The sequence below is a fragment of the Aliikangiella marina genome, assembly GCF_007004765.1.
GTDB lineage: Bacteria > Pseudomonadota > Gammaproteobacteria > Enterobacterales > Kangiellaceae > Aliikangiella > Aliikangiella marina.
On record NZ_VIKR01000002.1, the window covers coordinates 344,880 to 575,565 of the forward strand.

General features: G+C 42.1%; 196 protein-coding genes, 21 tRNA genes and 2 riboswitches (2 of these 219 only partly in view). Of the genes, 127 read left to right on the forward strand and 90 right to left on the reverse strand.

The features are described from left to right. The 6 genes from pdxA to FLL45_RS07825 form a co-directional block, all read left to right on the forward strand. On the forward strand, positions 1-848 hold the 3' portion of the coding sequence (gene pdxA, locus FLL45_RS07800) for a 4-hydroxythreonine-4-phosphate dehydrogenase PdxA (protein WP_142941473.1). It extends 160 nt beyond the left edge of the window; 848 of the gene's 1,008 nt are visible here — the last part of the coding sequence; its start codon lies beyond the left edge, outside the window; the stop codon is at positions 846-848. Beyond that, complete coding sequence (gene rsmA, locus FLL45_RS07805; protein ID WP_142941474.1) at positions 845-1,666, forward strand: 16S rRNA (adenine(1518)-N(6)/adenine(1519)-N(6))-dimethyltransferase RsmA; 822 nt, start codon at positions 845-847, stop codon at positions 1,664-1,666. Before pdxA ends, rsmA begins: the two co-directional genes overlap by 4 nt. Before the next feature lie 151 nt (positions 1,667-1,817). Next, positions 1,818-2,711: a glycosyltransferase family 2 protein gene (locus tag FLL45_RS07810; protein WP_142941475.1), complete on the forward strand. Its 894-nt coding sequence runs from the start codon at positions 1,818-1,820 to the stop codon at positions 2,709-2,711. 50 nt (positions 2,712-2,761) lie between these two features. Next, complete coding sequence (locus tag FLL45_RS07815; protein ID WP_142941476.1) at positions 2,762-3,874, forward strand: glycosyltransferase; 1,113 nt, start codon at positions 2,762-2,764, stop codon at positions 3,872-3,874. A 14-nt stretch (positions 3,875-3,888) separates the two neighbouring features. Next, positions 3,889-5,919, forward strand: a complete 2,031-nt coding sequence (locus FLL45_RS07820; RefSeq protein ID WP_142941477.1) for an acyltransferase family protein — start codon at positions 3,889-3,891, stop codon at positions 5,917-5,919. 197 nt (positions 5,920-6,116) lie between these two features. Then, a complete protein-coding gene (locus tag FLL45_RS07825) occupies positions 6,117-6,542 on the forward strand; it encodes a hypothetical protein (RefSeq protein ID WP_142941478.1) in 426 nt (141 codons plus the stop codon). A gap of 108 nt (positions 6,543-6,650) precedes the next feature. On the opposite strand, the gene FLL45_RS07830 is transcribed toward FLL45_RS07825, so the two are convergent. The 5 genes from FLL45_RS07830 to rpsU form a co-directional block, all read right to left on the reverse strand. Beyond that, the gene (locus FLL45_RS07830) at positions 6,651-9,122 is read right to left on the reverse strand and encodes an EAL domain-containing protein (protein ID WP_185964374.1); all 2,472 of its coding nucleotides are present in this window, start codon (positions 9,120-9,122) and stop codon (positions 6,651-6,653) included. Between the two features lie 184 nt (positions 9,123-9,306). Then, complete coding sequence (gene rpoD, locus FLL45_RS07835; RefSeq protein WP_142941480.1) at positions 9,307-11,163, reverse strand: RNA polymerase sigma factor RpoD; 1,857 nt, start codon at positions 11,161-11,163, stop codon at positions 9,307-9,309. Positions 11,164-11,372: 209 nt separating this feature from the next. After that, on the reverse strand, positions 11,373-13,220 hold the full coding sequence (gene dnaG, locus FLL45_RS07840; RefSeq protein WP_142941481.1) for a DNA primase: 1,848 nt from the start codon (positions 13,218-13,220) through the stop codon (positions 11,373-11,375). Positions 13,221-13,391: 171 nt separating this feature from the next. Next, a complete protein-coding gene (locus FLL45_RS07845) occupies positions 13,392-13,838 on the reverse strand; it encodes a GatB/YqeY domain-containing protein (RefSeq protein WP_142941482.1) in 447 nt (148 codons plus the stop codon). Between the two features lie 75 nt (positions 13,839-13,913). Then, the gene (rpsU, locus tag FLL45_RS07850; protein WP_142941483.1) at positions 13,914-14,129 is read right to left on the reverse strand and encodes a 30S ribosomal protein S21; all 216 of its coding nucleotides are present in this window, start codon (positions 14,127-14,129) and stop codon (positions 13,914-13,916) included. 299 nt (positions 14,130-14,428) lie between these two features. Between rpsU and tsaD the strand changes: the two genes are divergently transcribed. Continuing rightward, the gene (gene tsaD, locus FLL45_RS07855; protein WP_142942234.1) at positions 14,429-15,457 is read left to right on the forward strand and encodes a tRNA (adenosine(37)-N6)-threonylcarbamoyltransferase complex transferase subunit TsaD; all 1,029 of its coding nucleotides are present in this window, start codon (positions 14,429-14,431) and stop codon (positions 15,455-15,457) included. A 38-nt stretch (positions 15,458-15,495) separates the two neighbouring features. Here the strand turns inward: tsaD and plsY are convergent, their stop codons facing one another. Then, entirely contained in the window at positions 15,496-16,110 is a 615-nt protein-coding gene (gene plsY, locus FLL45_RS07860) for a glycerol-3-phosphate 1-O-acyltransferase PlsY (protein ID WP_185964375.1), read from the reverse strand. Positions 16,111-16,226: 116 nt separating this feature from the next. Here plsY and folB point away from each other — a divergent pair, with 116 nt between their 5' ends. Both folB and folK read left to right on the forward strand, forming a co-directional pair. Next, on the forward strand, positions 16,227-16,583 hold the full coding sequence (gene folB / locus FLL45_RS07865) for a dihydroneopterin aldolase (RefSeq protein WP_142941485.1): 357 nt from the start codon (positions 16,227-16,229) through the stop codon (positions 16,581-16,583). Beyond that, positions 16,580-17,062: a 2-amino-4-hydroxy-6-hydroxymethyldihydropteridine diphosphokinase gene (gene folK / locus FLL45_RS07870; RefSeq protein ID WP_142941486.1), complete on the forward strand. Its 483-nt coding sequence runs from the start codon at positions 16,580-16,582 to the stop codon at positions 17,060-17,062. The genes folB and folK overlap by 4 nt, the downstream gene beginning before the upstream one ends. Positions 17,063-17,071: 9 nt before the next feature. On the opposite strand, the gene FLL45_RS07875 is transcribed toward folK, so the two are convergent. Next, positions 17,072-17,812 (reverse strand): SDR family oxidoreductase, encoded by a 741-nt coding sequence (locus FLL45_RS07875; RefSeq protein WP_185964376.1) that lies wholly within the window; start codon positions 17,810-17,812, stop codon positions 17,072-17,074. A 61-nt stretch (positions 17,813-17,873) separates the two neighbouring features. On the opposite strand from FLL45_RS07875, the gene FLL45_RS07880 reads away from it, so the two are divergent. From FLL45_RS07880 to FLL45_RS07890, 3 genes are all read left to right on the forward strand, one after another. Next, complete coding sequence (locus FLL45_RS07880; RefSeq protein ID WP_142941488.1) at positions 17,874-19,031, forward strand: class I SAM-dependent methyltransferase; 1,158 nt, start codon at positions 17,874-17,876, stop codon at positions 19,029-19,031. A 150-nt stretch (positions 19,032-19,181) separates the two neighbouring features. Further along, positions 19,182-19,448 (forward strand): hypothetical protein, encoded by a 267-nt coding sequence (locus FLL45_RS07885; protein ID WP_142941489.1) that lies wholly within the window; start codon positions 19,182-19,184, stop codon positions 19,446-19,448. A 16-nt stretch (positions 19,449-19,464) separates the two neighbouring features. Continuing rightward, complete coding sequence (locus FLL45_RS07890) at positions 19,465-20,268, forward strand: undecaprenyl-diphosphate phosphatase (RefSeq protein ID WP_142941490.1); 804 nt, start codon at positions 19,465-19,467, stop codon at positions 20,266-20,268. Positions 20,269-20,363: 95 nt separating this feature from the next. On the opposite strand, the gene FLL45_RS07895 is transcribed toward FLL45_RS07890, so the two are convergent. Both FLL45_RS07895 and FLL45_RS07900 read right to left on the reverse strand, forming a co-directional pair. Beyond that, a complete protein-coding gene (locus FLL45_RS07895; protein ID WP_142941491.1) occupies positions 20,364-21,578 on the reverse strand; it encodes a multifunctional CCA addition/repair protein in 1,215 nt (404 codons plus the stop codon). Next, positions 21,579-21,935, reverse strand: coding sequence for a DUF4870 domain-containing protein (locus tag FLL45_RS07900; RefSeq protein ID WP_142941492.1), 357 nt, complete (start codon positions 21,933-21,935; stop codon positions 21,579-21,581). It lies immediately after the preceding gene. Between the two features lie 260 nt (positions 21,936-22,195). Here FLL45_RS07900 and FLL45_RS07905 point away from each other — a divergent pair, with 260 nt between their 5' ends. The 9 genes from FLL45_RS07905 (at position 22,196) to FLL45_RS07945 (ending at position 30,558) form a co-directional block, all read left to right on the forward strand. After that, positions 22,196-23,830, forward strand: a complete 1,635-nt coding sequence (locus tag FLL45_RS07905) for an ExeA family protein (protein WP_142941493.1) — start codon at positions 22,196-22,198, stop codon at positions 23,828-23,830. A gap of 17 nt (positions 23,831-23,847) precedes the next feature. Next, on the forward strand, positions 23,848-24,651 hold the full coding sequence (locus FLL45_RS07910) for a general secretion pathway protein GspB (protein WP_142941494.1): 804 nt from the start codon (positions 23,848-23,850) through the stop codon (positions 24,649-24,651). A gap of 5 nt (positions 24,652-24,656) precedes the next feature. After that, positions 24,657-26,897 (forward strand): penicillin-binding protein 1B, encoded by a 2,241-nt coding sequence (gene mrcB / locus FLL45_RS07915; protein ID WP_142941495.1) that lies wholly within the window; start codon positions 24,657-24,659, stop codon positions 26,895-26,897. A 1-nt stretch (position 26,898) separates the two neighbouring features. Then, positions 26,899-27,336 (forward strand): HIT domain-containing protein, encoded by a 438-nt coding sequence (locus tag FLL45_RS07920; RefSeq protein ID WP_142941496.1) that lies wholly within the window; start codon positions 26,899-26,901, stop codon positions 27,334-27,336. 158 nt (positions 27,337-27,494) lie between these two features. Then, complete coding sequence (gene dksA / locus FLL45_RS07925) at positions 27,495-27,950, forward strand: RNA polymerase-binding protein DksA (protein ID WP_142941497.1); 456 nt, start codon at positions 27,495-27,497, stop codon at positions 27,948-27,950. 71 nt (positions 27,951-28,021) lie between these two features. Continuing rightward, on the forward strand, positions 28,022-28,927 hold the full coding sequence (gene gluQRS / locus FLL45_RS07930) for a tRNA glutamyl-Q(34) synthetase GluQRS (RefSeq protein WP_142941498.1): 906 nt from the start codon (positions 28,022-28,024) through the stop codon (positions 28,925-28,927). Between the two features lie 50 nt (positions 28,928-28,977). Continuing rightward, positions 28,978-29,346, forward strand: a complete 369-nt coding sequence (locus FLL45_RS07935; protein ID WP_142941499.1) for a cupin domain-containing protein — start codon at positions 28,978-28,980, stop codon at positions 29,344-29,346. 193 nt (positions 29,347-29,539) lie between these two features. After that, entirely contained in the window at positions 29,540-29,968 is a 429-nt protein-coding gene (locus tag FLL45_RS07940; protein WP_142941500.1) for a hypothetical protein, read from the forward strand. A gap of 191 nt (positions 29,969-30,159) precedes the next feature. Then, on the forward strand, positions 30,160-30,558 hold the full coding sequence (locus FLL45_RS07945; RefSeq protein WP_185964377.1) for a c-type cytochrome: 399 nt from the start codon (positions 30,160-30,162) through the stop codon (positions 30,556-30,558). Between the two features lie 18 nt (positions 30,559-30,576). Here FLL45_RS07945 and FLL45_RS07950 read toward each other — a convergent pair whose 3' ends face one another. Further along, the gene (locus FLL45_RS07950; protein ID WP_142941502.1) at positions 30,577-31,278 is read right to left on the reverse strand and encodes a type III secretion system effector protein; all 702 of its coding nucleotides are present in this window, start codon (positions 31,276-31,278) and stop codon (positions 30,577-30,579) included. Positions 31,279-31,839: 561 nt separating this feature from the next. On the opposite strand from FLL45_RS07950, the gene FLL45_RS07955 reads away from it, so the two are divergent. The 4 genes from FLL45_RS07955 (at position 31,840) to FLL45_RS07970 (ending at position 36,783) form a co-directional block, all read left to right on the forward strand. Further along, positions 31,840-33,423: an alkaline phosphatase gene (locus FLL45_RS07955; protein ID WP_142941503.1), complete on the forward strand. Its 1,584-nt coding sequence runs from the start codon at positions 31,840-31,842 to the stop codon at positions 33,421-33,423. 14 nt (positions 33,424-33,437) lie between these two features. Continuing rightward, positions 33,438-35,261 carry an alkaline phosphatase family protein gene (locus FLL45_RS07960; protein ID WP_142941504.1) on the forward strand — a complete coding sequence of 608 codons (1,824 nt, stop codon included), beginning with the start codon at positions 33,438-33,440 and terminating at the stop codon, positions 35,259-35,261. Between the two features lie 85 nt (positions 35,262-35,346). Next, complete coding sequence (locus FLL45_RS07965; protein WP_142941505.1) at positions 35,347-36,078, forward strand: hypothetical protein; 732 nt, start codon at positions 35,347-35,349, stop codon at positions 36,076-36,078. Positions 36,079-36,219: 141 nt separating this feature from the next. Next, complete coding sequence (locus FLL45_RS07970) at positions 36,220-36,783, forward strand: dihydrofolate reductase family protein (RefSeq protein ID WP_142941506.1); 564 nt, start codon at positions 36,220-36,222, stop codon at positions 36,781-36,783. Positions 36,784-36,793: 10 nt separating this feature from the next. Here the strand turns inward: FLL45_RS07970 and FLL45_RS07975 are convergent, their stop codons facing one another. Genes FLL45_RS07975 through FLL45_RS07985 form a run of 3 tightly spaced genes read right to left on the reverse strand, consistent with a single transcriptional unit; the run spans position 36,794 to position 39,883 of the window. Then, positions 36,794-37,759: a M20/M25/M40 family metallo-hydrolase gene (locus FLL45_RS07975; protein WP_142941507.1), complete on the reverse strand. Its 966-nt coding sequence runs from the start codon at positions 37,757-37,759 to the stop codon at positions 36,794-36,796. 2 nt (positions 37,760-37,761) lie between these two features. Beyond that, positions 37,762-38,337, reverse strand: coding sequence for an RNA 2',3'-cyclic phosphodiesterase (gene thpR, locus FLL45_RS07980; protein ID WP_185964378.1), 576 nt, complete (start codon positions 38,335-38,337; stop codon positions 37,762-37,764). A 37-nt stretch (positions 38,338-38,374) separates the two neighbouring features. After that, positions 38,375-39,883, reverse strand: coding sequence for a CYTH and CHAD domain-containing protein (locus FLL45_RS07985; protein ID WP_142941509.1), 1,509 nt, complete (start codon positions 39,881-39,883; stop codon positions 38,375-38,377). A gap of 375 nt (positions 39,884-40,258) precedes the next feature. Between FLL45_RS07985 and FLL45_RS07990 the strand changes: the two genes are divergently transcribed. Next, entirely contained in the window at positions 40,259-40,918 is a 660-nt protein-coding gene (locus FLL45_RS07990) for a TIGR04211 family SH3 domain-containing protein (RefSeq protein WP_142941510.1), read from the forward strand. A gap of 22 nt (positions 40,919-40,940) precedes the next feature. Here the strand turns inward: FLL45_RS07990 and FLL45_RS07995 are convergent, their stop codons facing one another. Beyond that, positions 40,941-41,447: a winged helix-turn-helix transcriptional regulator gene (locus FLL45_RS07995; RefSeq protein ID WP_142941511.1), complete on the reverse strand. Its 507-nt coding sequence runs from the start codon at positions 41,445-41,447 to the stop codon at positions 40,941-40,943. Between the two features lie 177 nt (positions 41,448-41,624). Between FLL45_RS07995 and putA the strand changes: the two genes are divergently transcribed. Next, positions 41,625-45,428 carry a bifunctional proline dehydrogenase/L-glutamate gamma-semialdehyde dehydrogenase PutA gene (gene putA / locus FLL45_RS08000; RefSeq protein ID WP_142941512.1) on the forward strand — a complete coding sequence of 1,268 codons (3,804 nt, stop codon included), beginning with the start codon at positions 41,625-41,627 and terminating at the stop codon, positions 45,426-45,428. A 128-nt stretch (positions 45,429-45,556) separates the two neighbouring features. Then, the gene (locus tag FLL45_RS08005) at positions 45,557-47,005 is read left to right on the forward strand and encodes an NOL1/NOP2/sun family putative RNA methylase (protein WP_142941513.1); all 1,449 of its coding nucleotides are present in this window, start codon (positions 45,557-45,559) and stop codon (positions 47,003-47,005) included. Here FLL45_RS08005 and FLL45_RS08010 read toward each other — a convergent pair. The 5 genes from FLL45_RS08010 to FLL45_RS08030 all read right to left on the reverse strand — a co-directional run bounded on the left by FLL45_RS08010 (position 47,002) and on the right by FLL45_RS08030 (position 50,597). Continuing rightward, entirely contained in the window at positions 47,002-47,208 is a 207-nt protein-coding gene (locus FLL45_RS08010) for a hypothetical protein (RefSeq protein WP_142941514.1), read from the reverse strand. The genes FLL45_RS08005 and FLL45_RS08010 overlap by 4 nt on opposite strands. 178 nt (positions 47,209-47,386) lie before the next feature. After that, positions 47,387-47,719, reverse strand: coding sequence for a DUF7693 family protein (locus FLL45_RS08015; protein WP_142941515.1), 333 nt, complete (start codon positions 47,717-47,719; stop codon positions 47,387-47,389). Positions 47,720-47,788: 69 nt separating this feature from the next. Further along, complete coding sequence (locus tag FLL45_RS08020) at positions 47,789-49,675, reverse strand: M48 family metallopeptidase (protein ID WP_142941516.1); 1,887 nt, start codon at positions 49,673-49,675, stop codon at positions 47,789-47,791. 64 nt (positions 49,676-49,739) lie between these two features. Then, positions 49,740-50,327, reverse strand: a complete 588-nt coding sequence (locus FLL45_RS08025) for a LemA family protein (RefSeq protein WP_142941517.1) — start codon at positions 50,325-50,327, stop codon at positions 49,740-49,742. Positions 50,328-50,369: 42 nt separating this feature from the next. After that, positions 50,370-50,597 (reverse strand): hypothetical protein, encoded by a 228-nt coding sequence (locus FLL45_RS08030; protein WP_185964379.1) that lies wholly within the window; start codon positions 50,595-50,597, stop codon positions 50,370-50,372. A gap of 112 nt (positions 50,598-50,709) precedes the next feature. Between FLL45_RS08030 and glnE the strand changes: the two genes are divergently transcribed. Then, entirely contained in the window at positions 50,710-53,628 is a 2,919-nt protein-coding gene (gene glnE / locus FLL45_RS08035) for a bifunctional [glutamate--ammonia ligase]-adenylyl-L-tyrosine phosphorylase/[glutamate--ammonia-ligase] adenylyltransferase (RefSeq protein WP_142941519.1), read from the forward strand. Positions 53,629-53,707: 79 nt separating this feature from the next. Here glnE and FLL45_RS08040 read toward each other — a convergent pair whose 3' ends face one another. From FLL45_RS08040 to FLL45_RS08050, 3 genes are all read right to left on the reverse strand, one after another. Then, positions 53,708-54,358, reverse strand: a complete 651-nt coding sequence (locus FLL45_RS08040) for a TorF family putative porin (protein ID WP_142941520.1) — start codon at positions 54,356-54,358, stop codon at positions 53,708-53,710. Between the two features lie 244 nt (positions 54,359-54,602). Beyond that, a complete protein-coding gene (gene amt, locus FLL45_RS08045; RefSeq protein ID WP_142941521.1) occupies positions 54,603-55,841 on the reverse strand; it encodes an ammonium transporter in 1,239 nt (412 codons plus the stop codon). A 68-nt stretch (positions 55,842-55,909) separates the two neighbouring features. Beyond that, entirely contained in the window at positions 55,910-56,248 is a 339-nt protein-coding gene (locus tag FLL45_RS08050) for a P-II family nitrogen regulator (RefSeq protein WP_142941522.1), read from the reverse strand. A gap of 319 nt (positions 56,249-56,567) precedes the next feature. Here FLL45_RS08050 and FLL45_RS08055 point away from each other — a divergent pair, with 319 nt between their 5' ends. From FLL45_RS08055 to FLL45_RS08065, 3 genes are all read left to right on the forward strand, one after another. Then, positions 56,568-56,756: a zinc-finger domain-containing protein gene (locus tag FLL45_RS08055; RefSeq protein WP_142941523.1), complete on the forward strand. Its 189-nt coding sequence runs from the start codon at positions 56,568-56,570 to the stop codon at positions 56,754-56,756. A gap of 332 nt (positions 56,757-57,088) precedes the next feature. Further along, complete coding sequence (locus FLL45_RS08060; RefSeq protein WP_142941524.1) at positions 57,089-58,315, forward strand: efflux RND transporter periplasmic adaptor subunit; 1,227 nt, start codon at positions 57,089-57,091, stop codon at positions 58,313-58,315. 38 nt (positions 58,316-58,353) lie between these two features. After that, positions 58,354-61,539, forward strand: a complete 3,186-nt coding sequence (locus FLL45_RS08065; protein ID WP_142941525.1) for an efflux RND transporter permease subunit — start codon at positions 58,354-58,356, stop codon at positions 61,537-61,539. Between the two features lie 157 nt (positions 61,540-61,696). Here FLL45_RS08065 and FLL45_RS08070 read toward each other — a convergent pair whose 3' ends face one another. Continuing rightward, positions 61,697-63,343, reverse strand: a complete 1,647-nt coding sequence (locus FLL45_RS08070; RefSeq protein ID WP_142941526.1) for a hypothetical protein — start codon at positions 63,341-63,343, stop codon at positions 61,697-61,699. Between the two features lie 79 nt (positions 63,344-63,422). Between FLL45_RS08070 and FLL45_RS08075 the strand changes: the two genes are divergently transcribed. Then, positions 63,423-64,079 carry a class I SAM-dependent methyltransferase gene (locus tag FLL45_RS08075; RefSeq protein WP_142941527.1) on the forward strand — a complete coding sequence of 219 codons (657 nt, stop codon included), beginning with the start codon at positions 63,423-63,425 and terminating at the stop codon, positions 64,077-64,079. A gap of 127 nt (positions 64,080-64,206) precedes the next feature. Next, a tRNA-Ile gene (locus FLL45_RS08080) sits at positions 64,207-64,283 on the forward strand. Positions 64,284-64,399: 116 nt separating this feature from the next. On the opposite strand, the gene FLL45_RS08085 is transcribed toward FLL45_RS08080, so the two are convergent. Continuing rightward, positions 64,400-64,759: a hypothetical protein gene (locus tag FLL45_RS08085; protein WP_142941528.1), complete on the reverse strand. Its 360-nt coding sequence runs from the start codon at positions 64,757-64,759 to the stop codon at positions 64,400-64,402. A 371-nt stretch (positions 64,760-65,130) separates the two neighbouring features. Then, positions 65,131-66,105, reverse strand: coding sequence for a transposase (locus FLL45_RS08090; RefSeq protein ID WP_142941529.1), 975 nt, complete (start codon positions 66,103-66,105; stop codon positions 65,131-65,133). Positions 66,106-67,044: 939 nt separating this feature from the next. Between FLL45_RS08090 and FLL45_RS08095 the strand changes: the two genes are divergently transcribed. The 24 genes from FLL45_RS08095 to FLL45_RS08210 all read left to right on the forward strand — a co-directional run bounded on the left by FLL45_RS08095 (position 67,045) and on the right by FLL45_RS08210 (position 90,105). Then, the gene (locus tag FLL45_RS08095; protein WP_142941530.1) at positions 67,045-67,419 is read left to right on the forward strand and encodes a hypothetical protein; all 375 of its coding nucleotides are present in this window, start codon (positions 67,045-67,047) and stop codon (positions 67,417-67,419) included. Positions 67,420-67,505: 86 nt separating this feature from the next. Continuing rightward, positions 67,506-67,859: a hypothetical protein gene (locus FLL45_RS08100; protein WP_142941531.1), complete on the forward strand. Its 354-nt coding sequence runs from the start codon at positions 67,506-67,508 to the stop codon at positions 67,857-67,859. 93 nt (positions 67,860-67,952) lie between these two features. Further along, positions 67,953-68,300 carry a hypothetical protein gene (locus tag FLL45_RS08105; protein ID WP_142941532.1) on the forward strand — a complete coding sequence of 116 codons (348 nt, stop codon included), beginning with the start codon at positions 67,953-67,955 and terminating at the stop codon, positions 68,298-68,300. A gap of 65 nt (positions 68,301-68,365) precedes the next feature. Continuing rightward, complete coding sequence (locus tag FLL45_RS08110) at positions 68,366-68,692, forward strand: hypothetical protein (protein WP_210247141.1); 327 nt, start codon at positions 68,366-68,368, stop codon at positions 68,690-68,692. An 82-nt stretch (positions 68,693-68,774) separates the two neighbouring features. After that, positions 68,775-69,104: a hypothetical protein gene (locus FLL45_RS08115; RefSeq protein WP_142941533.1), complete on the forward strand. Its 330-nt coding sequence runs from the start codon at positions 68,775-68,777 to the stop codon at positions 69,102-69,104. Positions 69,105-69,182: 78 nt separating this feature from the next. After that, on the forward strand, positions 69,183-77,303 hold the full coding sequence (locus tag FLL45_RS08120; protein ID WP_142941534.1) for an RHS repeat-associated core domain-containing protein: 8,121 nt from the start codon (positions 69,183-69,185) through the stop codon (positions 77,301-77,303). Between the two features lies 1 nt (position 77,304). Beyond that, positions 77,305-77,724: a hypothetical protein gene (locus tag FLL45_RS08125; RefSeq protein ID WP_142941535.1), complete on the forward strand. Its 420-nt coding sequence runs from the start codon at positions 77,305-77,307 to the stop codon at positions 77,722-77,724. 132 nt (positions 77,725-77,856) lie between these two features. Beyond that, on the forward strand, positions 77,857-78,126 hold the full coding sequence (locus FLL45_RS08130; RefSeq protein ID WP_142941536.1) for a hypothetical protein: 270 nt from the start codon (positions 77,857-77,859) through the stop codon (positions 78,124-78,126). A gap of 368 nt (positions 78,127-78,494) precedes the next feature. Beyond that, positions 78,495-78,806 (forward strand): hypothetical protein, encoded by a 312-nt coding sequence (locus FLL45_RS08135; protein ID WP_142941537.1) that lies wholly within the window; start codon positions 78,495-78,497, stop codon positions 78,804-78,806. Positions 78,807-78,968: 162 nt separating this feature from the next. Then, the gene (locus FLL45_RS08140) at positions 78,969-79,325 is read left to right on the forward strand and encodes a hypothetical protein (protein ID WP_210247142.1); all 357 of its coding nucleotides are present in this window, start codon (positions 78,969-78,971) and stop codon (positions 79,323-79,325) included. 164 nt (positions 79,326-79,489) lie between these two features. Further along, positions 79,490-79,822 (forward strand): hypothetical protein, encoded by a 333-nt coding sequence (locus FLL45_RS08145; protein ID WP_142941538.1) that lies wholly within the window; start codon positions 79,490-79,492, stop codon positions 79,820-79,822. A 186-nt stretch (positions 79,823-80,008) separates the two neighbouring features. Next, a complete protein-coding gene (locus tag FLL45_RS08150) occupies positions 80,009-80,539 on the forward strand; it encodes an REP-associated tyrosine transposase (protein ID WP_142941539.1) in 531 nt (176 codons plus the stop codon). A gap of 71 nt (positions 80,540-80,610) precedes the next feature. Further along, positions 80,611-80,940 (forward strand): hypothetical protein, encoded by a 330-nt coding sequence (locus FLL45_RS08155; RefSeq protein ID WP_142941540.1) that lies wholly within the window; start codon positions 80,611-80,613, stop codon positions 80,938-80,940. Positions 80,941-81,166: 226 nt separating this feature from the next. Continuing rightward, positions 81,167-81,355, forward strand: coding sequence for a hypothetical protein (locus FLL45_RS08160; protein WP_142941541.1), 189 nt, complete (start codon positions 81,167-81,169; stop codon positions 81,353-81,355). 271 nt (positions 81,356-81,626) lie between these two features. Beyond that, positions 81,627-81,941 carry a hypothetical protein gene (locus FLL45_RS08165; RefSeq protein ID WP_142941542.1) on the forward strand — a complete coding sequence of 105 codons (315 nt, stop codon included), beginning with the start codon at positions 81,627-81,629 and terminating at the stop codon, positions 81,939-81,941. Between the two features lie 677 nt (positions 81,942-82,618). Then, complete coding sequence (locus FLL45_RS08170; RefSeq protein WP_142941543.1) at positions 82,619-83,122, forward strand: Na+/H+ antiporter subunit E; 504 nt, start codon at positions 82,619-82,621, stop codon at positions 83,120-83,122. Continuing rightward, a complete protein-coding gene (locus tag FLL45_RS08175; protein WP_246075802.1) occupies positions 83,119-83,409 on the forward strand; it encodes an MrpF/PhaF family protein in 291 nt (96 codons plus the stop codon). Before FLL45_RS08170 ends, FLL45_RS08175 begins: the two co-directional genes overlap by 4 nt. 1 nt (position 83,410) lies before the next feature. Continuing rightward, the gene (gene mnhG, locus FLL45_RS08180; protein WP_142941544.1) at positions 83,411-83,839 is read left to right on the forward strand and encodes a monovalent cation/H(+) antiporter subunit G; all 429 of its coding nucleotides are present in this window, start codon (positions 83,411-83,413) and stop codon (positions 83,837-83,839) included. Further along, entirely contained in the window at positions 83,836-84,819 is a 984-nt protein-coding gene (locus tag FLL45_RS08185; protein WP_142941545.1) for a DUF4040 domain-containing protein, read from the forward strand. The genes mnhG and FLL45_RS08185 overlap by 4 nt, the downstream gene beginning before the upstream one ends. After that, a complete protein-coding gene (locus FLL45_RS08190) occupies positions 84,819-85,178 on the forward strand; it encodes a cation:proton antiporter subunit C (RefSeq protein ID WP_142941546.1) in 360 nt (119 codons plus the stop codon). The genes FLL45_RS08185 and FLL45_RS08190 overlap by 1 nt, the downstream gene beginning before the upstream one ends. Beyond that, entirely contained in the window at positions 85,175-86,665 is a 1,491-nt protein-coding gene (locus FLL45_RS08195; RefSeq protein ID WP_142941547.1) for a monovalent cation/H+ antiporter subunit D family protein, read from the forward strand. Before FLL45_RS08190 ends, FLL45_RS08195 begins: the two co-directional genes overlap by 4 nt. Continuing rightward, positions 86,662-88,125, forward strand: coding sequence for a monovalent cation/H+ antiporter subunit D family protein (locus FLL45_RS08200; RefSeq protein ID WP_142941548.1), 1,464 nt, complete (start codon positions 86,662-86,664; stop codon positions 88,123-88,125). Before FLL45_RS08195 ends, FLL45_RS08200 begins: the two co-directional genes overlap by 4 nt. Then, positions 88,122-88,406 (forward strand): hypothetical protein, encoded by a 285-nt coding sequence (locus FLL45_RS08205; protein WP_142941549.1) that lies wholly within the window; start codon positions 88,122-88,124, stop codon positions 88,404-88,406. The genes FLL45_RS08200 and FLL45_RS08205 overlap by 4 nt, the downstream gene beginning before the upstream one ends. Continuing rightward, on the forward strand, positions 88,399-90,105 hold the full coding sequence (locus FLL45_RS08210; RefSeq protein WP_142941550.1) for a Na(+)/H(+) antiporter subunit D: 1,707 nt from the start codon (positions 88,399-88,401) through the stop codon (positions 90,103-90,105). Before FLL45_RS08205 ends, FLL45_RS08210 begins: the two co-directional genes overlap by 8 nt. Positions 90,106-90,195: 90 nt before the next feature. Here the strand turns inward: FLL45_RS08210 and FLL45_RS08215 are convergent, their stop codons facing one another. The 3 genes from FLL45_RS08215 to FLL45_RS08225 all read right to left on the reverse strand — a co-directional run bounded on the left by FLL45_RS08215 (position 90,196) and on the right by FLL45_RS08225 (position 93,464). Continuing rightward, a complete protein-coding gene (locus FLL45_RS08215) occupies positions 90,196-90,372 on the reverse strand; it encodes a DUF6435 family protein (protein ID WP_142941551.1) in 177 nt (58 codons plus the stop codon). Positions 90,373-90,473: 101 nt separating this feature from the next. Beyond that, on the reverse strand, positions 90,474-91,124 hold the full coding sequence (locus FLL45_RS08220; RefSeq protein WP_142941552.1) for a flavin reductase family protein: 651 nt from the start codon (positions 91,122-91,124) through the stop codon (positions 90,474-90,476). Positions 91,125-91,262: 138 nt separating this feature from the next. Beyond that, positions 91,263-93,464: a winged helix-turn-helix domain-containing protein gene (locus tag FLL45_RS08225; RefSeq protein WP_142941553.1), complete on the reverse strand. Its 2,202-nt coding sequence runs from the start codon at positions 93,462-93,464 to the stop codon at positions 91,263-91,265. 173 nt (positions 93,465-93,637) lie between these two features. On the opposite strand from FLL45_RS08225, the gene FLL45_RS08230 reads away from it, so the two are divergent. From FLL45_RS08230 to FLL45_RS08260, 7 genes are all read left to right on the forward strand, one after another. Then, positions 93,638-94,234: an outer membrane beta-barrel protein gene (locus FLL45_RS08230; protein WP_142941554.1), complete on the forward strand. Its 597-nt coding sequence runs from the start codon at positions 93,638-93,640 to the stop codon at positions 94,232-94,234. Positions 94,235-94,663: 429 nt separating this feature from the next. Next, positions 94,664-96,892 carry a M4 family metallopeptidase gene (locus FLL45_RS23100; protein WP_142941555.1) on the forward strand — a complete coding sequence of 743 codons (2,229 nt, stop codon included), beginning with the start codon at positions 94,664-94,666 and terminating at the stop codon, positions 96,890-96,892. A gap of 400 nt (positions 96,893-97,292) precedes the next feature. After that, positions 97,293-97,691 (forward strand): hypothetical protein, encoded by a 399-nt coding sequence (locus FLL45_RS08240; protein WP_142941556.1) that lies wholly within the window; start codon positions 97,293-97,295, stop codon positions 97,689-97,691. 20 nt (positions 97,692-97,711) lie between these two features. Next, positions 97,712-99,856, forward strand: coding sequence for a hypothetical protein (locus FLL45_RS08245; protein ID WP_142941557.1), 2,145 nt, complete (start codon positions 97,712-97,714; stop codon positions 99,854-99,856). A gap of 10 nt (positions 99,857-99,866) precedes the next feature. Beyond that, complete coding sequence (locus tag FLL45_RS08250; RefSeq protein ID WP_142941558.1) at positions 99,867-101,195, forward strand: hypothetical protein; 1,329 nt, start codon at positions 99,867-99,869, stop codon at positions 101,193-101,195. A gap of 4 nt (positions 101,196-101,199) precedes the next feature. Continuing rightward, positions 101,200-101,781 (forward strand): hypothetical protein, encoded by a 582-nt coding sequence (locus FLL45_RS08255; RefSeq protein WP_142941559.1) that lies wholly within the window; start codon positions 101,200-101,202, stop codon positions 101,779-101,781. Positions 101,782-101,827: 46 nt separating this feature from the next. Next, a complete protein-coding gene (locus tag FLL45_RS08260) occupies positions 101,828-103,099 on the forward strand; it encodes a hypothetical protein (protein ID WP_142941560.1) in 1,272 nt (423 codons plus the stop codon). 110 nt (positions 103,100-103,209) lie between these two features. Here the strand turns inward: FLL45_RS08260 and FLL45_RS08265 are convergent, their stop codons facing one another. Together FLL45_RS08265 and FLL45_RS08270 are read right to left on the reverse strand one after the other, a co-directional pair. Further along, a complete protein-coding gene (locus FLL45_RS08265; protein ID WP_142941561.1) occupies positions 103,210-103,644 on the reverse strand; it encodes a hypothetical protein in 435 nt (144 codons plus the stop codon). A 163-nt stretch (positions 103,645-103,807) separates the two neighbouring features. Further along, complete coding sequence (locus tag FLL45_RS08270) at positions 103,808-105,808, reverse strand: tetratricopeptide repeat protein (protein WP_185964380.1); 2,001 nt, start codon at positions 105,806-105,808, stop codon at positions 103,808-103,810. Between the two features lie 416 nt (positions 105,809-106,224). Here FLL45_RS08270 and FLL45_RS08275 point away from each other — a divergent pair, with 416 nt between their 5' ends. Continuing rightward, positions 106,225-106,614, forward strand: coding sequence for a hypothetical protein (locus FLL45_RS08275; RefSeq protein ID WP_142941563.1), 390 nt, complete (start codon positions 106,225-106,227; stop codon positions 106,612-106,614). On the opposite strand, the gene FLL45_RS08280 is transcribed toward FLL45_RS08275, so the two are convergent. Both FLL45_RS08280 and FLL45_RS08285 read right to left on the reverse strand, forming a co-directional pair. Then, on the reverse strand, positions 106,611-106,952 hold the full coding sequence (locus tag FLL45_RS08280) for a hypothetical protein (protein ID WP_185964381.1): 342 nt from the start codon (positions 106,950-106,952) through the stop codon (positions 106,611-106,613). The genes FLL45_RS08275 and FLL45_RS08280 overlap by 4 nt on opposite strands. Before the next feature lie 122 nt (positions 106,953-107,074). Continuing rightward, a complete protein-coding gene (locus tag FLL45_RS08285; protein ID WP_185964382.1) occupies positions 107,075-108,847 on the reverse strand; it encodes an ABC transporter ATP-binding protein in 1,773 nt (590 codons plus the stop codon). 153 nt (positions 108,848-109,000) lie between these two features. Here FLL45_RS08285 and FLL45_RS08290 point away from each other — a divergent pair, with 153 nt between their 5' ends. After that, positions 109,001-109,900, forward strand: a complete 900-nt coding sequence (locus FLL45_RS08290) for a TetR/AcrR family transcriptional regulator (protein ID WP_142941565.1) — start codon at positions 109,001-109,003, stop codon at positions 109,898-109,900. Between the two features lie 36 nt (positions 109,901-109,936). On the opposite strand, the gene FLL45_RS08295 is transcribed toward FLL45_RS08290, so the two are convergent. The 28 genes from FLL45_RS08295 to FLL45_RS08405 form a co-directional block, all read right to left on the reverse strand. Continuing rightward, positions 109,937-110,722, reverse strand: coding sequence for a nucleotidyltransferase domain-containing protein (locus tag FLL45_RS08295; protein WP_142941566.1), 786 nt, complete (start codon positions 110,720-110,722; stop codon positions 109,937-109,939). Beyond that, complete coding sequence (locus FLL45_RS08300; protein ID WP_142941567.1) at positions 110,715-111,689, reverse strand: ribonuclease Z; 975 nt, start codon at positions 111,687-111,689, stop codon at positions 110,715-110,717. The genes FLL45_RS08295 and FLL45_RS08300 overlap by 8 nt, the downstream gene beginning before the upstream one ends. Positions 111,690-111,748: 59 nt before the next feature. After that, entirely contained in the window at positions 111,749-112,315 is a 567-nt protein-coding gene (locus tag FLL45_RS08305; RefSeq protein ID WP_142941568.1) for an HNH endonuclease, read from the reverse strand. A gap of 182 nt (positions 112,316-112,497) precedes the next feature. Beyond that, positions 112,498-112,573: transfer RNA gene (locus FLL45_RS08310), tRNA-Cys, on the reverse strand. Positions 112,574-112,675: 102 nt separating this feature from the next. Beyond that, positions 112,676-112,750 (reverse strand) — tRNA-Gln (locus FLL45_RS08315). A gap of 843 nt (positions 112,751-113,593) precedes the next feature. Continuing rightward, a tRNA-Arg gene (locus FLL45_RS08320) sits at positions 113,594-113,669 on the reverse strand. Positions 113,670-113,959: 290 nt separating this feature from the next. Then, a tRNA-Lys gene (locus FLL45_RS08325) sits at positions 113,960-114,037 on the reverse strand. 6 nt (positions 114,038-114,043) lie between these two features. Next, positions 114,044-114,119, reverse strand: a tRNA-Val gene (locus tag FLL45_RS08330). Positions 114,120-114,125: 6 nt separating this feature from the next. After that, positions 114,126-114,252 (reverse strand) — tRNA-Ile (locus tag FLL45_RS22740). A gap of 73 nt (positions 114,253-114,325) precedes the next feature. Beyond that, positions 114,326-114,417 (reverse strand) — tRNA-Leu (locus FLL45_RS22745). Positions 114,418-114,429: 12 nt separating this feature from the next. Continuing rightward, a tRNA-Asn gene (locus tag FLL45_RS08335) sits at positions 114,430-114,504 on the reverse strand. A gap of 6 nt (positions 114,505-114,510) precedes the next feature. Next, positions 114,511-114,586: transfer RNA gene (locus FLL45_RS08340), tRNA-Glu, on the reverse strand. Positions 114,587-114,591: 5 nt separating this feature from the next. Beyond that, positions 114,592-114,666 (reverse strand) — tRNA-Ala (locus FLL45_RS08345). 14 nt (positions 114,667-114,680) lie between these two features. Further along, positions 114,681-114,754: transfer RNA gene (locus FLL45_RS08350), tRNA-Trp, on the reverse strand. A 14-nt stretch (positions 114,755-114,768) separates the two neighbouring features. After that, a tRNA-Arg gene (locus FLL45_RS08355) sits at positions 114,769-114,841 on the reverse strand. Positions 114,842-114,850: 9 nt separating this feature from the next. After that, positions 114,851-114,925 (reverse strand) — tRNA-Asp (locus FLL45_RS08360). Positions 114,926-114,931: 6 nt separating this feature from the next. Beyond that, positions 114,932-115,007 (reverse strand) — tRNA-Pro (locus FLL45_RS08365). A gap of 10 nt (positions 115,008-115,017) precedes the next feature. Next, positions 115,018-115,107: transfer RNA gene (locus FLL45_RS22750), tRNA-Pro, on the reverse strand. A gap of 7 nt (positions 115,108-115,114) precedes the next feature. After that, a tRNA-Ile gene (locus FLL45_RS08370) sits at positions 115,115-115,190 on the reverse strand. A gap of 81 nt (positions 115,191-115,271) precedes the next feature. Next, positions 115,272-115,355, reverse strand: a tRNA-Tyr gene (locus FLL45_RS22755). A 684-nt stretch (positions 115,356-116,039) separates the two neighbouring features. Beyond that, positions 116,040-116,116, reverse strand: a tRNA-Leu gene (locus tag FLL45_RS08375). A 17-nt stretch (positions 116,117-116,133) separates the two neighbouring features. Further along, a tRNA-His gene (locus FLL45_RS08380) sits at positions 116,134-116,209 on the reverse strand. 134 nt (positions 116,210-116,343) lie between these two features. Then, on the reverse strand, positions 116,344-116,520 hold the full coding sequence (locus tag FLL45_RS22760) for a hypothetical protein (protein ID WP_185964383.1): 177 nt from the start codon (positions 116,518-116,520) through the stop codon (positions 116,344-116,346). Between the two features lie 117 nt (positions 116,521-116,637). After that, positions 116,638-116,982, reverse strand: coding sequence for a hypothetical protein (locus FLL45_RS08385; RefSeq protein ID WP_142941569.1), 345 nt, complete (start codon positions 116,980-116,982; stop codon positions 116,638-116,640). A 66-nt stretch (positions 116,983-117,048) separates the two neighbouring features. Beyond that, positions 117,049-118,203: a slipin family protein gene (locus FLL45_RS08390; protein WP_142941570.1), complete on the reverse strand. Its 1,155-nt coding sequence runs from the start codon at positions 118,201-118,203 to the stop codon at positions 117,049-117,051. Between the two features lie 376 nt (positions 118,204-118,579). Then, a tRNA-Met gene (locus tag FLL45_RS08395) sits at positions 118,580-118,656 on the reverse strand. A gap of 257 nt (positions 118,657-118,913) precedes the next feature. Beyond that, positions 118,914-119,960, reverse strand: coding sequence for an RNA 3'-terminal phosphate cyclase (gene rtcA, locus FLL45_RS08400; RefSeq protein ID WP_142941571.1), 1,047 nt, complete (start codon positions 119,958-119,960; stop codon positions 118,914-118,916). Positions 119,961-120,029: 69 nt separating this feature from the next. Then, complete coding sequence (locus tag FLL45_RS08405) at positions 120,030-121,262, reverse strand: RtcB family protein (protein ID WP_142941572.1); 1,233 nt, start codon at positions 121,260-121,262, stop codon at positions 120,030-120,032. Between the two features lie 217 nt (positions 121,263-121,479). Between FLL45_RS08405 and rtcR the strand changes: the two genes are divergently transcribed. The 3 genes from rtcR to FLL45_RS08420 all read left to right on the forward strand — a co-directional run bounded on the left by rtcR (position 121,480) and on the right by FLL45_RS08420 (position 124,759). After that, positions 121,480-123,102, forward strand: coding sequence for an RNA repair transcriptional activator RtcR (gene rtcR / locus FLL45_RS08410; protein ID WP_142941573.1), 1,623 nt, complete (start codon positions 121,480-121,482; stop codon positions 123,100-123,102). A gap of 121 nt (positions 123,103-123,223) precedes the next feature. After that, a complete protein-coding gene (locus FLL45_RS08415; protein WP_142941574.1) occupies positions 123,224-124,219 on the forward strand; it encodes a response regulator in 996 nt (331 codons plus the stop codon). 306 nt (positions 124,220-124,525) lie between these two features. Beyond that, entirely contained in the window at positions 124,526-124,759 is a 234-nt protein-coding gene (locus FLL45_RS08420; protein WP_142941575.1) for a DUF6316 family protein, read from the forward strand. Positions 124,760-124,825: 66 nt separating this feature from the next. On the opposite strand, the gene FLL45_RS08425 is transcribed toward FLL45_RS08420, so the two are convergent. Beyond that, positions 124,826-125,050, reverse strand: coding sequence for a hypothetical protein (locus FLL45_RS08425; RefSeq protein WP_142941576.1), 225 nt, complete (start codon positions 125,048-125,050; stop codon positions 124,826-124,828). A gap of 238 nt (positions 125,051-125,288) precedes the next feature. Here FLL45_RS08425 and FLL45_RS08430 point away from each other — a divergent pair, with 238 nt between their 5' ends. Beyond that, positions 125,289-125,507 carry a hypothetical protein gene (locus FLL45_RS08430; RefSeq protein ID WP_142941577.1) on the forward strand — a complete coding sequence of 73 codons (219 nt, stop codon included), beginning with the start codon at positions 125,289-125,291 and terminating at the stop codon, positions 125,505-125,507. A 39-nt stretch (positions 125,508-125,546) separates the two neighbouring features. Here the strand turns inward: FLL45_RS08430 and FLL45_RS08435 are convergent, their stop codons facing one another. Further along, entirely contained in the window at positions 125,547-126,341 is a 795-nt protein-coding gene (locus tag FLL45_RS08435) for an NRDE family protein (protein WP_142941578.1), read from the reverse strand. A 222-nt stretch (positions 126,342-126,563) separates the two neighbouring features. On the opposite strand from FLL45_RS08435, the gene trmB reads away from it, so the two are divergent. Next, positions 126,564-127,250, forward strand: coding sequence for a tRNA (guanine(46)-N(7))-methyltransferase TrmB (gene trmB / locus FLL45_RS08440; RefSeq protein WP_142941579.1), 687 nt, complete (start codon positions 126,564-126,566; stop codon positions 127,248-127,250). Here the strand turns inward: trmB and alkB are convergent. After that, a complete protein-coding gene (gene alkB, locus FLL45_RS08445; protein WP_142941580.1) occupies positions 127,243-127,878 on the reverse strand; it encodes a DNA oxidative demethylase AlkB in 636 nt (211 codons plus the stop codon). The genes trmB and alkB overlap by 8 nt on opposite strands. A 236-nt stretch (positions 127,879-128,114) precedes the next feature. On the opposite strand from alkB, the gene FLL45_RS08450 reads away from it, so the two are divergent. Further along, positions 128,115-128,630 (forward strand): hypothetical protein, encoded by a 516-nt coding sequence (locus FLL45_RS08450; protein WP_142941581.1) that lies wholly within the window; start codon positions 128,115-128,117, stop codon positions 128,628-128,630. 22 nt (positions 128,631-128,652) lie between these two features. On the opposite strand, the gene FLL45_RS08455 is transcribed toward FLL45_RS08450, so the two are convergent. The 4 genes from FLL45_RS08455 to FLL45_RS08470 form a co-directional block, all read right to left on the reverse strand. Beyond that, positions 128,653-129,624, reverse strand: coding sequence for a glutathione S-transferase family protein (locus FLL45_RS08455; protein WP_142941582.1), 972 nt, complete (start codon positions 129,622-129,624; stop codon positions 128,653-128,655). A 91-nt stretch (positions 129,625-129,715) separates the two neighbouring features. Next, positions 129,716-130,558, reverse strand: coding sequence for a pirin family protein (locus FLL45_RS08460; protein WP_142941583.1), 843 nt, complete (start codon positions 130,556-130,558; stop codon positions 129,716-129,718). Positions 130,559-130,573: 15 nt separating this feature from the next. After that, positions 130,574-131,173 carry an FMN-dependent NADH-azoreductase gene (locus FLL45_RS08465; RefSeq protein ID WP_142941584.1) on the reverse strand — a complete coding sequence of 200 codons (600 nt, stop codon included), beginning with the start codon at positions 131,171-131,173 and terminating at the stop codon, positions 130,574-130,576. A 95-nt stretch (positions 131,174-131,268) separates the two neighbouring features. Continuing rightward, positions 131,269-131,673 (reverse strand): DoxX family protein, encoded by a 405-nt coding sequence (locus tag FLL45_RS08470; protein WP_142941585.1) that lies wholly within the window; start codon positions 131,671-131,673, stop codon positions 131,269-131,271. Positions 131,674-131,885: 212 nt separating this feature from the next. On the opposite strand from FLL45_RS08470, the gene FLL45_RS08475 reads away from it, so the two are divergent. The 4 genes from FLL45_RS08475 to FLL45_RS08490 all read left to right on the forward strand — a co-directional run bounded on the left by FLL45_RS08475 (position 131,886) and on the right by FLL45_RS08490 (position 135,682). Continuing rightward, complete coding sequence (locus tag FLL45_RS08475; protein ID WP_142941586.1) at positions 131,886-132,797, forward strand: LysR family transcriptional regulator; 912 nt, start codon at positions 131,886-131,888, stop codon at positions 132,795-132,797. A gap of 23 nt (positions 132,798-132,820) precedes the next feature. Continuing rightward, entirely contained in the window at positions 132,821-133,354 is a 534-nt protein-coding gene (locus FLL45_RS08480) for a DsrE family protein (protein ID WP_142941587.1), read from the forward strand. 132 nt (positions 133,355-133,486) lie between these two features. Next, entirely contained in the window at positions 133,487-134,986 is a 1,500-nt protein-coding gene (locus tag FLL45_RS08485; protein WP_142941588.1) for an ATP-binding protein, read from the forward strand. Positions 134,987-135,004: 18 nt separating this feature from the next. Next, positions 135,005-135,682 (forward strand): response regulator, encoded by a 678-nt coding sequence (locus tag FLL45_RS08490; protein ID WP_142941589.1) that lies wholly within the window; start codon positions 135,005-135,007, stop codon positions 135,680-135,682. Between the two features lie 60 nt (positions 135,683-135,742). Here the strand turns inward: FLL45_RS08490 and FLL45_RS08495 are convergent, their stop codons facing one another. Then, entirely contained in the window at positions 135,743-136,990 is a 1,248-nt protein-coding gene (locus tag FLL45_RS08495) for a cytochrome-c peroxidase (RefSeq protein ID WP_142941590.1), read from the reverse strand. Positions 136,991-137,260: 270 nt separating this feature from the next. Here FLL45_RS08495 and FLL45_RS08500 point away from each other — a divergent pair, with 270 nt between their 5' ends. After that, positions 137,261-142,330, forward strand: a complete 5,070-nt coding sequence (locus tag FLL45_RS08500; protein WP_142941591.1) for a Calx-beta domain-containing protein — start codon at positions 137,261-137,263, stop codon at positions 142,328-142,330. Between the two features lie 113 nt (positions 142,331-142,443). On the opposite strand, the gene FLL45_RS08505 is transcribed toward FLL45_RS08500, so the two are convergent. Next, entirely contained in the window at positions 142,444-143,316 is an 873-nt protein-coding gene (locus FLL45_RS08505; RefSeq protein ID WP_142941592.1) for a YitT family protein, read from the reverse strand. A 73-nt stretch (positions 143,317-143,389) separates the two neighbouring features. Next, positions 143,390-144,466: a mechanosensitive ion channel domain-containing protein gene (locus FLL45_RS08510; RefSeq protein ID WP_142941593.1), complete on the reverse strand. Its 1,077-nt coding sequence runs from the start codon at positions 144,464-144,466 to the stop codon at positions 143,390-143,392. A gap of 217 nt (positions 144,467-144,683) precedes the next feature. On the opposite strand from FLL45_RS08510, the gene FLL45_RS08515 reads away from it, so the two are divergent. Genes FLL45_RS08515 through FLL45_RS08535 form a run of 5 tightly spaced genes read left to right on the forward strand, consistent with a single transcriptional unit; the run spans position 144,684 to position 149,956 of the window. Further along, positions 144,684-145,562, forward strand: coding sequence for an outer membrane lipoprotein-sorting protein (locus FLL45_RS08515; RefSeq protein WP_142941594.1), 879 nt, complete (start codon positions 144,684-144,686; stop codon positions 145,560-145,562). Then, entirely contained in the window at positions 145,563-146,795 is a 1,233-nt protein-coding gene (locus tag FLL45_RS08520; protein WP_142941595.1) for an ABC transporter permease, read from the forward strand. Beyond that, positions 146,795-148,057, forward strand: coding sequence for an ABC transporter permease (locus FLL45_RS08525; protein WP_142941596.1), 1,263 nt, complete (start codon positions 146,795-146,797; stop codon positions 148,055-148,057). The genes FLL45_RS08520 and FLL45_RS08525 overlap by 1 nt, the downstream gene beginning before the upstream one ends. A gap of 20 nt (positions 148,058-148,077) precedes the next feature. Continuing rightward, positions 148,078-148,761 (forward strand): ABC transporter ATP-binding protein, encoded by a 684-nt coding sequence (locus tag FLL45_RS08530; RefSeq protein WP_210247143.1) that lies wholly within the window; start codon positions 148,078-148,080, stop codon positions 148,759-148,761. Beyond that, a complete protein-coding gene (locus FLL45_RS08535) occupies positions 148,736-149,956 on the forward strand; it encodes a hypothetical protein (RefSeq protein WP_142941597.1) in 1,221 nt (406 codons plus the stop codon). Before FLL45_RS08530 ends, FLL45_RS08535 begins: the two co-directional genes overlap by 26 nt. Before the next feature lie 73 nt (positions 149,957-150,029). On the opposite strand, the gene FLL45_RS08540 is transcribed toward FLL45_RS08535, so the two are convergent. The 3 genes from FLL45_RS08540 to nfuA form a co-directional block, all read right to left on the reverse strand. Beyond that, positions 150,030-150,962, reverse strand: coding sequence for a VanZ family protein (locus FLL45_RS08540; RefSeq protein WP_142941598.1), 933 nt, complete (start codon positions 150,960-150,962; stop codon positions 150,030-150,032). A gap of 43 nt (positions 150,963-151,005) precedes the next feature. Further along, positions 151,006-151,272 carry a hypothetical protein gene (locus FLL45_RS08545; RefSeq protein WP_142941599.1) on the reverse strand — a complete coding sequence of 89 codons (267 nt, stop codon included), beginning with the start codon at positions 151,270-151,272 and terminating at the stop codon, positions 151,006-151,008. A 132-nt stretch (positions 151,273-151,404) separates the two neighbouring features. Then, positions 151,405-151,980, reverse strand: coding sequence for a Fe-S biogenesis protein NfuA (gene nfuA, locus FLL45_RS08550; protein WP_142941600.1), 576 nt, complete (start codon positions 151,978-151,980; stop codon positions 151,405-151,407). Between the two features lie 335 nt (positions 151,981-152,315). Between nfuA and FLL45_RS08555 the strand changes: the two genes are divergently transcribed. The 3 genes from FLL45_RS08555 (at position 152,316) to FLL45_RS08565 (ending at position 157,991) form a co-directional block, all read left to right on the forward strand. Further along, a complete protein-coding gene (locus FLL45_RS08555; RefSeq protein WP_142941601.1) occupies positions 152,316-154,898 on the forward strand; it encodes a M14 family metallopeptidase in 2,583 nt (860 codons plus the stop codon). After that, a complete protein-coding gene (locus FLL45_RS08560) occupies positions 154,895-155,476 on the forward strand; it encodes a GNAT family N-acetyltransferase (RefSeq protein WP_142941602.1) in 582 nt (193 codons plus the stop codon). Before FLL45_RS08555 ends, FLL45_RS08560 begins: the two co-directional genes overlap by 4 nt. 106 nt (positions 155,477-155,582) lie before the next feature. Beyond that, complete coding sequence (locus tag FLL45_RS08565) at positions 155,583-157,991, forward strand: zinc-dependent metalloprotease (protein WP_142941603.1); 2,409 nt, start codon at positions 155,583-155,585, stop codon at positions 157,989-157,991. Between the two features lie 30 nt (positions 157,992-158,021). Here the strand turns inward: FLL45_RS08565 and FLL45_RS08570 are convergent, their stop codons facing one another. Further along, positions 158,022-158,765: a helical backbone metal receptor gene (locus FLL45_RS08570; RefSeq protein WP_142941604.1), complete on the reverse strand. Its 744-nt coding sequence runs from the start codon at positions 158,763-158,765 to the stop codon at positions 158,022-158,024. A 256-nt stretch (positions 158,766-159,021) separates the two neighbouring features. On the opposite strand from FLL45_RS08570, the gene FLL45_RS08575 reads away from it, so the two are divergent. The 16 genes from FLL45_RS08575 to pssA all read left to right on the forward strand — a co-directional run bounded on the left by FLL45_RS08575 (position 159,022) and on the right by pssA (position 174,050). Further along, positions 159,022-159,582, forward strand: coding sequence for a cob(I)yrinic acid a,c-diamide adenosyltransferase (locus FLL45_RS08575; RefSeq protein WP_142941605.1), 561 nt, complete (start codon positions 159,022-159,024; stop codon positions 159,580-159,582). Further along, positions 159,575-160,042, forward strand: a complete 468-nt coding sequence (locus FLL45_RS08580) for a hypothetical protein (protein WP_142941606.1) — start codon at positions 159,575-159,577, stop codon at positions 160,040-160,042. The genes FLL45_RS08575 and FLL45_RS08580 overlap by 8 nt, the downstream gene beginning before the upstream one ends. A 297-nt stretch (positions 160,043-160,339) precedes the next feature. Further along, positions 160,340-160,756 carry a hypothetical protein gene (locus FLL45_RS08585; protein ID WP_142941607.1) on the forward strand — a complete coding sequence of 139 codons (417 nt, stop codon included), beginning with the start codon at positions 160,340-160,342 and terminating at the stop codon, positions 160,754-160,756. A gap of 55 nt (positions 160,757-160,811) precedes the next feature. Further along, positions 160,812-160,964, forward strand: a riboswitch (cobalamin riboswitch). A gap of 149 nt (positions 160,965-161,113) precedes the next feature. Then, positions 161,114-161,917 (forward strand): ABC transporter ATP-binding protein, encoded by an 804-nt coding sequence (locus FLL45_RS08590; protein WP_210247144.1) that lies wholly within the window; start codon positions 161,114-161,116, stop codon positions 161,915-161,917. 4 nt (positions 161,918-161,921) lie between these two features. Beyond that, positions 161,922-162,968: a FecCD family ABC transporter permease gene (locus tag FLL45_RS08595; protein ID WP_210247145.1), complete on the forward strand. Its 1,047-nt coding sequence runs from the start codon at positions 161,922-161,924 to the stop codon at positions 162,966-162,968. A gap of 20 nt (positions 162,969-162,988) precedes the next feature. Further along, positions 162,989-164,017, forward strand: coding sequence for a nicotinate-nucleotide--dimethylbenzimidazole phosphoribosyltransferase (cobT, locus tag FLL45_RS08600; RefSeq protein ID WP_142941609.1), 1,029 nt, complete (start codon positions 162,989-162,991; stop codon positions 164,015-164,017). Continuing rightward, positions 164,014-164,775 (forward strand): adenosylcobinamide-GDP ribazoletransferase, encoded by a 762-nt coding sequence (locus tag FLL45_RS08605; RefSeq protein WP_142941610.1) that lies wholly within the window; start codon positions 164,014-164,016, stop codon positions 164,773-164,775. The genes cobT and FLL45_RS08605 overlap by 4 nt, the downstream gene beginning before the upstream one ends. Then, entirely contained in the window at positions 164,772-165,314 is a 543-nt protein-coding gene (cobU, locus tag FLL45_RS08610) for a bifunctional adenosylcobinamide kinase/adenosylcobinamide-phosphate guanylyltransferase (protein WP_142941611.1), read from the forward strand. The genes FLL45_RS08605 and cobU overlap by 4 nt, the downstream gene beginning before the upstream one ends. A gap of 12 nt (positions 165,315-165,326) precedes the next feature. After that, on the forward strand, positions 165,327-165,980 hold the full coding sequence (locus tag FLL45_RS08615) for a histidine phosphatase family protein (RefSeq protein WP_142941612.1): 654 nt from the start codon (positions 165,327-165,329) through the stop codon (positions 165,978-165,980). Position 165,981: 1 nt separating this feature from the next. Next, complete coding sequence (locus tag FLL45_RS08620; protein WP_142941613.1) at positions 165,982-167,448, forward strand: cobyric acid synthase; 1,467 nt, start codon at positions 165,982-165,984, stop codon at positions 167,446-167,448. Between the two features lie 40 nt (positions 167,449-167,488). Beyond that, complete coding sequence (gene cobO / locus FLL45_RS08625) at positions 167,489-168,082, forward strand: cob(I)yrinic acid a,c-diamide adenosyltransferase (protein ID WP_185964384.1); 594 nt, start codon at positions 167,489-167,491, stop codon at positions 168,080-168,082. Next, positions 168,082-168,945, forward strand: a complete 864-nt coding sequence (locus FLL45_RS08630) for a cobalamin-binding protein (protein WP_142941615.1) — start codon at positions 168,082-168,084, stop codon at positions 168,943-168,945. Before cobO ends, FLL45_RS08630 begins: the two co-directional genes overlap by 1 nt. 63 nt (positions 168,946-169,008) lie before the next feature. After that, positions 169,009-169,164: riboswitch (cobalamin riboswitch) on the forward strand. A 68-nt stretch (positions 169,165-169,232) separates the two neighbouring features. Further along, positions 169,233-171,005 carry a TonB-dependent receptor domain-containing protein gene (locus FLL45_RS08635; RefSeq protein ID WP_142941616.1) on the forward strand — a complete coding sequence of 591 codons (1,773 nt, stop codon included), beginning with the start codon at positions 169,233-169,235 and terminating at the stop codon, positions 171,003-171,005. 170 nt (positions 171,006-171,175) lie between these two features. Further along, positions 171,176-171,952 carry a BPSS1780 family membrane protein gene (locus FLL45_RS08640; RefSeq protein WP_142941617.1) on the forward strand — a complete coding sequence of 259 codons (777 nt, stop codon included), beginning with the start codon at positions 171,176-171,178 and terminating at the stop codon, positions 171,950-171,952. Between the two features lie 169 nt (positions 171,953-172,121). Beyond that, positions 172,122-172,691, forward strand: a complete 570-nt coding sequence (gene efpL / locus FLL45_RS08645; RefSeq protein WP_142941618.1) for an elongation factor P-like protein EfpL — start codon at positions 172,122-172,124, stop codon at positions 172,689-172,691. 3 nt (positions 172,692-172,694) lie between these two features. Then, complete coding sequence (gene pssA, locus FLL45_RS08650; RefSeq protein ID WP_142941619.1) at positions 172,695-174,050, forward strand: CDP-diacylglycerol--serine O-phosphatidyltransferase; 1,356 nt, start codon at positions 172,695-172,697, stop codon at positions 174,048-174,050. A 48-nt stretch (positions 174,051-174,098) separates the two neighbouring features. On the opposite strand, the gene FLL45_RS08655 is transcribed toward pssA, so the two are convergent. Continuing rightward, positions 174,099-174,524, reverse strand: coding sequence for an MAPEG family protein (locus tag FLL45_RS08655; RefSeq protein ID WP_142941620.1), 426 nt, complete (start codon positions 174,522-174,524; stop codon positions 174,099-174,101). A gap of 201 nt (positions 174,525-174,725) precedes the next feature. Here FLL45_RS08655 and FLL45_RS08660 point away from each other — a divergent pair, with 201 nt between their 5' ends. Then, a complete protein-coding gene (locus FLL45_RS08660) occupies positions 174,726-175,808 on the forward strand; it encodes an AI-2E family transporter (RefSeq protein WP_142941621.1) in 1,083 nt (360 codons plus the stop codon). 25 nt (positions 175,809-175,833) lie between these two features. On the opposite strand, the gene FLL45_RS08665 is transcribed toward FLL45_RS08660, so the two are convergent. Continuing rightward, complete coding sequence (locus tag FLL45_RS08665) at positions 175,834-176,781, reverse strand: HAAS signaling domain-containing protein (RefSeq protein WP_142941622.1); 948 nt, start codon at positions 176,779-176,781, stop codon at positions 175,834-175,836. A gap of 1 nt (position 176,782) precedes the next feature. After that, positions 176,783-177,124 (reverse strand): PadR family transcriptional regulator, encoded by a 342-nt coding sequence (locus FLL45_RS08670; RefSeq protein ID WP_142941623.1) that lies wholly within the window; start codon positions 177,122-177,124, stop codon positions 176,783-176,785. A gap of 374 nt (positions 177,125-177,498) precedes the next feature. Between FLL45_RS08670 and FLL45_RS08675 the strand changes: the two genes are divergently transcribed. Next, the gene (locus tag FLL45_RS08675; protein ID WP_210247147.1) at positions 177,499-177,813 is read left to right on the forward strand and encodes a PGPGW domain-containing protein; all 315 of its coding nucleotides are present in this window, start codon (positions 177,499-177,501) and stop codon (positions 177,811-177,813) included. A 152-nt stretch (positions 177,814-177,965) separates the two neighbouring features. Here the strand turns inward: FLL45_RS08675 and FLL45_RS08680 are convergent, their stop codons facing one another. Next, a complete protein-coding gene (locus tag FLL45_RS08680) occupies positions 177,966-179,330 on the reverse strand; it encodes a tryptophanase (RefSeq protein ID WP_142941624.1) in 1,365 nt (454 codons plus the stop codon). 357 nt (positions 179,331-179,687) lie between these two features. Here FLL45_RS08680 and FLL45_RS08685 point away from each other — a divergent pair, with 357 nt between their 5' ends. From FLL45_RS08685 to FLL45_RS08705, 5 genes are all read left to right on the forward strand, one after another. Then, positions 179,688-180,749, forward strand: coding sequence for a hypothetical protein (locus tag FLL45_RS08685; RefSeq protein ID WP_142941625.1), 1,062 nt, complete (start codon positions 179,688-179,690; stop codon positions 180,747-180,749). Between the two features lie 74 nt (positions 180,750-180,823). Beyond that, on the forward strand, positions 180,824-181,282 hold the full coding sequence (locus FLL45_RS08690; RefSeq protein WP_142941626.1) for a hypothetical protein: 459 nt from the start codon (positions 180,824-180,826) through the stop codon (positions 181,280-181,282). A gap of 270 nt (positions 181,283-181,552) precedes the next feature. Beyond that, positions 181,553-182,011: a DUF3291 domain-containing protein gene (locus FLL45_RS08695; RefSeq protein WP_142941627.1), complete on the forward strand. Its 459-nt coding sequence runs from the start codon at positions 181,553-181,555 to the stop codon at positions 182,009-182,011. A gap of 247 nt (positions 182,012-182,258) precedes the next feature. Continuing rightward, on the forward strand, positions 182,259-182,723 hold the full coding sequence (locus FLL45_RS08700; protein ID WP_142941628.1) for a (2Fe-2S)-binding protein: 465 nt from the start codon (positions 182,259-182,261) through the stop codon (positions 182,721-182,723). A gap of 3 nt (positions 182,724-182,726) precedes the next feature. Continuing rightward, positions 182,727-184,904, forward strand: a complete 2,178-nt coding sequence (locus FLL45_RS08705; protein ID WP_142941629.1) for a xanthine dehydrogenase family protein molybdopterin-binding subunit — start codon at positions 182,727-182,729, stop codon at positions 184,902-184,904. A gap of 92 nt (positions 184,905-184,996) precedes the next feature. Here FLL45_RS08705 and FLL45_RS08710 read toward each other — a convergent pair whose 3' ends face one another. Together FLL45_RS08710 and FLL45_RS08715 are read right to left on the reverse strand one after the other, a co-directional pair. Further along, complete coding sequence (locus FLL45_RS08710; protein WP_142941630.1) at positions 184,997-185,386, reverse strand: ACT domain-containing protein; 390 nt, start codon at positions 185,384-185,386, stop codon at positions 184,997-184,999. A 10-nt stretch (positions 185,387-185,396) separates the two neighbouring features. Beyond that, positions 185,397-186,515 carry a histidine decarboxylase gene (locus FLL45_RS08715; RefSeq protein WP_142941631.1) on the reverse strand — a complete coding sequence of 373 codons (1,119 nt, stop codon included), beginning with the start codon at positions 186,513-186,515 and terminating at the stop codon, positions 185,397-185,399. A 197-nt stretch (positions 186,516-186,712) separates the two neighbouring features. Between FLL45_RS08715 and FLL45_RS08720 the strand changes: the two genes are divergently transcribed. Both FLL45_RS08720 and FLL45_RS08725 read left to right on the forward strand, forming a co-directional pair. Beyond that, positions 186,713-187,420 (forward strand): methyltransferase family protein, encoded by a 708-nt coding sequence (locus FLL45_RS08720; RefSeq protein ID WP_142941632.1) that lies wholly within the window; start codon positions 186,713-186,715, stop codon positions 187,418-187,420. A gap of 73 nt (positions 187,421-187,493) precedes the next feature. After that, entirely contained in the window at positions 187,494-187,736 is a 243-nt protein-coding gene (locus FLL45_RS08725; RefSeq protein WP_142941633.1) for a hypothetical protein, read from the forward strand. A 115-nt stretch (positions 187,737-187,851) separates the two neighbouring features. Here FLL45_RS08725 and FLL45_RS08730 read toward each other — a convergent pair whose 3' ends face one another. Then, positions 187,852-188,466, reverse strand: a complete 615-nt coding sequence (locus FLL45_RS08730; protein ID WP_185964385.1) for a lysoplasmalogenase — start codon at positions 188,464-188,466, stop codon at positions 187,852-187,854. Positions 188,467-188,735: 269 nt separating this feature from the next. After that, positions 188,736-192,113, reverse strand: a complete 3,378-nt coding sequence (locus FLL45_RS08735; protein WP_142941635.1) for a methylmalonyl-CoA mutase family protein — start codon at positions 192,111-192,113, stop codon at positions 188,736-188,738. Positions 192,114-192,450: 337 nt separating this feature from the next. Between FLL45_RS08735 and FLL45_RS08740 the strand changes: the two genes are divergently transcribed. Continuing rightward, a complete protein-coding gene (locus tag FLL45_RS08740) occupies positions 192,451-194,310 on the forward strand; it encodes a metallophosphoesterase (protein WP_142941636.1) in 1,860 nt (619 codons plus the stop codon). Between the two features lie 100 nt (positions 194,311-194,410). On the opposite strand, the gene FLL45_RS08745 is transcribed toward FLL45_RS08740, so the two are convergent. Both FLL45_RS08745 and fabF read right to left on the reverse strand, forming a co-directional pair. Further along, positions 194,411-195,340, reverse strand: a complete 930-nt coding sequence (locus tag FLL45_RS08745; protein ID WP_142941637.1) for a histone deacetylase family protein — start codon at positions 195,338-195,340, stop codon at positions 194,411-194,413. A gap of 115 nt (positions 195,341-195,455) precedes the next feature. Next, on the reverse strand, positions 195,456-196,685 hold the full coding sequence (gene fabF / locus FLL45_RS08750) for a beta-ketoacyl-ACP synthase II (RefSeq protein WP_142941638.1): 1,230 nt from the start codon (positions 196,683-196,685) through the stop codon (positions 195,456-195,458). A 460-nt stretch (positions 196,686-197,145) separates the two neighbouring features. On the opposite strand from fabF, the gene FLL45_RS08755 reads away from it, so the two are divergent. Then, the gene (locus tag FLL45_RS08755) at positions 197,146-197,847 is read left to right on the forward strand and encodes a glycerophosphodiester phosphodiesterase (RefSeq protein WP_142941639.1); all 702 of its coding nucleotides are present in this window, start codon (positions 197,146-197,148) and stop codon (positions 197,845-197,847) included. 199 nt (positions 197,848-198,046) lie between these two features. Here FLL45_RS08755 and FLL45_RS08760 read toward each other — a convergent pair whose 3' ends face one another. Then, positions 198,047-198,547, reverse strand: a complete 501-nt coding sequence (locus FLL45_RS08760) for a hypothetical protein (RefSeq protein WP_142941640.1) — start codon at positions 198,545-198,547, stop codon at positions 198,047-198,049. A 107-nt stretch (positions 198,548-198,654) separates the two neighbouring features. Next, entirely contained in the window at positions 198,655-201,930 is a 3,276-nt protein-coding gene (locus FLL45_RS08765) for a VPS10 domain-containing protein (RefSeq protein WP_142941641.1), read from the reverse strand. A gap of 325 nt (positions 201,931-202,255) precedes the next feature. Between FLL45_RS08765 and FLL45_RS08770 the strand changes: the two genes are divergently transcribed. From FLL45_RS08770 to FLL45_RS08790, 5 genes are all read left to right on the forward strand, one after another. Then, positions 202,256-202,435, forward strand: a complete 180-nt coding sequence (locus FLL45_RS08770) for a hypothetical protein (protein ID WP_142941642.1) — start codon at positions 202,256-202,258, stop codon at positions 202,433-202,435. A gap of 264 nt (positions 202,436-202,699) precedes the next feature. Next, entirely contained in the window at positions 202,700-203,248 is a 549-nt protein-coding gene (locus FLL45_RS08775; RefSeq protein WP_142941643.1) for a hypothetical protein, read from the forward strand. Positions 203,249-203,389: 141 nt separating this feature from the next. Then, on the forward strand, positions 203,390-203,836 hold the full coding sequence (locus FLL45_RS08780) for a DUF2090 domain-containing protein (protein ID WP_142941644.1): 447 nt from the start codon (positions 203,390-203,392) through the stop codon (positions 203,834-203,836). 62 nt (positions 203,837-203,898) lie between these two features. After that, positions 203,899-204,360: a MotA/TolQ/ExbB proton channel family protein gene (locus tag FLL45_RS08785; protein WP_142941645.1), complete on the forward strand. Its 462-nt coding sequence runs from the start codon at positions 203,899-203,901 to the stop codon at positions 204,358-204,360. A 66-nt stretch (positions 204,361-204,426) separates the two neighbouring features. Beyond that, positions 204,427-204,765, forward strand: coding sequence for a hypothetical protein (locus FLL45_RS08790; protein WP_142941646.1), 339 nt, complete (start codon positions 204,427-204,429; stop codon positions 204,763-204,765). Positions 204,766-204,857: 92 nt separating this feature from the next. Here the strand turns inward: FLL45_RS08790 and aroG are convergent, their stop codons facing one another. Continuing rightward, positions 204,858-205,922 (reverse strand): 3-deoxy-7-phosphoheptulonate synthase AroG, encoded by a 1,065-nt coding sequence (gene aroG, locus FLL45_RS08795; RefSeq protein WP_342778738.1) that lies wholly within the window; start codon positions 205,920-205,922, stop codon positions 204,858-204,860. A gap of 240 nt (positions 205,923-206,162) precedes the next feature. Here aroG and FLL45_RS08800 point away from each other — a divergent pair, with 240 nt between their 5' ends. Beyond that, complete coding sequence (locus tag FLL45_RS08800; RefSeq protein ID WP_142941647.1) at positions 206,163-207,527, forward strand: TonB family protein; 1,365 nt, start codon at positions 206,163-206,165, stop codon at positions 207,525-207,527. A 22-nt stretch (positions 207,528-207,549) separates the two neighbouring features. Here FLL45_RS08800 and FLL45_RS08805 read toward each other — a convergent pair whose 3' ends face one another. The 3 genes from FLL45_RS08805 to FLL45_RS08815 all read right to left on the reverse strand — a co-directional run bounded on the left by FLL45_RS08805 (position 207,550) and on the right by FLL45_RS08815 (position 210,207). Continuing rightward, positions 207,550-208,725, reverse strand: a complete 1,176-nt coding sequence (locus FLL45_RS08805) for a serine hydrolase domain-containing protein (RefSeq protein ID WP_142941648.1) — start codon at positions 208,723-208,725, stop codon at positions 207,550-207,552. A gap of 200 nt (positions 208,726-208,925) precedes the next feature. Next, on the reverse strand, positions 208,926-209,507 hold the full coding sequence (locus FLL45_RS08810; RefSeq protein WP_142941649.1) for a hypothetical protein: 582 nt from the start codon (positions 209,505-209,507) through the stop codon (positions 208,926-208,928). 121 nt (positions 209,508-209,628) lie between these two features. Further along, a complete protein-coding gene (locus FLL45_RS08815; protein WP_142941650.1) occupies positions 209,629-210,207 on the reverse strand; it encodes a hypothetical protein in 579 nt (192 codons plus the stop codon). Between the two features lie 223 nt (positions 210,208-210,430). On the opposite strand from FLL45_RS08815, the gene FLL45_RS08820 reads away from it, so the two are divergent. The 8 genes from FLL45_RS08820 to FLL45_RS08855 all read left to right on the forward strand — a co-directional run. Beyond that, positions 210,431-211,246 carry a DUF2797 domain-containing protein gene (locus FLL45_RS08820; protein ID WP_142941651.1) on the forward strand — a complete coding sequence of 272 codons (816 nt, stop codon included), beginning with the start codon at positions 210,431-210,433 and terminating at the stop codon, positions 211,244-211,246. A gap of 594 nt (positions 211,247-211,840) precedes the next feature. Then, entirely contained in the window at positions 211,841-214,684 is a 2,844-nt protein-coding gene (locus FLL45_RS08825; RefSeq protein ID WP_142941652.1) for a TonB-dependent receptor, read from the forward strand. 201 nt (positions 214,685-214,885) lie between these two features. After that, positions 214,886-216,379: a tryptophan halogenase family protein gene (locus FLL45_RS08830; RefSeq protein ID WP_142941653.1), complete on the forward strand. Its 1,494-nt coding sequence runs from the start codon at positions 214,886-214,888 to the stop codon at positions 216,377-216,379. Between the two features lie 30 nt (positions 216,380-216,409). Further along, positions 216,410-217,897 carry a tryptophan halogenase family protein gene (locus FLL45_RS08835; protein WP_142941654.1) on the forward strand — a complete coding sequence of 496 codons (1,488 nt, stop codon included), beginning with the start codon at positions 216,410-216,412 and terminating at the stop codon, positions 217,895-217,897. 515 nt (positions 217,898-218,412) lie between these two features. Continuing rightward, complete coding sequence (locus FLL45_RS08840) at positions 218,413-221,421, forward strand: TonB-dependent receptor (RefSeq protein ID WP_142941655.1); 3,009 nt, start codon at positions 218,413-218,415, stop codon at positions 221,419-221,421. A gap of 54 nt (positions 221,422-221,475) precedes the next feature. Beyond that, entirely contained in the window at positions 221,476-225,783 is a 4,308-nt protein-coding gene (locus FLL45_RS08845; RefSeq protein ID WP_142942242.1) for an alpha-1,6-glucosidase domain-containing protein, read from the forward strand. A 585-nt stretch (positions 225,784-226,368) separates the two neighbouring features. Continuing rightward, complete coding sequence (locus FLL45_RS08850) at positions 226,369-228,243, forward strand: glycoside hydrolase family 13 protein (protein WP_142941656.1); 1,875 nt, start codon at positions 226,369-226,371, stop codon at positions 228,241-228,243. A gap of 90 nt (positions 228,244-228,333) precedes the next feature. Beyond that, positions 228,334-230,686, forward strand: the 5' portion of a protein-coding gene (locus FLL45_RS08855) for a glycoside hydrolase family 31 protein (RefSeq protein WP_142941657.1). The gene runs 89 nt beyond the window's last position; 2,353 of the gene's 2,442 nt are visible here — the first part of the coding sequence; it begins with the start codon at positions 228,334-228,336; the stop codon falls past the right edge of the window.

The window sequence follows — 230,686 nt, forward strand, 5'->3', positions numbered from 1 at the left end:
AGCTTAGTTTGCCCCTCAGGCTGTTGCCCTATCAGCTGGGGAGTGATGCCGCTCCTCATCAGCCGGGCCAAATTTGGTTTGTCGCTACCCCTCTGAGTGAAACAGTAACGACCGGCGAGTTATCGGTAAAAAATGCAGCTGACACGCTAAAGATGCTGAAATTAGCAAATGATTTAGCCCTTAATGGGCAAGTTGATGCAATTGTTACTGCGCCAGTTCACAAAGCGAACCTGAACCAAGTTGATAGCGGATTTTTAGGACACACCGAATATTTTGCCGAGGCCGCTGGCATCGACAAGGTCGTGATGATGCTTGCAACTAATGAGCTTAGAGTCTGTTTACAAACGACTCACCTACCACTCGCCCAAGTATCTAAAGCGATTACTCAAGACAGTCTGACAAAAACGATTTCGACCATTATTGACGGACTGGCCCGGCTCGGTGTTTCTGCGCCTAAAATTGCCGTCTGTGGATTAAATCCTCATGCGGGGGAGGGAGGATTGCTTGGTAAGGAAGATGACGAGATTATTCAGCCAGTCATTGAGCAATTTGCTGAAATTGGCCATCAGGTATCAGGACCTTATCCTGCGGATACGTTGTTCACCCCCCAAAAACGTGCTCGCTTTGATATTTTTTTAGCGATGTACCATGATCAAGGTTTACCGGTTGTTAAAGCCGCTGGTTTCGGTCAGTGCGCTAATATCACGCTAGGCTTACCCTATATCAGAACTTCAGTTGATCATGGAACCGCTTTAGATATTGCGAATGACTTTTCGGCTTCCGCTGATAGTCTCTGTTATGCGATCAACTATGCCTTAAGTTTAGCCGAAGGGAAGCTGCCAGGATGAAACCTTTTAACCCCAATCAACATCAAGCTAAAAAGCGTTTTGGGCAAAACTTTTTGACCGATCAGGGAATTATTGATCGAATAGTTAAAGGAATTCAGCCTAAACAGGGGGACAATCTCCTAGAAATTGGACCGGGGTTAGGCGCGCTCACTCGTCATGTTTTGCCCTCAGTGGGTAAAATGACGGTGATTGAGCTCGATCACGATGTCATCCCTAAATTGAAATTTAATTGTGACGGCTTAGGTGAATTAGATATTGTTCAGCAAGATGCACTCAAAGCTGACTTTTCTCAGTTTGCTCAGGAAAAGCCGCTAAGAGTTATTGGTAATTTGCCGTATAACATTTCCACCCCAATCCTTTTTCATTTGTTCAAACATCTTGAAGTTAGCGACGAAAACCAGGGCATTCAAGATATGCATTTTATGCTCCAGAAAGAAGTCATCGATAGAATTGTTGCCCAGCCGGGAAGCAAAGCATTTGGACGATTGACCGTAATGACAAGATATTATTGTGATGCGCAATATCTGTTTACTGTTCCGCCGTCGGCGTTTTCACCACCACCCAAGGTCGACTCTGCGATTGTTCGATTAACCCCCAAAAGAGAGCGTTTACCACTCGAAGATTATGCTGTCTTTTCAGCAATGGTTAGTGAGGCGTTCAATATGCGCCGTAAGACTGTGCGAAATGTTTGGAAGAAGCGTCTTGATGACCAAGCCTTTGAATCGTTGGGTATACTCCCAACCTTAAGACCGGAAAACCTCAATTTGGAGAACTTCGTCGACGCCGCAAATTGGGTTAGCCGAAATAGTTCCCGGTAACTCTAGATCGACTCACCATTTCCTTGAAAATTTCTAACTCCGTTAGATATACCACATAACCCGTATTGAGCAGGCTTTAATTAGATTCAATATCGGACACGTGATATTATGCGACACATAACGATAAGGTCGATACTCCGTGTAGGAATCAATGCAAAATACCAAAACTTATCCTGCTGCATGGTATAGCCGGTTGCTAATCCAGTTGTTTCGGGTATTCGTCAAGCGATTAATGCCACCCCGTTGGTTCCGCAGAGCGATTCCCTCTGAAAGTGAACGAGCTGCCAAGACTGGATTGCTTAATATCGAAATTGTTAGTCATTGTTGGCAATATGGCAATATGTTGACTTATCAACTCAGTTCTTTTGTTAACTACCCCCCACAAAATGCTCAGTTAACAGTGACCGTTTTTTATTCGGAAGAAGATACTGAAACCCGAGATACCATTGAGTTTTTTTCCGCGCTAGAAACCAAAAACGTGAAGTGGAATCCACAGCCAATTAGTAAGCCGAAACTGTTTAGACGAGCGATTGGTCGCAATCGGGCTGCGCTGGACACTAAAGCCGATTGGGTTTGGTATACTGACTGCGATATTATTTTTCACAATGGTTGTATCGATTCACTTGCGCGGGCACTACAAAGCAAAAAAGGCGCGCTTTACTTTCCAAAACAAGAACGAAAAACACCGATGCTTGCAGAGTCTGACCCAATGCTTAAAAAAGGGCGCAAACCGCAGTTAGTTGATATCCAAGCTGATGAGTTCACACTTCACCCCATTGAAAAAGCCAAAGGCGCTTTTCAAATCGTCAATGGTGATGTAGCAAGAGCAATCGGTTATTGTGATGGGATGAGGGCTTTTCAAACGGAGGTTGAGCACTGGAGCAAGACCTATGAAGACACGGCATTTCGTTGGCTTTTGCAAACCAGTGGCGAAGCCATCGATATCGATAGCGTTTATCAAATACGTCATATTATTAAGGGCCGTTATAAAAAAGGCAGCAGTATTTCTCGACTACGCAGTAAAATTCGTCGAATGCAGGAGTAGCGTTAGCGGTTTTGTTTGAGTATCGCTTTCGCTAGTTTCGGAGGAGCACTGTGGCCGTCAATAATTTCCTAATTTTTACTAAGCGAGTATTGCCACTTTCCAATACCTTTGTTGCAAATCAAGCGCGTTTTTTAAAAGCGTTTAATCCGGTGTTTACTGGTTTTTCCCATGACTCGTCTGGCCAGCACTTAATTGAAAACCATCAGAGTTGCGTATTGAGTGACTTTAGTAAATTTCCAAAGTGGGACAAGTTCTTGCTGGAAGGATTTAGCCAGGTTTCTAAGCCGTGGTTAAAAGCGCTTGAAACGTTTAAGCCGAAATTCATTCATGCGCATTTTGGTAAAGGCGGATTTTATTCCGGAGCGATTGCCGACGCATTAGAAATCCCGTTAGTGGTAACTTTTCACGGTTCCGACGTTACCCAAAAAGATAGGTTCTCTTACAATCAAAAACATCGAGAATTCGTTTTTAAGAAAGCGCAGCATGTTATTGCTTCTTCCCAATTTATTGCCGACAAACTGATTGCTCGGGGTTGTCCTGAGGATAAATTAACGGTTCACTATATTGGTATTGATAATCAATTTTTTAAACCTTCACTAGAGAAAAGTGAGTCGCCAAGCGTTCTATTTGTTGGACGACTCATAGAGCAGAAAGGATGCGAGTATTTGCTTAATGCGATGCATCAAGTCAACAAAGTTATACCGCAAGCCCAGTTGCTCATTGCTGGCGATGGTGTGGAACGTAAAAAGTTAGAGTCAATTGCGGCAGGTTTAACCAATGTAAAATTCTTAGGACCCCAGAATTCTGCGCAAATAAAAACTTTATTGGATAAGGCTTGGGTCATGTGTGCTCCAAGCGTAGTGATGCGCCGTGGAAACGAAGAGGGCCTGGGTATGGTCTTTTTAGAAGCGCAAGCGATGGGAACGCCAGTTGTATCTTTTGATACTGGTGGTGTTTCTGAAGCGGTTAAAAATGATCAAACGGGTATTTTAGTTGAAGAGCGCTCGGTTGACGCTTTAGCCGAAGGACTGCTCTCGTTATTAAGTTCCTCGGAAAAAAGACGCGCCTTCGCGGCAGCGGGAATCGAACGCATCGAAAAACAGTTTAATTTAGAAAAACAAACTCGACGCTTTGAACAAATTTATTCATCTTTGATTGACTAAAGCAAGATAAAAATATGGCTAATATTCATTATCGTCCAGAAATAGATGGACTTCGCGCAATTGCCGTGATGTCAGTTATTGTTTTTCATGCCGGTGTAGAGTCGATGTCAGGCGGCTTTATTGGTGTGGATGTGTTCTACGTTATTTCGGGTTTTTTAATTACGCGCATTTTACTTAAAAGCGTTGCAGAAGAAAAATTTTCCTTTTCCGATTTTTACGCGAGAAGAATAAAACGCTTGCTACCTGCGGCGATGGTGCTGATTGTTTGTACTTTAATTTTCGGTGCCTTTATCTTGTCACCCAATCGCTATATCGAATTAGCGAAAAGCGCATTTTACTCCAACTTATTCTTGGCCAATGTGTGGTTTATGAAAAACTCTGGCTATTTTGATCTATCGACGCAGATCCAGCCACTGGTGCATATGTGGTCCTTGGCTGTAGAAGAACAGTTTTATCTTTTTTATCCGCTGCTGCTTGTGTTTGCGAATAAGATTGGTGGTATCAGTGGAATTAAGTTTTTAGTTTTATTTATTTTAGTGAGTTCTTTTGGCTTAAATTTATGGCTTATCGATACTCAACCTGATTTTACTTTTTATATGCTACCGACAAGAGCGTGGGAGTTAGCTATCGGCGCTGCGCTCAATTTTCTTTTGGTACCGAAAGGTTTAAAGTGGCAATTGAGTGCCATGTCATTACTCGGATTTGTCATGGTAGTGAGTAGTTTTTTCGTGATTAACCACAACGACGCTTTCCCAGGAATACTTGCCTTAATACCAGCCTTAGGAACCGCTTTTATTATTTATGGCTTGAGTGAGCAAGATAATATACTCAAGCAATTTTTGAGCAACAAGCCAATGGTATTTATTGGGAAAATTTCTTACTCTGCTTACCTATGGCACTGGCCGATAGTTGTTTATTATCGAATTTATGTCAACGAACGTGCGTTTAACGGTTTTGAAGTTCTAATGTTGATTAGTGCAAGTTTGCTCGCGGGTTATTGGTCGTGGAAATATATTGAAGAACGTTATCGTTATCGGCAACTGTCCAATAAAAAGGTCTTCAGAGTAACACGTTGGGCAACCGCATTGGCTATCTTGTTGTCACTGGGAATTTATTTATCCAATGGCATGGCTTTTAGGATGAGTGAAAGTCAGCTAGTTGTTGCCGATGATGATTTAATGTGGGACATCAATTGCACTGAGTCGATGAAGCCATTTAAAGAACTTGACGAATCATTTTGTGTTGTCGGCGTACCTTGGCAGGAAGCGAAAACAAAAGCCATTATATGGGGAGATAGTCATTCTCAACACTGGGCACAAATTTTTGATCTGCAAGCTAAGTCAAAAAATATGTCGGTTCTGATTGGACCAAGAAAATGTCCTGCGTATTTAGAAGGTAATATTGTAAAGTCTCATTACCCTCGTTATCCTACTTTTACAGAAGACTGTACCACCCGAAATCAAGTCGTTTTAGAGTGGCTGGATCAAAACCCAGAAGTCGATCTCATTGTTCTAGCGGCAGCATGGTCGGGACACGCAAGAATGAGTTATTCAGACTCACAGCCCGACAACCTCAACAGTTTGCCGCTAGAAGACAAGTCGTCAGATCTCGGAGTAAAGGCAATTGAGCCAGCTTTCGCTTTATTGCTTGATAAGTTAAGCGAGCGCTCTGTCATGTTGCTAGCGGATATTCCGCGGCCAAATAAAGTCTTGAATGAGTGTGCTTTCTCAGAGAATACTTGGTTATTACGGAGTCGATGTAAAGATTCCGACTATAAAATACTGAATGCTGATACGATACTTGATTGGCACAAAGCGACTGATCAGCTATTAAATGATCTTGCGAGTAGATACCCTAACACGACGGCGATAATTCCTACAGCGGCACTTTGCGATGAAAAGTCGTGTGAAACCTATATCAATAATGAGCTAATCTATAAAGATGCGAATCACATTCGAAGGAACCTCAAACCCGATTCCGCTTTAGCTTTAGCAAAAGTTATTGGCATTGAGAGTTACTTAGAGTCCTTTAATAGCGGCAACTAAGCGCCTTGGTATTAGGCGCGTTTTCAGTCTTTTGGACTCGTATTACTGGTATTGTCAAAGATTAATCACTTGGTTCAGTTTTAGTTAAGTTTTATTTTGCTAAGCTAATAGGTAAGTTGCTCAATTGTACGCAGATATTGTCGCGATGTGATAATCCGCTAAAACCTGTGATACACCGAAACTAAACTGGGATTATTATGAAAATCATGCCTTCCATCTTTGCTGTCATAGTCTTGCTGTTTACGGCCGCTTGTTCCACGCATTATTCAGTTCATGGGCATTCTCACCCTCATCATCGAGGTAACGTAACCGTTGGGGTACATGGCCATTCCCACGGTAGAGCGGGTGCAGTGTTGGGCGCGTTAGTTGTTGGAGGCGTTATCGGCCATATGATTTCAGAAGCTTCTGATGACGATGAACCACAGCGAAGGGTTGTTGTTGAAAAGGAGTACTCCGACGATACTGAGAGTGTCGTTAATGGCTATGAGATTGACAGTCACCAAACTGCGCCTCTGGATAGTCGTTGGTATCAGCGTGGCAAAGACGGTAAATGCTATTTGATGGAATCTGTCGATGGGACTAGCCAGGTGGTCTCTTTGGTGCCCGACTATTCGTGTGGCTAGAACAATAAACAACAACGGGGCTGATTAGTCCAAATTAGCCTTGCTTCTCTTAACTATTGTTACTGATTTGCAGTTAATCTTTGCGTTTACAGCGGTAAACAAGTGCGTTTATGACCGCCCAAACTGAGAGGCATTTTCGGTGAACTTATCGCTAAGGTTGGTGTTTACAACCAGTTGTTCAGCGATCGTTTTTGGAACTGGCTTGGCAAAGTGATACCCCTGACCATACTGACATCCCATCTCTGTGAGCTTTTCTAGCTGTAGTTCCGTCTCTATTCCTTCGGCGACGAGAGATATCTGCATGGTTTTCGCTAAAGCAACAATCATATTGATGATTGGGTGATCGGGGGTTTGATGATTGATATTCGTAACAAATGAGCGATCGATTTTGAGAATATCAAATGGTAAATGATTCAGATAGCTCAGCGAAGAATAACCTGTTCCAAAATCATCTAGTGAGATTTTTACGCCAATCAGTTTGAGTTGATGAAACAAATGACGCGCTTTGCCGATGTTTTCCATAAGAACGCTTTCGGTCAACTCGATGACAAGCCGGCTAGGGTCAAGGCTAAATTGGCGAATTGTTTGCTTAATCTCTTTTATTAACAATGAATCAACAAAACGGTGGGCTGAGATATTGAAACTGATATAAATGGGGTCATTGTTCAGTTTGCCCCATTCTTGTAGCTGGCGGCCCACACTGACGAGTAGCTGACGATCGATTTCTCTTATGAGATTATTTTGTTCAGCGACTTGAATAAATTCGCCCGGGGCAATTATTCCTTTAGTGGGATGATCCCAACGCATCAAAGCCTCAAACCCAACTACCTTTTGAGAGGCGAGATTAACAATTGGCTGGAAGTAAAAGATTAACTGCTTTTTCTCGATGGCAATTTTAAGCTCTTCGATTAAAACTCTTTCTTTGAGAATGGCTTGATGCAAACCCACTTCATAAATTTTAATATTGTTTTTGCCTTGTTTCTTCGCATGATACATTGCGTGACTAGCGTTCTTTAAAAGCGACTCTGCTGAATCTATCGACTTGTCGATGAGGGCTATTCCAATACTAATTGAAGTCGTGATTTGGACATTATCAATACGGATGGGGTGTCGCATGCGTTCGAGAATTAAATTCGCAATTTGAATCGCCCGAGCTTGGCTAACATTAGACTCAAGTAACACCGCAAATTCATCTCCGCCAATTCTTGCTAGGGTATCGCTTTTACTCAGTAACGAACCAATCTGGTTGGCTGCGACTCGGAGCAATAGATCGCCTTTTTGATGGCCATACTTGTCATTAATGAGCTTAAAGTCGTCAAGATCGATAAAAAGAACCGATAAAGCGCTTTTTGATTTATCGATAACTAAAGAAAATGCATGCTCCAAGCGATCCATGAATAATGCACGGTTTGGTATGCCTGTCGCTTGATCATGAAGGGCTTGATATTGAAGCCTTTGCTCTTGAATTTTACGCCCAATAGCACTGCTGATGTGTTGACCTAGAAATGTCAGAAACTCTTTATTTTCATAACTAAACTGAATCGACTGGTCATAACTTTGCATGGCGATGGCACCAGAAAATTCATCATCGATTTCAAATGGAACTGCCATCCAGCTTGTTGGAATTTTATCGCGAAATATAAGACGGTTTTGCTTAAATAATATTTTCAGATCTTCACTTTCGAGGAGGTAGGCTTTTTGTCTTTTAATGACTTCGGCAACTAGCAAGTTATTAGTATCCCTATCCGGTAATTGGAAATTGAATTGATGAACTGCGTTATCGTCTTGAATGTAAGGAAAACTAAACTTATTGGTCTGTTTATTGTATAAGACTACAAAGAAACTTTGAGCTTTAACTTGTCGGCTGATGATTTCGTGGATCCGGGTGTAGAGTTCTTCTTTTGAGCGAGTGACAAAAGTTAAATTTGAAATCTCGAGGTAGATATCACTTAGCTTTTTCGATTCGCCAATCGCATTGACTAGCTCTTCTAAAGTCTCGACGTTTTGTTCTGCGGTTAGTTTCGAAGCTAATGCACTTGCGAGTATTTCTAAGTATCGTTGATGTTCATTACTAAAAAATCCTCTTTGACTGTGTTCCGAGTCAATTACGCCGAGGACTTTGTTTTTAAAAATAATTGGCACTGCCAGCTCCGAAGCTCGGCTTTGATCATCGACGATATAATTGGGATCTTTACTGGTGTCCTTCACAATAACCGACTGTTTTGATTTAGCACATCGGCCAACAATTCCTTCACCAATTTTTAAAGTGATAGGATTAATAATTTTTTCTTGATAAGGACTTTTAGGACCATAAGCCGCTACTTGTTTTAAGGTGACGTCGTCTTCTTCCAAGAGATAGATGACGCAATCTTCGAAGTCTAATGACTTAATTGTGTGTTGGGCGAGATGCCAAATGATCTCTGGCACCGAATTGATCTGATTGATTTTAATAATAAAGTCAAACAGTGCATCCATGTAAACATATCGAGCTTGCAGATCACGCTTATTTTCTTTGATATTAGCTTTGTTTGACGATTGATTAGGCTGTTCCGACAAAGTAAGTGCCTTTTCCTTAACCACTTAGTTTCAGTATAGAAGAAGGCCGCTTGAGTTGCTTGATAATTGATTTAAATTCTTAGAATGGTCATTAAAATGCCGATATCTGCTGCGAAAAATAGGTATTCTATTCTATGGGTGATGGCTTGATTGAAACCATGAAATTTTGAAATAAAAAAAAGAGCCTAAAAAGGCTCTTTTTATAATATTACTCGTCCAAGAAACTTCTGAGTCGATCGGAGCGCGTTGGATGCCGCAGCTTTCTGAGAGCTTTGGCTTCAATCTGTCTGATACGCTCTCGAGTAACATCAAACTGCTTACCGACTTCTTCAAGTGTATGATCGGTATTCATGTCGATTCCAAAACGCATTCTGAGTACTTTAGCTTCGCGCGCAGTCAAACCGGCGAGAACTGTTTTGGTCGCTTCTCGAAGGCTTTCTGAAGTTGCTGAATCAATAGGAGAATCTTGATTCGCATCTTCGATAAAGTCGCCAAGATGTGAATCTTCATCATCGCCAATCGGTGTTTCCATTGAAATCGGCTCTTTCGCGATTTTGAGAACTTTACGGATCTTGTCTTCAGGCATATCCATGCGTTCAGCCAGTTCTTCTGGTTGTGGTTCTCTACCCATTTCCTGGAGCATTTGGCGCGAAATACGATTTAGTTTGTTGATAGTCTCTATCATATGAACCGGAATACGAATCGTTCTGGCTTGATCAGCGATGGAGCGCGTGATCGCCTGACGAATCCACCAAGTCGCGTAGGTAGAGAATTTATAGCCGCGGCGATATTCGAACTTATCGACGGCTTTCATCAAACCAATGTTACCTTCCTGAATAAGGTCAAGAAATTGTAATCCACGGTTGGTATATTTTTTAGCAATCGAAATAACCAGCCTTAAATTGGCTTCAACCATTTCTTTTTTGGCTCTACGGGCTTTCGCTTCACCAATTGACATTCTGCGGTTGGTTTCTTTGACTTCTGCGATAGTTAAGTTACTGTCTTGCTCAACTTTGAGCATTTTGTTTTGACAACGAATGATGTCTTCAGCAACTTCTTCCAAGCGTTCAGTATATTCTGGCTCTTTAGCGAGAATCGAATCAATCCACTTAGTATTCGTTTCACTTCCAGGGAAAGTGCGAATGAATTCCTTGCGCGGCATTTTTGCACTTTCTGTAGCCAGCTTCATGATTAAGCGTTCTTGCGTGCGGAGAGTAGCCATGCGAGAACGCATTCTCTCAGACAAGCGATCAAACATTTTCGGTAGTAATCTAAATTGAAGAAATGCTTCTTTCATCGCTTCAATATGCTTAACCGCTGTTTTGTGATTTCTGCCGTATTTCGAAATCGCACTGATTGATTTTTCGAAGCTTTTTCTTAAGTTTGCAAAGAGTTCCGCTGCGACTTCTGGATCGGGACCGACGTTGCCTTCTTCTTCATCGTCGTCATCACTATCGACATCGGCGTCTTCGTCTGCAAGTTCTTCTTGTGGCACTTCTGAGCCAACATGACTTGCTGCCATCGCCGCTTCGTCTTCAGAGTCAGCAAAACCAGTAATAATGTCAGTTAATCGGATTTCGCCAGCTTGATATCGGTCATATTCATCAAGCAGTGTCGAAATCGTTTCAGGATATTCAGCAATCGAGGCGAGAACCTGGCGAATACCGTCTTCAATTCTGCGGGCGATCTCGATTTCGCCTTCTCGAGTGAGTAGCTCAACAGTACCCATCTCTCGCATGTACATGCGCACTGGGTCTGTAGTTCGACCAAATTCACTATCAACACTTGCAAGTGCTGCCGCTGCTTCTTCAGCAGCGTCTTCATCGGTAGCGGAGTTGTCGCTCATCAATAGTGCATCGGCTTCAGGTGCTGCTTCAAACACTTGAATACCCATGTCATTAATCATACTGATGATGTCTTCTACCTGGTCTGGATCGACGATGTCAGGTGGAAGGTGATCATTAACTTCTGCATAGGTTAAATAACCTTGCTCTTTACCGCGAGAAATCAATAATTTCAGCTGGGATTGCTGTGATACCGTCGCCGGATTAGGATTGTCTGCCATTCACTATAACCTTAAAAAGGACAAAAATTACTCAGTTCAGTGTCGAAATTTCCATGCATCAACAATGCGAACACGAAACCGCCAATTATACACAGTCTAGACCGTGATCAGCAAGAATACTAACCGCTATCTGGGTATAAACTGAAAAAAAATCAAGGTAGGGTTAAAAATGCCAACTGAGACTCAAAAATCAAAGACTTATAGTGATTTTAGTTTTTGTGGATCGCTTGTTGCAGCTGTTTTAAGGTGGCTTTTTCCGATTCGTCGAGTAGCTGAGTTTTAGATTTCTCAATAAGTGCGTCCCACTGCTCTAAAAGATAGGTTTTTTCGAGTCTTTTGATTATCTCGCACACTTCAATTTGTGCATTATCGGCGTGGGTGTGTAGTTCGCTGACAGCTAACTTTTGAAGATGCGGGTGTTCGGGGCGATCTCGCCAATGTTCAATTAACATCGCCGTAGTCATATCCTCATGTTTATCAAGCAGCTGGCACATTTCGAATAAGATTTGAGCGCCGGGATCTTGAATGGCTTGTAGCCAGTTGAGATCGGCTGCGGGCATCGCGTCAGGAAATTGTAGCAGCAATGCGATTGCCCGCCTGAATGTTGCACGACTTTGTTGCTGAGAGTCTTGCTCAGAGTCGGCTGGCTGTGGGTTCCCAAACTGTTGGTTTGGAGCACGCGAATAGTTTGCAGAGTGTGTTTTCTGGTCTTGATTAGCTCGAGGGTGTTGTTGTGAATTTGAACTAACACTTTGATTTTCATTAGTTTCTTCAAGTACTTTCGCAAGCTGCTCTTGGTTTAACCCTGATAATTCACAAAGTCTAGCTGAAAATCGTGCCGCAAGAATGGCATCTTTTATTTCTTGGTAGAAAGGTTTCGCCAGGTGAACCAATCGTGCTGGCCCCTCAAAAGTATTCATATCCACTTGTGATTTTAAATACTCAATTAGATAGTCAAACAAGGTGGTCGCATTTTCAACTTGTTGCCGAAAAGCATCGGCCCCGATCTTTCGGACTAAAGTATCCGGATCCTCCCCATCAGGTAAAAAGATGAGGCGTACCTCGCGAGTCTCTCTGACTAGCGGCAGCGCATGTTTTAGTGCACGAACCGCGGCTGCTCTTCCTGCCTTATCGCCATCAAAACAGAAGACGACCTTGGGACATATTCTAAATAAAGTCTGTAAGTGCTCACTTGTAGTGGCAGTACCCAGAGTTGCGGCTGCATTTTGAATCCCGAATTGAGCAAGCGCGACGACGTCCATGTAGCCTTCAACAATAATCACATGATCAATGTTGCGCATTTGACGGCGCATTTCGAATAACCCGTAGAGCTCGCGCCCCTTGTGGAATAAATCGGTTTCGGGAGAATTTAAGTATTTCGGTTCACCTTTATCGATGACTCTGCCGCCAAAGCCAAGCACTTGGCCCCTGCGATTTCTGATTGGAAACATTATCCGATCGCGAAAGCGGTCATATGCTCGACCATCATCTTTTTGAATCATCATACCGGTAGCAACGAGATCTTTGGTTAACTTTTCTTTGTCGCTGTCTAAGTGCATGAGATTTTGCCAGCCATCGGGAACGAAACCCATTCCATAAGTCTTGGCGATTTCACCGCTCAACCCACGATTTTTTAAATAAGCGATTGCTCTCTTGGCTTTCGGGTGGTTTTTGAGCTGTTGCTGATAATGGTTTGCGACTTTTCCCATTAAAGGAAACAAGTCATTGTGCTGTTGCTGTTGACTGCCTGAATATGCCTCTCGGGGGACTTCCAAGCCTTGTTGTGCGGCGAGATCTTCAATCGCAGCGACGAATTCTTGGCCCTCATACTCCATCAGAAAAGTAAGTGCATTGCCACTCGCGCCACATCCGAAACAGTAGTAAAACTGTTTGTCGGGGTTCACTGAAAATGAAGGGGTCTTTTCATTGTGGAACGGACAACATGCAGTATAGTTTCGACCGGCTTTTTTCAAGGAAACTCGTCGGTCAATGATTTCAACTAAATCACAGCGAGCGAGAAGCTCGTTAATAAAAGACTGTGGTATTCGTCCTGCCATCGCTGCCTACATGAAAATCATCAAGTGGGCTATTTTGCCCAATCATAAATAGAATGTGAATGATAAATCGTCTTAGTCACCAATTTAAATCAATAAGCACTCAGAGCCCAAACCAACAGGCTGATGAGAACGATGCTTTGAACAGCGAGCGGTTTTGCTCGGAAGAGAATTTTAGTTGAGTTGAGCTTTGACTTGACCGCTGACTGCGCCCATGTCCGCTCGGCCCTGCATTTGAGGCTTGAGAATCGCCATTACTTTACCCATATCACGCATCGTTTCCGCGCCTGACTCGGCGATCGCGCTAGTGATCATTGCTGCGATTTCTGCTTCGCTGAGGGCTTGTGGCATAAATTCTTGCAGCGCTTCAATTTCAGCTTTTTCATTGTCTGCCAATTCTTGGCGTCCAGCTGATTCAAATTGCGAGATCGAGTCTCTGCGCTGCTTGATCATTTTATCGAGAATGGCAAGAACGTCTGTATCGGTTAGCTCTTTACGCTCGTCGACTTCTACTTGCTTGATTTGAGCAAGTAACATACGAATAGTTGCCAAGCGCACTTTTTGTTTTGCGCGCATGGCTTCTTTCATACCGTCTTTTATTTGCGTAATTAAAGCTGACATAAGACTGCCTAGACTCTGTTGATCGTTTTTGTTTTAAGCGGCTTTTAAGTTTATCTTCGAAAAGGAAGGATAAACTTAGTACAAGCGTTTACGCTTAATTTGATCGCGAGAAGCTTTTTTCAAAGAACGCTTAACCGCTGCAGCTTTTTTACGTTTACGGACTGCAGTTGGCTTTTCATAGTGCTCACGACGACGAACTTCAGACAAAATACCTGCTTTTTCACAAGCACGCTTGAAGCGACGAAGAGCAATATCAAAAGGTTCGTTTTCTTTCAGTTTTACGGCTGGCATTTATTCAATCCTAGCTTTGAGCCCTGATTTCGAGATATTTCAACGATTCGGGCGTTAATTATGCCCTTATCGGGCTATTACAAAAATTACGGTTAATATTTCGTCAAAACCGACGAGGGCGCAGATTCTACTGGTTTTTTATGGGGAATGCAAAACTAAAAAAGATATTTTTTGGCAGGATCTGGATTGTTCTGTATGATCTCCTCCAAAGAATACGGGTTGATTTTCAAAAAATCAAGAATATCAACAAGTTGAATAAATTTGTATGAGTTAAAGCATAGGTTCAGAAAGTGACCGAGATTCGAATTCTAGGTATCGAAAGCTCTTGTGATGAGACGGGAATCGCGATTTATGAAGAAAAGAAAGGGGTAACTGCGCACCAGCTCTATTCACAAGTTAAATTACATCAAGAGTATGGTGGGGTAGTGCCGGAACTCGCTTCACGGGATCACGTCCGTAAAATCATTCCCTTGATTGAAGCGACACTCAAGCAGGCAAATTTAGCCCCGACCGACTTAACCGCCATCGCTTACACCCAAGGTCCAGGGTTGATAGGCGCCTTGCTGGTTGGTGCCGCGGTCGCTAAAAGTCTCGCATTTGCGTGGCAATTACCGGCGATGGGCGTGCATCATCTTGAAGGGCATTTGCTGGCACCCATGCTAGAGGAAAACGCGCCCGAGTACCCGTTTTTGGCTCTGCTGGTCTCCGGAGGGCATACCATGTTGGTGGATGTACAAGGATTGGGGCGATACGAAATTATTGGTGAGTCAATTGACGATGCTGCTGGAGAAGCTTTTGACAAAACCGCAAAGATTATGGGACTCGATTATCCTGGCGGACCGCTCCTCGCAAAATTGGCTGAGGATGGCGATGGATCTGAGGCAAAGTTTCCAAGGCCAATGACCGATAGGCCTGGATTAGACTTTAGTTTTTCTGGATTGAAAACGTTTGCGGCTAATCGGATTGCTGCTAGCGAAGATACCGCTCAAGCTCGAGCTAACATCGCGCAAGCATTTCAAGAGGCCGTTGTAGACACTTTGGCGATTAAATGTAAGCGGGCCCTAAAGCAAACTGGTAGCAAGCGGTTAGTCGTTGCGGGAGGAGTGAGTGCGAATCTCGTACTTCGTGAAAAGTTAGCCGAGTTGATGGCTTCAGTTGGCGGAGCCGTTTTTTATCCACGGCACGAGTATTGTACTGACAACGGCGCAATGATCGCTTACGCGGGATTTTGTCATTTTAAGCAACAAACAGAACACTCAACCGATAACAACCATGAAATCGCTGTCAGTCCTCGGTGGCCGCTGTCTGAAAGTTTAGCGCAAGATTAAACGAGTGTTGTTAAGGCAGCAAAGCGGGCGGTTTAATTTCAATGATTTTCGGGTGACTTTGGACCCGCTTTTACACCAATGATGGGCTCTTTGCCGGCAATGATATTGGCAAAGTTTTTTCTATGTCTTAGCACGACTATCGCGGAAAGCGCAGATAAAGGAATAAATAACTCATTAGCAAACTGATAGGCGAAACTAGGAACTACAACTGCGGTGATGATCGATGCGACCGACGAACGCTTAAAGGACCATGCCAAGATAATCCAGCTGCCAATCGCCAAGGGAGACAACTTCGGTCCTACCAACACCAGTACGGCAAACATACTCGCAACGCCTTTTCCGCCTTTGAAGCGATAGTAAATTGGAAAACAATGTCCCAACAAAGCGCATACGCCTACCCAAGCAACCCAGAAAGGCGGATAATCGAGATATATCGCCACGGCAATCGGTACCGCAGTTTTCAACAAGTCACCAATTAAAGTCGCGAGCGCTGCAAGTTTGCCACCGATTCGGTGAACATTGGTCGCACCGGGGTTGCCAGAACCGACGATCCGTGGGTCTGGCAAGGTCATCAATTGGCAAATTAGAATCGCCGAAGATATCGAGCCACTGAGATAAGCAAGTAGTAAAAGACTAGCGTATTGAATATCCACTATAAATTAAATCAACTGTTGTTTTACCAGTATACGAGAACCGTTGCGTAGTTGGATTGTAAATCATTCGATATGCAAATAGAATCTGGCTTATTCACGAATTATGAGATTCATCTATGGATATTGTTTTTATTAAACAATTGGAAGTTCGCACCGTGATCGGTGTTTTTGACTGGGAGCGCGAAATCAAGCAAAAACTCGTATTTGATTTGCAGCTTGGCACCGATATTAAAAAGGCCGCTGCCAGTGACGCATTGAATGATACCCTTGACTATAAAGCTATTTCGCATGCCATTCATGATTTTGTTGAAGCCAGTGAGTATCAGTTGGTTGAGACTGTGGCTGAGAAAGTTGCTGAAATGGTGTTAAGAGATTTTCCGGTAAAATGGTTATCGATTGAGTTAAACAAACCGGGGGCTGTGAGTATTGCGCAAAGCGTAGGGGTGAAAATTGAGAGAGGTCAACGAGGTTGATAGTTTATCTTGGAGTGGGCAGTAACATTGATGCGGACCACCACATCAACATTGCCAAGCAAGCCATCCAAACTTATTACCCCAGCAGTCAATTTTCACGAACATTTGAAAGCGAGGCAGTCGGGTTTGTTGGAGATAACTTTTTAAATTTAGTGGCAGAGATAGAGACCTCGACACCACTCGAACAGCTCATCGAAGATATCAAGCATTTAGAAGACCAACTAGGGCGTGTTAGGGGCGGCGAAAAGTTTTCCTCGCGAACCATTGATATCGACATTTTATTGTACGGTGATCTGATTTGTGAGAAACCAATTGTGTTGCCGCGCGATGAAATTCTCGAGAATGCTTATGTGCTCTGGCCTCTGTCTGAAATGAGACCGCTTTTAAAAGTACCTGGCAGCAATCAGACTTATTCGCAAAAATGGCAAGCATTCAATAAAGACTCACAAAAGATCGTACCTTTGGATAAAAATGGGTGAAGAGATCATTTAAATGAAGTCGCGCCTACCGCCATCTACATTGATCACAGAGCCTGTAATATAGTGTGCACGCATAGCCAGAAACACCACTGTTTCAGCAATTGCTTCAGCCGTACCAAGTTTTTTGAGCGATGTGGAAGCGAGGATTTTGAGTTGTTCTTCGCCTACATGAGATTGTTGTTCTGGCCATAAAATGGCACCCGGCGATACGCCATTCACTCTAATCCAAGGTGCCATCACCAAGGCTAGCTCTTGAGTTAATGATTTTAAGCAAGCCTTGCTTGCGGTATATAAAGTATGCTCGGCTAGCCCTGCATCGGCATAAATATCAATTAAGTTGACTATCGCCCCTTGGGCTTTTTGTAAACTCGGCCATGCAAGCTCTGCTAGGTGCTTCGCTGCTAAACAATTCACTTTTAAGAATGAATCGAGTTGCGCAGGTTTAGCTTCTCTCATGGGCGTTGGATAAAATATTGAGGCATTGTTGATCAAATAGTCGAGTCTGCCATGCTGACTAAGGCACTCGCTGATGAGTTTTTCCGTAGCAGGTTGATAGTTATTCAGTTCACCTTGGTGTATGGTGCAAGTAACGGAAAAATTGTGGCTAATTTCTTCCTGCACTCGTTCGGCTGACTGGCGAGAGTGGTTGTAGTGGAGCGCAATATTACATCCGCGGCTCGCAAATGCTATAGCGGTTGCTTTGCCAATCCGTTTAGAACCGCCTGTAATTAATACCGTTGGTCGTGACATTGGAATAGATTTTCTCAAGTAATGAATTGTCAGCGAAACAAATGAGTGTCTGAGTTTACCTATGACCCAATCAAAAATACATTTTTCAGAACAAGCTATTGCCATCAACACTCAGTTGGTTGAATCGATTATTGAAAAAATTACTCGCTCCGGCGGGAGTATTTCCTTTGCAGATTTCATGCATTCAGCTCTCTATGAGCCTGACCTTGGCTATTATCAGAACGTATTGCAAACCTTTGGGGAAGAGGGGGATTTTGTCACTGCGCCTGAAATCAGCAATTTATTCGCGAAAGCTGTCGCAGAATCATTAGCCGAGCTAGCTGAGCAGAGTTTGGGGTTGATTAATATAATGGAAATCGGCGCCGGCCAAGGGACTTTTGCGTTTGATTTAATGGGCGAACTAGCTTCAAGAGCCCTACGAGTTAGATATCATATCCTCGAGCCAAGTGCTCGACTTCAAGGCGTACAGCGAGAAAAACTCTCACCCTTATCGACCCTGCCCAACGTTGAAATTGATTGGTTGAGTGCACTCCCTGAAGATTTCATCGGTGTTATTTTTGCTAATGAAGTGATTGATGCTATGCCGGTCGAACGGATAAAGAAAACGCCCAATGGGTGGCACTACCAAGGTGTTATTTGCGGTGAAGAAGGTTTCGAGTGGTGTGAATTGCAGCCAGTTGAATCCCGTAACTTACCCGCTTTGATTCTGAAACATGAGGATAGGTACCCGGAAGGTTACGTTACCGAAATTCGACCGATTGCCGGGGCGTGGATCAAGTCGATTGCTGACTGCCTGAATAGCGGAGTGATTTTATTAGTCGATTACGGTTATCCTCAGAATGAGTATTACCACCCGCAAAGAGTAGTGGGAACATTAAAATGCTTCTCTCGACATCAAATGAATGATGAACCATTTGAGCGGGTGGGGTTACAGGATATCACCGCGCATGTCGATTTCACTCAATTAGCTCAGTCTGCTCATGACAGCGGACTGCAAGTGGCTGGTTTTACAACCCAAGCAGGTTTTTTACTCGCAAGTAACCTATTGCACGATTTAACCTCAGAAAATCAGTTATCAACTTATAAAATGAGTCAACAAATCCAAATGTTGATGACGCCTGGTCAAATGGGAGAAGTCGTTAAGGTTTTACAATTGGCCAAAAATCCAGCATGTTTGGCGACAGGCTTTGATTTTCAGGATCATTTACATCGATTGTAAATAGACTTTTGTTTCCACTTAGCTACAATATCGCCGTGGCAGATTGCACCATTTTGGATTTGATTTAACATAAACGGTTTCAGAGCTGACTCTTCTAAAATAACCCTTTGATTCGAAGATAAGCGTCGTTGCATCGAGGCAATTAATTCAATGGTAAGAAATACCCTAGTGTTGTTGACAGGTTTAATCTTGAGCGTGTTGAGCCCAGTGGTTTTGGCGTCATCGCAAGTAACGCCTTGGAAATCCTATCTTTTTGTTGTTATGACACTATCCGTCATTGCAGCCTGGGTGCTCAGTTCGCGCAACAAGAAAGCCGAAAGTTTTATGGGGAAATTTTTACTCGGTGGTCTGTATTTTTGGATTTTCACCTTTGCACAATTGATGGTGTTGTCGCTCCTTTACTATTTAAACAAATAAAAGGCAATTAATTCCGATGGATTGGTTACAAGCAGTTTTACTCGCAATTTTGCAGGGGCTTACAGAGTTTTTACCGATTTCTAGTTCTGCTCATTTGATTTTGCCATCGCAATTATTGGGTTGGGTTGAACAAGGGTTGGCATTTGATGTAGCTGTTCATGTCGGCTCTTTGGTCGCTGTATTAATTTATTTTCGCCACGAAGTTATTGCAATGATTCGTGCTTGGTTCGCATGGGTGTTTCAAGGAAGTAAATCTGCAGACGGCCGTTTAGCGTGGGCTGTCCTCTGGGGAACGATACCTGTCGGTCTAGTCGGGATCCTTTTCAGTAGTTTAAATATCGTCGATGACTATTTGCGATCAACTGGAGTTATCGCCACGACCACAATTGTTTTTGCGTTGGTACTCTGGTGGGCGGATAACAAAGCGGTTGAAGCGAGAGACGAGCACAGCTTAGGTGTGAAAGATATCATTTTTATCGGATGTGCTCAGGCTTTGGCGTTAATCCCAGGGACCTCTCGCTCAGGAATTACGATGACTGCCGGTTTGTTAATGGGATTATCGAGAACCGCTGCAGCGCGCTTTTCATTTTTACTCTCAATTCCTGCAATAATACTTCCGGGTGGTTTGAAGGCTTATGAATTAAGTGCAAGCGAGCAACCTGTCGATTGGCAATTAATCGCATTAGGTGCATCCGTTTCCGCTATTGCTGCGCTAACGTGTATTCACTATTTTTTAATATTGCTTGATAAAATCGGTTTTAAGCCGTTTATTTATTACCGCCTTGCACTTGGACTAGTGTTAATTGTCATGATGTTTTAATTTCGTCTGATGATGTGTGAATCAGTCGGCCAAAATGTGAGCGAGTTGCCAGAATGGGATAGTTCTGGCACAGAAAGCGCGCTAAAAGAATCGTTTCAAATAATTTGTTTAACTCGGTTAACTCGCTCTTGATGAATAGCCTCGCCAATTTGTTTGCCAACGAGCCCTTTGTCAACGAAGGTTTTCGGATTAATGTCAGCGCAAGCTGCTAACGCGCTGAGCATTATTTCGCGCTGCGGGTAAGCTTTGTTTTCAAAACCTGTTCTTCCTCTAAAGTCGGCTTCACACACTTGAACGTATTGTTGAAACCGCTCAGGCTTACGAAAAGCATCGGTTTTTTCGAGTAACTTAACGATAGTTGCCGCTTTTAATTCTTCAATCCGATGCATGTGTAGGTGGTATTCACAAGCGATTAGTGACAGTTGTAAATATTCGGTCGGCGCTTTGAGTCTCGTGCAAAGCCGTTTCACTAGCGGAATCCCATGTTTTTCGTGACCGCGATGGGCGGGATATTGATCCGTTGGGGTTATTCCCTTACCCAGATCGTGACAAACCGCTGCAAAACGAACCACAGGATTCGTCGACAGTTTGGCTGCTTGCTCAAGCACCATCATCGTATGAATGCCTGTATCGATTTCAGGATGCCATTTGGGTGGGTTGGGAATACCCCATAAAACATCCAACTCAGCAAACCAATATTGCAATCCACCACAGGCCTTGAGGACCTCGAAGTAAACCTGGGGAGAATTTTCGCCAATGGCTCTGTAAGTTTCCTTCCAGACGCGCTCCGCGCTTAAATGATTTAATTCGCCGGTTTGGCAGAGCTTTTTCATCAGCTCCAATGTTTCAGGGGCAATAGTAAAGCCAAGGTGGGCGTACCTTGCTGCAAAACGAGCAACTCGCAGGACTCTTAATGGATCTTCTGCAAAGGCCGGCGAAATGTGACGCAGGACTTTAGATTCAATATCGGCTTGACCATTGTATGGATCGATAAGTTCACCGTCATCCGTCATTGCAATAGCGTTAATCGTCAAGTCTCTGCGAACCAAGTCGTCTTCGAGAGTGACATCTTTGTCGGCGAATACTTCGAAGCCGTAGTAGCCTTTTCCCGACTTCCGCTCGGTTCTTGCCAATGCATACTCATCCCCAGATTCGGGATGGAGAAAAACAGGGAAATCTTTCCCTACTTGCTTGAAACCGCGTTCAAGCATTTCGTCGGGCGCTGCACCTACAACGACCCAGTCATACTCCACCACGGGAAAGTTAAGTAATTTGTCGCGAACCGCGCCGCCAACTAAAAATATTTGCATTTAATTAACGAGTTTCAGACTAAAAGGATAGCGATAGTAAATACCTTCACTCGCTTTTATTCCCGCGATGATGACCATTACAAGCTGAAAAATCGCCAGGCCGAATAACAAGGGGATGCCGATAACAATGACGATGAGTATTAACGAGATCATGAATGCAATTAACATGGTAATTTGAAAATTGACCGCTTCTTTTCCGTGATAATTGATGTACTCAGAATCGTCTCTTTTTAACAGCCAAATAATTAGCGGTCCAAGGACATTGCCAAAAGGGATTATAAAGCCTGCAAATGCGGCAAAATGGCAAAACATGGCCATATTTCTTTCTTCTTGACTTGGATTATAATTGTCGCTCATCATAGCTCCTTGGGTGACTTAGCGTTAATCCGCTGGAATAGGATGTTAATATAACCTTTTTTAAAAAACTCTAGCAAATATCCTGCAGTTAACTGGTATGATATCAGGTTGAATAAAACGGTGAAATTTAAACTTAATTTAAACAACGGTTGTGCACCTTATTTATTCTTTAAGCCGTTAAAATAATATTAGCGACCGATCGCATCACTCATGGTCGGTGAACTTTGGGACAAGTTTAAATTTAAATTACAGTCAATAGCATGTATTTAGAATATTTTTCACTGAAAGAGCGTCCATTTTCGATTTCGCCCGATCCGCGATTTTTGTTTATGAGCAATCGCTATCGAGAAGCATTAACGCACTTAACTTACGGCATTCAAGAAGGTGGCGGTTTTGTGTTGTTGACTGGTGAAGTTGGTACGGGTAAAACGACGGTTTGTCGTTGTCTTCTCCAGCAATTACCTAAGGATACTCGCTTAGCATTTGTTCTAAATCCGAAGCTCAACAGTCGAGAGCTGCTAGCGACTATTTGCGATGAGTTTAAAATTGAGTATCCAGAAAATTGCGAAAGCTTAAAAGTTTTAACGGATAAGCTGACCACTTTTTTATTAGCTTGCCATCAACAAGATTTAAATGTTGTAGTGATGATCGATGAAGCGCAAAACATCGAGACGGAAGTGCTCGAGCAAATTCGCTTACTCACTAACCTTGAGACAAATCAAAAAAAGTTGTTGCAAGTTATTTTGGTTGGGCAACCCGAGCTGCAGGAGAAATTGGCCCAACGTGATTTACGTCAATTGGCACAGCGAATTACTGCACGCTACCACCTACGGCCTCTCAATTTAAAAGAAACCATCGCATACATTCTTCATCGCACGCGAATTGCTGGTAGCCAACGGGCGCTATTTTCACGGCAAGCAGTTGAGCATTTACATGCAAAAACGCAAGGTATTCCACGCTTAATCAATACGATTTGCGACCGAGCCTTAATGGCGGCAGCCAATCGGCAAAAGAAAAACGTGGATAAAAAAATTATCGCGGAAGCCGTCATTGAAGTAATGGGAACGCCAGTGAGTCAAGTGAGTAATAAAATAGATTTGACCCAGTGGATAAAGCCGGTTGCTGCTTCAGTGGGCGTTTTAGCGATTGCTTTTGCGGCATTCTGGATGGGGAAACAAGGTGGGGACAGTCAGCAACCTGCTGGCTTATCAATCTCGAATAAAACCGCACCGAAAGAAAGCGATTCGAAGGCTTCCAGTGTGAGCCAGGGATCGGTAAATCTGGTTGAACGCTTAATTGGAGATCAAAGCTGGGATTACAATGGGCAACGATCTTTTACTCATTTATTCAACCTGTGGCAAATTGAATACTCTGCAATTAGCCATGGTGAAGCATGTCAGTATGCTGAAACTTATGGGTTAAAATGCAGTCGTACTATTGGCAATTGGCAGCAACTTCGAGAATTTAATCGCCCCGCTTTACTTAAATTTTCCGCTGGACTACAAGGAGAATTTTGGGGGTTACTCAGACAATTGAAGGGGCTTGAGGCGACAGTTCAATTTGGTGATAAAATTAGTCAAATTAAACTGGATGAGCTTTCATCGGTTTGGACTGGTGAATACATCGCACTGTGGCAGGCGCCAGAGGGGTTTACCGGTGACGTAAAGTTAGGCGATAGCGGTGAAGTTGTTGCTTGGTTGTCGAGTAACTTAATCGAATTATCGCAATCCAGTGGTAGTGTGCAAAATACATTTGATGCTCAACTGCAAAATCAGTTAAAGGCGTTTCAAAGTCGAAAAAATATTCGCGCTGACGGAATCGCCGGAATGCGCACGATACTCAAAATCAACGCCGAAACATTGCAAGGGATCCCTTTGCTCGACTCTATTAATTAGTACTTAGGGAGTATAACTTGTCAATTCTTTTGGAATCTCTCAGTCAACAACAGGCAAACAGAAATAAGCAAGTTCCTGATTTAACTGACAGTCATTTTGATGATGACATATTGGGTGATGAGTGGCTAATAAGAAAAGTCAAAATTTGGCAGGTTGCTTCGATAAGTCTAACTTGCCTTTTGCTGATTAGTTGGGGAGTCTTCTATTGGTATATTGACGGTTTAGATAACCAACAAGCTCTGAACATCGCGGTAGATACCAATGCATCAGACAAAGTTCTACCTGTCAATGATGGCTCCGTTAGGCCTACTTCACCAAATCCGGATAATTCGACTGGAAAACAAGCGAGTACCGCTGTCGGCTCAAATACAGTCGCTAGGACCGATAATGACCCATCTTCTAAAAAAGTTTATAAGCCGCAAAAACGACAACAACAGTCTCAAGTGCCACTAAACACTCCTGTAGTTGACTCTGCGAATACATTTGATAGCCACTCAAGCGAGCCTGCTATCGTTAGTGCTCAGACTTCTGAATCGTCCGAACGAGCTAACACGCCGGCGAGCAACAGTGTTGAGGCTGGTAGCGAGGGCGCTCCCCTTACTTTGGAAGCGTTATCTGCCGAGATGCGTCAGCAGTTTCCGAATATCGAAATTAACTCGTTTGTGGTTTCGGAAAATCCCGAAAATAGCTTTGTGATTCTCGACGGGAATTTTTATAAAATAAATCAAGTAATCGCACCTAACTTGATTCTCAGAGATATTTCTAAAGAAGCTATCGTGATTGAGTTTAAAGGCCAAAAAGTGAGTTTACCCAATCAGTAAAATTTATGACTAAGCATTCTTTCTGGCAAAAATTTAAAGCCTTTTTTTTTCGACTGCTCGCGATCGGCTTTGTTCTTTTATTATTCTTGGTGATCTACCTTGACTCACAAGTTAGAGACGAATTTGATCAACAAGCGTGGAGTATTCCTGCTAAGGTTTATGCACGACCACTAGCATTCTCTCTCGGGCAAAGTTTGTCTTTGAAAGACTTGTTAGCTGAACTTGATTTGCTCGGCTATCGGCAAACAATAAAGGCCAACAATCAAGGTGAATTTGAGCGCTACGGAAATACTTTAGTGATTAACACCCGTCGTTTCCAATTCTGGGATGGGCAACAAGATGCTCACGTCATTGAATTAACGATCGAGCAAGACAAAGTCGTCACGTTAAAAGATTTTGCCTCGCAAAAAGGCGTCAACTTTATGCGGCTCGATCCTTTGTTACTCGGTAATATTAATACCGGTAACAATGAGGACCGACAGTTAATTTCGCTGGAACAACTCCCTGAGAATTTTATCGCTGCGCTTTTGATAACGGAAGATCGAGACTTTTACAACCATATGGGAATCTCTTTTAAAGGCATTGCGCGAGCCCTGTGGAGTAATGTTAGTGCCGGTGAGGTTCGTCAAGGCGGGTCAACGTTAACTCAACAGTTGATGAAGAATCACTTCCTTTCTAATGAGCGAACTATTTGGCGAAAGATGCGTGAAGCGATTATGGCTGTTTTGACGGAGTTCCATTACGACAAGGAAGCCATATTACAGGCCTATATTAATGAAGTTTATTTAGGTCAAAATCGAACCACGGGAATTTACGGTTTCGCCAGAGCCAGCGAGTTTTATTTTGATCGGCCAATCACTAAACTTAATCTCAGTCAGGTCGCTCTATTGGTAGGTATGGTTAAAGGCCCTTCATATTATAATCCTAGACGAAATCCTGAACGCGCGAAACAACGGCGCGATTTAGTTTTGTCGATCATGCTTGAGCAAGGCCTTATCACTAAAGAAGCATTTGAGGACGCGACAAAGCGCAGCTTAATGGTGGTCGCAAAACCAAGAGGGCGAACGAGTAAAGTGCCCGCATTTATGGGATTTATTAAACGTGAATTGAGACAAGAATATTCTCTCAGCGAGTTGAATACCCAGGGGCTGAGATTGTTCACTAGTTTAGATCCGTTGGTACAGTCGCGAGCAGAAAAGTCGTTGTCCACTCGACTCTCAAAAATTGAGGCTAATCGCGGTATCGATAAGCGGACTTTACAAGGTGCGGTTATAGTTAGCGATGTAAAAAGTGGAGACATTCTCGCTATGGTTGGCGATCGTTCTGCAAACTATGTTGGATTCAATCGTGCCATCGATGCCTATCGCCAGACAGGCTCAGTGATTAAACCTTTTGTTTATTTACGAGCACTCCAAAATAGCGATAATTTTAATCTGCTAACCCCAATAGAAGATACACCATTTTCGTTGCAGGGGAGCGATGGTAGTGTCTGGACGCCGAAAAATTATGATGGAAAAAATCACGGTGAAATACCATTAATGGAAGGACTGGTAAATTCATATAATTTAGCGACTGCTCGATTGGCTTTATCAGTGGGCATTGATGAAGTTGCCGACACTATCATTGATGCTGGGTTTGAACGATCGTTACCGGCTTTCCCGTCTATTGCGCTTGGCGCTAAAGAAATGTCGCCACTCGAAGTGTCGCGCTTGTATCAAGTTATTGCTAATGATGGTGTTGGTATTCGAAGCGCGGGAATTGTTGCTGTGCAAGACCACCAAGGACAATTGCTACAACGCTTTCCAAGAAAAACGCAGCAACATTTTGAAGCGGAAAATATATTCTTAATAAAGTACTTATTAACTCAAGTCGTAGAAAGAGGAACCGCGAAAGCCATTGGCGCGAGCTTTCCGTCGACCCAGTTTGCAGGAAAAACCGGTACGACCAATGATTTACGCGACAGTTGGTACGCTGGTTTTGGCGGCGAAAAGCTAGCGGTCGTTTGGGTGGGTCGTGACGATAATCAGCCGAGTGGACTCACCGGTGCAACAGGAGCACTCAAAGTTTGGCAAGATTTATTCTTGCAAGTTGACGAGAGTTCAGTGGATACTCGAGCGCCAGATGGTTTGGTATGGGGATATCGTTCCAGTGGAATTTTTTCAGCCTTTACTGCGTGTAAGAATGAAGTATTAATTCCATTTTATACGTACCAACTGCCTTCGGAATATAAAACGTGTGAGCCATAAAATGGAATTTACTTTACATCCGCAATTAGCGAAAGATAGTTATATTTTGGGCAATTTTTCGTTGAGCCAGCTTCTCCTGATTAACGATAGTCAATTTCCTTGGTTTATTTTGGTACCAAGGAAAGTTGCCATCACAGAAGTTTTTCAACTTGATTCGAATTCACAGCAGCAATTGTGGTCAGAATCCAGCCATTTATCCGAAACTGTTATGAATCTATTCAAAGGTGATAAGCTTAATGTCGCTGCGATAGGAAACCTTGTTCCACAACTCCATTTGCACCATATTGTTCGTTATAAAGCGGATCCCCTATGGCCATCACCGATCTGGGGTAAGCTTCCAATGGTTGCTTATGATTTCGAGGTAGTCCTCCAAATCCAAGAAAAATTAGGTCGAGGATTACAGGATTTTGAGCCGTTGACGGTTCAAAAAAAATCCTAAAAATATTTAAAATTCGTTGTTCTTGGCAGATGTATATGATATATATCCGCGCCTGAATAAAAAGTCAGCTCCTAAATTGGGTTGATTTTAATCGGTATAGAAATTGAACTTTTGGGAAAACTTTAACGTTTTCAAGTAGTTAAACGGCGGAGATTCGAATGCCAGCTAAAAAAACGGCAAAAGCTGCTACAGCCACTACCCTTGGTGCTCTAGGGATTGACCCTTACAAAGAGAAACGTGGCGAAGAGTACATGAACGAAAACCAGGAAGCGCATTTCAAAGCGATTCTAGAAGCCTGGAAGAAGCAATTAATGGAAGAAGTTGATCGAACTGTTAGCCACATGAAAGATGAAGCGGCTAATTTTCCTGATCCGGTCGATCGTGCTAGCCAAGAAGAAGAATTTAGTCTCGAGTTGCGAACTCGTGACCGAGAGCGTAAGCTTCTGAAGAAAATAGGTAAGTCAATCACATCAATCGATGAACAAGACTATGGATATTGTGAGTCTTGCGGTGTCGAGATTGGAATTCGCCGCCTAGAGGCTCGACCAACCGCGACACTCTGCATCGACTGTAAGACACTTGATGAAATTAAAGAAAAGCATCTGAATAGATAACGGCTTTTTAAAATTTTTGCATCTCTCTAACAAGCGCCTATTGGGCGCTTGTTTTGTTTTAGGGTATTGCTATGACTCAAAAATGGGTTGGGCGTTTTGCACCAACGCCTTCAGGTCCTTTGCATTTCGGCTCTTTAGTTGCTGCCCTTGGTAGCTATTTAATCGCGCGTCAAAGACAGGGACAGTGGTTATTACGGATAGAAGATATTGACCCTCCAAGAGAGATGCCGGGTGCGGCACAAGATATTTTATCGACGCTAGAAGCATTTGGGTTCGAGTGGGATGGTCCTGTGACCTATCAGAGCCAGCGAACCGCCGCCTATGAACAGGCTTTGGATTTGCTTCATTCAAAGTCATTAGTCTACCAATGTGATTGCAGCCGTAAAATTGTCATCGAACGCAATGATGGCGTGTATGATAAGTATTGTCGTAACCGCGATTTAATCGATATCGGAGATAGTGCAATCAGGATAAAGTTTGACCCGACCTTTGCTAAGTTTAATGACGAGATTTTCGGTCACTGTGAATTCAACCAACAAGTATTTTGTCAGGATTTTGTTGTTCGTCGTCGCGATGGTCTTTTTGCCTACCAATTAGCGGTGGTGGTCGATGACATTGATTTTGGAATTAATCATATTGTAAGAGGGGCCGACATCCTTGACTCAACGCCCAGGCAAAATTTTCTCTATCATTGTTTTGATAAGTCGGCACCTAGCTACTTTCATCTTCCCCTAGTCACGGATGAGTCAGGACATAAATACAGTAAAAGCAAATTTTTTCCTGCCGTGGAGCCGGCAAAGGCTTGTGAGTGGATTCTCAAGGCTTACATTCATCTAGGACAGAAGCCTCCAGAAACCGATCAGATAGATAAACCCGATGAATTGTTAAATTGGGCTGTAAGCAATTTTGAGCTAAATAAGATAAGCAAACAGCCTATTGCCTATCCAACTGACCGCGGTGGTGAAATCACAACGTAAAAAAAGACTGGCTGTGCTAAAGTCGAGTTCCTAACAGAGGAAACTATCACATGAAATACCAAGCGATAAACTTCGCTGAAAAATTAAGTCTGTTTTCTGAGTATTGGTCCCCTAAAGTTGTCGCAGAAATGAATGACTATCAGCTTAAGTTGGTTAAATTAAAAGGTGAGTTTGTCTGGCATCGTCACTCAGATACCGATGAAACTTTTATTGTTTTGGAGGGCCAGCTAAGGATCGATTTTAAAGATGGGCATGTATTTCTAAATGCCGGAGAGATGTTTATCGTTCCAAAAGGTGTTGAACACAGGCCCTTTGCTGAAAAGGAAGTGAAGGCGATAATTATTGAGCCAAAAGGTGTAGTAAATACTGGTGACGCAATAGCGGACCCGTTAACCGCGGAAAGCGATGTTTGGATTTAACAACAAAGATTAAATGTTTGCTCTTTTGAGCAACATTAAGACGCGCGACAAACTATCGGTTTTTACCGAGTTTTTAAAAACAGACTTTGATAAAACTCATTTTATTTGGTGGGATTGTTTTTACCAGCCAGTGCAATTAGGATCACTATCCCAATCCGACCACAAGAATTAAAAATTTAAAGGCTAAAAAGCAATGGAGCAACCTAAAAGCGACGATACAATTTATCAAGCGCCACAGTCGGAGTTATTCCCTGATAGCCGCCGTTTAAAAAAACGATCGATCGCCAAGAAAATTCGTAACGGATGGATCGCTGCTATTGCCTATGCAACTTTATTATTGATTTTATTGGTGACTAATCTTCTCAAAGAGTCTGCCTCATTCAGTCTCATTAAAGCCGTAGAGGTTTTGTTTATTTATTGCCTGGCACTCGGTGTTTATAAACACAACCGCTTTGCGGCGGCGATAATGCTAGCTTATTTCATTGGCTCAAAATTATTTGCTATCGCGACTTCTGATACCTATACCGGTATTGGTTTAATCATAATTTTCAGCTATTTCTTTTATCACGCAACGATCGCTTGTTTTCAGTACCATCACATGAAAGTTAAATTAGAGCTGTAGCTCGCTATCGCGATCATGGTTCAATTACCCGACTCATCTTGGTTCGAACCAAAAGGCAGGTTGGAATTTATCAATACACCGATTGTCCTTTGTTTATTGTCCGGTTGAGCCCTGATCCAGGTCAATTCAGGAGAAGCATGATTCAATATAATTAAGATCGATTTCCTTTACTCTGTTTAATGGTGATAAAGTTGAAACAGCTATTTAAAAAATGGAACGGTTTAGTTTACTTATTCGCTTTTTCAATCTTCGGCATTCAAGGATTCCATGTTTCAGCCGAAGAGGTTTTAACCATCGAGCGAAAGAAAGCGCTTATTGAGTTACTGAAAAAAGACTGTGGTTCATGTCACGGCAAATGGCTTAGGGGGAATGTTGGGCCGCCACTACTTCCTGGTAAACTGCGCAATAAATCACGAGATTTTTTGATTAAAAAAATTACCGAGGGCGTGGAAGGCTCCGAAATGCCCGCCTGGAAAAATAATCTTTCTAAAGCAGAAATAGCATTTCTGGTTGATTATCTAACGATTTCTCGCAATATTGCGCAAAAAAGCGCTCAGATCATTATTAATGATACTTTAGCCAGTCGATAGCAACCCATGGGCCAAGAGCTAGTTATTTTCGAGTTGAGAGAATCGCGTAACACATCGATTATTTCTATTAAATTTGACGTCTCCTCGGTCGCCGTACTCAGAACGCAGCGCGACTTCAGTAGAGCGATAGATAGACCACTCTTTTCTAAATTTATTCTCTTCACGAATAGCCTGGCCTTCAGAGTCGAAGTATAACCAAGTGCCATTCATTTTATGTTTAGCATGAACCAGTTCATGAAAAAGGTTTTCGATAGCAGAAAACTTAATATATTTCCCACTCTTTCCCATAACGCAGTTGCTCCCAGCAAACTCCATATTAAGATAAAACTTAATATAAACACTTTCTCCTTTACCATTAGTCAAATTACTCGAGAGGGGAGCACCGGTAACACCGGCTGAAAGTAGTGCGGAGTCGCTATGATAGATAACTAGCTGATGCCCACTCGAATCGATCGATTGTAACGTTTGGTGACCGATATTCGTCAACTTGATTAAGTCTAACCATTTAAAAAGCTTAATGGCCTGGCCGAAGTTATCGACGTGAATTAGGATGTTGGGTGCGTAAAAATAGGATTCTTTTTTAGCATTATGGGGCGGCTCTATGGCTCTATTTGCAAGCGAATAAGATGAAAAAAGTGAGAAAAAGGTCAACACTAACGGTAAAAGTGTCAGTAAACAATTTCGCTTTGCAACAATTAGCAAAATATTATGCTTAAACATAGAAAACAACCGCCTTATTTAAACATCACACTATAAGTCTAGTTCAAATTTCGCAGAGTCGCCGATAAATGAGGCTGGTAACTTATTTTCTCGACCCTAATTGGCATTAGGTTCGATTATTATTTTTATAGATTACGCCTAAAAACATAATCTAAAAAGTATTCTGCGGGGGTTAGTCAATTATATTGTTTGGTAAAATTTAAAAAGTGGTTAACAAAATAATGCTATGGATCAGGCTTTTCTCCTCGCTATTTTTTCGAAAAAGTATTAGTTCAATAATGTGATGTTATTTTTTTGAACCTTATGTGACAGTGACGTAAATATTCGATGACAAAAAAATTCTTACTTAAAACGGTTTGGTCGACTTATTTTTGATAAATATTGATTGATTGTGACTCAGTCATTTTTATGTCATTAAAAAGCAATCGTTTCGACACAATTTTTTTCTACCCTTCTTGCCAATTCTCAACGCGTCTCAATTTGCGATAACGCTGTCGGGGATTCATTCAAATAAATTAATCAAATATAAATAATTGCTATAAAAAATAAGGAAGAAAACTCATGAAACTTAAAACGACATTTCTGTCGAGTTTTGTGATGGCTGCTTTTGCTGCTACTGGTCATTCTGCGGTACTACCCGATGTCCAAACACAAAGCTCATGGTTTGTCAGTGGACAAGCCTCAATCGCTGGTAAACAAATGATATCCAATGCTCCAAGAGCAAAGAATGTCATCCTCTTCGTTGGTGATGGTATGGGCGTATCGACGCTTACTGCTTCAAGAATTTTGCAAGGCCAGTTAGCAGGTAACGCTGGCGAGGAAGGATTGTTAAGTTTTGAAAACTTTCAAAATACCGCTTTGGTAAAAACTTATAACGTCGATGCTCAAACGCCTGATTCAGCAGGCACGATGACGGCAATGATGTCTGGGTTAAAAACAGATGTTGGTGTGATAGGTGTTGATGAAGATATCGAACGTGGTGACTGCGCTACTGTAAATGGTAATGAAGTTGTGACCGCACTAGAGTTGGCAGAAATTAAAGGCTTGTCTACTGGGGTTATTTCCACTGCAAGAATAACTCATGCGACCCCAGCAGCAACTTACGCAAAGTCTGCAGACAGAAACTGGGAAGACGTATCGGATATGCCTGAGGCCGCTGTGACAGGAGGTTGTAAGGATATTGCCGATCAATTAATTAACTTTGAAGAAAATGTTGAAGCAAGATTTCTTGGTACTGACATCGATGGTATTGAGGTTGTCATGGGCGGTGGTCGTCGACACTTTTTGCCGCGCGATGAAGCGTTCAATAGCGCTGATGCTGTAAGCAGTGTCGAGGGTGATAGAACTGATGCTCGTGACTTGACTGCAGAATGGCAAGATAAATATGAAAATGGTGTGTATGTGATGGATCAAATTGGATTCGACGCAATCGATCCAGCTAACACCGAACGTGTTTTTGGGTTGTTTAACGAATCTCACATGCAATACGAAGCTGACCGAACGAATGATATCGCTGGCGAACCATCGTTGTCACAAATGACAGCCAAAGCCATTGATATTTTGGATAACAACGAAAAAGGTTTTTTTCTCATGGTAGAGAGTGGCCGAATCGATCACGGCCATCATGCTGGGTCTGCATACAATGCGCTCACTGACACGATTGAGTTTGCTGAAGCGGTTCAAGCTGCAATGGATGCGACAGATCCCGCGGAAACTTTAATCCTAGTGACTGCCGATCACAGTCACGTGTTTACAATTGGCGGCTATCCAAAGCGCGGCAACCCCATTTTGGGTAAAGTGGTCCGAGTCGGAGAGAGCGAACCTTACCTGGCGAGTGATGGACTCCCCTATACAACACTCGGTTACACCAACGGTCGCGGTTTCCGCGATTTAGGAAGCGAGACAAATGCGGATGTTGCCTACTCCGAAGACTCTCTAGCAGGGCGTGTTGATTTGACTGCTGTTGATACAACCGCTAGCGGCTTTCACCAAGAGACAACCGTGCCAACAAGTTCAGAAACTCATGCGGGTGAAGATATCACTCTCCATGCAAAAGGACCTGGCGCCTACTTGGTTCAGGGGACCATTGAACAAAATATGGTCTTTCACGTCATAAATCGTGCACTTGGTTTAGTTGCAGAATAGAGGGAGTTAAAACAATGAATAAATCAATAGTTTCATTATTAGTTGTGTCTGCACTTGGACTGAGTGGTTGTGTAGATGATGGTAAAGATGGTCAAGACGGAGCCAATGGGAACGACGGATTAAGCAGTCTTATCGTGCAAACCCCCCTCGCCATCGGTAACGATGAATGTCGCAATGGTGGTATCCAAATTGACACGGGGATTGATGCTAACGGTAACGCCACTTTAGAAAGTGGAGAAGTTAGCGATACGCAATTTGTATGCAACCCGGCGATCAATCAAATCGCTGCGAATGAAATATTAAATAATACCAATAATGCTTGGTTTATGGATGCTGCTTACAAGCTTGAAAAAACTCAGCAAAGTGTTGAAGAAGTCATTCGCGAACGAGGTTCAGCTAAGAACATTATTTTGTTTGTTGGTGATGGGATGGGTGTTTCGACTGTTACAGCATCTAGAATTCTTGAAGGGCAAAACAAAGGAATGATGGGCGAAGAGAATGAATTATCTTTTGATAAATTTCCTTTTGCCGGCCTAGCCAAGACATACAACGTGGATGCTCAGACCCCCGACTCAGCAGGAACCATGACAGCGATGATGTCAGGCGTTAAAACTGATGTGGGTGTTATTGGCGTTGCAGAAGCGGTTTCTCGCAGCGATTGTTCTTCTGTCACGGGTAATGAGTTAGTTTCAGCCCTAGAGCTTGCTGAAATCGCCGGGAAATCAACCGGTGTCGTTTCAACAGCGCGAATTACTCACGCGACTCCAGCAGCAACCTATGCTAAATCTGCTGATAGAAACTGGGAAGATGTGTCAGATATGCCAGCACAAGCGATTACTGATGGCTGTGTCGATATTGCAGATCAACTGATTAACTTTGAAGCCAATTTGGAAACTCGTTTTGCGGGATTAGATGTTGATGGTATTGAGGTGGTATTTGGTGGAGGGCGTCGTCACTTTTTGCCAAACGACGCGGCATTTAATTCACCAGATGCGGTTAGTGCAGTTGAAGGCGATCGAACTGATGGTCGTGATTTGACGGCCGAGTGGCAGGCAAATTACGCGGCAGGAGAATATATCTTTGATCAGGTGGGGTTTGATGCTCTTAACACTGAAACCACTGAAAAAGTCTTGGGACTGTTCAATGAGTCGCACATGCAATATGAAGCTGATCGTCACAATGATGTTGCCGGTGAACCATCGATTAGTGAAATGACAGAGAAAGCTATCAATATCTTAGATAACAATGATGAAGGTTTTTTCTTAATGGTTGAATCTGGTCGTATCGATCATGGTCATCATGCGGGCAGTGCTTACAATGCGATGACCGATACAATCGAATTTGCGAAGGCGGTTCAAGCTGCTTATGACAGTACCAACCCTGAAGAAACGCTAATCATTGTAACTGCCGACCACAGTCATGTGTTTACGATAGCGGGATATCCAAAACGGGGGAATCCTATTCTGGGTAAAGTCGTTCCAGTCGGCGGTACAGAACCGTCACTAGCGTCAGATGATATGCCATACACTACCTTGGGTTATACCAACGGCAGAGGTTTCAAAGACTTAGGTGATGAAACTAACGCTGATGAAGGCTACAGCAATAGCATCGTCACAGGACGAGTTGATTTGTCGGCTATAGACACTGAAACCCCAGGTTTTCACCAAGAGTCATTGGTTCCATTATCATCTGAAACTCATGCGGGTGAAGATGTGGCAATTTATGCAACCGGACCAGGAGCAAACTTAGTGGTAGGTACTAACGAGCAAAGTGTTGTATTTCATGTAATGGATTACGCTGGTGATCTAGTCGCTAAAGCCAATGCTGTTCTAGATTAAGTAAGAATAAATTGATTTGAAAATGTTCGTATAGAAAAATGCAAAAGCGTACCCCAGGGTACGCTTTTGTCATAGGGAGTGATTCATGAAAACTAAAATTATTTCGCTGATTATCATTGCATTACCGATGCTGGTGAATGCTCAATGTGACGATAATATCAACTTATTGAAAGCGGAGTATCAAATTACCGTTGAGCGCATTAATCAGCCGCATCAACAACTAGAAAAAAAATCTATTGTGTTTTGGCGCAAGAATTCCGAAGTCGCCTATCAACATCTGGACAAGCAAGTTACCGAAATTTGGAACAAAGTTTCAAATGGAACCGTGCGGCCCATTCGATATTTTGATCGATACCAACATGGGATTGAATATCAGCCCACAGAACTTGAAGTCGAAGACCGAAAAGCAAACTGGCAGACTAAGTACCAAATACTTTCGCCGGCTAAAATTAAACAGATGAAAAAGTTAAACGAGCAAAATGAAGGGTGTCAACGGTTGACTGAATATCGACTTGAGGACAAAAATATTTCGAATAAGTTGCTTTGGTCGTCGGCTTATAAGCTTCCTAAATACTATGAAGTTAAAACCGACTCACATTTAATTAAATGGGCGTTAACATCAGTCGAGTCAGATGCAAAAAAAGTGAACCAATTTTTTAAACAAAAACATAGTTATCGAACGACTGATTTTGCCGATATCGGGGATAATGAATCAGATCCTTTTTTGACGAAAATGATTAATTTAGGATTTGTCAGTGCCGAGGTTGCTGAGCCGATACGAAAAAAACGGGCAAAGCACCATGGGCACTCCCATTAGCAAGCCGTTGAATTTGAATGACTATATCGCTCACGCCTGATGAAGGTTTTTTACGGTATTACCAATTTTGTAGTAGTATTAACCAGTAGCAATTAATAGCGACTGCTAATACAAAAACAAATTTGGTAATACTGGGACTTTATGGATATTATTTTTTCCGCTTTTATCGCCTCCAGCCTTGATGGATACATTGCACGGTTAGATGGCAAAATTGATTGGCTTGAGCGAGCTGCAAAAAATCAAACAGGCGAAGACTATGGCTACCATGCTTATATGGATACGATTAGTTGCGTTGTTATGGGCAGGAGTAGTTTTGAACGCGCGGCAAAATATAGTGAATGGCCGTATCAAGGCAAGCAAGTCATTGTTCTCAGCCGTAAGCTCACTAAACCACCAGCAGACTTTGCCAACAAGATCGATGTTTATGGTGGTAAGATAGAATTATTGGCTGTTGAGTTGCAACATTTTCAAGTTCCCAAAGTTGCTTTAGAAGGTTCGCTCTGTATCCAGTCTTTTATTCGAGCTGGCTTGATGGACGAAATTATTATCACCCAAGTCCCTGTGCTGATTGGTCGCGGGTTACCACTCTTTGCTGAAGCGCCTGAAGACATACCTTTGCGGCTTGTTAATTCAAAGCCTTACGCTAGCGGTTTCGTGCAGAATTATTATCGCTTTGTTCGACGCACCAAAAATATTAATAATTAGGCGATTAAAATCATTGAGTTAGCAATTCTTGTAGTTGCCCATCAATGCGCTTAAATGCATCCAGAAGGGTTTCGGTTGTCGCCATATAAAACCCTTGGTCGATGCTTTCAAAGGTATCGGTTTGTTGATGATAGTGGCGGTGTAAATCAACACCAAAGTATAGGTAAGGTATATCCTTCTCTGAGAATGGCGCATGATCGCTTGCTTTCTGCCAGTCTAAACCGCCCATGATCGTACCACGTAGTTTTTTTCTGACTTCATGACCAATTTGCAAACAAACGGAAGTCGATTGTTGTAGTTGTCTTACTACCGGTTTTAGCTGAGGATTTTTTTTGGTTCCGGCAACATATAACAACTTACTCGCGCCACCTTGCCCAATCATATCAAAGTTGAGGTTGAGCTTGATTTGTGAGAGTTGCACAGGCGGGTTTTTAACAAATGCTTTTGAGCCAAATAACCCGTACTCTTCTGCGTCGGTAGCCAAGAAAATAACCGAGTGTTTCGTTTTTTTATCTTTTAAGTAGTCAGCAATCGCCAAGATTGCCGAAACGCCTGAAGCATTATCATCAGCGCCATAATAAATCACTCGACCTTTCTTACCCAAATGGTCGTAATGTGCAGTGAGCACAATATACTCGTCGGGTTTTTCTTCACCGCGCTTGTAGCCGATTAAGTTAGTACCGATTTGGCTACCACCTTTTCGAAACTTAAAATGCGATCGATATGTGCCGGCAAATGTTTCTAATCCGGCTTGTTGAAAGCGGCTAGTAATATAGTCTTGAGCGAGGCGGCTCCCCTCTGTGGTCGGCTTTCTGCCTTGCATTTCAGCGGCGGACAAGGTCCTTAAATCGCTGAGTAGTTGTTGATGATTAATGGTATGATTTAGATTTAATGTTGCGTTGCATGGCGGGCGAGTATTGGCACACCCTCCACCTATTAAACAGGTTAAAATAACCAGAAAACGAATTTTTACCACTGTTAAAGACCTAATAGTTGCTGCTTAATACTCGACTGTTTCAATGGCCAGGATTCAATCATGTGGTAATTAACGCCGTGGCGGCCTTGAACCGACTCCAGAAGACTAAACCGTTTAACAGCGACTGTTAATTCAAGATCTGCTAAGTGTTTCGGTGGTTCGTCAACATGGCGGAACAAGGTAACATGCGGCTTATAACTTTTGCGATCAAATTGAAAATGTCCGATACTCGTCAAAACACTTTCAATTGATTTTTTTAACCGGCCCAAACCTTGGCTTTGATCATCGATCAAGGCGGCAATAATTTTAGGTTTTGGCCAGTATGTCAGCTGATTCAAGGTAACGCTAAATGGTGAGACTTGAACATCGCTAAATGCCTCGCCGGCATGCAACGAAACGCTTAAACCATCTAAAATTGATTCAAGCTCTCGCTCGGCGACTTTGCCCAGAAAGCTAAGCGTGATGTGAAAGTTTTCTCCCGGAACCGCCGTGCCGTTTACATCAAGAACGCGATCTTGAATAGTGAGTAGTTTTGACTTGATATTAGGCTCAAGCTCTATCGCGAAAAACAACCGCAAATGATTTCCCTTAACCATTATTTTCTAACAAGACGCGTTAACCCCAATAAGGGTTACTTTTAAATGCGGATTTTCTTGTTGCGGCGATTGCATCAAGTACTGGAAGGTTACGTTTTTCTAACCATTCTTCGGTTTCTTGCCGATCGTGGGTTTCTAACTGAAGTTCGAAAATATAGTTATTCATTTGTAATTCACGAATACCATCGAGTATTTCAACCCACGGCTGACGGTAAGCTTGGCGTTTTTGAGAGTCGAATAAACCACCAAAAAACAGACCTGTGTCCAATGCTCTGCGTATTTTGGCGATGAGTTTGAAGTAATCTTTATATTCCAAGGATACCTTTGGGCCGAGGTCGCGCTTTAGATCTTTTAACATGTGGTCTAGCTGTATGCGCGCAAATTCGATGATGGGCGTTTTTAACTTATCTTGCTCTTTTTCGGGGATAAAGCCTCGCCATTCTTTGAAGTAAAGCCACTCCGACATGTTAAGCATCATCAAGTTGTATCGTTGAGTTGCCAGAAGCGCTTTGAACTCATTAATGGCATCAACCACCTCTGATTTGATCTTAGCGGTTTGGTGCTCTACCAAGTCCCAATCGGCTTTTTGTTTTAAATAACGATTGAGGTATCTTTGATGTTTTGCTGCATCAACAATTGGTCTCATAGCACCGGCTAACCAGTTCCAATTGTTTCTCAAGTCTTGTGTGGCTTGGCGGGGGATTAAAACCCCGAACACCATATACATGTGTTGGATGTAAATAAGTGCTCGATACATTTCCAATATTGCCGAGTGGGCGTTTTCTTTATCAAGAAATAGCTCGTAAAACTGCCAGTGGCGTAACGCCGAGAAGCAAATTTGCTCAAAGGCTTTTTCTGATTCAACCCCCTGGCTAAAGTCGTTAACCTGCATTGAATTGAATTTAGTCGCCAAGTCGCGGCGCAAAGCGTAACCACGACGAGCCTTGCTGGCATTTGATAATTTGAGATCAAAGTCTTTGATTAAATAGCGCCCAATCGCAAAGATATATTCGGCACTGCCGCTTTTTAATTCGAGCTCGACTTCACACACTTGGACAGTGTCTTTATCGGTAGTGATGGTGCCAGCGTCTAAGGCAACTTCAATTTCTGTCCCGTCTGAAAAAGTTAGCAAGCACTGACTTCTCTCAAAATCGGTATTGAATATAGGTTGGAATTCGCCGTCTTCTTCTTGAGCTTCTTCAACCAAAATCTGTAAGTAAGGCTCAGTAATTTTAGAGATATCAAGTTGATTCGATTCTAGGGTCACTTCATCTTCATTTTGCTGGTGTAATCCACCAATGATTTTTCCCGAAGATTTAACGTTTTGCAGATAGTTGTCGCCGATTTGGCGAATGCGCATGCCAATATCCATCTCACGCAACTTATAATGTGCGGTATCGTAATAGACATTACCTAGATGTTGAGTCTCCCAATCACTTTGTGACTCGGCCCCTGGAAAACTTAACTCTCTGATTTTATTTAATTTTTCTGGAGTTGCATCGAGTTTTAACTCGAGTTCGCTTGGCATAGCGTCAAACCTTTTTTTATCAGACCGCGTTATTTAACCACTCATCTGAGCTTTTGTCATCACTGGTGCATTAATAGAGCGGTGATTAAAAATGTTAAAAACGTGATCAAGGTTGGTTTAATTCAACGAGGGTATTGCGTAGAATGCCTGTGATAGGCGGTTTTGCTTGAACTGTGCCGGCTTTAAGCCGCCGAGCATGATAGGAAAACCCGAGCATGTTAGGAAAACCCGAGCATGTTAGGAAAACAAAGTGCGCCCGAAGCGATTGAACAGAATCAATAGAATAGAATCAATAGAATAGAAGCGATTGGACAGAATCGACACGGAAAACAAACAAGCACGGGTCGATTGTTAATAAAACGATACAAGCGCAGAATGCTTTTACATAAGAATGATAACCCAAAAGCGAAAACGCCAAAGCCAACACATGAAAGTCAAAACAATATGAAACCAAATAAATTAATCCTCCTCCTCGCATTTTTAATATTAAGCAGTTTGCATTCAGAAACCAGTTACGCCGAGACTGTTTATGTCGATGACAACCAAAATTTAGTGTGGATAAGAACTGGGCCAACAAAAGAATATCGAGTGTTACCGCCGATACCACCCCACACCAAACTCGAGGTGATTCAAGTGAATGATGAAACTGGATTCACCCAAGTGAGGGATGTGACAGGGCGAGAGTTTTGGATAGAGAACCAGTTTCTAACGCGCAATGAAACCTCAAAGCATTTGCTTGCATCAGCGTTACAAAAGATCAAAGCCATGGAGGACCAACACGTCGAAAAAGTCGCGTCGCTTGAAAGACAGATCACCGACCTTACGCCCATGAAGACGATTAATGAAGAGCTCCAGGGCAAAGTGGCCAAACTCGAAAATGAGCTGGAACAAATAAATCAGAAGAGCCAACTCTACAAACGCGGGTTTTATAGCGAGATGTTTTTTGCCGGTGCTATCGTGATTATTGGCGGGATGTTTCTTGGCTGGGTATTTAGCAAGTTAGGCGGTAAACGTCGCGGCAACGGTTGGAGTTAATCCCCCTCTTTGACCATTGAAACTAGAGCTTTTCGGAGCGTGATATTAAGGGAAGACCAAGGTCTTCCTTTATTTTTTCGATGACGACAAAGGTTCTGTTTTTCGCGACTCCCGGAATATCAACAACTTCACCGAGTACCGAGCGGTATTCGGCCATATCTGAAATACGAATTTTGAGTAAGTAATCAAAGCCGCCTGCAACCATGTCACATTCAGCGATTTGTTCAATTTTCTGAACGTCTTCCGCAAAACTATCAAAAACATCGGACGTTGATTTATCGAGGGTGACTTCAACATACGCGGTAAGTCCAAATTTTAGGCGACTAGCGCTCAATTTAGCCCCATATCGCTCGATATAACCGTCCGCTTCCAGGCGCTTAACCCGGTCTAAACACGGGCTTGCGCTTAAGTTCACTAACTTCGCTAAATTCACATTGGAAATGCGGCTATTCTTTTGTAAAGCATCTAAAATGAGTAAGTCGATTTTGTCGAGCGGACGAGTTTTGTTGGAGCGGTTGTTTTGGGCCATAGTTGCAAGTGTACTTTGAAAAATTCTCAGTATATTCTACGGTAAAATACCGCATTTACCGGCTAATTTACGGTATTAATCCAAAATAAACCAGCACATTCTGCTGTTTTTTATATAAAATTCGCGCCATTATTATAAATCACAGAATTTTATACTGTATAACCTGAGGATCTCACCATGTTGTTTGAAGGCTCGTTGGTCACTGCTTGTCCTATTCGTCAAAAAATCCGCGATTTTTATCGTATTGACGAAGAAACGGTTGTGGATCACATTTTACCCTTGGCTGAAGTCGGGGTGAGTGCACGCAGCAGGGCTTGGGAACGGGCTCGCCAAATGGTGGTGAATATTCGTAACGATCAGCATGGCCAAGGCGGAATCGATGCTCTGTTGAATGAGTTCTCTCTGTCTTCAGAAGAAGGGGTCGTGCTGATGTGTCTCGCGGAGGCGCTGCTTCGGGTACCTGACGACGAAACTCAAGATAGTCTGATCCGGGATAAGCTCGCCAAGGGAGACTGGAGTTCTCACCTTGGGAATAGCGACTCGCTCTTTGTTAATGCTTCTTCATGGGGGTTGTTGGTCACCGGAAAGATGGTCAATTACTCAGATAAGAACCAAGAAGATCAATTTGGGATCCTCAAGCGAACTGTCGGCCGATTAGGTGAGCCAGTCATCCGCAAATCGGTCCAGTTTGCGATGAAGATCATGGGTAAGCAATTTGTTATGGGCAGAACCATTACCGAAGCCGTTGATCGGGCAGTCGAAAAAGAACGCAAAGGTTATGCTTATTCTTACGATATGCTCGGCGAGGGAGCGCGAACGATGGCCGATGCTCAGCGTTACTTTGATAGCTACATGGTGGCCATTCATGCTATTGGTAAAGCGGCAAATGGACGTGGTCCGATTAAGAGCCCCGGCATTTCGGTAAAACTATCGGCGATCCACCCTCGTTATGAATTTACTCACCGTGAAAGGGTGATTAACGAGCTTATCCCAAAATTAAAAGAGTTGGCGCTCGCGGCCAAAAGTTATGACATCGGGTTTACAGTTGATGCGGAAGAGTCGGAACGATTAGATATTTCTCTCGACATCATTGAGGCGGTTTTTTCTGATCCGGATTTAGGCGACTGGACTGGATTTGGGTTGGCGGTGCAAGCCTATCAAAAGCGGGCAATTTTTGTGATTGATTGGCTGCGTCAATTGACAGAAAAAGTTGGTCGTAAAATGATGGTTCGGCTGGTCAAAGGCGCTTATTGGGACACTGAAATTAAGAATGCGCAAAAAGATGGTTTACCCCACTTTCCTGTTTTTACCCGCAAAGCTGCCACAGACGTCTCTTATAAAGCTTGTGCAATAAAACTCATGCAATATCGGGATACTATTTTTCCTCAATTCGCCACTCACAACGCCTACACTGCGGCAACCATTATTGAAATGGCAGAAGGTGATACTGAGGGATTTGAGTTTCAGCGATTACACGGAATGGGTGAGTCGCTTTATGATCAAATCGTGACTCAAGATAAGATCCAATGTCGCGTTTATGCGCCGGTCGGTCAGCATGAGGATTTGCTCGCTTACTTAGTCCGCCGCTTGTTAGAAAATGGTGCAAATTCATCTTTTGTCAACGCTATCGTTGACGAATCAAAGCCTGTCGAGTCGTTATTGCCTGATCCGGTCGAAAAAATTCAGGGAGTAAAATCAAAATTCAACCAGCAGATTGAGCTACCGATAGCGTTGTATGGTGATGAGCGTAATAACTCAAAAGGACTCGACCTGACCGATATTAATCTTATCACTCCAATGAAAGATAATTTAGATAAATGGTTGGCGAATCATTTGATCGATAAATCTGCAGTGCCGGAAGGTTCAAAGCCTGTCATCAATCCTGCAAATCATGATGAAGTGATTGGTTATATTACCCATCAGTCTGATGAAGAAATGAAAACGTTGATTGAGAAAGCCGATCGAGCGTTTACAGATTGGTCAACGACCGATGTGAAAATTCGAGCCGAGTTATTGCGAAAAACAGCGGATATTTTAGAGCGCCATCGTGATGAACTTATCGCCTTGTGTATGAAAGAAGCAGGTAAAGTTGCGCAAGACGGAATCGACGAAGTACGCGAAGCAGTCGACTTTTGTCGTTACTACGCAGCAAGAGCAGAAGAACTCGCGAAAGATGATCGGTTCGAAGCAAGAGGGGTTGTGCTCTGCGTAAGCCCTTGGAATTTCCCCTTGGCAATTTTCTTAGGCCAAGTATCTGCAGCAATGGTGACAGGTAATACGGTAATTGCTAAACCTGCTGAACAAACCACGCTGATCGCTCTTCGTACGATTGAGCTGATGCAGTCAGTGGGAATACCTGAGCATGTTGTTCAAGCGGTTGTGGCACGAGGTAGCAAAGTTGGCAAAGTTATTATTCCTGACGAAAGAATTAAAGCGGTGATGTTTACCGGGTCAACGGACACCGGCACATTGATAGCACAAACGCTGGCTGAACGAGAGGGCGAACAGGTGCCGTTAATTGCTGAAACCGGAGGCCAAAATTGTATGATTGTGGATTCAACCGCATTACCTGAGCAAGTGGTCGATGATGTTATTTCTTCTGGTTTTCAGAGCGCGGGTCAACGCTGCTCTGCATTGCGAGTCCTATTTGTTCAAAAAGAAATTGCGGATAAAGTCGTGACTATGTTGAAAGGTGCGATGCAAGAATTACACGTTGGCGATCCGGCCCAGTTGTCGACTGATATCGGCCCCGTAATCGATCAAAAAGCGTTTGATGTTTTGAATGAACATGTCGAATACATGAAGGACAAAGGCGAGTTAGTTTACCAATGTGACACGCCCGATATGGGCGATACCGGTCATTACTTTTTTGCGCCAAGGTTATATGAAATATCGAGTATCGATAAACTACGTGACGAGGTGTTTGGTCCTTGTGTACATGTGATTCGTTTTGATGGAACGCAATTAGATGACGTGATCGATCAAGTCAACAGTACTGGGTTTGGTCTAACCATGGGGATTCATAGTCGCATCGAAGAGCGTGCTGATTACTTGGCGAGAATGTCACGAGCTGGTAACGTTTATATCAATCGTAATATGATTGGTGCAGTAGTCGGCGTTCAACCTTTTGGTGGTCGCGGATTATCCGGGACGGGACCCAAAGCAGGTGGTCCGACTTACTTAACGCGATTAGTCCGAGAGAAAGCTTCGCCCGATAATATTCAAGCGACTAACGAGAAAGCTGACCTTATTGAGTTTTCTGTGAATGAACAAGTAAAGGCTGAAGTTAGTGTGTTGATGAAAAACTCAATCGCTGATGAAAAGTCATGGCGAGCAAAGCCGCTCAACGATAGGATTTCTCTTGTTAGACAGTTAATTGCTAAGATTGCTACTGTCGATAACCTTGAAGAGTTGGCGGATAATTTAGAGCGTACTCTCAGTGATGCACGCAATCAATTGCTACGTATCGAGAAAAAACTCAGCGCACCCAAAATGTTGCCTGGACCGACAGGCGAATCGAACATGCTTTATAACGAACCAAGAGGTTGCGTAGTTTGTTATGCCGACAAAGATACATCGGTTAATTTTTGGGTAATATCAATAGTTACCGCGCTTGCTGCCGGCAACACGGTGATCACTGTCGTGTCCGATCATTTCCACAAAGAAGCGGTGGCGTTTAAAAACAAATTTTTAGAAACAGGCGTCAGTCCAGGCGTCTTGCAAGTGGCAAAGTTAAGTCATTTGAAAGTGATTTTAGAGCATGAACATTTGGCTGGTGCAGTCATTGGTTCCGCTTGCGAAAGACGAGAGTTTGTGAAAACCGAACTAGCGGCGCGAGTCGGGGCGATATTGCCAGTAATTTCGAGCGAATACTACGACACGTTAATCAATCGTTTGTTAACTGAAAAGACGGTAAGCATCGATACGACTGCTTCGGGTGGTAACACTTCGCTAATGACTTTAAATGAGGATGATGAATAGTCACACATAATGGCTAGTTCGTTTTTAGCCGTTCGGTAATAACCTGGGAGCTTCTTTTAAAAATAGTAAGAAACTCTCAGGTAGCAATCTTTTTGTTATAATTTTAAAAAACGTTTCGGCTATCGATTATGAGTGACTTACTCAAACTTGCATCTGGCGGTAAAATAAACCCCGCTTATTTAGCGCATGCGAAACAGACTTTTCTCTCACAAGCAGATGAAAAGGCGTTTTTAGATGCGTGCGGCCGGGGCTTAAGGAAGAGTGTCAGGGTAAACACACTAAAATATTCCGTCGAAGAGTTTCGCGAACTAGCTGCTCGTCACCAATGGCAATTGACGGCTATTCCTTGGTGCAAAGAAGGCTTTTGGGTTGATGAGAGTAGTCTATCCGAAAATACTGCCTTGGGTAACACACCCGAGCATGTTCAAGGCCTTTTTTATATTCAAGAAGCAAGCTCTATGTTACCGTCGGTGGCTCTACTCGGTGATAATAAGCTCGCCGCCCCATTAGTATTGGATATGGCCGCTGCGCCGGGTTCTAAGACGACCCAATTGGCGGCAATGCTTAATAATCAAGGTCTAGTAGTCGCTAATGAATTGTCTGCTAGCCGTTTAAAGAGTCTGCACAATAATCTTGTGAGATGCGGTATTTTCAACGCCGCAATGTCTCATCATGATGGTCGTAAGTTTGCCGATTTTGTCCCTGGACTATTCGACTATATTCTGCTTGATGCGCCTTGCGGTGGCGAAGGAACCGTGCGTAAAGATATTCACGCACTCGAAAATTGGAGTTTGGCTAAGGTCAAAGAAATAGGAGAGCTGCAAAAAGCGCTGATACTATCAGCTTACCAATCGCTAAAACCTGGTGGACGATTAGTTTACTCGACTTGTACACTATCAGTTGAAGAAAATCAGGCTATCGTTGAATTTTTGCGAGCAAATACCGATGCAAAAGTGATCAACCTTAAGCATTTATTTGAAGGTGCGGAACGTTCGTTAATTGCAGAAGGTTATTTACATGTATTGCCACACCTTTACGACAGCGAGGGATTTTTTGTCGCGTGCATAGGCAAACCGGCAGAGTCGCAACCCAGTGAAAGTCCACTCGCCCAATTTAAGTCGCCTTTTGAAAAACTCACGAAAAAAGAAAAACTAAGGCTCCGGGAGTATTATCAAGCGCAATTTGGTATTGATATTGAACCCGACGGATTTCAGTTATTAAAACGACAAAAAGAAGTCTGGATTTTCCCGCAAGCAATAGGTGAAGTGAATGCGTACATGAAAGTGAATCGTGCGGGAATGAAAATCGCTGAAGTTTATCCTAATAAAATTCGGAGCACTCACGAGTTTGCTTATTGTTTTGGCCAGGCCGCAACTGATCAGATTGTTGAGTTAACTAAGCCTGACTTTGTCGAGTTTGTAAAAGGGCAGAGCCTTCATCTCGACAATTGCGATTGCCGTGATGGAGAAGTATTAATGTTTTACCAAAAGAAAGTTATCGGTATAGCGCAAAAGCAAAAAAATAAAATTAAAAATGGCTATCCAAGAGAACTTGTCAAAGATAACTATCAAGGTTAGCCACGTATTGATTGTTCTACCATTAATGCGAATATCGTCAAGCTGGTAAATACACGCAGTCTATTAGTAATGGTAAACAGATTACTGTTACTGGGCAAAGATTTAAGAATTCGCGTGGCCTGTTTACGTTGAGAGTCAGTCAAATCATAGGCCGCGGCATGTTGCAGCAGTGCAAGTAAGTTTCTTGATTCCTGTTGTTTCATCGCTATAACCTAAAGCTTTTAATCTTACACTCAGTATAAAACCTTTTGCTGAATCTAATCTGAATAATCAAAATATGTAAAACGATCGCTGGTTTTTGGCTTGCGATCGTTCGTTAAGTAAAAATTTTGATTATTGATCTGAGTGATAAAAGATGAGCTAATAAGAGCTAGACTGACGCTAACTTATCGCCCTATCTAGCTTATTGATAAGGACTTTAATTTCGCTTTCAGTGAGGAATGTTAGCGGATTTTTACAACCGGTATTTTCGGCGTTGTTCCAGAAGTCAAATTCTCCTTCCCGCCCATCCGCTAATCTGACAAAATCGACATAATCTAACTCGTTGGCATCGATAAAAAATAAAACCGTTCCTTTATCACAATGAATTTCAGTAGAAGTCATATATTTACCACCCCATGAATAGCCAGGTGAAAATGTAAGTGTAAGATCTTCATGAATAATCTGTTTTAGCAAAGACACGACTTCTAATGTATCTACTTGATCTTTTAGCATTGAACAGTACTGATTAAATAAAAGTTGCGATTAATGATTTTCGTATCCTGTATAAATCAAACGCTGGAATCATGCGACCAACTTTGCGTCGAAGATTGGGAATGGGCAGCCAAGATATTCACCCAGTAATCGAATTAACTCATACTTCTTTTGGTTGATCTTCCCATCTTGTTCAACAATATCAACACACAATTCTAAAAAGTCTTTTTTCAACAGAGGATGTAGATTACTTATTCTATTCAGCGCATTTGCGATAGGTTGTGCTTGAAAATCTGAAACCGTAAACTGGGCTTGCGGCATACCCATAATCTTCATTTGTTTTTTAAAGGATTCAACCTGAGTTTTTTCATCAAAATTACTTTGTCGAAATAATAAACTAACAAACAAGGCTATATCGTTAGCGATTAAATTAAAACGTGAAAATTGTTTGTTAGGTTTTGTTAAGTTTAAGCTTCTTCTTGCACAGCTGGCATAAATCATAAATTCGGTCAGCGTCACTTCGCCATCATGCTGAATCGCGGTATTGAGCTCGAGAATAAACACTTGTTTTTCAGAATCTAATAGCTCATCAAATCGTGATAGCGCAACTTCGAGTAGTAGATAGTGTTGACTATAACTGAGGCTACTGAGTTGTTGGCTAAGCGATTGGATGGCCTCAAAGTTATCCTTATCTTTAAAAAGTTTGGCCAACTTAGCATTCGAATGACTTTCTTGTTCAAGGAGTAGGAGAGCAAAAATCAGATCGCGATTACTGATGGACTCGTGATTTCCTCTTGCAATATTAAGTAGTTTATTCGGTGTCTTGTTAAAAAGCTGATGAGTAACATCTAGATGTTTTGGTGATATCGCTCCCACGCTTTTCATGATATGTGTTTTAGGAATTTTGACGTCTGACTTTTTATCTTTAGGGTTGTTAGGCTGGCCAATTTGTTGTGATACAAATGCGGAGAATGCCGATGTTTTACTAAACGCATCAGCGCTTTCTTCATGGGTATCAACTCGTTCAACCGCTGAAGGAACATACTTAAACTGAGGATCTATCGCTTTGATTCGCTCGTCAATAGGTGGATGAGTTGCCAATAAGCCTTTAAAGCTGAGTTTGACCGCTTGTCCGAAACACATATGACTCATTTCTTCAGCTTTTTTGTTCGCTAGTAAGGTTCCACTCGCGTTGTTAGCGATTTTATGGAGTGCACCACAAATGCCTTGCCTATCTCGAGTATATTGAACTGCAGATGCGTCGGCTAAGAACTCTCTTTGTCGTGAGATAGCGGCCTTGATCAAGCGTCCAAAGAATAAGCCAATGTAGCCTATAATAAAAAGCCCAGCGCCAATCGCAAAAACGGGCAGCGCGTTTCCTTTTGAGTTACTGCTGCGACCGCTTGAACCAACTCTTAAAATGAAATAGCCAAGTTGACCTATCACTAAAATTCCCGCCAGAATTCCAATCAATTTGACATTAATTTGCATATCTCCATGGAATACATGACTATATTCGTGAGCGATAACACCTTGCAGTTCTTGTCGGCTCAAGTTTTCAAGTAATCCTTGAGTAACAACTAGAACAATATTTTCTGTCGAGAGGCCGGCAACGAAAGCATTCATCGCAGGTTCTTCTCTCATCACAAAGACTTTAGGCATGGGCGTGCCGGAAGCGATCGACATTTCCTCGACGACATTGATCAGTTGTTGCTCTTTAGGATCTTTGCTATGTACCGATATTGGCGTTGCGTTGACCATTTTAGCAACGGCGTCAGGCGTAGACTTTAACTGCCAACTTCTGACAAAGCTGGTTATCGCGATGACGAGAACAATACCGCCAGTAACAAATAACCAGTAAGGTTGTTTTAGCCACAAAGCTAAGGGAATTGGTTCCACGGCTAACCAGCTAAAGGCAAAGTAGACAACTAGATTAAGCGATATAATAATCAGCAGAACGGCCAGACAAAAAAGCATAAACAGCTTTTTTGTCTGTGAACGAGCTTTATCTTGTAGGCTAAAAAAATCCACTCGCTAATAACTAGCTGAAGGAAACCTTCACAGGTTTCTTGGCGGCTGGATCTTCTATTTCAAGCAGTTCCGCGGCGGTAAATCCAAAGTTATTAGCCACGAGGTTACTCGGGAACTGTTCCCTTAAGGTGTTGTATTGCATCACGCTATCGTTAAATGCTTGACGAGCGAAAGAGACTTTGTTTTCTGTAGAGGTTAACTCTTCCATTAGGTTATTCATGGTAGTGTTTGCTTTAAGATCTGGGTAAGCCTCCGATAAAGCAAAGAATTTTCCGAGCGATCCGGTAAGCATTGTTTCTGCTGCCGCAAGCCCTTGAATGGATGATGCGTCCTCCGGATGTTGAGAAGCCTTTTTGTTAGCATCGGCGGCAGCGTTTCTAGCGGCAATGACCGCTTCGAGAGTCTCTGATTCGTGTTTCATGTAACCTTTCGCGGTTTCAACCAAATTAGGGATCAGGTCATAGCGGCGTGTGAGTTGAACATCGATTTGCGCAAAAGCATTTTTAAAGCGATTACGATAAGCCACCAGTTTGTTGTATATGCTGATGATGTAGAATACCAGAAGTACCGCGATACCGATGAAAATCCAAAGTTCCATTCTATTCTCCCTGGGAATATTGTTTTTATTACCAATTAAAGTTTAGCGCAAATTGTCGATTTCTGAACGTAAGTCATAATTTTTGTCAGTAACGATTTTTTCAAGAACTTCAACACGTTCTTGTAAAGCTTCAAGCTTAGCGAGTCTGTCTTCAATGGGGGATAAGTCGACCGGTGGTGTTTGATTTTTTTTCATCCAATCTTTAATCAGTCCAGCGACAAGTACCACGACGGTAATTATCACGACCATTTCAAATACGTGCATTCTCATAGTCCTCTTATTCCTATATTCGCTATTTAACTGATTGTTAGAGCGATGTATCATCCTACCTATAGCTCATTACTATACTATAGTGACTCTATTTCTCAAAAAGTGAGACTTTATGGCCAACGATGACTCGGTTGCTCCGTTAACTAAGCTACCGAAAGATATACCGCAAGAGTGGCAAGAATCGCTCTTATCAATGCAAACGATGTTATCACCCGATGTATTCCATTTTATTGTAAGCGCTTATGGGTGGAGCGAGTTTGTTCGCCGAGTGGCCATTCATCATCAATCTTTATTTTGTGAGGCGCTTCATTGGCATTTTACTCATCAAGATGAGGTGATTGTTCTTGAAATGCCGGCACTATATCGAGATCATGTTGCGGATACGCTTGATTCTGAGTCTCAATACATGACTCGTATACGAGAGTTTCGAATGGCTCACAGTGCAGCTATTGCGGTCTTAGAGTTAAACAATGTTCTTCCCATTGAGTCGAGCAGTTTCCGAATATCAATATTAGCGGATACATTAATTTCCGGTGCCTATCATTGGGGCTATCAACATCACACGCAACAATTTGGTGTTCCTTGTGACGCTCACGGTCGCCGTCTTCATTTACTGATAATAGCCATGGGCAAACTGGGCGGACATGAGTTAAATTTTTCCTCTGATGTCGATTTGATTTTCTTGTATCCCGAAGAAGGCACAACACAAGGCGATGCAAGAACAACCGATAACTCACGTTTTTTTCGTCGTGTGAGCACTCAGCTAATCCGAGTTTTAGATGAAGTGACTGCTGATGGCTTTGTGTTCAGGGTTGATATGCGGCTTCGTCCCTATGGCGAGTCGGGGGCTTTGGTGATGTCCTTGGCCCAAGCCGAAGAATACTATCAAGAACAAGGTCGTGAGTGGGAGCGATTTGCGATGCTGCGCTCAAGAGTCCTTACCGGTGAAGCCATTGATAAAAAAGCGTTAGATGACATCATCCGACCATTTTCATTTAGGCGCTATATTGACTACGGCGTCATCGATTCTATTCGCAGTATGAAGGAAATGATTCAACGAGAAGTGAGACGTAAAGGGCTGACTGACAACATCAAGTTAGGGGCTGGCGGTATTAGAGAAGTTGAGTTTATTGCTCAATCGTTGCAACTAATTCAAGGTGGAAGAGACAAGCGATTACGAGAAAAGAACGTATTTAAAGTTTTACCGATATTAGTTGAGGCAAAGCTATTACCTGAGACAGTTCAAGTCGAGTTACTTGCAGCCTACCGTTTTTTACGCCGCCTAGAGCATTGCATTCAGGAGCTTGCAGAAAAACAAACTCAGACATTGCCAACCGACAATAAAGAACAGCAGATACTGGCAGAAGTAATGCGGTGTTCCAGCTGGAGTGATTTGCTCAATGAGTTGAGTAGAGTCCAGCAATTAGTCAATCATCATTTTAATGGGATCTTAGGTGAAGAACGACAACAGGGCGCGGAAACCGAAGATTTTTATGCCGCATTAGCGCACGGAGATCTAACCGCACAAAGCTTGCGAAGTCAGTTGCTGGCGAGCGACCCTGAGGATTCAAATCGTGAAGGAAAGGGTGACCAATATTCTTTGGAAAACCTAACTGATTTTATCAAAAAAATTGAAGCCTTTAATCAGGAGTCCGCCGTCGTCAATTTATCAACGAGAGGCGCTAAACGCCTAAAAACTTTCTTCCCCGCGTTGCTGGCGGCTTGTTTGAAAACCCAACAACCCAATATCACGTTAATTCGTTTGCTCAGAGTCATTCGCGCGGTTCTTAAGCGCACGGCGTATCTTGAATTGCTCAGTGAGAACCCGCCCATATTACAACATTTAGTCGATCTCGCTGGACAAAGTGAGTGGATGGTAGCGCGACTATCAGCCTATCCTGTTTTGTTTGACGAGCTACTTTATCCAAACAGTTTGTATGCGCCCCTGCAAATAACTGACTTACAATCAGAACTCCAACAAGCGCTGCTTCGCATTGATTTAAAGGATGAAGAAGAGCTACTTGATGCATTAAGAGCTTTTAAGCAAATTAATGAGTTGCGAGTAGCAGCAGCATTGCTTGCTGAGCGGCTAAGTATTTCACAAGTTTCGCGCTATTTAACCCAATTAGCGGAGGTCATACTTCAAGCTTGTGTAGATCAATGTTGGCGCATGATGAAAGAAAGATATGGAGAGCCCGAGAAATTAAACAATGCAGTAGATTCATTAGAGAATAATTATGGATTTGCGGTTATTGGTTATGGCAAGCTCGGCGGCATAGAGCTCGGGTTTGGCTCTGATTTGGATTTAGTCTTTCTGTTTAATCGTCCAATTGATGGTAGTACAGATGGGGCTCGATCACTCAATAATAGCCGGTTTTATACTCGCTTGGCGCAAAAGCTCATTCACTTCCTTTCAACGCGAACTAATTTAGGGTTGTTGTATGAAGTTGATATGCGCTTGCGGCCCTCTGGCAGTTCAGGACTTCTGGTCAGTCACATTGATTCGTATCGCGAGTACCAAATGGAATCAGCCTGGACTTGGGAGCATCAAGCCTTAATTCGTGCACGTTATGTTGCAGGTGATCCGAATGTCGCGAATGAATTTGCTCAAGCGAGATCGAACACATTGCATCAGTTAAGAGACAGAGAGCAACTGCAAAAAGATGTTAGTGATATGCGTCATAAAATGCGCGACCAATTGGAAGCCAAACAATCAGGAAAAGTTGATTTAAAACAATCACCCGGTGGCTTAGTTGATATTGAATTCTTGGCTCAGTTTGCTTGCTTGGCCTATCAAGGAGAAGCGATTATTCCGCACAGTACGAGCGAATGTTTAAAGTTTGCCGGACGAGAAGCGTTACTCAAGAGTGAAGAAGCACGCGAGCTAGTAAAAATTTATCGGCTATTTCGTAATCGGCTCAATGAGATGGCATTGACTAGTGGTGGTAATTTTATCGGTGAAGAACAGTTTGAGCGCGAACGACGGACTGTACAAAAAATCTGGAAAACTTACTTAAATACTGCGGATTAATGAAGGGGAATAGGGTAAAAAAAAAGGGCGGGACATGTCCCGCCAAAACGTGAGAAGGAAATATTAGACAAGAAAAATGCTAGAAGCTAAAACTGGCACCAATAACCAGGTAATCTTCTGCACCTTCCACATCTAATTCGTTATCACTGTAAGTCGCCCATAAAGAGAGACTTTCAGAGGCTGCATAGCTGGTGCCGATGGCCCAATCGGTGTTATCTCCAACACCGGTAACATCATATTCACCTGTATGCAAAATCAGTGAGAATTCGTCGGTTAATGCAAACTCGGCATCGAGAGAGAGATAAGTTGCATCTAAGTCGACGTCATCATAGTAGGTTAAACTAAATTGACCGACGGAAACGGAAGCATAGTATTCGGTACTGGAACTGGTATCACCGGTAAAGGTATATTCAGTCACACCGACACCCAATGAAACCAAGTCACTTACGGCAAAGTCATAGCCTGCCATTAAGTCGATTTCAACACCATCATCGACGCCAACGTCATAATTTGATGCCCAAGCTCCAAACCAAAAACCTGTTTCATGACTGACGGTTACATCACCTTGAAGCGCTGCGTTTTCTTGGTTGAGATCAAAACCCCGCCAAATGTATTGGCTGGTTGGTGTGGTACTAAACTCGGTACTAAAACCTGCACTTCTGGCTACATCAACGTGGCCAATCATAATGGTCGCGGCGGCAATCGGAATTATTTTAGTTGTTAGTTTCATTGTTAAATCTCCTTTTTGGTCCTTTATATTTAATGTCGAATTTTTTGAATTTTAACTATTCACTTTTTTTCGCTTTTAATATTTTTATTGTTTTATTTTTATTGTTGTTATTAATGTTTTTTTTATTGAGTGTCGTCTAGAACCGTTGCTCTAGACGACGCTTTTGATTGATAACTTTTAATGTTCAAACAGTACCTATTAAGGAACACTGTATTTTATTAACGTTATTAGATCTCATTAACCGTTAGATAACGTTAGTTGTGCGACCAGCGATAAACTCTGGGTAGGCTTCCAAGCCACATTCAGTGATATCGGCACCAAGATATTCGTCTTGTTCGCTGATTCGAATACCAACAATTTTCTTAAGTGCAAACCACACGATAAAGCTGACACCAAACACCCATGCCGCAATGACGCCGGCGCCAATTAATTGAGTGCCAATGGATACGTCTTTGGTGACTGGAACAAGTAACAAGCCAACCAAACCAGCGGTACCATGGACTGAAATTGCACCGACTGGATCATCAATTTTCATTTGATCGAGGAATTTGATTGAGAAGAATGCTGCCGCTGAACCAACCACTCCAAATAGTGCCGCTTGCATCGGCGTCGGCGAGTCAGGCGCCGCAGTAATGGTAACTAGACCGGCGAGAGCCCCATTAACGATGAGGGTCAAGTCGGCTTTACCATAGATGATTAAACTCAATAAGTATGCTGCGATAGCACCCGCTGCTGCGGCGGCATTGGTATTAACAAAAACACTTGCAACAGCATCAGCATCTTCAACACCCGTGAAGCTTAATTGAGAGCCCCCGTTAAAGCCTAACCAGCCAAACCACAAGATAAACATCCCCAATGTCACTAATGGCATGTTGGCTCCAGGAACAGGTTTCACACCCTTTTCGGTATAACGTCCTTTACGTGGTCCAAGCAAAATTACACCAGCTAAAGCGGCCATTGCGCCGGCCATATGGACAATGCCTGAACCCGCAAAATCGCTGAAACCGAGGCCACCATCTTCTTCGCTAGCACCAAGGAACCCCGCTCCCCAAGTCCAGTAGCCCTCGACTGGATAAATAACGGCAGTTAAGAAAATAGTGAAGATTAAAAAGCTGGATAGCTTCATCCTTTCAGCGACGGCACCCGATACAATCGACATGGCGGTAGCGACGAAAACGACTTGGAAGAAAAAGTCGACTTTGCTGGATTGTGAAGCGCCTTCCGCGGTTGCATCGATTCCAAAACCGATGCTCGGTAGCCAGCCTCCTGTGGTATTACTTTGGTACATGATGTCGAAGCCGATAATCATGTAGCAAATACATGCAAGGGCATAGAGTAAAATGTTTTTGGTTAAAATCTCAGTTGTATTTTTACTTCGGACTAAGCCTGCTTCGAGCATCGAAAAGCCCGCGGCCATCCACATGACCAGAGCACCCGAAAAAAGCAGAAATAGTGTGTTAAACAGATAGTTTGTTGTTTCCATTGTGTTATCTCTCTAATTTATTTTCACCGACTGAAGCAGTGTTCTTTTTATTGGTAAAAGTGGCGCGGTTAGATTGCTTCCAAATCAACTTCGCCAGTTCTGATTCTGAGTGCTTGTTCGAGTTTGTAGACGAAGATCTTGCCGTCACCTGGGCTTCCAGTTTGGCTCGACTCGACGATACTCTCGACAACGCGCTCTAGATCCTTCTCACTCACCGCTAGCTCTATTTTTACTTTTGGTACAAAGCGGCTGGTGTATGCATTCCCACGATAAATTTCTGTATCAGCTCTTTGGTTGCCGAATCCTTTGACTTCTGTGACGGTCATGCCTCCAACGCCATCACTTAGGAGACGCTCGTATACGTCACTTAACTTAAATGGCCGAACGATTGCGGTTAACCAATACATGCTCAATCTCCCCTTTCGCTAATTTTTTGATTTATTCAATTAAAGTTGTTTGCGTTTTGTATTTTTCATTGTGACTTTTTCAATTTGCGTGCCAGGAAATAAGCCGTGTTTTTCAGAAGGTTTGCACAGATTTGGGGCTAATTTTTTAAATCAGGAAAAAATGAGGCAAAAATAGAGATCAAATTTGGTGCGCCCATATTGCTGAAAGCTATATGGCCTTTTTTAAAGGTTGGCTTTGTCTCTTTTTAGCGCTTACGAGATTTTTTGGCTAAAGTTCAGTTATCCGTTAAACTAGTCGTATCGACGGAGGGAGCGTGCAATGTCTGAACAACAAGAACAAGTGACTAAGCCAACGATCTTAGTAACAAACGCTGATATACCAGTGTGTTGCCCGCCAAAAGATCAAGCTCACTGGAATCTTCATCCGCGGGTTTATTTGGACATTGAGTCTGATGGCAGCGCGGACTGTCCCTATTGCGGCAATCATTTCGAACTTCAGCAAGAATAATCACCAAAACGCACTAAACTTAATCTAAATTCGAGTATTCTCGTATTAGAGCAATGAATGGGTGCTAACTGTCTGTTTCTCAGTAACTTTCTAGCCATATCCAACCGGTTAAATAACCCGCAGGTGGACTAAACAGTGACTTTTGGTTGTAAATTCAGCGCGATAAGGTGTGATTTTGCAAGAAATGCACATTTCTTTACATCTGAACGCGTTATTTACATTTTAGAAACAGTATTGCAAAGGGTGCTTGAGGCACAATAACGTATCGAAAAAAATGTGTTTTCGGCGCCGGGGGGCCCGAAAGCGATAACTCTAATTGAAGTGGGGTAATTATGAGTCGCGGAAAGTCGGTAGCAATAGGGTTTGGGATCTTCTTTGCTGGCATTGCTGTTATTGTATTATTAATGGCTGCTCGTCCTAAGCCACCTAAGAAACCTGTTGAAAATTCATCTCCTCTCGTCGAAGTCGTCTTACCCAGTGCGCAATCGGTGACATTTGAAGTTAAAGCTCACGGCGTGGTTAAACCGAGAACTGAAACCGTCTTAGTGTCCGAAGTGGCTGGCGTCGTTGATAGTCTGTCGGATAAGTTTGTTGCGGGGGGATATTTCCAAAAAGGCGAAGTTTTACTACAAATTGATCCAACGGATTACGAAGTAGGGGTTGAGCAGGCAAAAGCCCGTCTCGCCAGTCAGAAAGCGCAATATGCACAAGAGAAAGCCAAAGCAGAGCAAGCCCGCAAAGAATGGGACCTTACGGGACGCTCTCGCGAAAACGCGCCGATCTTAGCGTTACGTGAACCTTTTCTACTGGAAGCTAAAGCGAACATGCAGTCAGCAGAAGCCGATCTTAAAAAAGCGCAGCAGAAGTTAGCCAGGACGACTATTCGTGCGCCCTACGACGGTATGGTCAAAATGAAACAAGTCGATGTCGGACAGTTTGTCGCGACGGGTACCCAGTTGGGTACAACTTTTGCCATTGATTATGCAGAAGTTCGCTTACCGCTGACGGACCAAGAACTTGCTTTTATCAATGTACCCGAGTGGGGAACTGAAGCTCAAACAGCTAGTTCAAATGTGACACTGGTTGCAGACTATGCTGGTCAAGAGACTCGCTGGCAAGCAAAGCTTGTGCGAATGGAGGGAGTCGTTGATGATCAGAGCCGAGTGCATTATGCCGTCGCCCGAATTTCCGATCCTTATTCAGTACTTGAATCAACAGCCAATCCGGCGCCCCTTAAAATCGGAACTTTCGTGACTGCGGTAATTAGTGGTAAGCAAGAAGATAACCTAATTAAATTGCCACGTGAAGTGTTTAAAGATCTAACTCAAGTTTTAGTGAGTGATAAAGAAAATAAACTTTACACCAGAGAGCTAGAAGTTATTCGCTCTGAGGCAGATGCCGTTTATGTTCGTAGCGGATTAAATGACGGAGACAGAGTCTTAATGACTTCAATCGAGTCGCCAGTTCAAGGGATGTCTTTGCGTGTCGCCGGTGACCCGGAGCCTGAACCGGCAGAAGAACTTGAACAAACTGAAGAAGAATATGCGCAACAGCCTTAATTCTTGTTGTTAATTTAAATCATTGAGCGAAACGAATCATGAGTGAAAATATACCAAGAGAAAAAGGCTTAATAGCTTGGTTTACGTACAATCCCGTTGCCGCGAATTTGTTGATGATTTTCATCATTCTCGGCGGCTTATTCTCATATCAAAGTATGACCAAGCGGATGCAGCCTGATATTCAATTGAATATGGTGAACATCTCGGTTCCCTATCTAGGTGCGGCGCCTGAAGAAGTTGAGCAAGGCGTTGTCATTAAAATTGAAGAGGCTATTCAAGATGTAAAAGGCGTTAAGCGCACAACCGCCACTGCGCGCGAAGGTATGGGCACGGTTACCGCAGTGTTGTTTAATGATGTTGATCTAGATGATGCCGTTAACGAAATAAAAATCAAAGTTGATTCAATTGCAACTTTTCCAGGGGAAACGGAGAAGCCGGTTATTTCTAAAGTCGAGTTTTCCCAAGGAGTGGTCTGGCTGAGTGTCTATGGTGATATGGACCAACGAACGAGGCAGTCTATAGCGAAGGAAGTTAGGAACGATATCATGACTCTCCCTGAAGTTAATCAGGCGGATATCATGGGAAGTCGTGAGTATGAAATATCAGTTGAAATTTCCGATGCCGAGTTGCGTGCTTATGGCTTAACTATGAGCGAGATCGCTAATAAGATTCGTCAGTTCTCTGTGGATTTGCCCGGCGGTCAAATTAAAACTGAGGGCGGCGACATTCGTTTGCGTACCGTTGGACAAGCCTATTCTGAAATCGAGTTCTCTGATTTAGTACTGCGCACTAATGCTGATGGTACTCGTTTGCGTTTAGGTGATATTGCGACGATTAACGATGGATTTGTAGAGTCCGACGGGTATGCGAGATTCAACGGCAAGCGAGCAACGGTAATTCAAGTTAAATCGGTTGGCGAGCAAAACGATATCGAAATTTCTCAAGCCGTTCGTGCCTACATCGAAGAGAAAAATAAGACCCTTCCAGAAGGCGCTCAGATTGAGCTTTGGGGAGATGGTGCTTCCTATTTACAGCAGCGTCTCGACATGATGTTTGACAACATGCTCATGGGGATTGTTTTAGTTTTTATTTTGTTGTCTTTATTTCTACGTTTCAAAGTTGCGCTTTGGGTTTTAGTTGGCATTCCAATTTGTTTCTTCGGTGCGTTTTTATTTATGGACAAAATCGGTCCAATCTCAACCAACATTAACTTCTTGAGTTTATTTGGGTTAATCCTGGTACTGGGGATAGTGGTCGATGATGCTATTATCATCGGGGAGAGTGTCTACACTGAAATTAAGAAAAATGGCCATTCCAAAGAAAACGTGATCAAAGGCGCTAAACGAGTCGCGGTACCAGCGACATTTGGTGTTCTTACCACTATCGCAGCTTTTGCGCCTTTATTGACCTTGGAATTTATGTTTGCGCCTTTCTTTGAAGCAATCGCAGTGGTGGTAATTCTGTGTTTGATCTTTTCGCTTGTCGAGTCAAAGTGGATTCTGCCTGCGCATTTAGCGCATATGAAGTATGAGACTTATGATGAAAGCAAGGTTGGTTGGTTTGGCAAATTACAACATGCGACACGCGTGGGGATGGAAAATTTTGCGAGTGATGTTTACAAACCCTTTTTAGAAAAAGTGATCGTACACCGGTATTTAACGTTAGTAACGTTTATAACCGTTTTGCTTGTTTCAATTGGTTTACTTTTCTCTGGCTTGATCAAAGTAGAGCCGTTTCCGAGTATTCCCGGCGATATGATTCAAGCGCGATTTACGTTAAATGACGGCTCTCCAATTACTGCAAGAGACAAACTAATTGAACGGATGGAAAACGCGATTGATAAAGTAGACGCCCGTTTGGCGGAGCAAAACAATGGTGAATCGTTGGCGATGCATTCCTTGTCTTGGACTCAAGGAGATACTGGCGGTGCGATGCTGGTTGAACTCACCAAAGGTGAAACTCGCTTGGTGGACTCTATCGCATTTGAACGAGCATGGCGTGAAGAAGTCGGCGAAGTTGCCGGCGTCAAGGAACTCCGTTTTATGTCTTCTGCCGGAGCCGGTGGTGACTCAGCAATTAGTTTTAGGCTCGTTGGTGCGAACTATGAAAATTTAGAACGGGCTTCTAAAGAGTTACAAAATAAACTAGCCGAGTACGATGGAATTTATGACATTCGTACCACTAATAGTGCTGGTAACCAAGAAATAAAACTGGCGTTAAAACCGAGTGCTGAGACGCTTGGCATCACCCTGTCGGATTTAGGTAGACAAGTTCGTCAAGCATTTTACGGTGAGGAAGCACAGCGAATACAACGCGGTAAAGATGAAATTAAAGTCATGGTCCGTTTTCCAAAAGAAGAGCGTACTTCGATTTCGAATTTAGAAAATATGCGAATACGTACACCTCAAGGACAATGGGTACCATTTACCTCGGTTGCCGAATTTAAGATGGAAGAGGGAGTTTCAGCGATTCAGCGAGAAGATAGTAAACGCGCTGTTTCAGTCTTAGCGGACTTTAACCCCGAAAAAGTTCAATCGCATATGGTGACTTCGGAAATCAACCAAGAGTTTATACCAGGTTTAGTAAAAAAATATCCGGGTGTCTCTTCTGAGTTGAGTGGTCAAAGTAAAGAAGTTGGCGACATGGCTGACGAAATTAAACAGTCAATGCTAATTGCGCTAGCGATCATCTATATCCTGATTGCGATCCCTTTAAAGTCTTACATCCAACCGTTTATGGTGATGATTGTTATCCCATTTGGTCTGACGGGAGTCATCGTTGGTCATTTGGTATTCGGTAAGAGTTTCAACATGATGTCTATGTTTGGCGTCGTGGCATTAATGGGCGTTGTAGTCAATGACAGTCTGATAATGGTGGATTTTGTTAATCGAGGCCGAAGAGAAGGCATGCGTCTCAGAGATGCCGTATTGCAAGCGGGTACACAACGTTTCCGCGCTATCATGCTGACCTCGTTGACAACATTTTTTGGGTTGTTGCCAATTATGTTTGAAACTAGCTTGCAAGCGCAAATTATTATTCCGATGGCTATAGCGCTTGGGTTTGGAATTATGTTTGCAACCGTTATCACTTTGTTATTGGTTCCGGCGCTGTATTTAATCCTCGAGGATCAAAAAAGATGGATATTCGGGCTATGGAATAGTGTTAAGTCTTTAGTGCCAAATAAGAGAACACCGACTGCAGTGCAATCAGCTAGCAACGAGTAAATCACAATAAGTAATTGGTGATTATTAACTGGTGATAAGTATTATTATTAACTAGTAGCAAGATACAAGTATCTATCAGCTAGTGTTAAGTTATGGGGCGTAAGAAAGCTTCCGGTTTTTTTTAACGACCGGGCGCTCCAGTCTAGAAACATAAAGATTATCGGGCTTGCGCTTTTTTCGCAGGCCCTTTTTCTGCCCGTTTGGCATTTCTATCGGCCAGCGCTTTATTTAATCCTAACAACATTTTTTTGATTATACCCAAACGCTGCGGCGACAAAACACTGACATCGTCGGTATCTGCGTAAACGAGTGCGTTAACTCTTTTACCGGGTTTTAGTGAACACAATACAAACTGCGAGACCTGATCCTTTTGAACTGCGATTGGAAGTTTAGCCCAGATATTTTGATGCGCTTTTCTGCTCAAAAGCATAAAAGTTTGACGCTCAATAAATTTGATGAGCGGAGTCGGTTGTTTAAATTCGAACTCTGGTTTAATTGCCGTTCTATTTTTGGCATTTAAAGCTGCTCGGCAGACGACTTTACTCGCGCTGTAGTCAACCACCATAAATGAAACCCTGTCGAGTTTAAGTTCGTCGATTAACGTTCTTAAAGTGAATTGGATTAAATCAGATGATGTCTCAAAGCTATCAGGCTCGGCTACAATTTTTTGTATCGCATTTTTGATGGCTGTCGGCGAAATGACTTTGCTATTAATCGGTGGTTTCGGTTTATTATCCAAAGCTGGGCTCGCTACCGGTTTTTCTCCTGCTTTCATTTGTGCTGCGGTTTTGACGGGTTGCGCTTTTTGAGGTTTTGCACGCACCGGCCGTTTGGCAACCTGGGCTTTCGGTTTGCTGAGTAACCAGCCTGGGAAAGCGGGTTTCGTTTTCAGCATGATAAAGTTAGCCCCTGGATTAGGCAGCCGACTACCTTGAAAGTTTATACTCGCTGTACGTACCGCATCTTGTATGCTCTTTCGTAATTTATTGGTATCGCAGCCAGCAAGCTGATGAATTAGATGAAAAGTGTGCCGATAGCTATTGTTATGCCACGGCAATAATATTGAGCGAGCCAGCTTGTTGGCCATTACAATCAACCAACCTTCGTAACGATCCCAATCCTTCAAGGATGGTGTTTTAGTTTCATCGAAACCGTCTCGGGCATAGAGCAAAAGTTCCTTCGGCTTATTCGGTAAACGTTTTTCAAATAAAATTTGATTTTGCTCGCTCAGTTGCAACTCTTTTGCGACGGCAATACGCCACCGGTACAAATTGAATCCCAGCAAAGACTTTTCATACTCACCCATTTGTTTAGGATTGGTCAGCTGGCGATAATAAATTCGCCACATTTCCTTTGGTGCTAGGTGCCAAAGCATGGTTTCAGGGAACAAATAGCAAAGACTCGTCCAATACGCTTGAGTGCAAGCACGATGCATTTGACAAAGGTTATTGGCGAGTTCAGCGGCTAAGAGGCTGGTCGCTAATGAGAAACGAACCTCCATTGGTGGACGCGTATTGGGAACTTTGGAATTCTTGAAAATACCCGCAGCTGCGCTCAATCCAAGAGTGCTCATTGCGTGATCTGCCGCAAAGGGGCTACTGACCTTCTGTTGAGTGGCTTTATTGGCTTCGCTGATGAGCGTGTAGCAAAATATCGGGTCTCGCCGATAGATTTTCTTGAAAGAATTAACCGAGCAATCCTCGGACTGAAAGTTTTCCTTTATTGACGCCAATTCTAGTGGCTGAATTGGGTTTGCTTTATACTCAGCGAGTCTTTTTTGAATTGACGCTTCGGCGTTGCTCATAAAGGCACGTACTTCGGGGGTTAAGGTTTTATCGGCTTGCTCATAATTATAGCTGAGATATCGATGATAGGAGTGAATTTTGTCTGCCGATCAGTTTGACTCAAATAGTTGCCCTTTATGTTTAAATGACGACCATGATTTCTATCATGAGGACCGCAAAAGAGTCTATTTACAGTGCAAGTGCTGCCATTTGGTCTTCGTCCCCCAGTGTTTTCATCTGGACGCCCAAGCAGAGAAGGCCGAGTATGACCGCCATCAAAATGACCCACAAGATGCCGGCTATCAAAAATTCTTGTCGCGAACAACTGAGCCACTTTTCAACCAATTACCTCAAGGTGCCACAGGACTCGACTTCGGCTGTGGACCCGGTCCGGCGATTTCAGTGATGGCTGAGCGACACGGATTTAAGGTCTGTAATTATGATATTTATTACTATCCCGACGTTCGCCAGCTAGAAAAACGCTTTGACTTTGTGACAATGACAGAAGTTATTGAACATTTGGCTGAACCTTTTAAGATATTGAATTTAATAGATAAAATTTTAAATTCCGGCGGCATTCTTGCAATTATGACTAAACGAGTGATTGATAAAAATGCGTTTTCACGCTGGCATTACAAAAATGATCCGACGCATATCGCGTTTTATTCAGTGCCCACATTTGAATGGATTGGTGGCCGAAGGGGCTGGAAGCTACAAGTTATTGATAATGATGTCGTATTTTTTCTCAAGGATTAACGATTTACGGTTGAATGGTCGGGCAATTTTCCGTAAACTCCGTCTCCTCTAGATATACCCGCTAGAAGAAGGCTCTTCAGTTAGCTTCTACTGAGGTATGTATTTAGGTTCAAATTAAGTTCAAAATGGGCCCTTAGCTCAGTTGGTTAGAGCATCCGACTCATAATCGGCAGGTCCCCCGTTCAAGTCGGGGAGGGCCCACCATTTACCCCCATCACACATTCTGCAACTAACGTTAATCGTTATTGCTTGTTGAACTGCGATGTTTATTCCTGAGATTTGCGGCCTTACGGTAGTAACGACGGTCGTTAAGTCAAACATTATGACTGTTTAGACAGATCTTTGATTAAGTCTAAAATCTGTTGCTCACCAGCACTGACACTTCCATCCGACTCAGCCATTTTTTGAGCGATAACATTGACTTCACTTCGTCCTGAAAGATTACTCATAAACTCTGATACCAGGGCTTGCTTATCCCCATCTCTGACTTTTGCTCGAAGTTCCATCAAGTAATTATCGAGTGAAGTACCACTGGTCCAATTCATTTGCTCGCTAATAGCATTAAATGCATCCTGCTCACCCATAGTGATTTTCATATCCTGACGATACAATACTATTAGCAATCCGAGCAGCGCTTCGTTTTCGCTTTGTGTTAACTCCCCGATATTAAAACTTGCCATAATGTGCCTGTCTCCTTTTAAGTCATTTAAAAAAGATTTAATCATAAGTCAGATCGAAAATATAGAGATTCAGATCAATGCTGATTAACTTAAGTTCCAAACGTTTAAAGCCGTCGATTATTTATGATTAAACAACACTAAGCTGTAAAACCAGAGACTGTAAAACCAGACAGGCACAATTTGGTTTTTTACTCACAGTCGCTTGAGATATTGACTTTGAAAGTTGTGTATTTGATTTTGATTGTCTGTAGTTGACGAAGAAACTTAAGAGAGTTGTCCTAAAAAATAAAATTTCTTTGAATTTAAGGGGCTAGAAATTCTTTCTTGTGCAAAAATAATTGCTATTACAAATAAGAAGAGCGTGGAAGTTTTTAGGTAGGTTCAATATATAGTGTTCTAATACTCGAAATGCCTTTTATCCAATGCTTTTTGAATCTCTTTAAGTAAGCCGTTATTAATTGCATTGGTCCAATAGCCCTATGATAATTCTTTTCCAAAGAAATGAGCTGTTGAAGCCAATTATCTTCACTTAAGTTGAGACCGCTAACAGTTAACAAAACTCCATGCGGCATAGTAGCTTTCCCGGGGTGGTTAATGTTTTTACCGGTCCATTCAACTAACTCGATGTAGTCTTTGAGCTTTAAGTTCATAGTACGTGATTTGATTTTTCCTGCGATAGCGTCAACTGCTTGTTCAAGCTGATCTACATTTAGTTGTGCTACGCGCTTTTGAATGCTAGTGAACTCACTGGACTGTAGTTCGTCAGTTACTCCAGCTCTTATCGGATTTAAATCTACATAAGTCATACAAGTTAAGGCGGCTGCTTCATCCAGTAAAGCTTGGGAAGTAAAGCGGGACTCCCAAAAGTGACCTTTCACAAAGTCTTCAAGGTTGCATCGTTTTGCAATCGGCTCATTGAGGCATTTCATCAACCACGAAACTGAGCCTAAACGATATCGATATTCTTCAATTAATTGCCTATCTTGAATTATTGCTTGCAACCTCAACGTTCGTTGAAGTTTAAATCTTGGATTATCTAGTTTTCCTGAAAACAGTTTCAGCCAGCGGTCAGCGACCTCAAAGTCTGTCCATTGATTGGGACCTTGAGGGTCGGAATAAATCACAAAGTGATAATGATTATGCATAACGGCGTAGCTATATACTTCAATAGCAAAAATATTGGCTAACTCAAGTATTCTATTCTCAATCCAAGCCCTTCTGTGCTCATACGACTTGCCTGTCTCTTCATCTTTTCCGCATAAAAATGCGCGGCGAACGCACCGAGAAATGAGGTGATAGTACCCTGCAGATTCTGGGTCGATTAATTCACTGCGCTTTGTTGCCATTTCATCCTCCTTGATGATTTGTTTTTAGTATGGCCACAGTTTGGAAGTGAGCAAATCGGATATATTTGGATTTTGACTTAAGAGAATGACGTTAGGTTAGATAAGAGATTGACTGTATGGTGCCTGGCCGGAATTTGGTGCTTGGCCAGAATTTGAACTGTATGGTGCCTGACCGGAATTTGTGGCTGAAACTTGAGCCTTTGATTGAGGGTAAATTAGGTTGAACTTGTTGGTTTAAGAGAATGACCAGAAGGGGGTAAGGAGATTGACCATATAGTGCCTGTCAGAAAATGGGAGGTTTTTTAATCGATGTTTGGTTAATTGTATATTGAGTGTCCAGTTGTCAACTTTGGTGTGTATGAAAAAGCGACGCATAACTTTTTGCCTAACTTGGTCGCTGAAAAAATGAGCATAATTTCCTATTTTTCGTAACGCGTTTGAGGCAGAATACGCCTCGCAATAACTCTGGTTGAGATTTGGGGTGTTGTAGCGATTTACTCGTTATTGATAGTGATGGAGTTTTCCGCAAAAAAGGATTTTATTACAGTGAAACATTAAACTTTTACTGTCTTCTTTTTCTTTTTTAGTTTCTCCGAAAAAATAATTCAAGCGGTTAAATGTTAATCAATTTGTTGGTTTTTTGAGTGAATATTGTTCAAAAAAACGCAAATTGTCCGATTTGTTATAGCTTTTGGCGGAATAGTGATAACGGTTCTGGTTAAAAAATTGCCAAAATCGCCTCGTTGAAATTGTTGGTTAATTGAACACAGCAATAATAAATCGAATAAATGTCAATGAATGACGTTTGTTGCTCAGGTTGAGATTGCAGATCCAGCGACAGTAAAAAATAAAACGAATTGCGTATGTAGGTTGGGGTGAAATACGAACTCTAACAAAATAGGAAGTATCAGCTAAGGAAGCTGTTTTAGGGGATAAAAGATGAAGAGGTTAATTTTTGCCTTATCGGTATTGTTGCTATCAACTGATGCCTTTGCGGGAAAGCCTACCTGTCATGGTTCGAGTGGCGGTTATTGTCGTTATACAGGGTATGTTGAGCGAATCTATATCAATTCTGGCAATTTGATTCTCTTTTACTTTGATGAAGCGATGGACGACGGTGAGTGGGACAAAGCTGGTTTGTCAGCTAATCAAAGGAGTGCAGCAACCGTCCTACTAAATGAAAATCCTGATTTCGCCAAGTTATTCTATTCAACAGCATTGTCAGCGCAGGCTTCTAATCGGCAAGTTACGGTTCAAATGAGCGGTGTGCATGCCGGTTATTTAAAAATAGACCGAATCTGGTTAGCGAGGTAATCACAGCCGTTTGTTGGTTGGGGTGAGCTAAGAGTCTTAACAAATTAGGAAGTATCAGCTAAGGAAGCTGATTTAGGGGATAAAAGATGAAGAGAATAATTCTAATTGTTTTTAGTATGTTATGGACAATGAACGCATCTGCTGGTGCTGTCGATGGCAAGATTATAAAAATCGATATTCATTCCGATAATTGGGAGACTTACAACGTTAATGATAAGGCCTATATGTCTCTATATGTAGATGGCCTTCCTAAATCTTGCAATCAGTCTAGTGGTGTGCGACGAGTAATCATTTCTCAAGATCATCCTTTATTTAACGCCGCGTTAAGTATAGCTATAGCCGCCAAGCAGGCAGACAAGAGAGTACATATAAATTTCTTAAATACGTGTGCTGTGCGAAGTAGCGCGTGGGACTTCGGTTATATATCAATGCGTGAATAAGTAGTAAGAACTAAAACTATCTGTAGGTTGAGGTGAGGTACGAACCCCAACAATTTTGAAAGTTTCAATTAGGAAAGCCGTGTTAGAGGATAAATGATGAAGAAGTTAGCAATAGCCATCTTTTTTATATTGACTGCGTTTACGTCGGGCAAAATTCACGCACAATCTACAGGTAATGTTGCTATTACCAACATTGGTTGCCACAACCATGATGATACTTGTTTTGTTGAAATAGTAGGCCCAGCAGTTGGCCCAGAAAGTTGTAAGTCGAATTCGATAAGGTGGCGCCGCACCGCTGACGCAAATGGGGAAGCGACTTTTGCGATGATTACTGCAGCTTACTTTGCTGGAAATAAAGTGAGAATTACAACCAGCGGTTCGTGCTTTTCCAGACAACCGAATTATCCGACTATTGCTTACATGTCAGTAGTTAAAAATTAAGAGTTAATTGTAGGTTGGGGTGAGATACGAACCCCAACAGTTTAAATTTAGAGAGACAATACGTTATGAAAAAAATTATTACCTTACTACTAATGATTATCTCAAGTTCGGTTTGTGCAAACACCTGGCACTCCGCTGAGATTCAAAGAATTTATCCTTTAGCGAATGGTGACTTTGTCATTTCGTTCAAATCCGACGCACCTGATTGCACTAATCCTAATACCCCGAAATATCATTATGTCAGTAGTGGGCAGGGTGGTCTTTCTCCTGAAGGTAGAGACAAGATTTATTCGCTAGTATTGACTGCGGCTACAAGTGGAAAGTCGGTTTCGATTAATTTTGATAAGAATGATAACAACTGTTATGTCAATAGAGCTCTAATCAATTTTTAGTGAAATTCCTAAAAGCACTCAGCTTTGGGGAGCTATGAGCTTCAAGAACAAATTATTGGATCATTAAAAGAAGTCTGAAGAAATGAATAAATTAAGAGCACTATCAATAGCAGCTATCGCGATATCAGTAATTAGCTTTTCGAACAGCACCATTGCTGCAGAAACCTATCAACGCGGCAAGATTATCAACATAACTTCTGGTAAAAGCGGTTTGTTAATAAAGCTTGACTCAGGTGTACCAAATAACTGTGCCGATTCGCCTTATGGCTGGATAAAAGTATTACAAGAGCATACAGCTATGACTTCGGTTGTTTTGATGATGTGGTCGACGGATAAAAAGGATGTCACAGTTTATACCGACCCTGCCGGTGATGGTGGTTATTGTGTCGCGAATCAAATTGATCCGATGTAATGAGTTTGGTTTTGACTAAAGAAAAAGTCTAAACAAGAAAAGAATTTAAATATTAAACAAAGAAACTGGAAGAAAATAATGAGAACTTTTAAGAGTTATTTATTAGGGATTTTAGGGAGTTTTGGCTTAGCGTTATCGAATAACGCTTTGGCTGCGTGGGAAGTTAATTTTACCCAGCCTGCAGCTTGTGCGATTCCACAAAGCACGAGTACCCACCAATGTTCGGTGACTTTCGCTTGGTCTCAAGAGTATGATCCTGAAACTGGCCCAGGGAGCCAGTCGAGTTACACCCTTCAAGTGAACTCACAGGTTGTCGGCTCTGGTACATCAGGTAACTTTACTGTCGCCTTAAATCCAGGTCAAAATACCTTTAACTTAGTCGGTCACCAGTCTGGCAGTTTGTATGTAAAATACGAGCAGTACAATGAGTATTCCAATTCTTCCAGTACTCATAATACAATCTACGGTGACTTCAACGGCGATGGTATAGCTGATCGTTTCTTACAGGCTAAAAGCGAAACTGGTAACAACAGTTTAATGCCAGTTGCTTTAGATGATTATTTAAATCCTTCTTATCATCGCGAATGGACAACCACTCACCCTAATGTCACTGCCATCCAAGATTGGAGTGAAGAAAGTTACGGCGTATTTGTTGGTAACTTTACTTCAAGTGCCGGTGACGAAATTATTCTACTCGGTAACAAAGACATTATTTTACTTCACGGTGATATTATTACGCCGATTTCAGTTTTTCCTGCAGTCAACAATGCCATCGTTTCTTGGAATGCAAGTGGCACTGCAAGCTACACAGAATTTTCATTTGATGCCAATCCTGCGGATTACATTGTTCATGTTGGTAATTTAGACTCTGACTCTTACGATGAAATTTTTCTTCAAGCTGCCAAGAAAGGCGGTACTTCTTATATCTTAGATAACAACGGTTCGGTTATTCAAACCATTTCAAATGGTTATTTAAATGCGGAATGGTCAGCGCAGTCTTATGCGGTTGCTATTTCAAACAAGACTTTAGTGATGACTGGATTGAGCGCGGGTAATGACAATAATGTTGCTTATGTTAACTCCAGCGGAGCTATAAACGTATTACAAACACCAATTACTCAAGTAAATCTTCAGAATTCTACTTATAGAAAATATGCATTCGAAGGCGTTGAATATCGTTTTGAGCCAAGTGTCTCTTCTAGCTCGACCTCGGTTTTATTTTCTGCATCAGGATTACCAAGTTGGTTGAAGTTAAATAGCAGCAATGGTTTGTTGTATGGCACGCCGACAAGTGCCGATGTTAATAAGTCACATACAGTTACTGTGACGGCAAAAGAAAACAAAACACACTCTATTTCTGATTCGATTTCAATTCACTTTAGTGTTGAAGAAGCATTTTCAATTGCAAATAAAAATTACAATGTTTATCAAGCATCTGATGGAGCTTTATTCCTCGTGGCTACATCAGGTTCAGAAGTCTATAAAGTGATTGATGATGGTGGAGTCCGACAAGTCATTATGAGTTCAACCGCAGAGCTAAATGGTTCGGGAGCCACACTACAAACTAATTACTCTGTTTCGTTTGAAGACAAAAATCTTGATGGTTTAACCGACCTTGTGATTTCAGGAGCACCGGGTGCAGGACTAGATTCTTGGATGATCAATAACGTCAACGGTAATTACCACGATGTAGTAATTATTAATCAACCAATACGGCATGATCTAGACCATGGTCCAGACACTTTGCCGAGTGCGGCAGACAACCCTTTAGCGGGAGCTAACGATTCTTTAGTCGTAGGTAGTATTCCAGCAGAGTTTGGTGTTAAACCATCCGGTAGCGCGACTTATAATATACCAATTATGGTAGCGCCGGGTTCGGGAGGGTTAGTTCCGCAACTATCGTTAGCTTACGACAGCCATGGCGGGAATGGCTATGTTGGCGTCGGCTGGAATATCCAAGGGCTATCCTTAATACATCACTGTCAGGAGAATAGAGAGCAAGAAGGGGTTGTTGTTCCAGGTAAGTTCTGGGAGTTTAAGTACTGTTTAAATGGCAAGAAATTATTCTGGGATGAGGCAAGTCAACGGTATTCTACTGAAGATAAAACTTCATTAAACATACAGCGAAATGGCGATGAGTTTACTGAGTACCACACTAATGGTTCAAGAACGGTTTACTCAAAAATAAGAAATAGTAAATTCTTAGTTCAAAAACAAGTAGATGCTGCCGGTAACTACATTGAGTTTGTATATGATAATTTGCCCGATGAAGATCCACGATTAAGTCGAGTGCTCTATACCGGTAATGAAAACAATAACTCACAGCCATTGAACGCTATTTTCTTCGAGTATGAAAATAGAGACGATCCCATTTTCAAGCGCGGTAGCTTTGAAGTTTTAAATAAAACAACACGATTAAAACGCGTGACGTCTAGAGTTAATACCACGACCTCAGCAACAGGCGGAGATGAACTTCGGACTTATGAATTACTGTATAAGTATGCAAATGCTACAGGTAGAAGTTTAGTAGAGAGCATCGAAGTATGTAGGGACGGTTCTTGTTTGCCAAAAACAACCTTTAACTGGCAGGAAGGTGATATCTTATTTAGTTCTGTCAACCAGTTTGGCAGCGGTAGCGCCTTTGGCAATGATAAATATGGTAATACCTGGGGTTATCAGTACTTAGATTTTGACGGCGATGGTATTACGGACTATTGGAAAAATAAAAATGATACAGGTAGTTCAAGTGACGACCTAATCATAATAAAAGGTGGACATCCACTTACTCAACTTGAAGTAAAAAGTAACTACTTAAATAGTAATTTCAGGCTGTCTACAAGCATCATCGATTATAACAATGATGGTAAAGATGAAGTGATGTACAAAGACGCCTTGAACTGGTATATCATTCCTGCAAAACAAGTTAGTCCAACTAGATTTCATGATTTTGATAATCCAATTAACACGCAAATGCCAGCCTTTAGTAACCAGGTTGGCAGTGTCACCAATCATAAAGTATACCCAGCAGATCATAATGGCGATGGATACCCTGATATTGTCTATATCAAAGACGATAAAATATGGATTCGATATAATTTAAAAATCGATCTTGATAATGCTAATGGTCAAGCACTGTTTAGCGATCCAGTTGAATTGCCCCTGCTAGGGTTAACCGATCCAAGTGGATTGCCAGGGTACGGTCTACCAATACCGACGGAAGAAGATCAAGACCAAAGAAACGCGCGTGAGGAAAAACTTGCATATTTCTTGTTAAAGTTTGAAAAGTTCTTTAGGCCGATCGACTTTGATGGTGATGGTATTTCTGAGTATGTGATATATATGCCATCCTCCGTAGCGAATACTCAAGATGGTTATGTTTCCAGCGGAGCTTGGTTGCTTTATAAAAAACGAACGAACGCAAACTCTGATACGATCAATTCATATAATGACTTCGTTTATGTAGGCCATTTAGCTGGATTAAACGCCTTAGATAACGATGATATCGAGTTTGTGGACCTAAACCAAGATGGAAGGCTTGATGCTGTTAGTATCGGGAGAGAGCCGACATCTGTAACACTTAGCCATGCTTATCGAAATGGGTATTTACACTCTGCAGTAAATTTTGGTTCGGAGAGCCCCTGGATTTTCCAAATTAGAAATCTTAGCTTTTTCTCTGGTTTAACCCAGTCAACCTATGATTTAAGCGATTACTTTAAAGAAATTCGCGAGAAAGCTAATTATAGATTTGTCGATTACAACTCTGACGGATACTTAGATTTCATTCATGAGAGTGAATATAACAGTAACTCTTACATTCGTTATTTTGACGGTACAAATTTCAGTGATTCTATCCAGTTACCGATAAATGCTAATAACCTGAAAGATAGAAATTGGGTCGATGTGAATGGAGATGGACTAGTCGATTATACTTACTTCGAAGGAAGGATGTATTATCAGTTAAGTTTAGGCGGTAAACGTGACCTGATTAACACAATTACTGATGGTTCAAATACGAAACGAATTATTGAATATTCGACCGATGTCCATACCGCAGATGACGATGCAAAAAGCAAAGTCTGGGGTAATGGCAGCCAGGTTAAGGATGTTCGAGGATCAATCTACCTAGTAGAATCTACTCGTAAAATGAGTGGCGACTTAACTACTTGTGGTGTAACCGATTGTTATGAGTTTATGGATTTTGAGTACACTGGACTCAAAGCACAAGTCGATCGTGGAATTTTAGGCTATCGTAAATTTAAAGTTACAGACCACATCCAGAATCGTACTATTGATAATGAATATCGACTTGATTTCCCGCACACAGGAAAGTTAATAAGTCGAACAACAACTCATGGCTACAACAGCGATCAGTTTAAAGAAACGACTAACGTCACCTATGCTACCAATAGTATTGGTCGTTCATATGCTTCACAGACAACAACTCAAACGTGGGACAAAAACTTCCCTATTAGCTCTACTCTTGTTGTTAATTCGAATGTAGATGAGTTTGCAAGGCCCGGAAAAGTTGTTTCTACAATTACTGATTCAGTCAGTAACGACGTGTTTACGACAACTGAAGAAGTCACCTATGGATTCTTACAATTCTATGGTGGTCGCCCTTCTAAGAGGGTCACCAAATACGATAGGACTGGTGAGACGCAAATTAAGCAAGTAGCAGAATTTGATTATTTTGCAGCGACTGGCTTGTTAAAATCCAAAACGATTGATCCGACTAGTGACCAAGGGACTTCTGGTGCAAACGAGCTAAACCAGAACTATGGTCTGACAGAAACATACTCTCGTGACGATTTTGGTAATGTTACTTCAACGACTATTTCGGGCGATGATGGTATTCAACGTTATGCAGAAGTTGAATATGATCTATCGGGACGTTTTGCGGAAAAGCAAAGAGCTTATCCAAACTATCCCGATATTACGGATGTGATAGAGACTAGCACGGCTTATCATCCGATTTTTGGAACCAAAACTTCACAAACTTCGGCTAATGGTCAAACAACTCATTTTGGTTATTCACGGCTTGGTCGACTTAACTTTGAATATGCGCCAAATGGCACTACCACAACGACTAAGCAGACATTCTGTAGCGTTGCAGGGGATTGTCCTACAAGAGCTTTCTTCAAAGAAGAAATTACCAATTCCCATGGACCAGACTCCGTTATTTATTTTGATGACATGGGACGTAAAGTATTAGAGAAAACCGAAATGCTCGCTTGTCACAACATGGCGTCGCTAGCCAATGTTTGTAGCGATGGTGCTGATGTGAAGTGGGTATATAAGCTTTATGCCTACAATAACAAAGGTTTTAAAACGGTTGAGTCTCGCCCTTATTTTGAGGGTGAATTACCGGCTGTGACTAACTTTAATACACTATTTTTGGCAGAGGGTTATGCAACGTTTGAGTCTGACTCGCGAGGTAGAGCTATTACCGAGTATCGCGCAGACCGTTCTAAGTGGACAACAAGCTATAACGGATTAACGTCTACCATTACCAACCCAGCAAATAACACCACAACCAAAAAAGTAAACGTTGTCGGCGAGCTGGTTGAAATGATCGATGCCGATGGTCAAAAAGTTGAGTACGCTTATGACGCCTTGGGCTCACTGCGATTAGTTAGACGCTCTCATAGCACTATTTCTGGCAGTAGCGGTTTCATTGATACTGTAATTGAAAGTGACCACTTAGGTCGTAAAGTATCGATGAATGATCCCGACAAAGGGCTCGTTGAATATCGCTACAATAGTGTTGGAGAAATGATTTGGCAAAAAGATAACAAAGGCCAAGTTTCAGAATTCGATTTTGATAGCATGGGACGTCAAATTGAATCAAGAGCCTATACCGATTATGACAATCTAGTTCTTGATCATCATACGCGAACTTTCTATGACACGGCAGTGAACGGATTGGGGTTAGTCAGTGAGGAAGAAGATTTATTAAATGGAATTATTCAGACTTACTCTTATAACGTAATGTCGCAAGTTACGCGCACCAAGACTACCTACAGTAATGGTCGTGAATTCTATAGCGATGTTGTCTATGATGATTTGTTCCGAGTTAAAGAGACTTATGATGCCAGTCACGAACGTGCGGGTATCGCATATGAGTACTATGACAACTATTTAGTCAAGAAAACTGATCTTCAATCAGGGCTAGGATTATGGAAATTCTTAGAAGCCGATGCGTTGGGTAACATTCGCATTTTTGAGAATGGTAATGGCGTAGTTAACTACCAGCAACATAATCAAAATGATGGCTCATTAGAATACATCATGGCGCTTAGAAATAATTATACCGATATTCAGCATAATCTATACAACTTCGATAACTTAGGAAACTTAGAGTATCGTGATGATATCGTTGTTGGAATGAAAGAGTTCTTCAACTATGACACCCTGAATCGTGTTGATGATTGGCGAGTTGAATATACTCAGGGCATGCTTAACCAGGTGCAAACTTTTGATGTCAATTACGATCATTTAGGCAACATTAGTGATAAAACTGGTATGGGTAATTACACCTATGGTGAGACCATTTGTGGTGTCAAAGCCGGTCCTCACGCTGTAACTACCGCTGGAAGTAATACCTATTGTTACGATGACAACGGTAATATGGTGTCGGGTGGCGGTCGTAATGCCATTGTCTACAACACCAATGACAAACCAACATTAATTCAAACATCCAAGAATCACCAGATTGAATATCAATATGGTCTTGGTGGCTCTCGATTTAAGCGTGTTGATACAGCTGCCGATGGTACGGTTAAGGAAACTCTGTATGTTGGAAACGTTGAATACATTAGTGAGAATGGGGCATTAACGAAAGTATTGCGTCATCTGGAAGGGGTCGCTTTAGAAACCTTCATTCCTCAATCGGGTGCACGAAAGTTAGAGTTCTTACATCGTGATCACTTGGGATCGGTAGAGTTAATCACCGATATAACCGGAACCACGGTAAGTAAGTTTAGTTATGACCCATGGGGGAATCGACGCGATGATACTACCTATGTAACAACTTCTTTTGGTGCGATTGATTCATCATTATCAATGGCTGTTGAAGACTTTAGACGTGGGTACACAGGTCACGAGCATATTGATGAAGCTGGTTTGATTCATATGGGCGGTCGAGTGTTTGACCCGCGTTTAGCGAGATTTTTATCCGCGGATCCGTTTGTTAAAACGACTGAGAATCTACAGAGTTTTAACCGATATACCTATGTTTCTAATAATCCGTTGAATAGGACTGATCCTAGTGGGTATTTTGAGGCAGAGTTGTCCTTTGGATACTCTTCGAGTGGAAACTATTATGCTGGGTATCAAAGTAGTACTGGATTCGATAACTTTAACACAGCCGAGTCGCTTCTGAGAGATCAGGAAATACTTACTTCTTATTACAGCACTGAGCAGGGATTGAACTGGGTTGCTTGGGATGCTCATGGCAATCCTAGTGGACAATATTTGTATCAAGAAAAATATAGGGGACAAGATGTCTTCCTTCTTGATGGCACGATAACTTTATTAGGTAATGTGGTAGGGGTGGTGAAAGCTAAAGTAGCTGGAGGTCATCCTATGAATCCGTTTACGGAAAGAGAAGTTACAATAAAGCAACAAAATGAAGCATGGGACGAAGTAGTAATCAATACTGCCTCGTTGGGACAAGCTTTTTGGACAAGAAGGCTTGGCTCAGCTATTGTACAAGCGACAAAGTATCTAGATTCGATGACGCCCAGTGGTGCAAAAGTTCATCACGGTAAACATAGCACTGCTATTGGTAGTGACGAAGCGACAATGGGTAATTTCGAACAAGCAATAGATACTGGCCTTGGACATAATGTTATAGTTCACGGGTCCAGACCGGACTATGATGAAATCGGTGGAACTTTTGTCGTTGATGGATTACACACCAACAGCCAACAAATTGCTGACGCAGTTTCGAGTAATCCCAATTACATTGCAGGAACTCCTGTTTGCTTGTCATCATGCTGGAGTGGTTCTAATGGGACTGCACAGGAAGTTGCTAGCTTATTGCAAACAACAGTAAATGCTCCAACTAGACCCACAAGGTTCAATCAAGCTACATCGCAATGGGAACAAATGACTGACCAGCAAATGATATATTTTGGTCATTCAGACTTGTTGCACATAAAGCCGGAAATGAAACAGTTTAAGCCTTTGAGTGAATAATATGAAAATGCTACCACCATATTTAGAGGAAAATAATCCGATATTCGAAAACTCGATTTCGTTATCAGAGAACATAAACGTTCTTGCTGAAAATGAAGCTATTGAAATAGCAAATTATATGGAGTCTTGTTTAGTTATAGATAGTTGGTTGAGTAATATTGCTGATGTTTTAACTAAAGAGCATTCGATACAGTCTAAAGTTTGGAGTGACGGAGAGTATTTTTGGAATTCGTCACATATACACTATATAAAAATGTATAGGGCGAGAATTCCCGAGGATTTTAGAGTGCATGTTAAGAAACGAATTGAAGATAGATTTGATTTTGAGTCGCTTGATAAAGAAAATTTAATAACTAGTTTTCACCATTTACTAAGTAAGGTTGCCGAAGGACAACAATCAGTTTTTGATGATTCTTATTGAGTCTTGTAGATATGGTTGATAACCCCAACGACATTGGTTGAATTAAACGATAGACAGTCGGGCATAAACAAAATATTTTGAATAAAACATGTTGGGGTTTATACCTCACCCCAACCTACGAGATCTTACGATATGAAAAAATTAATGCTGATTATTCTATTAATCGCACCACAATTCGCGATTGCGGCTAATCCAGGATGGCAGGGTTATATGAAACCTGTTGAATTATTGTTTGAAGGTAATGACGATGGTTCAAGAGCCTATGTGACTTTTTCTGAATCGCTGGTATTGGTTGAATGTACTGGTGGTGGAGCTTATATCAGAGTGCATGGGAACACAAAGCGGGGCGAATACTTGATAAGCCCGGTAGGTTGGGGTGAAAACCCCAACGACATTGGTTGAACTAAAAGGATAATTAATGTTTGTTTATCGAGAAATTAGATGAGAATCTTTTGGATTCAGATTTTAAAGGAATAGCCCGGTAGGTTGGGGTGAAAACCCCAACGATATTGGTTGAAACAAATAATTAATTATCGGGCGTAAATAAAAGCTTTAAATACAACACGTTGGGGTTCGTACCTCACCCCAACCTACGAGATTTATTGAAATAAGGGGTCAAGTCGCTCTTTTAACATTTGAGAACCAGTGGGGTCAGAACACTAGATCCTACAAAAATTCAAAAATTAAGGGGTCAAGTCGCTCTTTTAACATTTGAAAACCAAAGGGGTCAGATAACTTGACCTCTATAAGTTATTTTTGAAGTAAACGATATGAAAAAATTAATAACAACCTTTTTAATCTGTTTTAGTTTTTCTGCTTATGCAGGTAAAGATTGCCATTACGATAAGGTTGTCGCTATACAAGCACAAAAAGGAAGCGTGCTATTTCAACTTGTGAAGGACAACCAATCGATATGGAAAGTTATGGGTGAGTACAATGCGCCTTACTTACAAAGCTATCAATCGGTTACTCAACAAGCAATGGCCTCTGGTGAAAAAATAGTTGTCAGATATCCAGAAGGGCATGATTGTTTAGCCAATAATTTTTCAACGGTTCCTGACATGATAAGGATTTATAAATAGCCCGGTAGGTTGGGGTGAAATACCCAAAACGTTTCACGGGGCACGCTGACCCCAACGACATCGGTTGAATAAAACGACTAATTATCTGGTGGAATCAAAACTTTAAATGCAACATGTTGGGGTTCGTACCTCACCCCAACCTACGAGATCTTGGAAAATAAAATGAAAAAAATAATTGTTATGCTGGTTTTAATGTCAATGACTGGTGCTTCTTTTGCACACGCCGCGGGTCGCAGTTCTTGGGCAGTACCTACTCAAGTAGATATTGAAAGGGGCAATGGTTTTATGGTTTATGGTATGTTTGGCAATCCTGGAGAATGCACATCTTCAAATAAGTTTTATGTCAAAAAAGAACATCCTCAATACGACAAAATTTACTCAGCTATTTTAGCTGCTTTTACATCAGGTAAAAAAATAAGAACGTATATTCATGATTGTGAGACAGTCCTTTGGTATTCAAATGCTTCTGTTACATATAACATATTAATGCCAAATGGCGATGTTCAAATAAAGAATTAACCAATTGTTGACATTAACTCTCAGCCCGGTAGGTTGGAGTGAAAACCCCAACAACATTGTGTGAATAAAACTACTAATTATCGGGCGCGAACGAAGATTTTAAATACAACACGTTGGGGTTCGTACCTCACCCCAACCTACGAGATAATATTTTGGGAACTAATATGAAAAAATATTTTATTCTAATTACCATGCTTCTCATAAGCCAAAACATATGTGCCTCAGAATTTTCACAAGATACAGGAAAAGTAGCTAATTTATATGTTACCCCGGGCGGCACTATAGCCTTCAAACTAAGTGGTGGTAGAGCAGGTATTCCTAATGCCGTTGCAAAATTTTCATGTACAACCAATGGTGGGTGGATTGGTCACGAAACAATGAAGCCAATATTTGAGTCTGCTATCTTGGCTGCGAAAACGGCTGGTAACGAAATTACAGTGACAATTGATGGATGCGAAGGTGGATGGTTTAAAGTAAAAGACATTTATTTTAATTAATCATTTTTGTACTCGGTAGGTTGGGGTGATATACCCACAGCGTTTCACGGGGCACACTGACCCCAACAACATCGGTTGAATCAAACGACAAATCATCGGGCGTAACAGAAGACTTTAAATGCTTCATGTTGGGGCTCGTGCCTCACCCCAACCTACAGGGAAGGAAATAAACAAACGGAATTACACATGCAATACCGGCGAGCGGATGTAAAAGGTGGAACCTATTTCTTTACGGTTAATTTGGCTGAGAGAAATAAAACCTTGCTGGTGGATCGTGTTAATGAATTACGCGATGCGTTTAAAAGGGTAAAAACAAATCATCCATTTAAAATGGATGCCATTGTAATACTACCGGATCATTTACATGCGATATGGACATTACCCAAAAATGATTCGGATTTTGCGACTCGCTGGGGATTGATAAAAGCCAATTTCTCTCGAAGTATAGCGAAGAATGAACGCATTAACCCAAGCCGAACACACAAAGGCGAACGCGGAATTTGGCAAAGACGATATTGGGAGCATTTAATCCGCGATGAATTGGATTACCAAAGTCACATGGATTATGTATATTACAACCCGGTTAAACATGGTTATGTTAAGAATGTAATTGATTGGCCGTATTCATCATTTCACCGTGATGTGGAAGTAGGAATTTATTCCGCTGATTGGGGTGAGAGTGATGATAGTGACGGTTTGTTTGGTGAACGTAGATAGATACGTGAATTTTGAAATTGAGTGTTGGGGTTATCACCACCAACCTACGAAAAACTGTTTTGGAAACCAAAATGAAAAAACTTATATATATTGTTCTAATATTAACTTCTTCGAAATTAATCGCTAGCGAACAAATTCCAAGCACAAAAATTCTCAGCCTCGCAGTATATGATTCCTATGCTGTTGTGCGATTAGCGACGCCAGGTCAAAATGCCGAAAATTGTAGTCATAGTGCGGCGGGGAATTGGGCTGCAATATCATTTGACTCTAATAAAAATAAAGAAATGTACTCTGCCATACTCAGTGCTCGCATTGCAGATAAAAGTATTGGTTTTGGTTTGAATGGTTGTAGAAACTGGGGCACGGCAACGGTACCTTCAATTTATCGAGTTGACCTGTAACAGCGGTAGGTTGCAGGAACCAATGCAGCTTGGTCACTATATCATTAAATTGATTACCTTATTAATCATTTCACCGTGACGTGGAAAGAGGAATTTATTCCGCTGATTGGGGGGAGAGTGATGAAAATGACGGTTTGTTTGGTGAACGTAGATAGATACGTGAATTTTGAAATTGAGTGTTGGGGTTATCACCACCAACCTACGAAAAACTGTTTTGGAAATTAAAATGAGAAAGATACTATTTATTGCGGTAATAAGTTTAAGCTTCTTATCAAACTCAGCATTGGCTGAAGGGTGGTGCTATTACAATCCAGGGGATTATGAGCTTGTGACCAGTGGAAACAAGACCAATAAGGTTTATGTACTCGGTAAATTTAATGGAAGCTCCGTTAACAAACGCGGTAGGTTGGGGTAGTAACCCCAACATCGGTGGTTGAATTAACCGATTCACATTCAGGCGTGCTCGAGAATCTTTAAATGCTTCTCGTTGGGGTTCGTGCCTCACCCCAACCTACAGGGACTAATCTGAACTCAAATTGCATCAAAGAAGGTATGAACCTCAATGGCGCAGTTGATAGTTATGGAAAACATGCTTTGGATTTAAAGCGAATAAAATATTTCGAACCGTAACACTACTCTTTATCCCTTTTTAGATTAATGTTTATAAATATTAGGAAAATAAATTAATGAAAATTAAGTTATCTGTTTTTATAGTTATTATATTGATTTCCGTTGCTGTTTCAGCAGCAAGTACACCTTATAAAGAGATTGAAAGAATTCAATTTAAAGCGGATTCAGGAACTCTCTATATTTTTAATTCGTCAGGGTGGGGAGTATGTGATAACTCTCAATATGTTCAATATACGGGGTCTCAAGCGAACAAAGATACATTCTTATCTATGGTATTAGCTGCTCACATGGCAAAACGAAAGGTTAGATTCAGCGGAACATGTACGGAAGCAAATAATTATCTTGGCACGAATTATGTTTATGTAAATTAACTTATATCAATTAAACTCGGTAGGTTGGAATCTTACACCCACAGCATTTCACGGGGCACACTGACCCCAACAACATTGGTCGAATTATACGAGTAACATTCAGGCGTGCTCGATATTCTTTAAATGCATCACGTTGGGGTGATAACCCCTACATCGATGGTTGGATTAACCGATTAACATTCAGGCGTGCTCGATAACCTTAAAATGCATCATGTTGGGGTTCGTGCACCAACCCAACCTACCAACTCCAATAGCCGCTATTCCTTTAAATTCCAATATCACAAAACGAGATTTTTATCGCGTTCATGTACTGTTCAAACTTCGAAAAACTGACAAAATCAAGCCCATTTTGACCGAAAAAATATTGAATTAATCTTCGCTAAGTCATTAATTTGCATCTATTCTTGTCTAGATATCGTATATAAACTGCAAACGCGGGAAATCCTTGCTAAATTTAAAGTGAAAGCGGTATTATTCACAATTCAAATGACGCAAGAATCGATCACTCACATTGGAAGTGGTCTCGGTGTGCGAGAAACGACTTAGAAGAACTTTAAGTAACATAATTAAGTCACATTGCCTTGCACTGCCTAGAGCGAACAGCAAAAGCAACAAACAATCGCTCAAGAAATAAAAAATAAGCATTAAGAACTAACAATAAAGTAGGCGCTCATTACATGCGAGAAGAACAAAGCGCATCACAATCTAAAACACCCATTATATTATCCTGGCTTGTTATTCTTGCCGTGGTTTGGTTGTTATGGTCGGGTATCTATAAACCGCTAGTGATCGGACTAGGGGCGCTGTCATGCTTGTTGACTTTATACTTGTCGCATCGAATCGGATTTTTTAACGAGTCTACCTCAATTCATGTAATCCCTCGAATTATGGGGTACTGGTGGCTCTTATTTGTCGATATTATTAAATCGAGTATTGACGTTACTCGAATCATTCTTGACCCCAAATTACCCATTAGTCCAGTCGAAGTTGAACTAGAATCGGCCCCCAAAGGCCCGATTGGTCAAGCGATCCTTGGCAACTCGATCACCTTATCTCCTGGCACTGTGACTATTGATGTTTACAAAGGCCGTATGCGCATTCATTGCCTCACTGAGGAAAGCGCGAATGACATGATTGCCGGAAAAGTTAACGAACGGACTGCAGAGCTGACTGAAAAATGAGTATGTATGTCATTGTATCAATCGCGATCCTTGTGACCATGACCTTGGCACTTGCGCGTGCATTGAAAGGCCCAAGTGTCTATGACCGAGTATTAGCGGTTAACATGTTTGGCACCAAGACCGTGTTATTGCTTGCTGTGGTTGCCTTCTTTTATGGTCGTCCCGATTTCTTAGATTTAGCCCTGGCTTACGCGCTCATCAATTTCGTCGGAATTCTGGCGGTGCTGGAGTTTTTCCAAAGCCAGCGCAACGATGATGAAGAGCAGGCTAAGGAGCAGGAAGAATAATATGTTGGAACAAGTGCTTTATGTCCTTAGTTGGATCATGCTCACTGTTGGCGGCTTCTTTGTTTTAGTCGGCGGGATTGGCGCATTACGTTTACCAAATTTTTATACGCGTATGCATGCAGCTAGTGTGACTGACACCATTGCAACTTTTTTAGTGCTGGGTGGTTTATTGTTGCAAGCCGGTTTGACCATTGCGACCGTTAAGTTGATTGCGATTTTAGTGTTTTTGCTTTTAACCGGACCAACCGCATCTTATGCGCTCGCGAACGCAGCATTGTTATCAGGTGTGAAATCGAACGCGACTTTCAGAAAAGTTAATGGTAAAGGCAGCAAAAGTGGCGCTGGCCAAGAGACAAGCGTTAACCAAGAGACAGACGCTAGTCAAGAAACTAGCGCAAGCCAAGAAAATAATGAGGAGCAGTCCAAGTGATTATTATCTTCGCGGTATTTTTGCTCACCCTATTAGTAATCACGGCGATTGCAATTGTTCGTGCAGAAAATCTGTTTGTTGCGGTTATGTTGATGGCAATATTCAGCCTGCTGATGGCTGCAAATTTTTTCATCTTAGATGCCGCTGATGTGGCTCTCACTGAAGCCGCCATTGGCGCAGGGGTGACGACAGTCATTTTCTTGGGAGCTCTTTCGCTGACAGCAGAAAATGAAAAGAAAGTCGAGTTATCACGCGGTGTTGCAATGAGTATCGTTACTGCGACAACCTTGTTGCTCATATACGCAACCTTTGAAAAGCCTAAGCTAGGCGATCCAGAAGCGCCAGTCCATCAGCATGTTGCGCCATGGTATTTATCTGAAACCCCCAAATTGATTGATATTCCTAATGTAGTGACTGCCGTTCTCGGCAGCTTTAGAGCTTACGATACGTTAGGTGAAGTATTTGTGGTATTCACAGCCTGTATTGGGGTGCTGTTTTTGTTGAGCGCGAAAAACCCCGCGGATAAACAGTCGCGGCGAACGCCACCAGAATCAATTGGCTTGCGCCATCATTTAATCCCGAAAGTCGTCGGTCGGCTGTTATTCCCGTTTATCGTTTTGTTTGGGCTTTATGTGCAGTTCCATGGAGAGTATGGGCCCGGAGGGGGATTCCAAGCAGGGGCGATAATTGCCACGGGGATCATTTTATTTGCCTTACTCGAAGGGGAGAAAACGGCCCTTGCCGCGGTACCTCATTCAGTGATGATGGCGATGGTTGCTGGCGGCGCTTTGCTTTACACCATGGTCGGCGTGGTCACCATGTTTATGGGGGGCAACTTCCTCGATTACTCGGTGCTGTCATCCAATCCTGTTTTTGGTCAACAGATGGGAATTATTTTGATTGAGGCCGGCGTTGGTATTACGGTTTGTGGTGCGTTACTAGCTATTTTTCATGCTTTTGCGGCTCGCGAGAATTATTAATGGAATTACTGGGTTATTACAATTACTGGGTATTTGCGATTGTATTGATGGTCGGTTTTTATGCCGTTATCGTGCGCAATAACCTGATTAAAAAGTTGCTTGGGCTGGCCATTTTTCAATCGGCTGTGTTCTTGATGTACATCACTATGGACAAAGTGGAAGGTGCGACAGCGCCAATTATCCAAGAGGGAGTTACCGATCAAATATACTCTAATCCTCTGCCACAAGTGTTAATTTTAACTGCAATTGTGGTTGGCGTTTCCACTACTGCGCTCGGGTTAGCTATGGTTGTAAGAATAAAAGAGGCTTATGGAAGCATCGAAGAAGACGACATTATCGCTAAGGATCGCAAGTCGTGAATCCAACTGAACATTTAGCGGCCCTTCAGGTCGTTGTACCCTTTTTAGCAGCCCCCTTAATCGTTTTGCTTAAAGCAAAACGATTGGCTTGGGCGGCGACGACTTTAACCAGCTTATTGACCTTTTGCATCGCAATTGCTTTGACCATGGGCGTGCTGGATGGTCAAAACTATCAATATTTTATGGGCTCATGGCCAGCGCCCTATGGCATTGAATTGAAAGTCGATGCGTTTAGCGCGGTGGTGTTATTGATTATTACTGGTGCTTCAACCTCGGCCTTAATTGCCGGTTATCATAGTCTCGATAAACAAATCGGAGCGAAACGCCAGCCGATGTTTTTTGCGGCTTGGATACTGGCACTGGCGGGTTTAGCGGGTATTGTTGTTTCAGCGGATGCGTTTAATATTTTCGTGTTTATGGAAATTTCTTCGCTGGCAAGTTACGTTTTAGTGGCAGGTGGACCTGATCGACGCGCATTACCAGCGGTATTTAAATATTTAATTTTCGGAACAATTGGCGCAACATTCTATTTGATTGGTGTTGGTTTAATTTACATGATGACCGGCACGCTCAATATTGAAGATATGGGCGTCAGAATTGCAGATGTTGCCGACCAAAGTCCGGTGTTGGTGGCGGCTGGTTTTATTACTGTCGGCTTAGCGTTGAAAGCGGCGCTATTTCCGCTGCATATTTGGTTACCTAACGCTTACACCTTTGCACCGCATATTGTGACGGTATTTTTAGCGGCTTGTGCGACTAAAGTTTCATTGTATGTTTTGTTCCGCTTCGACTTTTTCGTATTCCAAGAGAACCTTGGCGGACAACAATTACACTTTACCTTTTTCTTTTTACCACTGTCGGTGTTTGCCATCTTAATTGCTTCAGCCGTTGCGCTGTTTGAAAGAAACTTGAAAAGATTGTTGGCATGGTCTTCAGTGGCACAAATTGGTTACATCGTTCTCGGTGCAAGTTTGGTCAGTATTGCCGGCCTTACTGCCAGTGTTCTGCACGTCTTTAATCATGCAATTGCCAAAGGTAGTTTGTTTTTAGCGGTGGCATGTTTAGCCTGTCATATAAAGCGATTAAGACTTACCGATATCGCAGGGTGCGCTAAAGCGATGCCATGGACAATGGGCGCAATGGTGTTAGCGGGTTTAAGTTTAATTGGAGTTCCTGGTACTGCTGGTTTTATCAGTAAGTGGTATCTGATTTCTGCAGTATTAGAACTGGGTGGTGCCACAGGAGTATTCCTTACGGCCGTTATTGTGCTGGGCTCTCTCATGGCTGTGATTTACGTATGGCGGATTGTTGAATATGCCTACTTTAAGCCACAAGGCAAAAAGCCGGCTGTAAGTGAAGCACCCTTTGGCATTCTCGCGATTACTTGGATTGTGGCAATCGGCAATCTCTACTTTGGGATTAACCCAGAACTGGCGGTGACCTTATCTGAGTCTGCGGCAAGCGTTTTGATGGGGCATAACAAATGAGTGGTTCAATGACGATAATTGCCTCGCTAGTTATACCTTTTATCGGTGCGATTGGCATTGCTTTGGCAGGGCGCTTCAATGACAACTTGCGCGAAGCGGTCACTTTGATTACTGCCGGCTTGTTGGCATGGACGGTTTGGAGTTTACTACCCGAGATTTTAGCTGGCGGCAGACCCGCAATATCTGTGGGCGAAATTGTTCCCGGAATTGAAATAGCGTTTAAGGTTGAACCGCTGGGAATGTTGTTTGCAGCACTTGCCTCTGGCCTATGGATCGTTAACTCAATTTACTCCATTGGTTATATGCGCGGCAACCAAGAAAAAAATCAAACCCGATTTTACACTTTCTTTGCAATTGCTTTATCCGCCGCGATGGGGATCGCTTTTTCTGGAAACCTATTCACCTTATTTCTTTTTTATGAAGTTTTAACCTTATCGACCTATCCGTTGGTATCGCATAAAGGCGATGAGAAAACGGTACGATCTGCGCGTGTTTATTTAGGCGTTTTAATCACGACCTCGATCGGCCTGTTTTTACCGGCGATAATCTGGACTTATATTGCTGCCGGCACTGGTGACTTTACCATGGGCGGAATACTTGCTGGGAAAATCAGCGGACCGGAAGTGGGCTTATTATTAGGATTATTTGTTTTTGGTATTGGTAAAGCGGCAGTGATGCCTGTGCATCGGTGGTTACCTGCAGCGATGGTCGCACCGACGCCAGTGAGCGCATTGTTGCATGCAGTCGCGGTTGTAAAAGCGGGTGTATTCTCAATTACCAAGATCATTGTTTATGTCTTTGGTATCGACTTTTTGGCATCAGCGCCTTCGGCTGATTGGTTAATGTATGCGGCGGCATTTACGATTATCGCTGCAAGTTTGGTCGCGCTTAAACAAACTAATTTGAAACGTTTACTCGCTTACTCAACAATCGCGCAATTATCTTACGTGGTCATGGCAACCGCCATCTTAAAACCATTAGCGGAAATTGGTGCGGCAATTCATATGGTCGCGCATGCTTTCGGTAAAATTACTTTGTTCTTTGCCGCGGGGGCAATTTATGTCGCGTCGAAGAAAACCGAACTGTATCAACTGCGCGGCATCGGTCATCGAATGCCTTGGACGATGACGGCTTTTACGATTGGTGCGTTAAGTATGATCGGCGTGCCACCGACGGCTGGATTTGTGTCCAAATGGTATATTCTTGCCGGCGCGTTTGAGGCCGATAATTACGTGGCGATTGCGACGATTATTGGCAGTACTGTTTTAAACGCGGCTTATTTCTTACCGATAATTTATTACGCCTGGTTTGTACCGGAAAAGCCCGGCGTAGGCAAAGACCATGGCGAAGCACCCATGATGGCAGTATTAGCTTTGACCATCACTGCAACGCTGACCATAGGTTTCTTCTTATTTAACGCAACAGCTCTTGAATTAGAGCGTCAACTGGTGAGCCCATGAGTAATCCTAACACTGATGATCATTGGCTAGTACGCCCAAAAACGATACGTTACCTTTGGTACATACTCTATGGGGTACTCGCGCTAACGGTTTTAGCTCAAATTTTTATTAAGGTTAAAGGTTACGTAGGCGTTGACGGTTGGTTTGGTTTTGGCGCCATATTTGGTTTTGCGTCCTGTTTAGCAATGGTGTTATTTGCAAAGTTATTAGGTATGTTTTTAAAGCGCGACGAAGAGTACTACAAAGAAGACGAAACCACCGAGGGAGGCGACAATGCTTGAGCATCTCCCACCGGCGTTAATCTTATTAGCAGGCGCGATACTGATCGGTATCTTGCGCGGCCATCTGCGCACGGCGGTTGTGCTGCTCGCCCCATTAGCAACACTATGGGCAGTTTGGCAAGTCCCTGATGGCGTTGCAGCGACCATTCCATTCTTGGATTATGTCATTGAACCAGTCGAAGGAAGTCCCTTAAGACGGTTGTTTGCCACCATCTTTGCCGGAATGGTATTTGCTGGCGGGTTGTATGCTTTTCGGTTGGCAAAGTGGTATGAATTAGCGGCAGCCTATGCTTATGCGGCGGGTGCTATCGGTGTTTGTTTTGCTGGCGACCTGATTACAATGTTTTTGTATTGGGAATTGATGGCGCTATTTTCGACAATTGTGGTTTGGTGCGGAAATACCCCTGGTGCTCGTGCTGCTGGCGTGCGTTATGCAATCATGCATCTATTGGGCGGCATCATTCTTAAAGTTGGTATTGAAGGCGTGGTGGTTCACACTGGCTCAATCGATCTGCAACCCATGCAAGTCACTAACTTTGATACCTGGATGATCTTAATCGGGGTCTTAATCAATGCGGCTGCTCCACCAGTCTCTGCATGGCTTGCTGATGCTTATCCTGAGTCAAGTCCAACGGGATCGGTTTTTCTTTCAGCATTTACCACCAAGACAGCGGTACTCGCTTTGATCATGCTATTCCCAGGCGAATCAATTTTAATTTGGATTGGTTTGTTTATGGTGATGTACGGAATTATCTATGCGTTGCTTGAAAATGATGCGCGGCGAATACTTGCCTACTCGATAGTGAATCAGGTCGGGTTTATGGTGTGTGCTGTTGGTATTGGGACTGAGATGGCGCTCAATGGGGCCGCTGCTCACGCATTTGCCCATATTATTTATAAAGCGTTGTTATTTATGAGCGCTGGGGTTGTTATTTATCGTACGGGTAAACACAAGTGTACAGAACTTGGTGGATTATTCCGCACCATGCCGTTAACTGCTTTTTGTGGCATTATCGGCGCGTTAGCCATTTCTGGCGTGCCATTAACTTCTGGTTTTACGACTAAAACCATGATATCCCAAGCCGCTGCTAATCAAGAACTAGTGGCCGTTTATTTGTTATTGGCAGCAGCATCTGCCGGGGTATTTTTACACGCTGGTATTAAGTTTCCTTGGTTTGTTTTTTATCAAAAAGATTCAGGGTTACGACCCAAAGACGCACCTTGGAACATGGGTGCTGCGATGATGATTTTGGTGGTCTTCTGTATTGGTATCGGTGTCTTTCCAAACGTTTTCTATCAGTACCTACCTTATCCTGTTGATTATCAGCCTTACACGGCTGGTAAAGTACTGTTTTATTTGCAACTATTACTGTTTTCTGGATTGGCGTTCTTCTTATTATTGCCATTGATGCGTCGAACTGAAACGATAAGTTTGGATACCGATTGGATTTGGCGAGTCTTGCTTTTCCGAATGATGAAGACGATAGGCAGTATTTTAGCGGCAATTGGACAATCGCTGAATGATTGGTTTAAGCGGGTTTCTGCTTATGTTTTGGCGAACGCCAGCCATCACCTCAATGCAGAAGATGTTAATAACGACAAAGAACCTGGTTTGCTCGCGCGATCAAGGCCCATTGGCCGTACCGCGATGTGGATCGCAATACTATTGACCGCTTACGTAATCGCTTATTATTTTTAATTTGATTGAATAGTCTTGTTTCGAGTTAATGTTTTAACGTGAAGTGAGTCGATTCAATTTTGCTTAGTATCGTTTTAGAGCAGGGGCTTGTTAAGCACCTGCTTTTTCTGCCGCTTCAATTTGCTCCCATAGTTTTTCTGACTCTGCTGTGAGCTCGCTATATAACGCGATATCGCCTTTACGTTGCGCGTGCATCGCTTTTTCGAGGAGCGCATCGTATTCTTTTCTCAGTTTTTTGGTGGGGTTTGACTTAAATAATCCAAACATAGTCTTTCCTATCAATTAAAATATTTCAGTAATCAGGTTAAGAAGTTATTAACCTTCAAACGAGTGTTGAAGATTAAACGCATTGTCTCGATTGTGGGGCATCACTTGGGATGTCCATCAATGTCTAAATTTTCAATCGCTTTGTCAGGTTTTGCGTAACTGAGTCTCGAGATTCGTTTTGTCACGTGATAGCTATCTAATCCAGAGACTGCAATTGTTGCCAGTGACTCAATATCCACATAGCCATCTTGTTTAATCGCATCGTCATCGATGATGATGTTGGTGATTTCACCAATAACCAATTCCGTGTCATTGATTGAAAGGATTTGGTGTTCACGAAGGTCCAATGAGTATTTCAAACGACTTTCTTTGACAAAAGGGGCGGGGATCGGATCATGATATTCTTCAGTCAATCCTGCTGCTGCAAATTCGCTGATTGCTCGATCATAACGCGCTGAAGTTTGATGTGCGCCGCGATAGATTTGTGATGAAACTTGGTTGATTGTGTAGGTTTTCATCTCGAAAATGTTTTCTAAAGTATGCCGTGGAACCGAGTGCGGTCGGAATATCATCCCAACAAGGGGGGGGGTTGCGCCGATGTGGAAAACCGAACTGACTATCGAAAGGTTGGTTTGTCCCGCCTCGTTGATAGTCCCGATGAGATTAGCGCTTTTAAAGCCAGAAAGACTATTTATCAGCTGAGCACGGTAGCGAGTGTCATAAGTTTCAAGGTGTTGTTTGTTGATAATCATTAAAAAAGAACCGGAGTTTATTTGATTCTTTTTACGGATCTTAAGACAAACTGGATACTTTGGAGTTAGCCAAAAGTTGTTACATCAGCAAGGGCGATAGTTGATGCTCATTTACAGAGACTTTTTTATTCGCCCGCGCTAGTCGGCTGAGTCGATGATAAAAATGTCGGCTTCGATAGGTATGCGCCGGTGAACGGCGATCCGCTGTTGCTTTCGATCGATGCTAAAGCCTTTGCCGGGATAGTGGTTTCGGTCAACCAATAACTTGATAGACTGTGAGGTTAAGTCAAACGCGAATATGCCTTTTTCCTGTGAGCGTAAGTCTTCGAAGTAGAGTATTCCGTTTGCTACGGAAAGGCTATTTGAGTCAATGCAAATTTCTGGGGACACTAACACTTCGTTGGTATAGTCAGCCTCGATTTTCCATAGACCACATTGATTGCGTTTGGAAAAATATAAATTGCCTTGCTTGTCGAATGTTGAATAATATCCCCCTTGTTCGGTTATTGAACTAGGTTCGCTCATGACGCTTGAGTATGGGACTTTAACCAACTGCCAAGTTTGACCGACCAGCTGCGCGAAAATGATATTATCGAGTGAATTATCGAAAATCGGATTTGCTGACTGCTTCTCCGATGAACTGTGTTGCCAAAAGGATTCATTTTTTATATTAAAGGACTGAATTTTTCCATCAGACTCCCCAACAACATCTTGTCCATCATAAGAGACATGGATTGCACTAAATAAATAAAATTCGCTAGCGTTGGTAATTTGAATTTCTGCAGAATCACCGTTCGGTAAATGAATTTTTTTATGCCAGACTTGGGGTAATCCGGAACGATCGCTGACATAAAACAAAGACTCACTATTGCCGGTGATGGCAGGCAAATTTTCTTGATAGGTAGAATCGGTGGCAATTGAAATTTCTTGTCCTTCAAAATCAAACCAGTCAATACGATTTCGATTGGTCGAAGCGCTAACAAAAGCATGATTGGTCTTGTCAGGACTTTGCACTAGTCCATAGACTTCGTTGCTGGTCACTGAATAGATTACAGAAGCAATGCGTTTATTGATATCAAATCGATACAAGTATTGTTGGCCATGATTAAAATAAAATGCACTTCCATCGGCATTCCAGTCGATATCGTAATAAACGCCTTTTTGACTAAAAAGCATTTCAGTTGCGCCTGACTCAAGGTCCAGCCAATAAAAATCACTTTGTTTACGATTAATATCGTTGATAACGATTGCCGTTTCTTCAGTCGGCGATACTCGTACCAGGTGGAAGCCATTGGCGCCTTCAACTTGAGTCACGGGTGTCGCTTTGTGTTGAGAAATTTCATAACGCCAGACTTGATAAGGCGCGTTATCGAGGCGATCGGTAAAATAAAATTGATTCGCATTATTTCCCCAGCTGACTTGGCTAAGCCCATCGGGATGACAAACCCGAATGAGTTTATTTTCTGTCACTGCCATGAGTCGATTAAAGCGAATTAATCGAATCTCACATTGTCCTTGAGCGTATTGCATATAAGCAATTTGTTTAGCGTGTGGAGCCCATGAAGGAGTGCGAATAAATGCAGCATGGGCGACTTGTGACTCCGGGAGCATCCGTTCACTTGGTACCGTCTTACTATGCGCTTTGTTTTCATCGTCATACGCGAGGAACCTACCTGGCTCTGCCAGTGGTTTAATCAATAAACGGGTGGTTTGCGCTCGATAGTCTTGATGAGTATACGCAAGCCACTGGCCATCCGGCGAAAAACTGGGATTTGACTCATTACCCGGGAGTGTTGCGAATGGCTTTGCAAATCCCGTAAGAGGCGGCGTAGTTGCTGTAGAAGCTTGAAAAAACCAAATGACCGCTCCAATTATCAATAGGCCTAAAACGAGTAATCCTATTCTGAGCGGATATTTCGATGAATTAAAAGACGGCTCAGCTTTATGAGCCTGTATCTCTAAGGGACTCCTTGGCAAGCTCGTTGTGGTATTCGTGGTAGATAACGTTTCTGCGAATGTCGGTAGGACAATTTCGACGGGTTGCAACCATTGATAGCCTTGCTTAGGGAGCGTCTGAATATATTGACGAGGTTTGCGGTTGTCACCGAGCGATTTTCTTAATTGGGCAATAGTCCAGTTAATGGCGCTTTCCGATACATTGGTGCCTTGCCAGACTTGTTCGATTAATTCTTCTCGAGTGATCGTTCGTTGCGGATTTTTTAAAAAATACTCAAGCAACGCCAAAATTCTTGGTTCTAGCGCAATAATTTGTTCATCTTTGCGCAGCTGATGCCGACTTGAATCAAACATCCACTCGCCGCTAAGGTATTTTTCTGACATATGACACACAAATGGTTTTGATATAACCAGTTTAACTCATTGAATTTCTTATACAAATATTTTCCTCACAAAAAACAATCAGTCTCCTAAGGACTTTCTTCGAGAAAAAATTAATATTCCTTCCCATATTCCAACCCAGACATTGAGATTAAGAATCGAATAGGAGATTTAATATGAATAAGGTTTTAAAGTGGTGTGTTTTAGTGAGCATATTTAACTTGGCAGCGATAGGGCTAAGTCCAGCAAAAGCCAATGAATTTGGCTATTTAGAGGCACAAGTCACTCAAGTCTCTCAGAGTGACGTGACTGCGGATACCGGATATGGAATCGAACTTTCAATTCCTTTAAGCGAAAAGTGGTACTTGATTGGCAGTAATATCCAGAGTGAGTTAATCAGTGACATTGGCGTTGAAATGGATTTCACCAATTGGTATTTGGGGGCGGGCCGTCATTGGACGATTTCCCCCACATCGACGCTTTATTTGCAACTGAGCGCTGAAACTCAAAAGCTTGCGGCAGATATTGGTAGAACAGACAGAAGAGGCGCATCTTTTGAGTTAGGTAATCATTATCGAGTCAATGACAATTGGGTGCTTACGGCTTATGGCCGCTATTCCGATATTAATATCGCCTCAATGAACGACAGAAGCGATGAGTTTTATTTTGGTGCCCGATTGAGTTATCAGTTTAAACCAAACCTTGAGATTGGGTTCGGTTATGAGAGCGGAGACTTTAGTCGAACCGAGCTAGGTTTGCGATTTCGCTTTTGATTGTTACTCGGTTTAATCGGTAACAATTGAGATACTTTTACCAAACCACTCATTCGGAATGGGTGGTTGGTTTGGGTATCTAATAATCAGAATAATTATGAAAATATCTCAAAAAAATTAATCAAAACATAATATTAGGCAAGCACACCGCTCTTTTCAGTAGCTTACGCGTTAGATTAATAACCTGCCGATTTTTTCTTACACAGTTCAATTTTTAACCGCTCAGATTTTATCTCTGATCGCGCTTTGACAAATCTTCTACAGAGTGTCAGGTTGATTTCGCGCTTTGCCGCTAAGTTACTGCTTTAGATAGAAATTTGGCAAAGGGCTCGGACCATTTATTTTTTGGTTACTCTTTAAAAGTAGTTTTATGTCCGATTAAGGAAGGGCATTTCTGCCGATCACGCAATAATAAAATATGGTGACGCTATGACATACAACAAAAAAATAATTGTCTCTGCGTTAACTGTAGGTTTGTTGGGTATTACTACAGTCGACGCTGCCGAGAAAAAATTTCTTCGAGACAACACAACGCTTGCAAATAAATTAATGCAAACAAGTTCCGCTACTCAGTCTAAAGCGCTAGCGCAATCTGCCGGTTTATCAGCAGAAGCTGATTTACTGGTGCGAAGAACTTACCTGGACACCGATGGTTCAACAACCATTCGTTACACACAAACTTATAAAGGATTACCCATTATCGGTGATGATGTGGTTATCTCTCGTCATTCCAATGGCGATTTCAAACGTGCTCACGGCGCGGTGGTATCCGGCATTTCGCAGGATTTGAAATCTGTTACTCCCAAAGTGACTCTCAACGCCGCAGTTACTCAAGCGAAAGCTTTTGACTTTGAGCCGGTTGTTATTAGCAAGGGGCTCAGTGTCAAGCCGGTCAAGCCGAGATATGAAAATGAAAAATCAAGACTTGCTATTTGGATTGATCAGAATGATAAGGCGCGTTTAGTTTATGAGATCACTTATGTCCGCTATGGCGCAAAACCCTCGCGTCCCTATAAATTAATTGATGCCCATACCGGTCAAATATTATTGTCCTTTGATAACTTGCAAACTGCCGATGCGCAAGGTCCCGGTGGTAATCAAAAAACGGGTCAGTATTATTATGGAACTGATTTTGGAAATTTAAACGTGTCTCAGTCAGGCAATACCTGTACTATGAACAATTCTAATGTGCGAACCGTTAATCTCAACGGTGGTACATCGGGTTCTTCGGCTTTCAGTTTTACCTGCCCAGAAAATACCGTTAAGCAAATTAATGGTGCTTACTCTCCGCTCAATGATGCGCATTTTTTTGGTAGCGTGATTTTTAATATGTACTCGGATTGGGTAGGAACGGCGCCGCTGACAAGTCAATTAATCATGCGTGTCCATTACGGCAATAATTATGAAAATGCTTTCTGGAACGGATCAGCAATGACTTTTGGGGATGGCGCTAATACGTTTTATCCATTGGTAAGTCTAGATGTTTCGTCTCATGAGGTCAGTCACGGTTTCACCGAACAAAACTCCGGTTTAATATACTCCGGTAAATCGGGTGGCTTAAATGAAGCGTTTTCTGATATTGCTGGTGAAGCCGCAGAAGCTTACATGACCGGGACCAACGATTGGTTGGTCGGTGCGCAAATATTCAAAGCGAGTGGTGCACTTCGTTATATGAACAACCCGCCTCAAGACGGGAAGTCAATCGATCAACAGTCAGATTTTACCAGTGGAATGAATGTTCATTACAGCTCTGGTGTCTATAACAAAGCCTTTTACTTATTAGCGACCTCACCAGGCTGGACAACTCAGCAAGCTTTCCAAGTTTATGCGCGCGCTAACCGCCTCTATTGGACCGCTAGCATTAATTGGGACCAGGCTGGAAACGGTGTTCTCGACTCGGCGTGTGATTTGGGATTCAATACTGACGATGTACAAGCTTCATTAGTTGCGGTTGGTGTGAATTCCAGTTTGAGTTCTGGTAGTTCATGTGGAACAACGCCACCACCACCTCCACCTCCTGGCGGAGACAGCTTGACCAATGGGGTTCCAGTGACTGGTTTGGGGGCGTCACGTGGCGAGGATATCGTTTACACCATGGACGTGCCTGCCGGTGCAACCAACATCAGTTTCTCTATCAGTGGTGGTTCGGGTGATGCCGACCTTTACACACGATTTGGTGCAGCGCCAACGGATTCAACTTATGATTGTCGTCCTTACCGTAACGGTAATAGCGAAACCTGTACCGGAAGCCAATCTGGTGGTACTTATTACGTGAGAGTAAAAGCTTACTCGACATTCTCTGGCGTTACATTAACGGGTAGTTACACCGAGCCTGGTGGTGGCGGTGGACTCGATCCTATCGATCAAACTATCTCCAACGTCTCTGTGGCGCGACGTGCTTGGCAGCGATATACCATTGACTTGGAAAGTGGTTATGCCGAATTGAAAGTCACTATTTCGGGGGGATCAGGTGATGCGGATTTATACGTGCGATATGGAGCAGAGTCAACAACCTCGGCGTACGACTGCAGACCTTATCGAAATGGTAATAATGAAACGTGTACTTTCAGTAATCCGCAAGGCGGAACCTGGCATGTTGATTTAAGAGGATACTCGGCTGCATCGGGCGTTGATTTGCGGATTCAAGCAACGCCATAAACCATTCCGAGATACTGACGAGTTAATCGTCTCAATACGAGCAAAAATCAGTCTGCAGTAAAGTTAAATGCCACCCAGTTACGGGTGGCATTTTTTCCTTTTTAGCTCCACCCAGTTATGGGGGCATTTTTTTATTTTAATACCTTGGTTAATCCCTCGATCACGCATCTTACTTAGCCTAAAGGCTAACCTAATACCGCCAAAAATTGTTTCAAATTCGATATTGAGCACCCATCTAAAGGCACCGAGTCAGTCTTTTCGTTCTTGATAGTCTTACGCTAAGTGACTGAAAAATATAGCGTTCAAGTTTCTTCAAATTGATTCAAGTTATTTTCAAGCTTGTATTGGCCAAGCCCATTATCTTTGTTTCACATTCACCAAGAAATAAAAGGAATTCAAGATGAAGAAATTATTTGGGTTAGTGTTGATATTCAATTGTTTTTTGTTAACTCCGCTCCATGCGAGCGAAGAACGTCACATTCACGTCAACGGTGAGCATTTAGATAGACAAGATATTGTCTTGATGGACCAGCTATTTGGCAAGACGGTTGCAAACGGTTTTTATTGGATTAATTTTCAAACGGGTCATTGGGGGCTAGAGGCAAATGATGAACCGTTGGGGGTTATCGAGGTAATTCGGCAAAATTATTTGCAGCAAGTCGCTCAACAAAGCCAGTCGAATGAGGCCAAACCGGAGATTAATATGTCGCAAAATGGCCGAGTTGTGAGTGGTAAGCTCAATGGTCAAGAATGTACTTTTGTCTCAGTCGGTGGAACAACCGTCAAGTCCTGCGATTAGTAAAATCTTGGGGATTTGACGTGAATAAGACCTTTAATAAATTACCGTTTTGTTGCGCACTGGTATCGATTCTCGGGATTGCTTCTCAAGCGATTAAAGCGAACTCGACCTACCAGCTAAATCGCATTGTTGATGATTTAGGAAATGAAATACCTGAATGGATTGAACACAATCGCGCGTTTACGATTATGCTTGATGTTCAAGATGATTTAGAAAACACGCAACAAGAAAATTTTAAAATCACACCACAGTTTGAAGTGATGTTAGGTGATCATGATGTTTCTTCAATGTTCATTTATAAAAATGGTCAGTTGCAATATTTAGGCAGGACGCCACTTCCCCATGGTGAACATCTTTTACAGATTAGCTTCAAATCAACCGATTCGATAATTTTTGTTGGTGAAGCGAGTTTGAATATCCTTTCACCAAGTGGGTTTAAACAAGCAAGTTGGACACCGAGATTAGAACTAAACGTCAATTCGCAGCTTGATGAGTCAGAGTTAGGTGATTCTCCTCCGTCAGAAGATCCGCGGTTCACTCAGGCGAACGCCAACTTTGGAATTACTTCGCATCATGAAAATGACCAGCTAGCAGTGAGCTCATCATTCAATTTTTTTGCGACGACAGAACAAGAAGAAGCGGTCCAGTTTGCGAGTAAAGCGAACAATGCCGATAAGATTGATTTAACGGATTACCAAGTGGATGTCAGTCTTGGTAATCATCAGTTATCCCTAGGGCACACAAGCTATGGTAGTAATCCGTTGCTCATTGATAGTTTGTCTCGTCGTGGGGTGAGCTGGTCATATGAAAATGAATCGTCATTAAGTTTTTCGGGAGCGATGCTCAGCGGCGTTGATTTGACGGGTATCGATAACTTTACCGGCTTGTCTGATTATCAAAAAGAGTACGTGAATGCTTTGGGATTTGGTGTCAATGCTTTGACCGACGCTCGAATATCATTGCGTGTTGAGGGCTTTATTATGGAAGCGGTCAAGTCATCAGCATCCGACTTTGGTCTTGGTGAAATTTCCAGTGCAGAGGAAAATAGAGGGGTTGGGTTTAAAGTTATCACCAATGACGCACAAGGTAAGCTCAGTGCCGAACTCACTATCGCTTTGAGCCAATATACTAATCCTGACGACGATAGTTTAGATTTTGGTGATGATTTAGTTGAGCTTGAAACCGAAGAGGCAATTGCTCACAATTTTATATTTTCTTATCAATTGTTTGATGATTGGCAGCTACCATGGGGATCAATCGCTGGATTAACTTTGTCTGGTTCGCATTACAAAGCAGAACCATTTTATCAAACGCTAACGGCTTATATACAAGCGAATGTCGAAACTAAACAGCTGGGTGGCCAGTACCAATTGGGCGATGTTTCAGGCGCTTTCAGTAGCCAAAGCTCCCAAGATAACTTAGATAACATTGTCACTATTCTAACGACGCGGACGGAATCAGATGTCTTTAATGCTAGTTTCCCACTAATGCAAATCCTGCAAGGAGATGACGAGGAAGCTAATAGTCCATGGTTACCCAACATCGACTATGCCTTTCAATCGGTTCATCAATTTGCTATCAACGCACCGGATGAAGCACTCAGTGGGTTTAATGACAACAGTCACTTACCCGATCAGTTTACTAAGTCTCATAGTTTATCGACTAGTTGGCAAATTGAGCAACACTCGTTAGCTTTGCAGTCCAATTATTCAGATCAGGATAACCGGCAAATCGGTCGGGACACCGCAGATTTTTCAAACCTTCAACATGCACTAACCTTCAACTATACCCAAAGTGAAGCAACTCAGTGGAGTTTTTCGATTGGCCGTAATCGTCAGCTAGATAAAGAGCTTAATAAAATCCAGTATTCAAATTCATTCAATTTATCCTACAACTGGCAATCACAATCAGGGCTTTCAATCAATGCCAATTATGGGGTTAGCAAAGACGAAGATTCACTGGAAGAGTCAGAAAACACATCAACCACCGCAGACTTCGGTGTGGTTAAGCGTTTAGCGAGAGGTGAATGGTGGTTACCTGCGGAAGGTAGCTTGAGCTTCAGAGTAACCTATAACGATTCTGAATCAATCGACCGAGTCTTTGATCAGATGAGCCGGTTTGGTAATACAGTTGCATTGCTTGGATTTAATTTAAGTTTTCAGTAGGAAATGAAAAATGAAAACAATCGTGAATATTTTAGTATTAGTCTTTTGTTGGTTAAGTTGTCATGTTCTTGCCGTTACGGGGCGCCATCCAACGGGTGTGAATGTCAATACTAATGGTCCAACGACAGTGGTTATTACTTTCCAAAATCTCGAGGCAAACGAGCAACCCGTCAATGCCTTTTGGTGTGGCGATGTAACCGCTACAGGCGTAGTTATCGGAAACAATCCTTGTGTCAGCGGAACATTACTGGGTTATTTACCAGACCGTTATAACTTAGCTCGTATTCAAGGTGAGAGTGGTTTTGTTCCGGGTGCTGGGACTGATTTACCTGGCGGTACTCCGGGTACGCCGGGTAGTATGACACGTAACATGAATGATGTGATGAGTATTCCTGAAGCTGTCGTGAGACGAGCCTATCAGGAGGCACAAAGAGGTGCTTCTTCAGAATTCTATTACATTCGTCAGTTTGTTAATAATGGTATCAATACCTTTGTTACGGTTACCTGTCGCTTAGCAGGTGGTGGTGCGAGAACGCCTTTGTCGCTGACTCGTGTTGATCTTGATTTTGATCAAGCAAGTTTTAGAAAGTCGATTACTCAAGTAGAGCAAAATACCCTCTTAGAAAAATTTTCGGCGAGCATTCGCTATAACGGTACGGGTTTGCTAAAAGGACGTTGGGAAGTGGTCATGCCCGGAGAAACCCCGCCGACAACTTTTGACCTTTTGTCTGAAGGTAGCTTGTCAATTGAAGATCGACCCTTGCAAAAACGATATCGATTAGTCTCTCGATTTCAGAAATTTTTACCACCGAATGGGACAGCACTTATACCAGGTCCCGATCCAAGATTATTGCCAACTAATGAAGCCGGCTTGTATCAAATTTTATTTCGAGTAGAAGCCTCCAATGATAAAGAGGGCAATACTGATACGTTAGGTGGCATTGTTAGTACCGGCGGTTCAGCGGGTTTTTCAATGCCAACGCTAAAGTATTTTGTTGGTCATAGCCCTGTCGTGGAAGTAGTGAGCACAGAGCGAAACATTACTCTGATTACCCCACAAAACGAGCAATCTCTTAGTAAAGAAAAAATTAAGTTTAGTTGGTTCCCGGCTGAAGGTGTTGCCACTATCTCCATGTATCGTCTCGAACTTTATGAAGTCATTGGTGAAAAACGATTAATTGGAACGGCAATGATTAAACCTCAGGAAAATAATTATCAGCCTGGCGAAAAGTTTAAGAGGAAATTAACTGGAACGATATTGTGGCGGGTTATTGGTTTAAATAAACAGGGGGTCGTTGTTTCAAACAGCCCCATTAGAAAATTGACGATACAGGAGTAATTCAGTGAATAAGAACATTTTTAAAGTAATTTACTTTTTAGCGGCAACCTCATTATTGTTCTCAGCACAGGTGTCTGCCTTCGATAAGAAAGGTAATGTGACGGTCAGAAACAAAGAATTCAAGGTAAACGGTATTATGGCTTGGTCTGAAGCCAAGAAGAATGGTTTTCGATTTTATCCGCAAGGCGCAACAGGCTCGCTTGATGGACAAGATACTCGTTCCTTCAATTACTTTAAAAGAGGCAACAAAGTCATTGGTTATAAACCAAACGGCTCTCAGGTGCTGGGTGGAGTTAACTTATTGGTTCACAACTCTTATAACGCTAAGTATGGCAAGCAAGAACTTTTTGCAAACTTTCATATTTTTGCCAAAAGAAAACTGAAAAGAGGGTGGCGAATTAAGGAGATAAAATTAAATGGAAGCTACCGCTGGTTAAAGAAGTACAAAGCCAATACAAATGAGATTTCAACGGTAGTCAAAGTGGTTAAGCCGAAAGGTTCTAATACCGCAGCGAAAGCCATGATTAAAGAGATTGTCTTAATTGGTCCGGTTAATGGTCGTTGGCAAGATGCCTTTGATATTTAATTTCTGATTTTTAATTCTGGTTGCATCCTAGGTTTTGTGCTTGGCTATGAAAATTGTTACCACTCAATGTTTAGTTGTAATTAATACTGTATTTCTTTTACTCTATTGTTCTCCAGTAGCTGCGGTTAAGATTGGCGGAAATGGTGGCGTGGCGACTAGTAGTATCCGCTGTGCATCAGATAGGTTAGCTGTTGGCTTAGAAGTGACTTTCTCACAAAAGATTGAGACGCTTCGTATGAAATGCCAACACTATGATGGCAATATGAAATGGAGTGGTGGTAGCAACTGGTCACAGTTTAGTAGAACAACTAATCCTAATCCCTCAAGTAATAAACGAGCAGTCAGTTGTCAACAAGACAAATGGATTACAGGAATAACTGGAGATGTGACTAACGGTATTGTTACCGGCCTTAAAATTACTTGTGCAGAATTATACTATTCTGACCATTACAACTCACTCGGATGGAAGGAGCGCAATGCGCAAGTTATTTCGATTTTAAACTCTCGAAAAGGTACAGCTAGGCAGGCATTTTGTAAAACTTCGAGCGGTGATGTGATCGATAACATTACGATTAAATATGGCTGGTATCTAGACAGTTTAAAACCTAGTTGCGGTCACATTACTCGATTACCAAGTACGCCGATCACAGTTTCCCCGAGTTTAAACGATAACAGTACTAAGTCGGCACCAGCCTCACCTAGCACTACATTTTTTAAAGTTCGCAACAGAGATGGTGATTATGCTCGCTTTTGTTTTATGAGATTGAGTAGTGAACATTGTTTTTTAAACATTGAAAAAGATTGGCCAAACAATGCCTATAGTCCCGTCGGATTAAGCTTACCCGAATCTTTATCCGGCGAAAAAATACGCTACAAGGTCAGAAACTGCGCTCGAACAGGTAACCGTGTTTGTGGAGATTGGTCAGCAGTTACAACCTTTTTGGTTTTACCGAAATCCGTATCGATCAACAACCTTCGAAACGGACAAAACTTAAGAACAAGACGGGTTACCTTGAATTGGCAAGCAACCAATACCGCTGATAGTTATCGAGTTTTAGTACTAGACAAATCAGTTAATAATATTCCTAATTTGTGGCGAGAGCCGGAAATGAATAGTATTTCAGGTAAGCGACAAGTTGTGAAAATTAATCGAAATACGAACAGTATTACGATTAACATTGATCCAAGAATGCAAACCCAGGTTAAAATAAAAATCGCTTCTTGTAAGCAACTAACAGCTCGCGATAGAGCTTGTAACGTTGGGTCGTCGATACTCAGGTTGAACTTACCCAAGACTACTCCCCGAAAAAGCCGCTAAACACTTCTGCGACAACAAAACCTTATCCCATCGATAAAGATATTAAGCAAAGCATGATGCGACTTAGCATTAGTCATAAGTTGAGGCATCGAGCAGACTTTATACATGGGTTATTTAGCTTTTTTTATGACGGGTGGTTTTATTTCTCCCGGCATGGTTTTTCTACAAGAATCCTTACCTCGCTTTATATAAAGTTCGTATCCATTCGGACATTTAGGTAACAAAGTCTTTGTGTTGGTTTGGGATAACTGACTGTTTTTATCTTTCAAACACAGATCGCTATTACGCAAGGCATCTATTTTTAGTTGAGAATGCTTAGAAACGCCCGGATATACGGTACAGGGTAAAGTAGGCCGATAGATTTCTTTTTTAGGCTTCACACAACGTGCTGAGCGGGGGCCTGATTCGAAACGAAAGCCTGGTTCGCAAGTATAAAAGGTTTTTGCCTGATCTTTAGGTTGTGCATCTGTATGAGGAGGGTTGATCAATAGGGCAAAAACGCAGCTGGAAACAAAACTTTTAAACTTTGATTTTGATAATTGCATTGGGTTCCTCGACTCAATAATTTATTCGAAATAGCTCGAATTACAAGATATCTAATCGAGAATAAACCTGCTTGAAATTAACTTGATGGAACTTGAAATAACTTGAAAGCGAGGTAAATCAAATGCTTACAAGATATAATTTACGCTTAAATTGTCCGACAGTTTAATAGTTCAATGGGATAATTTTATTTTGTTTTACCGCTTCTTCAATTTGAATTAAGACTTCCTCATGGGCATCTGTCCAATTATTTGCTAACTTTTGTTTTATTTCGTTAGCTTTATCGAGCGCTTGCTTAAATTCGCCTCGATTTAAAATTAAGTGTGCAGGAATAAGCGCATAAGCCGCTCTGGAGTCAACCCACTCACCATCCACTTTGGCGAACAGTGCCTTGGCTTTTTCATTGTCACCTAGCATTAAGGCTATTTTCACAGCTGTGCGATAGGACTGTTGTTTAAGATAGTCGTAACTAGTTTGCTCGAGTCTTTTAAGTAGAAGCTCAATACGATTGGCGCCCTCAACAAAATCTTGTTTTTCCAAGCTGACAACGGCGAGATCGTAATAAGCGATTAATTCGCCTTCTTCGTCGCCAATTTTTCGATATTCATCGAGTAATAAACGGAGTTCATTTTCGGCGTACTGATAGCGTCCAGAAGATAAGCTTGTGGTAGCGATTTGGTGTTTAGCCATGAGGGCGTAGCCATTCATTTGATATTTTTTAAAAATTTCTCTTGCTTGCTGATAATAATCGATGGCTTTATCTTTTTGATCCTTGGTTAGATAGACGTTGGCTAGATTAAAAATTGCTTTACCTTCGCCTTCACCAAACTGTGCTTTCTGGTAATTTTGTAAGCTTTTTATGAGATATGACTCAGCCTCATCCAGTTTGCCGATGGCTTGTAAACTGGTGCCCATATTCATCAGTTCTTTGGCCAACCCGAGAGGATTATCATTAACAATACCGCTATCAATTAGCTGACGAGTAACGTCCATTGATTCTGATAGTTTGCCTTGGCTGTATAAAACATTCGATAACAAGTGTTCTAAGAAGTAGGCCCGAGTCGGTTCCAAGTTTGGTCGTTTTAGCTCATTGATTTGGTTCAGGGCGGCTTCAAGTTGACCACCTCGATAGTCGACTTCCGCTAAGTAGGCTTTTGCCCAGAAAAAATCGGGGACTTTTTCAATAGCGATTTCAAGATACTGTTTTGCAGATTTTAAATCACCACTAAATAATTCATGAACGCCGATGGCATAATCTCGGTTGGCTTTTTTATTGGCTGAGTAGGTATCTTGTAAACTCAGCCGGGTGGTCTCATTGGGCAGTAGGTCAGATGCCAAATGGTCTAACATCATATCAGCGGTATCAATCACATCTGCTTCCATAAACTCAGAAATCTTAGAAATCCCCGAACTTGATAAAACTTGGTAGCCGAGAATCGGTTTTTTATTTTCTAGGCGATATTGGATGGCGATCACGTGAGTACAACCGAGTTTTTCACAAGTCTCTTGATAAAACGTGTTGTCCAAAGGCGGTGGCGTTGTTTCTGTCATCAAGTTACCAAGTTGACCGATCACTGTTGCTACCGGAATGCTAGAAATACTCGAATATTTATCAAGCTGCTCGGAAGCTAAAGACATGACGCCTATTTTTACCCAGTCATCGATAGCCTGGGTTCCTTCTAGATAGACAGGTAGCACCGCAACTCTTATATTTTCCTGAACTTTTTGAGTCGTCAAATCCTTTTGTGGTGGGGGATTACCAGGTATCAGGGATACGCCAATTCCTAGCGCAAGCAAGGCGACAATACCCAAACCAATAAAGAGTCTTTTGCTAGTCGTTACAGGTTGTTGAGATGGCTGTGGGTCACTAGCTGGTTGAGTGGTTGAAGGGGACGTGTCGATTGACTCACTGCCAGTGACCACTTCATTTAAGCGAAACCCCTTACCGCGAATCGTTTGAATAAGGCCTTGCGCTTTTCCGGTATCGCCGAGTATTTGCCGTGTATCGGAAATCAAACGTGAAAGGGACCAATCGCTAACAACTTGCTCGGGCCACAGTTTTTTTATAAGTCTGTGCTTATCTGCTGCTTGAGGATAGGCTTCGCAGAGTAGTCTCAGTAGTTCGATTACTTTCTGGTCGTCACTGATGACCTGGTTATCACGCATCAGCCTTCTGGATTGCAAATCCAGTGTGAATTGCCCAAAAACATATTGCATAGCTTGAAACGTCCCTTTCTTTTTGTTGGTTATTGAGTTAATGCAATTGAGATTAGAAGTTGTTGTAACCTCATTAGTTTACTGGTTTATGCGTGTATGCTCAAATTCTGGTAATAGCCCGCCGTTACCTTGCTTTACTTCACTGAATTTTATTTCACCGTCACAGCTTGTCTAAGATTTATATAGCCATTAAAAATAGATTCTCGATAAATACTTAATCCCCCGAGCTTATCAACTATCGCTTGTTGTGAGGAGTTGATATATTTCGCAACCTAGCACCAATTAAGAGTAAGGCTCGCCGACGCTTTGCCGTTAATTTCTTAATGATTCAAAGCCGTGCGAGGCTCTAAAAAAGGCTGTAACTGATGGGAATTGAGTATACCTACAACGATCGAACCGGTTTAATTGTGATGCAACCCTCTGGGACGATCAGTTTTGATGACGTTATTGAATACGAAGAAATGTTCATGCGTGACCATCCCAGTCCACCTCAATATGTCGAGGTTATTCGAATGGAGGAGGTAGAAGATGTTGTATTCAGTTACTCATCTTACAAGGCAGTGATTTGCGCGATAGAGAAATGGAAGCGATTTGGTCATAAACTGACATTGTTTTGCGCTTTCACCGAAAAGCATAAAGAAATGACTGACTTATTGCTACCAATATTTCAGAATATTGATATCAGCATTCAAGTTTGTTACTCAGAAGACGAGCTACAAGAAATTTTGACGGCTTTAAATTTAAGGGCATCTTAATCGGCGATCATTGATATGGTTTCTTGCTCTAATTCATTCTTGGGCGGCTCACGTGATTCAACCGGATTTGAATGTTCACAGGTCCAGCCCCAACTTTTTTGTTTTTCTATAAACACTGCCGCTTTTTCTTCGCAAAATCCGGTTTCCGCTTGAGCACGCCATAAAACCTCCATCGTCCCATTTTTGGTATATTGAACTTCGCAAGGGACAATCGTCTTTTGTGGATAAACAACTGAAATAATCCGCTCATCGTCGCCTAGTTTACAAATCGTCTTTTTATTGTCTATTGCAGCGGCGCTCAATGGAAAAATAGCGGCGAGCAAAACTAAATTTTTCATGGTTGAATCCCGACGGTTAACTTAACTAAAAGTATAGTCAAAATTAACCGTTGCAAAAGAGATTCAACATTGAAATTCTTAAGTCCTTCCTAATAAAGAACTTTTTAAACAAAAAGTAATTTTTAGGGTGTGACCAGCGCTTCTAATTGTTGAGGATTTTCGTTATTTGTTTTTAATGCACTGAATTGGTGCTTGACCAATTCCTGGTAATAGTCGCTATTTTTCATGAGTCCTTCATGAGTGCCTTCGGCTATGACATTCCCGCCTTTTAATACATAGATAAGATCTGCGTCGATAACCGTTGACAAGCGATGTGCAGATACAATCGTTGTACGATTGACTGCAAGATTATTCATCGCTTGCTGGAGTTTATGTTCTGTAGTGGCGTCGAGGTTGGAGGTTGCTTCATCGCACAGCAGTACTGGTGAGTCTTGCAGCATTGCTCTAGCGATCGCGATACGCTGTTTTTGACCTCCGGAGAGCTTTACACCTTTCTCGCCAACGGGGGCCTCAAGTCCGTTGGGAATAGTCTTAATAAACTCAGTTAATTCGGCAGCATCAATAACCTTCTCAAGGTCCCGTTGCGAGATTTCTTGTCGGAGACCTAAAGTTAGATTGTCCTTTATTGAGCCTGAAAGAAGGGGAGTATCCTGTGCTATCAACGCAACATGCTTGCGCCAGTCCTCGAGAGAAAACTCAAAGATACTATGGTCACCAATTTTAATATTGCCGGACCCTGGTTGATAGAATCTAAGTAAAAGATTAAAAATGGTCGATTTACCTGCCCCCGAGGCACCGACTAAGGCGATTTTTTTATTCTTTGGAAAGACCATGTTGAGGCGTTTAAAAAGGGGGACTTTGGGCTCGAAATTGAAGTGAACATTCTGCAAAGTAATATCGCCAGGTTTAAAACATAGCTCCCCTTTATTTGTTGACTGTTCAGAGGTTTCTTCCAACAGTTCCTCTACTCGTTCTGCAGCCCCTGCTGCTTTGTTCAGTTCAGCGAAAAAGTAAGTAAATTGAATTAGAGGAAATACAATATTAAACAAATATAAAATAAATGCGATGAGGGTACCAATCGTGATTTCACCTTGGCTAACACGTGTCGCACCAAAGACCAGAATAATAATTAATGTTGATATGATGGTCATCCCGGCAATCGGTGCCATGATTGCGCCGATGCGAACTTCTTTCAGTCCTAAATCATATAAATTTGTGAGCGTTTGCTGGCTCTTAGCGAGCGTTTCTTGCTCGGCGTTATAAGCCTTGATCAAGCGAATTTGGGCGAAGCGTTCAGTGATAAAACTGAGAAAATTAGCTTCTTCTTTTTGGACCGACTTTGATAGTTGGGTAAGTTTTGCGGCGATAGGCACGGTGATTAAGAACGCGATCATCAAGGTAGCAAACAGGACCGCTGTTAGCTGCCAATCGAGTATCCAAAGGATGACTAAGCTCGCCACTAAAGTTATTAGTCCTGAAATGAATGGCTCAAAGTGTTGTGAAACCACACCATTGATAATTTCGGTATCGTTTACAGCCCGGCTAGCGGGTTCTGCTGAGGGGGTATTATCAAAATAGGGGACTGGGAGGTAGATCGCTTTCGCCAAGATTTTGGCCCGAATGTTAACTAGCATTCGGTTACCAACTTTACCCACTAAGAAGAAGTTATAACCCGAAGCGACTGACCCACCAAGTAATACGGCAATTAAAATGCCAATCCACTCGGTCGGCAGTTGGCCACTATTTGAGGCCAAATCAATAAGTTTTTGCGTCATGACAGGAAATAATAAACTGCTGGTAGCGCCGAGAACCGATAACAGCCCTATAGCGGTTAATAGTCCTTTACCGGGGTTGGCGTAGTTGATTATTTTTAAGAGTCGCTTAAATTTATCCATTAGATTAACCGTGACATAAAAACGCATATATAGGTTAGAATAAAAATGACCGTACGGTCAATATAAAAATAAATAATCGGTCTTTGTTTTTGTAAACGATTATTTGTTAGAATAGGTCAATAGAACAATCGAGTTAGTAACTTATTGAAAATAATGAATAAATCACAAAGTAAGCGAGTTAAGATTCTAAATAGCGCTAAGCAGCTTTTTTTGGAACAGGGGTATAAATCGACCAGCATTCAATCAATAGCGACGGAAGCTGGCATCTCCAAGGGCGCGGTCTATCTTTACTTTAAGTCGAAAGAGTCGATTTTATTATCAATATTTCGGATGCTTGAGGACAAAGTCTGGCAACAAATCAAAGCAATTGACTCCGACTCGTCTTTGTCGCCTAGAGAAAAATATCGGCGACACATCCTTACTTTTCACAATGAAGTGACCGAAAACCTTCAGTTTAATCAAATGATGTTGAGCGAGTCCGGCGTTGAATTGAATGAAGCTTTTTTTAATTATGCGAGAGAGTACCGATATAAACTGCAAAAAGTGCAAGAAGCTACTCTGCTTTCAATTTACGGGGAGCAGCTCTTGCCGTGGCTGAGTGACGTGGTTATTTCTGTCGGCGGAATTATGCAAGAGTTTGACACGAGTATTGTATTGGATAATTTAACCTTCGATAGTGAGGAGCTCGCGGATTACATTGTTCATGTCACTGACTTTATTGTTGCAGGTGTTGTAAAAGCAAAAACGAAACCCTTATTCAAAGAAGAAAATATTCAAATTCGCGAAGCTTTTTTGGAAAAACTAAAAGACGATAAGCTGGTCGCGATTGAAGAGTCGATGGATGAGATTGCCAGACTCTGTGAAGAGACCATCACCACAAAAGAAAATCAACAAATGCTTCAAGAAACTATCACCATGATAAAGGATGCGCTGCTCGAAGAGTCACTCAATAAAACGCTGTTAAAAGGATTGCTCAACAATCTCGACCTCTCACCTGAACTTAAGTCAGCTAAGTTTGAATTTGCCGAGTTAATTGGATTGAAGCTGAACTAAGTGTCTCGATGTTGATTGTTAAGTAAATCGATAGTGTTATTGATTTTCATTGAGTACCTGGTGGAACAGGTTATTTAAAGGTTCGTATCCACTCACAAGCGATGAACTCGGTTCACTAAAGTGCTCCAACCTTTCGAGCTCCGAGACTATAAAGTCATTAATAATAGGGATAGCGGGAGCCATTTCTTTTTCCAAGGCGACTTTTTTTCGTTCAAGCAAATGGCTGATAGCATCATCAAGATGAACATCATTCTCAACCATTGTTCTCAATTTAGAGAACTCTATGGGAGCAGGTTGCCGAACGCTTTCTAGCCAAAGGATCGATAAGAGAGGACGCAACACATAAAAGTATTTTTTTAGTGGAACGATTTCTTTACGCAGGTAACCGCGATAATTAGTTTTAGCCATACTTCGGTAGTGATAAATACCTTTCTCTAAAGAATATGCGCTTTCTAGGAGTCGCCGAGCTTGCCTAGCAAAGCTACCAACTTCTCGATAGATGATCGGTGACTGCAACCATTCGACAAAAGAAGGATTGGACTTTTTGTAAAGTCTGAGTGCCTTGCGTAGATCCCATCCGGATATATCAATCTCATCGACTATTGGATATTCAATGACATCTCGTTTGTCTTCGAGATCGACCGCTACATACCAATCTTTTGGATGGACATAAATAAAGCGCACATCGTAATCACTATTAGGCGATGCAAATCCCCATGCCCGGCTTCCTGACTCTACCGCATAGATTACTTTTACTTGATGCTCCTCTTCTGCTCGAGTAATTCGCTTTTGAATTTCTTGTTCTATTTCTGTATTAATCATTGTCGTCTTCTAAAATCAATCGGTTATTTTTGTCGAAACCAAAAATATCAAAATCTTTTGCAAGGTAGAGATTGCCATCATAATGAAGCCTCGCTTCATTCTCGATATCTAAAATGGAACCAGGTCGGCCTATTTCGTCATGATACCTTGGGCTAAAATGTGTCAACACTAAATTAGGTAGTCCAATGCTCTGTGCGAAGCACGCAACTCTCTCGGCATCGCTATGCTGCGGACCTGTTCCGACTTTTTCAGCGATTTCTTTGGTGTAGGTTGCCTCATGAATAACTAAGTCGGCATCACTTGCCTCAATGTTTAAAAGCCTCGGATCATCATTATCGCCACATACGATGATTTTTTTGGATGTTTCCTCCACGATTAGGAAATCATCTGCAAGGCAAGTTTCTCCTGACGCAAGAACGATATCCTGGCCGCTTTGAATCTTTCCCCAACTGGGTCCTCTGGGGATTTGCTTTTGTTCAAGCTTTTTCAGGTCTAATTTATATTTAAAGCTGGTTTGCTCAAAAATATAAGCATAACTTGGTACACGATGCGATAGTGCTACAGTTCTGATTTCAATCTCATTGCTTATTAATAGTTTCTCTACTTTAGTGACATCATGAAAGTTGATTTTAAAACCTAAATGTAAGTCAGTTGTTTTAATGACCGATTCTATAAAAGATTGAATCGGTTTTGGTGCGACAAGTTCAAGCGGAGTATCCTTTCCTGACATCGCTGCGCTAGCGAGTAATCCTGGTAAACCGTAACAGTGGTCACCATGAATATGAGTAATACAAATGGTTGATAATTTTTTTAAGGAAAGCTTAGTGTGCTGAATTTGGTGCTGCGTTCCTTCACCACAATCGATCAGTATCCAATCTTTTTTGGATTCTGTTGCGATAGCGATACCGCTGACATTTCGTGTTTTGGAAGGTGTTCCTGAGGACGTTCCGAGAAAGGTAATTTTCATTCTTATTCTTAAACTGATTAAGTTGCATTATTCGATTCAATGAATAATGTGTGCGGCGACTAGCCGTAACTAAGTCGCCGCATGTTCTTGGAGAAGCCTTTGGTTAGGAATTCCATTTGGTCAGCAAGAATATTTCTATTGGCAAGCGCCAAATATTCAAACTTGTTGGGTCGGAACGGAATGGCTAACAGCTTCATTCCTGCTTCTTCAGGAGTGCGACAGCCTTTGTGATTATTGCACGCTTTACATGCTGCGACGCAATTTACCCAGTTGTCTTTTCCTCCTCGTGCCCTTGGAATAACATGGTCACGAGTCAAGTGTGAGTGACCAAAAGTTTTTCCACAATACATACACAAGTAGCCGTCTCGTTGGAACAGCGATAAGTTTGACAGTTTGGGAGTGCGAGAGTCGTGAGCATGAATGATACCCTCGACAGCAATCACAGAAGCAACATCCAACACCGACTGTTTGCCAGTTAAACGAGAATGTCCACCATGCAATCGCACGGTATTTTCGCCGTAAGTCCAAACAATTTGGCCTTTAGCATAAAGACAGGCAGCTTGTTCGACATCAATCCATTCGATTGCTTGCCCAGCCTTATTTAAACGCAAGATTTGTGCTTGCATCGTAACTCTCCTCATCGTTAAAAGCGTTTCAACAATTTGGTTTTCGTAATGCGTAAGTGATCTTGAACGATAATAAGTCGTATCTTGTGCGTTTTCTTTTAAGAATCTTATAAGCAGTCTATATTAAATACCCGTGACATTAAAATAGGTTTCAATAATTATTTATACAAAAATTGAAAATTTGGAGGGCCGAGTCGGAATTGAACCGACCTGTAATAGGGTTGCAGCCTATTGCATTAATCTCTCTGCCATCGGCCCTTATGAGGATTAACCAAAATTCGCCCAAACAAAGAAACATCCATGTACCTTATCCGTTTAATCCCAATAGCCGGGATAAATATCGTCAAGCGAATTCAAGTTTGGAAGCTCCGGCTAGACTCAAACTAGCAATACGAGAGTCAAAGTCTCATGTGTTTTCGGTTACACTACGGAGCTACTTCAAAAGGGAAATAAAAGAATGGTTGAGAGTTACACCATTTGCGTAAAAGCTTTTGAGACATTACCGTCTAAATTGCTAAACCTAAACGTTCTTCTCTACTCCGCTCCCTGTCGACAAAGTTGTCGCCCAAGTCGCACTTTTACATGACGGCCTTTGTTGATGAGTGGCTTTTCTCATGTTGCAGTTAATGTTTCTGCATTCGTTTTACCGTTTACCTTGCGGGCAATAAAGTGGCGCTAACCACACCGTGCAAACTTATACAAACCAGATTTCACCTTGCGGGATCTATCCGCTCCTGATTCACTAGCGTGTCAGGAATTTTCGTCATTTACTTTTAACTGCCTGAGGCGTCTTTGCGTTTTTTTAGATAGATTTTCTGTCTATTGATTTCCAATAATCATTAAAAACAAACCAACCAAGAAGCGCACCTCATGTAGTTTTATTATCTTTTGGATAACAAAATGCTACGCTCCTAATGTCGTTTCCCTCGCGAAAGGTACTTTTCGACAATGTTTCAAGAAACCGTACTTGCCAGCTCCTATAACATTGAAATAAAGCAATTAGCTGCTAACTTTTCACCTTATTTCTACTCTTTAGCTCACTTACTTCCCTTTGTTTGCATCCGGTAGTCGCGTGCAAGGCGACAATAATTACCCTAGTGTTACCCAGGTAATTACTTTTCCAGCAAAGCTTGATAAGTTAATCCGACTGGTCGAATTATTTTGAGCTTCAGCTTGCATGAAATGACCCTTGCTTTCCGAAGAAAACACTGGCGATGAGTTGTTGGATTCTCATCTTTGATTGCCTTACGGCAACTGTCTGTGTCATGCCACAAAAACTGGCACCCTCGGTAGGACTCGAACCTACCCATCCTAGTTTCGAAGACTAGAGCTCTTCCATCTGAGCTACGAGGGTATAAATTAAAATTGGTGTCTTTGGTTGGAATATTCAGGCCTTCCTTGGCCTTCACACTTCGTGCCATCGTCGTTCCTCAGATGTTCGGCAGCGTTCCGACGCTGTTCGTCAAACCAACGTCTCGAGATCTTCAAACTCGCGTTAATCCACCTCAGCTACAAAGACATAAAATTCAAAATTAAAAGTCGTTGAACAAGATAATTTGTTCAACGACTTTTTTTCTCCACCGAGTACGGACTCACACCGTCATACCTGTTTCATTGCACCTCGGAAGACAATGATGGAATGTTTGGTGGGCCGCCCGAGATTCGAACTCGGAACCTTCCGGTTAAAAGCCGGATGCTGCTTCGCTATTGAGCTAGCGACCCTAAACTTGGTAGCACTTATCCGAGTCGAACGGATGACCTATTGTATGTAAGACAATGGTTCTACCAATTGAGCTAAAGTGCTTTTATTTGGTCCCCAGAGCGGGTTACGATCCTGCTACCTCACGCTTATCAGGCGTGTGCGACCTACATGGATGTAGGAAGTGTAGATTTTGCAGGAGCAAAAAATCTGCCTCTGCCGATTGAGCTATCTGGGGTATAATCGAGTAAGGACTTTCACCTTGACGGGTCTGTAGGATGAAACCTCGATTAAATTTCATCATCGTAATGTGGTGCGCCGAGAGAGATTCGAAGTCGTGTGCGACCCCAGCTCAGAACCCGAGGCTTAAACCCGGTATGTATGCCAGTTCCATCACCGGCGCGTGAATTAATGTTGGAGGGAACAGAAGGAATTGAACCTTCGACCAACTGCTTAACAGGCAGTCGCTCTTCCGCTGAGCTATGCTCCCCTAAATTGGCGATCCTATGGAGATTCGAACTCCAATAACTTGGTAGAAAGCCAAGTGTCCTAAACCACTAGACGATAGGATCAAATTTGGTGGAGAAGATGAGATTCGAACTCACACTTACTTGTTTGCAAAACAAGCGCTCTCCCATTGAGCTACTTCCCCAGTTGATTGTTAATTGGCAGGGAGTGAAGGAATCGAACCTCCGCAGTTGGGATTGGAATCCAATGTTCTTCCATTAAACTAACTCCCCATTCTAATTAAAGGCACCCTCGGTAAGATTCGAACTCACATTTCCAGGCTTCGTAAACCTGTGCTCATCCATTTGAGCTACGAGGGTATAAAATTTTGGCGGTGCCACCGGGAATCGAACCCGGCGCTAATCATAGACAGTGATTAATGTTTGCCACTACACTATGGAACCTAAAATTGGTCGGAGTTACTGGACTTGAACCAGTGATACAAGGTCCCAAACCTTGGGTGTTGCCAGACTACACTAAACTCCGTAAAAAATGCTCTCGGCAGTAAGATTTGAAGTCGTGCGCGACCCCGGCACGACATCTCCACTCCAAATGGAGGACTCTGACCAGACTGAGCTACACCGAGATAAAATTGGTTGCGGGTAACAGATTCGAACTGTTGAGCTACTGGATATGAGCCAGTTATGTTGACCACTACACCAACCCGCAAAAAAATGGAGCAGAACTCGAGACTCAAACTCGATCCTTCTGGATGGAAGCCAGAAATGCAATCAATACACCAGTCCTGCTTGGTGGGAGACCTTGGATTCGAACCAAGCAAGCACGTGGCATCCGATTTACAGTCGGACTGAGTTCCCAAGACTCACATCTCCCATTCAAAATATACGAGCATCATGTTGACTGCTCGTCACTTTACGAAAACCAAATTGTTAAAGAACGTCGCCAAAAAAGCATAAAAAAACCCGGTTAAGAAAATGTCTCAACCGGGTTTAAAAATATTTTTTATTTTTAAATTTCGAGACATTTTTTCAGCCTCGAAAAATCTTCGAAGCTAGTTAGTTTTTATCACTCCCAAATAAACCAATGCGTTCCTGACCGCCAGGCTGACACATTGGTTTTATCGCTGGCCAACTTATGGCTGAATAAATTGTTGAAAGATGATTTAAATATTTCATTGTTAAATAGTTCTATAAAAGTCAAACCAATAAGGACTTTCGCCCTCTAAATTATGTTGTGTATTAAACATGTAAAAATATAACGAGTCAACAGTTGATTTGAAATATATTCAATTAAAACAGTGGGTTATGCTGTTTTTAGGGTGAGTTATATCCTTCACCTCTAAACATGAATTCAAAATATTTTTTTGAAACAGACCCATTCAATTTCAAAATAAATTACCGTTTTATTAATCTACTTATTGCCAACTAATTCTCCTGTTTGTGTTAGCTAAAAATTTGGCGGAGAGTAGTGGAGTCGAACCCACACGAGTCTGTTAACCTCCTAACGGTTTTCAAAACCGCGGCCACCGCCAATTGGCTGCCTTTCCTAAAATTTATTTGGTGCCCAGGGAGAGACTCGAACTCTCAATAAACAGGGTCTAAACCTGCAGCGTATGCCAATTCCGCCACCTGGGCCTGTAAAAAATCATCATTGGGGTAACCAATCGGCTTCGAACCGATACCATCCGGAATCACAATCCGGGACTCTACCTATTGAGCTATGGCTACCACAATGGTGACTTGCTTATAAACGGCTTAGATAAAAACAAAAAAGCCGCAAGTTTTTAGGCTTGCGGCTGAAGAAAACTATAAATGAATTTTCATCTTATCCGGAAGCCGACGCTTCCAAATAAGGAAGCGGGTTAAACTAATAGTGACTGATGACGCCCTGCTATTAATTCAAGTTGATAACTACTGGATAGACTGAGCACGTCATTATTTGTCAAACAATCAACAAACCAAAAATCACCTGGCACAAAAATGCTGGCGGGCTTGATGCCTGCTTTCATTTCTTGTGTTGGTTTAATTTGTTGTAACATTGATTCTCTCGTTAATGCTCGTGCTGAAAAAAGTATTCATCTAATTTTGTAGCTATTATAAATTAAAAATAATTTTGTTCAATAAAACTTTACTACTTAAAGTTCTTAAAATAACAATTACAGTTCATTGTTTCGATATTTGTGCAATTTATTCATAAAGTCACAAATAATTTCTTTTAACTTTCCTTTAATAAAAAAAGTATTAATAAAACCTTCATTGTTTGGTTTAGTTAAAGGGACTCTATCTGAAGCGCCAATCGACCAAACTGCTTTTTCTTTCTCTTCTCCGAAATAATCTGGTTCAACAAGAAAAAGAACATAAATTTCTAGCCCATAATTCTGTCTAACTGATCTTAGCTTCCAGTAAGACTCGAGCCACCAATCTGTGTTGTCATCAGTTTTAATTAACTCCCAGTCATTTAGTGCGAGTTTATCTAGTAATAGTTCTTTAAAATATACCATCAATATTATCCATTTTATTGACCGGGGCATTAATGATGTATTCCCCCAAATGAGGGAATACAAATCTTATTTTGGCAAATCACCAGTTAACTTAACCATATCTTTCATGATTCCTTCCAATCCACCATAAACGGTCATATGATCAATTTTTCCAGTAACTCGTTCTAATACTTCTAATTCCTTTAGCCGCATTAGAGTTGGGTTGCCTTCCATTACTTTTGCGGTATTATGCAAAGATCGGGTCGCTTGAGTTTCCTCTTTGCGTTTAATCAAGTTTGCTTCTGCCGCTTTTTGTGCTTCGACAACCTGATTTAAAATACTCTTCATATCACCGGGCAAGATAATATCTTTTACCCCAACGTCGACTACTTCTAAACCATACGCTTGTGCTTTGGCCTTAATCTGCTTTTCAACAACTTGGTTGACGATATCTTTGTCTTCCAAAATTGCATCTAAACTACGAGTGCCAACCACCTCTCGAAGCGCAAGTTGAAACTCCCGATACAAGAATTCAGAATGGTTCTTTAATAGAGTCGCCACTTTCTCGGTATCGATAATGCGGTAGCTAGCTGACAAATTGATTCGCAAGCTTACTCGGTCTTTAGTCAAGATTTCTTGACCGCTAACTTCCAAATTCTGCAAGCGACAATCGAGACGGTTAACTTCAATATTGCGATTAAAACGCCAGTAACCGTAGTTACCAGGCTTTAATAGTTTTTCAAGTTTACCGTTAACTTTCAGCAAACCAACGTGGTTATCGGGCACTTCAATGTAGTACACAGAATTTAACCCGACCTGGTAAATAACAGTCCCTTTATTGCGAACTAGCTGTGCTAGCAACGCTTTTGGTACCGTGTAGTTCTCAGAAATATCTAATACTTTAACTTCAATGTTAACTGCTTTACTCCAGTACATACGAAAGCTGTTTGGCGCTAAGATATTAACCAATTTACCATCAAAGTAAACTAAACCAATTTGGCTGTCTTTTAAATCAAAGCTGACCACTTCATCACCTAATAACTCCTGGTAAGCTGTAATCAAGAACCTTCCTAAGTGATGGGTAAGCTCAGGTTTAGTAATATCATAATGAGTAAACGCTAGCTCGCCCTTCCAGTCGAACAGTTTATGCTCGCCTGGCTGTAATACCTGTTCTAAGCGGTTTTGACGAAACATCAATACTCGTTCGTTGTCCGCTACATTAATTTTCTTTAGTCCTAACATTGAACTCTCCTTTTAGGAACTGCTTTATGCTCTCCATGAGCAATTATTGGTGGGCTCCCTGCTAAAAATTGGCATTATTTATTTAGGATAAAAGGGAGCTGACTAACAGCGGACAGAGTTTTTAATCGTTGGCTAATAGTGCAATGCCTTTTATTGAAAACAAAGTCTTGTTGGTCTTCTCGCAATTATCCGACCCATAAACCATGGTCGTTAATAACGGGCAAACGACTCATTTATTTTTATCTTTTCTCAAGGAATCGATAGTAATAAATTTTTGTTTACCAGAAGCCCTGGGATTTATAACAGGGGAGTCGAACCCCAGCCTCTCGGCTTTACCTAAACACGCCTTAAAAGGGCGTCCGATTTACAGTCGGATTGGTGATTATGGTCGGAATCGAACCGACAACCCACTGATTATGAGTCAGTTGCTCTACCCGATTGAGCTACATTATCCAAAGGGGCGTTCAGACTGATAAGTTCACTTGGTACACAGGTCGGTATACCTGCTGTGCCAGACTGGCTTGTTATCTTACAAACAATAGCCAGAACCGCTAAGTTAGTTACCTTGTTCTAAACTCTTTTGTTTCCCGTGATAGCCTCCCTTTAATGGAACCAAAATGGTTCACAGTTATCACGAGCGCACGACGATTAAATTTAACTCTATAATTTCCGTGCATCACATTCTTCCTATTTTGGCCTGACTATCTGTCTCATCGAGATGCCAAGTTCAGGCCCTTTACTATAATTTTATTAGTGCATTCATCAATTTCTTCAATGGTTATTGCTGAGCTAACAAACTGATTAATTACATCAATATTGGTTCTTACATGTTGGCTAAGTTCGTATGTCACAAAGCTTCCACCAGTCAACAAAACCATTGGTAATAAAAGTTGATCCGCTAAATATTCACCAACAACCGCTTTGGAATTAACGAACCGTTGCAGCTGTTTTATGGCTTTGTCGGCGACTTTTTCTGCTCGTACATTCCACTGCGCCACTGATTCACATTGTTCAATGCTGTTCGCATATGCGGCTTGCAGTGAGACAATGTTACCAGGGCCGAATGAGTCAACTTCAATTGCTTGCAAATCGTTCAAGTTCCATCGTAATTTCTTTACTACCTGATTCAATTCCCTGCGACTCACATGTTGCGGTATTTTCGCAGTAAAAGTTGTGGCACTCCTTGCCACTGGTTCACCTCTTTCCAATAGTTTTAATCGCTCACCTATTTTTGCCGGGTGTATTTTTGCTTGCCAGTTACCACCGCCGTTAGGATAAAAACCATATCTATGCAGTTCATGTTCAACATTAACACCTAACATTTCGACTGACTTTAAAAAGCAATCTTTTATAAATTCATAACTCGGTGCTGATTGGTTATGCGTTCCACCTTCAAGTTGTACTTCTGAAATATCATCCGCTAGTAACAACGCCGGTAATATCGTTTGGAAAACTAAAGTCGTACTCCCTGCAGTACCTATCGAAAATCGATAGTTACCTTGTTTCACTTTTCTTGGAATGAACTCGACAGTGTTTGACCGCAGTTCATCTCCCTCAACCGTAGCATCACAAATTTCTTGTGCAGCCCGTACACAAGTTAGGTGTTGTCGTAATAGCCCCGGTTTTTGGCGTCCTGCACGAATGTTTTCAATTCGTATCGGTACACCTAAACACATGGACAAAGACAAAGATGTACGGAGAATTTGACCACCACCTTCACCTTGTGAGCCATTAATTGTTAAAAATTCTTTTTTCATTTTCGTCAATTTCCCCTCCAATGGAGGAGGGGTTTTTCCTTTTTTAGCGCTTAGCATCTAGCACTTGTTTTATCCTTTCACACAAACAACTTGTTTCAAGGTATAAACCACCTCGACTAAATCACTTTGCGCTGCCATCACTTTATCGATGTCTTTGTAAGCTGAAGGCGTTTCATCGATAACATCCTTGTCTTTTCTACATTCAACCCCTTCTGTTGCTTGTAGATGTTCATCCATAGAAACCAACTTTTTCGCCTGTGTTCTTGACATAACGCGTCCTGCACCATGACTACAACTACAAAAACTATCGGCATTTCCTAGTCCTCTCACAATGAAAGATCGTGCCCCCATACTTCCGGGAATGATCCCCATTTCACCTTCCCTGGCTCTCACCGCTCCTTTTCGAGTAACTAGCACATCTTTTCCAAAATGATGTTCCCGCGAAATATAGTTATGGTGACAATTCACCGCTTCTACCTTTGCATCGAAATCGATATTCATTACCGACTTAACGGCGCCGATTACTCGATTCATCATCACTTCTCTATTTAAACGAGCGAATCCTTGCGCCCATTCAACCGCTTCGACGTAATCGTTAAAGTGATCGGTCCCCTCCGCTAGATAAGCCAAATCTTTATCAGGCAAGTTGATATGCCACTTCTGCATATCTTTTTTCGCCATTTCGATAAAGTGAGTACCGATGCGATTCCCGACTCCGCGAGATCCGCTATGAAGCATGATCCAAACTTGGTCATTTTCGTCGAGACAAACTTCAATAAAGTGATTACCTGTGCCGAGCGTACCAAGATGCGCGATGTTGTTGGTATTCTTTAATACCGCATGTTTATCACACAACACATTAAAGTTATCCTTAAGGTTCAGCCACGCAGTCGCGACATCCTTTGGAATATCATTCCAAGATCCTTTGTCACGTCCACGTCGAGCTCTCGGAGATCTTCCGTGTGGCACTGCAGCTTCAATCGCACTTCGCATTGGCGCTAAGTTATCGGGTAATTGAGCCGCTTTTAGGCTTGTTTTAGCCGCCATCATGCCGCATCCAATATCCACGCCAACCGCCGCAGGAATGACTGCGCCCACGGTTGGTACAACGCTACCGATTGTTGCCCCTTTACCTAAATGAACGTCTGGCATCGCCGCAACCCATTTATGAATAAAAGGTAAGCCCGCAATATTTCTTAATTGAGCTTTGGCTTTGTCTTCGAAAACTACGCCTTTAGTCCAGGATTTAACCGGAACACCTTGAGTTTCCATCACTTCAAAGTTGATTATTTTTTCGTTCATTGCATTTCCTTAAATTCTGCAATCAGCAAATTAGTTAATCCGTCTATAGCGAAGGGCGTGCCAGTTTTTCAATAAAATAGCTGTTGTCTATCTATCTTATTGAATTTAATAGCAAAAAAAATTAAATGCGTTTCTCTCAGTATTTGACAGTGAGAAAGGGTAATGAAATAATCTATCTAAAAAGATAGTTATCTATCTATATGCTTTAGGAGGGTTTGTGAAGAAAACGGTGATTAGTATATTGGGTACCAACCTAGATCGGCGCGGCCGAAATGCTAAGCGCTGGGATAAATGGCGGCCCAATGTTTCGCTTTGTCAGCAAGATGATTTGATTGTCGATCGACTTGTTTTATTGTACGAAGGTAATTTCCGAAAACTAGCAGAGCAAGTGAAAGGTGATATTGGGGTTATCTCGCCTGAAACCGAAGTGCTATTGTTTGAATTATCCTTTGAAGACCCTTGGGATTTTGAAGCGGTTTACAGTTCATTATTTGATTTTAGTCAGGAGTACCAATTTAATCCTGATGAAGAGGAGTACCTAATTCACATCACAACCGGAACCCATGTTGCTCAAATTTGTCTGTACCTGTTAACTGAGACTCACTACCTGCCGGGCAAGCTTTTTCAAACCTCACCGGGTAACAAAGAAAATCCCACCGTAGGAAAATATCAGATCATCGATTTGGATTTATCCAAATACGACCAAATTGCTTCTCGATTTTATCAGGAAAGCGTTGCCGGTGTTGACTTTCTAAAGGGCGGGATAGAAACACGCAACCAAAAATTTAATCATCTTATCGAGCAACTAGAAAAGGTTTCTATACTTTCACAAGAGCCTATGCTGATTACCGGAGCGACTGGCGCAGGAAAAACCCAACTAGTTAAACGTATTTATGAACTCAAAAAGCAGCGAGGCCAAATTGCTGGCAACTTAGTCGTCGTAAACTGTGCCACCTTATTGGGAGACAATGCAATGTCAGCCTTGTTTGGTCATCGTAAAGGCGCGTTTACTGGAGCGGTAGATGCAAGAAACGGTTTACTTAAAGAAGCAGATGGCGGGTTGCTATTTTTAGATGAAATTGCGGAGCTCGGTTTAGACGAGCAGGCGATGCTATTGCGGGCGATTGAAGAAAAACAATATTTGCCGCTTGGAGCAGATAAAGAAGTCGAATCTGATTTTCAGTTGGTTGCTGGAGCCAATAAAAATATGAATCGAATGGTTTCTGAAGGAAAGTTTCGCGAAGATTTACTCGCTCGAATCAATCTTTGGAGCTATCAATTGCCCTCTTTAAAAGATCGAATTGAAGATTTAGAGCCCAACCTTGATTTTGAGCTACAAAGGTTTTCACGAAAGGCCGGTCATCAAGTGAGCTTTAACAAAGCAGCACGTAAAAAGTATCTAAAGTATGCGACTTCACCATCGGCAGTTTGGAGTGCCAACTTTCGAGACTTAAATTCAAGCGTTATCCGAATGGCGACATTAGCAGAAGGTGGGCGTATCTCGGAGTTACTCGTTGATGATGAGATTGAAAGGTTGGAAATTGCCTGGAATGGCATTGGTGATGGTCGAAACTCCCCTCAACGACTTGCAGAAAAACTGCTTGGTGAACAAGCTCGCGAGTTTGATTTATATGAGTACTATCAATTATTGGGGCTATATGAGGTTTGCAGTAAATCTTCATCAATGGCCGAGGCAGGTAGAAAGCTTTTTAACGTGTCGAGAACGAATAAAAAGTCGAATAATGACTCTCATCGTCTCAAACAGTTACTCAATAAATTTAATTTGAGCTTTACCGCGCTCAACGAAGCCTCGAAAGTGTCGAGCGAAAAAAACGAATGATATTTGTTGCTCATAGTGAGTTTTAAAATTAGGGGACGAAATTACTAAATAGAGATGATGTTTTTCTTTTTATTGGTTTTTAATTTACTTTGGAGCGAAATCTTAAACACGGAAAAATATCATGGATATCCTGCTCATCGATGATAGTCCTACCCACCAATTCCAATTGGCGCGAAATATCGAAGCGGCAGGGCATTCAATCGAAATGGTTTTTTCGGGTGAAGCGGCGTTACAGTTTTTAGAAAAATCGTCGGTCGACTTGATTCTATGCGATATCGAAATGCCGGGTCTAAGCGGTTATGAGACTGTAACTATTATACGAGAGCTTCTTGCCGATTCTTGGATCCCCATTATATTTATGACCAGTCGAGACAATACCATCGACGTGGTGAAGGGATTTAGGGTAGGCGCTGATGACTATTTGGTTAAACCCATTAATCCAGAAGTATTATTGGCAAAACTCAAAGTAATGGAGCGATATATCGCCATGCAAGAAGTCGTCTTCGCCCATGGTAATTTATCTATTGTAACGCCTCACTATGACGAATTTTCAAGGGTTTACACGCCGCAATATTTTTTTGAACGCGCGCTTCAACAATGGGCCATTATGGCAAGACAAAGACTGCCAGTAAGCGTGTTAATTGTCGATATTGATGATTATTCATTATATCGAGATTATTACGGGGAGTCGCTAGCGAATGAATGTTTGGTAAAAATATCGAATAAGCTTAACGAGTCAATTTTTCGGCCTGCGGATTTTGTTGGGCGTTTTCAGAAAGAAGGGTTTATTTTAATGTTACCAGATACGGGCCGCTCGGGAGCAAGTTTGGTTGCTGAGAGAATTCGTTGCGGTATCGAAAACTTAACGATTGAAAACAAAGCTTCACGAGGCAGTAGTGCGGTGACAGTTTCTGTTGGCGGGGGGACTTGTTATCAAGCGAGGAGACAACCTTTACATCGTTGCATTGAACTAGCTTGTGATTCACTCATCAAAGTCCGCCAAATTGCGACTAATTCAGTTTATGTCGACTCCCTACCAAGAATTGAAACTGACAATGTATCAATTTCTTCAGAAATTAAAATGAGTCATCGAGCCTCTCGTAAGCACACTCATTAACTGTAGTCTCACTCTAACCAAAATTTCAGCTGAGTTGGGCTTTTAAATGAATTGTGGATGTCCGATTTATAAGGTCTAGTTATTGATATCGGCTTCTTAATATCTACTTATTAATATCCTTAATGAAGACTTTTCCTTGGAATATTGATTGTTTATAAGTCAAAGGAATATGGGAAGAAGCTTGCAATATTTTAAGAGATTTCGCACAAACGGTAGTGAAATTGGCTGAATGATCTCCTTTCGACAAGTCTATAGTATTCCCCCTGCCTAAAGTGGCTGGGAAGCAAGATAAAAAGGGAAGTGGTCATGAATATTAAATTACGAGCTGGTGAACCAGCGATGGGATATCAATTTACTCGAACTAATCGACTGGTTGTCAGCGACGATGGTTATTTCTATCGGACTCGCGAATGTGACCTTATAGGTCCATTCTTTACCGAAGCCGAAGCGCTCTATGATCTGAATGTTTTCGTTAAAGTATCTGAGATCGAACAAAACTTGCAGTTAGATGATTTTTTTGATGAAAAAATGTCTGCTTAATTTATTCGAGCGATAATTCTTCGCAAATGTGTGACATACCGAGCTTTTATCTAGGTTTGGACTGATTTAGTCGTCAAAACTAATCGCGGTCAGATTGACTTGAGTCTTAAATGTTTTGCGTTCTTTTATGCGTCGGTCCATTCTCTTATTGAGAATTACTTGAAGTTTCTTAACGTCCTCAACTGTCTGGCTTAAGTCTAAATCCCTGGTCTCTAGAATTTGTTTTTCCAGCCAGTCGCTAAGTCGACCATCATCAATGATTCTGTCTTCAATTGTCGGGTAACTATTCATACATACACCTCACAAAGTCTGTAAATGATTGAACGCTTATTAACCATAAGCTCATATTGAGATAATTGCGAGTTTCTTGCTTGCGTGTTTGTAGTTGACGGCTAATTTTGCAAACTAACGCGCAAAAATTAACGATTGTGTGAATTTTACCGCTGTTAACGGTGATTTTGAGTGTCAGAGAAAATAATTGTTGATCTACACTTATAAGTAGGGATATCAACAAACAGAATAACTTAAAATGAAGAAAATAATTGTAGGGCTGATATTCTTGATCGGTCTGATTTTAACGAGCCTTAGTGTGCATGTTGTCCATCTAGATGACAGTGTCGAAGTATTAGTAAAAACAAAAATGACGTTCACTGATACTTATGTCGATGCACGCGGAGCTAAAAAGTTTGAACTATTAACCAAGCCAAGGTTAATTGAAGCTGGAATCCAGAAAGTACTCGATAGTTGATTTAAACACTGGCTCTAACTAATTCACCATTATCGATTGTCATGCTTTCTTCGGTAAATCTCGCTTTTCAAACGCCCCATTTTTGAGTTTATAGTGGCTCTCATTTTGAGTAGAGCCATCGCTCTTATAATTTTGTTCGTAAAATTCAATGTTCCCGCTTACATGATAGAGAAGGATGGTGCTTGATCGAGTGCCATAGTCGCTATTTTGGATAAAAATAGACGAGAGCTTTTTTTCCCATTCGTAGGAAATACCCGTATCGGGGAGTTGGCTATCTTTGGCTTTGGTTTGATCGCGTAGAAGCTGCTGTAATCCTGCAAAACTCGGTAGTTGCTGTTCACTAATCGCATTCTCTAGGGCTTGTTGACCTTTGGCCATTTTTGGCCAAATATCATCCATATTGCCGTTCGATACAGAGTGAAAACCCGCAGATAATGGCTTGGTTGTTTTGGTCATGCTGTTGAAACAATACAGCGCCTGAGCAGAGCCATAGACGAGATTAAAAGGATTATAATCATCGGCGGCATGATGTAACCAATGGGTAAAACTTTCTTCTGGCTCAGAAAGAAATTTTATTGGTAGTTCGCCTCTTGAGCGTTTATCGGTCAACTGAGAGCGACCTACTCGAAGGTTAGTAATTGCGGCAAAACCGCCCATGTGATTGATGCCGAGCCAAGTTCCTCCTGCGATTAAATCTTTGCCGGCCAAAACTGGAGAGGGCTCTAACCACGGTGCAGCCCTTTGCGTCGGACGTGAATGAAACTCATCTCGATTCGCACAGATGATTAGAGGGTACTCAGGGTGTTGAGAAACTGCGGTGAATAGAATACACATTGTGGAAGTTTAGCAACAATCGGAGTAAATGTAATTCACTTAGCATGACTAATCTCGCTGGAGAGGATAAAATTACCCAGCAAAGATAATGATGATCAAATTTTAGTGGTAGTAACGCAGTGATTGGCTTCCTTTTTAGGCGATTGATTGAGCGTTTTAATATTAAAATGTCACTAAACGATTTAGACGGCGTGCCCTTCATCGGATAAAGCTAATTTTAAAATGAAAAAATTTCAATATGATTCTCGTTCAGTTGTTTCCAACCAACAAGGTATTCACGAGAACCTCACTGAGCTTGTCGCAAAGCATTTACGCTCGGACTACCGTAAACCCATTCAAACACATAACTTAGAAGCTTACCGCCAAATGCAAAAAGCGATTGCTGATATTGCACACGAATTTCTTATTTTAGATTCCTGTTGCGGTACCGGCGCTAGTTCAATTCACTTAGCGAACAAATACCCTGATACTTTAGTGATCGGTATTGACCAATCATATAAGCGTTTAAATAGAAGGGACGATCAAGTGGCAATTCCTGAAAACTGCATTTTGATTAGAGCGAATTGTGAGGATATTTGGCGCTTGTGTGAGCGGGATAGCATAAGCTTTGCCAAACACTTTATCTTGTACCCGAACCCTTGGCCCAAGTCCGAGCACTTTAAACGGCGTTGGCATGGACATCCTGTTTTCGGCTTGTTACCAAATTTGTCTTGTTATACGGAGCTGCGTTCTAACTGGAAAATTTACCTTGATGAGTTTTCATTAGCCTGGCAAACAGTTAGTGGCCAAGCCTATTCGGTTGACGAGCTTGAAGTTGCTGAGCCAATGACACTATTTGAAAAAAAGTATCATGAGAGTGGTCAAAAACTTTATCAGTTTGTCGCGGACAGTTCTCTACGTGTCACTTAGCTTTACGAAATGTGAGGTTGTAGCGGTAGTGATTACTGAGGTTTTGTTTATCGGCTTTGACAGTTTTAACACCATGATAAATTAGTCGAGATTCGCCGCCCCACACCATAACATCACCATCGTGTAACTGGTAATTGATAGGCTTACCGCGCCGAGCTTTTCCGTAAATTTGAAACTCGGTAGAAAGGCCTATCGAGACAGAAACAATCGGCCAGCGAAAGTCTGATTCATCTTTGTCTTTATGAGCGCCCATTTTATTGCCTATGTCGTAACGGTTTATTAAACAGGCATCCGGAATAAAGTCAGCAAAACCGACTGCGTCGGCGGCTCGGGTAGCGAGCTTCTGAAATATTTTAGGCATGTTGGGCCATGCTTGCTCGGTGAGCGGATCGTGCGCTTCGTAGCGATAGCCCGATTGATCTGATACCCATCCCCAGTTGCCGCAATTTGTCATTGACACTTGAGTGAGATAGCCCATCGGCGTCATCATTTGTCTAAAAGGTGCAGAAGCATCTATCGTCTGTATTTTTTCAATTAAAGGAATCGTTTTTACATAGTTTGCGAGGACCCATACTTCGGGATAAATTTCTTCAATTTCTGGTCTCTGCAGGGAAAATAAATCGGTCATCAAGCTAAGCGGTCATAGTCGGTTAGTGAAATACTGAGAGCAATAATAAACGAGAATATCGGTGAGTTCATCAGAAGAGACTGCTTTAAAGTTTATTATATTCATACATTTGCCAACTAATTTATGGTTCTCAGCGTCCTATCTGATTAAGCACAACTAAATCCTTGCGGGGTTGGTGAAATGGGGTTGCTTCAATCGGACCGGTCAAAAAGAGTTGGTTAATAGCGTCAACAACGATGACTGAAAAAAAAGAATTTAATATCGAGCTTTATCTCGGCATCATCGCCACTTTTATTGCTTTGTTATCGGTTGCGATAGCCGTTTGGGAAGGTAGTGAAACAAGAACTCACAATCGACTATCTGTTAAGCCGATATTAATTATGAGCAAGACTTTTAATATCACTCAAGCTGAGGATGGTTCCAATCAGACGACCACCTTACAGCTGAGTATCGTTAACCGAGGCTTAGGGCCGGCAATTGTGAAAAATGTGAGCCTATTACCGTCGGCAGGCGGGAAGCCGTTTAACGATTGGAAGTCTGCGTTAAGTTCGATTGGCTTTTCCAGGTTAATTCAAACTTCCGTCGATTTAGATTCGAATAGTGTTATCGAACCCGGTGATGAGCAAGTATTGTTGGTTATCGATTGGCAAGGCACAGACGAGGGCGACTTGAGCGTGCTGGTAGAATACCAATCGATGTACGAAGAACCATTCGAAGTTGTCGCGGAAAATGTACTTTCCGCGACATTTTAAATTAGCAAGCAACGTCTACGTTTTAGCTTGCCCTGTCATGTGGCGCGGCATAATCGATATCGGGCCCCGTTGGTACTACTTGAGTTGGGTTAATCATCGTATGGCTCATGTAGTAATGTTTTTTGATGTGCTCCATATTAATCGTATCTGCAACCCCCGGTTGTTGATAGATATCTCTGACATACCCAAATAGATTCGGGTAATCGGCGATTCGTTTGATGTTACATTTAAAGTGGCCAACATAAACGGGATCAAATCTTACCAAGGTTGTGAATAATCTAATATCCGCTTCGGTGAGTGTATCACCTGTTAAGTATCGTTTTTCTTGGAGAATTGATTCCAACCAATCAAGCGCTTCGAAAAGCTTAATAACATTTTCTTCATAGGCCTCTTGCGAAGTCGCAAATCCAGATTTATAGACGCCGTTATTGACTTCAGAGTAGATACGCGTGTTGAGTGTATCGATTGCTTCTCTTAAGTTCGCCGGGTAATAATCGCCTGGTTTGGCGCCAATATCGTCAAATGCGGAATTTAGCATTCGAATAATTTCAGACGACTCATTACTCACAATAGTATTGTTGTGTTTGTCCCAAAGCACCGGAACGGTTACTCGTCCAGAATAATTTGGGTCAGCCTTAGTGTAGACTTGGTGCATGAATTCAAAGCCGAACAGATCATCACTACACCCCGACTCTGCTTTAAACTCCCAGCCATTTTCAACCATTAAATAATCCACAACCGAAACGCTAATAAAATCTTCGAGACCTTTGAGCTTTCGAAAGATCATTGTTCGATTGGCCCAAGGACATGCGTGGGATACATACAAGTGATAGCGACCTTTTTCGGCTTTAAAACCGGCTTTACCTGAAGGGCCTGCTGAACCATCTTTGGTGACCCAATTACGAAATTGTGCTTCACTGCGAACAAATTTTCCATTGGTCGACTTAGTGTCGTACCATTTGTCTTGCCATTGACCGTCTACTAATAAACCCATAACTTTTTCCTAGTTTAAAATGTTGATGCGGTACCTATCTATCCGCTCGTTCAGAGAGTGTGAGAAGCGCTTGTTATCTTCTCTTGAATGATTAAATAAAATTGCCTGACTGATAATCCAAGTAAGCTTGATTGAGCTCTTCTCGAGTATTCATAACAAACGGTCCGCCTCTGGCGACTGGTTCGTTAAGTGGTTTTCCTGCAATCACTAAAAATCGAGAATCCTCTCTAGCTGACACTTTGATAACTTCAGCGAAATCTAATATTGCAATCTGACCAGGCTCGATAATTTGAGCTGTATCGCCAATTTCAATTGATCCTTGCATTAGATAAACAAATGCATTGTGATGCGGGTTAACCGCCTCGTTCAGCGCTTGTTCTGCTTCTAGTGAAACATCCCAATAAGTGGGCGAGACAAAATCATTGACGATAATTCCTTGAGTGCCCTGACTGGTCGCTCCGGCGATCACTTTAATTGACGTTCCATTCGAGCGGTTTTCAACGGGAATTTCTGCTGCTGTTTTTTCTTGATACTTTGGAGCGCTCATCTTATGTGAAGCCGGCAAGTTCACCCAGAGCTGAAAGCCCGCTAACATGCCATCGATTTGTTCAGGCATTTCTGAATGGATAATCCCTTTGCCGGCAGTCATCCACTGAACACCGCCAGTTTCTATTATACCCTCGTTACCGGCGCTATCTTTGTGTCGCATTTTTCCTTCTAGCATATAGGTAACTGTCTCAAAACCGCGATGAGGGTGAGCCGGAAATCCACCAATGTAGTCTTGTGGTTTGTCGGAGCCAAATGCATCGAGCAATAAAAATGGGTCGAGCATATCAATATAAGGTGTCCCAATGATGCGAGTTAATTGGACTCCGTCACCGTCTGATGCTTTTAAACCGTTGAATACTTGCTTAACTTCTCTAATTGAGGACATTTTTTACTCCGTTGATTATGCAACAGCTGCTTGGTTAACTTGGTCGCGAACTTGCTCAAGCACATTGTCAGCAGCTAAATCAAACTGAGAAGCATCAAGTACAGTGACATCTTCAATGCCAACGAATTTCATTACTTGCAATAAGTAGCGGGAGGCAAAATCAACTTCACTTCCAATTGGTACGCCACCTGAAGCCATGACAAGATAGGCTTTTTTGCCCTTTAATAACCCTTCAGGTCCGTTTTCGGTATATCGGAAAGTTAATCTTGCTCTTGCTATCATGTCGATCCACGCTTTTAAAACTGCCGGGACACTAAAGTTGTATATTGGCGATGCGATAATGAGGTGATCGGCATCCTGGAGTTCTTTGACCAGTGAATCGGAAAAGCTTAAAGTAGCCTTGTGTTGTTCGTCTCTCTCTTCAGGCGCTGTAAAGTTCGCCCCAATCCAACTTTCATCGACAAATGGTAAGCCTGTTGAAAGGTCACGCTGATTGAGACTGAGCGCCTCATTTTCACTGCGCAAAGCTTTTACGACTAGATCAGAGAGTTGACGAGTTAAGGAGCCTTCTTTTCGGCCACTGGAATTGATTTGTAAAATTGCATTATTAGCCATGATTAATACTCTAATTGGGTGTGTGAAAGTCTTTTTGTACCTGACCTTGGTTTCATCAAGCAGGCTACTTTAATCAGCAGCCTGTAATTAATGGTTTACGCTGCAGATTCGTTTTTTGGCATACCTTCATCAATAGATACGTAACCTGCACCATTTACGACCAAAAATAGAAAACCACCGGCAATAGCCACGTTTTTCATAAACATGATGGACTGTGTTTGGTCTGCAAAATTTAAGTGGAATAGCACCGCTGAAACTAAGCTGAAGCCTGCCAATAAAAAAGCAACGAGGCGTGTTTTAAAACCAACGATAATGGCTATCGCGCCGACGATTTCAGTAATAATAACCAGCGGTAACAATTGACCGGGAACTCCCATCGCTTCCATATAGCCTTGTGTGCCTTCGTAACCTGCACCAAGTTTGCTAATTCCAGCCATTAGAAAGATAACGCTAATTAAGATTCGGCCAACTAAATTGCCATAGTTTTCAATGAGTTTCATAATAGTCTCCTAAGAAGTAAGTGGTTTATGTTTAACTGGTATCCATTTTACAGTTGCGAGAAAAATGAAAAACAGGCTATTATCGAACTTATTGTTCTTTATTTGTGAACAATGAAGCGATGAGTCTAAACCGTGTTAATCGGTCAGTAAACTGAGTGGATAGGACGACCGCTCGTCTGAAATAGAGAACTCGCCTGAAATAGAGAAGAAATATGAATCAGTTTGATGAAATGCAGACCTTTATCAGGATCGTTGATGCAGGTAGCATCACCAAGGCTGCAGAACAAATGGACACCGTTAAATCAGCGGTGAGTCGACGACTAAGTGAGCTTGAGAAAAGGCTGGGTGTGACATTGCTTACCCGCACGACGCGCAGCCAAACCTTGACTGAGTCAGGCAAAAGTTATTATGAGCAGTGCTTAAGGATAATTGATGATCTTGCTGAAATAGAGTCAAGTATTAAAAATGAACACTGTGCGCTCGCCGGCAGAATTAAAATTGCCGCGCCACTATCTTTTGGCTTGTCCCATTTAAGTCAAGCGCTAAGAAAGTTTAATGAAATACATCCAGAGATATATTTTGATGTCGACTTTAATGATCGAAAAGTCGATTTAATTCAAGAGGGATTTGATTTAGCGATCAGAATAGGAGAGTTGGAAGACTCCTCACTGATCGCCAAGAAATTAATAACCAGCTGCAGTATTCTGAGTGCCAGCCCTGGGTACTTAAAAAAGTATGGTATGCCTCAGTCGCCCGAGGATTTGATGAACGGGCATGTGAGAGTAAAGTATACTGGCGGCCGAGAAAAATGGATTTTTAAAGGTACCGATGGGAATAAAATTCATATCGATGTTCCAGCGATTGTCAGCGCAAATAATGGTGATTTTTTGTGTCAACAAGCCATTGACGGGCAAGGATTAATCATGACTCCTGACTTTATTTGCTATAAGGCTGTTCGACAACAGCAATTAATTCCCATAATGTGTGATCGCATTGTTGATAATGAAATTTCCGGTTACGCACTTTACCCTCAGACTAGGCATCTTTCACATCGCGTGAGAAGCTTGGTCGATTATCTTGCTCAATACTTTGGCGACAAGCCATATTGGGCGATTGACCATTAAAAGCATCAAGAGCGAGAAACTTAATGAAAACTATTTTCTGTTTACTGTTTTTACTCATGGCTTACCCAATAGTTGCCGAGCCAAAAAAATTTTCACCTGGGCCGTTGATAAAAAATTATGGTCCGCATGCGCAAGTCACGCAATCAAATCCTATTTCGCAGGAGCAACATTTTAAGGTCGCTTTTGATGTTGCCGATTTGGGTGATGTTAACCAAGTTAATCGAAAATTCGAATCACTTGCACGCTTTTTGAATATGCATGTTGCAGCAGGGATCAAAGCTGAGAATATCCGTTTAGCTTTAATTGTGCACGGCAAGGCAAGTTATGGTGTTTTGAAAGATAAATTTTTTAGACAAAAGTTCTCTGTCGCCAATCCAAACCAGATGCTGTTGCAAGAGTTGATGCGAAACCAAGTGAGATTGATGATTTGTGGTCAATCTGCAGCTTACTACGAGATAAACAACGAACAGTTATTAGACGGAGTTGAAATGGCTCTATCGGCAATGACGGCGCACGCGGTTTTGCAACAGCAGGGCTACACGATTAATCCATTTTAGCTGAGAAGTGTCGCGCACCATGAAAATTTTCCATAATGTTTGCACATTTGTCTGTGATACTCAGGGAACTTCAGGAATAGTGTTTATAAAGATAAGAAGTCTCCAAAAGTGTCAAAGTTATACGGAAAATTAATGTCGTTAAAAATAAGGCACAAATTATTTGCGGCGATGATTCTCGCTAATCTGTTGGTGATTGGCGGCATTTTTGTGCTGATTAGTTTTTCATTCAGTCAGAGTTTCAAAGATTATCTTGATGCGACTCGGTTAGAAAAATTAACCCCAATGGCGCAAGAATTAGCGCAGCAATATTCTCAAAATGGTAATTGGAATTGGTTGCGAGGGCGTCGCAATGAAAGCTGGCGAGTGTTAATGGAAAAATACATCATTGATGAGCAGTCTCTGCCTCCTAAACTCCAACAACAAAGAAAAAAACCAAGACACTATGATGCAATGCGACCCGATAAAAAAATGCGAGGGGTGCCGCTAAGAAACCAAGCAGAACGACTGGGAGGGCCGCAAGGAAACAGGCCTCCACCATTGAGACCTGGACATAAAGTTTTACTTGCTGATGCCACTGGAAGTCTAGTGGTTGGGCGAATTCGCCCAACTGAAGAAATTGCTTGGATAGATATCCGAACTGACGGGCAACTTGTTGGCAAGCTGGGGTTTGTTAAAACGAAGGAGATAACCTCAGAGCTTGATCAACTTTTTGTCGATAAGCTTAATGATAACTTATTGGTCACAGTTTTATCGGTTATTCTCGTATCTGCTTTTATTGCGCTCATTTTGTCGCGCGCGCTGGTTGCACCTATCCTCAGGTTAAGAGAAGCTGCTAATAAAATGACCCATGGAGAACTGGAAACGCAACTTGCCGTCAAATCTGAAGATGAGATTGGCCAGCTTGGTCGAGACTTTAACCTTCTGTCGAGAACGCTTCGCGATAACCTCCAGTCCCGTCAGCAGTGGATAGCCGATATCTCTCATGAGCTGAGAACCCCGGTGGCTATTTTGCAGGGTGAGATTGAGGCACTTCAAGATGGTATAAGGCCGTTTAATCAAGCGTCGATCGACTCTTTGTATCAAGAGGTGAAGCGACTTAGCTTGTTAATCAACGATTTGCATGAGCTTTCACTTTCAGATAGTGGTGCAATGAGTTATCAATTTACTCGCGTTGATCTGGTATCGATTGTTAATAAGGCGTTGGAATTAAAACGAGAAAAGATCGCTCAGAGTCACATTCAAGTTAAACATCACCAACCCAATGAACCAATAATAGTTAATGGTGACAGCCATCGATTGCTCCAGTTATTTTTAAACTTACTGAATAATAGTCTCGCCTATACCGCGACACATGGAAAGATTGGAATCGATTACCATGTGCGCCAAGACGCACTCGAAATAGAGTGGTTTGATTCGGAACCTGGAGTCAGTGATGAGTCACTTGCGTTGTTATTTGAGCGTCTTTATCGAGTCGACTCTTCGCGTAGTAGAAATACTGGCGGTTCTGGGTTAGGCTTATCAATAGTCAAGAGTATTGTTAGTGCCCATCAAGGAAGCATTAAAGCAATACATTCAGAACTGGGAGGGGTAAAAATGATAATACGTTTCCCGCACCAGTCCAAGTCAAAATAACAGCTAGTTTTTGAAAGCATGTCCGGAAAGAAAATACTAATTGTAGAAGATGAGATTAAAATTGCTGAGTTACTGTCTGATTATTTAAAGCAGTCGTCTTTTGATACTCATATGATTCATCGCGGCGATGCGGTTGAGCATTGGCTAGAAAATAATCGTTGTGATTTGATTCTTTTAGATTTAATGCTACCAGGAAAAGATGGGATAGAAATTTGTAAAACCGTCAGGCAATCGTCAAATCTGCCGATAATCATGGTGACGGCGAAAGTTGAGGAAATCGATCGGTTAATTGGTTTAGAAGTTGGGGCGGATGACTATATCTGTAAACCGTTTAGTCCGAGAGAAGTGGTTGCTCGCGTAAAAGCTGTTATGCGACGGTTTACCTCGCCAATAACGGAGGACGTTGAGCAATTAACACTAGATAAGTCGACATTTAAAGTAAAATTTCAATCTCATGAGACCGAGTTAACGAAAGTTGAGTTTAGCTTAATTGAAGCGATGTATCGCAGGAAAGGACAAATTTTTTCGCGAGCTCAACTAATGAACGCAATCTATGAAGACCGACATATTGTCAGCGACCGTACCATTGATAGTCACATAAAAAAAATCCGTCGTAAACTAAGCGATATTGGCGTTAATGATAACGCCATTCAATCGGTTTATGGTGCTGGTTATAAATTTGATTACCAAGACTAGTGTCTGAGCAGTAATTGAGTATCAGTTGAGTAGTAAGCTCTCTCGGCCAAACTCAGTGTTCTACTGATCAGTCAGGGTTTCCAGAAAAGCGATGAGGTCGTTTATCTCGTTTTCGTTCAAACCAAGCTCACCAATGTTACCGCCTTGGTCGACGTTTTCAGCGACTTCTGGTAACTGGTTGAAGCTCGTGTCTCGCGTGTTATAAAAGTCGATAACTTCTCTTAGTGTATTGAATACGCCGTTGTGCATATAGGGTGGGGTGATCGCAACGTTGCGGAGACTTGAAGTTCTAAACCGCCCATTGTCGCGATTGTTGCCCGTAATATCGCCAAGCCCATTATCGACGAAACTTGGGTCGCTCATTACTGCTGGCAGTAAAGGATTGGAAGGAACGCCAATGTTTTCATATTCGAAGTTAGAAAACATTTGTGGCTGATCAGCATCGCTCGAATGACAGCGGTCACATTGGGCGCGGCCGTTAAACAAGTTTTCGCCGCGTTGTTCAGCTGCAGTGAAACTTGCAGTCCCATTTTGAACTTGATCAAATTTAGAAGAGAATGGCGAGAAAACATCGGTTCGCTCAAATGCAGCGATGGCGTCTGCAATATAGTCGTACGACCGATCGACGTCATCTAAAATATTGTTACCGAATAAGGCTTCAAACTCTCCCGCGTAAGCGGCATTTCTTAGTTTGGCGATCACTTCACTCTCGTCACTATTCCCCATTTCAACAGGGTTTAAAAAAGGCCCCTTCGCTTGCTCTTCAAGTGATTCTGCTCGACCATCCCAAAATAGGCCGCCAATTCTTACTGCATTGGCATTCCCACCATTCGGTGGCGTACGCATAACGATTTGCGGCGCAGGAATATGGGCGGCATAACTTGCTGTCGGCGAATTGCGTCCACCAAAGCTTATTCCATCTGCGCCGAGTGAAGTTGGATTTTGCGTATTAGGATCTGCAAATCCGGCAGACAAGCTGTGACAACTTGCACAAGACTGACCGGCTGGTGTCGACAGATTGGTATCGTTATAAAGCTGTTCGCCAAGGCTCACAAGGGCAGCGGTATTGACAATTGTGCCGTCAACTAATGTAGTAGTTGGTTCATCAGGATCATTGTCGTCTTCCGGTGGGTTTTCAACCGGAGGCGTCTCGGTAACTGGTGGAGACTCGATTACCTCTTCATCTATTGTATTAGGGCTATTACTATCACCCGAACCGCCACAGGCTGAAAGCGACATAATCACTGCAGCGGAAATTATGCCAATTAATCGGTTATCTAAGCTAGCTTTGCTTGGAAAAATACTCATTGTTCTACCTCTGAGAGAAACTGCTCAACTTACCCAATAAATTACCGCCAAAATAAGCACGGATAATGAACCAATTGTGCAAGAAATAAGGAAATGACTTCAGGTCAAATCGATTAAAAATAACCTGTTTGAATAAGTTGGCTGTATGCAGCTGAAAAAGCCGCGAATGAGGTTTCTTATTGATTAAAACTTGTGCATAATACGGCGCCAGTAGTCGGAGTGTCTTTGGTAGGTTGCTCTGGAAGTAAAAGCAGTATTGGAGTAGTAGTAATGTTAAGAAGGATTCTTACCAACAGGAAGTTGGCTAACCTTTTGAAGAATAAAGCAGTTTTAGCAGTATTCATTTCTAGTTTCAGCGTTTCGGCTGATGTTCAACAAGATTCAAGCTTTGGTGATAACGGTTGGTTGAGAACTAACCTAGTGAGTTCCGGAAATAGCTTTGCAGAGGCCACGGTATTACAGGCCGATGGCAAGATTGTTACCGCTGGTAGTGCTGGAAACTCAGTGGGCTTGTGGCGCTACAATACCAATGGCAGTCTTGATACCAGCTTTGGCGATGGCGGAATTGTTGTGACAAATCTCAGCGCCAACGACGCCGCTTTCAGTATCGTCCAGCAGTCTGATGGTAAGCTTGTTGTCGCTGGACAAACCCTAAACACTTCCTTCGACTTTTTAGTCGTCAGATACAATACTGACGGCTCACTGGACACTTCATTCGATACTGACGGTGCTGCAGAAATCGATGTTTCTGGCGGTATTGATTTTGCTAATTCAGTTATTCAGCAGACTGATGGCAAGTTAATCATTGCAGGAGACGGTGGTGATGATTTTGCGGCTGTTCGACTGAATACCGATGGTAGTCTGGATACTACTTTTGACGGCGATGGTATTTATACTTTAGATATCGGTAGCGCGTCTAATTTTGCTCAGGAAGCGATGCTACTCAGCAACGGTCAAATCATCTTGGCAGGGTACACCGAGTCAGAAGGTAATGGTTATGGTGACGCCGCGGTAATCCGATTAAATAGTGATGGCTCACTCGATACCTCTTACGGAACAAATGGGATTGCTGTTGCGTTTGTTAATGATGATTCTCAATTTTATCCAAGCGCTGCTCTGTTAGATGGTGAAGACAAAGTATTAATGTCTGGTACCTGGGACGCTGACGCAGAAATTTCAATTGCGTTAGTCCGCTTCAATGCTGATGGAAGTATGGATTCTAGTTTTGACACGGATGGGATGTTAGTCACTAACATCAGTAATCAAGAAGACGATATTTGGGATCTAGCGCTGCAAGCTGATGGCAAAATCATTGGTACGGGTAATGTCTATGATGCGACTAAGGCGGAAGTCGATTTCGCGGTATTTCGCTATAACTCAAATGGTAGTTTAGATTCGACCTTCAGTGATGATGGTTACCATGTGATAGCCGCTGGTTCGGTCTACTCTGAGGGCTCCGCGTTATTTGAAAATGCCAATAATCAAATTACGGTTGCCGGTGTCATTCGAAACAATACCAATACTGATGTTGCCCTGATTAGATTTAACGAAGATGGCAGTTTAGATTCACAACTCGATGGTGATGGGCTAGCGATATCGTCATTTAGTAACTCACAAGACACCCCCGAAGTATTAGTTCAGCTGAGTTCAGGTCAAATTATCATGGCGGGCTCTGTGGCAATTTCTGGTGAGCACGAATTTGCAATGACTCGTCTTCACAGTGACGGTGGCGTAGATGAATCATTTGGCGTACAAGGGACAGTTACAACCACTATTGGCGGAACTAACGATCGGATCCAAGCGGTTATCGAAACCCAAGACGGTAAAATATTAGCCGCAGGTAACGTTGAAGTAGCAGGCAATCGCGATATCGGTCTTGCGCGTTTTAATAGCGACGGTAGTTTAGATACGACATTTGATAACGACGGTGTTTTATCGACTGCAATTGGTACTTCAAATGACTACCTTTATTCTGTACTAGAGCAAACTGATGGTAAAATTGTCGTTGTTGGCTACGCTGATAATCTGAGTTCTGTGAGCGAAGTTTTTGTTGCTCGGTATAACTCGAATGGAAGCTTGGATACGACTTTCGATAGCGATGGTATTGTGACAACGCCCGCAGGGCTGGCTGATTCTTATGGTTACAATATCGTACAACAATCTGATGGTAAGTTAATTGTTGCTGGGACCAGTGAAGATGCTGCGTTCTACAATATTACCTTAGTCCGCTACAATACTGATGGTAGCCTTGATACTAGCTTCGATGCAGATGGCATCGTCTATGTCCGCGCTGACGACACGGGGTATAATGATCCCGTCGGGTTAATGCTTCAGGACGATGGCAAAATTGTTATCTCCGCATACTACAATACCGCATCGAATGGTTATGATGTTGGATTATTGCGATTTAATTCGGATGGAAGTTTAGATTCATCGTTTGATAACGATGGCATTGTCAAACAGACGCTTGGTAGCCAATCTGACTTTGCAGGCGATGTGATTCAGCAGGCTGATGGAAGCTATCTATACATGGCTAATAGTTTTAATGGTACTGGCTATGATTTGAAATTAATGCGCATTCAAAATGATGGCAGCATTGATGCAAACTTTGCGACCAATGGAGTTTTTACATTAGCTACAAACTACAGTGCTTCATCGCGACTAAAAGGGCTTCCCTACCAAAACGGTACTTTATTCACCGGTGCAAAAGAAAATGATAATTTTGCGCTCACCAAAATAACCATCGCTGATGCGCCAAGCTTTATTGAAGCTTCCCCAGTAACAGTCTTGATGGATGAAGACAATGCGCCTACCGCATTTGCGTTGACCTTAAATGCAGTCGATAACAATAACGATTCCCTTTCTTGGTCTATTGAGACTGCCGCGGCTAATGGCGCGGCGACAGTGTCAGGACTTGGCGTAAGTAAAGCGATAAATTATCTACCAAATGAAAATTTTAATGGTAGTGATAGCTTTGTCGTACAGATTGATGATGGAAATAGTGGTGTCGAGACGATCACTGTAAATGTCACTGTAACCCCTGTCAATGATTTACCTAACGGCTCAGTATCTATCGAAGGTGCGCTACTCGAGGGTCAAACATTAACAGCAACTAATGACTTAACCGATGCTGATGGACTTGGGACGATCAGTTATTCCTGGAAGCGAGGGGCAACAGAAGTTGGCACAGGGCTTTCCTATACGTTGGTCGCGGATGATGCCGGTAATAGTTTGGTCGTTGAAGCGAGTTATACTGATCTTCAAGGTAACGACGAAACCGTGGCGAGCGAGGCGACCGACACGATTACAGGTTACGATCCCAATGACGATTTTGACAACGATGGCCTGACTAACGGCGAAGAAGAAGATGCGGGAACCGACCCGACTAATGCCGATTCTGATGGTGACGGCGTTGAAGATGGAGCCGATAGTTTTCCGACCGATGGTTCCGAGTGGCAAGACTCTGACGGTGATGGAATTGGTGATAATAGTGACCCAACTCCTTATCCACCTTCTGGTGAATTCAATTTTACGGCGTCAACTTTGAGCGTTGCAGAGGATGCACTTAGTTTAACGGTAACGGTCACTCGAACGGACGGTGAATATGGGAATGCTTCTGTCGATTTCGCAACGACTGATGGAAGCGCCACAGCTTCAATCGATTACACTTTCGCTGCTGGGACATTAAGTTTTGTTGATGGCGAAACTGAAAAATCTTTTCAAGTTGAAATCACCGATGATTCAATTTATGAAGGCGATGAAAACTTTGTTATTCACTTATCAAACGTTCAAGGTGGTGACGCAACCATTGGTGCTACCGATGAAGCATTAGTCACCATTGCTGAAAATGATCCCGTTCCACCGGCGGGAGAAATAGCATTCGAATCTGCAACAACGGCGACAGCTGAAGATGGCGGATTTGTTCTTGTCAATCTTATACGCACTGGTGGAGAGTTCGGCGAAGTGAGCGTTGCGGTGGCCACGAGTGATGACTCTGCTGTTGCCGGCAGTGATTACACTGTGTTGAGCGAGACTGTCAACTTTGCAGATGGAGTCACCAGTCAGTCGATTCAAATCGACTTGGTCAATGATAGTATTTTTGAATCGGATGAGAGCTTCAATATTAATTTATCGAATCCAACTGGAAATGCAACGATCGGTTTAAATCAACATGTAGTAACGATCACTGATGACGAGCCGATGCCACCTGCGGGTGTTGTATCCTTCGAGTCTTCAACATACTCAGTCGATGAGAATAGTGCTTCTTTGGTAGTCAACATTGTTAGAACGGGTGGAGATTTTGGCGAAGTGAGCGTCGACGTTTCTTCTGTTGATGGAACTGCGATTGCCGGAGAAGATTATGTCGGCGTAAATCAGCGCGTTAATTTTGCTGATGGTGAGATCAGTAAATCGGTTACGATTACGTTAACCGATGATACAACCTATGAAGGTGAAGAAAACTTTACACTCGCTTTGAGCGATGCAATAGATACCGAGTTAGGCGACGTAACTATTACCACGATTAGTCTTAATGAGGATGATCCTGTCCCACCTGCCGGCGTACTTCAATTCAGTGGCGCTAGTTATCAAGTTGATGAAAATGCGACTAATTTGTTAGTTACAATAACTCGGGTGAATGGAAATTTCGGGGATATCAGTGTTGATGTTATTGTCACCGATGGTACCGCCACCAATGGGATTGATTTTGATGCAACGGATACTAACGTTACTTTCCTTGATGGCGAAATTAGTCAGACCGTGAGCATTAGCTTAATCGATGATGTGATTTATGAAGGTGATGAAAACTTTAATTTATCACTCGCTAACCTTATTGGCGATGCAACTATCGGCGCGCCTTCGCAAGCTACGGTAACCATTGTTGAAGATGAAGCCGTGCCTGCTTCAGGAAATGTACAACTGAGTGGTGCGAGTTATTCAGTAAATGAGGATGCTGGTAGCATAGAAATCACCGTAGTGCGGGTTGATGGTAGTTTTGGCGATATTAGTATTGATTATGAATTTACTGATGGAACAGCTGGATTTAACTCTGATTACACCAGTCAAGATGGAACGTTATTTTTTGCCGATGGAGAAACCAGTAAGTCAGTTTCAATTACTATTAATGAAGATAGTCTAGATGAGGTGAATGAAACGATCATTGTTTCGTTGTTAAATCCTGTCAATACTACCGTAGTTGCTCCGGCAACAGCGACCATAACGATTATCGATAATGATACCGCATCTGAATCTGGTTCAGGAACCAGGTGTTCGGGTGGCGGAAGTTTATACTATTTGTTGTTACTATTACTTGCGGCTAGTCGAATGAGAAAACTGCATTAATGATATGATTGTCTATCCAAAGGCGCACTCATCGTGCGCCTTTTTTTGATCTCTTCATAGACTCACTCGTGTCGCTATGAAATGCAATTGTTGAGCAAACCGGGAAAGGTTGGTTAGGATTGCTTCTCACTAATGAGGAAGCGCTGGCTTGTACCCATCATTTCAGAAGCTTCCATCACAATCATCAAAGCTGAATCGTCGATATTAAGTACGAGTTTGCGAAGTTGAGGAATTCTTCTAGCGCTGATTACGACAAATAAAATGGTTTTGTCACTCTCTTGAGTTAAGTTTTGGCCGTTGATTATAGTTCCATCACGGCCCAGCTCGGTGGCTATCGCTTTACCGATATCTGACGTTTTATCGGAGACAATATGAATAATTTTTTCTTTGACAGCACCCGTGATAACTTTGTCAATGATTTGAGTTGTGGCGTAAATACTGAGCATGCTCCATAACACTCTTTCCATGTCTTTGAAAATAAAGCCAATCGCAACGATGATTGTCGCATCAACTATGAGAATAGTTTGAGCTGGCTTGACTTGCGAAAAGCTAGCCACAATTCTTGCAATTATCATCGTTCCACCAGCGGATGCATTGCCTTTGAGAATAAGTCCTGCCCCCGCACCAATTATTGAACCCCCATAGAGTGTAGAAAGTAACATACTGCTAATTTTTGGAAATTCTGCATAGTTGTTTAAAAGATCTATCAACAGAGCCGTTAGAAGCATCGAAACGATACTTCGAGTAGCAAAAGGTAGATCAATAAATTTAAAGCCTGCGGCCAAGAGCGGAATGTTAATTAATAGCATTGCAATCCCAGTCGGAACACCGCTGATAAAGTGAACAAGCATGGACATCCCCGGGGTACCACCGGTGGCAATCTCAGCTGGTAGTAAGAAAAAACTGACCCCGATCGCAATCAGGCAAGCGCCAATAATGATTAAGGTAAAGTTTTTTATTTCGAAAAATATTGTTCTTCGGGACATGGATAGCTTTGCGCGAGTGATTAACTCACTAAGACTAGTTCAAATTTTTAAAATTGTCAGCGTATTAGGTTGCTTAGCTGCTAACAATACCGCTGAGAATTTGGTGAGTAACTGGCGTATTTAAGCCAACTTTTTCTTGTTGACTCAACTCAAAAGCAATAGTTTGGACCGTATTTCGAGCATCAAGCATCCGGTATGGATTTTTAACATAATAGAGGAGTCGCCAGGTAACCGCATGATCACCATTTTCAACTACGACGATTTTGGGTTTTGCTTCTTCGTTGATCCCGGCTTCCTTATCTGCGGCTTGTTGAAAAACGGTTTCAAGGAATGTTTGTACCGTTTCTGGGGATTGGTCATAACCTATTTTAAAATCAAGATAATCTCTAAATCCATTTTTTCCGCAATTTGAAATTGTCTCGACGGTCGCATTCCGTAATTTTGTATTAGGAATAGTGACCTCATGTTTTTGTACTAAATCGCGAATAATGGTTTGGGAAAGGGTGATTTGTAATACTACGCCAACTAACTCAAACTCTTTAACACGAATCACTGAACCGGCCTCAACACTGTGATTGTAGTGCATCACTAGTCCGTTAATCATGTCGCCCAGAAAGTAATCTTTAGACGCAAACAAGATCAGTAAAACTCCGCCTAAAACGGAAGTTGCTTGTAACCAGTTGTTAAGCTCCCATACATTGATAATGACCAGTATGGCAATTGAGCCAACCAGTATTAGGCCGATGAGGCCAATTATTTCGCTGGCATAGGATTCGCCATGAACTTTTTCACCATCGATTTCTTTAACTTTACCAAATCGATACACAATCCAACCTTGTACGTAATGAAGAACGATATATGAGATAAGAATGGTGAGTCCAGTTTGTGAGATTTGCTGCAAGTGAGTGATCTCAATTTTGAATAGGAAATCAACGATTGCTGCAAAGAGGTAAATCGAAAATAGTGCTAAATTAATCGCTCTTAGACCTAGCATACGATTTCTAGCGGTCGTGTTTTTAGAAGCTTTTGGGGAACGATTAATGATGTATCTTGCGAAAAGAAATATCAGTAGGTTGAGGCTGATCACAACGTAATCAAGAAATTGAAAGGGTAGTTTCATCACAATTGTGTTTAACCAATCCCAAGACATTTAACCTATCCCCGCATAAATAGAATTTTTATGGACAAATTTATTTCAACAACTTGACCGAAATCAATCGAACCTTTGGCTTCAGTTGTTCGTTCCTATAATACACTATATGATGATTTTGCGCTGATTTCGATAGAAAATCCGAAATACTCATTTGAGATGTCTGGTATCAAGATGACGTGTGCTCGAATCATTTTTGCGACTAGGGAAAATATCAATGTATCTCACTTGTCAGGTTGTACAGTTCAGTCATTGGTTTATTAAAAGCATTCGTCAAATTAAAAATATTGGTCGAATTAAAAGGTATAGCCAGGTCCTCTTTTGGCTCGTTTGCTTGTTCCCGGCTAGTGCCTTTGCGGTCGAAAAAATGACTGTAGAGGTCGCTGCGAATGACAAAATTGACCCCTATCAACTCGTTAAGTCTGCTTTTGATCAGTGGCGTGGGATGAGCTCTTATGGTGAAGTGTCAATGACAATTCATCGGCCCGACTGGCAGCGCACGATGAAAATGCATAATTGGACGAAAGGCGAAAAAGACGCCCTAATTCGTTTTGTTGAGCCAGTTAAAGATGCCGGTAACGCAACGCTTAAACTTGATAATGATATGTGGATGTATACGCCTAAGCTTAATCAAGTGATTAAATTACCCGCAAGTATGATGACTCAATCATGGATGGGGAGCGATTTTTCTTATAACGATCTTGCAAAGTCTGATCAACTGTTGACCAGTTATGATTTAACACTAATAAAGGCTGAAATCGTCGCAGGGGTCAAACAATATACGATTGAAGCTATTCCTAAATCAGATGCACCGGTCGTTTGGGGGAAAGAATTGCTGGTGATACGAGAAGATAAAATTTTAATTCTTGAAAGGTTCTATGATCAGTCAATGCAGCCGGTAAAGGAAATGAGAACACTGAAAATTGATAAAATCGGTGGTCGGCTTTATCCCGTCATTATGAGAATGATTAATTTTGATGAGGAAGACCGATGGACGCAAGTCGAAACACATGAGGCTTATTTTAATATACAACTACCCAATTATATTTTTACTCGTTCCAATCTCAGAAATCCGCGGCCATGGAGTATCGATTAAATGATAGTTTCATTAGCCTGGCGAAATATTTGGCGACAACCGCGTAGAACTCTATTAAGTGCTATTGCTGTGATGTTGACCTGCGGCTTACTGGTTTTTTTACCGGCGCTACAAATTGGTAGCTATCAGGCGATGGTAGATGCAGCGATTGGTATTATTGATGGGACTGCGCAAATTCAAAAATCTGCCTATTTGGATTCGCCATCCATGAGAACCAGTTTTCTGCCAAAAGACGAACTCTATCAGACCGTAAAGCAAGAAATTCCAGACAGCCAGCTAGCCAAGCGAGGAAACAGCTTTGCCTTAGTATCAAGCGAAGAGCGAAGTTATGGTTTACAAATTATTGGTGTTGAGCCAGAGAAAGAAAAGTTAATCTCAACAATCCCCAAAAATATCAAGCAGGGTCGTTATTTATCCGCTGAAGTAACGAGTGAAAGTGTCAACGAAATTATTCTGGGCAGCGTACTTGCCAAAAACCTGCAGCTTAAAGTAGGGGACAAAGTCACACTACTCGGTACTGGAAAAGATGGTTCGCTTGCGGCAGATAGTCTTCAACTGATTGGTATTTTTTCCTCGGGTATTAAGGAGCTCGACCGACAACTAGCGCAAATGCACTATGAACGTTTCTCCGAAACATTTTCGATGGAAAACCAAGTGCATGCTTTGGTGCTGATCAACGGCGAGAAAAGCTTAATGCGCAGTTATCCTGATTCTTTGAAACGTTATCTACAGGAACGAGATTTAGTTTTGCGCGATTGGCAAGCCTTACAACCGGATATCGTCGACGCAATCAAGCTTGATATAAGCTCGGCTTTAGCGATGTATATCATTTTAATTTTAGTCATTGTTTTCTCATTACTAAACAGTAGCTTGATGTCAGTTTTAGAGCGAACTCGAGAATTTGGAATGATGATGGCGTTAGGTGTTAAAGCGAATCTACTGGGCAAAATTATCTGGGTAGAATCGATATTTGTCATGCTATTAGGGGTTTGTTCTGGATTAATTATTGGGGCTGTAGTCACTTATTATTACCAAGTCACGGGAATTACTTTTACTGGGGCTGACGTGGTGTTTGAGCAATTTGGTTTAGATCCAACTATCTATCCTTTACTTAATGCAATCTCGCTGTTGGTGGGCCCCTTAGTTATTGGACTTTGTCTTGCGATTGCGGGTGCCTATCCTGGCTTTCGTATTCATCGCCTCGAAATCATACCCGCGATGAGGTCTGTCTGATGAGCGCGCAGCAACTCAATCAAAACAGTCAGTCGAGATTTGGCCGATCAATGTCACTGATACTTCCACTCGCTTGGCGTAATCTATGGCGTAATAAACGTCGTTCCTTATTAACCATGTTAGCGATTTTTGTTGCGGTGATGTCAATGGTCGTACTAGGGGCTTTTATGCGAGCTTGGTCCAGTGCGACTATCGTCGAAACCATCAATAATTTGACCGGGCATGGACAAATACACGCGCTTCAATATTTAGATGATCCCAATATCGACTATCGGATAAAGGCTATCCCAGGCTCGATTGCGAATCATTTAAATTCAGCAGAGGTCACTCACCGCGCTGACCGAGTGAGAGTGCCGGCGATGATAAGAAGTGAGCGAGAAAACTCGCCAGTTGAACTACTAGGAATTCAGCCTGCACAAGAAAAAGGATTGTCTTTTATTAGCGAGGCAATTATTGATGGGCGGTATTTAGAGAGTAATGCTGACAAGGGGATTATTCTTGGCAAAAAGCTCGCCGATAGATTGCAAACTAAACTTGGTCGTCGCGTTGTATTGATGAGTCAGCATCAAGATGGCTCAATCAGCGAGCGGGGCTATCGTGTTGTGGGTATTTTCACCAGCCAACCAGGGATTGAAAAATTTAATGTTTTTATAAGCATTCAATCGGCGCAAGCTTTACTTGGCATCGGCAGTGATATTTCTGAAGTCACATTTAAGTTGCAATCGCGCGAACAAATCGCTGGTTTTGTTCAGCGATTAAGAAACGAAAACTCCGAACTTGATATTCAAGCGTGGGATGAGCTACAACCCTTTACCAAAGCGATGATCGAAATGAGTGATGGTTCGATTTTAATTTGGATACTGGTTTCTTTTACAGTGGTTTCCTTTGGTTTAATCAACACGCTCCTTATGGCCGTATTCGAACGAATGAGAGAGTTCGGTCTTTTTCAAGCATTGGGAATGAAAACACGATGGTTATTGCTTCAGATCTTATTTGAGTCGACTTTTATGATGGCGGTAGCAACAGCTGCCGGACTTATCGCTGGAATTTTGATTGTTATTGCTTTCGAAGGAGGACTCGATTTAGGTGTAGGCGCCAGTTATTTCGGTGCTGCACAAGTTGTTTATCCCGAGTTAGATTGGAGTGAGGTTTCTTACATTGGTGTACTTGTAATGTTTTTGGGGGTTCTAGCTAGTTTATATCCAGCAATAAAAGCGGCACGCAATGTTCCAGTCGATGTATTATCTCGAGCAACGAATTAACTTTTTAAGGTAGGAAAAAATTGGATAAACCGATCGTTATTTGTAAAGACGTATGGAAAATTTATCAGCAAGGTGAAGTTAAGGTTGAAGCTCTTCGTGGCGTCGATTTAGATATCTTTCAAGGAGAGTTTGTGTCCTTGGCGGGTGCGTCGGGATCCGGTAAAACCACATTGTTAAACATGATAGGGGGCCTCGATAGTGTTTCTTCGGGTTATGTCGAGGTGGATGGCGATGATTTATCAGGCATGAATAAAAATGGCTTGGCTGATTTACGTTTATCTAAGATCGGTTTTGTCTTTCAAGCTTATAATTTAATTCCTGTATTGACCGCTTATGAAAATGTAGAGTTTATTATGCAATTACAGGGCGTTCCGGCTGAGCGGAGAAGAGAGCTGTCTCATGAGATTTTAGGACGGGTGGGGATTGCAGATATGGGCGAGCGTAAACCGGCAGAACTCTCTGGAGGACAGCAACAACGAGTCGCAGTGGCAAGAGCTTTAGTCAGTAATCCGTCAATTATACTTGCAGATGAACCAACAGCTAACCTTGACAGCAAAACCTCTGAGTCGCTATTAGAACTTATGGCAGAACTTAACCAAGAGTCTCAAACAACTTTTATTGTCGCAACACATGATCCACAAGTGATCGAATTTACCAAGCGAAAAATATTGATTAGTGATGGCAAAGTTGCTCAAGATTGTTAGCTGGCTATTGCTCGCTAGCTGGTTACCAAAAGCGTTAGCGGTGGACTTTAACGGCGAATTAAAATTTCAGTCCTTAGCCGCCAAAACTGATACTAGTAGTGCGCTAGCGTTATCTGGTGCGCAAGATTATCATCTCAACCAGTTCAACTTTCGTGGTTTAATCGATTTTCAAAAGGCGAATTGGGCTGTTGATCTTGATTACTTACTTGTCGCCGAAAACAGCACTGATATCGCGCTTCTCTCGGCGCCATCGATGAGTCCGCCGAGTCAGCTTTTCTGGGATCTAGAAAAACATTTAAGCGCGAGCGATCCGACTTATATCCAGCATGCTATCGATCGCGTGAATGTAAAGTATTCAAGTGAAAACTGGGTTTTTAAAATAGGTCGCCAAGCCTTAACTTGGGGAAACGGTGTGGTGTTTCAGCCACTGGACTTATTCAATCCCTTTTCGCCGGATGCCAAAGATACCAGTTACAAACCCGGTATCGATGCAATTTACTATCAGTATTTATTCAGCGATGGTGCTGATCTTCAATTACTTTGGGTTCCTCGCAAAAATCAAGTCGGTCAGCGTGAAAGTGATTTGGATTCGTTTGCCCTAAAGTACCTATTCTTTGCTGATGAGATACAAGCTGAAATTTTAATTGCAGAAGATTACCAAGATAAAACTTATGGAATTGGATTGGTTGGTCCCTTGGGCGAAGCAATATGGAAATTTGATTTGGTTTCCCAAGAATTTGAGCAAGATGAATTCTGGTCTTTCGATTTAAATATACAATATAGTTGGCAGTGGTTCGATAGGCCGGTGAGCGGACACATTGAGTACTATCAAAATGGTTTTGCTGATCGGCGAGCAACTACTCTTGAGTCGCTTTCTCCTGCGTTACTCGACCGCTTACAAAAAGGCCAAATTTTTTCTGTAGCGAAGAAAAATCTGACCATGGGAGTGCAAATACAACTCGAGGCTCTTTGGACTCTTTCTACTAATTTGATCTATGAGCTCGACCAAGATAGTCATTTATTATTAACTAATCTGATTTTCAATAGCTCAGATGTCAGTAATTTATTGTTTGGATTACAAGTCAAATCGGGAGAAAAAGGAAGCCAATATGGTGGTATCTTCCTGACTAACAATAGACAAGTTATTGCTGATTCGGGCAATCAATTGTTTATTCGATATGAATATTACTATTAATTTTACTTTTACTTTTGAATTTGTTTTTTATTTTGGTTTCGATTTCTTCGACTTAGTTCGCGAGTCACCTTGACTATTTTGATAAGTATAAGTTATCGATATAAAATACTTTAGCTTCTTTTGGCTTGTCGAGAATAAAGCTAACCGATACCATTTTGCTCAGTTGCATTGTACGATCTTTAGGACCTTTACGGATATCTTCTAGAGCAACATTGAAGTCGTTCCAACCTGGAGCGAGTTCCAGCTTTTTATTGAATCGCTTATCGTATCCATAGGCTATTCCCCAATGTCCCATATCCTGAATGGCAAGAAACATTTTTTCGTTTTCTGAGTTAGGGTTGTAGACACTAAAATTGAAGGATTGATACCCACGCCAATCGCTATAAAATTGACGAAGTATCGAGTGAGGATAGGTTTCTAAATTATAGGTTACTTTCAGCGAGTACTTTCCGTTCCTAGCTTGCTCATCGGTTACTTGGTTTATTGTTGTAGCCTGTAACCATCGAGTCTGCTCAAAAGGCGTTTCAAAGTCAGATAAAACCGGGGCGTTTTTGGCGACTTGATAATTATCATAGGAAACCATTAAAAACTTTTGTAAGCCAATAATACTAGTGACTAAAAACAACACTACCATAGTAACATTCTTAGTCCATGTTTTTTGAATACCAATTTGAGTCGCGAGAAATCCTGCGATGGCCCCCACCACATCGTTGATGAGGTCTTCCAGCTGAAGGCTTCGACCGACGAAATATTGAAGTAGCTCTGTTACAATTCCGAGGATGATACTTGTAATAACGACTAGTCCGAAAAGTTTGAAGCGATTTAATTTTGTTGCGGGCTCTAGCTGGGTTAGGATATACGCGAGCGTTGCAAACAGGAAAAAGTGTCCGGTTTGCCAAGCTTCTTTAATGATCCGATTATCTGAATGGTCAACATTTCCAAAAAACAGAAAAACCATCATTAATGCTGCTGGAAGAATCGCTGTTTTTGCGGCAATTTTATGCATTCAAAAGTCCCTTTGACTGACCTGTAGTAACGCTAATTCCAATTTATTCTTTTTCGGCAAGGTTTTTTTGTCTAAAAAGCGTATCGCGCATTCGCCATAACCATATCCCTAAATAACCGGGTAGCGCATAAGCCACGCAGACAACTAGGCAGATTGTTAAACTGTAGAAGATCAGTTCAGACTCGTATTGGCTGCTCACCCACAATAGTCCCATGGAACCGATCGCGCCAAGCGTGCCTACTGCCAATTGTTTAAATTGTGCTTTTGGCGTATTGGCCATCTGCTCTAGTTTGTCTTTTAACTTTGGCATTGATACTTTCAATATTTCTCGAGCTGCCAGATTATCTGAATCTTTTGCGAATCGCGAGTCATTTATTGCCCATTAAACACAAAAGGCACCATAGGTGCCTTTTGATTGAGTTAATTTGGTGGTTTACCAAAATTAATAGTAGGGGTTTTCACCCAATTGATGCTCAGTAATATCTTTAACGCCGGTGACTTCGGGAATCTTTTCTAACAGTGTTTTTTCAATTCCGTCCTTTAGCGTCACATCAGCCATTCCACAGCCTTGACAGCCACCACCAAATTGGAGAACCGCAATGCCTTCTTCTGTTAACTCAGCTAGTGATACTTGGCCACCATGACTGGCGAGCTGAGGATTGATCTCGGACTCTATCAAATAGCGTATTCTGTCTACCGCTGGCGCATCATCGGCAACTTTGCGGGCTTTTGCATTCGGTGCTCGCAAGGTGAGTTGCCCGCCCATATCGTCAGTCTGAAAATCAATTTCTGCTTCTTCCAGATAAGGAGAGCTTTCTTCGTCAACATATGCATTGAATGCTTCGAATTCAAATTTAATGTCGTCTTTTTCGACTGCATCTTGAGGGCAGTAAGAAACCCCACACTCAGCGTGCGGTGTACCAGGGTTTACGACGAAGACTCGAATTCCGGTGCCCTCTTCTTGAGAAGCTAACAGTTTTTGGAAATGAGTTTGTGCTGATTCAGTAATGGTTATCATCAGAAATTCGGTTAATTTCAATCATTTGGTTTATTTTATCAGAAGTTCGCTGCCGAAAGGCCACAAATTTTATATGGTATTAGCCCGTATAGTAGATAGACATCAGTTTTATTGGCGTAAACTATTCAAAAAAGCGTAACTAATTTTGTCTACAGGGGTTTAAGTATTGATCTAAAAGGTGATTTTTCCTATGCTCGAAAGCATTTTTACGTCGGTTTGGTCTTTAAGAGCCTGATTTTTCTTTACGCGCACTTCGATTGAAGAAAGGTGTGGGCGTGACTATCAATATCTGACCAATAAAAACAAAACACGCAAAACCAGGATCTAATGCCCTCATGTACAAGTCGTTAATTGTTGTTTTTTTATTCATTGCCAATATTGTTTTAGCGAATGCGGTCAAATCAGTAGAATTGGAATACTATCTGCCAAACGCCGCGACCTACAACCCAGCGATTCCCGCGCCGGAATCGGTCTTGGGATATCAAGTTGGCGATTGGCACATTAGACCAGAGCAAATCGAGCGTTATTTCATGGCTTTGGCTGACAGTTCTCCACGAATGCGCGTAGAGGTCATCGGCTATACCCATGAGCGGCGACCATTGATTTTGGCTTACGTGTCGTCTCCAGAAAACTTGGCGAATCTAGAGACTTTGAGACAACAACACTTGTCCGGAGAAAAGTCCGCTGAAACACCCGTGGTTACCTGGATGGGATACAGTGTGCATGGCAATGAGCCAAGTGGTAGTAACTCGTCGGTGTTATTCGCCTATCATTTAGCTGCAGCTAATGATGAACAGACATTAGCTTTCTTGTCCGATCAAATCATTATTATTGATCCGATGCTCAACCCTGATGGCCTAGCGCGTTTTGCGCACTGGGCCAATATGTACAAAGCGAAAAATCTCAATCCGGACCCCAAAAATATCGAGCATAATGAAAACTGGCCGCGTGGTAGAACAAACCATTATTGGTTTGATCTCAACAGAGATTGGCTGCTATTACAGCATCCTGAGTCTCAAGCCCGCGTCGCTCAATTTCAAAAGTGGCGACCACACATTCTCACTGACTTTCACGAGATGGGAACCAATAGTACTTATTTTTTTCAGCCGGGTGTTCCTTCAAGACAAAATCCCTTAACGCCTGAAAGTAATTTTAAAATGACGGCGAAGATTGCCGAGTTCCATGCGAAAGCCTTAGATGAGATAGGTAGTCTTTATTACACTAAAGAAAGTTTTGATGATTTTTACTATGGTAAAGGCTCAACTTACCCCGACATCCATGGCTCGGTCGGTATATTGTTCGAACAAGCGAGCTCCCGCGGACATCTACAAAAGTCGAGTTATGGTGAATTGTCTTTTCCGTTTACCATTAGAAATCAATTAACGGCGTCTTTTTCGACAATAGAAGCCGCTCAGAATTTGCAAGCTGACCTCAAAGCGATGCAGCGTGGTTTTATTAATGAGTCAGCGCAATTGGCGCGAGCCGATCGTAATCGAGGCGTTGTCGTTGGTTCAGCAGATCAATATCGTCTGGCGGAAATGTCGCGAATTTTGACTGGCCACAATATCGATCACTATCCGCTGGCAAAAGATTTGGCGATTAAAGGCCAAAAGTTTGCCAGCGATAATAGTCTCATTATCCCATTGCGCCAAAAGCAATACCGGTTAATTAAAGCGATGTTTGAAACTCGAACCAAATTCAAGGATAAGGTATTTTATGATGTCTCAACTTGGAACATGGCGATGTCCCTCGGTTTGGATTATGCCTTTGTCAGTCGTTCAGATTATGAAGACAATTTAAAAGGTAGTTTCGAACAGAAAGCGACCTCTGAGTTGAATATCGATGAGGCTACCATAGCGCTCGCGTTCGATTGGAACAATATGCAAACCTCGCAACTACTGAGTCAGTTATTGACCAATAAACTGCGCGTTCAGACCGTAACAAAAAGCACTCAAATGCGCACCAGCAGTGGTTTGCAGCAGCTTTCTTTGGGAAGCATTATTTTACCGCTCGAAAATCAACACAAAGATAAAAATGCAATAGCGGCGCTACTCAAACCAATGCTTGAGAAGGCACGCATTAAACCAGTGCAAATCCAAAGTGGCTTAGCAACTAATGGGATTGACCTCGGTAGTCCCAGTTTACCTGTGGTGAAACCGATCAAACCGCTACTGGTCATAGGCGAGGGAATGTCCAGTTACTCTGCCGGTGAAATTTGGCATTTACTCGATCAGCGATTATCACAAACGCTAACGATGATGACCAAGTCGCAACTAGCTAAGCTTAAGTCAATTGATTATAGCCATATCATTATTGCCGGGAGCAATCCTAACTTTGATGAGACAACGACCGCTAAGTTAAAAAGTTGGTTAGAACAAGGCGGGGTAATGATTGCGCATGGACAGGGCGCCAAATGGATTACTGAACAGCAGTGGACTTCGAGCGAAGCTAAGACATTTGATAAACCGGTGGATACTGAAGTCGCTTATGATAAAAAATCACAAACAGATGCCGAGCATGTGGTTGGTGGAGCGATTGCTAAAGCAAAAATTGATACGACTCATCCGTTAGGGTTTGGTCTAGATAGTGAAGCTTTAAACGTTTTTAAACGAGGAAATTTAGCATTTACTGAACCACGAGAAGCTTTTGTGAGTATCGCTCGTTTCACCGATAAACCGCTCGCCAGTGGCTATATGTCGCAGGCTAACCGTGATCATATCGCCAATCAAACGAGTATCTTTGTGCAAGCGGTGGGTAATGGACGAGTGATTGGCTTCTCAGATAACCCCGTATTTAGGGGGTATTTCCTGGGTACGGCCAAGGTTTTTGTCAATGCTTTGTATTTTGGCAAGATTATTCGCTCGCCGGCGAGAACCGAACCGAAAGAAGATGAAAAAAAGGATGTTAAAAAGAAGTGAATTTTAGCGAGAGTCAATTAATTGATGTACCGCAACTCACCGATGGCGAAATTGTTTTACGGCAATGCCGAAGAGATGATTTAGATGATATTCTGTACTATCGTCGCAATCCAGAAAGTTGCCGTTATATTCGCCCGCCAGATTCGGTTGATAGCATCACCGACTTGGTTGAACAACATTGTCAGCCCTGGAAAATACAAGAAGGCTATTGGAATGGAATTGTAATAAACATGGCCGGCGAGTCGAAAGCCCTTGGCGAAATGAACTTTAAGATCACCGATATGGTCAATCAGCGGGCGGAGTTAGGCTACCGGTTAAATCCCGATTATACGGGGAAAGGTCTCGCCACTCGTGCTGGTCGATTAATGATTGAGTATTTATTCAGAGTCATTGGCTGCCACAAGGTAATCGCTCGATGCGATCCGCGGAACATCGCCTCTTCTCGAGTGATGGAAAAACTCGGCATGCAAAAGGAAGGGTATTTTTACTCGCATTTCCTCATTGGTGACGAATGGACCGATCAAGTTGACTATGGTTTGCTCCGCACAGATTGGGAAAAATCCAACAAAATTCAATAAGTTTGCCTTGTTTCCTTGATTTTGCGATATCAAGGAATTTATATTGTAGTAACTAATCGCTTGGTCTTTTGGCTATCCCCAAGGCTAACCTCGACAAGGAATAACAATGATGAAAAAAGCGCTTGTTAACCTGATCGCATTATTTGCACTTATCTCAGGTTATGCTCATGCAAAAAAGTTGGCTGAACTTGAGCAGCTTTACGAGTTAGATCGAGGTTTTGTTGGCATTATTCACGATAAGCAAACCGATAAAATTTACCTGAGAATTGACAATCTCAATCAAGAACTAATCTACCAAACGAGCTTACCGTCAGGACTAGGCTCAAATGATATTGGTTTAGATCGAGGTCAGTTGAGTAATACTCGCCTGGTGACTTTTGAACGAGCAGGCACTAAGGTTTTTCTCAAGCAAAAGCCAACTGACTTTCGAGTAACCACTGATAATAGCAAAGAAGCCGAAGCGTTGGAGCAAGCTTTCGCTTCTTCAATTTTGTGGGGATTTCCGATTGTTGATAGTGGTCAAGGTTGGGTGTTGGTTGATGCGAGTGATTTCATTATGCAAGATGTTCATGGCGTCGGACGACGTCTTGAAAGATTAAAGCAAGGTAGTGGTTATAAAGTCGATAAATCACGCTCCGCAGTATACATGCCTCGCACTACCGCCTTCCCTGATAATACCGAAATTGAAGCAACCATTACTCTAACCGGTAAAAAGCCCGGAAATTATTTGCAGCAGGTTGCGCCAGATCCTTACTCGATTACGGTAAAGATGCATCACAGTTTTGTTCGTTTACCTCCAAAGGGCTTTAAGCCTCGCATTTATCACCCGAAAAGCGGTTATTGGTCAATCAACTTCCAGGATTATGGCCAACCGATCAATGATAGTTTGACTCGACGTTATATTGGTCGCCACCGACTGGCGAAGAAGAATCCTGACGCGGAAGTTAGTGAAGCGGTGGAACCAATTATTTATTACCTTGATCCAGGGGTTCCCGAACCGGTTAAATCAGCATTGCTCGATGGCGCGCGTTGGTGGAATCAGGCGTTTGAAGCAATCGGTTACAAAGATGCTTTTCAGGTCAAAATGTTGCCTGCTAACGCCGACCCAATGGATGTCCGTTACAATGTTATTCAGTGGGTACATCGTGCAACTCGAGGCTGGTCTTATGGATCCAGCGTAGTTGACCCACGCACTGGGGAAATAATCAAAGGTCATGTGACACTCGGTTCATTAAGAGTTCGTCAAGATTACTTAATTGCACAGGGGATGATGGCGCCTTTCGCTCAAGGGGAAAATGACAAAGCATTGATGGACATGGCCTTGGCGAGAATTCGTCAGCTGTCAGCTCATGAAGTCGGTCATACGCTTGGACTCATGCATAACTTTGCTGCAAGCACTTATGGCAGAGCCTCAGTAATGGATTATCCACACCCGTTGTTCAAAATTAACGGTAAACGAATTACCGCAGATAATGCCTATGGTGTCGGAATAGGTGCCTGGGATAAAGCAGCCATTGCTTATGGCTATCAAGATATCACTGTCGATAACGAAGAAGCATGGCTTAATCAGCAGACAGCACTTAACACCCAAAAAGGATTACTTTATATCGCTGACGCAGACTCACGCAGTCCCGGCAGTGCGCATGCTAAGGCAAGTTTGTGGGATAATGGTGCCGATGCCGTTAATGAATTACAACGCACTTATCAATTGAGAGAGCTAGCGCTAGATAATTTTGGCGCGGCTAATTTGAAGTTAAAGCGGCCGTGGTCTGAATTAGAAGAAGTTTTGGTACCGGTTTATTATTTCCATCGATATCAAATCGAAGCAGCTGCAAAATGGCTGGGAGGCCTTAACTATCAGTATGGTACCAAGCGCAACAATCAAGTGCCCAATGCAACACCTGTTTCCGGTGCGGAACAAGATAGAGCGCTCGGCGCAATGCTTCAGTCTTTGTCCCCTGAGTTTCTTGCGCTAGAACCTTTGTTAGCGAAACGCCTATTGCCTAAGCCTGCGGGTTATCGCAGGACACGTGAGTCGGTACCTAGTGATACCGGCGTTGCTTTTGATCAGTTAGCACTTGCTTCGGCGTCAGCTCAACACACTCTTGGTCTTATTTTTCATCCGCAGCGATTAGCAAGACTTGAACAACAGAATGCGGTCGACCCGGCGATTCCTTCAATTGACAGTATCGGAACAATTTTACACCAGCAAGTTATCGAGCAAAATTACGACGGTATTGAAGCACGAATCCACCAGTCTGTAGTTGATCTAATTTATTCAAACTTACTGAACCTTTTAAGAGACAAAAATGTATCGCAGTCCGTAAAAATGCAAGTATTTGGTTTGCTGCTTAAAGAAAAGGACTACTTACTAAGAAAATTGACCAGTGTCCAAAAGCGCTCCAGTTATTATGGGTTTTATGCTTATCAATTGAACCGCTTGGAAGACTTAAAGATAGATGATGGCAAGCCAAAAGTGAAGTTGCCAAAGATGCCGCCGGGCTCACCGATTTAAATTACTTTAAACTAAGAACAAGACTCCTTTTTAGGAGCCTTGTTGGCTTAGCGCTTGTAAAAAAGTTAAGCTTCGAAGACCGTACCAAGAAAACTTTTCTCCATCGATAAGAGCACAAGGAAATCCCAAATCAACGACTGATTCTTGCGCTTTGGCAAAAGGATAGGGCTCGCTCGAGCAGAGAAGAAGTGTTTCCGCGTCGAGTAAGGATAAATCGATAGTTGGATATTTTTCGCTAAACTGAATCCGACAATCGGACAAACCAATAAAGTCGAGCATGGATTGAATAAAGGTATTGTTGCCGATAGCCATCCATGGTTTGCGCCAAATAAGGTAGACGAATTTATTGGCTTTAATCGGTTTTCGCCACCATTTGATAATGCCGGGGACCTCCGAAAGGCTTGCCGCTGTTATGGATGTTGAAGTCAAATCTTGCCATTGGACAGCGATTTCATGAAGCCGTTCGTTATCAATGCGTTTAGCGAGGCGCGCGAGTTCAGGCCCGACGTCATAGACACTGGTGATGTGCAGCGCAATATAGTCAAATGGACAGGTGTTGGCCATTTCGAGCGTATTTTCCTCTTTGTCAAAAATGACTAAATCGGGTTGATACTTTTTTACTTTATCCCAGTCAATGTCCTTTGTTCCGCCCAGTTTAGGAAGCTGACTCACCTGCTCTTGGGGATGGATACAAAACCGTGTTCGACCAATTAAATGTGCGTTGCAGGCTATTAATGTTTCGGTTATTGAAGGAACAAGAGAGAGAATTTTCATTAGGTTTCAATAAGTTAATTTAAAGTGAAGCAATACTGGATTAACCGCAGTCGGTCAAAACCATGAAATACAATAAACTGATCATATAATAAATGTACAAGTAATAAAGATTTTCATTCTTAAACATCTTCATTAGAATGTTTGACCTTTTTATAGGGTTATGCCGGTAAACTGCTATAGTTAATAAAAGCAGCTTTCGAACATGCTGGGTTTATCGGCCTTTTACACTAATAAATTTAAGAAAGAGGAACCTAGCATGGGAAATCGATTGTCAAAGCTTGCAACAAAAACAGGTGATGATGGCACTACCGGGATTGGCGGTAATAAGCGGCTAGCTAAAGACTCTGCGCGTATTGAGGCAATTGGCACCGTTGATGAATTAAACGCCACTATCGGCATGACCTGCTCCCAGCCTGTGGATGATGCAGTTAAGCTGGTTCTCAACGAAGTTCAACATAAATTGTTTGACTTAGGAGGAGAACTGGCAATGCCAGACTATCGATTGGTTGAAGAGGCTGATGTAGTCAAACTGGATGAATGGTTAGCGCAATTTAATGCCCAACTACCACCATTAAAAGAGTTTGTCTTGCCCAAAGGTGATTTAGCGACAACGAGTTGTCATTTGGCTCGCACAATTTGTCGCAGAGCGGAGCGTCGAGTAGTCACTCTCGCGAGAGATGAGTCGATAAATGATTGTGTTCGGATCTATCTCAATCGCCTGTCGGATCTGCTGTTTGTATTCTGTCGTTTGTTGGCGCGTGCTGATAACCCGACAGAGGAGATGTGGCAGTCAAAGAAGTTGGAGTCTAATGAGTAATTCCAAACCCGCAGTTATCGAGTCATCAGATTTTGAAGTGACTATTGATACCGAAAACAAAATCGCGACGATCGCCTTATTTGGAGTTATCAATTTAAAACATTTGGTGGACAGTTTTTCGGAGCTTGTTCGCCATCCGGATTTCGAAAAGAACATTTGCTGCTGTTATGATTGTCGCGATGCCCTCATCGAAGTCAACCTCACTGAGACCGAAATTTTTTATCACTTCTCTGCTGGAATGCGAAGTAAGAGAGGCACTGAGTACAACATCGCGTTTATCAGTGGCGATGAAATGACAGAAATGCTCGTCCAGTTTTATCGACTGTTCTTGGTCCGATCAGAAATCCATATTGAAAGCTTCAAAACCTCAGAGGAAGCCATTCAATGGCTGCTCGAGAGTCGCCTACCTATCGCTAACGGAACAATAGAGCCTTTCCCTGACCAAGACGCTCAGCGTTGAAAACGCTAAGCCTCTAATGCACAAAAGATATATAAATCTATAAATATCAATCAACTATTTACTTTTTGTAATAAAGAGCCTAAAGTAAAGTCGTTAACTCTCTGTTTTTTATAGTAATAGCTCGTTTGGTAAGCTATTTAAAGAAAAACTTAATGAGTTATAAGAAAGCTAAGCCAGCAAGACATGTTGTAATAGCCAATAGTTGCAAGTAAAAAAGCCATCAGTAACTCGAACGAAAGTCCAAGCGAGTGCTAAAAGCTTTGATAATAATAAATGAATTAATTGACTGGGCTCGAATTGAAAACTTTTCAAGATTCAGATCGCGATAGCTTATTTTCCGCAGTCGACATCAAGTTTGACAAGCAGGCTAATTATGCTGATATGTCTTACCGCGGTGCAATAACTCTCACCTGTTTAAACGATAGTTTTGAAAAATTAGTTAAACATCCCCAATTTGATTTCAATATGAACACGCTCGCCGATTTCACTGATGCCTACCCCGAAATTGAAATGCCTGGAATAGAGTCACACGCACAGTTTGTTCAAGAGCGGTTGTCTGTAAGAGGCTCTACTTACAAGTTGGCAATGGTCACAAACGATACCTTAGGCACTGCACTTCTCTCCGTCTACAAGTTACTCATGGCGCGAACTTCGATAGAAATTGAAGTTTTTAGTCGAAAGGTACAAGCTGTTCGTTGGCTATTAGAAGATTAAGCGTCCGTTCAATCTTTTCTAATTATTGTCTATGCTATTTACAGCACTGTGGTATAATCCTCATCCGTTTTTCGATGCGCTTGTCGCTATCAAAGGGGAACGCGGTGAAAATCCGCGACTGTGCCCGCAACTGTAAGCAGAACGCTCAAGCATTGCGCTTGTTGTTATTTCTGCGAGTCAGGATACCTGTCGAAAAATGAATTAATTGCAATAACCGAGCGGGTTACTCGGCGGTGCACTGAAAAAATGCATGCCGTTTAAAGCCTGCCCAACTTTTCACCACCATTCCAGAATACCCGCTTGTTATCAGTAAGATAAGTTAATCGAAGTCGTTAAAAGACTCGGAGCCGGTATTTGGTGGACGTTTCTCTCCAAAAAGATTTGATGACAGTAGAATCGCTCAGTTGGCGAGTACAGGACAAGTCTATCTTAAACAATGTGAGCTTTTCAGTGTGTCCGACTGAATTTGTTGGAATTATCGGCCCTAATGGTGCTGGCAAGTCATCGCTATTACGATGCTTGTACGGTGTTAACGTGCCAACAGAAGGTGAAGTTCGTATTGCCGATAAAAATATTCTTGAATATTCTCGCCAAGCGCTCGCGCAAAAAATTGCGGTTGTTTTACAAGAGCCACCTTCAAGATTTGAACTGAGCGTTAATGATGTGATTGCAATGGGGCTCACACCGCAAAAATCATTGTTGAGCTTTGATAATCATCTCGATAAACAGAAAGTCATTGAGGCGAGTCGTCAAGTCGATCTACTAGACAAGTTACATCAGTCTTTTAATTCGCTCTCTGGCGGAGAAAAACAGCGGGCGATGATCGCGAGAGCTATCGTTCAAGACACGCATGTATTGATTTTAGATGAACCGACTAATCATCTGGATATTCGCCATCAATTAGAAGTTCTAACCTTGGCAAAATCGTTACAAGTGACGGTGATTTGTAGCATGCATGACTTGAATCTGGCGGCAACTTTTTGTGATAGGTTGATACTCCTCGATCAAGGAAGCATTATTGCGGAAGGTTCTCCCGAATCTGTTTTAACGGAAGCAAATTTAAATCGTGTTTTTGATATAAAAGCCAAAGTCGATACGCACCCGTTTACTCAAAAGTTAAGAATTACCTTTGATTTAGGAGAACACATTGATGCGGACTAGTTCAATGAGTGCATCTCAGACAAACACGGTTTTGCTTAGAGAAAAGCAATTCTTCTGGTTTATTGTTGGTGCATTTTTATTATTGATTCTTTCTGTCTTTTTTGCAGCTGGTGCAGGTAGAGCGGAACTAACTGTAGTTGATTTATTCCAGATCTTATTTGTTTGTCCAGGCTCCAGCCATGAATGCGCTATCGACGCAATTAACCATCAGATAGTTTGGGAGATACGGTTACCCAGAATCATGATGGCGATGATCACCGGTGCGGGACTTTCTATTTGTGGAGCAATTTTGCAGTCAGTGACTCGCAACCCATTAGCAGACCCCTACTTGTTTGGTATTTCGTCAGGTGCTTCCCTCGGCGCAGTTATCGCTATGTCCATAATTGCTAATGGCGTGATTAGTGTAACCTTTGGCGCTATGCTGGGTGGTGCTCTTTCCGTCGTATTGATGCTTGTACTTGCTGGAAAAGCCGCTACGCAAGTTGAGAGACTGCTGCTTTCAGGGGTGGCGGTTTCATTTATGCTAAGCGCTTTCACAAGCTTAATTTTGTATTATTCGTCGCCAGAAAAAGCCGCAACGCTATTATTTTGGATGATGGGAAGTTTCTCCAACAGCCAGTGGCACCAGTTATTACTGCCAAGCCTTTTCCTGATTGCCGCAATTATTTTATTTACGGTTTATCGCCGCTGGATTGGGGCAATGCAAGCTGGCGATGAAAGTGCTCAGACACTGGGAATTCCAGTTAATCAATTAAGACTTTTTATGCTGCTGGTATGCGCTGCACTAACCGCTGTAATAGTCGCCCATGTTGGTGGAATTGGTTTTGTCGGTTTAATGATACCGCATATCGCTAGGTTTATTGTTGGCGCTCAGATCCATCGAATGATTGCGATGTCGCTCTTCTTAGGTGGTTCATTCATGATCTGGGTCGATGTTATCGCCCGTTCATTACTTAGTAATCAGGTGTTGCCGGTAGGTATCGTTACTTCTGCTGTGGGTAGTCTATTTTTCTTTATTATTTTAAAACGTCGAACAAAAATAATCGCTTAGTCTATTTAAAGGAATAAAAAGTGTTTCAAGTTAAACCGTTAAGTTTTAGTGATGAGTTATATATTCAAAACCGAATTGATCAAAAAACTAAACCTATCGGAGCGTTAGGCAAACTAGAAAATTTAGCCAAGCAATTAGCATTAATTCTTGGTCGAGAGAAAGTCAATATCCAACTCCCAATGATGCTGATTTTTGCTGGAGATCACGGCATTGCTAGTGAGGGGGTTAGTATTGCACCGTCGGAAGTTACCGCACAAATGGTGACGAACTTTCTTAACGGTGGCGCAGCAATCAATTGTTTTTGTAACTCCGTAGGAATGACAATCCAAGTGATTGACTGCGGAATCATTAACTCGGTTAATGATGAAAGACTTATGATCCAGTCTCTTGGTCAAGGAACGCGTAACTTTTCTAAAGAGCCTGCGATGTCAGCAGAAGCGGTAGAAGAAGGCCTTTTGCTGGGGGCGAGAGCGGCACGAAGCCAACTGGAAAAAGGTTGTAATGTTTTCGGCTTTGGCGAAATGGGGATCGGTAATACCTCATCGGCGTCAGCACTAATGGCTGCTTTGTTGGGGCTGAAGGTGACTGACTGTGTCGGACGAGGAACGGGAATCGACGATCGACAGTACCAAAAGAAAGTTAGTTTGATAGAAAGCGCACTGTCGATTCAAGGCCAATTTTTGGAGGACCCCAAAGGCGCGCTTGCCGCTTACGGTGGTTTTGAAATTGTGCAAATGGTGGGCGCAATGCTCGCTGTTGCGGAAGCGGGCGGAGTGATTATTGTTGATGGATTCATCTCTAGTGTAGCGGCCCTATTTGCTTATAAGTTAGCTAACAATACGCGAGACTATATGATTTTTGGTCATCAGTCTGCAGAGCAAGGACACCAGAAACTGTTGTCTTATTTATGCGCTGAACCTTTGCTGTCTTTAGATTTAAGACTAGGTGAAGGAACTGGAGCAGCACTGGCACTTAACCTTATTCATTGTGCGGCAGCTTTTTACAATGATATGGCGAGTTTTGAAAGCGCAGGAGTCACTGCCGTATGACCCTAATCCGTACAGAGTTAAACTTAGTCATGATTGCGCTTACTTTTTTAACTCGGATACCTTCGCCAATATTGATTAATTTTAGCCAGTCTAGTCTCAATCAAGCGAGTCGATATTTTCCTCTTATCGGTTTTCTTGTTGGAATAATTACCGCGGGTATCTATTGGGTTTTTGCAAAATTCTTACCGAGTGATATCGCGATAGTGATTTCCATGATCATGAGTTTGTTGCTCACGGGCGGATTTCATGAAGACGGTCTAGCTGATACTTGCGATGGTCTCGGCGGTGGCTTTGAGCGATCTCATAAACTGTCCATCATGAAAGATTCGAGAATTGGAACTTATGGCGCACTGGCCGTTTGGAGTGTGCTAACCCTAAAGTTTTTACTTCTCTCTCACATGCAAGAAGTTGTAATCGCACTGCTTGTTGCGCATCCCTTGAGCCGAACTGTCTCTACTATGATGATTCCTTTGTTGCCTTATGTTCAGGATGCTGAACAGTCTAAATCGAAACCCTTGGCGGAATCACAAAACCATCTGGATTGGGTCATAGCTTTGTTGATTGGTTCGCTCAGTTTACTGATGGTTTCGCATTTAGCGGTTGCATTAGTGGTAGTGCTTTCGATTTTAATGGTTATTGCTCGAGCTTTCTTACTGAGACAAATTGGTGGATTTACCGGTGACACGTTAGGTGGACTTCAACAAGTCGCAGAGATAATTATTTACCTGGTAATCATCGCGGGTAGTACGTCAATATGATTCATTTAATCTTAGGTGGAGCCAGGTCTGGGAAAAGTCGTTTCGCTGAGTCGCAAGTTGAGCATTGTGAAAATAACCTCATTTATGTAGCAACAGCGACCGCTGGCGACAATGAAATGGCCAAACGAATTGCAATGCATCAAGAGAGGCGTTCAGATTCTTGGAAACTCATTGAGGAACCTTTGCATCTCTCTCAAATTATTGAAAAACATAGTACCGTTGAAAATACCCTTTTAATCGAATGCTTGACTTTGTGGTTAAGTAACTGGCTTTGCCGTGGTGACCAGCATAGCTGGCAAGTAGAACGGACAGCATTTATTAAAGCCTTACATGCTACTCAGGCTAAGGTCATTATTGTATCGAATGAGGTCGGAAGTGGAGTGGTTCCCTTGGGTGAACTCAGTAGGGATTTTGTTGATCAGGCGGGTTGGTTAAATCAGACGCTGGCTCAAGTTGCTGACAAAGTCACTCTGGTTGTGGCGGGATGCCCTGTCGACTTGACTCCACACCAGTCTGAAGCAAGTCAACAGAATAGGTAACTAAAGCGGAAAATGGCCACTCAAACAGAAATATTTTTAGTCCGCCACGGAGAACCGACTTTGCAGAGTGCTTTGCTCGGGTCGACTGACTCGCCACTCAGTGAAAATGGTTGGCAACAGCTCAACGATACGCTAGCTGGCTTGAGCAAAATTGATCATATCGTTTCTTCACCGCTGTCTCGTTGTGCTCATTTTGCTCAAGACTATGCCGAACAAGCGCAATTGCCGCTGCAAATCAATCAAGATTGGCGAGAATGCCATTTCGGTGATTGGGATGGCGAGCGATATAAAGCGCTCCACCAAAAATATCCTCTGGAGGTTTCAGCTTTTTTTTCGGACCCAGCAAACAATACTCCGCCCAATGGGGAAAAACTGACCGACTTTAGTCTGCGAACTAAGCGAGCTTTGTTAAAACTTCATCAAGACTTTCAAGGAAGTAGTGTTTTAGTGCTCACTCACGCCGGTGTTATCCGCAATATTGTTGCTTGGTGTTTACAGATTGATTATCTGTCCGGTTTTCAATTTCGCCGGTTTGCAATCGATTATGCCAGTGTTACTCATTTATCCATTTATCAAGAGGATAAGCTTTACCCGCAATTGATGACAGTAAACTGGAAGCGCAGCAATCCGCAGTCTAATGCATTATTGAGCGGCTCAGAGGAATAACATGAAAGGCAGCTTAATGATTCAAGGAACAACTTCAGATGCGGGTAAAAGTCTCTGTGTAGCGGGGTTGTGCCGGTTGTTCGCTAGAAAAGGTATTTCTGTTGCCCCTTTTAAGCCACAAAATATGGCGCTCAATAGTGCGGTTACTCAAGATGGTGGCGAAATTGGTCGCGCGCAAGCGTTGCAAGCTGATGCTTGTGGTTTAGATTACTCAACCGACTTTAATCCCGTGTTATTGAAGCCCAATAGCGATTTAGGCTCTCAAGTAATCGTCCAAGGTAAAGCGGTCGCTAGCTTACCTTCGGAGACTTTTGGTGATATTAAAAGTATTGCGTTTGAAGCCGTCTTAGAATCTTATCACCGGTTAAAAGAGCAATTTGACCTAGTGTTAATAGAGGGAGCTGGCAGTCCGGCAGAAATCAATTTACGAAAAAATGATATAGCCAACATGGGCTTTGCAGAAGCCGTAGATTGCCCGGTTGTATTAATCGGCGATATCAACAAAGGTGGCGTATTTGCTCATTTGACTGGCACGCTAAATTTGCTTTCCGCAAGTGAACAACAGCGTGTGAAGGGATTTATCATCAACCAATTCAGAGGGCATTTAAATTTGTTACAAGGTGGTTTGGACTGGTTAACGAAAAATACTGGTAAGCCGGTTTTTGGCGTTGTCCCTTACATACCAGAACTTAAGCTTGATGAGGAAGATGCAATTGACTCGTCACAATCGATTAACGAAGCACAAGTCGTGATAAAAATCCCGGTTTTATCACGGATCTCAAATCATACAGATTTTGATCCTCTACGTTGGCATCCAAAAATCGATCTACAATTTGTTGCGCCCGGTGAAAGTCTCGAAAATTGCGATCTCATTTTGCTACCTGGAACGAAAAACGTGCGTGATGATTTGGATTTTATGCGAGCGCAGGGGTGGTGTGATCAAATCAAGAAACACCTTCGATACGGAGGAAAGGTATTGGGTATTTGTGGCGGATATCAAATGCTTGGAGAGTCAATTTCTGATCCGCTCGGCGTCGAAAGTCAAGCAGGCGTTTCTCAAGGCTTGGGGTTGCTACAGGTAACCACTGAATTGCGAGCCTCAAAAAAACTCACTCAAGTATCCGGTAAATCTTTTTTGTGCCACAAAAACACCACAATTTCTGGATACGAAATTCACTGTGGAATTTCAACGGTTGCCGGGGATGAAAAGCCTTTCGCCGAACTATCCAGTTTAAACCAAAGCGCAGTTTATGATGGTTGTATCTCTACAGATAACCAGGTTGCGGGAACGTATTTACATGGCTTGTTTGAGTCGGGCGAGATAGTTCAGGTACTCGTCGAATGGGTATCAGGAGAAATAATTAGTGCAGGTGATTGGCGACAAGTTCGCGAACAAGAAATTGACCGATTAGCCGATGTCTTTGAAGAAAGTTTAGATATTGATGCGCTTGTAGCATGTATCGGCTAGGCGTTTTGAATTACAGAGTAAGCACCAGTAGAGAAAAATAATGGACAAACAAGCCAAACATAAAATCAAATCTCAAAAGCTAAAAGAAAAAGTCGATAGCCATGTCGCTCAAGCGCAAACTGAGCGAGGAGTCGTGTTGATAATAACGGGTAATGGTAAAGGCAAATCGACCGCTGGGTTCGGTACAGTAGCGCGCTGCGTAGGGCATGGCTATCAGGCTGCGGTAGTGCAGTTTATAAAAGGAACTTGGGATTGTGGTGAGCGCACTTTATTAGAACAACACGATGTTCCCTTTGCGGTAATGGGAACCGGTTTCACTTGGGAGACGCAAGACCGCGAGAGCGATATTGCTGCCGCAGAAAAAGTCTGGCGTGAGGCTAAATTGTTTTTAGCCGATCCACAGTATCATTTAGTTCTTTTGGATGAACTGACTTATATGCTCGGCTATGACTATCTGAATAAAGAAGAAGTGATTGAAGTAATAAATAATCGACCTAAAAATCAGTCGGTGGTTATTACCGGACGGGGCGCGATAAAGGCGTTAAAAGATATTGCTGACACAGTCAGTGAAATAAAGGATATCAAACATGCCTTCAAAGCAGGCATCAAGGCGCGTAAGGGAGTTGATTGGTAATGAGAGCAAGCGTGTTATATCTAGTCTTGGTAGGGGTGTTTGTATTCGCTGGAAACTCCAGCGTTGTCCAGGCATCAGTAACCAAAAAGGAACAAAGGATTATTGCCCTGTCACCTCACTCGGTTGAAATGTTGTATGCGATTGGTGCGGGTGATCGAATTGTTGGTACAGTGGAATGGTCTGACTTTCCTGAGGAAGCGAAAGTCATTGAGAGAGTCGGTAACTATGCCGGGATTAATATCGAGCGAGTGGTTGAATTAAAACCTGATTTTATTATTGCTTGGCGTTCTGGTAACAAAAGCGCCGACCTCAATAAACTTGAATCACTAGGTTTTCAAATGGTTTATTCAAACCCCTCGTCGATTGAAAATATTGGCGAGGAGCTTTTAACCTTAGGTCAACTTACTGGGCTGGAAGAAAATGCTCGCAATACAATTCGAACTATTTTAGCGAAACGAGACTTAATAAAAAAGCGCTTTGAAAAAGAAGCCAAAGTGAAAGTTTTTTACCAATTATGGCACGACCCGCTGCGAACAGTTGGCCCTAAAAGTTGGATCAGTAGGCTCATTGAAGACTGCAACGCAACAAACGTTTTTGATGATACTGACGCGGGCTATCCACTGGTTTCTTTAGAATCAGTACTCTTAAAAGATCCTCATGTGATTATCGTTCCGAGTCATTCCGGAAGAGCTGACGAATCAAAAAATATTTGGTCTAAGTGGCAAGATATTCAAGCTGTTGCTAATCAAAATATCTACCATCTCAATGGCGATTTACTTCATCGATTTAGTCCACGAGCAGTTGATGGTCTTGAGACACTATGCAATGCAATACACAAAGGGAGAAAAACAATAAGAGAATAATTTACAACATATAAAACAGAAAAGTAGAGGAATAATCATGAAGCTTTTCATGACAATATAGGGATATATGATGGTAGGTTAGGTGTTTGAGATAGAATCAAATACTAATCGGGAAATCAGTGAAATTCTGATGCTGCCCCCGCAACGGTAATACTTGTCTATCGTGAAACGATGGAGATCAGTAAAAGTCCGGAGACCGGCCTAATCTAATTTTAAATCAAGAGAAACGTTAATGGGTTTCTCAATAAAATGGCACGGTGGGTGTCATTAATTATGGGTATAAATAAATGAAAAATAAAATAGTCGTCAGCTCAATTACAGCTGCTTTATCACTATCTTCTGTGCCTACTTTTGCAGAAGACAATACAATTATCGTATCAGCGAACCGAATTAAACAAGATGTTAATGATACATTGACCGATGTAATTATCATTGATAGAGCTGAAATTGAGCGTAAGCAACCTCAATCGCTTGTTGATCTTTTAGCGAATATTCCGGGGGTTGATTACACGAAGACGGGAGGCCACGGGCAAGATGCTTCAGTCTTTATTCGTGGATCTAATTCTAACCAGCTATTAGTCTTAATCGATGGTGTTCGTGTTGGTTCTGCCACCTTAGGGAGCAAGGCCGTATCAACAATTCCCGTTGCACAAATTGAGCGTATAGAAATCGTAAAAGGGCCTCGTGCTGCAATTTGGGGTAGTGACGCTATTGGTGGTGTCATTCAAATTTTTACTAGGAATTACCGACAAGGCCAGTATCGAGTTGAGCTATCTGCAGGTTCTAATAGCACGCTTGAGTTGGACGCCGCAGTTGGATTTGGTGATGAGAAACTTAATACGACTTTAATCTACAGTAACAAGTCATCTGATGGTTTTGATGTTTTGGCCTCTGCAGAACCTGACAAAGACGGTTATGAAAATGAATCCATTGCTATCAAAGGGGGTTATCTCGCTTCCGACGTAAGTGAGTATGATTGGCTTTTCCAATCGGACAAGGGAGAAACGTTTTTTGATAGTGCATTTAATCCGGATAGTGCGGCTAATGTCACTGAATATGATAATCAATTATGGAAGTTCGGATACACCTTGACTGCAGGTCATTGGCTTCACTCAGTTTCTTTAAGTGGAAGCAAAGACTCTGCACGTGGCTTTGAAACAGAAAAAGAACAAGTCAGTTATGATTTTCAAAATCAGGTTAATAACCAATTCTCTTTATCGGGTGGGTTAGATTTTTTGTATGACGATGTGAGCGGTTCACTCACACAGTATGACGAGCGAAAAAGGGACACTCAAAGCGTCTTTTTAGCCGCTAACTATGTTGGTTCTACTTTTTTAGTTGATGTTGCTATTCGAAATGATGATGTTGAGAAGGTTGCTAATGAAACGACAAGTAACATTGGGGTAGGCTTTAGAATTTCACCAGAACATCTTGTCTCGCTTAATTATGGCGAGGGTTTCAAAGCGCCGACTTTTAATGATCTTTACTTCCCGAACTTTGGTAATCCAGAATTAAAATTCGAAACCTCAGAGAACTTAGAATTAGTTTACAAAGGACAGTTTGGTGATTCTCGTTTGACTCTCTCTGTCTACGAGACTGATACAGAAAATTTAATTCAATTCGGACCCAATGGTGCGGAAAATATCGGTTTGGCGGAAGTGTCAGGAATTGATCTGACTTACCAATTTTCTACTGGCGATTTTAATCACAAAATTACTGCGGATAATATTGATGCAAAAGATGGAAATACTGGAGCTCGCTTAATTCGTCGTGCTAAGAACCGCGTAGGCTATGAATTAAATTACGTTCAAGATAGTTTCGACTGGTTTTTACAGGTGCAAAATGTTGGCAAGCGACCAGATACCGACTTCTCAACATTCACAGCGGTTGAGTTAGAGAGTTTTACTCGTTTAAATCTTGGCGTTGGTTATCAGTTTAACGATGAGCTTCGCATTCAGCTTAACATCAACGATTTAACGGATGAAGCGCCGATAATGGTCACTGACTATAACCCCGTAGAACGAGAGTTTTACTTGTCTGCGAGCTACCGAGTTGAGTAAGGAATTAACCAAAGGAATCTCGATTGGAATAAAAACGGCGCGTAAGCGTCGTTTTTTATTTCAAGAATCAATATTCGCACAAATTTGTGCACTGAGTATTTTGTATATTTTGAGGTCTTGATTATAATCGACGATGGAATAAAAAAAGAAAATTACAACAAGGAGATAAAATGTCTAATAATCCCTATGAAACACCCGAAGCTGATGTAGCGCAACCAGCACAAGAGGGTGATTTTAATCTACATGAGCCAGTATCTGTGGATGCAGGTCGCGGTTGGGGCTGGATAGCTGACGGTTTCGGCTTTTTCAAAAAGAACCCCGGTGCATGGATATTGACCACGATAGTCTGGTTTATTGTTATTATTGCGGTAAATCTATTGCCGATAATCGGCATGATATTTTTTAGCTTAACTTTTTACGTTTTTATTGCGGGCTTGATGATCGGATGCAGAGCTCAAGATGAGGGTAAGCCTTTTGAAGTAAGCCATTTATTTGCCGGTTTTAAGAAAAATGCCGGTAGAATCGTCCTAATGAGTCTCGCTGTGAATATTATATCAATGTTAGTAATGATACTGACTATGGGAACAGCCTACTTTAACTTGATGATGGGAGATGAAGCTGCTACTCAAGCGATGGCAAGCGATCTAACCGGTTTTTGGCTTTCATTTCTGATTGCAATGGCATTGATGTTGCCTTTATTTATGGCTGTCTGGTTTGCTCCAGTACTGATAGTCCTTCATGACGCGCCGCTTGTTGAAGCCATGAAAATGAGCTTTTTCGGATGCCTCAAAAACATTCTGCCTTTCCTTATTTTTGGCATTATCAGTCTTGTTTTTTATATAATAGCGCTTATCCCGATTGCCTTGGGGCTGCTCGTGTTTGTACCGACGATGTTTGCTGCAATGTATGTTGCCTACAAGGATATCTATATCGACTTTAGAGCTTAGTCAGGTCATAAACAGACTATCAGACAGCTTACCCTCTGAATGGCTTGTTATTTGGTTACATATCAAGCCATTTTTATCACCCTAAAACCCGCTTAATTGCTTGAATTCGTCCACTACGAAGAGATATCATAGCTGCAGTTTTTCGAGAATAAAAAGTACAATCAAAATAATGCCTAGAGCAAGTGAACTTAAGCGCGGTATGGCCCTTGAAATCAATGGTAAGATGCTGCTTGTAAAGCACATTGATGTCCACAGTCCAAGCGCCCGTGGAGCTGCCACTCTTTATAAAACCCGATTTGCTGATATCGCAACTGGCGGTAAAGTTGAGCACACATTCAAAGGCGACGATATGTTGACGCAAGTCGATTTAGGTCGACACTCAGTTAGCTTTTCCTACATTGACGGTGACGACTATATCTTTATGGATAATGAAGATTTCAGTCAATATATGTTCAAGTTGGCTGATATTGAGGAAGAAATGTTATTCGTCAATGAATCTACCGAAGGTTTGGTTGTTCTGACGGTTGACGGTAATACCGTTGGCTTAGAGTTACCTCAATCGGTTGAGATGGAAATTGTGGAAACAGACCCTTCAATAAAGGGAGCTTCAGCTGCTGCTCGAACAAAACCTGCACGATTTGCAACGGGATTGACTATTCAAGTTCCAGAATACATCTCTAATGGTGAGAAAGTTAAAATCAATACTGCTGATCGCAAGTTTATGGGAAGAGCAGAGTAACCGATGAAATTTCGCCGAACTCGTCCGTCTTTTATAGACACGCTCGAAAGCTTTCCTGTAGACGCCGATAATGTATCTATCATAGAAGAGACTAAAGCGTTTAGGGAAAAGCTGATCAGTTTAATACGCAGTGCGACTAATCGTATTTACATTACTGCGCTTTACTTACAAGATGATGAATCTGGTCAAGAAATTCTCACTGAAATTTATCAAGCCAAACAAAAAAATCCTTCACTCGATGTGAAAATATTTGTTGATTACTTGCGTGCACAACGCGGGTTAATGGGCTACCCAGAAAGTATTGGTAATGTGCGCTTGTATCGAGAGTATGCAGAGAAGTATGAACATCAAATAGAAATCTTGGGAGTGCCAGTAAAGACAAGAGAAGTGTTGGGAGTATTACACCTGAAAGGTTTTGTGTTTGACGATGTATTACTTTATAGCGGCGCAAGTCTAAATAACATCTACTTGCAGCAGGGTGAACGCTACCGTTACGATCGCTATCATGTTTTTGCAGATAAAACTTTATGTGACAGCTTTGTCAAATTTCTTCAACGTTTTATTGTAAAAGCGAGCGCGGTCAAGCAATTAACAATTGACAACTTACCGCAAAAGAAACAGATAAAACCATCAATAAAACAATTAAAAAAACAGCTACAAGTTGGTGAGTATACCTTTCAGTCACAAGCGCTAACTTCAACAGAAAAACAGGTGAAGGTGACACCATTGTTAGGATTTGGTGGTCGAAAAAACCGCCTGAATCGAGCAATTGTAGAAATGATTCGTTTGGCTCAAGAGCAGGTCACTATCTACACACCTTATTTCAACTTACCTAACAAGATCAATAAAGTCGTCAGAAAGATTCTCAAGCAAGGCAAGCGGGTAAATATCGTCATCGGAGACAAAACGGCAAATGATTTTTATATTCCGCCTGATCAGGAATTTAATAAAATTGGTATTGTTCCCTATGTGTATGAAACTAACCTAAGAGCGTTTGCGAAACGAAACCAGCGATATATCGATGCGGGCTTGTTGAATCTATTTTTATGGAAGCATGCCGATAATAGCTTTCACTTAAAAGGTATCTCAGTCGACGACAATACCTATCTCGTCACCGGCCACAATTTAAATCCAAGAGCTTGTCGGCTAGATTTAGAAAATGGAATTTTAATTCAAGATCCCCAGCACCTTTTACAGGCTAAGTTTAAAAGTGAATATGAAAAAATCCTGACACATACTAAGCGGATAAGTCATTTTGAAGATGTCGAAACGATTAAAGATTATCCAGAGGCTGCGAGCAAGCTGATGCGCTCAGTCAAACGAGCTAAGCTGGATAGTATATTAAATCGATTACTCTAAAAAACGCGCCGGTGGCGCGTTTTTTTGTTGTGCAAAAAATGTTGAGCTTTAAGCAAGAATTTTGACCGCCAAGATAATCCAATAGGCCATCAAAACTAAGGAGCTAAGAACAAAAATTCTAAACCGCCACAAAACTTTATTGGTTGAACAATGAATGTAGCTGTGAAGGATCCGAAGCACCGCATAAGCCCAAGCAACATAGACCATCGACCAACATTCGAGTTTTAGAACCAAAGTCAGAATGATTCCAATATAGAACAATAGAGGTATTTCAAATAAGTTTTCGTAGTTTCTAGCAAACTTTCGACAACTTTCCGGCTCAGTTCCATTTTGGTATAACTTGTAATACTTCGGATCGACTTCTCGATTTTTAGCTGCTTTAAAACGCTTAAAGCCGAGGCTAAACAATATTGTAAAGGTAAGAAAAACCATGAGTACTGCAGGTAAAACAAGTAAAGTTTGAATCTCTGTCATAATGTCTAAATGCTCAATGATTAGAAAAGACCATCTTATAAAAACTCTCTGAATGAAGCAAAACTAAATATACCTGCTTTTGTTTTGTGTGCTGCACAAAACTCAAATTACATAAGAATAGTGTTTATTGTTAAACAATAGTTTATAGTGATTTCACTTCTTGTAGATTAAAACTTTCGGACTCGATAACAGATAAGAATCATGAACAATCAAAACACAACTCAGACGCCGTTGTTACTGACCCTTGCTTCATTAGTCGTTGTAATAGCCGGGCTTAAAGTGGCCGCTCCGCTTATTGCTCAGTTTCTTATGGCGTTGTTTATTGCAGTAGTTTGCATGCCTTCAATACGATGGATGGAAGCTCGAAAGATTCCACGCGGTATTGCGATACTGATCGTCCTAATGGCCATCTTGGCGTTTGTGTATCTTGTCGTTGCTTTAGTTGGTGATTCTGTCAATTCGTTTAATCAAAATAAAGAATTTTATATGCAGCAACTCGGCACTCGAATGCAATCGATTAGTGAATGGCTGATTGGTATGGGAGTACCTGCTGACAGTGTGGATTTTAGAGCTATTTTTGCAAAGGCCGACATTATGTCATTAATAACCCGGGTTCTCGGCGGGGTTGGCGTTATTTTTGGCGACTTTTTCGTCATTTTCTTGAGTGTTATTTTTATTTTGGCAGAAGCATCCAGTTTTCCTGCCAAGTTCGCAAATGCGTTTTCTAACAGTCAAGATAAAATGGTTCACGTTAATCACGTTTTAGGCAAAATAAGACATTATCTTGCCATCAAAACGGCGGCAAGTTTACTTACTGGTGCATTGGTTTCCATATCGTTATTTATAATTGGAGTTGATTATCCTTTTCTTTGGGGGATGTTAGCGTTTTTACTCAATTACATTCCCAATATCGGTTCAATCATCGCCGCTATTCCTGCGATTATTCTGGCGTTAGTCCAACTGGGTCCGATCGCTGTTTTATGGACGGCGATTACCTTTTTTGCGGTCAACAATTTAGTCGGCAACTTTCTCGAACCAAAATTTATGGGTAAGATGTTAGGCCTGTCGACTTTTGTGGTGTTTGTTTCCTTAATATTTTGGGGATGGATTTTCGGCTCAGTTGGAATGTTTCTATCGGTACCGTTGACGATGACGATTAAAATAGCCTTGGATACTAATGAAAAAACGCGTTGGCTGGGTATCATGCTTGGCTCTGAGGAAGATGCCGATGAGCCAATAGCTATTGAAGAAAGCGAAGACGACCTATTGCTAGAGAAAAAATAAAAAAAGCGAGCATGGCTCGCTTTTTTTAAGAAACAATTTTTTGATAGTTACTAAAAATATCCCAAGCAATTATCGCTGCTAAAACACCGAGAACGCCATTGATGAGTGTCCTCGCATGCTCTAGCGTAACCTCTAGTGGGATTGTTCCGTCAGGGTTTTCGATAACGGTTACATAGGTTTCGAAACCAAATATTTGCGCAATGACTGCAAGTGATGCGATGTTTAACGCCATATTGGCTGACAAGGTCGCTTTGTTCCAGCCCGCAGCAATATACTTAATCGAGTCAACGATAATGCTTAAACCAACAATAATATTAACGCTCCAATGAACTAGTTGCCACTCATCGCTCAGGTTGACTACTTTATCAAGATTTTCGAAAACATGGGTCATTGTCCAACCAAAAGCGCCATTCCACCAGCCAAGAAAAATTAAGTAAACGGTAATTTCAAAAAGTGTTTCTAATCGGCTAATTTTTAACTTGGGATTAACGGCACTAAGTTCTTTTGGAGACCATTTATAAAGACCTTCGATACTGATATTGTTAGTCTGTAAAACCCAAAACAATAATGTGACCCAAGCGAAGGTCCAAACACCATTTTCTATGAAATCTGCTAAAAGTACGATGCCGATTTTAATAAAATTAGCATCGGAAAAGATTAATGGAATATTAAGCAGTAGGGTTGCGATCATAACTATTGCTAGGGTTAACTCCAGCGATTTCTTAAACACGGGAAAATAGCTGGAGCTAACTAGTTCTTGGTTTGATGAGTACGCCGCGGCGACCTTCATTGGGTGACCAAAGCCAAGTAATATCGCTTCGATATCTTCCGTGTTCAACTCTCGACCGAGCGACTCTTGCTTGTCCTCGACTTGTTCTAAAATTGAGGCTTCTAACTCATCTCTAACTTCTTTTCGGATGTCTTCCGATAAATAGCTTTCAAGGCTATTTAGGTAATTGTTGACTATTTGCATGCTAGTCTCCTTGGTAATCTAAAATTCGATTTAACGTTTTTTCGGTTGCTCGCCAGTCTTCAGTGAGCTGTCGCAAAGTTGTTTGGCCAACTTCCGATAAATGATAAAAACGTTTTTTGCGGTTATTCTCTTCTCGCCATTCGCTTGCCAGTAACCCTTGCTTTTCTAACCGGCGGACGAGCGGATAAAGCGTTCCTTCATCAATATCCATTCCCTTAGCGAGTAAATTTTTTCGAAGTGAATAACCGTAGTGTTCTTCTCTTAGCTCAGCCAGGACCGCTAAGATTAAAGTCCCTCGGCGAAGCTCCAGTTTCAGTTTTTGATAATGTTCACTTTCAGTCATAGATAAAACCATTAAAAGTTTAACCACAGTAGAGCCTCAACCAGCGGGTTTTTACTGTGCGGCGTATAGTATATGTTTTATACTGTATGCCAAATAGTATGTGAGATCAAGTATAAATTTCTAGTAGTAGACACAATCGTTGAGTTGTAAAACCGCTGAATGGAAAATAAGTATTTATAAAACAATAAGATACGAGACTGGTTTTAGTAGCTGGCTCATTCTTTGTTACATTTGTACAAACTCAATAATGCTCTGCTTCGCTAAAATGACAAACAAGGGCGAGACAGGGAAAGCCGTTAGGCAATCCAAAAGCCAACTAAAAAGCCAACTAAAAAATCGCTGGAAAATGCGAGACAAGAGCGGAGGAGAAAAACGTGAGAAGAAGGCGTTATGCGTCACGTTCACTGAAAAGCCGAATTAAGAATGCGTTTTTCGAAGTATTTGAACACCCCGTTGGCCGACCAGCTAAAAAAGCGGTTATCACCGTCGCAGGTGTATTGTTAACGCTACTGGGATTTGCGCTAATTATACTACCAGGCCCGGCTTTTTTGTTAATTCCAATTGGACTCGCGGTGCTTGCTATTGAATACCCCGTTGCCCGAAAATGGCTCAGAAAATTTCAGCGATGGATGACTATATCTGCTGCGAAAGCTGATGACTATTTTGCGAAACGCAAGGCAAAAAGTTAACTGATATCATATTTTAATGAATTAAGTTGAATCGCTTTATTTTAATAAGCGAATTTTAATGACCGAATTTTAATACCTCAATTTTAATATTGTCTCCAAACTGCCGACTTATGTCGGCTTTTTTTTGAGGAGCAAAGACTGTCACCGGTCAGTTAAAGTGGATTAAAGTGAGCAGTGAAATGTCTTAGCATCGGCGGTTCCCAAGTGATATTTAACCCCGTAAGCGACGCTTTTTTCTGGTTTACCAAGTCAAGGCATTCAATGCAATAATCAATATGACTCTGAGTATAAACTCGACGTGGTATTGCCATTCTCACCAAGTCCATAGCTGCAGGAAACTCCTTACCATCTGCTTGTTTGCCAAACATGACTGTTCCTATCTCACAAGCTCGAATACCACCTACGCGATACATTTCGATGGCTAATGATTGACCTGGATAGTTCAATGGATTGATGTGTGGCAGCATCGCCCTGGCATCAATGTAAACTGCATGCCCACCAACCGGTTTCATGATTGGAATTCCAAGCTTGTCGAGAGCGTTCCCCAAGTATTCGGTAGAACGAATTCGGTAGTTTAAATAGTCCTCTTCAACAACTTCCTCTAGTCCAACAGCCATCGCTTCCAAATCTCTTCCTGACAGACCGCCGTAAGTTGGAAAGCCTTCGGTAAGGATAAGCATGTTTCTCGCGCTCATTGCAAGCTCATCATCATTGAGCGCCAACCAGCCTCCCATGTTGACCAGTGCGTCTTTCTTGGCACTCATGGTCATGCCATCTGCATAACTAAAGATTTCTTGAACGATTGCTTTTGGTGTTTTATCGGCATATCCAGGTTCTCTGAGTTTTATGAAATATGCGTTTTCAGCGAATCGACACGCATCGAGGAACAAAGGCTTGCCAAACTCTTCGCAGAGTTTTTTAGTCTCGCGAATGTTCTCCATGGACACGGGTTGGCCGCCGCCCGAATTATTAGTGATGGTTAACATCACTAATGGGACATCATCAGTGCGAGTCTCTAAGAGATCTCTGAGGCGAGCTAAGTCCATATTGCCCTTAAATGGGTGTTCAAGTCGCGGGTCGAGCCCTTCCTGACGAACTAAATCGAGTGCTTCAGTTGTGGTTGCCTCTACATTGGCTCGGGTGGTATCAAAGTGAGTATTATTGGGAATCACTTTGCCTGGACCACCAACCAGTGAAAAGAGTATTTTTTCAGCAGCTCTTCCTTGATGGGTTGGAATGATATGTTTGAACGGTGCCAGTTCTTTGAGTGCCGATTCGAAGCGGTAAAAAGAGGGGGAGCCCGCATAGCTCTCGTCTCCTAGTTGGATTCCGGCCCACTGTTTGGTACTCATTGCTGAGGTGCCTGAGTCAGTGAGCATGTCGATCAGTACATCATCTGATTTAAGGGCGAAGAGATTGTAGTTGGCCTTTTTTAAGAAAGACTCTCTTTCGAGTTCGGTGGTCATGGTTAATGGTTCAACCGACTTTATACGAAATGGTTCAATAATCGTTTTCATTGAGGTTTTAAATAGGTGTCAGATTTAAACAGAGCATTTAGTGCGCGAGTTACTTTATAGAGAGAATTGTGCGGCGAACCATCACATCGCCTCTTGACGTGTGTCAATTTGTGCGTTTATTACCAATAGTGGGATTTTTCTGCCTCGAATCACAATTTAATGAATATGTAAAAATTAACAGGAATTAAAATTTGCCTATTCTTTTAAATCTGATATAAATACCGCCGGACCGATCGAGTAACATTGTCGGTCTTTAAAAAACACTTCACGGACTCGAAGCTAATAATAAAACGAACTAGCTCTATTCTTATATGAATAATCCGTTGAAGTTTTAGCCTTACATTTCGGGGATTTCATATGAATAAAATACTATCGACTTCGCTTGCGATCAGCTTCTTAGCTTTAACGGGTTGCGCTACTGGTTACAAAACAACCATCGCGCCTGAATTTAAAAGCAGCCAAAAAGATGTCCATTTAGCTTCATTCATCGCTCAAAAAGAGATGGATGCTCGAGCGCCACTTGCTAACTCAGCGGGGGTTGGTGCGCAGTTCGGATTAATCGGTGCATTGGTTTCTGTAGCCATTGATTCTTCTGTTAACCAAACCAATATTGAAAACAAAGAAGTTCAAATTGCACCACTCCGTGATGCATTGATTGATTACGACTTTAATACGCCGTTTCACCAAGAAGTGACTAATAAAATCGCTAAAATCGATTGGATAAACGTTACCAACCAAACTGAGGTCAATGATCAAAACGAGATCGAGTTAAAAGATGGTTATTTTCTAAAAGTTGACACAAGCTATTCACTTTCATCAGATTTCACGACATTACAAGTCTTCACTAATGTTAGTTTGAATAATGTGACCAATGAAAAAGATAAAAAAACTGGCAAGCCTAAGCAAAAAGTTGAGACGTTATTCCAGAATCTTTATAAATATTCTTCGCCATCGTTGGAGCGCTTGACGAAAACTAAAGAAGAGTATGATGCTCAAGTTGCGGAAGTCGAGGCTTGGTATGAAGCACGACTGGCTAAGTTAGAAAAAAATAAAAGTAAAGGTGACCTAAGAGCGGCAAAGAAACGCAAAATGCGCAACATTAAAGAAGAATATTCATTTGCCGAAGGTAACTTGAAAATGGCTGAGTTGTGGGCGAAAGATGAAGCTGCACTTGCGAAGCAACATCTAAACGAGTCTGCATTTGAGATCAGCAAAATGATTTTATTAGATTTGTCTGATACTAAAACGATTGATGAGTACAAAAAAGATAAGTCTATTCAGACCTATGAAGATGGACTACAAGTCGTTTCAGAAGGTGCACAACGAGTAATTGTTCGTGATATTCAAACGGCAATGGCTGGTCAACTCTGCTCACTGAAAAAAGGTGATTCGGGTAATCACTGTAAGTTCAAACTATGATTAGGTTAATCACTTGTTGTTTGTTAGGGCTGCTTATGGCTTGCGGTCCTTCTTCGTCTAAAATCAGGCTTAAAATGGACTATATTGAGCCTGATGATCCAGTAGAACTTAACGAATGTTCTGAGCGATTTGTCGTTAAAGATGTGAGAAAAAACAAACAGTCACTTGGAAATTATGGCGGCCTGGCAATTAATACTGAAGAGAGCACCGAAGAGTGGTTGAAAAATGCATTATCTGTCCACTTTAGAGAATCTTTGAATGTTGATGTCGCAGGAGAAACGTCTCCGTCTAATCAAGATTGGTCGATCAACTTGAAAAAAAGTTATGTCACAACGCTAGCAGCTAAATTTTCTGCAAATGTTGTTTTGACCGTTGAAAACAAAGATAAAAATTTCAGAAAACTATTTCGAGGCAACAGTGTGACGACCAATTGGGCAGGCAAAGAGCACGAGATGTTAGAGTCGCTTAATCTTGCTCTGCAAAATGGTCTCGAGAAGCTTGAACCAGAAATACGTGATATTTGCACACTATAAATCAATGCTAAATCATTCAAATGCGCCGTATCGCGTAGTTTGAACCTACTTAAAAGCCAGTCGCAATGATTGGCTTTTTAATTTTTGCTTTTCTCTTAGTGATTGAAGTCATTTCCAGTCTTTCATAAACAACATCTTTCGAATTAAAACCTGTAACAACCGGATCTGCTGTCTCAACCTTGTATAACCACCTGAGTCGCTAGTTTCTTGATTTAAACTGAGAATGGAGTAGTTTATATTGAAGACTCTGAAACATATCAAGGTAGCGCCATGTTTATCGCTCAGCTAAATATAGCAAAAGCCAAATTTCAGTTGGATTCGCCGCAGCTTGCGGATTTTATGGAGAATCTTGATCCGGTTAACGCCACCGCGGAGTCATCGCCGGGATTTATTTGGCGGCTAAAAGACGACAGTGGCCATGCGGTTTCTATTCAGGCTTTTGAAGATCCGCAGATGATTATCAATTTGTCTGTTTGGCAAAGCGTTGATGCGCTGAAGAATTTTATGTTCAAAACACACCATGTTGATTTTTTAAAACGCAAACAAGAGTGGTTTGAGCGGCTTAAGGCTGCGAGCCACGTATTGTGGTGGATTCCAAAAGAGCATCGCCCGAGCTTAGAAGAAGCCAAAGAACGACTTTTTTATTTAAGAGAATTCGGCGATTCCCCCTACGCATTCAGTTTTAAACGCCAATTTAGCACCGAGGATCTTAAATCTTATCGCCACTAGGAGAGATAAAAAACACTCGAGCCACCATTCTTTTTAAACTTTCCTTAACCGGCAGTATTGCTAAACCGGGACGCCGTTAAAAATTGCGTGGGGAGATAATTGTATTTGAATCTCAGTATTCATCGCGACGACATAGACACAGTTTAGATTTACCTCCTCAATTTCCAATCAAAATTGCGGCTAAATGTAGAATATTTTTTGTACAAGGATATACTGTTTATTCCCGCCTAGAGACAAGGACTCGAAAATGATTAAGTTTAAGCTTAACGGTAAGTCAGTAACTTATGAGGGCGATTCCAGCAAGCCCTTGTTGTGGTTCGTAAGAGAAGATGCAGAATTAACCGGCAGTAAATTTGGCTGTGGTGTCGCTATGTGCGGTGCCTGTACGATGCACCTGAATGGCAATCCAGTGAGAGCCTGTTCCACACCTATCTCGATGGTTGATGGCGGCTCAGTCACGACAATCGAAGGTCTTGAGTCTAAAACGGCTAAAGCGGTACAAACGGCATGGCAAGATCTCGATGTAGTCCAGTGTGGCTATTGTCAGTCGGGTCAAATCATGTCTGCGGTGGCTTTGCTGGAAAAAAACAACAAGCCTACTGATGAGGATATCAATGCTGCAATGGATGGAAATCTCTGTCGTTGTGCGACTTATCATCGGATACGCAAAGCAATTCATAATGCGTCTAAATCCTTAGCGAAGGAGGCATAAAACATGAACTTTTCAAGGTTTGTCCCTCAAAAACAAAATTTAAGTCGCCGAGAATTCCTTAAAGTTTCATCACTAGCAGCTGGAGCAGGCTTTGCGATTGGCAGCGTGCCGCTGGTTGCAGGAGAAGCTACGCCGGCCGTTCAACAAGGTCTGGGGCATTTTATAAAAGTGACGTCAGACAGCCTCGTTACTGTCGTTATTAAGCATCTCGACAAAGGCCAGGGTGTGACCACTGGACTGACCGCAATTGTTGCGGAAGAGATGGACGCTGACTGGTCGCAAATGCGTTGGGAGTTTGCTCCTGCTGACGCCACTAAATACAACAATTTATTCTTTGGGCCCGTTCAGGGGACTGGTGGTTCAACTGCAATTGCTAACTCTTGGATGCAACTCAGGCAGGCTGGCGCTGCAGCAAAGCATATGATGGTCAAAGCCGCGGCTAAAAGATGGCAAGTTGCTCCTGCGGAAGTCACTGTTGCAGAGGGAAAAATTAAGCATAAGAGCGGCAAAACCTTGAGCTTTGGTGATGTTGCGAGTGATGTCGCTAAAATGACTGCACCAGAAAAACCAAACCTTAAAGACCCGAAAGACTTTAAACTTATCGGAAGCAACATCCCGAGGATCGATAGTCCCGAAAAAACTAAAGGCAAAGCCAACTACACACTGGATGTTAACCAACCTGGAATGCTGAAAGCCGTAATCATTCATCCTCCCCTGTTTGGCGCAACAATAAAAAGCCTCGATAAGAGTGAAGCGTTAAAAATGAAGGGCGTTAAAGCGGTTGTGCAAACCCCTCGTGGTGTCGGAATTGTGGCTGATTCGTATTGGACCGCGACCCAAGCGCGTCAAGTGGTAAAGATTGATTGGGATGAGTCCGCGGCTGAAAAAAGAGGCTCCAAGGAGCTATGGAAATCATATAAAACCATGGCTCGGGAAGAGGGCCAAGTTGTCAGAAATGATGGCGACGTGACGAAAGCTTTTAAGGAAGCGGCGAAGACGATTAATTTGGAATTTGAATTTCCATATTTGGCTCATTCGGCGATGGAGCCAATGAACTGTGCAGTACAAATTAAAGAGGGCCAGTGCGATATTTGGACCGGCTCTCAAATTCCAACTGTTGACCAAGGGGTAGCAGCAAGTGTTGTCGGATTAACGCCTGACAAAGTCAATATTCACACCCAGTTTGCCGGTGGAAGCTTTGGTCGTCGAGCCGTACCCAATGCTGACTTTGTTTTAGATGCGGTGTTAATTGCCAAGCTTTCTGGGCTTGATGCGCCGATTAATCTGCAATGGTCGCGAGAAGATGATATGCAAGCCGGTTACTATCGACCAATGACCTATCAAGAGATGAAAGCCTCGTTTGACGACAAAGGTGAGCTCTCGGGTTGGCATCAGCGTGTTGTATCGCAATCAATTTTGAGAGGTACGCCATTTGCGGGCATGATTCAAGGTCCGCTCGATATGACTTTAGTCGAAGGCGGACATAATCTACCTTATGCGATGGATAATATTAAAGTTGATGGCCATGAGGCTAGCGTTGGTGTGCCTGTGTTGTGGTGGCGCTCTGTCGGTCATACCCACAACGCCTATTCAACAGAAGTTTTTCTTGATGAAGTTGCACGAACAATGGGCAAAGATCCGGTTCAATTTCGCTTGGAGCGCTTGAAAGAACATCCTCGTCATGCGGGTGTTTTAAAACTCGCTGCAGAAAAAGCCGGCTGGGGTAAAAAGCTCCCCAAAAACAAAGCGCAAGGCGTCGCGGTTCACGAGTCTTTTAGTAGCTTTGTTGCGGAAGTCGCTGAAGTTACCGTAAACGATGATGGTACCTACAGCGTGGACAAAATAGTTTGTGCGGTTGACTGTGGTATTGCGATCACGCCTGATGTCATTAAAGCGCAAATGGAAGGGGGAATAGGCTACGGATTAGGCTCGTGTATGAGCGAAGCGGTAACCTTAACTGACGGTAAAGTTGATCAAGCAAACTTCTACAATTATTTCCCGATGCGAATGAGTAAGATGCCTGAAATTGAAGTGCATATTGTTCAATCGGGCGAGTCGCCCACAGGCGTCGGCGAACCTGGAACTCCGCCTGCGGGGCCGGCGGTGGCTAACGCGCTAAGGAAGTTCTTGAAAAAGCCACTGACTAAACTGCCATTTGGTGACAGGTTAGATTTGGCTTAGCGACGGCTTGATGAATCGTTGAATAGTTAAGTTATAGTTGGGAGTGGGGAGCCGCGTTATGCTCCCCAAGTTTTTTACGACAAGTTAAGAATTTATAAAACCATTTTACCCAAGACATCGCGAGCTTTGTCTGAGTCTGAGCAACTGATTGATACGATCACAAAGCCATCATGGTGTTCGACAATATTAATTCCCCGAATATCAATACTCGCTTCCGCCAACGTTCGAGAAATTTTTGCAAGAGCGCCCGATTCGTCGAGTACTCTGACTAAAATTCCGGCGCGCGAGACAACATGGTAGCCAGCATCGGTTAGCAATTGATAAGCTTTTTCGGCATCACAGGATTGCAGCTTAATTAATGCGGTTGTTTCGACTTTTTGCGCGCCAATGTTTTGAATATTCAATTGTGCTTGACTTAACAGTTCGGTGATATCTGCGAGAAGCCCAGTGTAATCTTTTGCGACGATAGTAAGGTTTTGCATGACTGGTCTCCTAATGAGTTTGTTGTGTTTTTATATCGGAAACAAAAGCATCAATATGATGTTTTTCGACATTGGGCATACAAATTAAATGAGTGATGCCATTAGCTGTCGCAAGCTGATATTTTTCTTTTATTGAGTCGTGAACTTCAGGCAACACGACTGTAATTGCATTTGGATTGCGCCAAGCTTCGATGCCGATTTTTATCAGTTCTTGCTCAGCGTAGGCCGCTGTCTCGAGGCTGTGGTTGACTCTGTCTGCAAAGCCTTTTTCCCCCAGCTTTTTTATCGCATACCAAAGTACTAAAGGTGTAAAACCATTTCTCGAACCGGTGATTGTGGTATCCAAACAACCGATGTACGCTATCGAGCGCGCGATACGCTCCACCTTATCTTTCCTTGCCAATACAATTCCGCAAGGGATCGGTGAACCGATAAACTTATGACCACTGATAGAAATACTATCTGCGCCATCAGCAAAATCATAGGCGGGTCTTGGGTTCAAAAAAGGGTTAATTGCGCCGCATAGTGCTGCGTCTGAATGAATGTAATGCTGAGTAATAGAGAACTCTTCGAATATCGCTTTTATCTTGTTGATATCGTCTTTGCCCTCCGTCATGGTCGTGCCGCTATTAGCAAATACGATGGCCGGTAAATCTCGATGAATACGAATAGTTTCACGTAAGTCATCGTAATCAATTTCGCCGCTTTTTTGAGCTCGGATCATAATGTGTCGCATATTCAACAAGTGCAAGTTTTTGGCAACAGAATAATGAGTTTCTTGCGAGAAGTAACAGATACCTTGAGGATAGATTTCTCGAGCCAAGTAGAGTCCATAGAGATTACCTTCGGTGCCGCCATTGGTGACGTATCCCCACCAATTATTCTCTGGCGCCCTTAACAACTTAGCAAAGAACTCGATCACTTCGCGTTCGAACTCTCGGCTATCGACTTTCCAGGTGGAATCAATGAAAGGGTCGCCGAGATTATTGAGCGGGTATTGTAGTAGCTCCGCTAGCTCTTCATAGGAGAAGTCTTTACTGACCGGGTAGCCTAAATAACTGTCGGTATTGCGTGCGATACGACTTTTGAATTCGTTAAGACGTTCACTAACTTGCTGATTTAAAGACATAAATTTAACCTGTCCGCATAATCTATTGGGTGTTGATGATAGATTGGATGGATCGTCACATTAAGAGATTGCCGATGGCCGCGGATTATACCACCAGTGTGGAGGAAGGACTATTGCATCTTGTTTTAATTGGGCCGAGCCATTAAAGTAAATAAATAATAACTAATAAGATATTAAATAATTACTAGGGATTCATAATGACTTCACTGGTTACTGGCTGGGCTAAACTCACCAACTATCTATCTACCGATTTTCTCGGCGGTCCTAAACGATTAAAATTTAATTGGGTCATAAACTTTCAAAAAGGTGCCACGGCTTTTTGGGTGATTTTGTTGATGGTTCATTATGATAACTATTCTACTCAGGCATGGGTGTATCTCGCGCTGCACGGAAGCTATGGTTTTTGTTGGTTATTAAAGGATGTTGTTTTCCCAGATCCTAAATGGCAGACCCATGTTACTTTTGGGGGGGCGTTTATGGCAATTGCTACGGTACTCGGACCTTATTGGGTGATACCTTATTTACTGATATCTCCAGTTCTCGGTGAGACGCATGTGGGAGCCAACTGGATTTGGATGACGGTTGCCATTGGTATGCACTCACTAGGGATTGCCATAATGATGACCGCAGATGCCCAAAAATATTTTACTTTAAAGTTAAAGAAAGGGCTGATCACTGATGGGATTTTTAAATATATTCGACACCCCAACTATCTCGGAGAAATGATGATCTACGGATCTTATGCGATAATGGCTTGGCATTGGATTCCTTGGATTATATTGGCCTGGGTTTGGATAGGGTTGTTTGCTGTAAACATCGCTATGAAAGAAAAATCAATGTCACGGTACGATGAGTGGTCTGATTATAAGAAAAAAAGTTATTACCTTGTTCCGGGAATTTTTTAGGAGCAGGGACGTTTATGAATGAATTGAAAATCAAATAATTAAATAGCAATATCCATTTTAGTAGGAGAAGAAAATGTCAAAAGAAAATAGGGATTACTTAGAACTCACTTATCGTTCCATTAACTGCTTTGCAGACGACGGTAAACTGGATGTTAATGAGTTAGAATCATTAGTAGAAATAGCCTTAAAAGATGGCGTCATCGACGATAATGAGAAACGTGTATTGAGAAATATTATCGATCGTTTAACTGATGAGGAGCTCACTTCAGAAATGGTCGCCAAAATTCATCAATTACGTACAGACTTGGATATTTAGTCTGTGTCTTGGTGTTTTAATCAGGATCTTGGATATCTAATCAGGATTAAACATAGCGAAATAAACCAATAAAAAGCCCTCATGATGAGGGCTTTTTTACGGATAATATACAAACTTATTGATTGGTAAAATACCCTCTAGTTAATGAATATTGCGCAAAATAATAAGTCATCATAATGAACAAGTGCGATGTTTCAAAGCTTAAATAGAATTTATCAATCGCGATTAGGCTATCTGAAACAACAAAACTTAAGCCGCCGACGATTAGCCAAATATTGGAGCGCCTTGAGGTTAAAGCACTAATACCCATCAGCAGTAATATTGTCATGTATACAACTACAGGAATTAGCAGTTCGCCGAGTTGCGTTTTGATAAGTAAAAACATACCGATCCCGTAAAAGACGTATGCGCCAACCCAGCCGAGGTGCTTTTTTTGTAAAGGTGAAAAACTAAAAATATAAAAAATTTGTGCGATCAAAAACGCGCCTAAACCAAAGACAAACCAACCCTCTCGATCGTAATCTAATAAAAAATCACCTAGAGCCGAAAAAACTAAAGCGGTTACCAGTAGGTAATCTTTTCCATTAGAGGAACTTCTAACAGCAATAAAAATTAAAATAGCCATTGGAACTAGCTTGGCTAACCAACTGAACGGATAAGGCGCATACAAGGTAGACACGGTAAAAAAAACAGCAAATACAATGAATACCATTGAAAACTGACGTGTCATTATTGTTTTCCTCGGAGTCATAAATCGGCAGTCTTGATATTAGCGTAATGTGAAATAACTTAACAACCAGAATTTGAAACGGTGAGAAAAGGAGAAGATAAATTTTCCGCCATCTAACTTTTAATAAGCAAATTACGATACCTAGATAAATCATTGAAAAAAAGCCCTCATAAAGAGGGCTTTCCTTTCTCCGATTAACACATCGTTTTTGACGTGAACTGGTTTATCTCATCACTTTAACTGACAAAAAATAAGCATTATTTAAGTGACTACATATTACGTCGATACTGACCACCAACTTGATAAAGTGTTTGAGATATTTGTCCTAAAGAACAGTACTTAGTTGCTTCCATCAGAACTTCAAAAATATTCTTGTTATGAAGTGCTGCATCTTGAATCGCTTTGGTTTGCTCGGTGATTTCCTCGGCATAAGCATTATGAAGTCGCTCTAACATTTCAATTTGGTAGACTCGCTCTTCTTTTGTTGAGCGAATAACTTCGCTTGGAATGACAGTCGGTGAACCTTCCGACGATAAGAAAGTATTTACACCAATAATTGGGTACTCACCAGTATGCTTGAGCATTTCATAGTGCATAGACTCTTCTTGAATTTTGGAGCGTTGATACATTGTTTCCATCGCACCCAATACGCCACCACGTTCACTAATTCGCTCAAACTCCATAAGCACAGCTTCTTCAACCAAATCAGTGAGTTCTTCAATAATAAAAGAACCCTGTAGTGGATTTTGATTTTTGTTTAGACCGAGTTCTCTATTGATGATTAGCTGAATGGCCATTGCACGGCGTACAGAAGCTTCGGTCGGTGTCGTAATCGCTTCATCGTATGCGTTAGTATGTAAAGAATTACAGTTGTCGTAGATGGCGTACAATGCTTGCAGTGTTGTGCGGATATCATTGAAATCGATTTCCTGAGCATGTAACGAGCGGCCTGAGGTTTGAATGTGATATTTCAACATTTGTGCGCGCGAATTGGCTTTGTATTTATGTTTCATGGCTTTTGCCCAAATACGACGAGCAACGCGACCAATGACCGCGTATTCGGGATCCACACCATTAGAAAAGAAGAAACTAAAGTTTGGTGCAAACTTATTAATATCCATGCCTCTTGCTAAGTAATACTCAACAAAAGTAAAACCATTCGCTAAGGTGAAGGCAAGTTGCGAAATAGGGTTAGCACCCGCTTCGGCGATGTGATAGCCGGAGATGGAAACCGAGTAAAAGTTGCGCACATTTTTATCGATAAAATACTCTTGAACATCACCCATCAAACGCAAAGCAAACTCAGTCGAGAAAATACAAGTATTTTGCGCTTGGTCTTCTTTTAAAATGTCGGCTTGTACTGTACCACGGACTTTTTGGATAGTATCAAATTTAATTTGTTGGTAAACATCCATCGGTAAAACCTGTTCACCGGTAACGCCGAGTAGCATTAATCCAAGTCCATCATTGCCTTCCGGAATTTCCCCTTGGTAAGTAGGCACTGGTAAACCTTTGGCATCGTAAATTGCTTGGATTTTTTTCTTAACTTCGGCCTCAAGACCATTTTCTTTAATATAAATCTCGCACTCTTGGTCGATGGCCGCATTCATAAAGAAACCAACCAATATCGGTGCAGGCCCGTTGATTGTCATTGACACGGAAGTTGTCGGCTTAGTGAGTCTAAAGCCGGAATAAAGTTTTTTAGCATCGTCTAAACAACAGATTGAAACACCCGAGTTGCCAATTTTACCGTAGATATCTGGGCGATAGTCTGGATCATCGCCATACAAAGTGACCGAATCAAAAGCGGTCGAGAGACGCGCCGCAGGCATGCCTTTCGAAACATAGTGGAAGCGACGATTCGTTCTCTCTGGACCGCCTTCGCCAGCGAACATCCGCGTCGGATCCTCTCCTTCACGCTTAAACGGGAACACGCCTGCAGTATAGGGGAATTGCCCTGGGTAGTTTTCTTGGAGCTTCCACTTTAATCGATCGCCCCAGCCTGAATAAGTCGGTACGGAAATTTTGGGAATTGGCTGATCCGAAAGTGAGCGAGAGTGAGTTTCAACTTTAATTTCTTTATCACGAACTTTGTAAACAAAGACATCGTCGAGATACTGCTGCTTTTCTGCATCCCAATTCTCAAGTAGCTTACTATTTTCACGATCGAGTTTTAATTCAGTATTTTCTAACAATGCCGTCACTGAGGTTTTTGCAGCGTTATCGTTATCCAGTAATGCAATCGTCTCAGTCACACTTTGGACCTTTTGCGCCTGCGCGGCTTGTTCATTAACCCACTCATCATAACTTCGATTATTCTCCGCAATTTCAGCAAGGTAACGAGTACGTTTAGGCGGAATAATGTAAATTTTTTCCGACATTTCCTCGCTAGACTCAAAGTTGGTGGTTAAATCAATTTCAGTTTTGGCGTTAACTAAGTTGATAAGATTGCGATAGAGCTCATTAGTGCCCGGGTCGTTAAATTGACTCGCGATAGTGCCATAGACCGGCATTGTTTCTGTTGGCTCTTCAAAACGTTGATGATTACGTTGAAACTGTTTTTGTACATCGCGCAGTGCATCGAGCGCGCCGCGCTTATCAAATTTGTTGATCGCGATAATGTTCGCGAAATCCAACATATCGATCTTTTCGAGTTGAGTCGCTGCTCCATATTCAGGCGTCATCACATACATAGAGACATCAGAGTGCTCTTCAATCTCGGTGTCAGATTGACCAATACCAGAAGTTTCCAGAATAACCAGATCAAAACCTGCTGCCTTAACAATATTGACTGCCTCTTGAACATGGGGTGATAAGGCAAGATTTGATTGTCGAGTCGCCAGCGATCGCATATAAACACGAGCGTTATTAATGGCATTCATTCGAATCCGATCGCCCAGCAGCGCTCCTCCGGTTTTTCGCTTGGAGGGATCGACAGAGATAATAGCAATGGATTTATCTTCAAAGTCCAGTAAAAAGCGTCTTACAAGCTCATCAACTAGCGATGATTTACCTGCACCACCGGTACCGGTAATACCTAGCACTGGCGTTTTAGAGGTTTCTGCCGCCTTGCGAATGGTTTCAATAATGCTTGAATTATCTTCCGGGAAGTTTTCAGCCGCAGAGATTAGACGACCGATTTCACGGTGGTCTGAAGTTGAGGGAATATTGGCAGCAGCTTGATTTCCAGTCGCGAAGTCTGACTTTTCAACGAGGTCATTAATCATTCCCTGTAAGCCCATTTCTCGACCATCGTCTGGCGAATAGACCCGCGCGACGCCATGTTGATGGAGTTCTTCGATTTCCTCTGGCAGAATAACGCCACCGCCGCCGGCGAAGACTCTAATATGACCGCAGCCACGCTCTTCCAGCAAATCGACCATGTATTTCAAGTATTCAACGTGTCCGCCCTGGTATGAAGTCATAGCAATCGCTTGGACGTCCTCTTGAATAGCACACTCAACGACTTCTTTGACGCTGCGGTTGTGACCGAGATGAATCACTTCGCAACCTGAGGCTTGAATAATCCGACGCATAATATTGATTGCCGCGTCATGACCATCAAAGAGTGACGCTGCGGTCACTACACGGATCTTATGCTTGGATTGATAAGGTGCTGGATTCTGTGTCGAAGGATTCTGAGACATAGGGTACCTTTTGATCTAATTGTTCAAAGCCGCTCTGGATTTCGGCTAAAGTGTCGCTCACTGGAATAGTTCTTTTGACGACTAGCGCCAAATAAATAGGCGCGGATTATAGCAAAAATAACCTTTTGATCGAAGCAAACTACGCTGGATAGACCTCTCCGGCGCTAGATTATGTCTAATTTGCTTACTAATTTTAACATTCGGAAGAGTTTGTTTTCGCTATATTGATAGCGCCTGCTTTTATTCCGTAGCGTAAAGGGTATCTTTGTCATTCTTTGCTAAAATAAAGAGACTAAACTGCAAACAAAATAAAATTTAACCAAAAATTAGGGATTTTATGCCAAACCTCAAAAAGCTTCTGGTTGCATTGTTATTAGCGATTGCGAGTTGTTCTGTCCATGCTTCAGACGTGATCGAACCAATCGAGCCTAATTACACCTTTCAAACTGAGCAAATAGTCTATGTAGTTGCCGATATTCATGGTGCCTTCAGCGAGTTTACTGCCGGTTTAAGCCAATTAGGCCTAGTGGATGAGTCGCTTAACTGGAATGGCGGGGAAGCTGTGTTGGTGAGTACTGGCGATCTGGTTGATCGTGGACCAGATTCGCGCAAAGTGCTTGATTTGATGATGCGATTGCAGATTCAAGCCAGTGAAGCAGGCGGCCGAGTGCACGTACTACTCGGCAATCACGAAGTGATGAATCTAGTGGGCGATCTGCGATACGTTTCGCTCGCTGAATATGCTGAGTTTGCCGATGATGAAACTGCAGCAATGCGTGAGTCGGCTTATGCAAGTTACTTACAAGTTAAAGCAAGTCAAGACAGTCCTGCGATTCGAGCGTCTTTTGAGGAAGGTTTTCCCACGGGCTACTTTGCCCATCGCGAGGCATATAAGCCATCGGGGCATTATGGTGAGTGGTTGATGAGTTTACCATTTGTGATCCAAGTGAATAAACACGTGTTTGCTCACGGTGGGTTATCCAAAGTCCTAAAAGGAAAATCAATCGCTGAAGTTAATCAGCAATTAAAAGATAACCTAAACCACTTTTTAGATGCTGACACAAGGTTACGGTCGGAGAATATTTTAACGTTACTGGACACATTCAAAGGGGCAAAATCTAAACTTAAATCGCAAATTCAAACTGCCGAGATCCAAACCTTCTTGACACATGCTGATTCGCTTTTGTTTTCAAAGAATAGTCCTACTTGGTATCGGGGAAATGCGATTTGTCATCCGTTCTTTGAGAATGATTTACTCGCGGATAATTTAAATCAGTGGTCGGCTGAACAGCTCTGGGTTGGCCATACGGTAACCGCCGATCGGCAGGTCCTTAATCGACTCAATAATCAACTCGTTATGCTCGATGGCGGGATGTTGAAGTCGCATTACAACGGGAACCCCTTGTTCGGTAAAATCGAAGCTGGTTCGGTCACTTTTATCAATGGTCAATCTGGAGAAGTTGTCTTAGCAACAACAGCGCCAAATCGAAAAGGAAGTAATCCCCATGGGATGACAGATGCTGAAGTTGAAGACTTCCTCATAAATGCCAAAGTAGTCAACAAGAAAACCACCAAAGAAGGGCGAACGAAACCTTTCAGAGTCACCCTTGAGCGAGATGGCAAACAAATCAAAGGCTTGTTTAAGTATAAAGCGGCCAAAAGAGAAAGACGCATTGGCGCCAAAAGTAATCGCGGTTCCCCTGATCGTTTCGAGCATGAAGTCGCGGCTTATAAACTTGATCGTATGCTTGGTATCGGGCTAGTGCCAGTAACGGTAGAACGGTTTATTGACGGTAGCAAAGGCACCTTACAGTTGTGGGTTGATGATTTGATCAATGTGTTAACAATTGAAAAAGATAAAATCGAATACGATGGTTACTGTGATCTCGCCAGCCAAATTAATCTTATGGATTCATTTGACTATTTAATTGCCAATGACGATCGAAATCAAACCAATGTGATGTATGGCAAAAGTGACTTTCAAATATGGTTTATTGATCACTCAAAATCGTTTGGTAGAACGGTTAAACGTCCACCAATGATGAAGGAATCAAAAGTCACTGTCACGCCGACTTTTAAAAAGGCGTTAGAAGGCCTTAACCGAGAGCAGCTAATGACGTTAAGACCCTGGTTGAGCGAAGGTCAAATAGATTTTCTTTGGCAGCGCAGAAATAAAATGATCGCCGGTGATTTTTAATGAATTTGAGGCGTCTACTGATTATTTTTGCATTAAAAAGTAAGCGCCGCTATGAGACGATTTGAACTAGAACATTCATTAGTTTAATTCACTCAATCATTCAATCACCCGATTCAAACATTGCACGCAAGTGCTCAACAACACTTCTACCGAGCGCATCGAGGGCATAGCCTCCCTCGAGCATAGAGACCACTCTGCCTTGGCTGTGTTTGTGCGCAACTTGCATCAGTTGTTTGGTGACCCAATAATAATCTCCATCCGTTAGCTCCATTTGCGCCATGCTATCTTCTTGATGGGCATCGAATCCCGCAGAAATAAATAATAGGTCTGGTTTGAATTGATTTAGGGCGGGTAACCAATTTTTTTCTATTGCTTGCCTAAATTCAACGCTTCCGGCACCAGCGGGTAAAGGCGTATTGATAATATTGGTTGAGGCAGGGTTAGCGCCGCTGAAAGGATAAAATGGATGTTGAAAGGTTGAGCAAAACAGCACTTGTTCATTGAAGGTCATAATGTTTTCAGTTCCGTTTCCATGATGAACATCAAAGTCGACTATCGCGACTTTGTTAAGTCGGTAATGGTTTAGCGCGTAGGCTGCCGCAATTGCAATGTTATCGAAGAAACAAAAGCCCATTGCGCGATGTCTCTCGGCATGGTGTCCTGGAGGTCTAACAGCACAAAAAACTTGTTCAGATTTGTGCTGCATAATGAGATCGACACCCTGAATACCCGCGCCTGCCGCCAATAGCGCTGCTTCCAAGGTGTACTGATTCATCGACGTATCTGGGTCTAGTCGGTATTCACCTGTGGCCGGTGCATTGTCAAAAATTGACTGAATGTATTCGCTGGTATGAGCCAATGAGAGCCATTGTTTTTCAATGGGCTTGGCGATAATTTTGATTAGTTTCTCGGAAAAATCTGCGGCATCAATATGGCGTTCAATTGACGCCAATCTTAACGGTGTTTCTGGATGAAACTCACCCATATTGTGAAGTTTACAATTTGGATGACTGAGTACGGTAAGTGTCATGAAATTCCGCCTTAAAATTTGGCATGTCCATAACATCCAGTGTATCAGAAATCATTTGCGATGTGACTGAAGCCTAATCATCACAATGACTTTTCGATACTCGTAAATAGTCAGTTTATGCTGATTGCAATAATATCGAGCAATTAGTTCCACCAAAACCGAATGAGTTTGACAAACATGTCTTGACCGACTTTTCCTTGTAAAAATTAGATGTGTAATCGAGTTGGCATTCGGGATCCGGGGTATCTAAATTAATGGTTGGTGGAATCGCATTATCTTCCATTGCTTTAACGCAATAAATGAGTTCAACAGCGCCAGTGGCGCCAAGCATATGGCCTGTCATCGACTTTGTTGAGCTCATTGATAATTTACGTGCATGGCCGTTAAACACTTTACTCACTGCTTTAGATTCGCTGGCATCATTTAGTGGAGTCGAAGTGCCATGAGCGTTAAGGTAATCGATTTCACATAAGTTTGTTTTAGCCATGTTTATCGCCTTTGACATCGCTTGGCACTGGCCGCGTGCTTCGGGATGGGGGGCAGTCATATGATGAGCATCTGAGCTTAGTCCCCAGCCGCTGATTTCTGCAAGAATTTTTGCGCCTCTTTTTATTGCGTGTCGCTTTGACTCAAGCACCAACATGCCAGCCCCTTCACTTGAAACAAAACCATCACGATTTTTATCAAATGGTCGAGAAGCAGTACGGGGATCATCTTGGGATTGGCTTAGTGCACGCAGTCGGTTAAAGCCCATTAACGAAAAAGGTGTAATGCTTGCTTCGGCACCACCGGCAATGACCACATCCGCTTCGCCCAGCTTAATTAATCTGCAAGCATCAACAATTGCATGCGAAGAAGTACTGCAGGTAGAGCTTACGCCGTATGACGCCCCTTGAAATCCATAGGACTCAGTTATCAATCCAGAGGCCATCCCGATAACCGATGTGGGAATAAGGTAAGGGGAAATGCGGCGATACTTGCTGCCTTCAACTTTGGCCATTTCCGTTTCGATATTGCCGATTCCCCCTTGTCCTGACCCGGCAATGACCGCAACATTTTCAAGTTCAGCGATTTCAGCTTGTTCTATCGCTTGATGAGCCGCGGCAAGCGCGTATTTAATAAAGTCATCCAGCTTGCGATTAGCTTTGGTGTTCAAATTTTCAGGGAGTTCAAGGTTTTTTACCTCTCCGGCAATTTTCACGGGAAAATTATCAAGCTCGAACTTTGAAATAAAATCAATACCCGATTGACCCGCGATTAATTTTTCCCAATTGGAAGCTACGTCATTCCCTAATGGTGAGACGCATCCCATGCCAGTGATTACTACCTGTGTGTCGCCCTGCATACTTATCAATCGCTCTTGTTGCTTATCATACTAAACCGCAGTCATGCGTTGTGTTGGCTCTCAGTCGCTTGGTTACCTTCGTTACTATCGATTAGGTGATTATTTGATAGCTAACTACCTTACGAATAAACATTAGTTCAGTGCCAATTAACAAAACTGTAGATTTATGGATTGTGCGATCCTAGTCAGGATTTATTTCGGCCTTATGACAGTGGATAAGCTGCGGCCGGAGCATAATCGAAATTGAAGCGATTATTTTTTCACTTTTTTAGTCGAGTTGACTCATTATCTATGTAAAATCAATTGCTTCCTTTTTCATAATTAGGTCATAAAAGATTCAAAAAACTGTCAAATAGTGTCGTGCAACTTGAACTAAATAACTAAGAATGAACTAACATTAATGACTTGAGCATTATTTTAATTTATAAAGAGTGAAGCTGGTGCAGAAGGTAATTAATCAATGAAAGTAATCGCTCACCGAGGGGCAAGTGGCTACGAGCCCGAGAACACATTACTAGCGATAGAAGCTGCTATCGTAATGGAAGTTGATGCCGTAGAAATTGATTTGCATCGTGTTGAAGATCAATTAGTCGTCATCCACGATCGATGGATTGATAAAACGACAGATGGCAAGGGAAGGTTAAAAGATCTGACATTTGCTGAATTAAGGCGCTTTGATGCAGGCAAAGGTCAAAAAGTTCCAACTTTGTGGGAAGTACTTAAACTCATCAATGGTCGCTGTGCGGTTAATATCGAACTAAAAGCTGACGATACACTAGCGTTATTGGTATCAACGTTAACTCAAGCTTGTGCGGAGCTTAATTTTGATAGCACGCAGTTTGTCATCTCGTCATTTAATCATCATTTATTAAAAAACTTAAAACAACATGCTGGAGAATGGCGGATTGGTGCTTTAACGGGAAGTCGCCCGTTAGACTATGCAGAGTTTGCTGAAAGGTTAGGGGCCTACAGCGTTCACATTGATGTTGATATTGTCGATAAATATTTTGTTGATGATGCGCATGCAAGAGGGTTAAAGGTTTATGTGTACACGGTAGATAAGGAGGAAGATATAGACGATTTGATCGCACTGAATGTTGATGGAATATTTACTAATTACCCAACACGCTCGTTGGTTAAAATTGCGCATTCGAAGCTTTAGAATTTAAGAACTAAGAACTAAGAACTAAGAACTAAGAACTGTTTCGGGGTAGTGCGCCAACCTGTTGAACACCTCGAAGGTGATATTGGTAGAACTTTTGATACTATTTTGAGAGGTATTGTGCGTACGATGGCGTTGATGTAATAAATTACCAATATTGTTTTCAGTTGAAATTCAAAAGATGTTGAATTGGCTTTGTTTATTTTATTGGAAAAGCTTTTGTTTTTAGCTTTAAGTCGATTTTTGCTGGTCCGTCAATTTGCGTTGTTGATTCAGTCCCATTCATAAACGGGTTTTCTTTTACTTTAAAAGTATATTCACCTGTGACTAATTCAACGGAAAATTCGCCTTTATCATTCGATTTTAATTGTCTAATAGGTTTGCCATCACTGGTCTCAATATAGATGTCGACAGAGACAGGTTTATCGGCGCAGGGATTCTTAATTCTCGGATCAAGTCCCTTCGAATCGGCGGTAATATTGATAGCACAAGTTGATGCGAGAGTGGTATTCCCCCGTACTTGGTGTTTTTGAAGGTTGTCAGGGTTATCAGTCTGCACGTTTGTTTCTTTTTCAGTGTTAGTTGGTGTCCCCTCGGAGGTAGCAACGCTCGATACACTGTCCGAAGAATGGCAACTAATGAGCAGACTTGTAACAGCGATTAAACCAAATGTTTTAAAGTTCTTAAAAATCGAAGCCATACTTTTTTAGTCTGCCTATCAGTTTTATCTTAATCGAAGCAGTTTATTGAGAAAACTTATCCGATATCAATTCTGGTGCACCAATCAAGGTACACCAGAGGATTGAATTACTTTTTAATCGTACGTCGAATTCCGAACAAGCTCAACAGCATGACCAAGAACAAGCCACCAAAGGCTCCCGAACCGCCACTCTTAACACTTAATGTAAAAGTTGAAGACGCAGAAAGTTCACCGTCAGATGCGGTAATCGTCACTTGAGTCACAGACGGAGCGACCGGCGTACCTTCGATAGTACCATCAGGATTAATCGTTAAACCCAAAGGTAGACCGCTGGAACTGAAGACTAAGGTATCACCATCAACGTCGCTGAAGCTTGCGCTAACGTTTTGTTCGAACTGACGCTCCACACGGCCGTTGAAATCACTAATTTCCGAAGCGACAGGCGCATCATTAACTGGCGTTACATTAATTGTCATAGTCGCGGGTTCGCGGGAAATGACGTCGTTATCGTCTCTTGCTTGCCATTGGATACTGGCGTCGCCATTGAAGTCAGCATTTGGTGTAAAGACTAAACTGCCTAGGTCGGCCAATGCAATGAGTTGGCCGGCAGATACCGAGTCACTGTTTAGTGTTAATACGCCATTAGCGAAATCAATAATTTCGATCTGTGTCGGAGTAAATATGTTTGGACCATCTAAGTTATCAACAAAGCCTGCTTCAGTGAGACTCAAAGCGGTATCTTCTGCAGTCACTTCAACCGAATTAGCGGTTCTTAATAAGTCGTTAAGCTCAACTCGATACGCGCTACGGCCATGGGTAAAGGCAAATAAAGTACGGTCTGCGAACTTCAAAGTCTGGACTTGAGTATTTGCAAAACCACCATTTTCAACCATCCAGTTTGCACCAGAATCGATACTGACGAATACCCCTAAATCAGTACCAACAAATAGTCGGCGAGAGTCGGCAGGGTCAACCTTAATATCATGAGCGGGAATGTCTGGAATGCCATTGGCTTCGCCCATGTTATCGATCGCCGTCCAAGTCGCGCCACCGTCAGTTGAACGGAAAACGTGACTCGTGCCAAAAGTTGAAACTGTAGCATAAGCGATATTTTCATCTTGCGGATCAAATGCGACTGAAGAGATAAACCCACCCAAGTTTGCAGAAGATTCCCAAACCGTTGTCGCGTCTGCATTACCGGCATCTGCATTTCGGAAAATAAAGCCATCTTGAGTACCAACAATGACTCGCTCTGAGTTAGTAGGCGCGTTTGCAACAGCGCTACCACTCGCACTCAAAGTTGTGCTGGCCTGAACCCAATTTTCAGCTTGATCGTCGGTTCTCCATATCTCGCTGCCCAAGATCCATAACCGCTGAGGATTGTTGGAGTCCATTTCAAAGGTTGTGATAAATGGGAAACCACCACCAGTAATGCCATTTGATGCTGCGGCGAATGAAACACCACCATCGATTGACTTACGAATACTTAACCCGGTTGTTTCAAGAAATAGCACGTCGGTATTTGTCGGATCGACAGCAACATAACCACCATCACCACCAAAAATTTCTATCCAAGAATTTGCGCCCGCGGTATCGGCTCCTAATAGGGTTCCGTTGTCCTGCGTACCACCAAAGTAAGATTCACCGTCAGGGAATGGCGTACCATTATAAAATTGAGTCACCCGATAGTCGTTATTTAAATTATCCCAGTCGACAATCGTGTCATCAGGAACAAACGTCGGAACACCAAAGTCTTCAGGTGTCACGCCAAAACCAACTTCGAGCGCAATGCCACAGTACTCGAGTACTGATAAAGTACGTCCAGTTGCCGCATTGTTTACGCGCTGAATACCACCATCGTTACCAACATACATGTGTTCTACAGTCGTACCATCATAATTTGGCGGGAACGCAAAAATGTGAATGTCAGCATGCGCATATTGATCGTTGTCGGTATCTAAGAACCAAGAACTTGTTAAGCCCCATGATTGACCTCCGTCATCTGAACGAAGAATATCGATACCACCAGCCCACACAACATCAGGATTAGTGGGGTCGACAGTAATGATATTGTCATACCAACCTTGGTTAAAGAACTGTTGGAAGCCAATACCGCAAGCCGGCAAAATACTCAGTAATGGATTACTCAGAATAGTAAATCCTGCATTGTTGGCATCATTCGGCACAGCAAATGGGCCTGAGAGGGTTGTCTCATCATCAACACTGTATTGTGCTTGCCAAGTGGCGCCGCCATCGTTTGAGCGATAAACCTTATTTAATCCAAGGCTGCCCATGTTGTTAGCGGAAAATTGGTTCGTTGCATTCAATGCATAAATTACATCTTGATTAGAAGGCGCAATTGCAATTGTTGAACGCCCCATTTCTGCTTCCGCTAAAACCGTTGAGAAAGTGTCACCGCCGTCTGTTGAACGAACAATACGTCCAGGAAGGAATGAACCACACGCACCAACTAGATTATCAGTTTCTAAATCAGTTCGAATTTGTAAATCAACACAGCCAACGGCAACATCACTTCCATCATGTACTAAAGACCAGGTAGCACCCGCATCGGTCGAACGAAATATACCTTCTCTGGTTGCGGCGTAAAGACGATTTGAGTCATTTGAACTAATAGCTAATTTGTTAACAAAGTGAAAGTTAGCATTGTCAGCGGTGCTTTCTAGGTGCTCCCAGGTGTCACCACCGTCTGTCGTTCTGAAAATACCATTACCGCGAACCGCATCGCCATTAAAGAAGCCTTCGCCTGTTCCCGCATACAATATGTCTGAGTTGTCCGGGTCCATTACCAAAGTGACGACTGCCAAATTTGGCAACATATCATCGAGTGGCGCCCAGTTCTCGCCGCCATTGGTTGAGCGCCAAACGCCACCATCAACACCGGCAGTAAAAATAATTTCAGGGTTTTCAGGATGGACGACGATTGTGCGTGTGCGACCACCAATGTTGCCAGGCCCTAAGTTATCCCAGTGGCCAAGCTCAACATTTTCACCGTCAGCCATTGTCTTACTGAATAAAGCTTTTAATCCAGGATCTGCTTTTAGTTGCGCTCTGGTTGGTAACACTTGCTTGGTCGAAGAGGAATACTGAGGCATCGACTCCATTTGCTTTAGAGCTTTGGAATAATTGGCATAAGGAACTTCTCCCTTACCGCCAGGCATTCTCTTTAGCACAGCAAAATCTATCGCTTCTTGTGGTTTGTCGTAAGGCTTTTTGCTTTTTGTCGCTAGCAGCGCATTAAATGACGTTTCTAGCGCTTGGCTTGTTTTAAATTTATCTTGGGAAGTTTGATCGCTAAAATGGAAAGCACCATAAACTGCAGAGCCCACCGCCAAAGCGATAAGAGTTTTGCTTATTACCTGCATGAATTTTACCCTTTTGTGAATGACTAATAAAAAATTATTATTACTTGTTATGAATATTGATAACGAAGCACGCTAAGTAACCGAATTGATTTATGGAGAGCGGGTCTACCAGCAAATCTGATGCGGCTTTTACTACTCGACGCCAAATGCTATCAAAGTTTTTTAGCGAATTTAGCGTAAATAATGCCGCTTTCGCTCAGTAAAATATGAACAAATGTTTCACAAAGGTCTGAGTTTTAGAAAACCAAACTATCAGAAAGTTACGTGATTAATACTAGTTAAGCTCGATTTACATGACAGGCATCATTAAGTTAATGACTGACAAATGCAAGGGTGGATCTCTCACAATGTTTGTTCTCGATGTGATAGATTGGCTAGTCATGATGTTGGTTTAGCGATTTACATGACAGGCATCATTAAGTCAGTGACTGACAAACGCAAGGGTGGATCTCTCACAATGTTTGTTCTCGATGTGATAGATTGGCTAGTCATGATGTTGGTTTAGCGGTTTACATGACAGGCATCATTAAGTCAGTGACTGACAAACGCAAGGGTGGATCTCTCACAATGTTTGTTCTCGATGTGATAGATTGGCTAGTCATGATGTTGGTTTAGCGGTTTACATGACAGGCATCATTAAGTCAGTGACTGACAAACGCACGGGTGGATCTCTCACGATGGTTTTCCCGGTGTGAAATTGGTTAGTGGTGATGTCGGTTTAGTATGATTGGGAAAGTGTCATAGTTGTTTGAATGGAAAAAGATAAAAGATGAACAAACTATTCTTCAGTTTGGTAATTATTGGGATATTAGATTTATGTGGGTCGGTTACCGCTTCGGAGTTTAAGTCTATTGATTGTGGAAGTATCTCCCTCGAGGTTGTTAGTTCTTTCCAGATCAACCGCGGTTTTCATAGCGAAGAGAAGAATGTCGACTTTTGCTACTACCAAAACAGAGACCATAACGGCAATGTCACCGCTAGCTTTCAAGTTCTTAGAAGACTCGTCAATGAATGGACGAATAAACCTCAAAAAGAGCTAAACGATATCGCCCTAAAATTTACCAAAGAAGCAATGAAGCCACTGTTAGCCTTGAACTTAGGCCCACCTCAACTTACAGGCCCAGTTGAGATTGCCACAAATTATGCTAAATACTTTTGTTATCGAACTCGTCCCAAAGGTTCAAATGTTTCGTTAGGTTTAGTTTGTAATGCCGCCTTACCAAATAAACAAATCCTGGTAAGATACCATCGAGAACACAAGAGCAAGGTTACAGAGAAAGCACTAGATACGATGTTTCATTCTGTAAGATACAATTAGTTTGCTTTTTGTTGAGCTTTGGGTAATGAATTAAATTGGCCGGCATTGCGAAGCTTCAAAGAAAACACAGACCAGTAAACTAACATGACAGGCATCGCTAAGTAGTAAACGCTTAGCGGGAGGACTAATTTAGAAGCTCAAATGAAAAGTGTACTAAACACAATATTCGCCATTACTTTCTCCGGTGTTGTTTATGGCAGTGATGAAGGGGCCCCACCTAAACAGTGGTGGAGTGCTCCTTTGTCTATAGAAGAAATTGAAAAACAAGATGAGGCTTGGGCACAAAAGCAAATCGAAAAAATTGAAAATTTTACTCATGACTGCGAGGAGCTTGAGATGAAATCATCACAAGAAAAGCGAATTAAATCTACTCCTTGTAACTCTTCGAAAAGCAACAAGAATTATCTTTTGCGAGGAATAGAATCGATGCGCTTGTCGAATGCAAAAGGATGGCTTAAATTAAAGTCACTATATCAAGCCGGAGACGAGGTGCGCTCATATGCAGCACCACCTTTGAGCGGTTCTATAGGTTATATACTGATAAGAGAAGGAGTCGTTATTTATACATACGAGACTGCACAACAGTGAGCTTTTTGTAAAGTCACTGATATTAATCAGTATTGCAAATTAAAAGTATAGATAAGTTAAAAATGAGTAACAATTTATATGAATCACCAGAAGCCGCGATAGTCTCAAGCAACGAGATTAAAGTATCAATAGCTGGAAAATGCCTGGCGATACTTGGGACTATATTGTTGCTCGGGCTTCCTATCGGAATAATATCTACCGTATTTTCAATGATTGAAACATTTCAATCTATTACATTAACAGGAAGTGGTGACTCAAAAGTTATGGCTGATAGCACTTCACAAGCATTGGTCAGTACTGTGCTTGGGGTAGCTTTAGCAATTCCAGGTGCAGCATTGTTAACGATTTCCATTCTGTTATTTAAATACAGGAAACCTTGGGTGTATAAAGCAGCATTTGTTTCTTCTATTTTTGCTCTGTTCGTATTCCCTATAGGTACGATTTTAGCAATATTAATCTTAGTATTCTTGGTAAAAAATAAGCACAATTACTTTCTAATACCTGAAGCACAACCCAGTGATTAAATTATATAATTACACATTGGTATCGAGGTTAAAAAAACGCGCCTCATTTTAACTTAATGGTTCTCCATGATTTACGCAGCCAACTTTGAGAGACTTGCAATACGAATTCTTTGTAGCAGTTATGTTTCCGACGACATCCTTTCTCAATTATTAGATTCCGAAGCGAGTTTTTTCGAGTATTCTGGAAGTGGATATTTTCTTTATTTTAAGCATGAGAAATTACCGAAGAGTCGAATTATTTGTGACCTACCTAAGCTTAAGGGAGAATGGGAAGGTGTGGAGGCAGGGTTCTTGGTTTTTTTAGGGGATAACGAGTTAGTCTTAGAATGCCACTCGTGGGGAGAGGTCGGTATTCCCGAAAATTACAGAGACAAACCCGTAAGTATCTATCAAATTAAAATATAACAAGACAATCTTGATAGAAACAGAAAATATGCTCGACTGATTTTGGCATTATGTACCTAATTTTAGTCAAAGACCAGTCAATTAAAATTGACTCAACCGATTCGTCCAGACTCTTTAACTGAATCTGATAACCGTGAAAGTAACAGCTCGCTATCTTCCCAGCCGAGACAACCGTCAGTAATACTTTTACCGAAAACTTCAGCATTTCCATTCACTAGTTTTTGGTTGCCTTCTTCTAAAAAGCTTTCAACCATTACGCCGAATACTGATTGGTTACCTTTGATTAATTGATTTCCGACATTTTCGCAAACGTCAAGTTGGCGTTTAAACTGTTTACTGCTGTTGGCATGACTAAAATCCACCATGATTTTTGCTGGTAAACCAGCAGCTTCGAGCTGAGTTGAAATTTCGTTGACACTCGTCTCATCATAGTTAGGCTTTTTCCCACCACGAAGAATGATATGACAATCTTTATTGCCTGCGGTTTCAACGATGGCTGAGTGACCATATTTGGTCACTGACAAAAAATGATGGGGAGAGCTTGCCGCACCAATAGCATCTATCGCAATTTTTATATTGCCATCCGTACCATTCTTAAATCCCACCGGACACGACAAACCAGAGGCTAATTCTCGGTGAACTTGAGATTCGGTTGTGCGCGCACCGATTGCCCCCCAACTCATTAAGTCAGCAAGGTATTGAGGCGTAATCATATCCAGGTACTCACCAGCTGTTGGTAATCCAAGCTCATTAATATCAACCAAAAGTTTTCTCGCTAAGCGGAGGCCATCGTTGATTTTAAAACTGTTATCGAGATAAGGATCGTTTATTAAACCTTTCCACCCCACTGTGGTACGCGGTTTTTCAAAATATACTCGCATAACAATTTCGAGAGTGTCTTTGTATTTTTCTCTGAGGGGTAAAAGTTTTTTAGCATATTCAATGGCTGCCGAAGGGTCATGAATCGAACAAGGACCGATAACGACCATTAAGCGCTTATCGGCTCCAGACAAAATGTTGTGAATCGCTTGTCGACCATGAAACACCGTATTACTCGCGTGCTCAGCGGCAGGATATTTTTCCAGCAGTGCTACCGGCGGAAGTAGCTCTTTTATTTTGTTAATTCTGACATCGTCAGTTTGATAGTGCATTTTCATCAAATTTCATTTACTTCAGGGCTCGGCTCAGAGGACGATTATTGGTGAACAAATTAAGGAATTCAACGGTTTATGAAAGTTAGATCTTTAAAAAGTGAAATTTTTATAAATATTGATTGAAGCTGCAATTAGATTGGTGAAATTTCCAATAGGCTATTTGTTGATTCAAGGAATATTTTTGATTAGGGTTCGTTTAGAGAAGCAGGGAAATGATAAAACCAACAAAGGAATACCGTAAATATGCATAAAATTTATTCAATTTTACTATTAATTATTTTTAGTCCAGCAGTACTTGCAGACTTCAATGCCGCGCTCGATGCGTATGAGAGTGGTAATCTTTCAGATGCTTATAGTCGGTTTAAATCGATGGGGGAGTTGGGCGATTCGCGATCGCAGTTTAACCTTGGTGCAATGTATTTCAACGGTGAGTCTGTTGATAAGGACGTAAATCTTGCCTATGCATGGATGAAGCTAGCGATAAAAAGCGACAATGCAACAGAGCAGCAGAAATCAGTATTTGAGCTGGTTAGCAGTAAGGTAAAGGATAAGGAAAAAGCTGAGAAGGCTTATCGCGTTCTGGAAGCAAAGTACTCCTCTGAAGCGCTTTTAGCCAATCTGTACCCGGTCATTGTCAAGCCAGAGAATGACAATGCTTTTGCGGCCAAACCAACAAAAATAGTCGATCCAAAGTATCCAAGAAAAGCGGCAATGAAAGGTATTTCTGGGTGGGTTCGCTTCCAGTTTGATGTCGATAAAATTGGCGCACCGAGAAATTTAGTTCTTTTAGAGTCTTTTCCCGATGATATGTTTGTCGACGCGTCACAACGAGCGATAAAAAAGTGGCGCTTTGAGCCTGCAACAGACTCTCAAGGTGTGTCAAATGTCGATAAAGGCTTAACTTACACGATGGAGTACAAGATAGGTGTTAATGGTAAAGCCGCAAAACTACTTATCAAAGAAGACGCCTACAATATAGTCAAGTCACAAGCGTTACAAGGTGACGCTGTATCACAATTTAAATTTGGCTTTATGCATAAGAAATTTTCTGATCTAGAAGAAGATGTTAATCCCAATGATTGGTTTTTAAAGGCCGCGGTCCAAGACTTTCCATTAGCACAATATCAACTAGGTTTGAGCTTGATTAAGGGTCAAGGATGCCTTGAAGATAAAGCAAAAGGCATCGAATGGTTGAGCCGGTCAGCAGCCAGTGGCTTAAAAGACGCAAACGAATTTTTGGGCACATTGGCGTCCGAAGTTCAATCGCAAGAATCTCATCAAAAAGCGGTACAACTTTTTAGCGCCGAGAAAGAGCTAAGTAGTTATGCGAAACTTGATTATGCTTGGTTGCTAGCAACGTCGCCATATCAAGACGTTGCGAATCCAAAACTTGCGATTAAATTAGCTGAAGATTTAGACCATAGAGAGTTTTGGGATGAAGCGACGCAATATGAAATTAAAGCGGCTGCTTTTGCTGCGTTAGGAGACTACAAAAAAGCGGTTGATTTGCAGCAAGAAGCGCTCGATGAAGCCGATGATATGAACGTTGATTTGAGTATTATCGAAGAACGTTTATCACTATATAAGAAAAACCAAAAATGGTTTTAATCACCCTATCATTCTGGGTGAACTAAAATACAATTGCAGGAATTATGGCTCGCTCGACGATTTTAAAGGGCGAGTCATACAAACCATTTTCATAGTTCTGTGCGGTGAAAGCGACTACTAAATCATAGTCCGGCACTAATACAATAAACTGACCTCCATAGCCACGAGTTGAGTAAAACGGAATCGATTGGTTATTGATGACGAACTCGCCAAGCCACCACTGATATCCATAACCCGTTGTATAATCCCAGTTTAACGGCACCGACATTGCGAGTGATTCTGCGACCCATTCCGAACTGACGATTTGCAGCCCGTTCCAAACACCATCATTCATGTACATCACCCCAAATTTTGCAAGATCGCGGGTTTGCATAAAAAGACCACTGCCAGTATTTGGGATTCCTGTTGGTGTCATCAACCATTCAGCGCGTTCAATTTGCAATGGCTGAAACAAATATTGCTCAGCAAAATCTTCCATGGGCTGGCCGGTTGCTATTTCAACAACAGCTCCCAAAGCGATCGAGGCTACGGTGTTGTAGGCATAATCGGTACCCGGATCGACAACGAGCGGTAAGTCCAATAGTGCTTTAACGAAATCATTGTTATTTTCGGTGAGAGCGGTAAGGCTATTATTTCTATCGCCAAAGGGCTGAGTCCACTCGTCCCATTCCAAACCCAGTTGCATAGTCAAGACGTTTTCCAACGTCATTAAGTTTTTCCGATCATCCCAGTTATCATAAACGGCGTAATCAAAGTAGCTATAAAAGGGACGATTCAGATCTTGAATGTAGCCTTGGTCTTTTGCTATTCCGACAAGCGCAGACACAAAACTCTTGCTGGTTGAATGCAGGACATGACGGTTTAAATCATTATTACCTACCCAATTATCATAAATATTCAGCTCGGTTCTGAAATCTTCATGAAGTAACAAGTTGCCGTTACGGACGATCGATAAAGAGTCAATACCTTGGTAAGTACCATTTTGAATATTATTGATGAGTTGTTTAATCGCTGCTTCTTCAAATCCGTTATCAACAATATGGCCAACCATCCAGCCATCAGCTTTTTCAGCTGGCATCGCATATTCGTAGGGAGGAGCGTCAACAGGCTGACTTGAACCGCTGCCTTCAGAGCAAGCAGATAACGTTACAGAGACGAGTAACAGCAGTAACGTTTTTTTGAGCAGGTCGACTGGCATAGGTGATTTGTCGCTTAACCGGTATTTTTAGCTTAAGTAGTGATCAGCTGCCTAAAATACCAATTAAACGATGGGGGATTCAACTAAATCTCGCACAGAAATGTAAATAGAATTAATTTTAAGGTCTGCGATTGATGACCAAAGCTATCGCTATTGCCCATACAATAGCGGCTCCAAAAATTGTTGATGGGAGAGCTTTGTTAGAATCTATAGGTGAACTGTAGTCCGGTAAAAGTGTCATTGCGCGCTTGCCAATACTCACTATCGATATCACGAATACGGCTAAACGCCGAAATATTTAGGCGACCCATATTCAACCCCGCGCCTATCCCTACATAACTATCAATACTTTTACCCAAGTTTTCTGGCTCATCATTGAGTCCGATGGCATCAAAGAGAATATCATCAATCTGACGAAAATCAGGATTGAGTAGTTCTCCGATGTCAAAACCAAACTCGCCGTAAAGCGAAAAGTTGGAAAAGTAACCGACTTTTACATGACCTTCCCAAGCCATAAAACGCTCTTCAAAACCTAAGTCAGTCATTACTTTTGCATTACTTAGTGATGTTGACAGATTCAAACCAAAATCACTCTCATTGAAGGTAAATGTCGTGCCAATTCCAATGCCTGAGTAAAAGTCATTGCCGCTTGATTCATGGGTAAAAAACATATTGGACTGACTGACACGTGTTTGCACAGATTGGTAATCGTCAGCTGAAGCTTTAAGTGACATTAGCGCGCTAAAAAACAGTAAGGTAATGGTGATTGGTAAATTTTTCATTGTCGAAGTCGCTTTAAATTGGGCAATAAAAATCCCTCTTCCGACAAGGCAGAGATAAAAGGAAGAGGGGGAGAAAATAAACTAAAAATTGAGTAGGTTTTAAACCAAACAGACAAATGGGTTAGAAGTTAATTGAAACCTGAAAGCCCGAAAACTGTTCTGAGCGCGCTTCCCAATAACGACTGTCGATTTCTCGATAGCGAGTAAACCCTTCGACTTTAAATGGGCCAACATTTACGCCCGCGCCAAAGCCAACATAGGCATCAATATCATCGTGGTATTCATCATAGTAACCACCGCAACGAAAGCAGTCATTGTAGTGGTATCTTAGGTCATGAAATAGTAGCTCGGACAAATCAATGCCAACTTCACCATACAATGAGATGTTAGAGAAAATTCCAAACTTTAGGCCGGCTTCCCATGCTGCGTAATTTTCTTCGATTCCGTCAAAGGCGGTGACGGTTGCATCATTCAAGGAGGTTGTTACGACGAATCCAAGATCGGTTTCAGGATCGGTATAGGTCAAGCTAATACCGACGCCATAAATATAATCGTCGCCATTTGCTTCATAGGTGTAATACAACGCGGCATCTTTATTACCGAAATAAGAATGATTACCGGCGTGATGGGCTGAAACTGACAGAATTGGCAAAAGGAGTGCGAGTCCCACTATTCCTTTGATCATTAATTTTTTGCTCATTGATTTTTATCCTGAAGCACTATTACAAAGTATGGAAGTAATATTAGGCGAAGGAAACTGAATTATTCCTGAATGATTTCTCGACAATAGAATAATCCTTGTAATTGGTTGCTAGGCGGCAGGTTGTTTACAGAGTAAAATACTGGGAAAGCCAAGATCGTTTAGTTCAATTTTCAGGCTCAAAAATCACGCTCAATAATAATAGAATACAATAGGAATAAGTATGTTATCTGGTCACCTTTCCAAAATGCGCGCCGACCTCGGTGAACAAGTCGAGTATCGATTGCCGGTTGGCGATGAAGAGTTGCCATTAAATCAGTTTTTAGGAAAAACGCTGTCGTTAGAATTTACCGGCAATATCAGCTGCAAACACTGTGGCGCCAAGACTAATAAAAGCTTTTCTCAAGGGTACTGTTTTCCGTGCATGAGAAGTCTTGCGCAATGTGATATGTGCATTATGAAACCCGAGACCTGTCATTATCACGAAGGGACCTGCCGCGAACCGGAGTGGGGTGAAGCGAATTGCTTTGTGCCACATTTTGTTTATTTATCAAATACTTCAGGGTTAAAAGTCGGCATAACCCGACACAGTCAAATACCGACGCGCTGGATTGATCAAGGCGCAACCCAAGCGACGACTATCTTCAAAGTTAATACGCGCCAGCAATCAGGCTTAGTTGAAGTCACTTTTAAAGACCTCATTGCCGATAAGACCAATTGGCGAGCCTTACTTAAAGGAAACGCTGAACCCCGTGATTTAGTGACCGAGGCGCAAACACTTAAGGCGAAGCTTCAAGAAAAACTGGATAGTTTAGTTTCAGAGATCGGCGGCGATGATATCGAATCTTTGACTTCAGAGCAGGTTGAGATTAACTACCCGGTACTTGAATTTCCGGAAAAAATTAAATCGCATAACTTCGACAAAAATCCGCTAGTAGAAGGGACGTTAATGGGGATCAAAGGTCAATATTTGTTGTTTGATACTGGAGTCATTAACATCCGTAAATTTACCTCTTACGAGGTGAATGTTTCTGGATAGTTGTTCAATACTTATACAAAAATAAAACAAAAGCCAGGAGATTCTCTTGGCTTTTTTGATACACCCGATCACATCCACTTTATTTATCACCTAGATCCTTGATCAATAAGTCTATATTTAATGAAACACTCGTCAAATTAAAACTAATGTGCGCCCGAATGCATAATTTGCATAAAAATATGCAAAAGAAATTCAGTCGCTTTTCATGGTCGAGAAGCCATTAAAACTAACTGTCTAAAATCTCACTAAGTGATTGTATTTAAAGTTTTTATCTCATTTTTCTTAATTGAATCTATACTCAGTTATGTAGCATCCTTTTTTTAGCGTTGTTTTGCATAATTCATTGAATACGTATGCAAAATATTGTGCCCGCTAGTTGATGGTGGATATTATCGAGAGCGATGGAAAAGTATTGATAATTGCCATTTCAAAAAATAAGTACAGAGAAGGCCATTCAGCATTATTTCCAATTAGTTTTCGATAGTTCTCAGAATCGCCGCAGTAGAATGTCACAATAAAGCGATAGAGGGGCCGTCTTAAAAGAATTACAAAACAACTACCAACAAGGTTAAATCAATCGGGGAGGAAACCTGCATGTTGAAATTTAAGCCTAGTAAGCTAACTATGGCTCTACTGTCGAGTGGACTGTTGCTGAGTGCGCCAGTTTATGCTCAAGAAGCTGAGGAGCAAAATCAAGATGTTGCGTCTGAAGAGGAAGTTGGCCAGATCGTAACTATTACTGGTATTCGCGGCTCTCTCGCTCGCGCTCAAGCGATCAAATCTGATGCAAATAATATTGTTGAAGCACTTTCTGCAGAAGATATCGGTAAATTACCGGATACTTCTATCGCTGAATCATTAGCGCGTTTACCGGGTGTTTCTGGTGAGCGTCGTAATGGTCGTACGAGTGGTCTATCGATTCGTGGTCTCAATGAGAACTACATTGCGACTTCTTTAAACGGCCGTGAGCTTTTGGGGATGGGGGACAACCGAGGCGTTGAATACGACCTCTACCCAACAGAATTTATCAAAGACATCGTGGTTTACAAAACTCCACAAGCCGATGTGATGAACCAAGGTATTGGTGGTACCGTTGATATGCGTACTGTCAGTCCATTAAGTTCAGATCCTACGATGACGCTCAACTATACCTATGAGCAAAATGAAAAAGATGCTTTTAATCCTGATTTTGACAACAGCGGTGATCGTCTTGCATTTAACTTCACTGATAAGTTTGCAGATGATACGTTAGGTCTAGCGCTTGTTGTGGCTACTCAAGAGTCAACACGCCAAGAGATTAATTCTCGTATCTGGGGTTACCCAGCTTCAGGTGTTGCGCCAGGTGCAAACGTATTTGGTGGGCACGACTCGTTTATCCGTTCAGCGGTTTTAGACAGAACTTCTGTCGCAACTGTCGTTGAATATGCACCCTCAGAAAAATTGAAAATGCAAGTCGATGCACTTTATATCGATTTTGATGAAAGCGATGTTCGCCGAGGTATTGAGGAAGGTGGACCAGAATGGGGTACCGGAAACTATGTTGCTACAGAAGTTGAAAATGGGTTGGTGACTGCAGGTAACTATGATGGATTTCACTCAGTTATTCGCAATGATGCCCGCTCGCAATTGGCAGAGTTAACGACTGTAGCCTTTAACCTTGAGTACTACATCAATGATGAGATGACTTTTGAGTTAGACTTCTCGACTGGTGAAGTTGAAAAATCAATTACAGACATTGAGAGTTATTCCGGTGTGGGTCGTGCGGGTATTGCAAACAGACCATTGACAGCTCGTTCGTTTGAAATGACACCTCAAGGTGTATTCTTTAGTGCTCATCCTACCGTTCCGCTCGTCGATTTATCTGATCCTAATGTTGTGAGATTAGCTGGTCCTCAAGCATGGGGTGGAAGTTTAGCGCCTGTTCCGGCATTCCAAGGTGTACCTGGTTTTGCGCCTAACACGGCACAAGATGGCTTCGTCAATGCACCAGAATTTGACGAGTCACTTGATACACTCCGATTAGAGCTTCAAGGCGATATTGAGTGGGGCATTTTCAACAGTTATCAAGTCGGCTTGAATTACTCGGACCGCCAAAAAACCAAAATTAATGAGGGTGCATACCTAACTGCGCCAACATGGCCAAACGATGGACCTATTCCAAGCCAATACTTACTTGGTACCACTGATTTGAGTGTGTTTGGTTTAGGAAGCATTGTCGCATACGATAGTTTATCGCTCTATAACAGTGGCTTCTATACCGAAACAGCAGCTTCAGGACTAGAGAATGGACGCTTGGGTGATACTTACTCAATTAGCGAAGAGTTAATTACATTATTTGCTCAGTTGAACATCGATACTGATTGGGGCGACGTGCCAGTTCGCGGTAACTTAGGTATTCAGTTTGTCGATGCAGATCAAAGTGCGCAAGGTTTTGATACAGTAACCGGGCCTGACTTGTTTACTCAAGCTACACCAACTTCTGGTGGCGCGAGTTACAGTGACGTGCTTCCAAGCCTTAATCTTAGCTTTGAAATTCAAGATGACCAATTCATTCGTACCGCCTTTGCGACAGTATTAAGTCGTCCGCGAATGGATGATATGCGACCCAACAACCAAGTAGGTTTCCAGTTCAACGACAACAACATACTTGATCCTCAAGTCGGTCCTTGGAGCGGAAGTGCTGGTAACGCCGAGCTCAAACCTCTTGAAGCCGATCAGTTTGACTTAGGTTATGAGAACTACTTTGCAGATGATGGTTATTTCGCGTTCAACTTTTTCTACAAAGATTTGAAAAACTGGCATCGCTCAGGTGCATTCATTGCGGATTTCACACCATTCTATATTCCGGGGTATCATCAAACTTCAGATAATACGAATCCACCTAACCAACCTCCAGCCACTTTCCAGGGTGTTGTTACATTCCGTGAAGATGGTTTAACTGGAAGTATTACTGGTCAGGAATTCCAAGCGAGCATTCCTTTCGGAACTTTCAGTGATGTGATGGACGGATTTGGAATTGTAGTCAGTGCAACTTTCCTTGAAGGTGACTTTGACGCGGACCAAGACGGAAATGGTGAAAACGATCCAATTCCTGGATTGTCTAAAGAAAACTACTCATTCACAGCCTACTACGAAAACTCAGGATGGGAATTCCGAGTTTCAGGTACCAAACGCAAAGATTTCCAAACAGAAACACGAGGGATCAGTTTATCGCTCGTTCCACAGGAAGATCTCGGTGCTGAATTGTGGGATGCTCAGATTGGATACAACTTCGACGAGTCTGGTATTGAGGCGCTTAAAGGTTTAAGGATTACCCTTCAGGGACAAAACTTAACTGACGAAGAAACTATCAAGATTGATGGCGACCCGCGCCAGATTACTGAGTTCCAATCTTATGGCGCTAACTACTTGCTTGGATTTAACTACGAATTCCAATAAGAGTTAGTTGAGTAACTAGGTAGTACAAACCCACCCACTCGGGTGGGTTTTTTGTGTCTAACTAATGAGATTTTATTGATTTAACTGGTGATCGTTCTTTTTAAAATGGTATAACTAACTGCAAAGAAAATTACTATCAAAACAGCTAAAAGACAGACTAAAAACAAACCGATAAATCAGTCCAACAATGAGTGTTATTCAATGACAAAAAGCTTAATAAAAAATGTCGTCATTCTTGGTGGCGGAACTGCAGGGTGGATGTCTGCAGTTTTAATCAAGAAAGTCATGGGAAGTGTGGTAAATGTCGAACTCGTTGAGTCAGAAGCGATTGGCACCATTGGTGTAGGCGAAGCGACTATTCCACCCATCCAATTATTTAATAGTGTACTCGGTTTAAACGAAGCTGAATTTTTGCGAGAAACAAAAGCCACGATCAAATTAGCAATTAAGTTTGATAATTGGAAAGAGCTTAATCACAGTTACTATCACACATTCGGCGCTGCTGGAAAAAGCTTGGCCTTTTGTCACTTTCACCACCTTTTGCAACGTGCACAAAACTTAGGCCATCAATCTCACTTATGGGAATATGACTTAAATTATTTATGTTGTGAAGCAGAGAAATTCGCCAAAATTAATACTCAAGACCCAATATTGGAGATGGGCTATGCCTATCATTTTGATGCCAGTTTGTATGCTGCTTATCTGCGAAAGTTAAGTGAGCAAATGGGCGTCAAACGAACCGAAGGGATGGTGAATGATGTCAAGCAACACAAAGAATCCGGTTTTATCGAATCGCTTATTTTAAAGGATGGTCAAGAGATTCAAGGTGATTTGTTCATCGATTGTTCTGGGATGGCTGGTCTATTAACCGAGAAGAAACTGAATACTGGTTATGAAGACTGGAGCCATTGGTTAAGGTGTGATCGCGCGGTTGCTATGCCTTCCGAGCGTTTTGAAAACACCTTACCCTATACTCGCTCGATAGCTCATACTGCGGGATGGCAATGGCGGATTCCCTTACAGCATCGAAATGGGAATGGTTTAGTATATTCGAGTCACCATTACTCTGAAGATGAAGCGGTGAATATATTAACCGATAACTTAGAAAGCCCTTCGTTAGGGGATCCAAACTTCATTCGATTCAGGACTGGTCGCAGAAGAAAACAGTGGAATAAAAATGTTATTGCGGTCGGCTTATCTAGCGGTTTTCTTGAGCCGCTAGAGTCAACAAGTATTCATCTTATACAATCGGCAATAGTTCGACTTTTACATAACTTCCCACATCAAGGTATCGATGAATCACAAGTTGCAGAATACAACAAGCAATCAAAAATAGAATACGAACAAATCAGAGACTTTATTATTCTGCATTATCATGTGAATGAAAGAACCGATTCTCAGTTTTGGATTGATGTTCGTCACATGGATATTCCTGCAAGTCTCAAACATAAAATTAAAATATTTAAAGAGAACGGACAGTTGTTCAGGGAACAAGAAGATCTATTTGCCGAGAGTTCTTGGCTGCAGGTGATGATGGGACAAGGTATTCAACCAAGAGACTATCACCCATTAGCGGACGGTGTTCCGCAGGACAAACTGTTTAATATGCTCGATCAAATTAAGGCCATAAAGCAAGAACCGTTAGCAAAGCTACCGACACATGATGAGTTTTTGAATAAGCTTTGTAATACTTAAAAATGAGCAACGATTAAAAGAAGCATAATAATGAGTCAAAAACACATTCTGATTTTAGGCGGTGGAACTGCAGGCTGGATGGCTGCTAATCTTTTCGCGAAGAAATGGCCAACTGAAAAAGCAAAAATAACATTAGTCGAATCACCCGATGTAGACATTATTGGTGTAGGAGAAGGGTCGACACCCTCGTTAAAGCATTTTTTTGAATCAATTGATGTTCAAGAAAAAGACTGGATGCCAAAATGTAATGCCACCTATAAAGTGAATATTCGTTTTGATGATTGGAGTCCCAAGTCTGGAGTGACTTCTTATCGGCATCCCTTTACTTCTCAAGTTGACGTGTTTACCGCTCGGGCTTTTATGGTGAATACTCGTACTCGACGTCTGGGTTTAGATACCCATGTCAATCCGGAAAGCTTTTTATTGAATGGCCAACTAGCCAAAACGGGCAAGGGGCCACTAACGCCTGCTAATTTTCCTTTTATCACCGAGTATGGCTACCACTTCGACTCTCATTTGTTGGGCAAATATTTATCTGATTTAGCCGTCTCTCGAGGGGTTAATTATCAACAGGCTCATATCGAAGAAGTTGTTTTAAATGAGCATGGCGACATCGAGTGTTTAAGGACTCGCGAAAACTCTGCTATCAATGCGGACTTTTTTATTGACTGTACAGGGTTTGTCAGCTTACTGATGCAAAAGACACTTAAAGTGCCATTTAAAGCGTTTAAAGAAAATTTGTTTAATGATTCAGCGGTTGTTATGCCAACAAAAATAGACGCAGAAATTCCTGTTGAAACCGTTTCTACGGCACTTTCTGCGGGATGGTGTTGGAAAATTCCATTAACGAATCGATACGGTAATGGTTATGTATACAGCGCTGATTTTATTTCTCGGGATGAAGCGGAAAATGAGTTTAGGCAGCACTTGGGTATGCTTAATTCCGATGAAGATGTTCGTCACTTGAAAATGAGAGTCGGACAATTAGAAAAACATTGGAGTAAAAATTGTATGGCGATTGGTTTGTCGCAAGGTTTTATTGAACCTCTCGAAGCAACCGCTTTACATTTAGTTCAGATCGCCATTGACACTTTTGCCAACTATTACGAAAAGGGACAGTTTTCTAATCAGTATCAGTCTAACTTTAATCATGAAATTTCTAATCGTTTCGAAAAAGTGAGAGATTATATTGTTGCTCACTATAAAATGAATACGCGTGATGACAGTGATTATTGGATCGCTAATCGAGAAAATAAACACCTCTCCGATTCGCTAATGCGGATTTTAAATGTCTGGTTTAAAGGCGAAGACCTTCATGCTGAAATTGAACGACAACAACTCGACTCGCATTTTGATGCGGTATCTTGGCATTGCTTGTTAGCAGGTTATGGTGCCTTTCCCAAACTTGTTGCCCAACAGCCTGGGCAAGGTGATCTGTATCAAGAACAAAATATCGAGAAGTTTATTGAAGGGTGTAGTCTTAATTATAAATCACATGCGGAATGTTTATATCAGTAAAGCCTAATTAAACCAACAAAACGACATCAAAAAGAACTATCATCCGACTGAAACCTATCACTCAGGTAACGCCTGTCACCCAAGTAAAGCCGATCACATAAGTAAAACCAGTCAGCCAATACAATCATGCACTCAAATAACACCGGTTATATCGAACAATTATTCGAGATTTAATTCGGCATTCGTATTTTTGTTGCTGTTTCATAGCATGGAACATTACGCGCCATAATCAACTTGCTTAATGAGGTCTGTCCACTCAATTTAATGCTGTGTGTTGCATACGTATGATTTTGATGGTTTGGCTTTTTGAAAGTCTGTAAATAGTGAATATTTGTGAATTGAATACGTATGCAATCAGTTGTTCTGAGATTTTGATCCCCCGTATGATTAGTCGTTAGGACTATTACATATTCGTGTGTCTCTCAAGTTGTCCGTTTGTTTTACGGCTGAATAATAAAAATTTGCCGGTGAGCGAGTGAGAATAAAAACACAATAATCAACACGGGGGTAAATCTATGGCGATTTTTAAGCCGAGCTTGTTAACGTTGGCTTTAACAACTGCCGGACTGACCATGGGCGGTATATCATTGCCGACTCATGCACAAGAAGCGCAGGCTCAAGAACAAGCGCAATCTAATCTAGCCGAATCAAAACAAGCTGAACCAAAACAAGCCGATCCAACAGCGTCTCAACAAGATTCTGAAACGAGCACCTCAGTTTCAGCTGAAACTACGCAAACCAATGCCGCACAAGAAGATGAAGAAGGCAATAAAATGATCATCACGGGTTTTAGAGGCTCGTTGTTGAGATCCGTTGATGAAAAGCGAGTAGCTGACACAGTATCTGAACATTTATCAGCTGATGATTTGGGCGCATTACCCGATATTTCGATTGCTGATGCATTAACGCGTTTACCAGGAATCGCGGCAGTTAGAACTGGCGGGCAAGCGGCGGAAATCAACATTCGTGGTTTGTCGGGTGTCTTTGTACACACTACTTTGAACGGTCGTGAACAAGTGTCGACAAGTGGAACCCGAAGTGTTGAATTTGACCAATATCCTTCGGAATTAATTTCTTCAGCCGCTATTTACAAGTCGCAAAAAGCTTCGTTAATTGAAGGCGGTGTTGCAGGCACGGTTGAGCTACGAACAGCTTCCCCGCTTAGTATGCGCAATCAGCATACGTTTAACGCAAGTGTGAGAGGAATGTTTAATGATCGCTCGGATGAAGTCTATGACTCTAAATCTTCAGGTGATCGCTTCAGCTTTTCTTATCAAGGAAAGTTTGCCGATGATACCTTAGGTTTTTCCGTTGGTTACGCGCGGCTTTTCCAGCCCAACGTTGCTACTCAATTTATTGGGTTGGCGTATAACGCAACCCAAGATGTTGACGGTATCGCTAACGACACAGGCGGCCCGGACAACTGCCCAGAGTGTGAATATATTAGCGAAGGATTCGAAATGCAACATCGTGGCGGTGAAGAAACCAGAAACGGCTATGTAGGCGTTATCGAGTGGGCGCCTAATGATACTTTTCGATTAAAGGCTGATGCGTTTATTTCTGATTTTGATTCTGAAGCATTTGCTCGAGGTTTCCGGGTCAAGTTTGATGGAAGTACTGCGGATATTTTAAATCCTGTTGTATTCAACAACGCGGTCATTGGTGGAACGATTAATCGCAACAATAATAATACCCGAGTTGAAATCGTCAATGATGACAATACGGATTATGATCGTGTTGAAAACTATGGGGTAAATGCCGAATGGATTTTAACGGATCAGTTTACATTAACCGGTGATATCTCCTATTCGACTGCGTCAAGTAACTTCAGAAATGGCTTACTTTGGTCACTGGTTTCTGAAGATACTTCAGCCGATCCATTGGTGCTTGATGAGAACGTTTCAATTGCTTATCAGTTGAATGGACTCAATCTACCCAATATTGGATTTAATCAAAATTTTACTGACTTAAATCGTGTTGCACTGAGTAAATATGGAATTTATCCATTTGAAAATGATGACACCTTAAAAGCGATTCGTTTTGATGGCAAATATGATTTGATTGACAACGACATATTTTCATCATTTGAATTCGGCATGCGTTATTCAGAGCGTCAGTATAGTGCTGACCGTTCAGTATTTGAGTACGGCCAAGACAATTTATTCTTAACGAGTGAGCCACCACTAAGGTTAACCAACGATATGGTCACGGTGGTTGATTGGAGTGGTGATTTTGCCTACTTCCCAAGCTATCTTGCTATCGACTATGACGCAGCTTTAAATGCTTGGTTCCCAAATGGTGTGCCTCAACCCGCGCAAACTTGGGGTGTTAATTCTCAAGGTGAAATTGATTACTCGACAAGTTGGTCGATTTTAGAAAGTGGCGATGTTTGGGAAGATGTTACCGCGGCATATTTTATGGCTAACATTGATGCAGAGTGGGGTGATGTGCCTATTACCGGTAACTTTGGCGTCAGAGTTATTGAATCACAACAGTACGCAACTTTTATCGAAGATGTTGGTGGTAGCTTAGAACAAGGCGCGCAAAATATTACTGACGAAACCGGTCTTGTTAGTAGCCGTTATGCGTCTCGCGTTGTCGGCACGACTTATACTGATACACTTCCTCAGTTGAATCTTAACTTCAAGATCACAGATGACTCACAAATTCGATTTGCCGCTGCGCGAGTCATGTCAAGACCCGATATTAATCGACTCGCAGCAAATGCGAGTAGTAACATTGCTGATGATGGTGAGTTCTCTGCTTCAAGTCGAAATAGTCCGTTCTTAATGCCATTTATGGCAGACCAATATGATATTTCTTACGAACATTATTTCGACAAGTCTGATGGTGCATTTGTTGTTGCTTTATTCTACAAAGATATCAAATCTTTTGTACAAAACTTTGATTTGTTTGAATTTGACTTCGCCGGAAATGGTTTTAATGTACCTACCTATGTTCCAGGAACTGAGCCCGGTAATGAAGATAGTTTACCGCCAGTACTGGTTACCAATGGGACATACTCTACTGCAGTTAATAATGCAGAAGGTGGTTACTTTAGAGGATTGGAATTATCTTACACCGAAATCTATTCAGGGTTACCGGGGATTTGGTCGGGACTCGGTGTCTCGGCGAGCTATGCCTATACTGATAGTTCAGTCAGTCTCATTACAGACTTAGCCGGAACCTCTTATGAGCAAACTTTTCCTGGCTTATCAGAACATGTCTTAAACGCATCAGTGTTTTTAAATTATGATCAATTTGAAACACGAGTTGCAATTCGTAATCGAAGTGACTTTGTATCGGAACAAGTTGCAGTGAATACTCAGCAAGCGTTTTTCGATTCAGAAACCGTAATCGATTACCAAGCTTCATACGACATTAATGACAACTCTCGAGTTGTTTTCCAAGTCAACAATCTAACCGACCAACCTACCAAAAGTTATTTTGGTACGCAGGCGCAAACCGGAACCATCCAATATTTCGGTCGCCAATACTTTCTTGGTCTGAGTTATCAACTTTAAGAGTGAGGTCGAATGAAGATGAAATTTTCTCAATTATTTTTTGGAGCTCAGTCGATGTTTGATTCTAAAAAGCTATCGAGTTTGTTGGCGGCGCTCGTGTTAAGTATCAGTATTTTAGGTTGCGACGCTACCGACGATATTGAACAAGGTCAGATTTTATTAACCTGCGATGCGCCTTTGATTATTAATGATGCAGGAAATGCTTGTGTCGATCGACCTCCGTTAGCCTGTCCCGCTCCACTGGTTGCTAACGCCGATAATACCGAATGCGTGGTCGGTGCCGATCCTAATGCACCAACCCCAACGGTCTTTCCAACCGAAAACCAAGCTATTTTGTATTACAACCGACCGCAAGATGCGTCTAACACGCCGGATGACTCAGTCTATGATGGTTATGTTCTTCACACATGGAACAACGAAGAATGCGATGCTTATGCTGAGCCTTATGATGCTTCAACTTGGGGTGAAGAGCATGATTTTGATGGCATCGATCCAAATTATGGTGCCTATTGGATAGTCAACTTAAAGCCAGCGGATGAACGTGGTGATTGTGCGAACTTTATTATTCACATTGGAACCGATGATGCCGGTAAAGAACTTGGCGGAGGCGACTGGAAAATGAGCCTGATTCAAGACGACGCGGAATTCCAACGGGTTAATTTTACCATTTCTGGTTATCCTGCCGTCTTCGAATATCCGATTACTTCATTAGGTGAGCTACCTTTGCAAGTGCAAGATTTCGCTGCTCACTGGATCGATGTGAATACCTTAGTTTGGGATATTGATGCAGCACTCGCTACTGAAGTCAGGCTCCATCATTCGGCAACGGCGGATATCGAAGCGGATGATGATGGTAACTTGACTGGTGCAAGTATTGCTCTTACTCAAACGGCACTAACACCTGAGCAAGAAGCGGCTTTTCCAATGTTTGCTGGTTGGGCTGTCTTCCAAGGTGAGTGGACAGCGGAAGACGCTAAGGGTGTTTTGAAAAATCAATTAGTACTTGCTGCTTATAATGCAGACGGACCTTATTTAGCAACCAATATCCAAGCGGCTAAAGCGCTGGATGCCGTGTATACCAGTGGGGAAGCCGATGCTGATGAAGCGACTTTAGGTTTGGTTTATACCAGTGAGTCAATTGATGTTGCGATTTGGGCGCCAACAGCACAAGATGTCAAACTCAAAGTTTACGATGCAGAGAAAAATTTGACCGCGACACATGATATGTCGGAAGACGCCGCAACCGGTGTTTGGAGTTACGCTGCTGACCCAAGTATGGACAGAATGTTTTATCGGTTTGAGGTGACAGTTTATCATCCGCAAAATGATGCCATTGAAGTCGTGGAGGTTACAGACCCTTATTCAGTGAGTTTATCTACCAATGGCGACCATAGCCAGTTTGTTAACTTGGCCGATGAGGACCTCAAACCTGAGGGTTGGGACTCTCATACCGTTCCGACTATCGTTGACCCAGAAGATGCGGTGATTTTAGAAGGCCACATTAGAGACTTTAGTGCTCGGGATGAAAGTACCAGTGAGGCCAATCGCGGTAAGTATTTAGCATTTGCAGAAAGTGGTACTGCACCGGTGCAATATTTACAAGATTTAGTTGCGGCTGGTGTTACTCATTTTCATATGTTACCAGCGAATGATATCGCAAGTATTAATGAAGATGCGTCAAGAATTGTTGACATCAACGATACGGTCGCTGACTTATGTGCAGTGAATGAAAATGCGCAAGTTTGTAGTGATCTTGGAGCAACCAACACAACAGTTTTGCAAGATTTGTTTGAGAGCTATCTTCCGTCTTCGGCGGACGCGCAAACGCTTGCCAACGACATGCGCGGATATGATTCGTTTAACTGGGGATATGACCCGGAACACTTCAATGTGCCTGATGGTATCTATGCCTCAGATCCTGATGGTGTTGCTCGTATTATTGAGATGCGTCAGATGAATCAAGCATTACATGAGTTGGGTTTAAGAGTTGTTTTGGATGTGGTGTACAACCATACCAATTCTGCGGGTCTGTATGAGAACTCGGTGTTTGATAAGGTAGTCCCTGGTTATTATCATCGCCGTGATCTCACTACAGGTGCCGTGCAACAATCAACTTGTTGCAATGATACTGCGCTTGAACATCGCATGATGGACAAGTTTATGAACGACTCGTTAGCAATTTGGACTGAACATTATAAATTTGATGGATTCCGCTTTGATATTATGAGTCATGGCTCTGTCGAGCAAATGTTAGCGGCGCGCGATTCTGTGCAAGCTATCGACCCTGATAATTATTTTTATGGTGAAGGCTGGTATCGCGGTGATGGCCGTGAAGATCAAGCGAACCAAAATAACATGGCAGGGAGTGAGGTAGCCACTTTCAATGATCGATTACGAGAAGGTGTTCGCACTGGTGCGCTATTTAATGCTGAAGGTAGTATGGCTGAGCAAGACGTTGTTAAACTAGGAATGGCCGGTACCTTAGCAAACTATGTTTTGGAAGGGTCAGGTGGCTCTGCCGCGACAGGCAGTAGTTTTTCGCGACCGGCTTATGGATTAGATCCTGCCGATGTTATTAACTATGTTTCAAAGCACGATAACGAAACGCTTTGGGATCAAATGCAGTATGTCCTGCCGTTTGAAATGTCACTTGAGGATCGAGTTCGTTCACAAAACATCGCACAAGGCATTATGGTGATGAGCCAAGGGATTCCTTTCTTCCAATTCGGTGGAGATTTCTTACGCTCTAAGTCGATGGACCGCAACACTTATGATGCGGGTGATTGGTTTAACTTAGTTGATTTCACCAAGAACAAAAATAACTGGAATGTCGGTTTACCTCTGGCGCAAGACAACCAAAATAATTGGGATACCATTGTTGGTTTATCGACTAGCCCGTTAACTCAAGCAAGCGCGAGTGATATGCAGTTTGCCTCGAGCGTTTTCCAAGAGTTCCTAAGCATTCGCCGTGACAGCAAGTTATTTAGGCTGACCACAGAAGCCGATATTTTAGCGCGTGTTGGGTTCCATAATTTGGGGAGTCGCCAAACTCAAGGTGTTATTGTGATGAGCATCGATGATGGTGTTGGCTTAACCGATTTGGACCCTGCCAATGATGCGATCGTTGTTGTTGTTAATGCTTCTGCGAATGATGTTTCACATACCGTGTTAACCGCGTCAGGCTTTAGTTTACATCCTACCTTGGCCGCTTCAGTTGACGCGAGAGTTGCCTCAGCAAGTTTTAGCGAAGGTGAGGGTGAAGGTACTTTCAACGTCCCCGCAAGAACCATGGCAGTTTTTGTCAAAGCGCAAGGCGCCGAGCAAGGCGAAGGATTATCGGCTTATGCGACCTCTGGTGCACCTGATGTTGTGCCCTATGGTGATACTATCGTTTACCTTAGAGGTGATATGAATGGTTGGTCAACGAATGATGCATTTGAGTATTTAGGATATGGTGTTTATTCCGTTGCTGTCGACTTAACCGGTGGAACAACTTACAACTTTAAGTTTGCTTCCGAAGATTGGTCGACGGTTAATTACGGGGCAACCTCTGGTGCTGATGCGGTTGTTACTGAGGGTGAAGATAAAATGCTTGCTCAAACTAATGACAATTTGCAATTTACACCAGCGATCGATGCTACCTATCTATTCCAAGTTGATGCAAGTGAGTCGACAGCGCCAGTGCTTAACGTGGTGAACGAAGAGCCGTTTGTCGGAACAACTGTTTATCTGCGGGGCGATATGAATAGCTGGGGAACATCGACGCCTTTTAGCTATGATGGCGGAAGGATTTATACGGTATCTGTTGACCTTACCGAAGGCACTTATAATTTCAAAGTTGCATCTGAAGATTGGAGTACGGTCAACTTTGGTGCGGAAAATGCGTCTGAAGCTGCCGTTGAGTTGGGTGTTGAAGAGTTGTTATTCCAAACGAACGATAATCTCAACATCACAATCCCAAGTGATGGTAGTTATGTCTTTATCTTTGATATGACTAACTTAGAACCTAAACTACGCGTCTTTGATCAACAGTTTTTTGGTGCAACGCCGGTATTCTTGCGTGGTAGCTTGAATGGTTGGGGTACAGATGATTTGTTTGCTTACAATGGTGACGGCACCTATAGTATCGATAAGGCCTTAACGGCAGGCGATTACGAGTTCAAGGTTGCTAGCGAAGATTGGTCAACGGTCAATTTCGGCGCACTAGATAGCGATTCTGCCGATGTTGATTTGGATGTGCCTGAGGCGCTTTTTGTCACCAACGATAACCTGAGAATTACCATTCCAAGTGATGGTAATTACCGGTTTACGGTAACTGGGCCCGATGGCAGTGCGCCCTCTGTAACGGTTTCAGCTCAATAGAAGACTACTCCCATAAGGTTTTCAATGGTTACCGCCTGCTTGCAGGCGGTTTTTTTATGTCTATTGAACGTTCGAGATCGCTTTGCAGAAATAGCTATCTCATTGATAAATATGAGTTAATTGGTTGAATGATGTTGATTAGACAGTGAATACGTATGCAAAGTATTGAGTATCTACACGCTAGGAGTAGTATGAGAAATGAGCGAGCGGAAAAGTCAATTTTTTATTATGACACCGCTAGACAAAGAGATTTTTTTCTGTAGAATGGAACTCATCAACGCATTTTAAAAGCCAGTCACCAAGTTAGCGTTTGAATGAAGTAAACAAGAAGTTAAAAGTTCAAAATCGTTGACTCGCTTTTATGACCAGTAGTGTCGCTCCGGGTTATTGGGTAAGCCCGGTTTTCGATAGCCGTCCAGCGCAAGCTGGACGGTTGATCGATTAGCTTAAGGACGCTGTCTTAACAGTTACAATTCTATTAAGATAACCTTAAGCAAACCTGACCGCCCTGCTGCGAGAAGTCCACTCCCTGATAGTGAAATCTCTTTGACAACCAATAATAACTTGCGGCCAAAGAATCATTTCATGACAAAAAAAAACGTTCTTTTTTATCTCATCATTTCATCCATTTTTATTAATCCCGTTGCCTTTGCCGAAGTTAATCTCAGATCTGTAGAACCGCCTTCTTGGTGGGTTGGTATGAGTAGTCAAAAGCTTCAGTTAATGCTCCATGGAGATAAGCTTGCTAATTATCAAGTCACTACCTCGTCGAATAGCTGGCAAATTGAATCCGTCGAAACCAGCGACAATGCCAATTACTTGTTCATCAATTTACGGATAAACGACAATGCAAAAGCGGGAAACTATCCGCTTACATTGCGCAGCAAAGATGGCAAAGCGATACACACGATTAATTATTCGCTTAATCAACGAAGAAAAAACTCAGCTAATCGAGAAGGGTTTAACTCATCAGATGTGATTTATTTAATTACCCCAGATCGTTTCGTTAATGGCGATTATTCCAATGATACCGTTGCTAGTCTCAGCGAAGGGATTAACCGTGAATATGAAGGGGGGCGATATGGTGGTGATATCCAAGGGATTATTGACAGTCTCGACTTCATCGAGTCTGTTGGTTACACCCAAATTTGGTTAAATCCGGTACTCGAAAACGCGCAAGAGAAATATTCCTACCATGGTTACTCGACCACTGATTATTATCAGGTTGATGAGCGATTTGGTAGCAATGAGTTATACCGAGAACTATCGTCTAAAGCGAAACAAAAAGGTATTGGTCTAATCAAAGACATTATTTTAAATCATATTGGATCGGGACATCCGTGGATGAGAGATATGCCCAACAACGATTGGATCAATCACGGCACTCAATTTGTATCGACCAATCATCGGCGGGAGTCTTTGCACGATCCCTACGGTACCGAGGAAGACAGGGAAGGAATGGCCAGTGGTTGGTTTGTTCCGACTATGCCGGATTTAAATCAGCGTAATGAAAAACTCGCCACCTATTTGATTCAAAACTCAATTTGGTGGGTAGAGTATGCCGATCTGTCTGGGATCCGCTTGGATACTTACCCCTATCCGGATAAAGACTTCCTAACCCGTTATACTCGTGAAGTGATGGCTGAATACCCTAATTTAAATATTGTTGGTGAAGAATGGAGCCTAAACCCAATCACCGTCGCTTACTGGCAAAAAGGCAAACAACGGCATGATAACTATGAATCCTATTTACGCTCTGTGATGGATTTTCCTCTGCAAGATGCGGTCGTTAAAGGATTAAAAGAAAAGGAATCTTGGTCCGATGGGATTACTAAAATCTATCAAACCTTAGCGACAGATTTTGTCTATGCTCACCCTGAAGAATTAGTCATTTTTCCAGATAACCATGATATGAGCAGAATTCATACGCAATTGGACCACGATCCTAAGCTGACCAAAATGGCCCTGGCTTTCTTTGCGACAACTCGCGGTATTCCGCAAATATTTTATGGGACCGAAGTATTGATGGATAATCCGGGGACCGACTCCCATGGCATTATTCGAAGCGAATTTCCTGGTGGGTGGAAGGACCACCAGGCGAGCGCATTGACTGGTAAAGGGTTAAGCCCCGATGCTAAATCAATGCTGGAATTTACCAGAAAATTATTCACATGGAGAAAAAGCAATCCTTTGATTCATAATGGCAAATTGACTCATTATGCCCCTCAAGATGGTGTGTATGTGTATTTTAGGACTCGTGAAAGTAAAGCGCATCAATCGTATAAGCAAGTAATGGTTATTATGAATAAGAATGATCAGGACACTGAAGTGAAACTTGAGCGGTTTAACAAAATGCTTGGAAACGCAACGCGCGCAACGAATATTATTTCGGGACAAGATTACATTCTTAAAGATACTATCATGTTGCCGAGCAAAACGGCGCTGGTTTTAGAATTTTAGCCTTCACAACACTTAATATCATTAACCAAGTAAAATGATGGATAGAGCCCTAGTGAATCCAGCGATAATAAGAATTAGGAAATTGAATTTATGGTAATGCAGTTAATTCGACAAAGCCAATTATTGAAACTAGTCGGTTTTATTTATCTTGTTCTCGTTTTATCAGCGTGCCAAAGTTTTCTCAGCGAAAATCCATATCGCTATTTAAGTCACGAAATCAATGACACAGCTTTAATCATTACAACGCCCGCTGGTAAAGTAGAGTATCGAACCTACGCTAATGATACGATTGAAGTTGTTTACCCGAACCAAGAAACCCAGTTACCTTCCTTCGCGAAACAACCGGCTTTGCAATCGAACAAGCCAACGGTCACTGTTTCGGAGGCGGAGATTCAGCTAATCAATGGTGATATTCGAGCGGTGATTACTAAAGATAATTTATCGACTTTATATTATCGCGACGAATCGTTACTTACTCAGCAGATCGCCTTCGCCCAAGACGCAGAAAAACTCGCTTTTGATTTTAAGTTAATGAACGATGAAAAAATTATGGGCGGTGGGCAGCGAGTGTTAGGGATGGACCGTCGCGGGCATCGGCTGCCACTTTATAACAAAGCTGATTATGGATATACCACGCATTCGACACAAATGTACTATAGCTTACCGGTGGTCATGTCAGATCGGAAATATGCGATAGTGTTTGATAATACAGCAAGTGGCTACCTCGATATTGGCCATTCTAATTCGGAACGACTGACGCTTGAAGCCATCGGCGGAAGAAGTAGTTATATCTTTATTGCCGGAGATTCCTATCCAAGTTTGGTGAGCAATTATGTTGAGATTACCGGAAAACAGCCCATGCCGCCAAGGTGGGCGTTCGGCAATCATGCCTCTCGTTTCGGTTATAAAACTGAAGCGCAAGTTAGAGAAACCATCAATAAATACCTCACCGAAGATTTTCCAGTCGATAGTGTGATAATTGATCTTTATTGGTTTGGTCCGGATATCAAAGGACATATGGGAAATTTAGATTGGGATAAGGAGGCCTTTCCAACCCCGCAAAAAATGATCGCTGATTTAAAAGCTAAAGGCGTTAAAACCATATTGATTACTGAACCTTTTATTTTGAGTACCTCAAAAAGGTGGCAAGACGCTGTTGATCATAAAGTACTCGCTAAAGATGCTACTGGCGAGCCGAGACGCTTTGATTTTTACTTCGGTAATACCGGATTAGTGGATGTTTTTGACGAAAATGCTCAGGCATGGTTTTGGGATATTTATCAAGGTTTATTTGCCCAAGGTGTCGCAGGTACTTGGGGCGATCTTGGAGAGCCTGAAGTTCACCCGGACGATTCAGTACACTTTATTTCAGAAATTGCAACACAAGTTAGAGGTGACCGAGTGCATAATGCCTATGGGCATGAATGGGCAAAACTCGTCTATGAAAAACAAAGACAACTGCAACCCAATAGTCGACCATTTATAATGATGCGCTCGGGGTTTGCGGGTTCTCAACGCTTTGGAATGATTCCATGGACTGGTGACGTATCCCGATCATGGGGAGGCCTAAAGCCCCAAGTCGAACTCAGTTTGCAGATGGGAATGATGGGGCTCGCATACACCCACTCGGATTTAGGCGGATTTGCTGGTGGCGAAACTTTTGATAAAGAAATGTATATTCGCTGGCTTCAATATGGCGTTTTTCAACCGGTATACCGGCCACACGCGCAAGACAATATTGCACCTGAACCGATATTTCATGACCCAGAAACCAAGGCTATTACCAGGGAGTTTATTAAGCTTCGTTATCAACTCTTGCCCTACAATTATACCTTGGCTTATGAAAACTCAACCTCAGGCATGCCACTTATGCGTCCTTTGATGTTTGAGGATGAGTCGGACGAATCACTGTTTCATGAAAAGTCATCTTATCTATGGGGAGATGCGTTTTTAGTTTCTCCTGTGACGAGTGCTGGTGTGAGTGAGCATACAATGCGTGTACCGAAAGGAATTTGGTTTGATTATTGGAATGGCTCACGATATCAGGGTGGGAAAAATATTACTGTACCCACTAACTTGAATATTTTACCGGTCCTTGTCCGGGCTGGTTCGTTTATACCGATGACCGATGTTGTGAGTACAACTGAACAATACTCCAGCGAAAATTTAACCCTTCATTATTACTTTGATGATTCAGTCAATCAAAGTTCAGGCCAGATGTATGAAGATGATGGAGAGTCGTTTGCCGCAATAGCAAATCGGGCCTATGACCTGCTGAAGTTTAACGCCCAAAATACCAATGACTATTTGGACTTTGATTTAAAACGTGAAGGTAGCGGCTACCCTGATATGCCAGAGAGTCGTCAAATATCGTTGGTCATTCACAACTGGAAGCAATCTCCAGAGTCAGTGAGTTTACAAGGATTAGATTTACCGCAAGAAA

Excerpts from the sequence above, each read along its gene's own strand:
- rsmA (WP_142941474.1), top strand. The coding sequence starts at position 845 with ATGAAACCTTTTAACCCCAATCAACATCAAGCTAAAAAGCGTTTTGGG.
- FLL45_RS07810 (WP_142941475.1), top strand. The coding sequence starts at position 1,818 with ATGCAAAATACCAAAACTTATCCTGCTGCATGGTATAGCCGGTTGCTA.
- FLL45_RS07820 (WP_142941477.1), top strand. The coding sequence starts at position 3,889 with ATGGCTAATATTCATTATCGTCCAGAAATAGATGGACTTCGCGCAATT.
- FLL45_RS07825 (WP_142941478.1), top strand. The coding sequence starts at position 6,117 with ATGAAAATCATGCCTTCCATCTTTGCTGTCATAGTCTTGCTGTTTACG.
- rpoD (WP_142941480.1), bottom strand. The coding sequence starts at position 11,163 with ATGGCAGACAATCCTAATCCGGCGACGGTATCACAGCAATCCCAGCTG.
- dnaG (WP_142941481.1), bottom strand. The coding sequence starts at position 13,220 with ATGGCAGGACGAATACCACAGTCTTTTATTAACGAGCTTCTCGCTCGC.
- FLL45_RS07845 (WP_142941482.1), bottom strand. The coding sequence starts at position 13,838 with ATGTCAGCTTTAATTACGCAAATAAAAGACGGTATGAAAGAAGCCATG.
- rpsU (WP_142941483.1), bottom strand. The coding sequence starts at position 14,129 with ATGCCAGCCGTAAAACTGAAAGAAAACGAACCTTTTGATATTGCTCTT.
- folB (WP_142941485.1), top strand. The coding sequence starts at position 16,227 with ATGGATATTGTTTTTATTAAACAATTGGAAGTTCGCACCGTGATCGGT.
- FLL45_RS07875 (WP_185964376.1), bottom strand. The coding sequence starts at position 17,812 with ATGTCACGACCAACGGTATTAATTACAGGCGGTTCTAAACGGATTGGC.
- FLL45_RS07880 (WP_142941488.1), top strand. The coding sequence starts at position 17,874 with ATGACCCAATCAAAAATACATTTTTCAGAACAAGCTATTGCCATCAAC.
- FLL45_RS07885 (WP_142941489.1), top strand. The coding sequence starts at position 19,182 with ATGGTAAGAAATACCCTAGTGTTGTTGACAGGTTTAATCTTGAGCGTG.
- FLL45_RS07890 (WP_142941490.1), top strand. The coding sequence starts at position 19,465 with ATGGATTGGTTACAAGCAGTTTTACTCGCAATTTTGCAGGGGCTTACA.
- FLL45_RS07895 (WP_142941491.1), bottom strand. The coding sequence starts at position 21,578 with ATGCAAATATTTTTAGTTGGCGGCGCGGTTCGCGACAAATTACTTAAC.
- FLL45_RS07900 (WP_142941492.1), bottom strand. The coding sequence starts at position 21,935 with ATGAGCGACAATTATAATCCAAGTCAAGAAGAAAGAAATATGGCCATG.
- FLL45_RS07905 (WP_142941493.1), top strand. The coding sequence starts at position 22,196 with ATGTATTTAGAATATTTTTCACTGAAAGAGCGTCCATTTTCGATTTCG.
- mrcB (WP_142941495.1), top strand. The coding sequence starts at position 24,657 with ATGACTAAGCATTCTTTCTGGCAAAAATTTAAAGCCTTTTTTTTTCGA.
- FLL45_RS07920 (WP_142941496.1), top strand. The coding sequence starts at position 26,899 with ATGGAATTTACTTTACATCCGCAATTAGCGAAAGATAGTTATATTTTG.
- dksA (WP_142941497.1), top strand. The coding sequence starts at position 27,495 with ATGCCAGCTAAAAAAACGGCAAAAGCTGCTACAGCCACTACCCTTGGT.
- gluQRS (WP_142941498.1), top strand. The coding sequence starts at position 28,022 with ATGACTCAAAAATGGGTTGGGCGTTTTGCACCAACGCCTTCAGGTCCT.
- FLL45_RS07935 (WP_142941499.1), top strand. The coding sequence starts at position 28,978 with ATGAAATACCAAGCGATAAACTTCGCTGAAAAATTAAGTCTGTTTTCT.
- FLL45_RS07940 (WP_142941500.1), top strand. The coding sequence starts at position 29,540 with ATGGAGCAACCTAAAAGCGACGATACAATTTATCAAGCGCCACAGTCG.
- FLL45_RS07950 (WP_142941502.1), bottom strand. The coding sequence starts at position 31,278 with ATGTTTAAGCATAATATTTTGCTAATTGTTGCAAAGCGAAATTGTTTA.
- FLL45_RS07955 (WP_142941503.1), top strand. The coding sequence starts at position 31,840 with ATGAAACTTAAAACGACATTTCTGTCGAGTTTTGTGATGGCTGCTTTT.
- FLL45_RS07960 (WP_142941504.1), top strand. The coding sequence starts at position 33,438 with ATGAATAAATCAATAGTTTCATTATTAGTTGTGTCTGCACTTGGACTG.
- FLL45_RS07965 (WP_142941505.1), top strand. The coding sequence starts at position 35,347 with ATGAAAACTAAAATTATTTCGCTGATTATCATTGCATTACCGATGCTG.
- FLL45_RS07970 (WP_142941506.1), top strand. The coding sequence starts at position 36,220 with ATGGATATTATTTTTTCCGCTTTTATCGCCTCCAGCCTTGATGGATAC.
- FLL45_RS07985 (WP_142941509.1), bottom strand. The coding sequence starts at position 39,883 with ATGCCAAGCGAACTCGAGTTAAAACTCGATGCAACTCCAGAAAAATTA.
- FLL45_RS07990 (WP_142941510.1), top strand. The coding sequence starts at position 40,259 with ATGCTTTTACATAAGAATGATAACCCAAAAGCGAAAACGCCAAAGCCA.
- FLL45_RS07995 (WP_142941511.1), bottom strand. The coding sequence starts at position 41,447 with ATGGCCCAAAACAACCGCTCCAACAAAACTCGTCCGCTCGACAAAATC.
- putA (WP_142941512.1), top strand. The coding sequence starts at position 41,625 with ATGTTGTTTGAAGGCTCGTTGGTCACTGCTTGTCCTATTCGTCAAAAA.
- FLL45_RS08005 (WP_142941513.1), top strand. The coding sequence starts at position 45,557 with ATGAGTGACTTACTCAAACTTGCATCTGGCGGTAAAATAAACCCCGCT.
- FLL45_RS08010 (WP_142941514.1), bottom strand. The coding sequence starts at position 47,208 with ATGAAACAACAGGAATCAAGAAACTTACTTGCACTGCTGCAACATGCC.
- FLL45_RS08015 (WP_142941515.1), bottom strand. The coding sequence starts at position 47,719 with ATGCTAAAAGATCAAGTAGATACATTAGAAGTCGTGTCTTTGCTAAAA.
- FLL45_RS08020 (WP_142941516.1), bottom strand. The coding sequence starts at position 49,675 with ATGCTTTTTTGTCTGGCCGTTCTGCTGATTATTATATCGCTTAATCTA.
- FLL45_RS08025 (WP_142941517.1), bottom strand. The coding sequence starts at position 50,327 with ATGGAACTTTGGATTTTCATCGGTATCGCGGTACTTCTGGTATTCTAC.
- FLL45_RS08030 (WP_185964379.1), bottom strand. The coding sequence starts at position 50,597 with ATGAGAATGCACGTATTTGAAATGGTCGTGATAATTACCGTCGTGGTA.
- glnE (WP_142941519.1), top strand. The coding sequence starts at position 50,710 with ATGGCCAACGATGACTCGGTTGCTCCGTTAACTAAGCTACCGAAAGAT.
- FLL45_RS08040 (WP_142941520.1), bottom strand. The coding sequence starts at position 54,358 with ATGAAACTAACAACTAAAATAATTCCGATTGCCGCCGCGACCATTATG.
- amt (WP_142941521.1), bottom strand. The coding sequence starts at position 55,841 with ATGGAAACAACAAACTATCTGTTTAACACACTATTTCTGCTTTTTTCG.
- FLL45_RS08050 (WP_142941522.1), bottom strand. The coding sequence starts at position 56,248 with ATGTATTGGTTAACCGCAATCGTTCGGCCATTTAAGTTAAGTGACGTA.
- FLL45_RS08055 (WP_142941523.1), top strand. The coding sequence starts at position 56,568 with ATGTCTGAACAACAAGAACAAGTGACTAAGCCAACGATCTTAGTAACA.
- FLL45_RS08060 (WP_142941524.1), top strand. The coding sequence starts at position 57,089 with ATGAGTCGCGGAAAGTCGGTAGCAATAGGGTTTGGGATCTTCTTTGCT.
- FLL45_RS08065 (WP_142941525.1), top strand. The coding sequence starts at position 58,354 with ATGAGTGAAAATATACCAAGAGAAAAAGGCTTAATAGCTTGGTTTACG.
- FLL45_RS08070 (WP_142941526.1), bottom strand. The coding sequence starts at position 63,343 with ATGAGCAACGCCGAAGCGTCAATTCAAAAAAGACTCGCTGAGTATAAA.
- FLL45_RS08085 (WP_142941528.1), bottom strand. The coding sequence starts at position 64,759 with ATGGCAAGTTTTAATATCGGGGAGTTAACACAAAGCGAAAACGAAGCG.
- FLL45_RS08090 (WP_142941529.1), bottom strand. The coding sequence starts at position 66,105 with ATGGCAACAAAGCGCAGTGAATTAATCGACCCAGAATCTGCAGGGTAC.
- FLL45_RS08095 (WP_142941530.1), top strand. The coding sequence starts at position 67,045 with ATGAAGAGGTTAATTTTTGCCTTATCGGTATTGTTGCTATCAACTGAT.
- FLL45_RS08100 (WP_142941531.1), top strand. The coding sequence starts at position 67,506 with ATGAAGAGAATAATTCTAATTGTTTTTAGTATGTTATGGACAATGAAC.
- FLL45_RS08105 (WP_142941532.1), top strand. The coding sequence starts at position 67,953 with ATGATGAAGAAGTTAGCAATAGCCATCTTTTTTATATTGACTGCGTTT.
- FLL45_RS08110 (WP_210247141.1), top strand. The coding sequence starts at position 68,366 with ATGAAAAAAATTATTACCTTACTACTAATGATTATCTCAAGTTCGGTT.
- FLL45_RS08115 (WP_142941533.1), top strand. The coding sequence starts at position 68,775 with ATGAATAAATTAAGAGCACTATCAATAGCAGCTATCGCGATATCAGTA.
- FLL45_RS08120 (WP_142941534.1), top strand. The coding sequence starts at position 69,183 with ATGAGAACTTTTAAGAGTTATTTATTAGGGATTTTAGGGAGTTTTGGC.
- FLL45_RS08125 (WP_142941535.1), top strand. The coding sequence starts at position 77,305 with ATGAAAATGCTACCACCATATTTAGAGGAAAATAATCCGATATTCGAA.
- FLL45_RS08130 (WP_142941536.1), top strand. The coding sequence starts at position 77,857 with ATGAAAAAATTAATGCTGATTATTCTATTAATCGCACCACAATTCGCG.
- FLL45_RS08135 (WP_142941537.1), top strand. The coding sequence starts at position 78,495 with ATGAAAAAATTAATAACAACCTTTTTAATCTGTTTTAGTTTTTCTGCT.
- FLL45_RS08140 (WP_210247142.1), top strand. The coding sequence starts at position 78,969 with ATGAAAAAAATAATTGTTATGCTGGTTTTAATGTCAATGACTGGTGCT.
- FLL45_RS08145 (WP_142941538.1), top strand. The coding sequence starts at position 79,490 with ATGAAAAAATATTTTATTCTAATTACCATGCTTCTCATAAGCCAAAAC.
- FLL45_RS08150 (WP_142941539.1), top strand. The coding sequence starts at position 80,009 with ATGCAATACCGGCGAGCGGATGTAAAAGGTGGAACCTATTTCTTTACG.
- FLL45_RS08155 (WP_142941540.1), top strand. The coding sequence starts at position 80,611 with ATGAAAAAACTTATATATATTGTTCTAATATTAACTTCTTCGAAATTA.
- FLL45_RS08160 (WP_142941541.1), top strand. The coding sequence starts at position 81,167 with ATGAGAAAGATACTATTTATTGCGGTAATAAGTTTAAGCTTCTTATCA.
- FLL45_RS08165 (WP_142941542.1), top strand. The coding sequence starts at position 81,627 with ATGAAAATTAAGTTATCTGTTTTTATAGTTATTATATTGATTTCCGTT.
- FLL45_RS08170 (WP_142941543.1), top strand. The coding sequence starts at position 82,619 with ATGCGAGAAGAACAAAGCGCATCACAATCTAAAACACCCATTATATTA.
- FLL45_RS08175 (WP_246075802.1), top strand. The coding sequence starts at position 83,119 with ATGAGTATGTATGTCATTGTATCAATCGCGATCCTTGTGACCATGACC.
- mnhG (WP_142941544.1), top strand. The coding sequence starts at position 83,411 with ATGTTGGAACAAGTGCTTTATGTCCTTAGTTGGATCATGCTCACTGTT.
- FLL45_RS08190 (WP_142941546.1), top strand. The coding sequence starts at position 84,819 with ATGGAATTACTGGGTTATTACAATTACTGGGTATTTGCGATTGTATTG.
- FLL45_RS08200 (WP_142941548.1), top strand. The coding sequence starts at position 86,662 with ATGAGTGGTTCAATGACGATAATTGCCTCGCTAGTTATACCTTTTATC.
- FLL45_RS08205 (WP_142941549.1), top strand. The coding sequence starts at position 88,122 with ATGAGTAATCCTAACACTGATGATCATTGGCTAGTACGCCCAAAAACG.
- FLL45_RS08210 (WP_142941550.1), top strand. The coding sequence starts at position 88,399 with ATGCTTGAGCATCTCCCACCGGCGTTAATCTTATTAGCAGGCGCGATA.
- FLL45_RS08215 (WP_142941551.1), bottom strand. The coding sequence starts at position 90,372 with ATGTTTGGATTATTTAAGTCAAACCCCACCAAAAAACTGAGAAAAGAA.
- FLL45_RS08220 (WP_142941552.1), bottom strand. The coding sequence starts at position 91,124 with ATGATTATCAACAAACAACACCTTGAAACTTATGACACTCGCTACCGT.
- FLL45_RS08225 (WP_142941553.1), bottom strand. The coding sequence starts at position 93,464 with ATGTCAGAAAAATACCTTAGCGGCGAGTGGATGTTTGATTCAAGTCGG.
- FLL45_RS08230 (WP_142941554.1), top strand. The coding sequence starts at position 93,638 with ATGAATAAGGTTTTAAAGTGGTGTGTTTTAGTGAGCATATTTAACTTG.
- FLL45_RS23100 (WP_142941555.1), top strand. The coding sequence starts at position 94,664 with ATGACATACAACAAAAAAATAATTGTCTCTGCGTTAACTGTAGGTTTG.
- FLL45_RS08240 (WP_142941556.1), top strand. The coding sequence starts at position 97,293 with ATGAAGAAATTATTTGGGTTAGTGTTGATATTCAATTGTTTTTTGTTA.
- FLL45_RS08250 (WP_142941558.1), top strand. The coding sequence starts at position 99,867 with ATGAAAACAATCGTGAATATTTTAGTATTAGTCTTTTGTTGGTTAAGT.
- FLL45_RS08260 (WP_142941560.1), top strand. The coding sequence starts at position 101,828 with ATGAAAATTGTTACCACTCAATGTTTAGTTGTAATTAATACTGTATTT.
- FLL45_RS08265 (WP_142941561.1), bottom strand. The coding sequence starts at position 103,644 with ATGCAATTATCAAAATCAAAGTTTAAAAGTTTTGTTTCCAGCTGCGTT.
- FLL45_RS08270 (WP_185964380.1), bottom strand. The coding sequence starts at position 105,808 with ATGCGTGATAACCAGGTCATCAGTGACGACCAGAAAGTAATCGAACTA.
- FLL45_RS08275 (WP_142941563.1), top strand. The coding sequence starts at position 106,225 with ATGGGAATTGAGTATACCTACAACGATCGAACCGGTTTAATTGTGATG.
- FLL45_RS08280 (WP_185964381.1), bottom strand. The coding sequence starts at position 106,952 with ATGAAAAATTTAGTTTTGCTCGCCGCTATTTTTCCATTGAGCGCCGCT.
- FLL45_RS08285 (WP_185964382.1), bottom strand. The coding sequence starts at position 108,847 with ATGGATAAATTTAAGCGACTCTTAAAAATAATCAACTACGCCAACCCC.
- FLL45_RS08290 (WP_142941565.1), top strand. The coding sequence starts at position 109,001 with ATGAATAAATCACAAAGTAAGCGAGTTAAGATTCTAAATAGCGCTAAG.
- FLL45_RS08295 (WP_142941566.1), bottom strand. The coding sequence starts at position 110,722 with ATGATTAATACAGAAATAGAACAAGAAATTCAAAAGCGAATTACTCGA.
- FLL45_RS08300 (WP_142941567.1), bottom strand. The coding sequence starts at position 111,689 with ATGAAAATTACCTTTCTCGGAACGTCCTCAGGAACACCTTCCAAAACA.
- FLL45_RS08305 (WP_142941568.1), bottom strand. The coding sequence starts at position 112,315 with ATGCAAGCACAAATCTTGCGTTTAAATAAGGCTGGGCAAGCAATCGAA.
- FLL45_RS22760 (WP_185964383.1), bottom strand. The coding sequence starts at position 116,520 with ATGTTACAACAAATTAAACCAACACAAGAAATGAAAGCAGGCATCAAG.
- FLL45_RS08385 (WP_142941569.1), bottom strand. The coding sequence starts at position 116,982 with ATGGTATATTTTAAAGAACTATTACTAGATAAACTCGCACTAAATGAC.
- FLL45_RS08390 (WP_142941570.1), bottom strand. The coding sequence starts at position 118,203 with ATGTTAGGACTAAAGAAAATTAATGTAGCGGACAACGAACGAGTATTG.
- rtcA (WP_142941571.1), bottom strand. The coding sequence starts at position 119,960 with ATGAAAAAAGAATTTTTAACAATTAATGGCTCACAAGGTGAAGGTGGT.
- FLL45_RS08405 (WP_142941572.1), bottom strand. The coding sequence starts at position 121,262 with ATGAACGAAAAAATAATCAACTTTGAAGTGATGGAAACTCAAGGTGTT.
- FLL45_RS08415 (WP_142941574.1), top strand. The coding sequence starts at position 123,224 with ATGGATATCCTGCTCATCGATGATAGTCCTACCCACCAATTCCAATTG.
- FLL45_RS08420 (WP_142941575.1), top strand. The coding sequence starts at position 124,526 with ATGAATATTAAATTACGAGCTGGTGAACCAGCGATGGGATATCAATTT.
- FLL45_RS08425 (WP_142941576.1), bottom strand. The coding sequence starts at position 125,050 with ATGAATAGTTACCCGACAATTGAAGACAGAATCATTGATGATGGTCGA.
- FLL45_RS08430 (WP_142941577.1), top strand. The coding sequence starts at position 125,289 with ATGAAGAAAATAATTGTAGGGCTGATATTCTTGATCGGTCTGATTTTA.
- FLL45_RS08435 (WP_142941578.1), bottom strand. The coding sequence starts at position 126,341 with ATGTGTATTCTATTCACCGCAGTTTCTCAACACCCTGAGTACCCTCTA.
- trmB (WP_142941579.1), top strand. The coding sequence starts at position 126,564 with ATGAAAAAATTTCAATATGATTCTCGTTCAGTTGTTTCCAACCAACAA.
- alkB (WP_142941580.1), bottom strand. The coding sequence starts at position 127,878 with ATGACCGATTTATTTTCCCTGCAGAGACCAGAAATTGAAGAAATTTAT.
- FLL45_RS08450 (WP_142941581.1), top strand. The coding sequence starts at position 128,115 with ATGACTGAAAAAAAAGAATTTAATATCGAGCTTTATCTCGGCATCATC.
- FLL45_RS08455 (WP_142941582.1), bottom strand. The coding sequence starts at position 129,624 with ATGGGTTTATTAGTAGACGGTCAATGGCAAGACAAATGGTACGACACT.
- FLL45_RS08460 (WP_142941583.1), bottom strand. The coding sequence starts at position 130,558 with ATGTCCTCAATTAGAGAAGTTAAGCAAGTATTCAACGGTTTAAAAGCA.
- FLL45_RS08465 (WP_142941584.1), bottom strand. The coding sequence starts at position 131,173 with ATGGCTAATAATGCAATTTTACAAATCAATTCCAGTGGCCGAAAAGAA.
- FLL45_RS08470 (WP_142941585.1), bottom strand. The coding sequence starts at position 131,673 with ATGAAACTCATTGAAAACTATGGCAATTTAGTTGGCCGAATCTTAATT.
- FLL45_RS08475 (WP_142941586.1), top strand. The coding sequence starts at position 131,886 with ATGAATCAGTTTGATGAAATGCAGACCTTTATCAGGATCGTTGATGCA.
- FLL45_RS08480 (WP_142941587.1), top strand. The coding sequence starts at position 132,821 with ATGAAAACTATTTTCTGTTTACTGTTTTTACTCATGGCTTACCCAATA.
- FLL45_RS08485 (WP_142941588.1), top strand. The coding sequence starts at position 133,487 with ATGTCGTTAAAAATAAGGCACAAATTATTTGCGGCGATGATTCTCGCT.
- FLL45_RS08490 (WP_142941589.1), top strand. The coding sequence starts at position 135,005 with ATGTCCGGAAAGAAAATACTAATTGTAGAAGATGAGATTAAAATTGCT.
- FLL45_RS08495 (WP_142941590.1), bottom strand. The coding sequence starts at position 136,990 with ATGAGTATTTTTCCAAGCAAAGCTAGCTTAGATAACCGATTAATTGGC.
- FLL45_RS08500 (WP_142941591.1), top strand. The coding sequence starts at position 137,261 with ATGTTAAGAAGGATTCTTACCAACAGGAAGTTGGCTAACCTTTTGAAG.
- FLL45_RS08505 (WP_142941592.1), bottom strand. The coding sequence starts at position 143,316 with ATGTCCCGAAGAACAATATTTTTCGAAATAAAAAACTTTACCTTAATC.
- FLL45_RS08510 (WP_142941593.1), bottom strand. The coding sequence starts at position 144,466 with ATGTCTTGGGATTGGTTAAACACAATTGTGATGAAACTACCCTTTCAA.
- FLL45_RS08515 (WP_142941594.1), top strand. The coding sequence starts at position 144,684 with ATGTATCTCACTTGTCAGGTTGTACAGTTCAGTCATTGGTTTATTAAA.
- FLL45_RS08520 (WP_142941595.1), top strand. The coding sequence starts at position 145,563 with ATGATAGTTTCATTAGCCTGGCGAAATATTTGGCGACAACCGCGTAGA.
- FLL45_RS08525 (WP_142941596.1), top strand. The coding sequence starts at position 146,795 with ATGAGCGCGCAGCAACTCAATCAAAACAGTCAGTCGAGATTTGGCCGA.
- FLL45_RS08535 (WP_142941597.1), top strand. The coding sequence starts at position 148,736 with ATGGCAAAGTTGCTCAAGATTGTTAGCTGGCTATTGCTCGCTAGCTGG.
- FLL45_RS08540 (WP_142941598.1), bottom strand. The coding sequence starts at position 150,962 with ATGCATAAAATTGCCGCAAAAACAGCGATTCTTCCAGCAGCATTAATG.
- FLL45_RS08545 (WP_142941599.1), bottom strand. The coding sequence starts at position 151,272 with ATGCCAAAGTTAAAAGACAAACTAGAGCAGATGGCCAATACGCCAAAA.
- nfuA (WP_142941600.1), bottom strand. The coding sequence starts at position 151,980 with ATGATAACCATTACTGAATCAGCACAAACTCATTTCCAAAAACTGTTA.
- FLL45_RS08555 (WP_142941601.1), top strand. The coding sequence starts at position 152,316 with ATGTACAAGTCGTTAATTGTTGTTTTTTTATTCATTGCCAATATTGTT.
- FLL45_RS08565 (WP_142941603.1), top strand. The coding sequence starts at position 155,583 with ATGATGAAAAAAGCGCTTGTTAACCTGATCGCATTATTTGCACTTATC.
- FLL45_RS08570 (WP_142941604.1), bottom strand. The coding sequence starts at position 158,765 with ATGAAAATTCTCTCTCTTGTTCCTTCAATAACCGAAACATTAATAGCC.
- FLL45_RS08575 (WP_142941605.1), top strand. The coding sequence starts at position 159,022 with ATGGGAAATCGATTGTCAAAGCTTGCAACAAAAACAGGTGATGATGGC.
- FLL45_RS08580 (WP_142941606.1), top strand. The coding sequence starts at position 159,575 with ATGAGTAATTCCAAACCCGCAGTTATCGAGTCATCAGATTTTGAAGTG.
- FLL45_RS08595 (WP_210247145.1), top strand. The coding sequence starts at position 161,922 with ATGAGTGCATCTCAGACAAACACGGTTTTGCTTAGAGAAAAGCAATTC.
- FLL45_RS08605 (WP_142941610.1), top strand. The coding sequence starts at position 164,014 with ATGACCCTAATCCGTACAGAGTTAAACTTAGTCATGATTGCGCTTACT.
- cobU (WP_142941611.1), top strand. The coding sequence starts at position 164,772 with ATGATTCATTTAATCTTAGGTGGAGCCAGGTCTGGGAAAAGTCGTTTC.
- FLL45_RS08615 (WP_142941612.1), top strand. The coding sequence starts at position 165,327 with ATGGCCACTCAAACAGAAATATTTTTAGTCCGCCACGGAGAACCGACT.
- FLL45_RS08620 (WP_142941613.1), top strand. The coding sequence starts at position 165,982 with ATGAAAGGCAGCTTAATGATTCAAGGAACAACTTCAGATGCGGGTAAA.
- cobO (WP_185964384.1), top strand. The coding sequence starts at position 167,489 with ATGGACAAACAAGCCAAACATAAAATCAAATCTCAAAAGCTAAAAGAA.
- FLL45_RS08630 (WP_142941615.1), top strand. The coding sequence starts at position 168,082 with ATGAGAGCAAGCGTGTTATATCTAGTCTTGGTAGGGGTGTTTGTATTC.
- FLL45_RS08635 (WP_142941616.1), top strand. The coding sequence starts at position 169,233 with ATGAAAAATAAAATAGTCGTCAGCTCAATTACAGCTGCTTTATCACTA.
- FLL45_RS08640 (WP_142941617.1), top strand. The coding sequence starts at position 171,176 with ATGTCTAATAATCCCTATGAAACACCCGAAGCTGATGTAGCGCAACCA.
- efpL (WP_142941618.1), top strand. The coding sequence starts at position 172,122 with ATGCCTAGAGCAAGTGAACTTAAGCGCGGTATGGCCCTTGAAATCAAT.
- pssA (WP_142941619.1), top strand. The coding sequence starts at position 172,695 with ATGAAATTTCGCCGAACTCGTCCGTCTTTTATAGACACGCTCGAAAGC.
- FLL45_RS08655 (WP_142941620.1), bottom strand. The coding sequence starts at position 174,524 with ATGACAGAGATTCAAACTTTACTTGTTTTACCTGCAGTACTCATGGTT.
- FLL45_RS08660 (WP_142941621.1), top strand. The coding sequence starts at position 174,726 with ATGAACAATCAAAACACAACTCAGACGCCGTTGTTACTGACCCTTGCT.
- FLL45_RS08665 (WP_142941622.1), bottom strand. The coding sequence starts at position 176,781 with ATGCAAATAGTCAACAATTACCTAAATAGCCTTGAAAGCTATTTATCG.
- FLL45_RS08670 (WP_142941623.1), bottom strand. The coding sequence starts at position 177,124 with ATGACTGAAAGTGAACATTATCAAAAACTGAAACTGGAGCTTCGCCGA.
- FLL45_RS08680 (WP_142941624.1), bottom strand. The coding sequence starts at position 179,330 with ATGAAAACGATTATTGAACCATTTCGTATAAAGTCGGTTGAACCATTA.
- FLL45_RS08685 (WP_142941625.1), top strand. The coding sequence starts at position 179,688 with ATGAATAAAATACTATCGACTTCGCTTGCGATCAGCTTCTTAGCTTTA.
- FLL45_RS08690 (WP_142941626.1), top strand. The coding sequence starts at position 180,824 with ATGGACTATATTGAGCCTGATGATCCAGTAGAACTTAACGAATGTTCT.
- FLL45_RS08695 (WP_142941627.1), top strand. The coding sequence starts at position 181,553 with ATGTTTATCGCTCAGCTAAATATAGCAAAAGCCAAATTTCAGTTGGAT.
- FLL45_RS08700 (WP_142941628.1), top strand. The coding sequence starts at position 182,259 with ATGATTAAGTTTAAGCTTAACGGTAAGTCAGTAACTTATGAGGGCGAT.
- FLL45_RS08705 (WP_142941629.1), top strand. The coding sequence starts at position 182,727 with ATGAACTTTTCAAGGTTTGTCCCTCAAAAACAAAATTTAAGTCGCCGA.
- FLL45_RS08710 (WP_142941630.1), bottom strand. The coding sequence starts at position 185,386 with ATGCAAAACCTTACTATCGTCGCAAAAGATTACACTGGGCTTCTCGCA.
- FLL45_RS08715 (WP_142941631.1), bottom strand. The coding sequence starts at position 186,515 with ATGTCTTTAAATCAGCAAGTTAGTGAACGTCTTAACGAATTCAAAAGT.
- FLL45_RS08720 (WP_142941632.1), top strand. The coding sequence starts at position 186,713 with ATGACTTCACTGGTTACTGGCTGGGCTAAACTCACCAACTATCTATCT.
- FLL45_RS08725 (WP_142941633.1), top strand. The coding sequence starts at position 187,494 with ATGTCAAAAGAAAATAGGGATTACTTAGAACTCACTTATCGTTCCATT.
- FLL45_RS08730 (WP_185964385.1), bottom strand. The coding sequence starts at position 188,466 with ATGACACGTCAGTTTTCAATGGTATTCATTGTATTTGCTGTTTTTTTT.
- FLL45_RS08735 (WP_142941635.1), bottom strand. The coding sequence starts at position 192,113 with ATGTCTCAGAATCCTTCGACACAGAATCCAGCACCTTATCAATCCAAG.
- FLL45_RS08740 (WP_142941636.1), top strand. The coding sequence starts at position 192,451 with ATGCCAAACCTCAAAAAGCTTCTGGTTGCATTGTTATTAGCGATTGCG.
- FLL45_RS08745 (WP_142941637.1), bottom strand. The coding sequence starts at position 195,340 with ATGACACTTACCGTACTCAGTCATCCAAATTGTAAACTTCACAATATG.
- fabF (WP_142941638.1), bottom strand. The coding sequence starts at position 196,685 with ATGCAGGGCGACACACAGGTAGTAATCACTGGCATGGGATGCGTCTCA.
- FLL45_RS08755 (WP_142941639.1), top strand. The coding sequence starts at position 197,146 with ATGAAAGTAATCGCTCACCGAGGGGCAAGTGGCTACGAGCCCGAGAAC.
- FLL45_RS08760 (WP_142941640.1), bottom strand. The coding sequence starts at position 198,547 with ATGGCTTCGATTTTTAAGAACTTTAAAACATTTGGTTTAATCGCTGTT.
- FLL45_RS08765 (WP_142941641.1), bottom strand. The coding sequence starts at position 201,930 with ATGCAGGTAATAAGCAAAACTCTTATCGCTTTGGCGGTGGGCTCTGCA.
- FLL45_RS08770 (WP_142941642.1), top strand. The coding sequence starts at position 202,256 with ATGCAAGGGTGGATCTCTCACAATGTTTGTTCTCGATGTGATAGATTG.
- FLL45_RS08775 (WP_142941643.1), top strand. The coding sequence starts at position 202,700 with ATGAACAAACTATTCTTCAGTTTGGTAATTATTGGGATATTAGATTTA.
- FLL45_RS08780 (WP_142941644.1), top strand. The coding sequence starts at position 203,390 with ATGAAAAGTGTACTAAACACAATATTCGCCATTACTTTCTCCGGTGTT.
- FLL45_RS08785 (WP_142941645.1), top strand. The coding sequence starts at position 203,899 with ATGAGTAACAATTTATATGAATCACCAGAAGCCGCGATAGTCTCAAGC.
- FLL45_RS08790 (WP_142941646.1), top strand. The coding sequence starts at position 204,427 with ATGATTTACGCAGCCAACTTTGAGAGACTTGCAATACGAATTCTTTGT.
- aroG (WP_342778738.1), bottom strand. The coding sequence starts at position 205,922 with ATGAAAATGCACTATCAAACTGACGATGTCAGAATTAACAAAATAAAA.
- FLL45_RS08800 (WP_142941647.1), top strand. The coding sequence starts at position 206,163 with ATGCATAAAATTTATTCAATTTTACTATTAATTATTTTTAGTCCAGCA.
- FLL45_RS08805 (WP_142941648.1), bottom strand. The coding sequence starts at position 208,725 with ATGCCAGTCGACCTGCTCAAAAAAACGTTACTGCTGTTACTCGTCTCT.
- FLL45_RS08810 (WP_142941649.1), bottom strand. The coding sequence starts at position 209,507 with ATGAAAAATTTACCAATCACCATTACCTTACTGTTTTTTAGCGCGCTA.
- FLL45_RS08815 (WP_142941650.1), bottom strand. The coding sequence starts at position 210,207 with ATGAGCAAAAAATTAATGATCAAAGGAATAGTGGGACTCGCACTCCTT.
- FLL45_RS08820 (WP_142941651.1), top strand. The coding sequence starts at position 210,431 with ATGTTATCTGGTCACCTTTCCAAAATGCGCGCCGACCTCGGTGAACAA.
- FLL45_RS08825 (WP_142941652.1), top strand. The coding sequence starts at position 211,841 with ATGTTGAAATTTAAGCCTAGTAAGCTAACTATGGCTCTACTGTCGAGT.
- FLL45_RS08830 (WP_142941653.1), top strand. The coding sequence starts at position 214,886 with ATGACAAAAAGCTTAATAAAAAATGTCGTCATTCTTGGTGGCGGAACT.
- FLL45_RS08835 (WP_142941654.1), top strand. The coding sequence starts at position 216,410 with ATGAGTCAAAAACACATTCTGATTTTAGGCGGTGGAACTGCAGGCTGG.
- FLL45_RS08840 (WP_142941655.1), top strand. The coding sequence starts at position 218,413 with ATGGCGATTTTTAAGCCGAGCTTGTTAACGTTGGCTTTAACAACTGCC.
- FLL45_RS08845 (WP_142942242.1), top strand. The coding sequence starts at position 221,476 with ATGTTTGATTCTAAAAAGCTATCGAGTTTGTTGGCGGCGCTCGTGTTA.
- FLL45_RS08850 (WP_142941656.1), top strand. The coding sequence starts at position 226,369 with ATGACAAAAAAAAACGTTCTTTTTTATCTCATCATTTCATCCATTTTT.